This window comes from Burkholderia sp. AW49-1, from assembly GCF_053427845.1.
The window spans coordinates 56156-286841 of sequence record NZ_JBSAXF010000001.1; the positions used below are offsets into that span (position 1 = coordinate 56156).

The following is a 230686-nucleotide window of genomic DNA, read 5'->3' on the forward strand; positions in this document are numbered from 1 at the left end:
GGAATTGCCGGTCAATCTGTCGTTCCGCTCGATGAAGGACTTCGAGCCGGAACAGGTTGCGCGCCAGATCCCGGAACTGCAGGCGATGTTGGCGATGCGCAATCTGATGCGCGATTTGAAGAGCAACCTGCTCGACAACGGCACGTTCCGCCGCGAGTTCGAGAAGATCCTGAAGGACAAGCGCCTGTCTGACAAGCTGCGCGGCGAGCTGTCGCAGATCGCGACGGCCGCGACGCAACCGGAAGGCCATGCCTGAACGCGGCCGGCCCAAGCGAGCCTTTACCGCATTCCGCAACCAGATCGCGTTACATACGCAGACAGGACAAGCAATGAAACAGAACGAATCCCGTCAGGGGGCAGCCGAGACCGTTGTGCTCGAAAACGACAGCGTCTACGCCGCGCTGTGCAACAAGATCAACCTGAAGACGGTCGCCGAGGCGCGTCCGCTCGAAGCGTTCCGCGATAACGACACGCTGTCGGAGGCATCGGCCGACGAACGCGTTGCGCGCGGCATGGACGCGCTGCTCAACCTGATCGCGAAGGAAAGCAAGCCGGTCGACCGTCTCGACAAGTCGTTACTCGATTTCCATATCGGTCAGCTCGACCGGCAGATCAGCCGCCAGCTCGACGCCGTGATGCATACGCCGGAATTCCAGGCGCTCGAGGGCCGTTGGCGCGGTCTCAAGATGCTCGTGTCACGCACGGACTTCCGCAAGAATGCGCGTATCGAAGTGCTGGACGTATCGAAGGATGCGCTGCAACGCGATTTCGAGGACACGCCGGAACTGATTCAAAGCGGCCTGTATCGCCTGACGTACATCGAGGAATACGACACGCCGGGCGGCCAGCCGATCAGCGCGATGATCAGCGACTTCGAGTTCGAGAATTCGCCGATGGACGTGGCGCTCCTGCGCAACATCTCGAAGGTGGCGGCCGCCGCGCACATGCCGTTTATCGGCTCGGTCGGCGCAGCGTTTTTCGGCAAGCAGTCGATGGAGGAAGTGGCGGCCATTCAGGACATCGGCAATTACTTCGATCGCGCCGAGTACATCAAGTGGAAGAGCTTCCGCGACACCGATGACGCACGCTATGTCGGCCTGACGATGCCGCGCGTGCTGGGGCGCCTGCCGTACGGCAAGGACACGACGCCGGTGCGCGCGTTCAACTACGACGAAGCCGTGAAGGGCCCGGACCACGACAAGTACCTGTGGGTCAACGCCTCCTTCGCGTTCGCGGCCAACATGGTGCGCAGCTTCGTGAACAACGGCTGGTGCGTGCAGATCCGCGGCCCGCAGGCTGGCGGCAAGGTCGAGGATCTGCCGGTCCACCTGTACGACCTCGGCACCGGCGTGCAGCCGAAGATCCCGACGGAAGTGCTGATTCCGGAGACGCGTGAGTTCGAGTTCGCGAATCTGGGCTTCATTCCGCTGTCGTTCTACAAGAACCACGACTTCGCGTGCTTCTTCTCGGCCAGCTCGACGCAGAAGCCCGCGCTGTATGAGACCAAGGAAGCGACGGCAAACAGCCGCATCAACGCGCGCCTGCCATACATCTTCCTGCTGTCGCGTATTGCCCACTATCTGAAGCTGATCCAGCGCGAGAACATCGGCACGACCAAGGATCGGCGTCTGCTCGAGCTCGAGCTGAACAACTGGATCAAGGGGCTCGTGACCGAAATGAAGGATCCGGGCGACGAGCTGCAGGCCTCGCACCCGCTGCGCGACGCGAAGGTGACCGTCGAGGACATCGAGGACAACCCGGGTTTCTTCCGCATCAAGCTCTTCATCATCCCGCACTTCCAGGTGGAGGGCATGGACATCGGGCTGTCGCTGGTGTCGCAGATGCCGAAGGCCAAGAGCTGATTTGACGTTTGTCGCATGAGCCGCCGGGGCCGTCATGGCCCCGGCGTTGTTGTCCGTCCCTCTCGCGCGTTCATGAGAATTCCTGCATGTCGATGATCCTGCCTACCCAGGCTTATGAATTGAAGCTGGCGCCACATCCGGCGCCAACGTCCGTCCTCAAGTTCGCGGGGCGGGATGCCGTGAGCGAGCTGTATCGCTACGACATCGAGTTCACGAGCCCGATGGCCGGTATTCCGATGGATCAGATGGTCGGTCGCCCGGCAAAATTCATCATCGCTCCGGTCGATCCGAACATGGACTATCTGCGCAGGATGTTCGGCGAGCGGGCGGCGCAATTCAGCAAGATGCCGCCGGCGTACACGATCCACGGCGTTATCACGGAGTTCGATGAGCTCGGCACCTCGGCGGACGAGACGCACTATCGGGTCCGGCTTGAGCCCACGCTCGCCGATCTGAATCGGGGCGTGACGAGCCGGCTGTTCCAGAAGCAGTCGGTCGAGGAGATCGTCACCGATACGCTGCGCCATTACGGCTACCGGGCCGGCGTCGACTTCCAGTTCCAGCTGCGCGGGAAGTACAAGCGGCACGAATACATCACCCAGTATCACGAGACCACGTTCGCCTTTATCCAGCGCCTGTGCGCGGAAGAGGGAATCTGGTTTCGCTGGGAGCAGAAGAAGGATCACGCGGTGCTGGTGTTCGGCGACGATCTCGATGCGTACGCGCGTAAGCAGCGCACCGTGTCGTATCGGCGCGACTCAGGGCTGGAGAGCGCCGGCCGGGACGCGATCAAGACGCTCGAGAAGCGGACCCGGCGCGTGCCTGAAGCCGTGCGGCTGCGCGATTACAACCACCGGCAGGCCGGTGTGTCGCTGCTCGTCGAGGAGAACGCCGCGCGAGCGGACAAGTCGACGAACGGCATCGACTATCGCTGGGGCGAGCATTACGGGACGCCGGAGGAAGGTCAGCAGATCGCTCGTCGGCGCCACGAGGAGTATCTAGCCGCGCAGATTACCTTCAACGGCACGGGCAATCCGTTCTGGCTCGAAGCGGGCGAGGTGATGCGCGTCGACCCGGTTCAGGCCGATGCGAAGCACGGGATCTTCATCACGTCGGTCGAATCGCGTGGCGGGCGCAGCGACGCGTATTGGGTGAACTTCGAGGGAGTTGCGTCGGACCGGGTCTGGCGTACGCCGATGGCCTCGATCGAGCGACCGGCTATCGACGGCATCCTGCCGGCCCGCATTACGTCACCGGGCGACTACAAGTACGCGTACCTGACGGAGCAGGGCTGGTACGTGATCAAGCTGCCGTTCGATCTCGATGAGTGGAGTCCGGGCGGCACGAGCCGGCCGGTGCGGTTCGCGAAGCCGTATAGCGGCGACAACTATGGGCATCACTTCCCGCTGATCGACGGGGCGGAGGTGGCAATCGTCTTTACGGACGGCCATCCGGATCGGCCCGTGATTATCGGCGCGATGCACGACAGCCTGCATCCGGATCTCGTCAACAACCTGAATCACACCCGGAACCTGATCCGCACCGCCGCGCAGAACGAGTTGCGGATGGAGGACAAGGAAGGTGTCGAGCATATTCATCTGACGACGCCGTTTCAGACCAGTGAACTCAATCTCGGGCATATGGTCGATGGGGAGCGCAAGGAGCGAGGCAAGGGGGCTGAACTCCGGACGGATGAGCACGTCTCGGTTCGGGGCGCAAAGGGGGTGCTTGTCACCGCTGAAGCTCAATCGGGTGCCTCCGGTCAACAACTTGCGATGCAGGGCGCCCAGTGGTTGCTCGATCTGGCATTGCAGCAGATGCGGTCGCTCGGTGAGGCGGCCAGCGCAGCGCAAGCTGTCGCGGCGGATTACGAACGTCAACGCGCGTTGCTCGACGGAACGCTCAAGGAACTGAAAAAATCTGGCGTGCTCGTCAGTGCGCCGGACGGGATGGGACTGGCATCCGGAACCGACCTTCAACTCACTGCGAACGACAATCTGATTGCCACCGCCGGTGGAAACGCTGATATCGGCGTCATGAAGCGGTTCACGGTTGCAGCTGGCGAACTCGTATCGCTATTTGCACAGAAACTCGGGATGAAGCTCTTTGCGGCACGTGGCAGGGTCGAGATCCAGGCGCAGAGCGACGAGATGCACTTGATGTCCGAGAAGGACATGCGGATGACCAGTGCCAACGGGCGGGTCACGATCGAAGCGAAAAGCGAGCTGATACTCAAATGTGGCGGTTCCTACGTCCGTATTTCCTCGACCGGTATCGAGGACGGAACACGCGGTAACCGGACAATCAAGTCAAGCGCATTCAGTCGGCAGGGGCCGTCGTCGTTGGGCGAATCCATGAACACGTGGAAGCACGCCAACTTCGATGAGGAATTTGCCCTCAAGTGGCCCTTTGACGGCAAGCCTGTAGCCCATCGCAAGTTCTCGATTATTCGAGAGGACGGGAGCGTGTTGCGAGGTATCACTGACGCGAACGGGAAAACGGGACTTCAGAAGAGCATCTTCGCGGATGGCGTGCGGCTTCGCCTTGATTCTGAATGATCAAAGCGCCAAGTGCCGAAGCATCGGGGTTATTGTATTTCCGCGAATCCGTGAATTTTCAGAATATCTAGAGAGAGGTCGCATGGCCATCACTGAACGAATCATACCTCCCAAGGTAGCCGAAGATGGCTCCATTCATTACACATCAGTAATGTCGCCGTCTGACGACAGCATCGCAATTTGCCATGTTGTGCCAACGAGGGTGATTCCAGTTATTTTTGTGCCAGGTGTGATGGGTAGTAATCTCGAAGATATGGCAGAAAATATTGTTTGGGATGTTAGCAGCGAAAAATCGCTGGGACCTTGGCTCTTATATGGTCCAATCCCTCGAAAAAAAATTCTGGACCCGAACAAGGTACGTGTGTCTGAACAAGGTGAGTTGCCACCCGGAACTGCACTATCCGATGTGGAAAAGCGTCGCCGCGGATGGACGACGGTCTCGAAGATGTACTACGGCAACTTCCTCGTGTGGCTCGAAAATACCCTAAATGACTGTCGGGTCGACACCAACTACGGCAAGGATGGATTGCGCAAACAGCTTGTCAAGAAGTTGATTGCACCGGGGCTCGGCGAACTGACAAATGATGAGGTAAATTTATCATATCGATATCAGTTGCCGGTGCATGCGGTTGGATACAATTGGCTGCAATCAAATTCACTTTCGGCGCAGCATTTGAATAAAAAGATTGATGAATTCACGAAATTCTATCGTGACAAATACAACTGGAAGTGCGAGAAGGTCGTCGTGATCACTCACTCGATGGGTGGTCTGGTGGCGAGATACTGTTCTGAGGTGATAGGCGGAGGGCGGGACAAGATTCTGGGAATGGTGCATGGTGTTATGCCTGCCACGGGTGCTGCCACGGCATACCAACACGTAAGGGGCGGCAATCATGCACCAGCCACATCGACCATCGTGGATTGGGTTAAGGCAAAAGCGACTAGTCGTGTACTGGGGGCTACTGGTGCTGAAGTGACACCGGTATTCGCGCAGTCGCCGGGACCGCTACAGCTTCTCCCAAGTATGGATTATGGGAAGGGCTGGCTCAAGATTCGCGATGGCAATCAATTGATTAGTCTTCCCGGAACGGAACCTTATACTGAGATATATACGAAGAGAGGAAAATGGTGGGGGCTAGTTAACGAGGATTTGATGGATCCGGATAAAAAGGTGCCGCACAATGCAAATTGGACATCTTTCGTTGAGTGTATCAATAACGAGGTTGCATCATTTCATACTGCGATCAGCAAGAAGTATCATCCTCACACATACGCATTCTGTGGAGACGACGACTCGGGTAATTTTAAGGCATGGGGCGAAGTTGTCTGGAAGCGTACCGGCAAACCCGCGTTTGGTATCTCGTCGAGCACGAAGGTTATGGATAAACCGATGTATAAGGATAATGCCCTTGGCGAGGTATTGGTTGAAGAGGCAAAGTTCGGGCCGGCGGCAACTTACGGCACATTCGAAATTCAGCCCGCGTCCGACAGTGGTGACGGTACTGTGCCGGGCGTGTCAGGGCGTGCTCCGAGGCCCTATGTGAGTGCTTTTGCGGCGTTCAAAAACGTCGATCATGCAGGAGCTTATAAGGTTGCCGACGTGATGACACAACCGCAGCGGTTCTCTCTTTGGGGGATTGTCAAAGTGTTGCAAAACATCAAGGGCACCGCTCTTGCCTATTCGGACTAGAATTAATCATGACGAATTCATTCCGATGGCTGTTTGGTTACCTGCTGGTTGTGCTCTTTCTGACGGGCTGCGAGAGAAGGGATCCAAAATTGAATGATCAGGAGAAGGTTTTGGTCAGTGAATTGACAACGAATTTGAAGACCCGTTGCGCGGGGCGATACTTGGTGGATCTGCCGGCAACAGTTGTCGCTCTCGGCTCCACGATGGTTCAAGGCGTCCGAATTGAAACTTCGCCGATGCCACATGATGCCTATGAAAAGACGTTGAAAGATCTGATCACGGCACGTCGTGGTCGAACGGGAGATGCTCCGAAGAATGTTTATCCCTATGTTTACGAATCGGGTAGTGCCCCTGGCGTGCCTGATGGCTATTTATTTATTACCAATTCTCTCGGCGCAGGCGGCGATGTCGATCCCCGAAGAACAATAGAGGTATATAAATGGGATCACGGATATAGAATTACCATGAATGTCGATGCGTATGATGTTCGGGAAAGGGATTACAGTGATCCAGTCTATGGCCCCACATTAAAGAAACTCGATGAAGGTAGGCCACCGACTGACGTTCCGGAAAAAACTCGCCTACTTCTTGATCTTTTAAAGAGAGTGCAGGGACGGGCTGACGATTCGATTCCGACTGAGCCGGGGTTGTGCTTCGTGGGAGGTTTTTTGCCGGGTAAATCGGGGCCTGGCGAAGAAGTGGAAAATTTCTTTGCGTTGAAAGGTAAGCCGGACGTGATGTTTACCTTACGCATGTATACGGACGGACATGATCCAGTGAGCGAGTCATTACCCAATCGTATGCCGAAGGTCCGAGAGCACGTGGAGTCGGCTGGCGGTCGTGTCATTCGCAGCGGCTCAGTTCGGCTAAGCGACATAAAAGCGAACGAAATGCTGGTTGAGGGCCCGTTTGCCCCTCCCGTTAAGGGACATCATTTCCTGTTGGAAGCCAATACCACCACCGGTGGACCTGCGACGCCATATTTGATGTTCGAGATGAACAACGGAAGCAATAGTTTCCTTTTTCCCGAGGGGGAGAGGGTTCAACGGGCATCGCTGACCGAGAACGAGGCGATCGCGGTGTGGGACGTCATCTCTCGTACTTTGCGGCCGCGTCCGAACGGATTCTGAAGGGATCACGATGGCCGTCGACTTCACCAAACTTCCGCCCGAAGAGCCGGAATCGGAAAAACCGCCTTCGCGCATCGTCTGGACGGTCGTGTTTTCCGTCATCGTGCTGGCTGGCGTTTTCGCCGTTCTGCTAGTCTGGCCGAAAGGCGAGTCAACACGAACAGTATGGTTCTGGGTATGCGTCACGGTGTATCCAACTGGCGTTGCAGCCTTCGTCGTGTTGCGGCGCTATAGCGTCTACGAGGGACGTCGGCTGGACGCCATCGAGTGGAACGCAGCGCGGGGAAAGCACGTGAATAGCGTATTCGAGCAGGCCAGCCGCCCGCTTGCGCTTGTAGCGGCCGCATACCGGTTTGCGAGCGATGCGAAAGAAGATTCGTTCGACAAATTGCTGGATGGTTCGATAAAACTCGAACCGCGGACCGCGTCGAAACCCGATACGCCACCCGTGAACGCACGCTGGTTCGAGCAGCCCGACGCAGACGAAGACGGGAAGCGATTCATGATCGATGAGGAGCGACGTCGTCACGTGCGCGAGTGGGTGTTCGGGGCGCTGATCCAAGATGTCGCTGAGGTGGTGCGTTCATTGCCGTCGGAATTGAAACTGGCGATCCAGTTGGTATTGCCGGACACGGTGAACGCGGATGAAGCGTTGGCATCATGGAACAAGCAATGGGCGAAATCCGATCTTCGGTCACTCAAAGCCAAGATACTGCCAGCGCCTCCCGACTTGATGGCTCTTGACGCGTGGCTGGATCGAATCAACCAGAAGCGAGATCACGAGGCACGTCTGCTTGTCTTCGTTCGGTTGAACTCGATTCTTCAGGCGCTTCCGCCGGAAGGAAGCGCGGAGGCTGGCGTTGCGCTTCTGGTCGCGCCGGAGCAGGTGCAGCGGGAATTCAAAATACGACCGATTGCCTGGTTGCATCGACCCAACGAGACTGACACATGCCCAGTAGATGTTGCCCTCGCACGTGCGTTGCGTTGGGGGCGCGTGGAGCCCGCGGCCGTCGATCGTATCTGGCAAAGCGGTCTCGAGTCAGTCACAGAAAATGAGGCGAGTACGGCCGTAGTCAAGGCTGGTATCGCCGCGAAGCCCGCGAAGATCGATTACATGGTCGGGCATGTAGGCGAAGTCGCGTCCTGGCTGGGTGTGACGTGTGCAGCCAAGGCAGCGGCACAGGATGGTTCGGCCCAGCTGGTTGTGACCGCCGGCAAGAAAGGACCTTGCTTCACTGTTTTGCGGAATGTCGACCCGCAATGAAGGGGGGCACGGGTGTCTTTTCCGCTCTTTGCATCGCGGCAGCGCACAGAACAACACTCGCCCCGGGAATTCAGGAGATCAGATCATGGTCAGGCGGTACGACATTTTGAAAGGCGACAAGACAACATCGGACGGCACGGTATTGGGAGGCGATTCGAACGACCGGGTTGGCGATCGCGAACAGGCCTACGAGCGCGACGATGTCTGGTGCCCCGCATGCCAGTCGATGGGAAAAATTGTGTGCCAAGGCCCGCGCTTGTCGATGCGGGGGCCGGATGGTCGGGAAGGCGCGCTCAGCGATGATCTATGCGTATGCAAGTGCGATCCGCCGCCCCGGCTGCTGCCATCCCGGCAGTCGTCTTATGTGGACATCTGAGTTGAGGCGAAAGACTTCAGCAACAAACCGCATTCGCGTCGTCGCTCACCAACGCGCCTGTATCTATCTGTATAGGCAAACTCGGTTCAATTTCTATTCAATATGCTTCGCAAGTTCCGGATCGACATTCTGAGCGTCGTTATTGTGGTCATGCTGCCTGGGCTGCTGATCTGGTTCAAGGGCGACTGGGTCGGCTTGCGCTCGGCCGAACAGCGTGCGATGGGACTTGTCGCGCTGTGCATCGTCTTCGTCGTGCTGTATCTGTGGTTCAGCTTCGACGCTTCGTCCCGCCCGGCCGTGGCAGCGCGGCGTATTCGGTATTGGGTCGCGAAACAGATCGATTCATCACCTGAGCCGCGCGATGCCAATGCCCCGCTTGGTGACTCGCGCGGTGCTGCGTTGCGTAATTGTCTTCGCGACCGTCACGGCTGGCGCTGGCACTACCGGGATCGCTGGATGCTGGTTGCCGGCGACGAACCGCTCGTCAAGCGCCTGGCACCAGGCCTCGCCGACACCGGTTACGCGATCACCGGCGACACCGTCCTGCTCTACGCGAAACAAACGAGCAACACGCTCGACACGGATTGGCTCGAGCAAATCCGCCGCCTGCGCCGTCGCCGCCCGGTCGACGCGATCGTCGCGGTGACGCGTAACCGCAGCACGGCCCATGCGCCGTTCGACGCCGAGAATCTCTCGCAGCGGCTCGCCCGTCACGCACGCGCACTGCATTGGGCCGCGCCCGCATATCTGCTCAACGTCACGGATTTCGGCGACGAAACGTCGAGTCTCGACGAGGCGATCGGCTTCACGTGGGCGAACGCGCGCATCAAGGCTGACGAGATCGACGCTTCGTTGGGCGACCTCGCCTACAACCTCGCGGACGCAGGCGTCGTGCGCTTGACGAAGGATGCCGGAGACCGCTATCCCGCCGAACTGTCGCGGCATATTTCGGATCTGCGCGTCGCGTTGTCGGGATTGGTGCTGCAAACCGCCCAGTCCCGCGTCTGGCGGCACGCGGTTCATGGCGTCCTGTTCGCACCGTTGTTCAAGGCGCGGGAACTGGCACCTCCGGCATCCGGCGCCCCGGAAGACGACGAGTTGCCGCTCGGCCCGCAACATCGAACGATCTGGCAGATGGTCGCTGAGCACAGTCGCAAGATCCACGGCCGCCGGGTCGGCTTCTCGCTGTCGACGATGGCCGCGTGGCTCACCACGACCCTGATCGGCTTGTGGATCGTCGGCACGATGGTGTCGGGCTTCACGAACCGCGCGACGATTCAGGCAGCCGGGGACACGCTCACGAAGCTGTCGGGAACGCAGGATCGCACCCAGGCGATGTTGACGCTGGACCGTCTCGACAAGCAGATCGACACGCTCGAAGTCCATCGGCGCGACGGTGCCCCTTGGCTGACCCGTTTCGGCCTGAACCGCGACGGCGCGCTGCTCGACGCACTGTGGCCGCGCTACGCCAACGTGGCGAGCCGCATCCTCGTTGCACCGATCCGTCAGAAGCTCGAGGAACGCCTGCATCAGCTCGCGTCCCTGTCAGACGCCGAGATCGCCAGCGGCGGGAATGCGCAGGTACAGGCCGCCTACGACACGCTGAAGGCCTACCTGATGCTCGCGAAGCCCGAACGCGCTGTCGCGTCATTCCTGACACCGCAGCTCGCTGCAACGGCGGCACCCGTGCGACCGGGCAACTCGTCGCTATCGTCGGGCGCCTGGGAAGACCTTCGACAGCACACGATTGCCTTCTTTGCTGACCATTTGGGCCGCGGTGGGTTGCCGGCAATCACCCCGGATCTCGGCCTCGTTGCTTCGACCCGCCAGACGGTCATTGGCGTGCGCGGCATCCAGAACTCGACCGACGCTGTGTACCAGCAGATCCTCGACGACGCGAAGGCCAAATATCCGCCCGTGTCGCTCGCGACACTGCTAGGCGATACGACCAGCCGCGGCCTGTTCAACACGACGGCGACGGTCTCTGGCGTGTTCACGCGCGCCGCATGGGACGAACGGATCGCGAAGGCGATCGACGAAGCGAGCGAGCGGCAAAACGCTGCGGGCGACTGGGTGTTATCCGACGTCAAGACTACCCAGGCCACCCCGTCGACCTTGAAAGCCGACCTGCGCCAGCGTTACTTCGACGACTACGCGCGCGCCTGGGCGCTGTTCCTCACCGGCCTGCGCTGGCAACCCGCCGCAACGCTGTCGGCCACGGCCGACCAGCTGACGCTGCTTGGCGACCCGCAACGCTCGCCGCTTGTCGCGCTGATGAACGCAGTCGTCTACCAGGCCGGCACCGGCGCGAATGCGCAGTCGCTGGCCGACAACCTGATCAACAAGGCGCAGCAACTTGTCGGCGGCAGCGAGAAGGACCCGTCGAAGCAGGCTCAGCCGCAGCTTGCGCCGCTTGCCACGGCTTTCGGCCCGATCCTGCGCCTGACCGGCAGTGATCTGGTGTCAGGCGCGCCAGGCAACGGCAAAGCAGCCGCGCAGCTCGCCGCGACTGGAGACCTGAGTCTCGCGCGCTACCTCGAGCGGGTCACTGCGATGCGGCTCAAGGCGTCCCAGATCGTTGCCGGTGCCGATCCGGACGCGATGGCGCGTCTGGCCGCGCAGTCGGTGCTGCAGGGCAAGACGTCCGACATCGCCGACAGCCGCGACTACGCAAGCCGGTTGGCCGCGAGCCTGGGCGAGCAGTGGTCGGGGTTCGGCGAACTGTTCCGCGCGCCGTTCGATCAGTCGTGGCAGGTCGTCGTGCAGCCGGCCGCCGCGAGCCTGAACGAGATCTGGCGCGCCGCAATCCTGGCCGACTGGAACAGGGCATTCGGCGGCCGCTATCCGTTCGCCGACTCCGACAACGATGCGTCGTTACCCGAAATGGCACGCTTCATGCGCCTGGACAACGGCATGATCACGCAGTTCGTCACGACGCAGCTGGCCGGCGTCATCGAGCGGCAGGGCGACCGGTGGGTGGCCGCGCAGGGCGCCGGCCACGGCGCGCTGACGATCGATCCGGGCTTCCTCGCCAGCCTGAACAAGCTCACGCGAATCTCGACGGTGCTGTTCCCGTCCGGCGACGCGCGCGTGCGCTATGAGTTGCAGGCGGTGCCGACACCGGGCGTCACCGACATGCGGTTCGTGCTGTCCGGACGCGAATTGCACTACTTCAACCAGAAGCAGGAGTGGACGCCGTTCGAGTGGCCGGGCCAGTCGCTGGAAAACCTGTCGCACATCGAATGGCAGACCGAGCAGGGTGGCTTGCGTACCGCGCTGGATTCGCAGGGCCGATTCGGCCTGATCCGGCTGCTGGAGCGTGCGAAGGTGTCGCAGCAGGACGGCGCGCGCTATCTGCTGACCTGGACGCCGGACACGAGCCAGGGCATTCCGCTCAGGGTGCAGCTACGCAGCGAGGCGGGCGCGGGGCCGCTGGACGTGCTGCAGTTGCGCAACTTCACGCTGCCGACGCGAATCTTCGTGACCGGCTCGACAAAATCGGGACCGAAGCTTTCATCCAGCAATCCACCGCCGTTACCGGCATCGATGATCGCGGCGGCGAAGCACGCCGGGGTGCCCCTGCCGCGTGGCACGTTTTCGGAGACCGAATAATGCTGGGTGGACTGTTCAAGAGCCTCTTTCCGGCGCGCGACGACGCCGAGCAACTCGTGCGTGCACGGCTCGACACATGGACTGCATGGTTGCAGCCGCTTGCCGGCGAGAGCGGGGTCGGCCGCGATCCCGGCTACGAGGACGTATTCTTCGCGCTTCGGGACGAAACGCAAAAGCTTTCCGGTATCGATGACGGACTGATCGTCAGATCCTGCGAACAGCTGCTCAAGGAAACCGGCTAGGACCTGCGTCTGGCGGGCTACCACGCGTTTGCGCGGTTGCGGCAGGACGGCCCCGCCGGGTTCGCGGACGGACTCGAGCTGGCGGCCGCGCTCGTCGACCGGTTCGGAGAAGCGGTGCTGCCCGCGCGCGCCGAGGCAAAGAAGGGCGCGCTCGAAATGCTGGCAACCGCGCGCGTGCTCGAGCTGCTGGAAAGCCGCGGCGAGTTCGCGCCCGCCGATCTCGAGCGGGCGCTCGCCGCGCTCGATGTGCTGGTGGCCATCACCGGCGCGTGGCCAGACGCAGCGCGCCCGAACCTGCAGCCGCTCGTCTCCCGTTTCGAGCGCAATGGCGAAGCGCCGCGCAGCACGGAAACCGAGACGGTTGCGTCGACAACCACAACCGCGTCGACGACGTCTGGCGCGATAGCGTCGACACGCGATTTGCTGGATCAGGCGCGCACGATGGCGGTGTGGCTGCGCAGCCAGGAGAACGGCTACCTGCCGTCGGTGCGGCTCGTGCGCAGCATCCGCTGGGACACGCTGCACGAGGTGCCGCCGGCGGACGCAGCATCGCATACGCGGCTCGTACCACCACGCGGCGAACTGAGGCAGCAGATGAAACGGCTCGTGCTGCAGAAGCAGTGGCACGAACTGCTCGAACGCGTCGAAGGCGCGTTCATGGAAGGCGTCAATCACCTGTGGTTCGACCTGCAGTACTTCCAGCATGTCGCACTCGACCACGTCGGTGCGCCGTACCACACATGGCGCGAACTGCTTCGCGCGGACTTCGCGTTGTTCCTCGAACGCTTGCCGGGCATCGAGCGGCTGGCGTTCAACGACGGCACGCCGTTCGCCGACGACACGACGCTCGAATGGATCGCGCGGCACGCGGTTGTGCGAGACCTCGAAGCGGGTGAGGCCGTCGTCCCGCTGCCCGTATCGGCCGACAGCGAAGGCGATGCCGCCGGCGACTGGCCGGAAATCGAGGCGCAGGCGCGCGATGTGGCCGCGCGTGAGGGCGTCGAGGCCGCATTCGCGTGGCTCGAAGCGCTGCCGGGCATGAAGACCGAACGTCACCGCTATCTGCAACGGCTCGTGATGGCGCGCGTTGCCGATCATGCCGGCCGTCCTGATACGGCACTCGCGCTGCTTGCCGAGCTCGATGCGTCTTCCCGGTCGCTGCCGCTGATGCGCTGGGAGCCGGCGCTGGTGTTCGAGGTCAAGCAACAGCTCGTTCGTGCATTGAAAGCGATGAGCAGCCGCAAGGATGCCGACAAGCCGGCACTTGCGCGCCGCATCGGCGAACTGCAGGCGGAACTGACCGTACTGGACCCGGCGCGCGCCCTGACCCTCTCATAAGAACGAAGATCAATGCAAAACGACGACCCGATTCTGCGCTACTACGAAGCGGAAATGCGCTACCTGCGCGAGTCCGGCAAGGAATTCGCGAAGGCGCATCCTGATCGCGCACGCTTGCTCAACCTCGATCGCGTCGGCGATCGCGACCCCTATGTCGAGCGGCTTTTCGAAGGCTTTGCGTTCCTGACTGGCCGGCTTCGGCAGAAGCTCGACGACGAACTGCCGGAACTCACCGAAGGGCTCGTGAGCCTGCTCTGGCCGCATTATCTGCGGATGATCCCGTCGCTGTCGGTGGTCGAACTGATGCCGCTCGCGGAAAAGCTTCAGAAGACCGAGGTGGTGCCGGCCGGCGTGCCCGTGCGTGCCGCGCCGATCACCGTGCCGCCTGCACCCGGCGCCGAGGGCACGACACCGAGAACCGTGCAGTGCCTGTACCGAACCACGCAGGCTGTCGCGCTACAACCGGTCGCCATTACGCACGCCGGACCGTTCGTCCGTTACGACGGACGGTCGGTGATCCGGCTTGGCTTTGCGCTGGACGGCTCGGCCCTTCGCAAGGAAACGGATTTGTCGCGGCTGCGCCTGCACCTGAATGCGGATCTGCCGACCGCGTTCGCGATGCATCTCGCGCTCACGCGGCAGGTCGATGCGATCCAGTGGCGCATTCCGGAAGTCCGCGACGGCGAAGCGGTGCCGCTCGCCGGCGTGACGATCGAGCCGGCCGGTTTCTCTGCCGAGGAGCGGTTGTGGCCCAAGGCCGATGCGGCCTTCTCCGGCTATCAGATGCTGCTCGAATACTTCACGTTCCGCGAGAAATTTCTGTTCGTCGACCTGTGCGGACTGGACATCGCGAAGCTGCCCGAAAGTTCGACCCGCTTCGAGCTGGAGATCGTACTGACGCATGCCTATCCGTCGGACCAGCGCTTCACCGCGGAGAACGTGCGGCTGTTCTGCTCGCCCGTGATCAACCTGTTCGAGCTGGATGCTGAGCCGATCGAGATCGACCATCACGAAACCGAATATCGCGTGGTGCCGGCCGGCCATCAAGGCGAGCACGTCGAAACCTATTCGGTCGACGCGATCGCGACGTTCGATCACGACTCGGCCGAACGATACGAATATGTGCCGTTCGCGACGTTCCGGCACCGCGGCGGCATGCTGCGGCACGAGGCGCCGGAGCGCTATTTCCACACGCGCGTGCGACCAGGGGTGTCGGGGCTGCATGAAACCTGGGTAATTCTCGGCGGACACGCGTGGGAGACGATGGACACGCTGCCGGAAGAAAGCCTGTCGCTGCGCGTGACGGGAACGAATGGCCTGTTGCCGCGCAAGGGGCTGCGTGAAGCCAGTCTCGACGAGCTCGCGGCCAGCACGCCGAACGTCGCGGGCGTGCGCAATCTCGTGTCGCCGACGCTGCCGCTGTATCCGCCGACGGAGGACCGCTTCCAGTGGCGCGTGCTGTCGCATCTGGCGCCGAATTTTCTGTCGATGATGAACGCAGAAGTGCTGCGCGGGGCGCTCGCGCTGTACGACTGGACCGACGACGAGCTGAACCGCCGGCGGCTGGCCGGCATTCTGTGGGTCTCACAGGAATTGCTCGAGGAAGTAACCGGTGGCTCGGTCGAGCGCGGCGTACTGATCGAGGTGACGCTCGATTCGCATGCGTTCGCGGGCGAGGGTGACGTGATGCTGTTCGGCGAGTTGCTGCATCGCTTCTTTGCACAATACGCGGAGATCAACCTGTTCACGAAGCTGTCGATCATCAGCCTGCCGTCGCAGGCCCGGACCGTGTGGCCGCGCAGCAAGGCGCAACGGGCGCCGCTATGAAGCCGCACGCCCCGCAGGAAGTCCCCTCGGGGGACCCGTTGCCGAATCTCGAGCCGCTGGTCGCGTCGCTGCTGGCCCGCGCGCCACGCATGAACTTCATGCAGCTTTGCAGGCTGCTCGAGGTGCGGGTGCCTGACTTGCCGGGCTTGGGCACGCAGGACACGGCCGAGCATGAGCGCGTGCGCTTCCGGCCGCGGCCGCGCGTCGGCTTTCCGGCGGGAGAAATCTCGGCGGTAGAGTTTGACGACGAGCGCCCCGATGCGCCGCCGACCGTACGCACGACGTTCATGGGCCTGTATGGTGTCGACGCGGCGATGCCGCCGCACATGATCGACGAGATCGTGTTGCGCGAGGAGGGGCATGAGGTCGTCGAAGCGTTTCTTGACCAGTTCAATCACCGGTACGTCACGCTGCTGTACCGCGCGTGGAAGAAATACCGCTATCCGGAAGGCTTCCGCCCGGGCGGCAGCGACGCGCATTCGCGCAATCTGCTGTGCCTGGCCGGCTTCGGGTGGGGCGACAAGCCGCGGCGCGCCGGCCTGCCGGATTCGCGATTGCTCGCGCTGCTGGGGTTGCTGATCCAGCACACGCGCACGCCCGAAGGCCTGACCGGCGTCATCGCACTGGCCGTACCCGGTATCGAGGTTCGCGTCGACGAGTTCTTTCCTGTCGCTATGCGCGTCGGACAAGCGCAGCCGCTGACGTCGGCCGGTCAGTTTGCCGGTTCATCGGCGGAGGGCAGGCGCCGGGGCCTCGGCGGCGGCTACGTGCTGGGCAAACGGATGGCCTATCGCAGTCGCGCGGTGCGTGTGACGCTACGGCCAGCGGATACGCAGCAGGCCCGCGATCTCCTGCCTGGCGCGTGGCTGCATCGTGAGTTGATGGCGTTCGTGCAGTTGTATGTCGGCGTCAAGGCCGACGTGCACCTGCGCATGGAATTGTCGTCGCGTCATGCGCCGCAACCGGCGATCGGTCCGGCACATGCCGATCTGGCGCCGCGCCTCGGATGGACGACTGTGCTGCCCGCCGACGAAGAGCGCGTGATCAACATCGCGCTCGGCGTCTATGAAGCGTTTCCTACGCCCGGGACCAATCCACACCTGACACAACATGTTTGACCAGAGAAGACCATGACTATCCGCTTCGCCGTTTCGACCCTTGCATCCGTTCTGCTGCTGTCGGCATGCGGCGCATGGCAAACCGTCTCCGATGCCTCGTCGAGCGCCTACCGCACTGTCTTCTTCAAGCAGGTCAAGGTGCTCAACATCGATTTGTCGGCACGCGAGGCGTTGAATCCGGACGACGCCGGCCGCCCGACGTCGGTTGCCGTGCGCGTGTATCAGTTGAAGGACCGCAAGATGTTCGATGGCGCGTCCTACAACGACTTGCTGAAGAACGATCGGACAATGCTTGTGCAGGATCTGCAGGCCAACATGGCGACGGTCCTGAATCCGGGCGCGGCCGCGAGCCTCTCGCAGCCGATGCAGGTCGATACGAAGTATGTCGCGATCGTTGCGTTCTACCGCAATCCTGGAAGCGGCGATGACTGGAAGGTCGTGATCGAGAAAAAGAAGCTCGACGCAGACAAGCCGTTGAAGCTCGAACTGGTCGATCAGCTTCTGCTTTCTGCCGGCGCATCTGAGAATGCATCCCGGTGATCAATTGCATGTGAACGGCAATCGGGTGGCGACGACGGACGTGAAACTGGCCGCGGCGCAACGTTGTCCGTGACAGGTTCGGGACCGCATGGCGTGCCCGCCATGACGCCGCACTGTCAAAACGACGGCAACCCCGGCGGATTCGTCTCCGCGCGCGCGACCGCCTCGCTCTGCAACCCCCAGCGCGCCAGCGCCTGCCCGTAGCGGCCGTTGCCGATCAGCGCGTTCGTCGCGAGCGTCAGCGCCGGCGCGAGCCCGCTGCCGCGACGCGTCGCGATCGCGACATCCGCATTCGCAGGCCAGCCCGCGTTGACGACGCCGACCCGGCGAATCCTGCCGTCGCGCGCGGCCTCGTAAGCCAGCGACGCATTCGGGTTCAGCTCGGCGTCGGCGCGGCCCGACAGCAACGCGACGCGGGCTGCCGCATCGTCGTCGAAATAGAGCAGTTCGGTCGCCCTCAGCCCTTGCGCGACGTTGCGTCGGCTCCATTCGAGCAGGATGCGCTCCTGGCTCGTGCCCGCACCCGTGATGACGCGCAGGCCCGCGACGTCCTTCGGCTCGGCAATCTTCGCGATCGGGCTCGCGGTGCGCACGTAGAAGCCGTGCAGCCCGAGCCGATAGGTCGTGAAATCGTATTTCTCCTTGCGCTTCTCGGTCACGCCGACGTTCGAGATCACGGCGTCGTACTTGCCCGACGTGAGCCCGAGCGGCCAGTCGGCCCACGCGATCGGCACCAGCACCAGCGTGCGGCCGAGCGCGTCCGCGACGAGCTGCGCATAGTCGGGATCGGCGCCCACGACCGTGCGCGCGTCGGTCGCATAGGTCGACACCGGCGGTGCGTGCGGCGAAATCGCGACCGTGAACGCGCCGTCGCGTACCCAGCGGTAGTTGCCGGCCGCGCGAATCGCCGCATCGTCGCGCGACGCGCGGATCCGGCCGGCCTGGCGCGGATCGAGATCGGCGGTCGCGGCCGCGTCGGCCGCGTGCCACCGGAGGCCGGCGGCGGCCGCGAGCGCGGCGGTCATGAACTGGCGTCGGTCGATCATCGTCGGGTGCCTCGGAGGTCGTGAGCGGCGCGCATCAGAGCACCCGCGACAGGAACGCGCGCGTGCGCGGATGGGCCGGCGCGTCGAGCACGACGGCGGGCGGGCCCGACTCGACGATGCGGCCGCGCTCCATGAACAGCACGTTGTCCGCGACTTCGCGCGCGAAGCCGATCTCGTGCGTGACGATCACGAGCGTGGTGCCCGAGCGCGCCAGCTCCTTGATCACGTCGAGCACTTCGTTGACCAGTTCGGGATCGAGCGCCGACGTCGGCTCGTCGAACAGCAGCACCTTCGGGCGCAACGCGAGCGCCCGCGCGATCGCGACGCGCTGCTGCTGGCCGCCGGACAGCTGGCGCGGATAGGCATCGGCCTTGTCCGCGAGGCCGACGCGCGCGAGCAGCGTGCGCGCGGTGCGCTCGGCGGCCTCGCGCGTGACGCCGCCGACGGCGACCGGCGCCTCGATCAGGTTCTCGAGCACCGTCAGGTGCGGAAACAGGTTGAAATTCTGGAACACCATTCCGACCGCCGTGCGCCGCTTCAGCACGTCGCGCTCCTTCAGCTCGTGCAGCACGTCGCCGTCGCGCCGATAGCCGATCAGCTCGCCGTCGATGTCGATGAAGCCGTCGTCGACGCGTTCGAGATGGTTGATCGTGCGCAGCAGCGTCGACTTGCCCGAGCCGGACGGCCCGACGATCACCGTCACGCTGCCGCGCGGCGCGACGAACGACACGTTGTCGAGCACGCGCTGCATGCCGAACTGCTTCGACACGTTGTGCACGGCGACCTCGCCGCCGGTGCGCGGCACTGGCGCGTCAGCGTTGCCCGGAAACGTCGCATCGGCCGTTGCGCTGTGTGTCGCCGCACGCCGCCGCAGCGCACCGATGCGCGCCAGCACGAACGTCAGCGCCGACGGCGGCGGATTGCGCAGCGCACCGCGCGCATAGTGGCGCTCGACCTGCACCTGGATCGCTGACAGCACGGTCAGGATGATCAGGTACCAGACGGTCGCGACCATCAGCAGCGGAATCACCTCCAGATTGCGGCGATAGATCACCTGCACCGTGTAGAACAGTTCGGGCATCGCGAGCACGTAGACCATCGACGTGCCTTTCGCGAGCGTGATCAGGTCGTTGAACGCGGTCGGCAGGATTGCGCGCATCGCCTGCGGCAACACGATGCGCGTCGTCTGGCGGCCGCGCGGCAGGCCGAGCGCGGCGGCCGCTTCGAGCTGCCCCTGGTCGACCGCGAGAATGCCGCCGCGAATCACTTCCGCGGAAAACGCCGCGTGGTTCAGCGTGAGGCCGAGTACGGCCGCGAGGAACGGGCTGATCAGGTCGGTGGTCGGCGTGTCGAACCACACGATGTCGGTGAACGGCACGCCGAGCCGCACGTGTTCGTACAGGTAGCCGAGGTTGTTCAGGATCAGCAGCAGCACGATCAGCGGAATCGACCGGAACAGCCACACGAACGTCCACGCGCTCGCGGCGAGCAGGCGCGAGCGCGACAGCCGGGCCAGCGCGACGAGCGCACCGAGCGCGAAGCCGAACACCGCGCCGAGCAGCGTCAGCACCAGCGTGCGCGCGAGCCCGGACAGCACCGGCGGCGACAGGAACCATTCGGCGAACACCGGCCAGCCCCATTGTGGGTTGCCGAGAATCGAATGCAGCGCGAGCGCGATCAGCACGAGCGCGAGCACGGTGCCGACCGTGCGCGACCTGTGCCGGGCCGGCACGATGCGCGGGCGCGTGCCGGCGTCGCGGGCGGGGGAGGAAGTGAGCGGCGGCAGTGCGCCGCCGAGATGGGTCGTGTCGCTCATGTCGGTGAGGGTCCTCGATCGAGTTGGCCGGATGCGCCGCGCGAGGCGGCGCGCGGGCGTCAGGCGTGCGCTTCGGCCGCGTCGCCTTGTTTGCGCACCGCGCCGGGCGCCGCATGGCGGCTCGCCTTGCGCGGCAGGCCGAGGTGGTCGCGCAGCGTGCTGCCCGGCAGGTCGCGGCGGTAGCGGCCGCGCGCCTCGAGCACCGGAATCACGAGTTCGACGAAGTCGTCGACGCCCTGGGCCTGCACCGGGAAGCCGAGGATGAAGCCGTCGCCGGCTCCGGCGTCGTGCCAGCGGATCAGCTCGTCGGCGACGTGCTCGGCCGTGCCGATGAAGTTCGGGCGCGGCGTCGCGACGGCAAGTGCCGTCTCGCGCAGCGTGAGGCGCTTGCGCTTCGCGTCGGCCTTGATCCGGTCGGTGGTCGAGCGGAAGCTGTTGCGGCCGATGTCGCCGAGTTCGGGGAACGGTGCGTCGAGCGCGTACTGCGTGAAATCGTGGTGATCGAAATAGCGGCCGAGATACGCGAGCGCCTCGTCGATCGTAAGCAGGTCGCGGATCGCCTGGTACTTGTCTTCGGCCTCGGCGGCCGTGCGGCCGACGATCGGCCCGACGCCGGGGAAGATCTTCACGTCGCCCGGCTGCCGCCCGTGCTCGACCGCGCTTTGCTTCACGCGCCGCGTGAACGCGGCCGTTTCGTCGAGCGACGGCGAATGCGTGAACACGGCGTCCGCGTACTTGCCCGCGAGCCCGATGCCGGTGTCGGACGAGCCGGCCTGGAAGATCACCGGCTGCCCCTGCGGCGAGCGCTGGATGTTCAGCGGGCCGGCGACCTGGAAGAAGCGGCCGTGATGATCGAGCGTATGGAGCTTGTCGCGATCGAAGAAGCGCCCGCTCGCGCGATCGCGCACGAACGCGTCGTCGTCCCAGCTGTCCCACAGCCCCTGCACGACGTCGAGGTATTCGTCGGCGATTTCGTAGCGCAGTTCGTGATCGGGATGGGTCTTGCCGAAATTCTTCGCAGTGCCTTCGAGCGGCGTCGTGACGACGTTCCAGCCCGCGCGCCCGCCGCTGATCGCATCGAGCGACGCGAGCTGGCGCGCGACCGTGAACGGCTCGCTGTACGACGTCGAGATCGTGCCCGCGAGGCCGATCTTCTTCGTCGCGACCGCGAGCGCCGACAGCACGGTGAGCGGCTCGAAGCGGTTCAGGAAGTGCGGGATCGACTTCTCGTTGATGTAGAGGCCGTCCGCGACGAACGCGAACGCGATGCCGGCGGCTTCCGCCTTGCGCGCGATGCCGATCGCGAAGTCGAGGTTGATGCTCGCGTCCGGCGGGTTGCTCGGATGCCGCCACGCGTTCATGTGGCTGCCTGCGCCTTGCAGCATCAGGCCGAAGGGAATCGATCGTCGGGTCGTCATGGGAGCGTCACGCGTTCTGGTCGGGGGAAGGAAAACGTTCGGCGGCGAGGGCCGCCTGCACGGTCGTGATCGACTGCGCGCCGCCGAGCCATTCGGCCGACGCGAGCCGTGCCGCGTAGTCGGTCACCGGCGAGTCGATCACGAATGCATCGACGTCGAGCCGCCGGCTCAGCACGTCGAGCGCGCGGTGCACGCGTTCGGGCGTATCGGCCAGCACGGTCGGGCGCAACTCGTCGATCCGGTAGTCGGACGCGCCGCTCTGCCGCGCGAATTCGGCGGCGGCCTGCGCGCTCGCCAGATTGAAGCTCCGGCCGCCGGCGAATTGCAGCTTGAAGATCTTCAGCGGCCCGATCAGTTGCTCGGCTTCGTCGCGGGTCGGCGCGGAGACGGCGTACAGCGCGACGATCGGGCGTGTGCCGCCCGCGTCGCGGTACGCGGCCAGCGAGCGCTCGAGGTTCGCGTCGTCGCCGTTGAAGTGTCCCGCGTAGCAGAAGCGCCAGCCGTGGCGGGCGGCGAACGCGCCGCTGTCGGGCGAGCCGCCGAGCAGGATGCGTTCGGGCGCGTGCGGCGGCACCGGCATCGCGACCGCGCCGGCGAGCGGATGATCCTCGGCGACGCCCCAGCCGAGGAACGCGTCGAGTTCCGCGAGCTGGCCCGCGAAGTCGGGCTTCTTCGCCTTGTCGTGAAACCACTGCAGCGCGCGCGTGGTCAGCGGCAATCCGCCGGGCGCCTTGCCGATGCCGAGATCGACGCGGCCCGGCCCGAGCGCGGCGAGCAGCCTGAACGACTCGGCGACCTTGAACGGGCTGTAGTGCTGCAGCATCACGCCGCCCGAACCGACGCGAATGCGCGACGTGTGCGCGAGCAGGTGCGCGACGACGATCTCGGGCGCGGAGCTCGCGAAGCCCGGCGCGCCGTGATGCTCGGCGACCCAGAAGCGTTCGTAGCCGAGCTGTTCCGCGCGCCGCGCGAGGGTCGTCGTGAATCGCAGCGCGTCGGCGGCGGTCGCGCCGTCGGCGATCGGGCTTTTGTCCAGCAATGAAAGCGAATAAGACATGGTGTCGGCGTTCCTGCGAGGGCGTGGACGGGCGGCGCTCAGCTCTTCGGCAAGCCCGCCGGATTCGTGCGCGACTGGTCGATCGCTTCGGAGGCGAGGTTCCAGCGGTCGAGGATCTGCTGATAGCGGCCGTTCCGGATCAGCCCGTTCAGCGCGACCGTCAGCGGCTCGGCGAGCCCGCTGCCGCGGCGCGTCGCGATCGCGATGTCGGCCGTGCGCGGCCAGCCGCCGCTGATCGCGCCGACGAGGCGCGTCTTGCCCTGCTGCGCGCTCTGGTAGGCGAGCACCGAGTTCACGCTGAACACGGCATCGGCGCGGCCCGACTGCACGGCGACGATCCGCATCGCCTGGTCGTCGTAGTACTGGACCTGAACGGGCTTCAGGCCGTGCGCGACGTTCTCGCGATCCCACGCGAGCAGGATCTTTTCCTGGTTGGTGCCGGCATCGGTGACGATGCGCAGCCCCGCGACGTCCTTCGGCTCACGGATCGACTGGATCTTGCTGTCGTTGCGCACGTAGAAGCCGACCTGGTCCTTTCGGTAGGTCGAGAAATCGAACTTCTGCTTGCGCTCCTCGGTGACGGTGACGTTCGAGATCACCGCGTCGACTTTCCCCGATTCGAGCGCGAGCGGCCAGTCGGCCCATGCGAGCGGGACGATCTTCAGCTTGCGGCCGAGGCTGTCGGACACGAGCTGGCCGACGTCCGCGTCGAAGCCGATCACCGTGCGCGCGTCGGTCGCATACGAGCTGATCGGCGGCAGGCTCGGCGCGACGCCGATCGTCAGCGTGCCGGCTTCGGCGAACCTGAACGACGCGGGCACCGCGCGCTCGACGGCCGCATCGGCCGCACCGCGCGGGCGGCCACGTTGCTCGGGGCTGAGGTCGAAGGTCGCGGCGGCCGCGGCGATCGCGGTCACGCCGATCAGCGCGGCGGCCAGCGTGCGGAGCGCACGCGGCGTGATGGGTACGGCTCGTTGCATGGATGTGTCCTGTCGTTTCGTGTCTTGGGGAACGGGAGAGCGGAATCGGGTAGCGCGAGGCGTTCAGCGCGGCAGCACGGCTTCGGGAAGCGGCGCCCACAGGTCGGCGAGCGTCGACGTGCGCGACGGATCGGCGAGATCCTTGCCGAAGCGCAGGTGGAAATACGCTTCCGGATCGATCGACGAATCGAACAGCCGCGTATAGCCGGTGCGGTCGTACAGCGCCCACGCTTCGGGCTGACGAAAGCCGGTGGTCAGGTACACGCGTCGATAGCCCTGCTGCGCGGCGCGCAGTTCGAGCGCATCGACGATCAGGCGCGCGAGCCCCTGGCGGCGCAGGTCCGCGCGGGTCCAGATGCGTTTGAGTTCGGCGGTCTGCGCGTCGTAGCGCTTGAACGCGCCGCCGCCGATCGTTTCGCCGTCGCGCAGCAGCAGCACGAACGCGCCTTCGGGCGGCGCGAACAGCTCGGCCGGGTAGCGCGCGAGTTCGTCGCGCGCGGACGCACGGCTGTCGGGGCGATACGCGTCGTAGCGCGTCGCGTATTCGTCGATCAGCGCGTCGATCAGCGGCTGGGCGCGGACGTCGAGCGGCGTCGTGTCGATGAGGCGGTCGTTCGTGGCCATGGGCATCGCGAAGGGCGCGCGATGCGGACGTTCCTGGCGGGGGCCTGCCACACGGCCCGTCCGGTCTGCTCCGTTATCGCGACGCGGTTGTCGTGATGACGGCGGCCGCGGTGCTTGCTGCGCTGCATCCGGCGTGCCGCCGCCGTTTCGAACACGTTAGCGGCGCGGCCGGCAAAGACGAACGAAGCAATTTCGATAAGGATTTCGCGGGGAGCGTCAGAAGGCTTGCAGGGGGAGTGGGGTGGGGAGCGCACGCGTCGGATGTTCGTCGCATGCGCAATGCCGGAGGGGCGTATGGCTAGGCTGCACGTACTTCCGCGAGCAGATCCGGATGACGATCCAGAATCTTGAGCAACTTCACGAGGGCAAGCGGCGGATTCGTCTTGCCGGTTTCGTAGCGCGAGAAAGCATTGACGCCGCCACCGAATATCTCGGCCGCCTCGCGTTGATCCAGCATCAGCTTCTTGCGCACCTTCGCGATGAACTTGGGGTCGACGATGGTCGAATTTACTTGCTTGTTGAACTCGCCGATCGCTTCACCGAGCCGGGTTGCCTCGTCGATATCCAGCACCGATTCGCCGCAGGCCGGACAGAAGTCGCCGGTTATATCGCGAACGACGGTCGAGCGTCCCTTGTATGTGTAAGGGATGTCTCGTGTATCGCGGATCAGTTTCGCGCCACCGCACGCAGGACACTTCATTTTCATCGCTCCTTGAACGACACGATCAGCACGTCGTCGATCACGGTCAGTTTCAGATATATGTCGCCATTCACGGTGCGACGCCGATAGACGTCCTGCCAGATCGTGTGATCGGCGTAGGTCGTCATGCCTTTGTAGAAATCGGCGGTATCCAGGGACATCGCGACACCGATCGCCTCCGTTTCCGTGAAACCCAGTTGCCGGGCCCCGAACACCGCGCTCGTCGTCAACCGGACGTTGCCGGTCCCGATGAGTGTCTTGACCCGCGACAGCTTGCAATGAGGCGCGTTCTTTTCCATCCGCGATCTTAACCAAAAGAGTTAATTTGTCAAGTTGGTTAATGGCGAGCGCATGCGGTCCGCCATCCATGGCAGACTGCACGGAAAAGTACGGGACGGTAACTCGGCCTATCGGCTAACGCGGGGCGGCGTCGACGCCTCCGCCAGCTGAAACAGGCAATCGCCGCGCCGCACCTGCGCGGGCACGCGCTTGCACACCACTTCGCCGTCGCCGTTGAAGCGGTGCAGCACCGGTTCGCGCAGCGGCGTATCGGGGAAGTGCACCCATGCGGCCGGCTGGCCGGCCTTCACCTGGTCGCCGAGTTCGACGAGCGGTTCGTACAGCCCGCGCTCGTATGCGTAGACGAAGTGGCGTTCACCGTCGACACGCAGGAAGCGCGTGACGGTCGGCGGCGCGTCGGGCACGAGCGCGCCGTGCAGCAGGCCGATATGGCCGAGGTAGTGCAGCAGCCCGTGGCGGCCGAGCCGGATCAGCGACGGATCGGCCATCCCCGCGCCGCCGAGTTCGGTCACGATCGAGATCGCGCCCTGCCGGCGCGCGGCCGATGCCGAGTGCACCGGGTTCGGCGCGTGCAGCAGCGCGTTCGGCAGCCCGAATGCAACGAGCAGCCCGTTGAGTTTCGCGGCCTCGTCGTCGTCGAGCGGGTCGATCGCAAGCATGTTGCCGCCCCGGTACAGCAGCGAGCTGCCGCCCGAATGCAGATCGACCAGATACTGCGCGCGCGACAGCAGCGCGTGCTCGATGTAATGCGCGATCATCTGCGTCGGCGTGCCGGCCGGGTCGCCGGGGAAGCTGCGATTCAGGTTGCCCTCGTCGAGCGGCGACACGCGCAAGCCTGCATCGGCCGCGGGGAAATTCGCCATCGGCAGCAGGATCAATTGCCCCGTGATCATCGCCGGATCGATCTCGCGCATCAGTTGCGACACGATGATCTGGCCTTCGTATTCGTCGCCGTGATTGCCGGCCATCAAGAGTGCGACCGGGCCGTCGCCGTTGCGGATCGACGCGATCGGGATCGGCAGCCAGCCGTATGCGGAGCGGTGCACGGAATGCGGCAGGCGCAGATAGCCCGCATGCTTGCCGGGAGCATCGAGATCGATCTCGCAGTGGATGGGATTTCGGTGGGAGGAGACGGTCATGGCGGCATCGTTCGATGAACGGAATCCGCCATCTTATCGGGAAACGACCGCCGCGCGGCGTGCGCGGTGCGGGCAATGGCGGACGCCGTCAACCGGCCCGCGTGCGAACCAGCGACATACGCAACCCGAGCAGCCGCACGCGATGTTGCAGCGCTGAAACGCATGCCGGCGCGCGGCCGTCCGCGCATGCCGCGCGGCGCTTCGGCCCCCTCGCGACGGGGCCGGCGCGGGCGATCGCTTCAGCGACCGGCGGTTTCAGCTTCGATACGGCCTTCTTCCCACAGCGCCCAGAAACGGCTGCCGGCGCGATACGGATTTGCGCGTCGCGCCGCGTGATCGGTGACACCCTGGCGATATGCGCCGTACAGCGTCAGCGGCGGATTGTCGACGCACGCGGCTTCACGCGCGGCGGGCGCGCGGTGCTCGGAAACGAGCCGCCGGATCAGCGAGGCGCCGTCGATCACGTCCAGTTGATCGCTCGCTTCCGCACGGCTGAGGACTTCGACGGTATTCATGTTTGGGCTCCCTGACATCCTGTTTCACAGTCAAGGAGCAATAAGGGTGCCAGCCATGAAATACCGTGCTCAGCGCCGATCGTGCGGGCTTCTGCGGCCAACGTGACGCGTGGCGCTGGCCGATGTTACGGAACACGTCACGTGACACGGGCGAGCGCGGCGGAACACGTCCGCATGTGCGCCGAGCAACGCAAAGCGTTTCGGGAATGAATCGCGGGAAGCGAAGGGACACGCGGTGGCGGCCGGCGTCAACGCGAACGGCGCTCGTTCAGCTCGTGGTCGCGGGCTGAACGCGGCTGCTTCCGGCCGAATAGAAGCGGTAAATCCCCTTGCCGGCCGACTTCGCCTCGTACAGCGCGCTGTCGGCCTGACGGATCAGTTCGTCGGGGGAGCCGTGCCCGTCGTCGAGCGCGATGCCGATGCTGATCCCGAAGCTGACGGTCTCGCCGATCGACAGCGTGTACGGCGCCGAGATCTGCCGGATGATCCGCGCGGCTAGGAGCGAGCAGGCGTGCATCGTGGTGGCGTCGAGCGCGACGACGAACTCGTCGCCGCCGATCCGCGCCGCCAGCTCGCCGGGCGGCAGCGTCTTGCCGAGCCGCTCGGCGACCTGCGTGAGCACTTCATCGCCGGCCTGGTGGCCGAACCGGTCGTTGATTGCCTTGAAGCCGTCGAGGTCGAGATACATGACGGCGAGCGTGGAATTCGGCAGGTGCGGCCGGTGCGCGAGCATCCGCTTGAGTTGCGCATGCAGTTCGTGGCGGTTCGGCAATCCCGTCAGCGCATCGTGTCGTGCGAGGTGACGGATGTGCTGCTCGCTGCGGCGGCGCGTGGTGACGTCCTCGACGATGATCACCGCGTTGCCGTCCGGCACGCGATGGCGCGTCAATTCCAGCTGTCGGCCGTCGGCGAGCGTGATGTCGAGCGGCACGGGTTCGTCGTGGTTCAGCCAGACGTCGCATTGCGCGGCGAGACCTGCGCCGTCGGAATCGGTCACCGCATTCGCGCCGAGCGCCGCGACGACGTCGGGTAGCGGTGTGTCGAGCATGATCTCGCGCGGCGAGCCGAACAATTGCGCAGTACGGCGGTTCGCGACGATCACGCGGCTCTCGCCGTCGATCATGCACAGGCCGTGCGGCATGTAGGTGAGGGCGGCGTCGAAGCGCGCGACGAGCTCGGCGTTGCGCTGGCGCGCGGCGATCAGCGCGACCAGCACGCGGTAATGACGCTGGACGACCGTGCGCATGGCCGCGAGATAGATCGCGAGCGGCGGCAGCAGCAGCCATGCGCCGGGCCGGTCGACCAGCACTGCGCCGAGGCCGATCGGCAGGACGCCGAGCGTGACCTGGGTCATCGCGAGCCGAGGCAGCGCCGAATTGCGCGACGCGATCCCGCCGAACACGCCGCCCGCGACCATCACCGACAGCGTGCCGAGCTCGGCGTCGGGCGCCTCCACGCAGCCCATCACGCCGAGGCCGAGCACGAAGCACGCGGCGAGCGACACGGGCGCATAGCGCAGCGCCCAATATTCGGCGCGATCGTCGCCGGCGGCACGGCGCACTGCATACGCGCGCGCGATCGCGAGCCGCGCGGCGAGCAGGCCGACGTCGACGACGAGCCACACGAAACACCAGATCTGTTGCAGCCGGATCAGCGCGATCGCCGCGACGAACGCGCTGGCAAGGCCGGACAGTGCCATCGGGCGCACGTCCTCGAACAGCGTGACGAGCATCGACGGGCGCAGCGCGGCCGTCACGCGGTGATTGCCGCAGGGAGGAGTGGCGAGAACGGCGTTCAGGAGGCTTGCCTTGACTGCCATGGCTATTTTGACCTCGACACGATGCGGCACATTGCCCGCCGCCCCGCACGGCACGTGGCGGGATGAACGGCGAGCCGGATGCGCACGACATTACCATGAAACATCCGCCGCGCGTGTCGTGCGGGGGCGTCGGCGAGTCGCCGTCAACCATGCCGGCGCGCGCCTTGCGCATGCGCTGACGCGGGGCAGGCGTCGTTGTCCACGGGACGATGTCGGGCAGTCGTGCGCGGAGCAGTTCGGGCGCGCGCCGCGCACGGCTCGCCCATGGCGCGCGATCGGCCCGCGGCGATCGATGCACCCGCCGTGACACCGCCCGATCGCGCACGGGTATCGCCCGCGACCGGACGCCGCAGCCCGTCTGAATCCCGTTATAAGAAATTCAATAAGTAATTCATGTGGGAAATACTATAGGCGATATATCGAAAACGATGCCAGAATGCGCGCCGCTCCGAACGCCGCGACACCCGATCGCCGTCCGAGCCGCATCAGGAGGTTCCCCCACATGAAAAACCACGGCCTGTCACGGCGGGGTTTTCTGAAAGCCAGCGTGCTGGCGGGCGTCGCGGTCTACGTCGCGCCCATCGGCAGCCGCGCGTTCGCGGCGCTCTTCGAAGAAAAACTCCTCACCCCCGTCAAATGGGATAGCGTCACCGGCATCCCCCAATTCCGCATCGACGGCATCGCGAAGGTCACGGGCTCGAAAGTGTTCGCCCGTGACGTGCGCGCAGCCGACATGCCGCACTGGCCGCAGCAGCAGTCGCACGCGCTGATCCTCCGCGCCACGCAGGCCGACCGCACCTACGAAGGCTTCGATCTGTCGCTGCTCGGTGACGAACTGAAGCCGGACCGCGTGGTCACGGCCGACGATCTCGCACGCGACGGCGTCGCGTTCCCGACGTTCTACGGCGACGACATGCTGTTGCCCGCCGGCAAGACCCCCGCGTATCTCGGCCATGCGGTCGCGATCCTCATCTATCACGACTTCGCGCGCTTCCGCTTCGCGAAGAACGCGCTCAAGTTCCGCGACGACGTGATCCGCTACGGCGCGGTCACGGGCCCGCTCGAGCGCGATCCGTGGGGCACGTTCCGCTACGTGCGGGTGGGCGGCAAGACGGCCTACGACGACGATGTCTATTCGAGCCTGAAGGATGCGCCGATCTTCCCGAGCATGATGCGCAAGCACCTGCCGGTCTGGCCCGACGGCAAGGAGCACGGCAGGCTCGACGAGCACGGGATGTTCCTGGCCGGCCAGATCGCCGCCGAGCTCGATCGTCCGTCGGCCGACTGGCTCGTGTTCGATCGCGAGTACAGCACGCAGTCGGTCGATACCGCCGCGCTCGAACCCGACAACGCGAACTGCTGGTACGACGCCGCGACGCAGTCGATGCACCTCGTCGTGCCGACCCAGTCGCCGCTCGAAGTGGCGGAGAACGCGGCCGCGATGGTCGCGAAATGCCGCTTCCCGGTGAAGAAGCTGTTCGTGCATCCGTGCTACACGGTCGGCTACGGCTCGAAGGATCACTGCAACGTGCCGTTCTACGGCCTCGTCTGCGCGCTGTACGCGGACGGCCGCCCGGTGCGGTTCGCGAACGACCGCTACGAGCAGTTCCAGACATCGCTGAAGCGCCACGCGTTCAAGATGCATTACCGGATCGCGGTCGATCGCAACACGGGTCTCATGCAGTCGTTCAAGGGCGACTTCGAGGCGAACGGCGGCGGTCGCTCGAACTTCTCGCCGTCGGTGGCGATGGTCGGCGCGACGGCCGCGCAATCGATCTACTACTTCCCGAAGAGCGACCTCGCGGCGGTCGCGATCGCGTCGCGCGCGATCGACGCCGGCTCCGCGCGCGGCTACGGCACGTTGCAGAGCATGGCCGCGACCGAGATGGCGGTCGACGAGATCGCCGCGCAACTGAACCTCGATCCGATCGAGTTCCGCCTGCGCAACGCGCTGCGTTCGGGGATGAAGAACACGCAGGGCGCGATTCCCGCCGGCGCGCTGCGCGTCGACGAAGTGCTGGAACGCGCGAGGCAGCATCCGTTGTGGACGCGCCGTGCGGCGCGCAAGGCCGAATTCGAGGCGGCGAACCCGGGCAAGCGATACGGCGTCGGCTTTGCGTGCGTGCAGAAGGATTTCGGCACGGGTGCCGAGGCATCGTTCGCGAAGGTCGAATTCGACGAGAACGGCAAGGTGTCGCTGCATCACACGGCTGCCGAGATCGGCACCGGGATGTCGACGTCGCAGGCCGTCGCGGTCGCGAAGTGGCTCGGCCGCCCGGCGACCGAGGTGCGCGTTGCCGTGACCGAGTGGCCCGATCTGCCGGTCGAGACGAGCGGCGATCCGTACCTGATGTCGCAGGCCGACCAGGACCGGCTGAGCGCGAATCCGCGCTGGTCGCCGGGCTATGCGTCGCCGTCGAGCGCGACGAACTCCGCGTACTACTTCACGCACAGCACGCGCGAAGCCGCGCGCGCGGTGTTCCGCTACGGGCTGTGGCCGGCCGCGATGTCGATCTGGACGCGCGGCCTCGGCGGCGGCCAGGCCGCGCCGTACACGATCCGCATCGAGGACGCGCGCTGGGCCGACGGCAAGCTGACCGCCGACGGCCTCGAGCCGCTGACGTTCGAGCAGCTCGCGAAGCAGGCGCATGCGCTCGGCCTGCCGACCGGCGCCGTCGTGCACGTGTTCAACCGCTGGCAATGGACCGACGCGGAGTTCGACGTGGGCGGCGCGGTCGATCGTCTGCCGATCGACGGATTGTCGCTGCGAGTCGGCGCGCCGAAGACCGGCGACGACGGCCCGATGCCGGGCACCGCCGCGCCGGCCGGCGCGACCGCGATGCACGGCACGCTGGCGCCGACCGCGAACGGCTATCGCGTGCTGGACCGCAAGCGCGTGTTCATCCCGCCGACGAGCCGCAACAACGCGGCCGTCACGTACTACACGGCGGTCGGCACGCTCGTCGAGCTAGCCGTGCACGAAGCGACCGGCAAGGTCGAGCTGCTCACGCATCACTCGATCATGGAATGCGGCAACCAGATCTCGCCGCAGCTCGTGTCGGGCCAGTTGCAGGGCGGCCTCGCGATGGGCATCGGCCATGCGCTGCACGAATACCTGCCACTTTACGAAGACGGCCCCGGCAACGGCACGTGGAACTTCAACCGCTATCAGCTGCCGCGGGCGACCGACGTCGCCGTGTGGTCGCAGACGGGCGACATCCTGCCGCCGCTGTCCGAGACCGATCCGCCGAAGGGTGTCGCCGAGGTGGTGATGATCCCCGTCGTCGGCGCGATCGTGAACGGCATCGCGCACGCGATCGGCCATCGTTTCACCGACTTGCCGGTGACCCCGCAAAAGATTCAGGAGGTACTCGCATGACGACCGCCCAAACCGCCGCGTCGGCAGCGAGCGCCAGCGCGGCCGCGACCGGCGCATCCGCGCCGAATGCGGCTTCGGCCGCCCCGGCATCGGCACCCGCTGCCGCACCGGCCGCCGTCGAGCGTCCGCTCGTCCGCTTTCGGCAGAAACCGCTGTCGGTGAACATCAACGGCAAGTCCGTCGGCCCGATGCCGGTGCCCGAAGGGCTGATGATGATCGAGTTCCTGCACGAGTATGCGGGCCTCACCGGTTCGCGGCTCGGCTGCGGGCAGGGCATCTGCCACGCGTGCGTCGTGATCGTCGACAAGCCGGACGGCACGAGCGAGGAAATGCGCACGTGCATCACCGGCGCGCACTTCTTCCACGGCCGTTCGATCCGCACGATCGAAGGCCACGCGAAGCGCAACGAAGCCGGCGAAGTGGTGGAGCTGTCGCCGATCCAGCAGAAGTTCCTCGAGCACTTCAGCTTCCAGTGCGGCTACTGCACGCCGGGCTTCGTCAACGCGGCGACGGTGCTGATCGAACGCCTGAAGCGCGAGCCGGTCGCGAAGGCCGACGTCGAACGCACGATCACCGACGCGCTGAACGCGCACATCTGCCGCTGCACCGGTTACGTCCGCTACTACGAAGCCGTGAAGGACGTGATTCTGACGACGCCGGGACTCGTGAAGGACGCCGCATGACACGCACATTCGCCCATCGTGCCGCGCGGGCCGCGGGCCTGCCCGCACTCGCGGCCGCCTGCGCGCTGCTGCTCGCCGCCTGCGGCGGCCATGACGCGCCGGCTTCGAGCTCGGCTTCCGGCGCGCCCGGTGCCGACCAGGTCGCGCGCGGCCGCTATCTGGTGAAGGCCGCGGACTGCGCGGCGTGCCACACCGCGAAGGACGGCGCACCGTTCGCCGGCGGTGCGCCGCTCGAATCGCCGTTCGGCACGTTCTACGGCTCGAACATCACGCCCGACAAGGATCACGGGATCGGCGGCTGGAGCGCGGACGACTTCTACGCCGCGCTGCACGACGGCAAGGCACCGGGCAAGCGCCTGTATCCGTCGATGCCGTACACGTCGTACCGGCAGCTCACGCGCGCCGATACCGACGCGATGTACGCGTACCTGAAGACGGTGAAGCCGGTCGCGCAGGAAAACCGCGAGCACGAACTCAAGTTCCCGTACAACCTGCGCTTCGGCATGATGTTCTGGGACATGGTGTTCCTGAAGGACAGCCTGCCCGATGCATCGACCGGCCAGTCCGCCGACTGGCAGCGCGGCCGCTATCTGGCGGGCGCGCTCGGCCACTGCGCGGAATGCCACACGCCGCGTGCGTTCACGGGGCAGCTTGACGGCGCGAAGCCGTTCGCGGGCGCCGCGCTCGGCCGCGTGGCCGCGCCGGACATCACGCCGGCCGGCCTCGCCGCGCGCGGCTGGACGGGCACCGACCTGCAGACGTTCTTCGGCGTCGGCATCGCGCCGCAAGGCTCGGCGTTCGGCGAAATGTATCCGGTCGTGCACCTGAGCACGCAACACATGACGAAGGACGATCTGCGCGCGCTGTCCGTGTACCTGCTCGGCGATACACCGCCGGCGCCGCAGGCGGTGAAGCCGGTGGCGGCCGATGCCGCGCAGCTCGCGGCCGGCCGCTCGGTGTATCTCGCGGTGTGCGCGGGCTGTCACGGTTTCGACGGCGAAGGCAAGCCGCACGTGGCGGTGCCGATGAACGGCAATTCGACGCTGCGTCAGGGCGATGCGCGCAACCTGCTGGTCGCGATGCTCGACGGCATCGACGAGCAGAAGTTCGCCGGCTTCGAGAATCTTCAGCCGATGCCGGGTTTCGCGCACACGCTGAGCGACGACGAACTCGCGCAGCTCGCGAACTACCTGCGCGCGACGTGGGGCGGCCAGCCCGCGAGCGTCACGCCGGCCGACGTGAAGGCCATGCGTCAGTAAGTCGTGCGACGAAGCGGGGCGTCGCGCGTGAGGCGGCCGGTTTCCGGCTGCGTTCTTGCGTGACGCCCCGCTCGATCCTTGCCGGCGGCGCTTCAGTAGCCGCCGCCCCCTCCGCCGCCACTGCCACCTCCGCTGCCGCCCGCGCCGCCATACCGGCTCATGCCGGGGCCTTGCGATACGCCGCCACCCGACGACGTACATCCGGTCGACAGCACGAGCATCAACGCCGCGAGCAGCGTCGCCGCCAATCTTGCCGAATTCATTTCACTCTCCTTTCGCCGAGAAGGCCGCGCGGCAGGGCGGTTCGCGTGAACCGGCGACCGCGCGATGACGAAACGTTTCCGGCGGGCGGTTTATTCCATGCTTTTTGCGTTCGGCACATGGCGAAGCGGAGCGGCGCACGCGTTGGCGCGAGCACGCGGCCGGGGCTGGGGCGCCCCGGAGATTCGCTACATCAGGGGATGAGTAGCCGGAATGCCGCTGTCGCGGCGGCATCCGGTCACCGATAGACGAGATCGGCGCGGCGGTTCTGCGCCCACGAATCCTCGTCGTGGCCGAGCGCGACGGGCTTTTCCTTGCCGAGGCTGACCGCTTCGAGTTGCGAGGCCTGCACGCCCAGCGTTTCGAGCGCGCTCATCACGGCTTGCGACCGGCGTTGGCCGAGCGCGAGGTTGTATTCGGACGTCCCGCGTTCGTCGGTGTTGCCCTGGATCAGCACGCGGCGCGACGGGTGGCTGCGCAGGTAGTCGGCGTGCGCCTGCAGCAGCGTCTGGTATTCCGGCTTCACGGAGTACTGGTCGAAATCGAAGTAGACGCTGCGCTTCGCGAGCGGGCTGTTCGGATTGTTGAGATCGTCGGCCGCCACCGTCGCGACCGCTTCGCTCGATGGCGCCGGCGCCATCTCGGCATTCTCGGGCGTTTTCGCCGCGTGGTGACAACCCGCCAGCAGCGCGAAGGCTGCCATGACCGCAAATCGGTTCGTTTTGCTCATCGTGCGTCTCCTGCGGTTTGACTGCGAGGAAAGCGTGGTGCGCGCGAACTGCCGCGTCACGCATCCGGCGAGACGGCGCGAAAGTGCCGGCCTGCGTGCGCGATGCACTTTCGTAAGCCGGCGATGCGCCATATGAAAGATTGTCTCGGCCGGAACGCCGAAGCACGGCGCCGCTGCAACTAGATTAGGAAAAATGTCACAGCGTGACCAGTTTCTCCGCATTTTTCACACGGGAACGACGCAGGACGCATTCTTGCTTGCGCGGAAACCGCGGCGTGCGCGGCGATGCGAGACGTGCCATGCCGGTGCGGGCGTGTAGTGCATCGGGGGGGCGTCAGAACTTGTGCCGCAACCCGAGCGCGACCACCAGCTGGTTGCTGTTGGCCGATGGCGTCATCGTCCAGACGGTCGCATTGAAGGCGGGATTGCCGTTGCCGCCGCTCACGCTTTGATAGACGGCTTCCAGATACGCGTCCGTGCGTTTCGAGAATGCGTAATCGGCCTGCGTGACCACGTGGTTCCATTTCGGGCGCGTCTGGCCCGTGCGCGTGTCGAAACGGCCCATCGTGTACGTATACGCGGCGGCCACGCTGAACGCTGACGTGACGAAGTAGTGACCATCGACCGTGAAGTTGTCGAAGACGAGCGATTCGCCCTTCAGCGGGGTGATGCCGCTGCCCTGAAGCACGCCGCTCACGCCGTCGGTGGCCGAGTGCGACCACGCGGCGCCGACCGAATGCGGGCCGAACGCATAGCGGCCGGCCACGGCCCAGATCTGCTGGTTGCCGCCCGTGATCGTCGCCGAGCCGTCGACCGTGCTCAATGCGCCGTCCGGATTCGGCGCATTGCGGTCGCGGCTGATCTTCAGGTAGCCGGCGCCGAGCTTCAGGGGCCCGTTCGCATACCCGAGCCCCGCGCTCCACACGGCGTTGTTCGAGAACGCGCCGGCCGTGTTCGAGAATCCGAACATCGCGCCGAACGTCAGCCCGCGATACGTCGGGCTCGTGTACTTCACCGCATGGTTGATGCGCAGGTTGCGGTTAGAGTCGTCGTTGTCGTACGGATGCACCGCGAGGTTGCCGCCCCAGCCGGGGCCCGACGCGCCGAGCGGCGTCACGAAATCGAGGATCAGGTCGTACTGGCGGCCGAACGTGAGCGTGCCGGCCGTGCGCGAACTCACGCCGAGCCATGCCTGACGGCCGAACATGTCGACGCCTTTCTGCGACAGCTTGCCCGTCGTGCCCGAGAAACCGTTCTCGAGCGTGAAGACCGCCGCCGTCCCGCCGCCGAGATCCTCGCGGCCGCGCAGCCCCCAGCGCGACGCGTTCAATGCGCCGCTCGTCAGCGCGACGCTGCCGCTTCCGGGCGAACCGGCGCCTTGTGTGCGCTGGTTGGTCGCGTAGGTGATCGATGTGTCGATCAGGCCGTACAGCGTCACGCTGCTCTGCGCGTGCGCGACGCCCGGAATCAGGCCGGCCGCGCAGGCGGCGAGCACGGTCCCCGGTAGCGTGCCGGCGCGACGGCTGCGGCGGAGGGCATGCGGCGTGGCAACGCGCGCGTTGGCGGTCTGGATGGTTTTATAGGAATGCATAGGATTTTTTATCGTTGGTCTCCGGCCCGATCGCCGGTGGGTCGCGTCGGCGCGCCGGCCGACGGATCGAGCGGCCATTATTGGAGATCGCGCGACCGTCGATTAAGGCGCTGCACAGGAAAGGTCCTCTGCGAAAGCGCATGGAATCGCGGCGTCGCACCGTGGCCCGACTGCGGCGAGCGCATGGGACGAATGCACGGACGCGGATGCGGATGAGGGGCGGCGGCCGTCGGGTCCGCAACGCATCGGGCGGATCGTGGGTTGCCGGTGCGACGCAGCGCGTACTTATGACGCGCGCCAGCACGATCAGCAAATTTTTCCGCTCGAGGCAATCGGGGGTGGACCGGCACTTCGTTCGTAGCGCGGGTCTCCCCGCACCGCCGCAACCCGGCCGACGACTACGTAATTCGTGCCTTTTTCACGCGCGGGCGTTCGGCACAATGGATCATTGCGCGTGGCCCGCCTGCCGGTGTGCCGGCACGTCACGCATGCCGCGGGAGAACGGACATGGTGTTGATGGCAGTGGGCGGGGGCGGGCCGGTCAGCGTGCCGCAGCCGCAGAACGATAACGATCCGGCGCCCAAGAACGGTTCCGGCAGCACCCCGCCGGCCCAGACGCCGGAACAGCAGGCGCTCGCGGCCGCGCAGGCCGAGACGCAGCGCCTGCTCCAGATCGCCCAGGCCGAAATGGCGACGCTCAAGCGCCTGCACGACCAGGGGGCGTCGCAGGCCGACCTCGACAACCAGGTGAAGAAGGCAGAGACCGCCTGGGGCGCGGTGCAGGCAGCCGTTCAAAACCAGATGTGCGTCGCGGCCGAGGGCGGCGGCGACGCCGACAAGGCAATCGCGGGCGTGGCGTCGGATCTGCGCACTGCGTCGCCGAACGATCCCGTGCTCGGCGAGGTCCTCGACGACGCGCAAAAGACGGTGTCGGCCGAATCGGCGCCCGAGCGCGCGACCAACGTGAAGGCGTTCCAGTTCGCGATGGCGGCGCAGAAGGACCAGAGCGCGAATGCCGACGTACAGCAGTACAACACATTGCCGGGCGGTATCCGCCGCGCCGATCCCGACACGGGCGCGCAGCTGCGCCAGGCGGCCAGCACGGCCGATACGGACGCCAACAACGCATACACGGCGCTCACCACCGCATTGCGCCACGAATACAGCACGTCGGCCGCGACGCTGCGGCTGAACGACGCGAAGGCCGACTACGCGGCATGGCAGAAGGAGCCGGGCGGTCTGCGCCGCGCCGACGAGGCCGACATCACGCAGGAGTTGTCGCAGGCGCAGAGCCAGTACGACAAGGTCGTGACGGGCGGTGACGACACCGCGCTGACCTACGTGACGGCCGACGAACAGAAGCAGGTCGTCGCGTCGGTGAAGCAGAATCACGACGGCATGTGGTACACCGGCCTCGTCGACGCGCTGGGCGAGGAAAGCCAGCTGAAGCGCACGATCGCGACGATCAATCCCGACGATCCGTCGCTGTCGCCGCAGATGAAGCAGCTCGCGCAGTCCGATCCGGTCACGTTCGCGCTGCTGCAGGACACCGGTGTCACCGTCGACCCGAACGACCCGAAGCTGTCGACGCAGGAGAAGGCGCTCGCGCAGCAGAACCCGCTCGCGGAAGCGTTTGTCAAGATGACGGGCGTGACCGTCAATCCGGCCGACGTGAAGGACCCGGCGGCGGCCAAAACGCTGAAGGACCAGATCGACCAGCAGGGCGTGTTCCAGTATGCGCTGGCACACGTCGACCAGAAATCGCAGGGCTACCAGCAGATGCAATTGCTGCTCGCGGCCGCGCCCGACGTTCGGCTGCAGTACACGAAGCAGCAGGTCGCGCAGCTGATGCAGGACCCGGGCAGCAATCCCGGCGCCGCGCTTCAGGTGCTGAAAACCAACATGGACGCGTCGTTCTCGCTGGACGAACGCCAGACGCTGTGGACGCAGGCCGGCCAGCCGCATTTCAACGAGAACTTCATCCATTCGCGAATCGATCCGCTGATGCAGAAGCCGGATGCGGATGCGACGGACCAGGCGAGCGTGCGTGCGCGTAACGACGGCACGATGAATGCCGACAAGGTCGGCAAGTGGATGCAGGACATCCTGAACAATGCGCCGCCCGAGTTCGCGGGCGTCGTGCTCGACACCGTCGAGAAGGATTTCAGCAACAAGTGGATGCAGACGAACACGGGCACGCCGCAGCCATACGGGCAGGGCACCGAGTTCTACAAGGGGCTCAGCAAGGCGGTCGGGCTGGCCGACCAGCAGCCGACCGCGAGCGGTGTGCCCGTGCAGCGCGAGGACGACGTCGCGAACTGGCTGCTCGACGACAAGGGCAATGCGAAGACGCTGATCTATACGCTGCGCGGCAGCGATACGGGCTACGGCTTCGACAGCGTGCGCCAGGCCCTGTCGTCGGGCGTCGATCCGACGCTGTCGAAGGCGCTGCTGTCGAAGATGCAGAACGACGACCGGTTCCGCGCGGGCTTCGCGAACGACTTTCAGCTGCGTTATCAGCAAGGCACCGAGCACGCGCAGAACAATCAGAACAAACAGGTTGCGTCGGCCAGCTACAAGCTGTTCCAGGCCGATCCGGACAAGCAGCTGAAAGCGTATTTCGACGACTTCCAGAAGAACTTCAACGACAAGTCCTATACGTTCACGACCGGCTCCGACCAGATGACGAACTTCGTCGGTGCCGGGCTCGGAATCCAGCCCGACGATCCGGGCGCGGTGCCGACCGATGCGAACGACGTGCCGTCGATGGCACTGCTCGAGCAGATGATCGTCGGCAACGGGCAGATGCTGAACGGCACGGCTGTAAACAGCCAGTCGCTGTACGCGAAGAATTCTGCCGCGACGCAGATGATCCAGACCGTCGTCGACGAGATCCGCAAGGTCGGCGGCGACCACGCGGTCGTGTCGCTCGTGCCGATCTACTACGTGTCGAAGGGCACGGGTACCGCGCCGAGCGCGTTGTTCAAGGTGCAGATCGAGAACCATCCGGGCCAGTTCAAGCTGATCGACGACCGCGGCTGGAAGTACGACAGCGTCGACGACTACCAGCACAACAACGCGCTGTCCGACGACGGCAAGCTGTACGTGCCGAAGAGTCTGACGGATAGCTCGGCGACCGGCGGTTTCTCGCAATACGAGTCGATCGACGCGCACAAGACGGAGTGGTACCAGCACGTCGAGCACTACCTCGAGATCGGCACGGGCATTCTCGCTGCGGTCGGCGGCGTCGTACTGGTCGCGAGCGGGATCGGTGCGATCGGCGGCGGCCCGCTGCTCGGTTACGCGATGGCGGCCGTCGGTGCCGGCATGGCCGTCGGCGTGCCGGCCGCGATCGGTGACCTGAAGAACCTCAGCGATCACGGGCAGTCGATCGGCTTCGGCAACGCCCAGGCGCGCGGCGACTGGATCGGCCTGATCGGCAGCGGCGCAGGCATCGCGGGAGGCGGACTCGGCGTGGCGGCCAAGTCGCTCGCGGAAGCCTCGTCGCTGCTGCGCGCGACGGGCCAGGTATCGGACCTGGTCACGCTGGCATCGCGCGGCGAGGGCGTGACGGCCGACGTCGCCGGTCTCGGCCGTTTCGCGCAGGAAGCCGACGCGTTCCAGTCGCTCGCGCAGACCACGGGCCGCACGGCCGGCGTGTTCAATATCACGGGCGGCGCGATCGGCGGCTATCAGATGCTGGACCAGAGTGTGTCGCTCGTGAAGAACTGGGACGCGATGTCCGATTCCGATCGCGCGCAGCAGCTGCTGAATCTCGGGATCGGCGTCGCGCAAATGGGCCTCGGCTCGCACACGCTGATGGAGGCGCCGATCCGCGCGATCACGAAGACGCCCGCGCCGACGTCGATGCCGCGGCCGATCGCGGTCGACGTGGCGAACACGATGTTCGGCAACGGGCTGGCGAACCAGCGTCTCGCGGTCGGCGAGATCGGCAATCCGTGGCAGCACGCCGAGGAGCAGGCGGCCAGTTTCGGCGAACCCGCCGCCGACGGCGAACCGGTGTCGCCGGCCGAGGCGGGGCTGCGGTCGCGGTTCGCTGCGTGGTTGCGCGCGCGCCGCACGCTGGGCACGCCGGACGACGCGATCGTGCTGCGGCTTGCGCCCGACGCCGAAGGAATCGACGGCGAGGCGACCCCGGCCGTTGCCGATGCGCTGGCTGGCGAACCCGCGAATTCGACGTCCTCGACACCGTCCAAAGCCGGCGCGCCGGCAACGGCGGGACGCCCGACGTCGTGGAGCATTCCCGCGCATGTGGCGGCCGATCCGGAGGCGCTGGGCGGCGTGGTCGGGTCGATTCTCGACAGCGGCAACCGTCTCGAGGACGTCGAATACTACGTGTACGCGCTGGAGGACGGCGAAGGGAACGTGCGCACCCCCGACGAAGACGGATTGCCTGCGACCGAACGCGGCAACCTGGCGGACGACATCCGCGCAGCGAACGCGGATGCGCGGCGCGCGGCCGCCGGCGACGATCCGGTGAAGCTGGCGGCCGCTGCCTCCAACGAGGACGGCACGATCGGCGTCACGCGTTACGCGTCGTACCACGACGCGATGATGGTCGCTCGCAGCGGCGTGGCGGCGGGCCGCTATCAGGTCGCGCTGGTCGACCACGGTGCGCTCGCCGCGGACGGCACGGTGCCGCCCGAAGCGGTGGTCGCTCGCGTCGGGCTCACCGACGCCCGCGATTCGCTGATGCTGTCGATGAACGATACGTACGATCGCACGCTGCGCGTGATGTACCCGCGCGGGTTCGATCCCGCGAAACCGCTGATCCGCAGCGAGGACGGGCGGCGTGTCGACGTCATCAACACGCCGCTCGGCATGAGCGAGACGCAATGGGGCGCATATCCGCGCCGCGAAGCCGACCTCGCGATCTATTCGAACCATCCGGACCAGCCCGAGAATCGTCTGCCGGCGGGCGAGCGGCCATTGATGCCGGTGCCGCCCGGCTACTTCGCCGTGTACGCGCATGCGTGGTCCGATGCGTTCGCGAGCGCGACCGGCAAGCCGATGAGCGCCGAGGACCTGGCCGAGATGGTGCGGCAGAGCGGCTGGGACGGCAAATCGCCGGTCATTCTCTATGCATGCGGCGCGGGCACGCGGGTGAGCCCGCTCGCGCAACTGCTCGCGAACGTGCTCGGCGTGGACGTGTACGGCGCAAGCGGCTTCGTCGCGTGGCGTTCGCCGCGCTATCGCAGCGACGGCAGCCCCGACTCCGGCTATACGACCGGCATCGTCGTGGAGCCCGGCGCACCGAGTCTCGCGGGGAAGCCGGATCATTCGGTGCAGCATGCGCCGCGCACCTATCGTTTCTCGCCGGCGCTGGCAATCATCGACCAGGGCGCGCATGCAGTCGACTGGAGCACCGTCGCGCCACGCCCGGTGTCGAATCGCTGGGGCGGCGGCGGCGGCGGTGCGCTGGGCGACGCGCGTGTGCCGCTCAGCGTCTACGTATGGCGCGTGCTGACGAATCGCGGCGGCTCCGTCATCAATCCGCGCAGCGGCCGATCGGCGAGCGCGCTCGAAATGACGCACGCGCTGGAGGAACTGGCGTGGAAGGGCTATACGCCGGGCACGCCGATCGCGCTGGAGGGACCGCGCAGCGGCGCCGATCCCGAATTGCTGCAGGAGTTCGCGGACCTGATCCAGGCCCCCGTATTCGGCCGATTGGGCGACGACGACACGGCCGGATGGCAGCGTGCGATCCCCAATCCCAATCGCCGGCTCGCGCGGTTCCAGATCGAACCCGACGTGAACGGCAAGTTCTCGCCGGGCCGCGCGCAGCCGGTCCGCATCAATCCGCTCGAACTGCGGCCCGTGCCGGGTTCGGATGTGGTGAACCTGCTCGGCCACGAGACGGCACGGCAATTCCTGAAGGTGTCAGGCTTCGACATCGCCGAATCGCACGGCACGAAGCCGCGCGACGTGAGCTGGGAGAGCTCGATCGCGCTCACGCAGGGCGGCAACACGATGTCGCCGAAGGAATTCGCGCGCCGGCTGCTCGAGGATCCGGCTTATACGGAAGGCAACGGCGTGCTGCTGACGGGCTGCTATCTCGGTTCCGGCGGCTATCCGTTCGCGCAGGAGCTCGCGTATGAGCTGCAGGTGCCGGTGATCGCGTCGATCGCGTCCAATTCGATACGTGGCACCGGCGCGCTGGAGCTGCATCCGAACAGCGACGACATCGTCGTGCCGGCACATGATCCCGACGTGTCGACGCGGCTCTACCTGCATGTTCCGGAGGCGCCCGACGCGAGCGAACCGCCGCTCGTGTTAGCACGGCGTGGCGAACCCGTGCCGGGCACCGTGGCGCACGACAACGCGCCGGTCGAACCGGTACGCCCGATCGAAGCGCAGATCGATCCCGAGGCCGACAGCGGACGGCGTGGCAACGCCGGTGCGCCGGGCGATGCCGCGCGGCCGGGCGCCACGCTGCGCGGGCCCGCGCAGCCGCATCCGCGCCTCGCGGCCGAACCGGACGCGAGCGAGCCGCCAGTCTACGTGCCGATTCCGCTCGTCGAGGTCGAGCCGGGGCAGATCTTCACGGCGGACGAGTGGGCCGCGCGCACCGAGCAGGCCGCCGAGGCTGAAGCCGACGACGGCCTGTCCGGGAAAACGCAGAAGATCTATCCGAAGACCAGCCGTGTCTATACGGACCGCACGATTGCCAACGACGGCGTGGTCACGACGACGATCCACGGCCACTCGGTGCTGCAGCCGGGGTTCGACGACGTGACCGGTATCGACGCGACGCAGCATCCCGAATTCCTGCGTCCCGCGGATACGCTGCTGATGCCGGACACCGACCCGCTGCACGCGATCGGCGCGCGCGGGCTGATGTCGCCCCCCGGTCATCACGTGGTGTTCGGGCACGGGATGTCGGCCGACGCGATGCTCGGCCCGGCAGGCAGGCCGCTGACCCCTGCCGAAGTGGCCGAGCGTGTCGCGCCGCATCTCGAACCGGGGCAGGACGTGACGCTGTATTCCTGCTTCGGCGGGTCGAACAAGCATGATCCGCTGCGCGTCGCGCCGGGCCAGGTGCGTGCCGCGAGCACGACGTTCGCAGCGGCGCTCGCACAGCATCTGTCCGAGTTCACCGGGCGGCCGACATCGGTCTGGGCTCCGCTGGACATCCTGCTCGTCAAACCCGACGGTTCGACCACCGTGCGCGGGACGCGCCTGACCGGCCAGATCGACAAGGATCGGCTGCCGATGCAGCGCTTCGTCGGCGATCCCGCCCGTGCGGGCCGTCCGGCGTTGCCCGCCGGGCCGAACGCCGAGCCGGCGCCGACCACCGCGCACACGGCGACGCGACCGCCGGCCGATCGGCCGGCGCGCCCCACGGTGCCGCGCGTGCCCGATCCGACGTTTGCCGATCCCGGCTACGACTTCACGACGATCCCGGATGCCACGTTCGAATCGGTCACGCTCGACCATCCGTTCCGCACCGCGCTGGCCGACCGGCCGGGCGTGATCGGCGACGCCGCGCGCGTGACGCAAGCCGGCGGCACCGTGAGCCAGCACTGGCCGAGCCATTTCCTCGACGACCCTGAGCCGACCCGCGTGATCGACGACGTGATGCAGGCATTCGACTCGGCAGGCCTGACGAACCTGCGCGTCGAATTCGTCATGCGGGACGGCAGCATCGTGCTCGGCAGCGGCACCGATCTCGGCAGGCTCGATCCCGAGGCAGGCTGGTTCCGGTTCAGCGGCACGGTGCCCGACGCCGCGGCGCCGGCACCGCACGCGACGCGCCGCACGGCCGCCGGCGCGCCGCTCGCGTTGCCGGAAGGCGTGAGGACGGTCGCACACGACGATCTCGGGCAGGCGCTCGATGCGGCGCAGGTCGGGCCGCGCGATCACGCATACGTGCCGGCCGATGCACTGCCGGACGACACCGCCTTCGCACAGGGCGACCTGACGCCGCAGGAACGCGTGGCGGCGAGCGCCACCGCGAACCTGGCCGCCGTCGACGCTGCGGCACCGGCCGACGTCGTGCTGCTGTCGGCGCTCGGCCACGATCCGGCGAGCGCGCTGCGCATCACCACGCCCGACGGCAGCACGCTGTTCAAGCCAGCCGGCGTCGACATGTACGTCGTGCGAACCCATGACGCGGCGACCGGCGACGTATCGTACCGGCTCACCGGCGTCGATCACTCGGGCCTGCCGGAAGGCTATGCGGCCGTGCATGCCGGCGGCGCGCGCGCGCTCGGCGCGGTCGACGGCAGCCCGACCTGGCCGATGTTCGGGCAGGCCGGGCCGGGCGGCCGTCTGGCGAGTGCCGCGGGCAACCCGGCTGGCGATCCGTCCGCCGCGGCAATGCCGGTCTCCGCTTCCGGTCATGCCCCCGCACCTGCCGCGCCTCAGGGTACCGCGGCGGTGGAGGCGAACAATCAGGCGCGTGCGGCCTCATGGCTCGACACCCTCGGACGGCGCACGCTCACACGGGTCGACGGCCGGCATGCGCCGACACTGGACGGCCTCGCTCGCCAGCTTGGCGCCAACGCGCATGTGCTGGTCGCCGCGCATGCGAAGCCGCCGGCCAGCACCGATGCATACGCGGTGCCGACGTTCGTCGCGGTACTCGAGACCGATGCGAACGGCGCGCTCGGCCCGGTACGGATGCTGGACGGCTCGCGCGTGCCGCATGCGCTGAACAAGGCGCTGGAACGGGCCGACAACAGCGGCCGACGCGCACGCGGCAAGTTCGATTTCTATCTGTCGCCGGTCGAGCATGACGAACTGGTGCGGTTCGGCGGTGCGTCGAAGATCGAGACGCCGGACGGCAAGACGTCGTGGTCCGTGACACCTTCGGGTCAGGCGATCGAGAAGACGCTCGCTGCCGACGTGTCGAAGCTGCAGGATGCACCGGTCTTCAAGCGGCCGCGCCAGGCCGTGCACGCGGTGTCCGGCGAGCATCGCTGGATTCACGTGGTCGACGACGAGACGGGCAAGGTGCTCGGCCATGCCGAGCGCAACACGAACCACGAATGGAAGTATTTCGAGAAGGCGTCGGTCGGCGATACCGAGATTCCCCAGCAGGATCTGCATACGGTATTCAGGCGCCGCCGCCGCGGCGGCATTCCGGTCGGCCGGTCGCCGCGCCGCGGGATTCGCTTCATCGTCAGCGACGTGGCGCCCGCGACCGTCGATCGCATCGGCGGGTTCCGGCCGGCGAAGGAGGCCCCGGCCGTCGAGAAGAAACCGTTCCGCTCGGCCGGCGACCTGTTCCAGTCGATCATGCCGGTGCGCAAGCCGCTGGCGCGCACGGAGCAGGGCGGCGATGCGAACGCCGCGCCATTGCCGCAGATCGATCCGCATCTGCTGCCGTCGGAGCAGTCCAAGCTCAATGCGGTCGACTTCAGCGGCAACAGCGTGCCGCATCTGCTGACCGCAATCCGGAACGGCGCGCTGGACGGCGACCGTCACGTGATCTACGTATTCAGGACCGACGGCGCGGTAGCCGAGGCGCTCGGCGATCCGCTCGGCGTGATTGCCGGGCGCAAGGGCCAGATGCGCTGGTTCGACAAGCTCTCGCAGGCCAACAACGAGAACAAGCAGGGCGTGCCGCTCGATGAAATGCCGATCGGCAACGATCGCTTCGGCACGGACGTGCATTTCCTGCTCACGCAACTGTCGCCGAACGAGTTCCTGAACAGTGCACGGCCAACGCGCGTCGCCGCGCTCCAGGCACGGGCGAAGGCGCTGCGTGACCAATGGAAGGATGCGGAAGTGCGCGGCCTGAACTCGGCGCCGTTCCGCGCGCTTGCGGCCCGCACGCGGCACGGCTACAACGAGGTGCTCGCGGACTTGCGGCGCTTGGGGAGCAAGGGTGCGACACCTGCGCCGTTGTCGATCGAGCCGTATCAGCCGGGGCTCTCGTCGGCCACCTCGGTTGCGTTCAGTCTGCGCAGCGGCGTGGCGAAACCCGCAGAGTATCTACAGACGCACGAGCAGATCGAGGCGTACAACAAGCAGGCGCAGCGGCCCGGCAACGTGAATCTCGTGCTGAAGGGCGAGCCGCAGGCCGTGATGGTCGACGTGGGCATGTGGCGCACGCTGCTCAACAAGCTGTACGTCGCGCGCGACGTGTCGACGTCGGCGTCGCGGTTCCTGCCGGTGCCGGGCAAGCTGCGCGCGCGGACGCGCAACCTGGGTGCGGCGACCGTCGCCGACAAGCGGATCCGGCAGATCTTCACGCGCTCGGACAAGGCGTTGCAGGATCGCATGGTGCCGATGGCGCGCTCGTTCTCGCTGAGCGACGATCCCGCGTTGATGGGGGCGCTCGTCGAGCGGTACGGCGGTGTGATGCCGGTCGCCACGCTCGTGGTCGATCCGCATTCGCTAGCCGCGGTGCTCGGCAAGGCGCACGATCCGGACTTCCTGCGCGCGGTGCGTGCGCTCGGCGATCAGAAGCGCGCCGTGTTCGACGGCGATAACGGGATGATCCATCCGGCGCCGGGTTCGGACGGGACCGCGCTCGCGCTCGACGATCTCGCCCATCTGCATGGCTGGCTAGACGAGGCCGCGCGCACCGGTTTCGCGATCCGGCTCGAAACCGCGCCGTCGCGTGCGCTCGTGTCCGGCGCCGACTACCGGTTCCAGTCGGGCACCAACGACACGTACCACGACTATGTGCGGGTCATGAGCGCGCTCGAAAGCTGGTCGAACGCGCATCCCGACACGACGGCGCCGAACGTGATGGTCACGTTCCACGGCTGGGATGCGGTGCCGGAATCGGTGCCGGGCGGCGGGCACGAAAAACTGCTGCGCGCGGTGCTCGAGCACAAGGGGCTCGAATGGGTACACATGGGGCTGTCGTACGGCACGCATGGCGCGGACTTCATCGGCAACCAGGATCTCACCGGCGCGCTCGCGAAGCTCATCGTCGAGAACCGCAAGCAGCCCGCGATCATCAACCGCCTGCACGGCGCCGATGCGTTGACACGCGTATTCGAGCGCGTCGACCGGCAGACACTCGTGAACCAGCACCAGCTGCTGTTCGCCGAAATCGAGCGGCTCGGGATCGCGGACGGGATGACGCCCGCCGAGTTGGTCGCGCTGCGCCAGAAGCTTTACGAGGGCAACACGACCGTCTGGCTGAACCAGGCGCGCAAGGCGACGATCGAGCATGCGACGAAGCTGTGGAACGCCGACGGTAACAAGCCGCGTACCAAGACGGACGAGGGCGCTCGCGCGTTCGGCGGACGCTGGCTGAACGACTACGGTGCGAGCGTGCCTGCCCGCGTGAAGACCGGCACGCAGCCTTCCGCGGCCGATCCGGCCGAGCACTGGCGCGCGGTCGCGCGCGACCCGGCGCTGATCAACGACGGCACCAAGCCGATCGGCACGAGCCGCCGGGAAGCGGCCCAGCTCGCGCAGGTCGATATTCCCGATGCGAAACGCGCGCAGGCGGAACTGCATGCGCTGCGGGTTCACGACGAACCGATCGGCGAGAATACGCCGCCGCCCTCGGGCAAGCGGATCGCGGGCGATATCACGGCGGCCACCTTGACCGGCGGCGCGGGCGCGGGTGCGCTCGTCGCGCTCGGCCGGGAGTCCGTGCAGACCGCAACGAACTCGCTGTACGCGGGCTTGCGGGTCGGACGTGTGTTCCAGGCGCTGCATCACGGCGCGGTCGCGAGCCTGAAGAACGGCGACCCGCGCGTGTTCGACCGCGTGGTGGACAGGCTCGTGCGCGGGCTGCAGGCACAGCTCAAGGCGAACGGCTTCGACGTGACCGCACGCGGCGCGCAGCTGGAGCAGATCGCACACGAAGGCAAGGCGATGGCCGCACAGCTTCGCGCGCTCAACACCGACGGGATGCTTTCGTTCGACGACACCGTCGCGCATACGAAGGCGATCGCCGCCGACATGCTCGCGCAGATGCAGGGCGTGGTCGGCGGGACATCGCTGAAGCTGCTGCACCATGGCAGCCCGCGGCATCTGGTCGGCCGGGTGGGTCGCCTGCTGGCGCTGGGCGGTTACGGCGGCTCGATCTCGATAAATGCGTTCACCGCGATCGCGCACGGCAACTGGCTGGCTGGCGGACAGGCGATCAGTGGCGTGTTGAGCGCCGCCTATACCGGCATCGTGTACAGGGGCAGCCTGCGCGGCGTGAATGCCGAGAACCGCAGTCAGCTCGCGCGGATCGCAAGCGCGACCGGTGACTACCTGACATCGGCGGTCGGCATCGCAACCGGCATTCATACCGCGCTGACGAAGGATCCGGTGACCGGCACGCTGACCGCGATGTCCGGCGCGTTGCTCGGCGCCGGGCGGCTGCATTCCCACTTCCCGAACGCGACGCCGTGGATGGAGCGCTTGCCGACGGGCATCGCGCTGGCACCGGTGGCGGTCTTCGGGATCTTGCAGGGAATCAGCTTGTACAACGCGGCGACCGCGCCGGACGATCAGCACAAACCGCCGGGTTCGTCGCCGAAACCGTCGGGTCCGAATGCCGGGACACCGGCGCCTGGCGCCTCGCTCGCACCGTCGCCCGGCGCGACGACGGCGCCGGTCCAGCCGAGTGCGTCCGCGACGCCGTCGGCATCGACGAAGGCGGGCACGCAGCCGTCGAGCGCGCCGTCGCAACCGACGCAGGCGCCGACGAGTTCACCGGGTACGACGTCGGCGCCGCCGTTGACGGTGAACGTGGCGGTTGGCGATTCGTTGTGGTCGATCGCCGAGCGCCACGAAGGATCGCTGCTTGCCGCGGCGCACGTGCCGGCCGACGAACAGCAGCGGATGTCGGATGGTCAGCGGATCAACGTCGCGTTCAACGAAATCCTGCAGCTCAACCGGAACCTGGCGAGCCATCCGGGCGAGATCGATCCGGGGCAGCAGGTCATTGTCGGGTGAGTGGCCGCCCGAATTGCAGATGCTGCGGCGCCTGTCGAATGCGCTGCGGCCAGGCTCGACAGGCTGCCTCGTCGAACCGGCCGCGCGATAGCGCAACACGAGGCGCTCAACCTGCCGCACGCTCAAACTCAGCCGGTCGGCCGCCTGGCCGGGCTTGAGCCGGCACTCGGCCACCGCCTCAATTTCCTTCAGACGATCCACTTCACGCATCGTCATCGTGATCGTCCCAGTCGCGTTCATCGCCGGCGCTCCCGGTGGGGTGTCGGCGATCAACCTACAGGCCAAAACGCGGCATTTTTATTTAGCGGAAACGCGACATCTGAACTTGGGACCTACACCAGTTGTCATACCGATAATTCACGTTATGTAAAATAGTATGAATCTGCTAGAAAATCCTCGTCTCTCAGTCCCATCAAGGCTCGTCGTTGCCTAAACTCCCCCCCACCAGTCTCATCCCGGCGGCCATCCCGCTTCACCGCCGAGTTACCCAACCGACGCCGCCACACGAAACGAGACCGTCGCAAACACAAGCCCGATCATCGTCACGGCCAATACGCCCCCGATCATACTGGTCCCGATCCCGCGTCGGTCTTTCGATCTTGTCGCCAGAGCCAGCGGCACCACACCCAACAAGTAAGCCATCGACGTCATCACAATCGGCTGAGAACGCAAGGAAGTTGCCCCGATCAGTAATGCTCCTGCGTCGACAACCGGCGACGGATGAGATCCGGTACGTACTGTGCAATCACGATTGTGTTGTTATCGCCTACTCCGATCACTGAAATGCATGTCGTTTAACATAACCCGAACGTAGCGCAGCTTTACGGAGCGATGTGTTCTCGTGAGGCGAATTTATGCGAGAACCGCCGTTTACTTTTGAGATGAAATTAAATGATAAATGGGAAGGGCCTGCCCACTCCCTTCTCTATGCCACGGTGCTCCATAAGCGGAGTCATGTCGTCACTTCCGGTCTTATTGGCAGTAAAAAATTCAAGATTGGGGAGGTTTTTTAGGAATAGCAGATCCTTGGTCTTGTCGACATGAAGAGATTTGAGCTGTGGCATTTTTGACAGGAAATCCCAGTCTGCATTCTTCACCCCCGATCCGAACCATAGGTGTTCAACATTAGGCATTTCAGTGATTGCCGAAAAATCATTTAGATTTTTTGCTTTATCAATGTAGAGCATATTTAAACTGCGAATTTCATTTAACCCGGATAGTGATTTTATCTTTGAGTTAATTATGGCGATTCTGTTGATTGAATGGATTGACGATATCGGGGTGCAATCGCTTTCGTCGAAATCAAAAATCTTGAGTGCCTTGATATTCTCAAAATCTGTCAAGTTAAATTTTTTTCCCTTGTACTGAAAAATAAGCCTCTCCAGATTTTTTGATAGAGGGGACAGATCGATGCTTTTGAGGTGATTTAGAGAGTAAACCGACAGGGATTTTAGATTTTTAAAATTCGAAAGGTCAGATAAATCCCAATCACTGTCGATAGCCGAGCCGATCTCATCCAAAATGCTCAAATTGCATATTCCGTCCTTCCCGGGTATTTTGTTATATAAAAACCTAAATTTATCAGGATTTGATCCAACCAAATTGATGGTATCGCATTTGTGCTTTTTAATGAGGTCTGCGAATTCGTAAAAAACTGACGTAGAGCACGTAAGACGAATTTGCCCGTAGTAATATTCAGCGTCTCTCGTCACGTTGTAAAATCCAAGATAGGTTTCGTTGCCGTCCTTGCTGTTTACCAAATCTGAAATAATTATCTCGCTCATATTCTCGCCTATCGTCCTGATCCTGGTGCTTTGCTGTTGAAAGTACGCGCTATACCCTGTGCGGCCGCGTCCGCTGCGCTTTTGACTTGAGAGCTGGCAGCATTGTACCTCGACACGCCAGCTGAGTTGACGGCGTTCAGCAAATTTGGATTGTTTGGAAATCCGTTCATTGCCATCAATCTGGCTTCAACCATCTCGGCGAAGTCACGAGGACTAACACGATTGCGAGTGGCGATGGGCTTCAAGTCAGTGTGACTACCCTTTGAAACTGCGTTGTCGTAGTACTCGGCTGGTTTTTTATTGGGGCCGAGTCTTCGTTGCGCGTCACCATGACTTCCGTCTTGCTTTGTGCGGCATCGCGTTGAAGTCATGTAGCGTCCCCTTTTCCCCTTCCCGATGTAAGTATTTCCTCTTGTAGTTATAAAAATGTACACCCCATTTAATCCGAGTGGATCAATCCATCCCTGGAGATTAGGGGCAAAATTGTATGGATTTATCCCGCATGCAAGTCCAATTGGATCTTGTGATATGAAGGCGCCGATGCTTGAGTCAAAATACCGGAAGCGATTGTAGCGAAGAGTGGATTCGCTGTCATAGTACTGACCTTGGAGTCGAAGGGGTTGGTAGAATGTTTCATATTTCCAATGGGCGGAATTTTCAGCTGCCCCTGCATTGTCACTCTTCCAGATGATATTTCCCGATGCATCGGTGATGCATAAAGGCTCCCCATTGGGATGATTGTGAAAGAAAAATATCGCATCACTATCCTGCGCTCTCGTTTCAGTTGATTTGTAGGGTGCTGACTGATCTCGTTGGGTTATTTGATGAACGATGGCAAGCGGCCAAAATGTATCTGGATAGTAGAACCACTCCCGATCCCCGACGTTTTGCGCGACCTTCATTTCATCAATACGGTCGCCGGCACCATCAATTTCAGATATTTCCCTTGCCAGTACATTCTCGTCCCAAAAAAATCGACTCTGGCGTGATAATATGAAATTGGAGGTGTCAGATGCTTGATCCGCGGTATGAATTTCGCGGGAATATTTTCCGATTCGTCGATGAAAAACATCGTACTTATACTGAGTAATAACCTGTGAGGCGCCCTCTGCGGTCCGTCGCTCCGCGATCGTTTCTAGCAATAGTCCGTCACCATCCCATGACAGCCACAGATCCTGTTTGTCATCTCGCTTACTCACCATATTTCCGGCGCTATCGAACGTGTAGTGACAACCGTTGTGTTTGCCTTCTCGCCACCATACGTTATTACTGGATCCCTCTCGTGCTACGCCTGATTCAAGACTTTGGTGAATGCGTGTCCTCAACAAATCTCCTGCTGGATCGTGCAGGAAACGATGTAGTTTACCGGAAGGATCGACGTGACGAGTTATGCGCCCTACGGGATCATATTCAAATTGCTCACTACCGAACTGTGAGTTTCTTATTTCGATCAATTCTCCATTCGCGTCATAGGCATACTCGCTTGTAAAGAGTGTGCCGGTGCCGGCATGCAATACGTGCTTGGCAAGACGGCCATCTGAATCATATGTTAGCTGCCGCCGTTGATTCGAGTTGAGGTTTTCGAAGTCGACCTGTCCAAGTACATCGCGCTCCAAAGTGATCGGTGATGCATTATCAATCTGAATTGAGACAACCGCATCGAGCAAGTCGTAACCGTAACGCACGACATGCGGAGCAGTGCATTCAGGTGTAGAAAATACCGTGCGGCGCTCGACACGATTACCTGATTGGTCATATGCAAATGCAATTGTGAAATTGTCGCCTTGCCTTTCTTCGATAAGTCGCCCTTCAAAGTCGTATCGAAGGGCGACGCGACAATCCGGGTTCTCGGCCACTATGAGATCGCCGCTTTTATCGTAGACAAACGTCTCGGTACGCACCCCTTTGGGTTGCCGAGCATCGGGAACCCGCTTTGTAACGATACGGCCAAGCACATCGCAATCGTATTCAATTGCTCTTTGCAATGGGTCGATGCTACGCCGCAGTTCTCCTGCTGGTCCGTATTCATAGCGCCGCCGCTGCCCCCAATAATCGATCTCTTCGACAATCCGCCCCAGCGCATCACGTTTCAGCGCATAGAGCTCCCCCCGTTCGTTAACTACACCGATCAGTTGATCTTCAGTGTCGTACCGGTATTCGACGATATGACCGTCTGGAGCCGTTCGTTTGGCGATTCCTCCCAGTGACGAGTACTCCATCTGCGTCACGTTTCCCGACGGATCACGGTATTGCACAAGATTGTCTTCTGAATCGTAAACGCAATTGACCTCGCGCCCACCAGGCTCGATCGAGCGTATCAGGTTGCTGTTTCGGTCATATTCATATTGACTAGCGCGGCCGAGTGCATCGACGACTCGAATGAAATTACCTCGTGCGTCACTCGTGTAATGGGTATGATTACCCAGTGCATCTGTCAACGTCGCAAGGTATCCATCTCGGTTGTATTCAAATTTCGTAACCGCACCACGTGGCCCGATATGCGAAACAAGCTGTCCGTATGAATCGTATGCGTAGCATGAAATCGCGTGCGATGGCGTTGTATGCTTGATGAGATTGCCTTTGTCATCCCACTCATAATGCCACTGCCGGTCAACCGAGGCCATTACGCAAATAGCTCGATGATTTGCGTCATACTCAGCACCCAATACACTTCCGTCCGGCAGCGTCTGTGCAAGCAAGTTTCCATGCGGATCGTATTTCCACGTTGTCACGCGGCCTGCAGGATCAATCTCCATACTTGCACGGTCCTGCTCGTCATACCGATATCCGGTCACACCTCCGACTGGATCTATCTCCACCAAAGGTATCCCACGCTCGTTCATTTGTATGAACGATGTATATCCGAGCGAATTGGTGATCCGCGTCTCCATCCGCACGCGGTTATAGCCAAAGCGATAATCGAACAGGCCGTTGTCGCCCCACGCGTGATCGACACGCCACGCGTCGCCGTCACCCCGTTGGTAGCTGTAGTAGAACGACGTACCTCGTGCGCTCGTGTGATTTACCATCCGATGCTCGGTCGCATACTCGAAATGATGGGGATGCGCCATTGCGTTGATTGCCGCCACCAGATTGCGTTCTCGATCGTGGTCGTAGCTCACTAGCGGATGAGCGTTTCCCTCCGCATCAATCAGCGTTAGCATTTTCAGTAGTCCCGCGTCGGGGCCACGTCCTGTATCGCACTTGACCAGGCGCTCGGCTCGACCGTCGCACCTCCACTCGATGAGACGAACGAGACTGCCCGACAAATCGCGCTCGAATACCCACGCATTGCCGTTGAGATCTGCCATGCGATCCAGTGGCAATGTGAGCGGAGAGGCGCCATTGAGTGATGCGGCTGTTTCTCTCCAACGAGCAGGCAGTACGAATTCGTACTCGATGCCCTCGCGTGTACGCAGAAACATTCGTCCATCGGCGCAGTACAACGCGTGGCCATGCTGCCAGTCATATGTACGTCCGGACCATCCGTTGTCTGTTGGTGTCACGTTGAATGCGGTTGCGTGATCTGGGAAGTGCGCAGCGGCACCGATCGCACCTTCGTGTGGCATCAGATCCAGTCGGATGTCAGCCGGTGTCTGCCAACCTGCTCCGACGGTCCCGCCATGGGTGTTGTGACTTGCGTAATGCCGCTCCCACACAAGCGGCAATCGCCCCATTACGGTGAAATCTCTCTGCTGGACAACCACTTCTCCCGTCGTCACATCAACGGGCTCCGCCTTGAGCACATTGCATCGCAGGAACCCTGACTTCAAATGCAGCTTATCGGCCAACGTCTTTGCCCAATCCGATCCCCGAAACGCCTTGAACAACCCCTTCGCCGCCGCAGCCATGTTCATGATCGGCGGCCCGCCTACCAACACCGGCCGCCCTGCCGGAATCGGCAACATCACCGAACTGGGCATTGACGGATAAGTCCGATCGGTATGCGCGCTGTTATGCGGTGGCGGCTCCATCCCGACCGACCAGCAACTCAACGCCTCCAGCGCCATGTACGACATCGGATCGTTGTTGGCGAGCACCGTCTTGCTGCCCATGAACGATTCCCCGTCGTTCGACGGTTCAACTTTGTCAGGCGGAGCAAACGATTCTCCAAGCGGGAAATGCAACCCCGGTACGTGATAAGCATGCGTCCCGGCCGTGGCCCGCATCATCCCGTTCACAAAAATCGGCCTGCCGCTGCTTCCCCCCGACCCGACGTTCGAACCAAGATCATCGCTTATGCGGTTCTTGATCTTGTTGACCTCGTTCGCCAGCCGCATCCCCTCAGCGACGTTGGGGTCGTCCTTGAAGTCCGGCAGCTTGCCGCCACCCATCAAGTCATTGACCTGCTGGTTCGCCTCATCGGCCAGATGCGCCAGCTTCTCCACATCTTCGGGATGATCTTCGATGTATTCGGTCACCTTCTCCTGCACGATCATCATTGCAATGCAGCCGACCACGGCCTTTGCAGCTTGAACGTACTCACGCAGATCGAGCATGAACCCGACATGAGGGTGCGGCAGGAACACCGGCGGTGTCCCAGGGGTAACCAGCACCGAATGAACGTCGACGCCGACGACTGGATCGAGATGCTTGACGGCCGGGAGTGCCACGATTTCAGCCCTCGTTCGCGCTCAGCGCCCACCACGCAACGCCGCGACTTTCTCGCTCAACGCGTTGCGCCGCCGGTCCTGAGCACCCAACTGCAAAACCATCCATTCGACGACCATCGGCAGGTTGCTGTTCGACCGCATCGACTCATCGATCATCAACCCCGCATCGAGCGCATTGAATCCGGCCTCCAGTGCATGTTCGCGCTCCCCTGCCCGCTCCCAGCACACGGCGCTCATCCGCCACGCCTCGACCGTCATCAACCCGTCCTTCGCCGCCGTAGTCGATGCCGTCGCACGTTCGTAGCAATAAGCCGAGTGCGCATAATCCTTGTGCGTTAAATGTACGCTCGCCTCGCCGAACAACCCGTTCGCGACGAGCTTGTGCCCTGCCGGATGTCCCGCCTCCACCGCGCGCATGCCGCTGCTGGCGGCGCTCTGGTAAGCCTCGATCGCCCGCTCCCGATCCCGCCACTTCAGATACGCCGCCCCCGCAATCAGATGCACGACAACGCATTGATCAAACCACTGCTCGCGCTCAGCAACCTTCAGTGCCGCCGCACGCAATTCCTCCAGCCGAGAAGGATTACCGCCTTCGATCATCTCCGTCAGCATCACGAAATGCCGTCGAAACTCCCCGCTCGGCCCCCGCTCGCCCGATTCCGCCAGCAATTCACGTGGCACGCTCGCCATCGAGTACTTGCCGTGCACGACCCGCACCGCAGCACGATGCCGTTGCATCAACGCAGCAAACGGCGCGATATCCGTACGCGGCACGACAAAACGCACGCGCTCGGCGAGCTGCGGCGCGACCGCAATGATCGACAGCAAATCGTCCATCCATCGCACCCATGCCGCGTCATCCCGCACTTTGGCCGGTTCCAGCACGAATACCATCGCCGGAAAAACATCCGGATGGTGCTGCATCAGGCTGTCGGCAACCGCGAACAGATACAGCACGGGATTCTTGCCGTCGTCATACGGCGGCTGCCAGTCCGCACGCACGCCCTGCGCATCGGCCCCCTCTCGCCGGCTGTCGTAGAACGCGATGAGTTCATCCGTCAATGCCGTTGCATAACCCGATTCATTGACGAACGACGCGCGCATCGTCCTGACCGCACACGACGTCTCGTCCTGAACCTGGAAATAGAGCCGCACGAGCTCCGAATCCGTCTCGTCGGTCTGCCAGATCATCAATCGCGCATCCTGCTCTTTTGCGAAACTCATCCAGTCCGTATGCGCATCCATGAACCTGCGTTCTATCGGATTGGTCGGCTGCCAGTTCTGCATTCGTGCGAGCCTCCGTTATGGATTCAGTTTCAGGATCGCGCCTTCGACCGTGTGTTCGGCGGTCGCCGACGACGTCACCGTCTTGCCGTTCACGCAGTGGGTGTTCGTGCCGGTCGAGGCGACGTTGACACCCTGGATCGTGATCGTGCCGTCGCGCTTCATCACGATGCTGGACATCCCGCAGACGAGCGAAAGCTGATCACCGGCGTTGACGAGTACCTGATGCTGCACGTTCGTCGTATGGTTCGCGCCGACGTTGACGGTGTGTTCGCCGCCGACCGTGTGCGTATGGGCTTTGGCGATCGTGGAGGTCCGCGTGCCGATCTCCTCGGTATGCGACGACGCAACCAGCGTCTTCATGTCTTGCGACGTCGTTTGATACATCTGTCCGACATTCAGCGTCTTGCCTTCGCCGATCGTTTCCGTCTTGGCTTTCGCAACCGTCTCGGTATGTATTCCACCAATGGTCGCGTCGCGATTCGCGGCGATCGTCACGGTTTCGTTCTTGCCGACCGTTCGCGTCCGGTTCCCCCCCACCCCATGCGTCTCGTCCACCCCGATCTGCGCGACCCGGTTCTGCCCGATATTCACCGTCTCGTTCTGCCCCACACTCCTTTGCCGGTTGTTCTTCACCTGCATCGTCTCGTCGTTCCCGACCGTATGCGTATGGTTGTTCCCGACGGAAAGCGTGTGATCGGCCTCCGTCTCCGCGTCGAAATTGCGCTCGGCATGCATCCACAGCTGCTCGGCGCCCTTCTTGTCCTCGAACCGGAACGCATTCGCATGGTCGGTCGTCCCGCCCGGTGATGACCGCGACAGCAGCCCGCTCTGCGTCGCGCTGCCCGGCAATCCCCACGGCGGCATCTTCTCGCCGTTGTAGACCCGCCCCGTCACGATCGGCTCATCCGGATCACCATTGAGGAAATCGACGACCACCTCGTCGCCGACACGTGGAATTTGCACGCCACCGAAGCCGCCCCCAGCCCAAGGACTCGACACCCGCACCCAGCACGATGAATCCTGATTGCTCTGCCCATACCGGTCCCACCGGAATTGCAGCTTCACGCGCCCATACTGGTCGGTCCAGATCTCCTCGCCCGCCGGCCCGACGACGGTCGCCGTCTGCGGCCCATTGGTGCGGGGCCGCGGCGTCTCACGCGGCGACCGGTAAGGCAAACTCGACGGCTGCACGAGCATCATCGTCTGATGCACCACGGCCTCCGCACCCTGATCGCTCGCATACGCGTTCTCCTGAAACCGGTACTGGCACCGCACGATCAGGTATTCGCGATTCTGGTCGGCACGCGGGCAATGCGCGAGCGTGAACAGATACCCCGGCGCGGCACCGCGCACGTCGGTATCCGCACTCGCGCGCTCATGCTCGGCCTGCTGCTCCTCGAGTCTCACGCGGCTGTAATGGGCACCAGGCGCATCGTCGCGATACCCGCCCGGCCATTCGAACGACGCAAAACTGTCGTGATCATGCCCACGCGGATCGACCTTCTGCGCCGAAAGATCCGCACGCGGCTTCGTATAGTCGTAGTCGGTCGTCTGATGCCTGCCGACGCTCACCTCCTGCGCGGGCAGCCAGCCGTCGATGTGCTCCTCGTCGGCGATCGCGGTGCGATCCTGCGCGATGTACGGGATCGTTTCGTAGCCGGGCAACGCGACATGCGACGACATCGCATCGCACAGCACGAGCGTATGACTGTCCGCCGCGTGCCGGAAATAGAAATAGATACCTTCGAATTCCATCAGCCGCGACACGAACGCGGTATCGGTCTCGTTGTACTGCACGCAGTACTGGCGCGGCGCATAGGATTCGGTCAGCTTGTTCTCGATCGGAAAGCCATACGGCGCCAGCACCTCCTGCACGATGTCGGGCACGGTGCGATTCTGGAAGATCCGGCAATCGGAGCGGCGCGTCGCGAGCCACAGCCATGGCCGCACGACGAGTTCGTAACCGTAGTGCCGCTCGGCACGCCGGCCGGCCAGCGTCGCGCGCGCGACGATGCCGTTCAGGTAGCGCGTCGACAGGTCCTGCTGCTCGATCCGCACGGTCACGGGCTTGCCGAGCATGTCCTTCAGCGACAGGCTGTGGCTGTCCGCCAGCGCCTCGATCCGGAATTCGAACAGGCGGCCGAGTTCGTCGCTGCCGTCGAGCGTGTGGAACTTCAGGTCGTCGCCATGCGGGCTGTCGAGTGTGAATACGCGATTCACGTCGTTTCCTCCTCGTCGAACCGGTAAGCGAATTCGCCGCCGGCGGCGCTCACCTCGATCGACGTCAGCGTGCGGCCTTCGAGCGTGGCCTCGAGGATCGCGCGGCCGATGCGCGGCATCACGGTCTGCGTGAGGATCGCGTCGACCATGCGGCCGCCGGATTCGATCGTCCTGCAGCGCGCGACGATCAGCGCGGTCGCAGAATCGGTGCAGCGAAGCCGGATCCCGTGATGTTGGTCGATCCGTTTCTCGAAGCGCCGCAACTGCAACTCGACGATGCGTGCGAGCGTCGCGTCGGTCAGCGGGTAGTACGGCACGACGGTCAGCCGGCCGAGCAGCGCGGCGGGGAACACGTCGAGCAGCGGCGCGCGCAGCGCATCGGCAAGCGTCTGCATGTCGGGCAGGCGCTCGGGGTCGCGGCACAGCTGCATCACGCGATCGGCGCCGACGTTCGACGTCAGCAAAATCACGGTATGCCTGAAGTCGATGTCGCGTCCTTCGCCATCTTCCATCCAGCCCTTGTCGAACACCTGGAAGAAAATCTCGTGCACGTCGCGGTGTGCCTTCTCGATCTCGTCGAGCAGCACGACGCTGTACGGCCGACGACGCACGGCCTCGGTGAGTACCCCGCCCTGCCCGTAGCCGACGTAGCCGGGCGGCGCGCCCTTCAGCGTCGATACCGTGTGCGCCTCCTGGAATTCGCTCATGTTGATCGTGATCGCGTTGCGCTCGCCGCCGTACAACGTGTCGGCCAGTGCGAGCGCGGTCTCGGTCTTGCCGACGCCGGACGGCCCGCACAGCAGGAACACGCCGTGCGGTTTGGTCGGGTCGTCGAGCTTCGCACGTGCGGTCTGAATCCGTTCGGCGATCAGTTCGACCGCATGGTGCTGGCCGACGACGCGTTCGCCGAGCGTCTCGGCGAGCTTGAGCACGGCCTGCGTCTCGTCGCGCACCATCCGGCCGAGCGGGATGCCGGTCCAGTCGGCGACGACGGCGGCGACCGCATGCGTGTCGACGGCGGGCAGCACGAGCGGTGCGTCGCCCTGCATCTCGGCGAGCGCCTGCTGCTCGGCAGCGAGGCGCGACAGGACATCGGCGCGTGCATCGCCGGTGAGCTCGCGCGACGGCGCGTCGTCGAGCAGCGCGGCGCGCGATTCGACGATCGAGGCCAATGCGTCGCGCTCGGCTTGCCAGCGCGTATCGAGCCGATCGAGCTCCGTCTGCACGGTGGCAAGCTCGGCATCGATCGCGTCGCGCCGCGCGGTGTCGCCGGTGCCGAGCGCGCACTCGCGCGCGATCCGTTCCCGCTCGACGCGCAGGCCGTCGATGCGTCGGCGCGCATCCTCGATCGGCGCGGGCACCGCGTGCTGGCTGACGGCAACGCGCGCGCAGGCCGTGTCGAGCAGGCTGATCGCCTTGTCCGGCAACTGCCGCGCGGGGATGTACCGATGCGACAACGTCACGGCGGCCTGCAGCGCATCGTCGAGCACCAGCACGCGGTGGTGCGCTTCGAGCTTCGCGGCGAGACCGCGAAGCATCGTCACGGCGGCGGCCTCCTCGGGTTCGAGCACGTGCACGAGCTGGAAGCGCCGCGTCAGCGCGGGATCCTTCTCGATGTACTGCTTGTACTCGGACCAGGTGGTCGCGCCGATGGTGCGCAGCAGGCCGCGCGCGAGCGCGGGTTTCAGCAGGTTCGCGGCGTCGCCGGTGCCGGCCGCCCCACCCGCGCCGACGAGCGTATGGACCTCGTCGACGAAGAGGATCGTCGGCCGCTCGGACGACATCGCTTCGTCGATCACGCCGCGCAGGCGGCTCTCGAATTCGCCCTTCACACTCGCGCCGGCCTGCAGCAGCCCGATGTCGAGCAGGTACAGCGCGACGTCTCGCAGAGACGGCGGCACGTCGCCGGCGGCGATTCGCAGCGCGAAGCCTTCCGCGACGGCGGTCTTGCCGACGCCGGCCTCGCCGACCAGCAGCGGGTTGTTCTGGCGGCGCCGCAGCAGGATGTCGACGATCTGGCGGATCTCCGCGTCGCGCCCGACGACGGGGTCGATCTCGCCTGCCCGCGCACGGGCGGTCAGGTCGACGGCGAAGCGCGCCAGGGCCGCGCCTTCCGTGGCTGGCACACCGCGCATCGCGGCGTCGCCGGAGCCGGTGCCCGAGCCCGGATCGGCACGCACGGCCGGTTGCGCCTCGGGCGAACCGTCGACGATCGATGTGAGTTCGTCGGCGAGCACATCGGGCACGATGCGCTCGAACTCGCGTGCGATCGCGTACAACACGTTGCGCAACTGCGGCGTCTTCAGGATCGCGAGCAGCAGGACCGCGCCGCGAATCCGCGTCGCGTCGTATTTCAAGGTCGCATAGACCCACGCGCGCTCGACCGCGTCGTCGATGTGCACGGACAGGTCCGACACCGATCCCGCGCCACGCGGCAGCCGATCGAGCGACGCGACGAGCCCGCGCTCGATCGCGGCCTCGTCGATCTCGAACCGGCGCAGCACGCGCTGCAGGTCGCCGTCGGGCCGCTGCAGGAGCTGCTTGAACCAGTGCGCGAGCTCCACGTATGGATTGCCGCGCAGCCGGCAGAATCCGGTCGCCTGCTCGAGCGTTTCGTAGAGGAGCGGGTTGAGCTTTCCGAACAGGTTGACGCGGCCGATATCGGACATGACGGTTCCCGTTTAGGCGGTTTCGCGATGAGGGACGGCGCCGGTGCGCGGTGGCCCGCCACGGCGCGCGTCGTAACGGACGACGAGATCGCGCGCGGGCCCCACGTCGAGCCGCTGCCCGAGCCACGCGGTACGGCCGAGGCCCTGCGGCGCGCCGAGCGCGATCGCGGGCACCGCGTCGGCCGCCAGTTCGAGCTGGACGTCCCAGTCGAACTCGATGCCGACGTATTCGCGCACCCAGTGCGTGAGCTGACGTGCGTGCGGGCCGCCCGGCAGGAAGCGCCGGTACGCGTCGAGCGACAGCGGCCCGAGCACGATCCGGAAATGAGACTGCGCGTCGCGCACCGCGATGCCGAGCGCGACGCCACCGACGCGCAGGGTCGGCCGCGTCGCACGGATCACGCAGCGCTGCGAGCGCTCGATCGCGACCCAGCGCGGTACGTGTTCGACGATGCGCGCGTCGACGCCGAAATGGCTCCTCAGGATCTGCACGAGCCCTTCCGGGTTGCGCGTGTGCCGCACGAGATGAGCCGCGTGGAAATAAAGCGCATGCGGCGCGAGCGTGTCGGCGGCCGTGCGTTCCGCCTCGGCCTGCGCGGCCGGCCTGTCGTCATGCGCGGCGCGCCCGATGAGGCTCGCGACATACGCGTCGAACCGCGCGCGCCCGGGACGATCGAGGCTCACCGTCGGTTGCGCGTCGGCCCACGCGCGGTAGAACAGCAGGATCAGCCGGTGATGAAACAGGTCCGCGAATGCGGCGAACGTCGGGTCGTCATGCTGGGCCGCGCGCTCGTGCGCGTATTCGGTCAGGTGGGTCGGCAGCGGACCATTCGGTCCGAACAACCCGAAACCGTGGATCGCGATGCGCGGCCGCGTAGCGCCGCCGTCCCCATCGTACGCGCCGGCCACCATCGACGCCGCGAACGCGAGCGACGGCTGTTGCCCGAGCCGCACCGGTTCGTCGCGCGGCCGCGCGGCATGGCCGAGCGGTGCGCGGCCGGACGACAGCGCGTCGAGCCAGCGCAACGCCTGGAACAGGTCGTAGCCATGCGGTGCGGCGCGCAGTCGCGCCCACCACGCATCGCGGCGGGCGGATTCGATGGCCGATCGAGCGCCGGGTGGCGTGCCGTGCTTCATATCGCGGGCCGCCGGCCGATGCGCGCGGGCCAGTGCGCGAGCGTGCCGCGCTGCACGCTGGTCAGCACGCATTCGGCGAACGCATTGATCGAAACATGCCGCGCGAAGAACTGTTCGAGCACCGCGCCGAGCAGGAACGGGCTGTCGCCGGAAAACGCATGATCGTCGACGATCACGTCGACCTGCACGCCGCGTCCGAACATCAGCGGGCCGAGCGCCGGCAGCCGCCGGAACACCGGCGAGAACGCGACGCGCCGCACGCCGTCGATCTGCCGGCGCATCGCGGCATCGGCCGGGTCGGCGTGCAGGCCGAGCAGCTCGCGCAGCGCATGCGCGCCCTCGTCGTCGTCGAGATCGGTCAGCGTTTGCCGGGCGAGCCCGAGATGACGGACGAGCCGCCAGGCCGTCTGCGCGTCGGCGATCGGCGGGCGCGGGCGCGACGGGCCGCGAATCGCGACGATGCGCTCGACGGGCGCCGAAATGCGCAGCGTGAACGCGTTCGCATCGCCCGGCGGCAGCAGCAGCGCGAGATCGCGGTTCGTGCACAGCGTGTCGACGGACAGGTAGCGCATCGTCTCGTCGTACGGCGCGCACTGGCTGTCGACGAGCGACACGTAGGTTTCGCTGCCGACGTAGCCGGTGCGCGTGCCGTTCGCGCGTGCCTGCGCGGACACCAGCCGAGGCTCGCGCCGCATCGTGTAGTACGCGCCGTAGTTGCCGTCGTCGCGTGCGAACGACGCATGAAACGGGCGGAATTCGCGCGACTGGCCATCGTCGCGCTGCTCGCTCGCGAGCCGCTGCACGGCATAGACCTCGTGATCGAGCGGCCGGCTGCGGTCGACGACGACATGATGCTCGCGCGCGCCCGGCTGCAACAGGATCCGGTCGCCGCGACGTGCGAACAGGTTCACGGCCGGTGTGCAGTTCAGCGCCAGATGCCGCGCATCGACGGCCGCCTCGAGCGCGGCGTCGTGGCGATCGAACAGCACGGTCAGCTCGCATTCGTCGCCGGTGGCGCGCGCGAGCGCGGCGCGCAGCCCGCCGATACTGAAGAACAGGAAGCGCGCCGGAAACGCGAAATACTCGCGCAGCAGCCGGTAGCCGTGGAAACTGCGCCCGTCGTCGGGCAGGATCGCCTGCGCCGGATCGAAGCCCTCATGGACGATCGCATCGGCGTCGAGCGTATGCAGCCAGCGCGGCGGCTGCCCCGGGTCGTGGCAGACGGCGCCGAGCGCATGCGCGGCGATCAGTTCGAGCAGGTGCAGCGCGTCGCGCTCGGGGCCCGCGAGATGGAACGTCAGCCGGTCGAGCGGCAGTTGCGACAACTTCGCACCGCCGCGCGCCTTGAGCCGGATGCGCAGCGCGCCGCGCACGTCCTGGCGCGCAGGCACGGCGCCGCGCGGCAGCCACGACGGCGCACCGGTGACGGCCGCATCGGTCAGCTCGAGCGGCCACAGCGTCAGGTCGTGCGCGGTACGGAATTCGCACGCGGTCTGCTCGGACGCGGCGGGCCGCGCGCGCAGCGCGGTGCCGGCCGGCAGCCGCCAGCCCTGTGCGAGGCTGCCTTCGTTGAGCATCGGCGCGAACCGCACGATCGCCATCGACGGCAATGGCGCGAGATAGCCCGGATATACCGCGTCCAGCAGCGCCTGCGTGAAGCGCGGAAACTCGGCGTCCATCTTCAGCTGCACGCGCGCGGTGAGGAAACTGAAGCCTTCGAGCAGCCGTTCGACGTACGGATCGGGCGGCCCGGATTCGGTGAGCCGCAGCCGCGCGGCGACCTTCGGAAACTGCTGCGCGAATTCGTCGCCGAGCTCGCGCAGGTACGCGAGCTCGCGGTTGTAGTAGTCGAGCAGGCGCGTATCCATCGTGTCAGTTTCCCGCCGCTGAGCGCAGCGACATCGCACCCGTCTCGAGATCGAGGTCGGAGCGCAGCACGAATTCGACCGGATGCGGGATCGACCACAGCGTGCCGCGAATCTCGAACAGCAGCACGTTGTGACGCCGCTCGCCGGCACGCCCGTCCGATGCATCGGCGACGCTGCGGACCTCGACGCTATCCGGCGCGATGCGTGGCTCGAAGCGCACGATCGCGTCGCGGATCGACGCCTCGACCGACATCCGCTCGACGCCCGACATCGGCTTGCCGACGAGCGGCCGCATCCCGTAGTTGAGCACCGAGGCCTGCGCGTGCGCGAACGCGGCCCAGTCGACGAAGCCGTCCTCGGCGTTGCGCGTATTGAGCAGCCACGCGAGATCGCGCAGCACGGCCGCGCGCAGGCGCTCGGCGCCGATCGCTTGTGTGCCGGGCGGATCGGCCGTGCGCTGCGGCGCTTCGTCGGTCAGCCGGTCGAGCAGCGCGGGCTGCAGCCGGTCGCGCACACCGGCGTGCCGGCCGGCGCGGGCTTGCGGGTCGTCCATCGTCATCGCTCCGCCGTCACATCTCGGTGTTTTCCTTGATGTTCCAGCCGACCGACACCTCGGCGCCCTTGCCGCCGTTGTCGTTCTGCTGCCAGTACTGCTTTTTCACCTTCGCGGCCTGGAAGCCGTAGTGCATCATCAGCCGGTCGGCGGCGTCGCCGGGGTCGATGCCCGCGACCTGCGCAGACGTGACGAGCACTTCCTGCAGCGTCACGCGCATGAACTCGATCTGCGAGCCGCCGGTCTTGCACGCGGAGATCTCGACCTTAGGCAAGTGCTTGCCGCTCGCGCAGTTCTTGATGATCGCGGGCGCGCCCTTGTCCATGTACGCGGCCACGACGAGATCGTTGAAACTCGCCTTGCCCGCGTTGCCCCCGCTGCCGCTCGCCATCGCGCCCGGCTGGCTCGCGCCCCACGTGAACGATTCGATGTCGGTCCAGCCCTTGTGCTGCGCGTCCGCCGACTCGCCGGTCACGCCGTCCACCTTCATAAACATTGCCACGCCCATTGCCGTCTCCGTTTCGGTGCAAAATCACGTTGAATGCCGTATCGAATGCCGCGTGCCGCTCACTCGTTCGCCGCCTTCGCCGATGGCAGCCGCGAGATGAGCCGCAGCGACACCGTGAGCCCTTCGAGCTGGTAATGCGGTCGCAGGAAGAATTTCGACGTGTAGTAGCCGGGGTTGTCCTCGACCTCGTCGACGACCACCTGCGCGGCCGCCAGCGGCTTGCGCGCCTTGGTTTCCTGGGACGAGTTCACGGGGTCGCCGTCGACGTAGTTCATGATCCAGTCGTTGAGCCAGCGCTCCATGTCGTCGCGCTCGCGGAACGAGCCGATCTTGTCGCGCACGATGCATTTCAGGTAGTGCGCGAAGCGGCAGCACGCGAACAGGTAAGGCAGGCGGCCGGACAACCGCGCGTTCGCGGTCGCGTCGGGGTCGTGATACTCGGCCGGCTGGTACAGCGACTGCGCGCCGATGAATGCCGCGAAATCCGAGTTCTTCCGGTGCACGAACGGCATGAAGCCGTTCTTCGCGAGTTCGGCCTCGCGACGGTCGCTGATGGCGATCTCGGTCGGGCATTTCTGGTCGACGCCGCCGTCGTCGGTCGGGAACGTGTGGCTCGGCAGCCCTTCGACCGCCCCGCCCGACTCGACACCGCGAATCGACGAGCACCAGCCGTACAGCTTGAACGAGCGGTTGATGTTCGCGGCCATCGCGTAAGCCGAGTTTGCCCACGTGTAGCGGTCGTGATTCGCGGCGTCGGTGTCTTCCTCGAAGTCGAATTCGTCGACGGGATTGGTGCGCGCGCCATACGGCAGCCGCGCGAGAAAGCGCGGCATCGCGAGGCCGACGTAGCGCGAATCCTCCGACTGCCGCAGGCTGCGCCAGCCCGCGTATTCGGTGTTCTGGAAGATCTTGGTGAGGTCGCGCGGGTTCGACAGCTCCTGCCACGAATCCATCTGCATCAGCTCGGGCGATGCGCCGGCGATGAACGGCGCGTGCGCGGCCGCCGCGATCTTCGACAACTCGCCGAGCATCTCGACGTCCGGCGGGCTGTGATTGAAGTAGAAGTCGCCGACGAGGCAGCCGAACGGCTCGCCGCCGAACTGCCCGTATTCCTCCTCGTAGATCTTGCGGAACAGCGGGCTCTGGTCCCACGCGACACCCTTGTAGCGCTTGAGCATCCGCGCGACCTCGTTGCGCGACGCCGGCAGGGCCTTGATCTTCAGCAGCTCGTCGGTCTCGGTGTGCGTGACGAGGTAATGGAGGCCGCGCCATGCACCTTCGAGCGTCTGGAATTCATCGTGATGCAGGATCTGGTTGATCTGCTCGGACAGCTTCCGGTCGATCTCCGCGATGATCTGCTTCACGCTGCCGTACGCGTCGGTCGTCATGCCGACCGTATGTTCGAGCGCCTGCTGCGCGAGCGTGCGCACCGCGCGCTCGACCGACTCGCGCGCCTCGGCGGTCTTCGGCTTGAACTCCTTCTGCAGCAGCGCGGCGAACTCGCCGTGCGCGACGGCCGGCTGCGCGGCGTCGCGGGTGTTGCGAGTTTCTGCGCGGGACTGGACGGGGTCATTCATCGCGGGCCTCCGGTTGGGTCGCGTCGCCGGCCTGCGCGTCGGCGCGCGGTTCGCGCACGAGCGTCTTCAGCAGGTCGGGATCGTTGATCGCGCGCTCGATCAGTTGCTCGGCGCCGTGCTTGCCGTCCATGTACGACAGCAGGTTCGACAGCTCGGTGCGCGCATCCAGCAGCCGGCGCAGCGCGTCGACGTTGCGCGCGATCGCCGCCGGCGAGAAATCGTCGATCTGCTCGAACGTCATGTCGACGTTGAGCATCCCTTCGCCCGTCAGCGTGTTGGGCACCTGGAACGCGACGCGCGGCGCGACCGACTTCATCCGTTCGTCGAAGTTGTCGACGTCGATCTCGAGGAACTTGCGCTCCGGTAAATCGGGCAGCGGCTCGGCACGCTTGCCCGCCAGGTCCGCGATGACGCCCATCACGAACGGCAGCTGCACCTTGCGCTCGGCGCCGTAGGTCTCGACGTCGTACTCGATCTGCACGCGCGGCGCCCGATTGCGCGCGATGAACTTCTGTCCGCTGCCTGCCGCCTTGGTTCTGTCCGTCATCGTCCGCTCCTTCACATCGATCAGATTGCGTGTACGTCGCCGCCGCCGGGCGGCTTGCCTCATTCGCTCCGCTCGCCGCTCAGCAGGTCCAGCTTCGGCAGGCTCTCCGGAGCGAGATCCCGGATGATTTCGTAGAAGTCGAGCGCGAGCAGCCGCTGCGCGCGCCGCAGCAGCAGCGGCGCCGGGTGGCTCGGCTCGTGCAGTTCGAAATAGCGGCACATCTTGTCGATGCCGAGCCGCACGTCGTCGCGGCTCGCGACCTCGGCATCGCGCCAGGCCCGCCCGTTCGGCAACGCGGCCGGCGTGGACGCGGTGTGCGCGGCGCCGGATGCGGCCGGCGCCGCCGGAATCGAACCGTCCGCCGGCCGTGCCGCATGCGCCGGTGCCGGCTCCGGCATTTCGCGCACGATGCGTTGCAACGCCTTTTCCGTGTCGCTCGCATCGGGCGACCATTCGCTGCCGAGCCGGTCCGTGACGTGCGCGCGGATCACGTCCAGCGCACCCAGCACCGCGCGCACCGCATCGATCGGCACGCGGCCGTCGTCGCGTGCGGTCGACAGCGCGGCGACCAGGCCGTCGCGGCTGACTGTGGCCGGGCCGCCCGCTTCGTCGCGCCCGTCGAGCGCGCGTTCGGCGTCGCGCACGCTCGGGCCGCCATCGAACAGCGGCTGGCGCCGCGCCGCGCGCGCGCATTCGTGCGCGCCGGCGACATCGGCGAGCGCGTTCATCCGCAATGTCGGATCCGGTTCGCCATCGGCATCGAGGCGCGGATGCAGGTCGTCCCACCAGCGCCCGATCAGGCCGGCGACGACCGCGAGCCCGTCCGCGTAGCCCGGAATGCCGTGCTGCTCGGTCCAGCTGCGCGCGAGATACGCGGCGACACGCAAGTCCTTCGTCCGCTCGCCCAGCGCGAGCGCAAGGCGCTCGACCGCGCGCCAGTCGGGCGTCTCGGCCGGAATCACGGTGTCGCCGTATTGCTGCTCGGCGCGCGGTGTCGCCCGCTCCTGAAGCTGCAGGAAGTCGGCGTCGTATTCGAGGTTCGGGCCGCACGGGGCTTCGGGCGAGACCTCCGCCAGCAGCCGGCCGATCAACTCGGCGCGCGGCGTCGCTGCCGCCAAGCCGGGCGACGGCGAGGACAATGCGGCGGCGGCCAGCGCCGCCTGGCTGACGTCATTCGAATGCATAGTCGATGTTGACCGGTTTGCTGCCGAAGTCGATCGCCACGGTGCGGTGCAACGGCGGCAACGAGCCGTTGCGGATCTCGATCTGATAGACGCCCGGTGTCAGCGACACCGAGCGCAGCGGCGGGCTCGCGCCACGTCGTGCGCCGTTCACGTACACGTCGCCCCACGGACGCACGTTGAAACGGACCTGGACGGTCTCCTGCTTCGGCGGGCGCTGCTCGGCGGCCGGCGCGTTGATCGCGGCAACGGCTGTCGCCGCTTCCGATGGCGACGCTGGCGCTGGCACCGGTGCGGCCGACGGCGACGCGGCGGCCTCCGACGGCGGCACGTTGACGACGCGCTCCGATGCGTCGAGGCTGCCGGCCGGCGCGATGGTCGCGCTCGAACCGGCTTGCGACGGCGTGGCGCCCGCAATGTCCGTGGCGGTCGTCGCGACCTGCGGCGCGGGAACGGCGGCCACCGCGGCGGGTGTGCTGGCCGGCGCGGTGGCCGGCGATGGCGGCAGCACCTGCGCCGACGATCCGCCCGGCAGGCTCGACGGCGGCACGACGATCGGCGTCGGGCCGCGCTGTGCGAGCATCGCGTCCGACGCGCCGGCCGAGGACGCAACGCCCGCCAGCGGCTGGCTTGCGCCCGCTTCCGGTTCGCCCGCGACTCTCGCGGGACGCGACAGATAGGTCGCGGCGATGCCAACGACGATCAATGCTGCCAGCGCGCCACCCACGTAGGTCTTCGTGCGTCGGTTGCCCGCCGCGACGAACGATGGGCGGCGCGGGGGGCGGGAGGGAGGTGGCACACCCGGCGAGGGCGTGGATGTGGAGGCGCCAGCAGCGCCAGCAGCGCCAGCAGCGCCAGCAGCGCCAGCAGCGCCAGCAGCGCCAGCAGCGCCAGCAGCGCCAGCAGCGCCAGAAATTGGCACTGCGGTTCCGTTCAGGTTCCCTGTATCCGTTGCACGGCCCTGCCCGCTGTCCGCGCCGGCGCTTCCCGATCGCACGCCGGCATCGTCATGCGCTTCGGTCGCCGAGGCCCACCGTTCGTCGTGCGACGCTTCCTTTGTATGTTCCTCATCACCTTCACGTCCGTCGGATCGCCCGGTTTCCGCGGACGCCGACAATGCCTGCGATATGGATGACGAAGCAGTTGCAGACGTGGGCGAAGCCGATGAATCCAGGGCTCGCGCAGCCGCCGCTGACGCCAAAGGCTCGCCATCGTTCGGCTCGTCGCCAGCCCCGGCGGACGCAATAGACGGCGTATCGGAAGTGCTCGTCCGGCCTTCCGCCCGCTCAGGCTGCGATGACCGCACATCCGGCGTTGCATCGCCCGACGCCGTCCCGCGCTCACCGGCCGACGCTTTTTCCGTCGCCGCAGCCGCACCCGAAACACCGGAAGCCACTTTCCCTGTTCCGCCGCCCCCGGCATCGCCGGCCGGCGACACAACGGCCGCGCCATATCCGCCGCCCGGCCGGTCGAGATCGCGCAACCCGAGTTCCGCCGCGAACGCCGCGACCGATTCCGGCCGATCCGGAATCCGCAACTGCAACGCGTGATCGATCGCCGCAAGGAACGCCGGGCTGTATACCTCGCCGGCCGGCAACTCGCGCGACGCGAGCGGACGGTATGTGTCCTTGATGCTGCGCACGACGGCCGCGGGCGGCAGTTCACCGGTGATCAACGCGTGCATCACCGCGCCGAGCGCGTAGAGATCGGTCCACGGCCCCTGGCTGAACGCGGGGTCGTCGGTGTATTGCTCGATCGGCGCGTAGCCGGGCTTGATCATCATCGCGCCGTCGTCGACGAGATCGCCGATCCGCTTGCGCGCCGCGCCGAAGTCGAGCAGGATCGCGCTGCCGTTCGGGCGGATCAGCACGTTGTCGAGCGCGACGTCCCGATGGAAGCACTGCGCGCGATGCAGCGTGTCGAGCGCGCCGAGCAGCGCGCCGACGATGTTGCGCAATTGCGTCTCGCTCATCCGCACACCGCCGTCGAGCAGCTGCTTGAGCGTGCGCCCCTCGTAGAACGGCATCACCATGTACGCGGTGCCGTGGCTCTCCCAGAAATGCAGCACCTTCACGAGCCCCGGATGGTCGAATTGCGCGAGCAGGCGCGCCTCGTTGAGGAACGCGCCGCGTCCCGCGTCGAACGCCTGGGCGAACCGCTCGGAACGCAGCGACACCGTGTAGTCACCGCCGCGCGTCGCGAGCATCGACGGCATGTATTCCTTGATCGCGACCGCGCGCCGCAACGTGCGGTCGAACGCGCGATAGACGATGCCGAAACCGCCGATGCCCAGCACCTCGTCGAGCTGCAGTTCGCCCAGACGATGGCCGAGCGGCAGCGGCCGCACCGTGAATTCGGGCGCGTCGCCGCGGGTCGCCGTGTCGTGCTCGTTGTCTCTCGATGAAGGGTCCTTCATGTCTACCTCGCGATACCGCATCCGTATTGCCTGCGTTGCCTGCCTCCGACCGCCGACCCGCAACGTCAGCTGCCGCCGAACAGCGTCAGGAACAGCGCGTTGTCGGGCGCGCCCGTATGCGCATGCGTGCGCAGCGGCGAGCCGTCGGCGCGATTGGTCCACCAGAAGCTCGTCCCGCCGTGGGGATCGAAATAACCGGACAGCCCGGGCCACGCGGCGAGCGCCGGTCGTTCGGGCAGCGTCGCCGGCATCCCGTCGACGACTTCCGCCGTCGGCCCGCCGCCCGGCGCGAGCCGCACGCGGTCGAGCGTCTCTTCGAGGTCGACCGGCGCGCGCGCATGCCGGATCGCATCGAGCAACGCATGGCCGATCTGCCAGTAGAACGCGTCGGCGGCGTCCGGCAGCCCGCTCCAATAGTCGGTCGCCGGCATCGGCAGCGTGACGATCACGGGGTAGTAGCGCCCGACGCGGTCGCAGCTCGGCGCGAGACAACCTGCCTGCACGCACGACGCGCCGGCGCCCGCCGGCACCAGGAAATTCCAGACCGGCGCGACTGTGTAGTGGCGCGCGATCTCGTCCGGGCCACGCTGGCGCATCGCGGCCATCCCCTGCTGAAGCCAGCGTTCCCACCACTGCGCGAGCGCATGCGGCAGCCGGCTGTTCACGAAGTCGCCGGCGCCGGGAATCTTTCCGTACCAGGCCGGGGCGTCGCCGTCGGCGCGCGTGAGCGGCGGCAGGCGGCTCATTGCTTCGGAGGGCATGTAAAGGACTCCATCTGGGGCAGCCTGAACGGATTGCGGACACTGCCCGCATTCACCTGCAGCACGAGCGGTTTGCCGTCGACGGTGAAGCGCGCGACCATCTGGTCCGACCCGCGCCCGGCCGATACGGCCGCGCGGTCGAACAGCCGGTGCAGCGCCCACGGCCCGTTGGTCGTGAAGCCGTCGGTCGCGCCGGCCTGCCCCGACACCTGCAGGCGCACCTGGTTGCTGCCGCGCGTGCCCGGCCAGTCCACCGCGCTCTGCACGAGCGGGCCGTGCGCATAACGAACGATCTGGCCGTCGACGTCGAGCACCATTTCCGTAAGCGACGGGTCCATTTCGAGCGGCTGGATCTGCACCTTCAGTTGCGCCGTGCGTGCACCGCCACCGAAATACACGTCGCGGATCACCGCGGCCTTCTCGAACGACGAAAGCATCGCGGCCGCCGCCGGATCGGCGTCCGCGTTGCGGTTCGCGAAACGCCACGGGCGCGACGTCGTATCGACGATCGACTGCAGGTTCTTCTGGAAGAAGTCGTCCATCAGGCCGCCCGGCGCGAACATCTGCGCGAAATCCGCCGGTGCGACGTCGCGCGACGATCCGCGCGCGAACGGATAGCGGCCCGCGATCGCCTGGCGGCAGAAATCGCCGACGTTCGCGCCGGCCCGCTGCGCGACGCTGCGCTGCTCGACGGTCGCGACGCTGCCGTTCGCGACGTTCGACAGGTCGTCGAGCACTTCACGGAACGGCGTGGGCAGCCGACCGGCCTGCGCGCGCAGCCGCGCGGGCGCGTCGGACGGCGGCGGCTGCGCGCCGCTGCGCAGCGCATCGTCGGTGGCCGTCAGGTACGTATAGAGCGCGTCGATCGACTTCAGCACCGCGTCGAACGCCTGCGCCTGGTCGCCGCTGCCCGGCGCGAACGCGCGCAGCCCGGCGAAGTGGCTGTCGACCACCTGCTCGGGGCTCGCGGGCGCTGCGGCTGACGGATTCGCGTCGCTCGCACCCTGCCCCGCGAAGATCTGCGACAGCGAGCTGCGCGCCTCGTCGACCTTGTCCTGCGCGCGCGACGCGAGATTGCGCGCGCCGCCCGGCGCATCGCCGAGCGCCGTGTCGCGCGCGAGCGCGATCATCAGCCTGCTGAGCGGCGAATCCGCCGACGACAGCGCGCGCGCGACCTGGATGCTCTGCGCGAGCGTCGCCGTGCGCTGCAGCTTGATGTCGGCAAGATAGTCGTCCCAGATCTTCAGATAATCGTTCAGATACAACTGGCGGATGTCGCGCGCCCATGCGGCGGCGTCGTTCGGCCCGGGGATCTCGGACAGCCCGAGATTCAGCACCCACACCTCCTCGCGCCCGTATGCGTCGACCTCGCCCGCGAGGCGCGGCGCGAACACGTTCCGATAGCCGTTGCGCGTATACAGGCCCGGCACGCCTTCCGACAGCGGTTTGCCGCTCTGGCGGCGGAACACGAGCGACGCGTCGGGCCCCACTGCACGCGCGACGCTGAAATCGAACGCCGACGTCGCCGGCCGCAGCGTGCGCGTGAGCTGGCGATACAGCCGCTGCGAGAACGGCACTTGCCGCAGCCGGTCGCGCACGTCGGCCACGAGCCGCTCGTTCATCGGATACGGCGACACGGCCACCCGGTTGCCGAACAGCGCGGCGAGATGCGCGCGCAGCGCCGAGCGTTCGGCCGGCGAGAAATCGGGCGGCAACGAGCGCTCCATTTCCAGGTCGACGACGGCCTGCACGAACGCGGGATCGTAATGCGCGCTGTCGTACAGCATCAGGTAGGCCTTCAGCGCCGCATACGCGTAGTCGGTTTCGTCCGGCCGCGCATCGCTCAGCGCGGCCTCCATCCGGCGCGCGGCGATCGGCAGCAGCACGTCGTCGAGCGCGCGCCGGTACACGGCGTCGACGGCCTCGTCGATCTTCTCGCCCTGAAACAGCCCCCAGCGGTACGCGAGCGGTGGATGCGAGCGGTCGACGCCGCCGGCATTCGCGAGCCCGCCGAGCGCATCGAGCACCGGCAGCAGCCGCGCGATGTCGGCCGCATCCGAGAACTTCGCGCCGGCGATCTGCGCATCCACGGCGGGCACCTGCTGCGCGATCCGGTCGAGATACGCGCGATTGTTCGCATAGCTGCGCAGCCAGGCCGCCAGCACGACCACGCTCACGAGCGCGAGGAGCGCATAGCCGGCGATCTGCAACACGCGCCGCTTCTGATGCCAGCGCAGGTCGCTGCCGGCGAGTGCGGCTTCGCGGAAGATGTGCTCCTGCAGCAGCGACTTCAAAAAGAAGCTGCGTCCGGTCGAGCCGACCTGGGCAACCGGCGGCACGCCCTCTATCTTCAGGAAGCGCTTGATGCCGCTCATCACGCGGTCGAACGCGGTGCCTTCCTGCGTGCCGCTCGTCAGGTACACGCCGCGCAGCATCGGCATCGGCTCGAAGCTCGACACGGAAAACACTTCGGCGACGAACTGGCCGAGCATGTCCTGCAAGTCGGCGACCTGCTGCGGCAGCAGATACGCCATCTCGCGCTGGCGCGCATCGGTCTGCGTCGCGAGCAGTTCGGGCAGCCCGTCGTTCAGCCGCTGGTGCAGCAGCCGGTATTCGCGGTCGAAGGCGGCGCGCAGGTCGAAGCCCGGCGCCTCGCTTTGCGCGAGCGGGAACGTGAAACCCCACACCTGCGCGCATTCCGCGCGGCCGAAGCCGCCGAAATACTCGGCGAAGCCGGCCAGCAGGTCGGCCTTCGTCACGAGCAGGTACACGGGAAACCGGATGCCGAGCTGGGCCCGCAGCTCGAGCAGCCGCTTGCGCAGCACCATCGCGTGCTGCGTGCGCTCGGCTTCCGACGCGCCGACCAGGTCGGCGACGCTGATCGTCAGCATCGCACCGTTCAGCGGCTGGCGCGTGCGGTACTTCTTCAGCAGCTCGACGAAGCCTTTCCACTCGGCTTCGTCGAGTGCGCGGTTGCCTTCATGGGTCGTGTAGCGGCCGGCCGTGTCGATCAGCACCGCGTCGTTCGTGAACCACCAGTCGCAGTGCCGGGTGCCGCCCACGCCGCGAATCGCGGCACGGCCGAACTGCTCGGCGAGCGGAAAACTGAGCCCGGAATTGACGAGCGCGGTCGTCTTGCCCGAGCCCGGCGCGCCGATGAACACGTACCACGGCAGCTGGTACAGATACTGGCGCGACATCCGGTCGAACCAGCGCGCCAGCCCCTTGCGCGCGGTGTCCGCCTGCCCGAAGCGGACCTTCTTCAGCAGCGCCGCGGCCTCGTCGAAGCGGCTGCGCAGCTCGTCGAGCTGGGCCTTGGCCGGATCGTCGGCGTTCGCCGGCCCGGGCGCGGCCTCGCGCAACTGGTTCAGCAACTGCGCGTTCAAGCGGCTTGCGTGCCAGCTTCGCCACGCCACGCGTGCGCCCCACGCGGCGAACAGCACCGCGATCGTCGCCGCGCGCGCCCAGCCGCTCTCGAGCGGGCGGATGCCGGCGAACGCGAACAGCGGCCCGGCGAGCCACACGAAACACGCGAGCACGACGAGACCGGCGAAGGTCCAGATCTCCCGCGACGGCAACGGCCGGACGAAACGCGCGACAGCCTGATTCATGTCAGTGCGCTCCCTGCGTCGCGCCGACGGCGGCACTGCCGGGCGCCGGCAGCAGCGTGATCTCGACGCGCCGGTTCAACGCGCGGTTCGCGGGCGTATCGTTCGGCGCGACCGGATCGAGCGTGCCGCGCCCCTCGGCCGCGAGTCGCTCCGGATGGTCGAGGCGCGCGGCGATCATGCCGCGCACGGCCTCCGCGCGCTCGCGCGACAGGTCCCAGTTCGACGCGAAGCGTGCCGTGTGCACCGGCGTGTCGTCGGTATAGCCGGTCACGCGCACGTTGCCGGGCACCTGGTTGAGCGCATCCGCGACGCGTGCGAGCACCGGCGCGTAACGGTCGATCACCGACGTCGAGCCGGACTTGAACAGCCCGTCGCCGCGCAGCACGATCACGCTGCGATCGGCGTCGTCGCGCACCGACACGAGGCCGGCCGCGATCTCCGGCGCCAGGAACTTCGCGACGCGCGGCGCCGCCGCCGGGCGCGGCGGTGCCTGGGCAGGCTGCAGCTTCGGCACGTGCAGCGCGTCGATCGACGCGAACAGCCGGTCCGAATGCCCGGCCAGCGCGATGCGCAGCCCGACGAACACGCCGAAGCCGATCAGCAGCGCGAGCGCCACGCAGACCCAGAGCGGCACGACGAAGCGACGCGACACGTCGCGCGTGACGACGTCGCGCCAGTGCGGCGACAGCGCGGGCTCGAATTCGCCGCGCACCGAGCGGATCGTGTGAGCCAGTTGCCAGCGCAGCGCGTCGAGCTCCGCATGACCGTTGTCGAGCACCCGATAGCGGCCCTCGAAGCCGAGCGCGAGACAGAAATACAGCAGCTCCAGCAGGTCGAGGTGCTGGCGCGGCTGCTGGGACAGGCGTTCGAGCAGGTGGAAGAACTTCTCGCCGCCCCACGTTTCGTTATGGAACGACACGAGCAGGCTGTGCGACGACCACACGCTGCCGCCCCACGGCGTCAGCGCGGCTGCTTCGTCGAGCGCCGTGCACAGACAGTAGCGCGCGCCGATGATCGCCTCGGACGGCACGCCGGCTTCCTGCGCGCGCGCCTCGAACTGACGGATCTCGACGACGAGATGCTCGCGCAGCCACGCCGGATTCGGATGATGGACGGTCGAGCGGATCTGGGGCACGAGATTGAGCAGCGGGTTGGCGGCCGCGACGAGCGGATTCGTGCCGCTCGCGGCCCAGCGGCCGGGGCGCGGCTGCGTGGCCGTCGGCCCGGCCGCGCCGGACGCGGCCGATGGATGCATGCCGCCCGGATTCGGCGGCACGAATCCGCCTGCGCCGGCGGAAATCGAATCGGAGGAAGAATTCATCGCGCTGCCCCGCCCTCACCCGCGAATCGCCCAGAACTCCATCGAGAGCCCCGGAAATTCGCCGGCGAAATGAAATGCGAGACCGCCGGAGCGCGCCAGCTGCTTCCACAGCTCGCTGCCCTTGTCGATCTCGAAGTACGTATGACCCGCGTGATACGGGATCTGCCGCGGCGCGACCGGCAACTGGCGCATCGTGATGCCCGGCAGCTGCAACTGCACCAGGTCGCGGATCCGCTCAACCGGGCCGAGCTTCGCCTGCGCCGGAAACCGCGCGCGCAGGCTGTCAGCCGGCACGTCCGCGCGCACGGCCAGCACAAAGCCGGCCGTGTCGCGCAGCGCGGGATCGGCGAGCGTCGCGACCCGGATGCCGTTGCCCGCGTCGCGCAGCTCGATCTGGATCGCGTTTTGCTCCAGCACCGTCGACAGCGACCGGCGCAATTCCGTCATCAATTCGGCGAAGCTCGTGCGCAGGTCGTCGTGCACGTAGACCGCGAGCGATTGCGGGCGCCGGCCAGCCGCCGTGAACGTGCTGAGGTCGCATGCGAGCTTCAGCCAGTCGCGGAACAGCGCCTCCGGATGCGTCGCGACGTCCTGTTGCGCGTGCCAGGTCAGCGCCAGATAGCGGTTCACCAGTTGCAGCAGCAGGAAATCCGCGACTTCCGATACGCCGCCGCGCCCCGGCTCCGACAGGCGCTCGGCCAGCGCGTCGCTGCGCTGCGTCAGCAATCCGTGCAGCTCGCGCGTGTACGCCAGCAACGCCGCATCGTGCTGCGCGACCAGGCGCGGCGGAACGTAGCCGTCGTCGACGAGCAGCCGCGCGTCGGTGCGCCGCTCGACGATCCGCACGACGCCGAGCGCATGCCAGTCGCCGGTCAGCTCGGTGTCGAGCATCAGCCGGACGTTCAGGCGCCCCGTTTGCAGCAGTGCGGGGCCGAGCGCGACCGCGTTCGCATCGGCCACTTCGTATTCGCGAACGACGTAGCGCGCGACGTCCGCGCCGCCGTTGCCGCTTGCGTTCCCGTCGAACGACACCTCCTCGCCGCCACCGCGCCACAACGGCAGCGCGAGCACGACGAGCTGGTCCTTCGCATCTGGCGGCACGTCGAGCGGCTCGGGCAGATCGTCGGGATGCGACAGGTCGAACGGCGTGCCGTCGCGCATCACGCCCGCCGCCGCGCGCAGCGCGACCTTGCCGAGCGCGAGCTGCTCCCGGTCGATCTCGAGCGTGTCGAAGCCCCAGTAGAAGCCCTGCAGCGGCAGGCAGCGCAGCGCGACGTAGCGCTCCCAGTGCCGTTCGAGCTGCTGGAAATGCTGCGGACGAAGGAACATCCCTTCGGTCCACACCACGCGCTGGCGCAGTGCGGCGACCGGTGTCGCGGACATCGTCGGTTCGGTCATGGGCGCCCCCACGTGTCGTTCAGCGCGAGACCGCCGTTCCTGACCGCGATCGACAGCTTCAGCTCGCCGGGCGACGTCTGCCAGAACTTGTATACGTTGAGCTGCTTCGCGCGTGGTAGCGGCACCGTGAGGCGCCAGCGGTTCTTGTCGATCATCCGGTATTCGGCGATCACGCCGACCGCGCCGGCCTCGACGTTGCCGCGGTAATGCAGCGTGCGCGACTCGCCCGGGCGCAGGATGACGCGATCGGTGCCGAGCAGGTCCGCGCCGAGGATGTTCTCGGGCTTGTCCTGCAGCGAGAAGAAGTCGGCGCCGTCGAACGCCGATGCCGCGCGCAACTGGAACACCTTCAGCACGATCGGCGAAGGCTTGCGGTTGGGGTCCGGATTGACGTCGGGCGCCACGTCGACGGTGATCGCATACGGCACCGCGGCGGCACGCTCGGTGGCGCCGCATCCGGGCAACAGCAATGCACATCCCAATACGATGAACCCGCTCGACCGCCAGCGCATATTTCATCCTCGCAGCGCAATAATTCCCCCGTCGATTTCCGTTCGCGAAACCGACGCCTCTAATTAAAAGGGGACAATTAATTGACCGGTAATTATGTGACTTGCATATCCTTCCGCTTGAATTTCATTCGGCAATTTGTTCTTGTAAAAAGACGGGTCAAATCGCCAATTACAGGACGGGATCGAAATTGGGGAAATGGCAATGAAATGAATTGATTTCGGTCATTTTGAAAAGGCGCGTTCATCCGACCGTTTCGCCACGGCGGCCCGGTTCTATTGCATGGTCACTTGCTGTATAGACGCTGAACCCAAGCCTGACGGCCGTCGGCGGTGGGTGGCGACGCCCTGCGGGTCGTGTCACGCTGTTTGCGTTGCCCGAACGGAGGGCCGTTTTTCCGATCATTGACCGGTGCCGGGCAAACAACTGACGAATCCCAAAAAGCACAGCGAACTATAGAATCGATTTTATGGATTAACAAGGCAAAAACCCGGTATCGATTTGAGTGATAACTCGAACACAATTTGCCAATTGAAACAAAACGTAACGGCGACATCGCCCGCCTTGATTGGCACTAGAATCCAACAGCGCTTGTGCGCCACCTTCCAATAACGCAAATATTTCATTTCAGAATGAAAGGCCGTTCATCGATCGTGATTTTCCTCGGCGCCTTGCTGCTGGGAATCGGCGGGTGCAGCACGTCCCCCACGCAATCGGCGGCGCGCGCCGCGGTCGACAGCGCGCGCACGGCGTATGGCGCCGGCGACTACGGACGCACGATCGCGGTCCTGAGCCGAGCGAAGGAGATCGACGGGGCCGATACCGACACGCAGGTCGCCGCGCACAAGCTGCTCGCGTTCAGCTATTGCGTGACGAACCGCATCGCGCAGTGCCGCGCCGAGTTCTCGAAGATTCTCGACCTCAACCCGCGCTTCGACTTGTCCCCCGCCGAGAAGGGGCATCCGATCTGGGGGCCCGCGTTCGAGTTCGCGCGTCGCAGGCATGCGTCGTCGTCCTGACCGAACCGGAATCCCCGCGAGCGTTTCCTTACCGAGCGACGTATGACATGCAACTGATCGTGATCGAACATGCCGGCGAGCCGGTCGAAAGCGACACCTACGACGCCGTCGTGTTCCACCCGCCCGGCGGCACCATCGGCCGGGCAACCGACAACCATCTCGTGCTGCGCGACGACACCCGGCAGATTTCCCGGCTGCAGGCCCTGCTGCAGGTCGGTGACGATGCGTGCCTGCTGAAGAACCTGAGCAGCGTGTCGACGATCGAGGTGAACCGCGAGCCCGTCGGCTATGCACAGGAGCGCCCGCTCAATACCGGCGACATCATCCGCATCGGGCCGTACGTGCTGCGTGCCGAGCGTGACGACGGACATGACGCGCAGGTCGTCGACATGCCCACCGCCTCCAGCGCGAGCGCCGACCCGCGACGCACGTCGGGAACCGCCGCACACGCGCACGTCGACGCGAAGACGACCGGCAACCGGTTGTGGGGCCTGCTGCAGGATCGCCTCGCCCCGCGCGGCAAGGCGGTGGACGCCGGCACGCGATCCGGCACGGCAGCGCGCACGGAGGCGGCGCAGCCCGCGAGCCGCGCCGCGCCGGCCGCGCCGTCGCCACGCGACCTGAATCAGTTGTCGACCGACCCGCTCGACTTGTTTGTACAGTCGTCGCCCGATATCGGCGCATCGGGGTCGGTGTCCCCGTCCGAACGCGGCAATGCGGATCGCGGCGCGTCGTCCGCGACGCAAGCCGACCATGCGCCCGAGTGGACGCAGCACGTGCGAGTGCAACCGGCGACGGCGCATGCCCAGCCACGTCCCGCCGACGAGCCCGCACCGCAGGTGAACCGTGTACCGACGCCCGACGAATTGCTGAACGCGTTCTTCGAAGGCGCCGGACTCGATACCGCCGCCGAGTCGCATCAGTGGTCGGCCGAACAGCTGTACATCGCGGGGCAGTTGCTGGCGCTGTTCGCGAACGGCACGGTCGAGCTGCTGTCGTCGCGCAGCATCTTGAAGCGTGAGGTGAAGGCGCACATGACGATGCTGCTCGATCGCGAGAACAATCCGCTGAAGCTGCTGCCGGACGGCGGCGCCGTGCTGCGTCAGATGTTCGGGCTGCCGCTGCCGGGCTTCATGTCGCCGCAGAGCGCGGTCAGCGATGCATTCCAGGATCTGCACGCGCACCAGATCGGCATGGTCGCCGGCATGCGCGCCGCGCTGATGGACCTGCTGACGCGCTTTTCGCCGCAACGGCTGCGCGAGCGCGACGATGCGATGCGCTGGTACGAGAAGCGCGTGCCCGCGCTGTACAAGGCGAGGATGTGGGACCGCTACGCGGCGACGCATCGCGACACGGTGTTCGCGATCGAAGACGATTTCGCGTCGGTATTCGGCAAGGCGTTTCTCGCCGCGTACGACGCGGAGGTGGAAAGCTATCGCGGCAGCAGCCGGCATTGAGCGGCGGGTGTCGCAGGTTCCGAGCGCGACGGGAACGACCGCGATTCCCGGGCGAAGCCGACTGCCGACGACGGAGAAACAACAAGGCCGGGCAGAACACCCGGCCTTCGGCAACGCCGCGCCGCGTGCGCACCGCGCAAACGGCGGAACACGCGTGGTCGAACAGTCGTCAGACCGCCATCACCGTCACCGACTTCGTGACGAGATACGGCTCCAGCGCTTCCGGCCCGCCTTCCGACCCGTAGCCCGAATCCTTCACGCCGCCGAACGGCATTTCCGGCCACGGCGTCGCCGGCTGGTTGATCCACAGCATCCCGACTTCGAGGCGCTGCGTCAGCAGGTGCACGTTCGCGAACGAGCGCGTGAACGCATAGCCGGCCAGCCCGAACGGCAGACGGTTCGCTTCGGCGATCGCGTCCTCGAGCTTGTCGAAACCGCGGATCGCCGCGACCGGGCCGAACGGCTCGCTGTTGAACACGTCCGCTTCGAGCGGCACGTTCGCGATCACGGTCGGCGCGAAGAAGTTGCCTTCCGAGCCGATCCGTTCGCCGCCGGTCTCGATGCTCGCGCCAACCTTGCGCGCGTTCTCGACGACCGACGCCATCGCGGTCAGCCGGCGCGGATTCGCCAGCGCGCCGAGCGTCGTGCCTTCCTCGAGGCCGTTGCCGATCTTCAGCCCCTGCGCATGCTGGACCAGCGCGCGCGTGAAGTCGTCGCGAATGCTGTTGTGCACGAGGAAACGCGTCGGCGAAATGCACACCTGGCCGGCGTTGCGGAACTTCGCGCCACCGGCGGCCTTCACCGCCAGCGCGACGTCCGCGTCCTCGGCGACGATCACCGGCGCGTGGCCGCCCAGTTCCATCGTCGCGCGCTTCATGTGCTGGCCCGCGAGCGCCGCGAGCTGCTTGCCGACCGGCGTCGAGCCCGTGAACGTCACCTTGCGGATCACCGGGTGCGGAATCAGGTACGACGAGATTTCCGCCGGATCGCCGTACACGAGACCGATCACACCGGCCGGCACGCCCGCGTCGACGAACGCGCGCAGCAGCGCGGCCGGCGACGCCGGGGTTTCTTCCGGCGCCTTCACGAGGAACGAGCAGCCGGTCGTGAGCGCGGCGCTCAGCTTGCGCACGACCTGGTTGACCGGGAAATTCCACGGCGTGAACGCCGCGACCGGACCGACCGGCTCCTTCACGACGGTCTGCTGCGCGCCGAGATTGCGCGGCGGGACGATCCGGCCGTACACGCGGCGGCCTTCGTCCGCGAACCATTCGATGATGTCGGCTGCCGACAGCACTTCGACACGCGCTTCCGTCAGCGGCTTGCCCTGCTCCTGCGTCATCAGCTGCGCGATCGTGTCGGCGCGCTCGCGCACCAGCGCGGCCGCCTTGCGCATCGTCGCCGCGCGCTCGTGCGCGGGCACCTTGCGCCATGCTTCGAAACCGCGCTGCGCGGCGGCCAGCGCGCGGTCGAGATCGGCGATGCCCGCGTGGGCCACCTTGCCGATCGTCTTGCCGGTCGCCGGGTTCACGACGTCGATCGTCTTGCCGCTCGCGGCGTCGACCCACTCGCCGTCGATCAGCAGTTGTGTATCCGTATAAGTCACGTTAGCCATCCAGACACCCCAGTTTTGCGTCGATAAAACGCGCGCTGCCGCGAACGGCCGCGCGCCGGTTGACAGAAAGCACTGCGTTGCCGGGCACCCTGCCCCCGGCAACGTTCGACGACGCGCACGCGGCACGCATGCCCGTCGTCATCCGCCACATTCGGCCGCGCTCAGCGCTCAGCGCTCAGCGCGCAGCCGCCGTCGCCGTCGCCTTGCGGAGTTTCGCGACGTCCGCCGCCTGCACGGCCGGCGCGCCGTTGTTCCAGCCGGCGCGCATGAACGTCAGCACGTCGGCGATCTGCTGGTCGTTCAGCTGGTTCGCGAACGCCGGCATCGGATACGCGGACGGCACGCCGCCGATCACGAGCGACTCGCTGCCGTTCAACGTCACGTTGATCAGCGACGATGCATCGGCCTCGAGCACGTTCGGATTGCCCGCGAGCGGCGCGAGCAGCGGCGCGTATCCGCGACCGTCCGCGCCATGGCAATTCATGCAGAAAGCGTTATACACCTTTGCGCCCGGATCGTTCGCCGGCCGGCCCAACGCGACCTGCGTCGGTTTCGGGTCGTAACGGTAAGGCGGCGCGCCCGTGCCGCCCGCCGCCGGCAGCGATTTCAAATAGCGCGACATCGCCGCGAGATCCTCGTCGGTCAGTTCCTGCGTGCTGTGGTTGATCACGCTGACCATCGAGCCGAACGCGGTCGCATGCTGGTTCGCGCCGGTCTTCAGGAACTGCGCGACATCCGCATCGCTCCAGCGGCCGAGCCCGGTGTTGTGCTCGCCGGTCAGGTTCGATGCGAACCAGTTGTCGATCGGTGCGCCCGACAGGAACGCCGACCCGCTTTCGTCCAGCGCCTTCTCCTGGAAGCCGACGCCGCGCGGCGTATGACACGACCCGCAATGCCCGAGCCCCTGCACGAGGTACGCGCCGCGGTTCCACGTCGCATCCTTCGCCGGCTTGTCGGTGTATGGCGTCGTGTCGAGGAACACCGCGTTCCACAGCGCCAGCGGCCAGCGCATGTTGAGCGGCCACGGAATGTCGGATGCACGGTTCGCCTGCTTCACCGGTTCGACGCCGTGCATGAAGTACGCGTAAAGCGCCTTCACGTCGTCGTCGCGCAGCTTCGCGTACGACGGATACGGCATCGCCGGATACAGGTGATGGCCGTCCTTCGCGACACCCGAGCGCAGCGCGCCCGCAAACTCGGCCTCGGTATAGCCGCCGATGCCCGTGTCCGGGTCGGGCGTGATGTTGGTCGTGTAGATCGCGCCCATCGGCGTGACCATCTTCAGGCCGCCGGCGAACGGCGCGCCGCGCGGCGCGGTGTGGCACGCCACGCAATCGCCGGCCTTCGCGAGATACGCACCGCGTGCGACCAGCGCGCTGTCGGCCGGCGCCGTTTGTGCGGCATGCGCCGCCGTGCCGGCCATCAACGCGGACAGCGCGATCAACGATGCGCCGAGCGTGCGAGCGGCGCGATTCAGACTGTGCAGGGTGAGGTTTCGCATGATGTGCCTCTCCCCTCAAGCCGTCTTCAGCTGGTTGCCGACCGGGAGCTTGCGCAGCCGCGTGCCGGTCGCCGCGAAGATCGCATTCGACAGCGCCGCCGCGGTCGCGGCCGTGCCCGGTTCGCCGATTCCGCCCGGCGCCTCAGCGCTCTTCACGAGATGCACCTCGATCGGCGGCGTCTCGTTGATGCGCATCATCCGGTAGTCGTTGAAGTTGCTCTGCACGACGCGGCCGTCCTCGATCGTGATCTCGCCATACAGCGCGCCCGTGATCCCGAAGATGATGCCGCCCTGCACTTGCGCCTCGATCGTGCCGGGATTCACGGCCATCCCGCAGTCGACCGCGCATACGGCACGCTTGACCTGCACTTCGCCGCCCTCCACCGCGACGTCGATGACGATCGAGAAGAAGCTGCCGAACGCGTGCATCACCGACACGCCGCGTCCCTGCCCCTTCGGTAGCGGCGTGCCCCATCCGGCGGCCTTCGTCGCGACGTCGAGCACGTTGAGCGCGCGCGGCGTCTTGCCGAGCAGCGCGCGGCGGTACTGCACGGGATCGGTCTTGGTCTGCGCGGCCAGTTCGTCGATGAAGCTCTCGACGACGAAGGTGCTGCGCGTCGGGCCGACGCCGCGCCAGAATGCGGTCGGCACGTGACGCGGCTCCTGCCGCACGTAATCGATCAACTGGTTCGGCAGGTCGTATGGCAGGTCGGTCGCGACTTCGACCGCGTCGGGATCGACGCCGTCCTTGAACGCGGGCGGTGCGAAGCGCGCGAGGATCGACGAACCGACGATCCGGTGCTGCCACGCGACCGGCTTGCCATTCGCGTCGAGGCCGGCCGAAATCCGGTCGTAGTAATACGGCCGATACATGTCGTGCCGGATGTCTTCCTCGCGGGTCCACACGACCTTCACCGGTGCGTTGACCTGCTTGGCGATCTTCACGGCCTGGCCGATCATGTCCGTTTCGAGCCGCCGGCCGAAGCCGCCGCCGAGCAGGTGGTTGTGCACGACGATCTTTTCCGGCGGAAATCCCGTGAGCTGCTGTACCGTGTCGCGCGCGCGCGTCGGCACCTGCGTGCCGACCCAGATCTCGCAGCCGTCGGCGCGCACGTGCACCGTGCAGTTCACCGGCTCCATCGTGGCGTGCGCAAGGAGCGGCTGTTCGTAGACGGCGTCGATGCGCGTCTTCGCATTCGCGAACGCGTGGCCGACGTCGCCGTCCTTGCGCGCGACCGCGCCCTTCCCGTTCGCGGCGGCCTGCGCGAGATCGGCGACGATGTCCCTGGTCGACACCTTCGCGCCCGCACCTTCGTTCCACTTCACGACCAGCGCCGACGCGCCGCGTTTCGCGGCCCACGTGTGATCGCCGACCACCGCGACCGCGTTGTCCGCGCGCACGATCTGGCGCACGCCCGGAATCTTCTTCGCGGCCGCCTCGTCGACGCTCGCGACCGTGCCGCCGAACACCGGGCTGTTCACGATCACCGCGTACAGCATGCCGGGCAGACGCACGTCGAGCCCGAACTGCGCGGTGCCGTCGACCTTCTCCGGCGAATCGAGCCGCTTCACCGGCTTGCCGATCAGCTTGAAATCGGCCGGCTGCTTCAGCCCGACGTCCTTCGGCACCGGCAGCTTCGACGCGGCGTCCGCGAGCTGGCCGTACGATGCGCGCCGGCCGCTCGGGGGGTGCCGCACTTCGCCGTTTTCCGCCCGGCAGGTGGCCGGATCGACGTTCCATTGCTTCGCCGCCGCGGAAACCAGCAGCGTACGCGCGGTCGCGCCCGCGCGGCGCAGCGGTTCCCACGCGTAGCGCACCGACGTCGAGCCGCCCGTCAACTGGCCGCCGAGCAGCGGATCGAGGAACAGCTTCTCATTGGGCGGCGCGTGGTCGAGCGTGACGTTCGACAGCGGCACCTCGAGCTCCTCGGCGATCAGCATCGGCAGCGCCGTGTAGACGCCTTGCCCCATCTCGACCTTCGGCATCACCAGCGTGACCTTGCCGCTGCGGTCGATCTGCACGAACGCGTTCGGCGCGAATACGCCGGCGCGCGCACTTTCGTCCGCATCGCCGCCGATCACCGAGCGCCGTGCGTCATCGCCGGCCGCCGGCAGGCTGAAACCGAGCAGCAAGCCACCGCCCGCCGCCGCGCCAAGCGACATGCCCGCCTTCAAAAACGAACGGCGCGACACGCCCACGCCGGTCGCCTTGCCTGCTTCGATCAGTCCTCGCGACATGTCACGCCCCCTTCGCAGCTTGCTTGACGGCCGCGCGAATCCGGTTGTACGTGCCGCAGCGGCAGATGTTGCCGGCCATCGCCGCGTCGATGTCGGCGTCGCTCGGGTTCGGATTCGACGCGATCAGCGCCGTGGCCGCCATCACCTGTCCGGACTGGCAGTAGCCGCATTGGACGACGTCGAGCTCGCGCCACGCTTCCTGAACCTTCTGCCCGGCCGGCGTCGCGCCGACGGCTTCGATCGTCGTGATCCTGCGGCCCGAGACGGCCGCGACCGGCAGCACGCACGAGCGCGCGGCGACGCCGTCGAGATGGACGGTGCACGCGCCGCATTGCGCGATCCCGCAGCCGAATTTCGTGCCAGTCAGGCCCACGACGTCACGCAGGACCCACAGCAGGGGCATGTCGTCGGGGGCGTCGACCGTGCGGTTCTCGCCGTTGATATTGAGGGTGACCATTCAGACTCCGAGGCCGATGTATTGGGGAAGCGGCGCGAACGATGCGCTGCACCGCGTTGTCGTTGTCATTGCCGTCGCGTCATGCGTGACGGCTGTCGCGCGGCCGGGGCGGGAGCGAGCCGCGACGACGGTGCCGCGTCGTTACTCGGCCACGTCGATGCCCGACAGCACCTTGATGACGGGCGGCGCCGCGAACCAGTCGGCCGACTTCACGCGGAATTCGGTGAAATGCGGGCTGGCGAGGTGCGCGTCGAACGCGGCCTGGTCGTCGTAGATCTCGTACAGGTGCAGGTTCGGCGAACCGTCCTGCTCGCGGAACAGGTCGTAGCGCCGGTTGCCCGGTTCGACGCGCGTCTTGGCGACCATGCTGCGCAATTCGGCCTCGGCGGCCTGCGCGTGTTCGGGTTTCAGGAACAGGGAAGCAATCACGTGAAGCGCCATCTTGTCACTCCTTTCGAAACGGAATCGAGCATGCCACAAGCCGGCGTCTCGCGACGCCAGCGTGCAATCGTTGTGTGTCGTCCTGCGCCGGTGTCAGGCCAGTTCGTCCGGACCCACGCGCACGACGACCTTGCCGAAATTCTTGCCGGCGAGCAAGCCGATCAGTGCTTGCGGTGCGTCAGCCAGGTCGGGGACCACATCCTCAAGCGTCTTCACCTTGCCCTGCGCGACCCACTCAGTCATCTCCTTCAGGAACGACGCATAACCGGTCGCATAGTGATCCAGAATGATGAACCCCTGCATCCGGATGCGCTTGCGCAGGATCGTGCCCATCAACGCCGGCACGCGGTCACGGCCGCCCGATACCGCGGTGTCGTCGTACGCCGCGTCGTTGTAATGCGCGATGATTCCGCACACCGGCACGCGCGCATGATCGTTGAGCAGCGGCCACACCGCGTCGAACACGGCACCGCCGACGTTCTCGAAATAAACGTCGATGCCGTTCGGGCAGGCGTCCTTCAGCCGGGCGGCAAATTGCGGATCGCGGTGATCGACGCACTCGTCGAAGCCGAGCGTGCCCTTCACGTACGCGACCTTGTCGGCGCCACCCGCGACGCCGACCACGCGGCAGCCCTTCAGCTTCGCGATCTGGCCGACCACCGCGCCGACGGCCCCGCTCGCGGCGGCCACGACCACGGTTTCGCCGGCCTTCGGCTCGCCGATCGTCAGCAGTCCGGTGTAAGCGGTGAACCCCGGCATGCCGAGCACGCCGAGCGCATGCGACGGGTGCGGGAAGTCGCGGCCGAGCGGAATGAGATCGCTGCCGTCGGACAGCGAATAGTCCTGCCAGCCGCCACCGGCGACGACCAGGTCGCCTTCGCGATACGCGGGCAGGTTCGACGCCACGACACGGCTGATCGTGCCGCCGACCATCACGTCGCCGAGTTCGACCGGCGGGGCGTACGACGGCGCGTCGCTCATCCGGCCGCGCATGTACGGGTCGAGCGACAGCCAGACCGTGCGCAACAGCACCTGGCCGGCGCCGGGCACCGGCACGTCGCCGGTCTCGGTACGGAAGTCGTTCGGGGTGGGCGCGCCGACCGGGCGCGCGTTCAGGATGATTCTGCGGTTTGCTGCCTTGCTTTGCGGCATGAGAACCTCCGTCAACAGGAAGGGACGTGCACCGGGCACGATCGGATCAACTTGGACAACCGTGATGCGTGAGGCCGCGGGCGGTGCCAGCCAATCGGCCGGCGGAGCCGCAGCCTCGCGGGTAAAGCAACGGGATTTCAGCGTAAGTAGACCAGTCGTCTAGCGTTCATTCAAAAAACAAGGCGCGCCTGCGCGCGCCCACGTTACGACTGCGCTCCGTCTGGCTCGAAGGACGGCAGGTTCAGCATCCGCCGTGTTTCGAGCATCGCGCGTTCGAGCGGTTTGCGATTCCGGTGAATCTTCTCCAGCAGCGTCGCACCCAGCCACAGCTCGTAAAGGATCGCGGCCGTATGCGCCGGATCCTCGACACCACTCAGCGAGCCGTCGGCCAGCCCGGCCTCGATCCCGCCCGCGAGCCGCTCGATGATCTGGCCGGTGCCGCGCCGTAGCACCGCGCGCATCGCCTCCGACAGATCGGACACTTCCGCGCCGAGCTTCACCGCGAGGCACTTGCCTTCCGGATCGTCCGCACACTGCGTGTGCAGCCAGTTGCCCCAGTACGTCATCAGGCGCTGCGCGCCCGTGCCGGCCTGATGGCCGAGCAGGTTGTCGAGATGCTCGAGATAGCCTTCGAAATACGATTCGAGCAGCGCCTCGCCGAACGCCTCTTTCGAGCCGAAGTAATGGTAGAACGAGCCCTTCGGGATGCCCGCCGCGGCGAGAATCTCGTTCAGACCGACCGCCGAGAACCCCTTGTGGAGCATGATCGGCTTCGCGATATTCAGGATGTGCTGGCGGACTTCCGCGCCTGAAGATGCATTCATGATGGCGTATCTTAGCAACGATTAGACCGGTCGTCTAGTAACGTCGAGCCGGCAAGTTGAGCGGCACTTTACCCGAATCGCGCCACGTCGCGGATGCGTTGTCGCCGCACCGTGGCGTCCATGTCACGCGGGTTTGGGAATGCGCTTCCTGGCGACCGGTTTCGCCGCGCGCAGGCTGCCGCCCGCCGGCCGGCCAGGCGCCCTGCGCACGGGCGGGCGTGATGCGCGCTCGGCACGTAATGCGTCGAGCTCGCCGACATACGCGACGTTGGCCGCGCGGGCGCCGTCGAGCTGGCCTTCGAGCACCCCGCAGCGGTGCTGTGCGTCAGCCAATTGAGCTTGCAGCGCCGCGAGATCCTTGCGGTGCTGCGTTTCGCGCTGTTCGGCGCGCGTCGCGGCCGCGTCGAGCTCTTTTTGAACACGCGCAGCCGCGAGCCGTTCGCGGTCGATCTCCTGAAGCGCCCGTTTCTCCGATGCACGCAAGCGTTCCTCTGCCCGACCCGCGTCGTCGCGCAACCGGTCGAGCTGCGACGTGAAATCGGCGCGCGCTTGCGCCAGCGCACGATCGGCGTCCGCATTGTCGGACTTCAACCGCTCGACTTCCGCCTGCAGCGCGCGGCGCGATGCTTCGTCGGCCGCCCTCGCCTGCTCGAGTTCCTGGATGCGCACCTGGGCCGCCAGCAACGCGCTCGTGCGGTGCTCCAGCGCGGTTTCGGTACGGGACAGGTCGCCCTGCGATGCGGCGACCTCCGCCTTCGCTGCCGCCCGTTCGGCTTCGACTTCGGCGCGCAGTGCATCGAGCGCTGCGGCGGCATCGGTCGTCGAGCGGCTCCACAACGCAGCGACGAGCTCGCCGGCTACGGCCTGCAGGTCGGCCGGCAAGTCGGGATGCTCGATGCGCACCCGGCTCTTCTCCCGCAACTCGGCCCAGAACTCGCCGAGAACCGCCGTCGGCGTGCTCATGCTGCCCTTGCGCACGAGCTGGTACAGGCGGTTCGCGGTGGGCGTGATGCCGAAGCGGAAGAACATCAATGCGCAGACCTCGCGATACAGGTCGCGGGTTTTCGGGAAATCGGCCTTCAGGCGGTCGATTTCGGCGATCAGGCGGGAGTCGTCGGGGGTGAGGTCGGGCATGGCGGATTGAGTCGGTAATTTCGTAAATAATATAACGTACACCGTCAAACATCCAATCATTCATCCATTTTAATTTGACATTATTTTTATAATGTTGATGTTTGGTGAGCGCGCTTCGCTATTTCGAACGTGGCTTGACCCGAGCCCCAGAACTGTCCCATTTGAAAGTGATAATTCCAGGGTGACGTTGTCATCGAGACCGGACGTATGGACGATCACCGCCGGCCCGATAAAATCTCATGCTCTTAACCTGGCATCGGCCCCATGACGAACGACCACTGCAGTTGGATCGCTACACCAATTAGTGGGCAGCTTTTGCGTGGCGCCCTTGAAGTCGAACAAACAGAACGGGGAGTATTGCCGCACCGCCTGCCCGCCTGGGCTCGCGCCCAATGCACTGACCCTCAGTTGACGATGGCCGAATCGCAACCTTCCGGCGTGCGGCTGGTGTTCCGCACCCGTGCTACTGATATCGAACTTGATGTCCTGCCGACACGGTACGTCTATGCTGGTATCCCGCCCAGGCCCGCCGGCGTGTATGACCTGCTCATCGATGGTCACCTTGTCCGCCAGAACAGCGCTGTCGGTGGAGACATCGTGACGATCGACATGGCCGCCGGCACAACCTGCAAAGAGACGGGCTCGATCGCTACCCTCCGATTTGACGGTCTGCCCAGCCACGACAAGAAAGTCGAAATCTGGCTGCCGCACAATGAAACCACCGAGGTCGTCACGCTGCGTGCCAATGCCTGCATTGAGCTTGAGGCCGACTCCAGTCGAAAGGTCTGGTTGCACCATGGCAGTTCCATCAGTCACGGTTCGAACGCGGACGGTCCCACCTCCATCTGGCCTGCTCTTGCCGCGTCCCTCGGCAAAGTGGAACTAATCAATCTTGGTTTGGGCGGCAGCGCTCTACTCGATCCCTTCACCGCTCGAACCATACGCGGCACGCCTGCTGACCTGATCAGCCTCAAAATCGGTATCAACCTCGTCAACACGGATCTAATGCGCCTGCGCGCCTTTACGCCTGCGGTACATGGTTTCCTCGACACCATCCGCGAAGGTCATCCAACCACGCCACTGCTGATCATTTCGCCACTCTACTGCCCGATTCATGAAGATACCCCTGGCCCTGGGGCATTCGACGTTAGTGCGCTGACCACCGGGAGGGTATCGTTTCGGGCGACGGGCGATCCGGCCGAGCGCAAGGCCGGGAAACTAACGTTGACCGTCATCCGAGACGAGTTGCAACGCATCGTGCAGCGGCGCGTGGCGTACGACCCATATTTGCACTATCTCGACGGCCTTGAACTCTACGGTCAACGGGATTTCGCCGATCTGCCGCTTGCGGATCAACTCCACCCGGATGGGTCGGCGCATCGTCGCATTGGCGAACGGTTTGCCAAGCTTGCGTTCGGCCGCGGCGGTCCTTTTTCGGTCGGATGCGCATCGCTGTGAAATTCGGATTGGCTTCGCGAGCGGACATTCAAGCGCAAAGTGTGAATGTCCCTTCTTGGCAGAAAATGCTAATCGCGTCCGGCTATTCCGCTCATCCGGTGCGACGAAGATCAAGCTGCGGAACTGAGCAGCAACAGGCTGTTGCCGCAATGTTGCACCAGATGGGCTGTTGAAGCGCGGCATAGGCGTGCCCAAGGCTCAATGTGGACAGCCTCCACCACCCTGGAAAACAAGCATTAAAGTCGCGTCCCCGGCTGGGGGTGAGGCGGATATTGTTGCGCACGCACCCAAATTTTTGATCATCTGTTATGTGCGCGCCATGCCCCTGTCACGAGCACCTTTCCTCATTTCGCCGCTCGTGAGCCACAGCTGACCGTATCGGATCCACGAAGTTCGACTCAGCGAGCGGCAATCGGCGATTCGGTCAGCATCGAATCGGCGATATCGAGCATCGCGCGCAAGCGATCCATATGCCGAAGGTCATGGTGGTATCCCACCCATATGTCTCTGGAGGGAGGCGGATCCGGCGTTTCGATGCGCTGCACTGCCGATATCGCGTCGCCCAGCGGCCGTGGCAGCACCGCCATGCCCATGCCTGCCGCGCACATCCGCGCCTGAACGGCTCGGCTCGTGCTGGTAAAGACACGCCGCGACCGCGGGAACCTGTCGAGCAGCCAGGCGACGTCGGGGAAGTGAGACTGCGCCGTATTCATCACGATCAATCCCACTGAAGCAGGATCGCGTCGCAAGACAAGTGCGGTTTCCTCCGTGCAGTAAAGACCGTACGGAATGCTCATCAGGCGGCGCTGAACAACGTCCGGTTCGGTGAAAGGAACGATCCGGAAGGCAAGGTCGGCCTCACGACGCGACAGGCTCAGCAATCGGTAGCTCGCGATCACTTCCGGCACCACGGCCGGATGACGGCGCATCAGTTCCGCCAGAACTGGCGCGAGAACGTAGCCGGCGAACCACTCAGCGCACGATATACGCAAGATGCCTTCGAGACGGTCGTGATTACCGGCCAAACGCCGCTCCATGGCCAGCGCGGCGTTTTCCATGGCTTCGGCCAGGCTCAGCACGGTATCCCCGGCGTCCGTGAGCACCAGCCCATCCGCGGTCCTGCGGAACAGCGCCTGCCCGGATTCATCTTCCAGCGCCTTGATCCGGCGACCGATCGTCGGATGGCTCACGCCCAGGCTTCGGGCTGCCGCACCGAAAGATCCTTCCCGCTTGACCGCCAGAAAGACCCGGACATCACTCCATTCCATGCGATGAACCTTCGTTCAAAAATGTACGCTCAATATACAAGAACGACAATTCACAAACAATTGTGTGGCCCTCACGATGGTGGCTTTCAGCAACTAAACCGCCCCGCTCGGGGCCAACGTCTGCGGAGTGTGAAGACATGGACAAGTTGAAGGGCAAGGTCGCGATCGTGACGGGTGCGTCGAAAGGGATCGGCGCCGGCATCGCGCGCCAGCTTGCGGCCGACGGCGCACAGGTCGTCGTCAACGACGCATCCAGCGCGAGCGGTGCCGAAAAGGTCGTCGGGGACATTCAGGCCACCGGCGGGAAGGCATTGGCGGTGCGCGCCGACGTGACGAACAAGACGGAGGTCGAGGCGCTCGTCAAGGCAGCCGTCGACCATTTCGGGCGGTTGGATATCGTGGTGAACAACTCCGGCGTCTGCCAGTTCGCCAGGATCGAGGAGACCACCGAGTCGCGCTGCCGCGAGCAATTCGACATCAACGTTCTCGGCCCGCTGCGGGTCGTCGGGGCCGCGGCGCCGCATCTCGGCAAGGGCAGCAGCGTCGTCAACGTCAGTTCCAGCGTCACGCGCGTCCTTCCGGCCGAGAGTGCCATCCATAGCGGCACGAAAGGCGCAATCGACGCCATCAGCGGCGTGCTCTCGCGGGAGCTCGGCCCGCGCGGCATCCGGGTCAATGCCGTGAACCCCGGCTTGGTGGAAACGGAGGGCACCCATGCTGCCGGGGTGATCGGCTCGGACTTCGAGACGTGGAACGCGGACCAGACACCGCTTGGCCGCATCGGCCAGGTGCGGGACATCGCGCCGATCGTTTCGTTTCTCGCGTCGGACGACTCGGGGTGGATGACGGGCGAGATCATCCTTGCGTCGGGCGGCATGCGCTGACGCGGCATGCTCGCGGGAACGTGCGCCGTGCGCAACAGACACGAGCGCTTCCATGAGAAGCGCGTCGGTCCTGCATCGGCACGCATGTTGGCATGCCCCGTCGAGCGAATCGAAACACAGCATCGAGTGAAAGGAGAAACGCATGAACAAAACCTGGTTGATCACCGGCTGCTCCGGCGGCTTCGGCCTGCGTCTCGCACGCACGGCGGCCGCGCGCGGCGACTACGTGGTGGCAACGGCGCGTGCGCCGGAAACGCTACGCGATCTGGCACGGCGTTATCCGGACACGCTGCGTGTTGCAGCGTTGGACGTGACGAAGCCGGAGACGATACACGCGGCCATTGCCTTGACGACCGAAACGTTCGGCAGGTTGGACGTGCTGGTCAATAACGCCGGGCATGGATTCATGGGGGCGATCGAGGAAGGCACCCCGGAGGAATACCGGCCGTTATTCGATGTGAACGTCTTCGGGCTCATCGAGACGACGCGTGCGGCCTTGCCGCTGATGCGGCGCACCGGAGGCGGCAGGATCGTGAACCTGTCGTCCGGTGCGGGTATCGCCGGCTCGGGTGGCCGCGGCTATTACAACGCGACGAAGTTTGCGGTCGAAGGCCTGTCCGAGGCACTCGCGCAGGAAGTCGAACCGATGGGCATTCGCGTGATCGTCGTCGAGCCGGGTCCGTTTCGAACCGAATTCCTGGGGCGCTCGATCGCGGTCGCCAAGCAGCAAATCAGCGACTATGCGGCAACCGCCGGCTCCGCGCGCAGCTACCGCGACAGCAATGACGGACATCAGGCAGGCGATCCTGCCAAAGCCGCCGCGGTGATGATTCAGGCAATCGATTCGGACGATCCGCCCTTGCACCTGCCGATCGGACCGAACGCTCATGCAATTGCGGAACGCAAGCTGAAGGCGTTCCGCCAAGACATCGACGCATGGCGTGCGCGCTCCATTGCGACCGACTTCGATTGACGGCCTCGGGCCGACGTAACGGTCGGCCCGAAAAAATGAATCGCGGACACGCGGCCGCTCCTTGAACATCGGTTCGTCGACCGCCGTCCGGTTGCCCGCCGGCGAACGACGAGTCGCCCGCCGAGCGGCCGGCTTACATCGGAGGCGCTACCCCATCCTTCTCGACCACGATCTGGCGTCCGTCGTATGCCCCGCCCTTGCCCGGCGTTGCCACGACGAAGATCTTCTTGCCCGTCAACAAATCGGCGCGCGTCGCCTGGACGAGCGTCACGACCGGTGCGTCGGGCGGCACGTTGATCGTATTGCTGCCGCCCTTATACGAAAGCTTGATATCTCGCCCGCTCGTGCCTTGAACGACGGTATCCACATTCGCGTTCGTCATCGTGCTGTTCGCGGCGAGATCCCATGCATAGTGACCTTCACCCATGCCGCGCGCGGCTTCGGGGAATACGAGCACTTCCTTCGCGATCAACTTGCCGTTCTCGCCCGGCATGGCCGCCGCGCCGACATAGGAACCGGGTTTGATATCGGAAAGCTGAATCGCTTTCACCGCGTTCACGTTGGCCGACGATGCGACATTGATGAGCACGGTATCGCCGCTGCGACGGTGTACCTTCAGGCTGTCTCCGGAAAACGAGACGATGTCGCCGCGAATGCGCTCGGGCTTGCCCGCGGCGGATTGCGCGAGCGCGCTGCCGGCCAGCGTAGCCGCGACGACGGAAATGGCGAGTTTGAGTCGAATGGACATGAATGCTCCTTTGAAGAGGTTGCGATCGAGAATGTCACCGGCACGGTGTCCAGGGCCAAGGGCTCAGGAACCGCCGAACCAGTTGTATCCCTGGTTTTCCCAATAACCGCCCGGGAATGCGTTGGTCACCGTGATGGCGACGATATGTTTCGGATTCTTGTATCCGAGCTTGGTCGGCATGCGCAGCTTCATCGGGAAGCCGTACTTCGCCGGCAAGACGCTGCCGTCATAGGTGAGCGTCAGCAGCGTTTGCGGATGGAGCGCAGTCGGCATGTCGATGCTCGTCCAGTAGTTGTCGGCGCAATGCAGCGCGACGTACTTCGCGGTGGTGTCGGCGCCGGCGCGCAACAGGAAGTCGGAAAATCGCACGCCGCCCCACTTCCCGATCGCGCTCCACCCTTCGATGCAGATATGCCGCGTAACCTGGCTTTCCTGCGGCAGCGCATGGAGCTCGTCGAGCGTCCACGCACGCTTGCCTTTGACCAGCCCGCCGAGCTGTAGCCGATATCTCGCCGCATCCACGTCCGGCACCTGGTCGATGTCGTAGTACGCATTGAACGGAAAGGGCCGCGCGATCATCGACTCGGGATATGTCGGCGCAAGCTTGCGCGGATCGAAGAGCGACGCCTGCACGTCGTCGTTGAACGACGACACGCGGCGCAGCATCGTGTTGACCGATTGCTCGTCGGTCAGGTCGCAGCCGGAAAGCAGCATCAGGCCGCCGAGCGTGAGGATCCGCTTGCCGAACAGGCGGCGTTGCGTCGACTGGAGTGCGTTGCGCGCATCCTTGAGGATCGCATGCGAATCGAGCTGCGAGACGCGGTCGGCCCGCGAGGAACGTTTTGGTCCATTCATGATCAACGCCCTCGAATCATCGTGAGCAATGAGCGCGGAACGAGCGCGACCATCACGACGTGAACGACAAAAAAACCGACGAGCACGCTCATCGCGACGAAATGAACGATGCGTGCGTTGTCGAATCCGCCCATCAATGTCCTCAGGACCGCAAGCTGCACCGGTTTCCAGATGGCGAGTCCCGACAGAACGAGCAGCACGATATCGGCGAGCACGCCGAGATACGCGAACTTCTGCACGGCGTTGTACTGCGCTGGATCAGCGTGGACCAGCTTTCCGCGCAGCGCGGCGGCGAGGTCGGAAAGGACTGCGCGCATGCCGAGGGGCAACAGCTTCCTGCGCAACCGCCCTGTTGCAATGCCGAGCACGAGATACGCGAACAGGTTGCCGACCAGGACCCACATCGCCGCGAAGTGCCAGAGGAGCGCGCCACCCAGCCAGCCACCAAGCGTGATGGAAGGCGGAAACGTAACCGCCCTGAAAATCGGCGACGCGTTGTAGACCTGCCAGCCGCTCAGGCACATGGCGATGACTGCGGCGGCATTGAGCCAGTGGAAAAGTCGAACCCACAGCGGATGAATCGTCGAGCGTCTCAAAGCGAACTTCCTCGTAACATTGCGGATGGTGCAAGCGCAATGCCGTGGTGACATGCGCGTGACGAGAAGGATCGCAATTGCCTGGACACATCGGTATCGGTCGAACGACCGACCCCGGCCGGACGCCCGTCGAGCCGACGTATCGGCGGCCGGCCGGAACAACGGCGGTAGTGTGCCGGACGACGCGTCGACGCAATTTGGGTTGATGCGGTATGCAGACTATATGGCAGACGAACAGACCGCCGAAGGCCGACTGACGCAGATCCTGCGGAACCATCGGCGCCCGCGGAAGCGCTGACCATCATCCATTGGCGGAGCCCCCACCGATCGGCGGCGGTTCGTACGTTCGTGGATTGATGCATCGAGATCTTTGATGAATATCGCGCCCACTGCCCGGGCGGCAATCGTCTCGTCGGTCACGCCGACAGCCATACTTCCGGCGCCGACGAAGACCATGGCGACCGCTGACGGCATGCCCGCGCGCGGCTGCCATCGCGGTGCGTCAAGACTGCGGAACAGATTCCGCATGCACCGCCATCCCGCCCTCGGCTCGGCTCCATTGCACGACCCATTCGGGCAGATCGGGCGATGGCTGGGTCACGCCGATCCACGCCAGGAGTTCGTTGGTCGGCACGGTACCTCCGCCGCGCTTCAGGAACCGCGTTCGCACGACGCCGAGCGCGACCTCGGTCCCGCCACGGCTGAACCCCTGCTCCAGAAACACATGCTTTTCGTCCCAACCGATCACACGCGTCGTGACGTCGTAGCGCTCCCACAGATGCAGCGATCGATGAAATCGTATCGTCTCGAGCGTGACGACGGGATACCAGCTTTGCGCATTGACACGTTGCCAGACGCGCGAGCGCAGCAACAGATCGACCCGCCCCAGATCCAGAATGGCAAAGTAGCGGCCATTGGTCATATGACGCAGCACATCAAGGTCGTTGGGCCACACGCGGAACGGCGTGACACAGGTGTCGAGGATGTGCAGTCGCTGACGACGCCGGCGCAGCAGGAACGTCAGACACAAACGCAGCAGTAGATTCATGAATCGCGGGTTTTGACGGTGCCGTCGCAGAGCGCGCGCGTCACGGCATCCATACCGAACGGGAAGCAATCGAAGCGCTCGAGGTTACGCGACGACCCATGCCACGCGTATCGGTCGAGTGACCGATACGGATCGAATGACTGCCCGGCGCTGGCCCCTGCTCGCGCGGCAGCCCGTCACCGAATCACGATACGTCGAGACCGGGCGAGGCATTATCGCTACAGCAGCCCCATCGCCGACGCTTTGAGCGTGGCCGCCGCACGCGTCGAGCAATCGAGCTTGCGAAACATGCTCTCTACGTGGGTACGCACGGTGCTCGGGCTCATCGCCAGCTCGCGCGCGGCCTCCTTGTTGCTCGCGCCACGCGAGATCACGCGCAGTACGTCCATCTCCCGCGCCGACAGGCGCGCACTCTGCGTGGCGCGTTTCACAGACCGTCTACCCGCGGGCGCCGGCTCCACGATCGCCTCCACCGCCTCGTCGCTCAACCTCCCGCGCTCGACCTCCTCGCGCAAGATTTTCCGGGCGGCATCAGCCGGCAGCGCGTCGCGCCAGGGCCGCGGCGAACGCAGGGCTACCCACGCGACCGAGGCCGCCAGCACGCGTGCCTCAAGCGTCAAAGCGCGTCCGGCCGCGCCGCGGAAGTATCCCGAGCCGTCCTGCCTCTCGTACGCATAGGAAGCGAGCTCGGCGGCCTCGGCGAGGGCGCCGGTTTGCCTGCCGGCGCGCGCCGTCCAGTAAGGCACCAGTCGAATCTTTTCCCAGGCGCTGGCCGCCAGCGTCCCGCGCTGATTCCACACCTCGTTGGGGACGGCGGCACGGCCTATGCCGTGAATCAACGCAGCCTGGTAGACGCGGGTTTGCGCCGTTTGATCGAGTGCAAGCCGCACGCAGCATGCTGCCGCAGTCGTTGCGACCGCACGCGAAAAGCCCGTCATCCACGGCAACTTGAGATCGATCACATCGGCGATCAGCTCGGCCGAGGTCGTCCGTTGCATGTCGGGCGTGGTCAATGCAGCGTCGAAATCGTCGAGCGTCGCGCGCCCGACCTCATCCAGCCAGCCGCTTGCATTCCTGATGGCCGTTCCGACGAGATGGGCCGGATATCGACCGTTCGAGCGTTGCTCGATGAGCGCGAGTGCCCGTTCAGTGCCGTAAGTGCGACCGAATACCTCCAGATCGCCCGCCAGCGCAACGACGAACACCGGCATCGGCACAGACTCTCCAGCCAGTTTCGCGGGAAATCCCACGCCATCCCATGTTTCGAAGATGTGACGGAGCGACGTTACCGTCGTGCTGGACAGGCCCGACATGCTCGCGATCTCGCCTGATACCTCACAGTGGGTTTCCGCGAGCGGCAGCATGACGGACGCCGCGCCGCCCACCGCCTCCAGCGGCGCGGCCCAGTCCGATTGTCCATCGAGCATCGCCAGCCTGATCGCGATATCGTCGCCAAACACTTCGGCGAAGCCCGCCGCGTTTGCGGTGCAGCCCGACCAGCGCAGCAGCGCCACCTCGCGCACCGTATCGCAAGTCTGCGAATCAAGCCCGGCCGAGCGGGCGAGTCGTGCCGCGAGCCATCCGGTGCGCAATGAATGGTCAGTCGGCTGTCCCATGCTGAGGTCGCCGACGAACGCGAGCGCTCTTACCGAATCGAACACCCGCAGCGTGGTCTGGTTTGCATCGACTTCGAACGTGGGCATGGATGCGGAAAATCGTGGAGGTCACCGCGGATCATACGCGACGCTTACGATTTGCAGCTGGCGCGCGTGTACGCACCGTCGATCCCTTGCGTGAGCGGTGCGCCGCTTTTGCGCACGAACGCGACCTGCCCGCCGCGCCCGGCTGCGGTGAGCATCGAGAGCGGCGGTAAGCGCTGAAGCACGAGCTCGTTCCGGACGCGAGCGTCGAGCCGATGACTCCGCTCGGATACCCGTGCCAGGGCGGGCTCGATTGATCGGGTGACGCCGGGCCGTCCGCGAGGACGGCCATCACTGTGCCCGGCGACATACGCGCGTTGACATCGGAACCGATCGGTCCATATAATGAATCCAACTTTTGAGCACCTCATCGTTTGCGAAACCGATCAATGGCAAATCCGGCTGGCGTGGGCCGTCCCCGCGAATTCGAACTTGACGATGCCGCGCGCGACGCGATGGACGTTTTTTGGGACCGCGGATATGAAGGTGCGTCCCTGCCCGATCTGATGGCCGGCACCGGCTTGTCGCGCGGTAGTCTCTACAAGGCATTCGGCGACAAGAAGGCGTTGCTGCTGGCTGCGCTCGACCTGTATATGGCCGACGGGCTCAAGGCGACCGCAGACATCCTGTCGCAACCCGGCCCCGTGAAGGACGCCATTCGCGATTCACTGCTGCGCTATGCGCGCCTGTCCGTCGGCGAGGCGGGCCGGCGCGGATGTCTCGCCGTCGCGATGACCACTGAACTGGCCGCGCGCGACGCCGATGTCGCGGAACGCACGGGGCGTCTGTTCCGGCGCCTGCAGCAGCTCTATGCCGGTGCGATCGTCCGTGGCCAGGCGAGCGGCGAGATCCCCGAGCAGGACGAGCAGGTGCTGGCACGTTTGCTTGTCTGCCAGATCGAGGGCATGCGCGTGCTGGGGAAAACCGGCGTGTCCGAGCGCGACATGCTCACGCTGGTCGACCGCACGATGCGCATCCTCGACTGATATTTTTTTACCCAATTTGGAACCGATTGGTCCCGTATGGAGAACCGTTCATGTCACGGAATGACGTCGTATCGCCCGACCCGCGTCGTTGGGCCATGTTTTCAGTCCTGCTCGTCGGCGCGTTCCTGCCGCCGCTGGACTTCTTCATCGTCAATGTCGCGCTGCCATCGATCCGCGCGGAACTGGGCGCCTCGTCGTCGGCCGAGCAACTCGTCATTTCGTCGTATGCGGGACTGTACGCGGTGACGCTGATTACCGGCGGACGATTGGGCGACCTGTTCGGCCGTGGCCGCGTGTTTTTCCTCGGGTTGATCGGCTTTGCGATCGCCTCAACGCTGTGCGGCCTCGCGAGTTCGCCATGGGCGCTCATCGTCGGTCGCGCGTTGCAGGGCGTGACGGCCGCGATCATGGCGCCGCAGGCGCTCGCTTCGATCCAGGCGATCTTCCCCGAATCGGAAAAGCCGCTCGCGCTCAGCCTGTACGGTGCGGTGTTCGGCCTCGCCGCCGTGGTCGGGCAGGCGCTGGGCGGGATCCTGATCTCGTTGAATCTGTTGAACCTGGGCTGGCGCACGATCTTCCTCGTCAACCTGCCGCTGGCGATTCTGGTCGTCCTGTTCGGGATTCCGCTGCTGAAGGAAACACGTGCGCAGCATGCGCGCAAGCTCGACCTCGGCGGCACCGCGCTGTCGATGCTGACGCTGGGCGCGCTGATCGTGCCGCTGATCGAGGGGCGCGAAGCAGGCTGGCCCGTATGGGCATGGGTGTCGCTGCTCGCGGTGCCGGCCCTCGCCGGGTTCTTCTGGCGCTACGAGCGCCGGCTGGGCCTCCGCGGCGGCGCACCGCTGCTCGATCCGGCCGCGCTGCGCGCACCGGGGCTGGGCCGAGCGTTGCTGATCGCGCTGCTGCTGTACTCGATCGGCGCGTTCTTCCTGCTGTTCTCCGTGTATCTGCAGAATGCGTTGCACGTCGACGCGCTGAGCGCGGGCCTCGTGTTCCTGCCGTTCGGCGTGGGGTTCCTGCTGGGCCCGTTGTCGACGCCTTTCTGCTCGCGTGTCATCGGCGCTTACGTCAATCCGTTCGGCATGAGCCTGGAGATCGTCGGCCTCGTCGGCCTCGCGCGTTTGATCGCTGCCACGCCGGTCGGGATGCCGCTCGCTGCCGCGCCGCTCGCGGTCGTTCTCTTCGTCATCGGTTTCGGACAAGGCCTCGCGCTGCCGACGCTGATGCGCATGGTGACGGGGCGCGTCGCACCGGCGCTTTCCGGCATGATCGCCGGCATCGCCAGCTCGACGCTGCAGGTCAGCACGTCGCTCAGCGTCGCGATCATCGGCGGAATTTTCTATACGGTTCTCGGCCCGAGCCAGGAGCCGGCCGCGATTGCGCACGCGTTCATCGTCGCCCTTCTCTCGATTTCATTGTTCCTCGCCGCCGGCGCCGCGCTGGGCATCTCGCTCGCACGCGCGCCTGCCGCGCCGACCTCGGTGCGGGCGGCCGCCCGGCCGGGCTTCGGCCCCGAACGTAATCGGCCGTAGTCATCCGTCTCGACATTCATCGTTGCATCAGTCCGACCTGGAACGTCCCTATGTATTTAGTCGTTTCCTATCGCCGAGCCGCAGGCACGCGGTTCGATTCCCGTTACTACGTCGACCATCACATTCCGCTGGTGGAAAAATCCTGGAAGCCGTACGGACTCGAATACGTCGACGCGTTCTTCCCGGCACGTGACGATGGCGAACTGATCGTCGTGGCGATGTGCCGCTTCAAGGACAGCGCGGCATTGGACGCCGCGTTCGCGTCCGCGGAGACGGCGGACGTCATGGCCGATATCGATGCGTTCACCGATATCGAACCCGATCGGCACATCGCGGACGTCTTCTCGCGCGTGGCGTAACGGCGATCGCGCGCCGCCATGCATCGGTTCCGGCCGGCGCCATCGATCTCTTGTCCGATAGCACCGCGAACGACCGGGTGTCAGGATGGGCATCGAGCAATACCCTGATGCTGCGCGAAAGCGCCCTTGCGGGGCTCGGCCCCACGCTGCTGGTCGACTCGACGTGGCGTCCGGAGCGCTGCTGCACCTGTTCCCCCAGTACACGGCCCGCACCGCCAGTTCGCCCATCGCCGCCTGCGCGGTCTATCTCGCCCTGAAAAGCGGCTTAGCGGACCGGGCCGATTTCTTCGTATCCTCCAGCGTCTTCGTCATCACGGAAACCTCGACGGAGGGTCTTGAGCCCAACGTCCATTGCTTCGCTGTGTGTTTGACGGTTTCCGTTGGACGAAGAGCTCCGCCACCTCATCGATCGTTCCAGCGTAACGCAGCACGTGGACCAGGTCGACCGCGTCCTTGTTTTCGTTGCGTTGCTCCAGCGCCAGCATTTCCAGCACGGACTACGTGGGTTGAACATTTCTAGCTCGGGTTCCGTGCACGGGCGCGCGCTTGACGCATCGAGCGCGTGGAAGCGGCTCAGAGACCTTCGTTCAGGAAGTTCTGGGCGTACTGGAGCCGGTTGTCCATCTGCGGGTCGGTCGCCTGCTCGTAGTCGGTGTCCCAGACCTGGGCCGCCTGCGACACGTTCGTCGTGTTCTTCAGGTCGGAGATCGTCTTGCTGTACGGGCCGTCGAGTTCCTGGTTCATGTAGCCGATGTTCGCGTCGAGGCTGCCCGGATCGAGATTGTGCTGCTGCGCGTAGGCGATCTCGCCCTGCTTGCGTGTGCCGCCCCACTGCGCGAGCCCCCAGCCGTTCGCGTTGTCGTCCGCGAAGTTGCCCGACGGTGCGCCTTCGGCGCCGCCCTGGTTGACGTTCGGCTTCAGTCCGCTTTCCTGCTGCAGGTTGCCGAGCACGCCCGCAATCTGCGTGTCGTTGAGCCCGTAGCGGCTGCGCAGGTCGTCCGCGATCGCGTTCGCCGCACCGCCGCCGGTGCTCGCGGGCAGCGTCGACGCGTTCTGGCCGCGCGCCTGCCCATCGCTCTGGCCGCCTCGCGGTTGCGGTACGCCGGCATTTGCCGGCGGTGCGTCGGTGGCCGGAGCCGCGTGGTTCGACGACGGCCCGTTCAACGAAAACGAAAGCGGCGTGCCGTTGCCGCCGCTTCCGCTGCCGTCGTCACTCGCGAGCCGTATCTGCGGCATCCCGCCTCCGCTGCCTCCGCCGGCAGGCGGTGCCCCGTCGGCGGCCGACGCTTGCTTGAGCGCGGCGAACACCGCCTGCAGGATCTGCTCTAACTGAACCAGCACCTGCGTGATCTGCGCCTCGTTCGAACCGGCCCCCTGCGAAGGGTCGAAATTCGTCGACCCTGTGGAACTCACACTCACTGACAAGGACATGACGCCTCCCTCCGGGAATCGCTAGACGGGCCACTTCGGCCGACTATAGGCCGCGTGGCGGGCGACATGCGCAGCCGGTGCGAAGCAGGCGACGGGTTTGCGAACCGGAACGCGGCACTGCGCGTGGTTGGCACGCTCGGGAGAGGGCGCGGTCGACCGGCATCGCCGTGCGTCATGCCGGCACTTCGCGCCGTGCGCCGGCGTTTCGTGGCGTGCCGCCCGGGCGCCACGCCGACGCATATAGTCGAATGGCCGGCGGCGCATGCCGCCGCCCGACGGTGCCTGCCCGCGCAAACGGCGATGCGCACCTACCCTGTCCACTCCGCGCGGAGAACGGCGATCATGATCACCATCACCCTCCAGGGCAATGCCCCGGTTTCCGGGGCCGATTCAGTGCCCGACGCAGGATCGGCGGACAACACCGGTTCGCAACAGGTCGCGCAGATCATCCAGGAACTGATGGCGGCGCTCAAAAGCCTGTTGTCCGGACAGCACGGTGACGATTCGTCATCGTCGCCGGCGGCGGGCGGCACGAACCGGTCCGCCTCGCCGCTGGCGAACTACGACGCCTTGCCGCCGACGTCACCGCCGAACGGCCAGCACGCGCCGATCGATCCGAACACGCAGAACACGCAAAACGCCCCGAACGACCAGAGCCCGCCCGCCGTCGCGCCGCTTTCCGGCGGCCCGGCAAAACTGTCGACCAACGCCGGCGGCGTAGCGCAGGCGGGCGCGATAGCAGGCACCGCCCCGACGTCGACGCAAACCGTCAGCACCGGCACGGGCAACGACAAGACCTTCAACGTCACCAACAACACGAACCGGCCCGAGTCGTTCACGTACTCCATGCAAGGCCAGAACAAGGCGACTCTCACGCTCGCGCCAGGGCAGACCGGCACCTTCGTCGGCGGTTCGCACGATATCGGCGTGCGGATCTCGCCCTCCGACGCGAGCGGCAACACGCATCCGAACGAGGTGTTGTACGAAGACGGCGGGGCCGACAACGGTCAGGCGTCCGGCGCCGGCAACCCGGACGTGAGCAAGGTCGACGGCGACAAGGATTTCGCCGGCAACGCCGAAAACATGACCGTGACGCTGTCCGACGGGCGCACCGCCGGCGACGGCAATGCGATCCGCCCGTACCTGTACTCGACCGACGATGCGGCCGCGATGGGTCTCGCGGGCGATCCGAGCAAGACGGTCAATATCGTGATGTCGGACGCCACGAGCCATTGACGCCCCGATCCGGCGCGACGTGCGCTGCACCGGCGCACGTCGTGCCGGGGGGCAGGTCAGAAGTGAATGATCCGCGGCGTCAGCAGGAACACGCGTTCCATGTGCTTGTGCGACCGATCCGTATTCCGGAACAGCGCGCCGATCAGCGGGATCTTCGACACCCACGGCACCCGCGCGACGCCGTTCGAATCCTTGTCGGTGCTGTAGCCGGCGATCAGCAGGCTCTCCCCTTCGCCGACGAACGCCTGCGTGTTGATCTCGCTGCTCGTGATCACCGGCAGCGTGTCGACCTGGTCGCCCGTGAGCTGGCCGTCCTCGATATGCACGTCGAGCTTGATCCGCGTCGCGCCGTTGTCCTGCACGACCATCGGCAGCACGCGCAGCGACGTGCCGGTCGACACGGAATACAGATCGCCGGACGTATAGCCCTGCACGCGCACGAAGAAGCGCGTCTTGTTGTCCATCACGGCCTCGACGTTGTCGAGCGTCGCGACCTTCGGGCTGGAATCGATCCTCGCCTCCGACGTCGATTCCAGCGCGGTGATCCGCGCGAGCAGATAGCGCCCGGCATTGCCGAGCACCGCGGTGATCGCACCGCCGACAGGCGTGGCCGCGACGGACGTGGTGCCGTCGGCCAGCGTCGTCACGCCGAAGTTCGGGTTGATGTTGCCGTTGTAGCCGTTCTGCTGCATCGTGCCCGAGCCGGTCTGCAGGTCGACGTGGCTGTTGTGCGCCCGCCAGTCCACGCCGATCTGCCGCAGGAGGTCGTCGTCGATCTCGATAATGTGCGCCTCGATCTCGATCAGGTTCGGGCGCGCATCGAGCTTCTCGATCAGCGGCGCATAGAGCCCGATGCGTTGGGGCGTGTCGCGGATCAGCACCGAGTTGGTGGTCGGATCGGCTTCCACCACCGGCAGGCTCCGGTCGCCCGCCCCCGGGTCGGCCGCCATCGCGCCTCCCGCCCCGCCCTGCGATGCATCCGTGACCGCGCCGTTCCTCGCGCCACCGGCCTGCCCGCCGCCGAGCAGGCCGCTCACCAGGCTGCGCGACGAATCGCCGCCCGCCATGCCCGGCGGTAGCGGCGGCACCGGCGAACCGCCCGTTGTGCCGCCGCTTGCATCGGTCATCGGCGACAGCCGCTCCAGGCCGCCGATCGCCGGCGCCGCGCCGTTGTCGCCTGCGCCGGACTGCTTCGAATGATAGAGATTCGACACGACCGTCGCGACGCCCGGCACGACCACGTTCTTGCCGTCGAGCTGCACCTTGTGGTCGGCCGCCCACGCGCTGCTCAGCTTGAACGCGCGCACGACCGTGCCGTTCGAGCGCTGCATGTTCTCGTCGAGATGCTTCGCGACACCGGCCACCATCTGCACATACTGCGGCGGCCCGCTGATGATCACGGTGCGCGCGCTGTTGTCGTAGGTCAGCGGATAGCGCTTGTCGTCGAGCCGCATGCCACGCAGCGTGGCGTTGAGATCGGTGATCGATGCATTGTCGAGCCGGACGATCTGTCGCGTCACGTCGTTCGCATTACTGATCGACATCACGCTGCCGTCGTAGAACCACACGAAGCCGAACGTCGCAGCGAGCGTGTCGAGGATCCGTTGCGGCGGCATGTCGAAGCGGCCGGTCACGGTGCCCTGGACGTTGTCGGCGATCGATGCCGTCACGCCCTGGCTCGCGAGCAGGTCACGCAGCACGTCCTTCAGGTCCTTGCCTTCGGCCGTCACGTGGGCGACGCCGCTGCGCCAGCGCACCACGTCCGCGTACACTGCCGTCGTCGCGCCCATGCCGATCACCCACACGGCCCACGCCACGCAAAATATCGCCTTCGATCTCATCGCTGTCGCACACCCGTTACGGAAGGAAAAATCGGTTCGTTATCGTTCGAGCGTGTGCGATGGCGCTTCGTCGAACTGCTTTCGATAGCCGTTGATCAGCGTCGAGCGGTTCTGCACGCCCCAGCGGCTCGCGGTGGCCAGGACGCCACCGTCGGACGCCGAACCGTCCACGAGCTCGGAGCGGATGCGCTCCATCCGCTGGCGGCGGATCAGCTCGGTCGGCGACATGTTCAGGAATTTCTTGAACGCGCTTTGCAGCGCCCGCTCGGTCACCCCGACTTCCGCGGCGATGTCGCGCACGGAAAGGTCGGCGTGCTCGAGGTTCTCGAGCAGAAAGCTGTACGCGCGCCGATAGCGGGCCGGCAGGCGCGCGCCGATGTCGTCGAGCTGCGACGTCTCGCGGATCTTGCGTTCGAGGAACGGCACGCGTGCCGACAACGCTTCGCGCAGGCATTCCATCGAGGTCAGCGCATAGCGGCTGTAGAACTGCTGCGCGTCCTTCAGCCGCCCCTGCGCCTGGCGGGTCTTGGCCACGCAGTACAGGTATTCGATCTGCCGGTGTCCGGCCACGCCGGACTGCGCGGCTCCATACAGCGGCTCGAGGATCATGTCGGCGACCTGCGCGGCATCGCACGCGAGCATCGCGAGCGCGATCTCGAGCCGCACCGTCCGCTGGTAGTCGCGCAGGTTGTGGTCGCGCGCCCAGTTCACATGCTTGAGCAACCCGTCGACGGGACTCCGGTCGACGCCGGTCGCGTCGCGCAACTGGCACAGGTAGTCGACGCGTGCGCGCAGTACGGGAAGGTGCACGCACGCGAGATCGATCCTGCTTTGCGCGCTGTCGAGGTACTCGTGCAGCGACGCCCGCGCGGAGCGGCCGTTCATCGAGCCGGACTGCCAGTAGACGTGATCCTGCAGCGATGCAGACGAACGCAGGGTGCACTGCATCGCAATGTCGAGCTTCAGCGCCGCGAGCAGTTCGTTCCACGCCGGCATGGTCGATTCCGGTGCCTCGCGGGCCAGTTCGCGCAGTTCGTCGAGTTCGCCGAGCGCTTCGCTCACGCGGCCCAGTTCATGGAGCACGCAGACGATGCCGACGCGGACTTCGAGCACGCGATCGATCGGGATGTCGTCCTCGTCCGCTGCGCGGCCGAAGCAGGCCAGCGCGGTGTTGAGCCGGTAGCGGAAGAAGGCCTGCCAGGCGGTGTTGCGGCAGGACTCCGCGCGCATCGCCTGCCGCGACGCATTGCTCAGGCGCTGCGCGGCCCGATAGGCCTCCTCCGCTTCCACGTCGCCGCCGGTCAGCAGCTGCATGTCGGCGTGCAGTTGCAGCGCGTGCGGCGGATTGCGCGGCGCATCGGCCTCGTCCGCCCAGCGGCTGGCCAACTGGCGCGCGACGCCGAAGTCGCCGTTGAACAGCATGGCGCCAAAACGTTCCCGCCCAGCGGCGAAATCCGGCGTTCCCAGATACGCGGCAAGCGGGAAATAAAGTGTCGAGAACATATCTGACTCCAGTGCGTGCCGGCTTGTCAGGCCGCCTTGGAGAACAGCGTAACGGAATTAAATATGAAGAAACTCAATTAATCTAATCTTTGGCATCGTTTTGAGAAATATTGAGTTTGAAATGAATTAGTAAACTAATGTTTATCTGCATTCCCACGATTAGAGAAAATTCCATTCCATTGTGCTTCGAGCGAATTCAGGGCCAGTTGCCCGTGCACCTGGTCCACGAACAATCCGATGAAGATCGCCAGCATCGCGATCGCGACCGCAGCCTTCACCGGCTGGCTCAGGCTGGAAATATCCAGCTTCGACGCCGATTTCGACACGAAGCCGAACGCGACGTCGATCAGCACCAGGATGAACAGCAACGGTGCGGCGAGCTTCGCGATCGACTGCATCAGCGTATCGGTCTGCCTGAGCACGAACGATTCCACGATATCGCCGGCGATCGGCGCGCCTTTCGCGACCGGCCACCACCCGTACGATTCGTACAGCGTGCCGAGCAGGAACGTCATCCCGCCGAGCGCCCAGAACGCCATGATCGCGACCTGCTGCAGCAACGTGCCGACCGGCGTGCTCTGCTCCTGGCTGGCCGGGTTGGTGATCTGGATGTTGTTGTGCCCGGTCAGGTCGTCGATATAGACGCCCACGCTTTCCGCGACCCAGAACACGGTCGATGCCGCATAGCCGAGCACCAGCCCGATCGCCGCCTCGCGCAGCATCACTTCGGCGAGGAACAGGCCGTGCAGCGATTCGACGAACGCGATCGGCTGGCCCATCGCGACGTATGCGCTGAACACGATCGCGATCGCGTTGCGCACCGTGCCCTGGATCACGCCGTCCGCGGTAGGCGGAAACACGAACATCAGCACGAACAGCCGCAGCGAGCAGACGCCGGTGACCGTCAGGTAGCCGATGAAGAGGCCATGCAGGCCGACGAGCGGTTCGAGCGTCTGGATCATCCGGTGTCATCCCTGGGCGGCACGCGCCCGGATGAACCGGGACGCGGCGATTTCCTCGTTTTCTTCATCCTGCGCGTCCTCGCGCGCGAGATCGATCGCCTGCCGGATGGCCGCGATTCGTTCGCTGCACTGGTCGATCCGCTGCGTATTGCGCGCGATGTCGCGCTGGATTCGTACGATCTCGCTGTCGACACCGTCGATCAGGCCGTCGAGTTGCGCCAGTTCCGCGACCATCGCGCGTCTGCGATCGGTCACGACGCCGATGTACCGCACGCACTGGTTGAACGCGTCGATCGAGAAGCCTTCGCTGCCGCTCGTCATGTGCTCGACGCGCGCCTGGTAGCCGTCGATCACCCGGGTCTCGCCGTCGATCTGCTCGACCTTCGCCGCGCGGCGCGCCAGCAATCCCGCGCGTTCATCGTGGCGCGCGGCGAGTTCACCGCGCCATGCGTCGATCTCGCGCGTGCGGCGCGCGTTCGCGTGTGCGAGCGCGGCGATGCGATGACGGTTCGCGTCCGCCATCAGGCGGCCGTCAGCGCATGCAGCCGCGCCTCAGTGTCGGCCAGCGCGACGATTTCGTCGGTGCGCTGCGACAGGAACGCCTTGATCGCATCGTGCCGTGCAATCGCCTCGTCGGCGAGCGCATTCGCACCCGACTTGTATTCGCCGATCTGCAGCAGCATCTCGATCTCGCGGTACTTCGCCATCAAGGCGCGCACCCGCGCGGCCGCGTCGACGTACGGCGCGGGCATCACCTGCGACATCACGCGCGACAGGCTGCCCAGCACGTCGATGGCCGGGTACTGGTTGCGCGCGGCGATGTCGCGCGACAGGATCATGTGCCCGTCGAGAATCCCGCGCACTTCCTCCGCGATCGGATCACTGCCGCTCTCGTCTTCGGCGAGCACCGTGTAGAGCGCCGTGATCGAGCCGGTCGCGCCCATCCCGGCACGCTCCAGCAGGCGCGGCAGTTCCGCGAAGATGGATGGCGGGAAGCCGCGCCGGGCCGGCGGTTCGCCGGCGGCCAGCCCGATTTCACGCCCGGCGCGCGCGAAGCGCGTGAGCGAATCCATCATCAGCAGCACGCGCAGCCCGCGATCTCGGAAGTATTCGGCGATCGCCGTCGCCACGTAGGCCGCTTTCGCGCGCTCCATCGACGAACGGTCGGACGTCGCGCAGACGACGACCGATCGCGCCATGCCGGCCGGCCCGAGAATCAGCTCGACGAATTCGCGCACTTCGCGGCCGCGTTCGCCGATCAGCGCGATCACGTTGATGTCGCAGTCGGTGCCGCGCGCGAACATGCCGAGCAGCGTGCTCTTGCCGACGCCCGCCGGCGCGAAGATGCCCATCCGCTGCCCCTCGGCGAGCGTCATCATCCCGTCGACGACGCGCACGCCGGTTGCCATCGGCGTCTCGATCATGCGCCGGCTCATCGGCTCGGGCGGCGACGCGAACACCGGCTGCAGCGTGTCGGATTCGATCTCGGGGCCGCCGTCGACGGGATTGCCGAGACTGTCAATCACGCGGCCAAGCAGCACGTCGCCGACCTTGACGGCGAGCGACCGGCCAAGCCCGACCACCTGGGTCGAGCGCGAGATGTCCGTCAGCCGCGAGAACGGCGACAGCAGCGCGCAGTCGCGCGTGAAGCCGATCACTTCCGCGTGCTGCAGCAGCTCGCCGGCCGGCGTGCGCAGCTCGCACAGCTCGCCCAGCGACACGTCGAGGCCGCCGACCTTGACGAGCGTTCCGATCACCTCGATCACCTTGCCGGTGCGCAGCACGCCCGGCCCCGCGAGGATCTCCCGCTCGATCTCGTCGGTCAGACGCTCGAAGCCGAGCGTCCGGTCGAACCAGCCGTCCTTCATCCCGACACCTCGGCCGTCGCGGCATCGCCGCTTTCCGCTTCGTCGTCCGCGCCAGCCTGGTCGAGGTAGATCGAGCGCTTCAGCGCACGGGCGACGGCGCTGCGCATGGCCCGCAGCTGCGTGTTCAGGCTCGCGTCGACCGAGCCGAAATCCGTCTCGCAGACGCACGCGCCCGGCTCGAGCTGCCGGTCGGCCACGATCGACACCGGAATCGGCCGGCCGAGATCGCGCCATTTCGCCGCGAGTCGGTCGAACGCGGTGCGCGCCGCTTCGTAATCCTGCGGGTTCACAGCGACGCGCAGGTAGGTGGAATTGTCGATGATCCGGTCGACGGTCGACAGCGCGCGCTCGAACAGCGCTTCGCGATCCATGCTGTGGACGATGCTCTCGACCGCCGACGCGATGATGTCCGCCAGCCGTTCGCGCATGCGGACCTGCAGGCGGCTCTGCGCGTCGGTCGCGTCGGCGAGCCGCTCCATCCATTCCGACAGCGCGCGGTTCGAGCCCTCGCGGTAGCCGCGCTGTTCAGCGGTTTCGTAGGTGTCGCGCGCCGCGTCGAGCAGCAGCTCGGCCTGTTCCTCGCCCGCCGCAACGATCGCGGCGGCCTCGGCCTGCGCGTCCTCGAGCACCCGCGCGCGATCCGCGTCGAGCTGTGCGTAGGCGTCCGCGATCGACAGCAGATGGCCGAACGTCTCGCGTCGGACCACGTCGCCGTGCACGCCGAACCGTACGGCCGGGGCGCCCTCGCCCTCGTCGTCGGTGCCGGCCGTCAGCCGGCGGCTGTTCAGCCAAATAACCATGCCCACTCCCGAAGCAATTCAGGCAGACGACGAAACAACTGTGCCGTTCCCGCTTCGTCGTGCTGCGTCGGCAACGCGTTGAGCCACGCGGGCACGTCGAGCATGCGCGGCAACGCGAGCCGCGACAGCGGAAACGGCAGTCCGGCTGCGCCTTTCAGGTCGCGCAGCACCAGCAGCATTCCTTCGATCGCGAGCGCCTGCGCATCGAGCGACGCGAGCGGCGGCATCGCGACGGCGGCAAGACGGGCCGCGTCATTCGCGCTGTCGGTGTTCGGGCCGCTCATCAACACGTCCACGTCGAGCCCTGTCCAGTCGGCAAGCCGCCGTTGCGCGTGCCTGTCGATCAGCCGCCGCACCTCGCCGCGGCGCAGCAGCAGCGCGCGCATCCGCCAGATCCGCAGCGTCAGCGGCGCGGGCGCGACGTCCAGCAGGCACGCGTTGGGCTGGGGCGCGACGGTCGTGCCGATGCGGGCGAAACCGCCCTGCGACAAGTCGGCGAACCCGGGCGGCGTCACGCCGAGCGCGTGCACCAGCGCGCGCGAGCACCGGAGCGCGGCGCCGGCCGGCGCGCCCGCGAGCAGTGCTCGCCAGTCCACCAGCAGCGCTTCGGGCACGCCGAGCGATGCGGCGATCCAGGACGGATGCACCCAGTCGGCGACGCAATCGACGTTGTCGCGATAGCGGTCGAGCGCCGTTGCAACGCGCACGGCCGGCACGCCGGCGTCGAGCCCGGCGGGGGCTGCGAAGCCCGCCATCGCCTACGGCTCCTTGCGGGCCGGCCGGAAACGCCCGGCGAACGCGTCGAGCCAGCCCTGCAGCGACGGCGCGCCGCGTTTCGCGCCGAACCGGTACGCGGCGAAGCCGGCGCCGGCGAGGAACGCCGCGACCGCGGCGCCGAGCACGACCATCCACCACGGGTTCGACGGGGGCGGCGTGTATTTCGACAGCTCGACCGGATCGGCGGCGACCGTCGTGACGCTCACATGGTCGTAGGTCAGCCCTTCGACGCTGTGCATCACCAGCGTCTTGATCTGCGGGATCAGCGTGTTGATGTCCGCGTCCGGCCGGTACTTGATGAACACGGCGGCGGACGAGGGCTTGATCTCCTGCGCGAGCGGGTCGTTGTTCGGCAGCACGATCTGCACGCGCGCGACCAGCACGCCGTCGATCTTCGACAGCGTCGACGACAGTTCCTGCGAGATGCCGTACACGAAGCGCACGCGCTCCTCGGTCGGCGTCGACACGAGGCCGTCCTTCTTGAACAGCTCGCCGAGGTCGTTGAACTTGCTGTGCGGCAGCCCGCGCGAACGCAGCACCTCCATCGCGCGCACGACCTGTGCGTCGTCGACGTTGAGCATCCAGTTCTTGCCGCCGTCCGGGCTGTCCTTGCTCGCGGACACGCCCTGCTCCAGCAGCGCGACCAGCATCTCGTTCGCGTCCTGCTCGGTGAGATTGCCGTACAGCTCCTTCTTGCATCCGCCGAGCAGCGCGATGCACAGCGCGACGACCGCAATGCGCGCCACGCGACGATTCGACTTCATGGGATTGCCACCCGCCCTTCGGGCACTGCCGTTCGCGACGTTCCGCTCCGCACGCCGGCGGACCACGGGACTCATTGGTTCTTCATCAGCGTCTGGACCGACGACTTCGACGATTCCGCGAGGCTCATCTTGACCTGCATGTTCATCTGCATGCTGGTCATCTCGTACATCATCTGGATGGTGCGCTGGGTCATCTCCGTCATCGACATCCCCGGCAGGTCGGCGGTCAGCTTGCCGACGTCCTCGATCGTGTGCCGGAACTGGACGTCCTGCGCCTCGATGGCTTTCGACACCGACGACGACAGATGGCTGCCCGCGTGCTCGGGCGGCGCCATCGGCGCGCGCGCCATCAGCGCCGTGAACTTGTCGCCCAGTTCGGTGGTCGCGGGGGACGCGGCCGCGGACGTCGCCTCCGTTGCGTCGAGTGCGGCCGGTGCAAGCTGGCTGACGGGATCGATGGACATGTCGGAGCCTCCGGGTTACGCGCGCAGGAATGCGCCGCCGTGGAACATCCCGGCCACGGGCGCGGGATCGTGCTGCGCGGTGTGCGCCGGTTCGTCGGCGCTTGCGCCGGCTTCCTCGAGCGATGCCGGGGCGACGAACGGCTGGCCCGGACGATGCTCCCGGATCGCGCGATCGACCTCGTCCTTCACTTCGAGGGCCCGCACCAGTGCGCGCGTGTCCTTGTTGTCCGGATCGTCCGCGAGCGCTTCGGTCGCGATCTGCCGCCACGACGGATCGCCCATCGACGACAGCGAGAACGCGAGCAGCGCCTTCGCATAGCCGAACTGCGGGCGCATCTCGATCACCCGCAGCAGGACCTGGTTCGCTTCCTGCCACTGCCCCTTCGCCATGCGAAGGAGGCCGTCGAGCGCGTCGATCTCGACCACGCGCGGGCGCAGCAGACGCAGCGCGTCGATCACCTGTTCGATGTCGAACAGGTCGACATGCGTGTTCGGAAAATTGTCCAGCAGCGCCACGGAGACGGTCTCGATCAGCCCGCCAATGAATTCCGGGCTGCAGTTCAGGTACTCGGGCGTGTCTACGGTCATGGCAACGCACTCCTGCGATGTGAGGGAAACGGGCCGGCCGGTCGTGCGGCGGGCGGCGCGCAGTCGGATGCATGCCGACGCCTGCCAACATAGCAATTCCGTCCGGGCCCGCCACCGCGCATGCGAAGCCAGCGCGCACGAGGCGAAGCGCGCGCCGCGGGCCGCATCGGCCGGCGGCTCGCTTCGGCACGCGCCGCGCCGCTTCGCATCGCGCCAGCCCGCCGCGTGCGGCGGGCGCTAAGGTCATCGCAGCGGCGCGAATGCGCGCCCCTTCTTGATCCGATCCGGCCGAGATGTGCCGCGGGCCTATCCATGAGCGACGAAAAGACCGAACAGCCCACCGACAAGAAACTCGAGGACGCGCGCAAGGACGGCGAGGTATCGCGCAGCACCGACTTCTCCGACGCGCTGTCGATGGCCGGCGCACTGATCGCGCTGGTCGCGACGGTGCCGCTCTTTCGCGACGGGCTGCACGAACTCGTGTCGATCCCGCTGGCGTTCGTCACGCAGGCGCGCACGCTGGAGCGCATGCACGCCGACCTGTTCCGGCTCGGCGGCACCGCACTGAAACTGATCGTGCCGTGCGTGTTCGCCGCGGCGCTGGCATCGACGGCCGGCTCCGTCGCGCAGGCCGGCTTCCGCATCGCGACCAAGCCGGTCACGCCGAACATGCAGACGGTGAACCCGACGAGCGGCATCAAGCGAATCTTTTCCGCCAAGAGCCTGATCGACTGCGCGAAGATGGTCGTCAAGGCGATCATCCTCGGCTGGGTGATGTGGCAGTCGATCAAGTGGCTGTTTCCGCTCGTGGTCGGTTCGATCTACCAGCCGCTCGGCGGGCTGTCGCTGATGTTCTGGGACATGCTGGCGAAACTTGGCGCGATCTCCGTCGGCATTTTCCTGCTGGTCGGCGCCGTCGACATCAAGCTGCAGCGCTTCCTGTTCATCAAGAAGATGAAGATGAGCAAGGACGAGGTGAAGCGCGAGCACAAGGAGCAGGAAGGCAGTCCCGAACTCAAGGGCGAGCGCCGCCGCCTCGCGCGCGAGCTGGCGAGCACGCCGCCGAAGCCGCGCGTCGGCCTGGCCAACGTGCTGGTGGTCAATCCGACCCACTTCGCGGTGGCGGTGCGTTATGCGCCCGACGAACACGCGCTGCCCGTCGTGATCGCGAAAGGCATGGACGCGGACGCGGCGTCGCTGCGACGCGCGGCGCGCGACGCCGGCGTACCGATCATCGGCAACCCGCCCGTCGCACGGGCGCTTTACAAGGTCACACTGAACCAGCCGATCCCGGAAGAGCTGTTCGAGACGGTCGCCGCGATCCTGCGCTGGGTCGACGCGATCGGCTCGCCCTCCACCCCATCCCCTCACTGAGCGCGACGATGTTCAAGGCCCTCAAGATCCCCGCCGGCGGCGAAATCGGCATCGCGCTGCTGGTGACCGCGATCATCTCGCTGATGATCCTGCCGCTGCCGCCCGAGCTGATCGACATCCTGCTCGCGATCAACATCACGATCAGCGTCACGCTGCTCATGGTCACGATGTACGTGCCGGACATCGTGTCGCTGTCCGCCTTTCCGTCGCTGCTGCTGTTCACGACGCTCTACCGGCTCTCGCTGAACATCGCGTCGACCAAGTCGATCCTGCTGCATGCCGAGGCCGGCAACATCATCGACAGCTTCGGCAAGCTGGTGGTGGGCGGCAACCTGGTCGTCGGGCTGGTCGTGTTCATCATCATCACGACCGTGCAGTTCATCGTGATCGCGAAAGGCTCGGAGCGCGTGGCCGAGGTCGGTGCGCGCTTCACGCTCGATGCGATGCCGGGCAAGCAGATGAGCATCGACGCCGACCTGCGCGCGAACCTGCTGAGCCCGGAAGAAGCGCGCCACCGCCGCGCGACGCTGGCCATCGAGAGCCAGCTGCACGGCGGGATGGATGGTGCGATGAAGTTCGTGAAAGGCGATGCGATCGCCGGCCTCCTGATCACGACCATCAACATCGTCGCGGGCATCGCGGTCGGTGTCGCCTATCACGGGATGAGCGCGGGCGAGGCCGCGAACCGCTTCTCGGTGCTGTCGGTCGGCGATGCGATGGTGTCGCAGATTCCGTCGCTGCTGCTGTCGGTCGCGGCCGGCGTGATGATCACGCGGGTCGCGGACGAGCGCAGCCACAAGCCGCGCTCGCTCGGCGAGGAAATCGGCCGCCAGCTCGGCTCGAGTTCGCGCGCGCTGTATTTCGCCGCGCTGCTGCTGCTCGGCTTCGCACTGGTGCCGGGCTTTCCCGTCGTGCTGTTCCTGCTGCTGTCCGCGATCCTCGCGTTCATCGCGTACAAGTTGAACGACCGGCAGTCGCAGCACGCGCCGGCGCAGGACGGACTGCAGGCGATGCAGCGTTCGGGCGCGAAGGCCGACACACCCGCGATCATGACGCGCGCGCCGCAGTTCGCGTGCCCGATCGGCGTGCGCGTCGCCCCCGACCTGATGCAGCGGCTGGTGCTGCCCGTGCTCGACAAGTCGTTCGGCGCAGAACGCGCGCGGCTGCAGGAAGAACTGGGGCTGCCGTTTCCCGGCATCACGATGTGGACCCATGCCGGCCTGCCCGCGATGCATGCGGAAATCCTGATCCACGACGTGCCGCATCTGCTGGTCGAGCTGCCGGTCGGGATGGTCATGCTGCCCGAGCCCGAGCGTGTCGCGACGGGCGCGCCGCTGTCGGCCGAGGACGTGCAGCAGCGCGACGCGCTGGTCGCGAAGGGCGAGCCGCGCCCGCCGATCGATCCCAGCGGCCGGCCGACTCACTGGGTCGACGCGCGCGAGGCCCCGGCGCGCATTCCGGCGTGGGGCCCCGAGCAGGTCATCGCGCACGCGTCGGTCGCGCTGATGCGCCACCATGCGATGCAGTTCCTCGGCATCCAGGAGGTGCAGTGGATCCTCGAGCAGCTCGGCGAGGATCACCCGGGGCTCGTCGCGGAAGTCCAGAAGGTGCTGCCGCCGCAACGGATCGCCGACGTGCTGCGGCGCCTGCTCGAGGAACAGATTTCGATCCGCAACGTGCGGACCATCATGGAAAGCCTGATCGCGTGGGGGCCGAAGGAAAAGGACATGCTGATGCTCACCGAGTACGTGCGGGGCGACCTGTCACGCTTCCTCGCGCATCGCGCGACGCGTGGCCAGCGCACGCTGCCCGCCGTGCTGCTCGACCTGCCGATCGAACAGCATATCCGGCAGGCGATCAAGCAGACGCCGACGGGCAATTTCCTGGCGCTCGCGCCGGACGAGATCAGCCTGCTGATCGACAAGATCCACGTGGTCGTCGGGCCGCGGCCGACCGACGGCGTCGCGCTCGTCACGTCGATGGACATTCGCCGCTACGTGCGCCGGATGATCGAGGCGAAGCTGGGCTGGCTGCCCGTGTACTCGTACCAGGAACTGGGCGAGCACGTCGATCTGCGCCCGATCGGCCGCATCACCGTCTGACGCCGCGCCGTGTCCCGCATCGAAAGCCGCGACGCGCGAGCGCTGCCGCCCCCGGACGACGCGAGCCCGAGGGCCGCGCGCAGTGCGCGCCGGTTCGACTACGCGGCGCTGCTTGCCGCGCGCCGCACCGTGGTGCGTCCGGTATCCGATGCACCGCCCGCGTCGCGCCAGGGGGACGATTCGCCCGGGGAACCCGATCCGTCGTCCGGGCGTGCAGAGACTGTCCCGCTGATCTCGACCGAGCGCGACACCCCTGCATCCGACACGGCGCCGACGCCCGCCGAGCTGGCCGAATGCCGGACCATCGCCGCTCGGATCGCCAGCGCCGCCGCGCCGATCGCGACGGTCACGCTGCAGGAGCAGCGCGATCACCTGGGCCTGCTCGGCGTGCTGTCGCGCGAGATCGCGGCGTTCTGCGGCGATCCGGCCGTCGCGGCCGGCGGACAGTGGGAGGCCCATGTCGTGCTGAGCGACCGGATCCTGGCGTCCACCGAGCTGCACGTGTCGCTTTCGCATTTCGACCTGCAGCTTCGGTTCGATACGCGGGATCACGAAGCACGGCGGTTACTCTTGGCCCACAGCGTCGCGCTCGAGCAGGAGCTCGACACGATGCTGCGGGCATGGGGGCAGCCACGGACCGTCCGTCTCACGGTGTGGTAGCCGGCCCCGCGTGAATTGCCTCGAGCGCGGCGCCCGGCGGGCGGCGTGCGCGGGCCAACGGCGGCATTTTCCGGCAACGGATGAAACTGATTCGGCATTCGATCACTCCCGGTGGCGCAGCGTGCGCGCGGCTCGTGCCGCCCCCGCTCGACGCGGCCAGCGCGCACGCGTCGCGCCGTCTGTTCGACGCGCGCCTGCCGGTATTCCTGCGCGACACGCTCGGCGTGCGCGATTTCCACTGCGGTTTCGCGACCGGCGCGCCGGATTATGCCGACCCGGCCATCGCGGAGTTGCGGATCGACACGCCGGCCGGTCCGGTTGGCGCGCACCTGCTGCTCGATCTCGAACGCTACCCCGCTCTGTCGATCTGCGCGTGGTCCGAGGCCCAGGCCGCCGAACGGCGTACGAGCCCCGAACTGACGCTGCGCAACGCCGTCGCGAACGTGTTGTGCGGGCCGCTGCTGGGCTGTCTTGGCACGCTCGGCCTGCCCGGCGCGCAGGTCGTCGCGGTCAGGCGCGGCGCGTGGCCGGCGCTGCCTCCGAACAGCGTGAGCGTCGCGTTGTCGCTCTCGCTGCGCGACCAGCGACACGACGCGTTCGTGCAGCTGCCGGCCCGTTGCATCGAGTGGCTGGATACGTGCGTGGCGCGCACCGCGCGCGCCGGACGGTTCGACGCGTCGCTGCGCGTGCCGGGAAATCTCGTGCTCGGCGAGAAGGCGCTGTCGGTCGACACGCTGCAGAACCTGCGCGGCGGCGACATCCTGCTGCGCGTGGTCGACCCGTCGCTCGACGCCGCGTGGTTGCATGGCGCCGACGCGCGTGCGGACAACGCGCCGCATCCCGTTGCCTGCGCGACCTGGGGCAGCGCGGGCCTCGCGCACGGCCGGGCCGCGGTGGCCGTGCAAACCCGAACGATCACTTTGTTGAAGGAACCCGTGATGACGGAAACCACCGTCCTGGACACGCCGGAAGCCGGGCTGGATGCGCCGGATACCGAACGCGCCGTCGAAGTGGGCGAACTCGAGTTGCCGGTGCAGTTCGTCGCCGATACCGTGGCGCTGACGATCGACGAGGTGTCGTCGCTCGCACCCGGTTACGTGATCGAGCTGCCGACCGCGATCGCCGATCTGACGCTCAAGCTCGTCGCGCATGGCCAGGTGATCGGCTACGGCGAGCTGGTCGGGATCGGCGAACACGTCGGCATCCGCATACTCCGTATGGCGCACGAGCATGGTTCAGTACAGTGACCTGTCGGGCCTGCTGCTGATCGTCGTCGCGATCGGCTTGTTGCCGTTCGTCGCGATGGTCGTGACATCGTACGCGAAGGTGGTCGTCGTGCTCGGCCTGCTGCGCAACGCGCTCGGTGTGCAGCAGGTGCCGCCCAACATGGTGCTCAACGGCATCGCCATCCTCGTGTCGGTGTACGTGATGGCGCCCATCGGCATGATGGCCGCGAAGACGCTGAGCGGCCAGACGATCTCGCCGCAATCGTCGCAGGCCGTGATCCAGGCGGCCGACGCGGCGCGCGAGCCGTTCCGGCAGTTTCTCATCAAGCACACGCAGGAGCGCGAAAAGCGCTTCTTCATCCGCTCGGCGTCGATCGTGTGGCCGCAGGAGGAGGCGCAGGCGCTGAAGGAGACCGACCTGATCGTGCTCGCGCCGGCCTTCACGCTGACCGAGCTCACCGATGCGTTCAAGATCGGCTTCCTGCTGTATGTGACCTTCATCGTGATCGACCTGATCATCGCGAACGTGCTGCTGTCGATGGGGCTCAACCAGGTGTCGCCGACCAACGTCGCGATCCCGTTCAAGCTGCTGCTGTTCGTCGTGATGGACGGGTGGTCGGCGCTGATTCACGGCCTCGTGCTGACCTACAAGTGACCGGAGCTGCCATGGACGTCGATTCGCTGGTTCACGCCGCCACCCAGGGCATGCTGCTGTGCCTGACGGTTTCGTTGCCGTTCGTGATCGCGGCTGCCGCGGTCGGGCTCGCCGTGTCGTTCGTCCAGGCGATCACGTCGCTGCAAGACCAGGCGCTGCCGTTCGCGGTCAAGCTGATCGCCGTGACGATCGTGCTGGTGATCGCGGCGCCGCTGTCCTGCGCGGCAATCCTGCATTTCGCGAACGAGATGATGCGAACGGCGTTTCCCAACTGACGCGTGGCCATGATGACACGTATCGGACCCCACTCCACCGCGCTCGCCGAGCAAGCAGCGGCCGCGCACCGCAATTCGGCGAAACCGTCTCGCGCGAAACCGGGCGGGCAATTCGCGACGCTGTACCGCGGCACCCGCTTCGCGCACGGCGGCATGCAGGCGCAGCAGAACGCGGTGCAGGCGCAGCGCGCGAAGAAAATGGCCGCGCGGCTCGCACGCCGGCGCCGCGCTGCGCGCGGCAAGCGCGGCGCCGGATCGAGCGACGGTGCGGACGGCGCCGACAGCGTCGGCGAACCGCCGGAATTCGGGGTGTCCGGCGACGAGCGCGAACGCCGGGGCGGACACGGTGGCGGGCGCGGCAACCAGGGCGACGAGCAGGACGACGCGAACGAAACGGAACGCATCGCCACGGGCACGTTCAGGACAGGCCGCCGGCCCGCGGCCGGCGCGAGCGCGTCGCCGCATCCGGCGGAAGCGCCGCCCGCCCTGGCGCCCGGCCTCGATCCGCATGCGCTGCGCGACGCGTGCGCCCGCGACCTGCTCGCGCTGCAACGGCAGTTCGCCGCGCAGCCGGGCGCCGGCGTCGCCGCACATGTGCACGCATGGTCCGTGCGCTGGCTGCGCGTGCAGCAGTCCGGCGTCGCGCTGCCAGCGGCCGACCTCGAGATGTTGCGCGCGCAGCCGCCGCAGCGGGACGCGGCGGCCGGCGCCGCGCCGCTGCCGCAAGCGGCCCGCGATTTCAACATGCTGGCCGGCCTGCTGCTGCGCCAGTTCGACCGCCCGCGCACACCGCGCCAGTGCGCGGACGCGCTCGATACGTTGCGCGTGCTGCGGCGCATGCCGTAGCGCGGGGCGACACCCGGCGCTTCGTTCGATACGCGAAGTCTTCGCATCCGCGGCCGGCCACGCGCCTTTAGCCTCTACATTCACAGCGAGACGGACGATTCGCGCCCGTCGTGCACGGCGCCGCCAATTCGGCATACGGACCTGATATCGATTGAACGCTTCGCTCATGAAACAGCTACGGATACTGACGGGATTCCATGCGGGCGCGATGCTGCAGCTCGCGCCGGGTCAGCATCGGGTTCATGGTGGTGCCGATGCGGATATCCGTCTGACGGACTGGACCGGCGCGGACGTGACGCTCGACGTCGATCCGTCCGGCGTCGTTCGCGCGCTCACGCGTATCGACGCTCCGGACGGCGAGCCCGCGGACGCCGCGGTCGAACCGGAAACTGTGATCCTGGTCGACTTCGTGCCGATGCGGTTTGGCGAGACGATCCTGTGCTTGGGCCCCGACGACGTGCCATGGCCGTCGGATCTCGACCTGCTGTCGACGCTGCTGACCCGGCCCGCGGACGCGCGGGTCGACGCCGAACGGCGCAAGCGGCGCCGCTACTACGGCGCGCTCGTCGCCTGCATCGCGATCGGCATCGTCGCCGGTACGGCCGTGCTGCTGACCACCGCGCCCGACAGCGAAGCCGCGTTGCGGCATGGCGCCGACTACCGGACTACCCGCATCCAGGACGCGCTCGCGGCCGCGCACATGACCGAGCTGCAGGTGCGCACGGTCGGGAACACGAGCGTCGTGACGGGCATGGTCGCCAATCTTGCCGACGACCAGCTCGTCCGCTCGACGCTCGCGAAGATCGCGTCGAAGGACGTCGTGCGCAGCTACGACGTCGCGCAGAACGCGGTGCACAGCATCGAGGATTCGCTCGGCATCGCGGGCGTGCGCGTCAGGTACCTGGGCAACGGCGCATTCGCGATCACCGGCACGGTCGACAGCAAGGACGCCCTCGACAAGGCCGTCACGCGCGTGCGTGCCGACCTCGATTCGAACATCCGGCGGCTCGTCGTGCAGGCGGTCGAGAATCCCGGCCATGCCGCGCCCGTGACCGGACAGTATTCGGAGATCGTGTCGTCGGACACGGTGCAGTACACGCAGACGCCCGACGGCGTCAAGCATATCTACATGACGGATGCGCCGGCCGATCCGGTGCCGGCGTCCGGCGTGCCGGTCGCCGCCGGCCCGGCGGAACCGTCCGTCGACAGCAGCACGATCACGCGCAGCGCAGCGCAGGTGCGCGCCGCGCCCCACCCCGCTGCGCCGGACTCCTGACTTTCCACCGACCTCGACAGGACACGCGACATGTACGAACCCATTACGCCCTACGCCAAGCAGTTCGACAACCTTTCCGCGATCGCCAGGGACCCGAACGCCGCGCCGACGATCGACGGGATCCAGCGCGCGCTCGCCGAGATCGCGGAGAACGTGAACAACGCGACGCCCGGCGCCGACATCGACAACCGGAATCGCGCGACGCTTTACCGTGGCCTGCTGGCTGCATCGCGCGTGATCCAGCAGATCCGGCACGCGTAGCGCGCTCGACTTCCGTTCTGTTCCGCTGCGGCCGCTGCCGCTCGAGAACGGTTTATCCGCAGTAACCGTCGTCACTTCACAAGGAGAATCAACATGGCAGGTGCATTAGCAGGTGCAGGCGAAGCAGTCAGCAGCATCGCCGAATCAACGGCGGCACAGACCGCAATCACGAAAGCGAGTTCGGCGGCTGCCATTGCCCAAGCCTCGAACAACGCTCAGCTGAATGCCGCGACGGCCACCGCCAACGCCACCAATTCGGCAACGGGTTCGCTGAAGGACATCGCGAAGAACCAGTAACGCGATTCGCACGCCGCACCGCGGCGCCATCGCCGGCGCAACAGGCCAGCCCGACCCGGTCATCCGGCGGGCTGCGCCGCGCCGGCCTCCTCCCTCTCCCGCTTTCGCCGTGTCTGCCCGATCATGAACGATCCCCGCTATCTCGAACTCGTGGCCCAGTTCTGCGCGGTCGTCGGCCTTCACGACGTCGACTACGTGCAGGAAACCGGCTCGGTCGAGGTCGAAGGGTTCGAGGTGCGCCTCGAGCACGTCGAGCGCGACCAGGAGGCGATCTACGCGAACTTCCACTTCGGCACCGTCACGGCGGGCCGCACGCTTCACATTTTCCGGCTGATGCTGGAAGCCAACCTGCTGATCTATGCGCAGGACCAGGCGCAACTCGGCATCGACGCCGACACCGGCTCGATCGTCCTGATCCTGCGGCTGCCCTTCGATCCCGACTTCAGCGGCGCCGATCTCGCGGACCTGCTCGTTCACTATGCCGACCACGGCCGCTACTGGCGGCAGAACATCATCGAGTCGAGCGACGAGATGTTCGAGGGCATCGCGTCCGGCGAATTCTTCTGGCTGCGGGCGTGACCCCGTGACCGGCCGAATCGCGCCGCCCGTACCCGCCGCGCACCGCGGATCACGGCCCGATGTCCGCGCGGCGGGTCAGGCTCAGCGTGCTCCATTCGAGCAGCGCGACGAAGCCGTCCGGTACCGCGATCACGGTCCAGCGGCGGCTTACGTGCGCGATCGCGCCCGGCTCGCACGCATGCCGTTCGTGCCAGCCGACCGCGCGCCGCACGTAGAGCACGCTGCCGCCGACGTGCGCGACGCATTCATGCAGCCCATTGGCCCGGACCTGCGTCATCACGTGATCCACCGGCCGCGTGAAATCGAGAGTGCGGTCGGCTTCCGACGGCATTGGCCAATGACTGCCGCCCGCCTGCGGCGCGCGCGCGGCCCACAGCGCGTCGAAGCGGTATGCGACCTGCCGCGCGAGCCGGCAGCCGGCCATCTGCACCTTGAGCTGCAGGCTTTCGTGGCATTCGTCGGCGGCGAGCGCGAAGCGCTCCTGCGCAAGAATTTCGCCGGTGTCGAATTCCGGCGCGATCCGGTGACAGGTCACGCCCCATTCGCGGTGACCGTCCAGGATCGCGCGCATCAGCGGATACGGGCCGCGTGCCTCCGGCAGCGGCGAAGGATGAAAGTTGATCGCATGCCGGACGTACGGCGTCCAGTCCGGAATCCGCCAGCCGTATCCGGCGGCAACCAGTACGTCGCAGTCGAGATCGCGCAGCGTGCGCAGCGCCGCCTCGTCGATTCGCGACAGTTGCAGCGGCAGGCCGTGTCGCGTCGCATGCGACACGATCTCCGCATTCGAATTCACGCGGTCGTCGGTCACGAAGCTGAACAGCGAAACGGGTGTCCATCCGGCGCTCACGAACGTCTCGAGTACACCGTGAAACAGATCGAATCCTGCGAGTGCGAAGCGCATGCGATATCTCCATCGGAGGAACGGCGGCGGTCGCCGCCAGCGACGCGGCCGGTCATGCGGCGCCGCGCATCCGCCAGCATGGCATGGCGCGCAGCGTCAGCCGCGCCACGCGGCGAACCCGGCGCCACCTGCGCGAAGACGTTCCGCGACGCGCGTGCAGGTTCGCGCGTTCGCGCCGCGGCGCATGCCATTGCGCAACACTGATACGACCGATCGATGACGAGCGATCATCATGCGACTCCCTCCGTTGACCCACCTCGAAACCGAATGGCTGATACTCCGCCCGCTTGTGCCCGGCGATGCACCTGCGCTCTTCGAGCAGATGCTGAGCGACCCCGAAACGATGAAATACCTGCCGATCGGGCGTCACGGCGATCTCGCGCAAACCCACGCGTATATCGCCGAAGCCCGCCGCGGCTGGCGTGACCGGACGCTGATCCGCTATGCCTGCGAGTGCCGCGCCACCGGGCAGCTCGCGGGCGTGATCGAGCTCACGCCCGACCTGCCGTGCGTGCGCTTGTCGGTGATGACCGCGAAACGCGGCGGCACGCGGCGCCGACGCGCATGCCTGATGGCGCTGCAGGAGCTGCTCGGCTGGCTGCTCGGCCAGCGCGGCGTGCAACGGATCTACGCGCACTGCGTGGCCGGTGGCCCGGCCGGCCATTGCATCGAGCGCCTGGGCTTCCGGTGCGAAGCCGTGCTGAAGCGTCACGAGCCGCAGCCGAATCGCGATATCGACGCGGCGGACTGCCTGCTTTACGTGTTGACTCGGCACGCGTGTCCGGTCGTACCGGCACCCGATGCCGGCACCTGGCTGCGCGAACTGCTGCGCGATTCGTCCGGCGGCCGCGCGCGGCTGTAATGCACGCGGGGCCACCCGCCATGCAGCCTGCGCGGCCTGCGCCGCGTTACGACGCGTCCGCCGGGACCGACGCCGCGGTCGCTCCAGGCGTGACGTATTGCGCGCACGCAGGGTCTTTCCAGTAAGTTGCCTGAACCCGCCGGAGTGTATCGAATTGCACCTGGTACTGACACGTCGCGTATTCGCCGGGGCGGCCGGTTCGCAGTTTGAAGAGGTAGTTCCATGCGCGGACGCCGTAGGTGCCTTCGCTGAAATGCGGCTCATGAATCAGCAGGTACACCTGGTTCTCGGTGATACCGGGCACGACTTGCCGCAGGTCGCGCACGCTGACTTGCTTGCCGCCGGCCACCCACGCCGTGCCCGGATCGGGAAACACCGGTGCGCCGGTTGCCTCGGCTGGCGGGGTCGCGCTGCACCCCGCGATCAGCATGCCGCCCAGCAACGCGATCGCCGCGCCCTGCATCGTGTCGATTCTCATGTCGAAGCCGGAAATCCCGAAAGTTGAAAAGGAATAAAGCGCCGCACGCTCAGGCGCCGCGCCGCGTGCATCCCGCACGGCAGTACCAGCGGCAGCGCAGGCTGCGACGATGCGGGCAGCTGCCGGCCGGCGCGCGCGGGCGCCGTTCGTCCAGCCATTCTCGCGCCTGTACCACGTACCGCACGACGTTCACCACGCCTGCGGCTTCGTTGCCCGACGCGACGGCGACGGACGACGGATCGCCGGCATCCGCGCCGGCGCCGGTACCGATGCCGGCCTCGTCGGACGACGCGGATGGCCGTGCATGACGGGTCACCCATCTGCGTTCGACGAGATTCGCCTCCAGCGCGCGCACACCGGGCAGCGCCGCGCCGTGGGCGGCCAGCGACCGCCCTGTGGCGGCCGCGAGCGTGCCTGCGCGGCGCACCGTCGCACTCGCGTAGCGGCCGGCCGCACCGGCTGCGTCGGCTATCACGTCGCGTGCGGAACGGGGCGGCGGTGCAGCTTCGCCGCGCCGCGCCGCCGGCATCTGCGACGTGGTGGTTGCGGGTGGCATCGGAGACACCCGGCTTTCGGCGTCTGGCGGCGCTTGATCGGCAGTCGCGGCGGGTGCCTCGGGCCCGGCACGCGGCGGGGCGGCGAGCGGCGCTGCCGGTCCGGCGAAAGCCATCGCTCCGGCTGGCCCACGCGCCGTTTTGCCAGCTTCGCCATCGACATGCGGCCCGACGTCGTACTGGCTTGCCGTGCGCGACATCGGCTGCACACCGGCGGCCGACGGCCATGCGTTTTCGGCACCCGGCTGACGAAGCAACGCGGCCCCAGGTGCCAGCTGCAGCGGCAACATTCCTTCTAGGGCGGCCGGATCCGGCGCCCGCCGCTGCCCCGCGTCGCCACCTTCATCCTGCACGATGCCCGACGCCGCATCGTCACCGGTCTGCATGCATCCGGTGAGCGTCGGCAGGATGCCCGTCTGCGTGGCCTGCCCCGTGCCCGGCGCCGCCGGCCCGGCCGCGCCACCGCGCATGCCTGCACCGGATGCGCCGGGCGCCGTGCGCGGCCATGGCGTGCCGTCACGCGTCGGCCCGGGCGTCGTGCCTGCGGGCTTGCCCTGCGTCTGCCCGCCACCGGCTGCGCCCTTCAGCTCAGCGCCTCCGCCGCCAATCAGCGCAAGCAGGCTCAGCACGACGTCGCCGTCGAGCTGCTCGGCATCGCGCACGGCATCCGCCCGCGTACCGTCGGGCCCGCGGGCGTCGTCGGTCCGGGTGGCTTCAGTTGCCGCGCGGTGCGATGGAATGTGCGAAGACATGGGGGCGAACCGGGGTGAACTGGATTGCGCGCACGGCCATCCGGCGACGCCGCGGCGAGCAGCGTGTCACCGCTCGATCGACCCTCGCGCGTGCCCGTGTCATGCGTCAGCGCCCGCTGGTCGCGTGCCGCGCGACCGGCGCATCGAAGTCGTCGACATACACCGGCATCGTCGTGCGTTGCCGTACCGGCGCGACGCGGTGCTCGCGCGTCTGGATGAAGATGCGGTAGCCGACGGCATACACCGTGCGCAGGTAGACACCATGCTCGCCGTTCAGGCTGAGCTTCTTGCGCAGCTTGTAGATGTGCTGTTCGAGCGAACGGCTGACGACGTCCTCCGGGCTGCCCCACACCGCCCGCGCGATCTCGCCGCGGGCGACGTACTTGTCGAATTGCGAGAACAGCATCCACGCGATCGCGAACTCGCGCGACGTGAGCCGGATCACGTCGCCTGCCACGCTGACCGTCGATGCGTGGCGATCCAGCCGGTACGGGCCGCACGTCAGTCGCTCGCGGTCCACGCTGCTGCGCGTGCACTGTAGCCGGCGGCTGGTCAGGCGCAGACGCAGCAGCAACTCCGGCAGGCCGATCGGCGCGAGCACGATCTCGTCCGTTTCGTAGTCCAGCAGGTCCACGGCTTCCATGCTGTCGTTCGACGAGCAGATCAGGATCAGCGGCGCGCGCTGGACGCCGTGGCACGCGCGATGGACGAGCACGGGATGCTGCGGATCGATGCCCGCCTCCATGCTGATCAGGATCGCGTCGAACTCGCGACGCGTGAGCGCGCGGGCGAAGCTCGTTTCGTCGTCGAAGCGCTCGACGGCGATGCCGTTCGCGGCGAGATGGCTACAGATTGCATCGCGCCGAGTCATGTTTTTGGAGAAGACCGCGAGATTCATTATCAGCTCGTTCCCTGGATGAGCAGGCAGGACATGCGTCGTCCATGCCGGCCGGCGAGCGGCGTCATGCGAGGAGCGATGCCAAGGTTCCGACTGCGGCAACTGGACGCCCCGGCTGTCGCGACAGGCTGCGCCGGCGACGGCGGATGCGATGGATGCAACGTACAGCTCCGGCTCGGTTATCCGGATCGTGAGTGGAGAATGTCTGGCCAATCGGCGAAATATGCCGCGAATAGGGATATTTTGCGTCGCCTGAAATTCGTCATGCATGCAACGATCATTGGTACCTGATACTAATGAATGAATTCCTCCGGGAAAGATTCGATTTGTTTATCTTTAATACGTAAACAAATGAATATCGATTCGATAAAGAGTTTAAGTAGATTCTGCAAGTCACGGTGAAAACGATTATATGGATTTATGCTGACTCTTTCATGAAGCGTATCCGTACCGCTCGCGGGAGAGACGTATTCGGCTTGCCGCAAGATCGCTCGTCCCGCGCGCATCACGCCTCCGCGCACTCCGGTTGCGCCAGGTCGCGGTTCATCGCCGCGAGGTAGCGGCCGTCGAGGAAGCGGCACTCGTGTTTCAGCATGCCGTAGAGGATGAAGTCGGTCCGGTCGGACGCCCCCTCGCGGATCACGCCTTCGCGCCGGAAGCCGAGATTTTCGTCGAGCTGCTGCGCGGCAAGGTTGTCGGCGCGGACGTAGCCGCTGATCCGGTTGCAGCGCAACAGAATGAACGGAAAGCGGAACGCCGCGCAGACGAACCCGGGCGTGATCAGGTGCGGCGAGCCGGCCACCGCGAAATGCATCGCCACGTTGGGGCCGTTGTACGCCTGGTACACCACGCCCGCCACCAGCCTGCCGTCCTTCTCGAGGCCGATCGCATCGTCGTAGTTGGGGTAACGCGCCTCCCCAGTCAGGGACGCGACGAACTGCATCACGTCCTCGCTTCGATCCAGAATGAGCCGTCTCATGCCAATTGCGATTGCCATGCGGCGACGCGCATCGCGCCTGCCGCGTCGTCAGTGATGTCCGGGCCGCGGGCTGCCGCGGCCGGTCCGGTCGCGCCCGCCACGTCAGACGGTGACCGTCTGACCCTGCGGATCCACCGGCCCGAGCCCCAGCTGGCTGAGCTTTTCGACTTCCTTGCCGGTCGTCGCATCCTGCGCTTCGCCCTGGCTGCCGCGCAGGTCGCCTGCCGACACGCTGACGTCGGACGCATCGATCGTTTCGCGGCCCTGCGGCTGATGCTTGCCGTTGGTCGAGCCGGTATTCAGGATCTCGGCTGCCGTGCTCTTGCCGCTGTCGAACGTGATCGAGCCGTCCGGGTTCTGCTTTCCGATGCTCTTGCCGCTCTTGTCGTAGAGGTTGCCTTGATCGTCCATCTGAACCTGCACGGTACCCTTATCCGTGCTGAGCTTCACGTTGTGCAGCCCCTCGCCGGCCTGTCCGGAGCCGCCCAGGCCGACCGGGAGCCCGCCGCTCGCGAACGGCGAGCTGCCCGATTGCGGCACGGTGCCGTTCGGCGACGCGCCGTCGCCGAGCGTGATCGTGATGGTCTGGCCGCCAGTCGGCGAATTGCCCAAGCCGATATTGACGTCCTGGCCGCCGGGCATGCCGTTGGCGCCATTCGCGCCGTTGTTCGGCGGGTAGCTCACCGGAATCGTCGAACCGGCGTCCGTGCCGCCTGATCCGTTGCCGTTCGGGCCGCGCAGGTCGCCCGCCGACACGCTGACATCGGACGCGTCCATCGTTTCGCGGCCTTGCGGTTGGTGCTTGCCGTTCGCCGAACCGGTATTCAGGATTTCGGCCTCGGGGCTCTTGCCGCTGTCGAACGTGAACGAACCGTCCGGATTCTGCTTGCCGATGCTCTTGCCGCTCTTGTCGTAGAGGTTGCCCTGGCTGTCCATCTGCACCTGCACCGTACCCTTGTCCGTGCTCAGCTTGACGTTGTGCAGCCCCTGGCCCGCGCCACCCAGACCGTTCGCGCCGCCGTTGCCGCCAGCCGGCGGCTTCAGGAGCGCGGCCAGCGAACCGGCGTCCAGCGTGAAGTTCACCGGTTGGTTGGCCGGCGATGCGCCATCGGCTCCGGAATTGCCGAAGTCCGTCGGCGTGGTCGTCGACGGACTGACGGTAATCGTGATGTTCGCGGCCATATCGGACACTCCTGTCTTTGATTGGAAGTATTTACCCGGCTTGCATTTCGTGCGGTCAATATAGGTGAGTGGGTGACACGACATGGGAGCCGGTGCGTATCGACGCGCATAAATACGAAGCGAAATATCGATTACGACGCGTCACAATTACCTGACCCATACTAATAATCATGAAAAAATGACTGCCCTTCCTGCAATCGTCCGTTTCTTCGCCGATCGCCGGTCATTGCCGCGACCCTAGCGCCGCCCCATTGCCGAACCGAGCGCCGATTCGAGACGGTCGGCCGGCGACTGCGCCATATGCCTGACGATCGGATCGGGATCGTCCTTCATCTGCTTGGCCTGATCCTCGTCGAGCGGCTTCTGCGCGACACCGCCGGCCGCGGTTCGCAGATGCGCGATCGCTTCCATCTTCGACATCCCGAGATCGCGCATCAGTTGCAACGCCGCAGCGATGTCGCTGCCACCGTCGGACCGCCGGTCCTCGTCGACCGCCTTGCGATAAAACGCCTTCAACTCCTTGTGACGCACACCGCCGCTCGCCTCCAGGTAAGCGGGTGCCAGCGAGTGCCGGCCATGGCTCTCTTCGAGCATGCCGACCACGCGCGCGGCCGCATGCTTCTTCACGAGGTCGACCTCCTGCTTCTTGTTGTCGGTCGACTTGTTCTCGTTGAACTTGTCGAACTTGATCGGCAGGAGGCGCCCGATGCGCTGCTGGTTGACGGAGTCGCGAATGCCATCCCAGTCGCCTTTTTCCGTCGCATCCGGCTCGCCGTCGAACTGCTTCTTCAGCCGGTTGCGCATCGCGCCATCGGCGATGGCCGCCATCTTCTTGTCGCGATAGTGCTGCTTGAGCGAATGAGCCGCCTTGCGGTTGTCGAGCAGGTCGCGCCCCGACAGGATCGCGCCGCCCGCGATCGCCGCGGGTGCGACGCCATGCGTGCCGACTGCCAGGCCGACGCCGGCCCCGATCCCCACCGCCGACATGGTCGTCTTGATCGCGGACCGGACCACGCGGTTCTTGCCCTGGACCTCGGCGATGTAGCGTCCGGTCAGCACGTCGAGCATCTTTTCCCGCTGGGGGCCTTCGGGCTGGCTCAGGATCGCCACCTTGAGATCGTAGCGGGACTGGAAATCGGTCTTTCTTGCAATTTCCGACAGCGACACCTCGTGGCCGCCCGTCTTGATCTTCGGGTCGTCGTTGGAGGGCGGCCAGTTGCCCAGTTGCTTCTGGTAGCGGCTCTTGCGCATCGCGGACGAGCCCAGTTCCTGCGCCGCGTAGACCGTATTCACGCCTTCGTGCGCCAGGGCCAGCGCGGACGCCGGCGACGAGGTCAGATGCGCTTTCGTCAGGCCCTGCACGATCCCGCCTTCCGGTTTCGTCTTGTTCAGCAACTGGGGCAGCGCGTTTTCATTGTCGACCCGGATCCACCGACCGAATCGGCGCAGCGCCTTCGCGCCGACGGATGCGTTCGGCACGAGCTGGCCCAGCGCTTCGCCGTGCGGGCGCGGCGCCGCTTCCTGCTTCCCGGTGGTCGTCGTTCCGTCCGTTTTCTTGTCCGGCGGCGCTTCGCTGCTTTTGCGCGTGGTCAGGTCGCCCGGCGGCTTGGTCGTGACGGGCGTGGTCAACGGCGGAGTCGGTCCCGACGACGGCTTCGGCGTCGTCGCATCGATCCCGTTGCCGGCGGTCGTGTCCGATGTGCTGGTGATCGCCTCGTAATGCCCGTGTTGGTCCCACACGACGACACGATGCGTCGGCGCCTGCCCCTCTTGACGCTGGCTGCCGTGGAACTGGCCGATCGTCGTGACCGGATGCGCGTCGTCGACGCCAGCCTGCACGACGCCGACCTGCATGTCGACGCCGAACTTCGCGTTCACGAGCGAGACGAGTGCCGCGCCGTGCCCGCCTGCGTTGTCGTCCAGCAGCAGCATCCTGCCCTTCTCGTCCGGGTGCTGCGCGTCGAAGGCCGTGCGAATCTCGCTCACCGCCTCGTGCAGCGCCGAACCGTCGAGGTCGGGTCTCGCGCACTGCACAAGCGAGTAAATCGAGCAGTTGTTGCCGTGGCCGCTGTTGCGAATCGGCTGCATGTCCTGGCCGGCCAGCGCATGCTCGAAGCGCGCGTTGGACGAGCGAGTTGCTTCGCGTTGCGCGTCGCGCGCCGCCTGCGGCACATCGGCGACCGTCGACGCGTGCTTGTCCTGGCCGGAAGACGGTTTGACGGAGGGCGGTGTGCCGGCCGGCGTGTCGGGGTCGGCGGTTTCGCCGAAAAACGTGTCGAATACGCGACCGAGGCGCGCCACGTGGTCGCCCGTTGCGGGCGGGTTGGTCGTTTCGGCCACCTTGGCGGTCTTCGCGACCGGGGTCGTCTCGGCCTCCGTCTCCTGCAGCGTGGCCGCGACGACGGCCGGCACGTGCCGGGGCTCGGACGTATCGACCTCGCTCGTCTTGTCCGTGAGCGACGCGGGCCGGCTCTTCGACTTCAACGAAGCGAGCGATGCGTTCGAGCGCGGCGGCGACGATTTCCTGAGGGTCATGCCTGCCGTGCGTTCGCTGCCCGGCTGCGCGGTGTGCTGCACGACGCCATCCAGTGCCTTCAGCGTTTCCGCGCCCCAGTCGGACGACGTTTCCCGCGTCTTCTCCGTCGACTTCCGGGGCGAGCGCGTATCCAGCCCGGCAAGCAGCGGTGGCGGCGTCGCGCCCGGCGGCGCCTTCTGCTTGCCGGTTTCCGGCGTCTTGCGTTCGCCGGACGTCGTCGAGGGTTCGGGCTGCCGCCGCTCGAGCACGGCGTTGCTGATCTTTCGGAACATGGGGATCTCGCGGCAGGATCGTATTGCGCGCTACGTTGGCATAGTGCGGGCGCGGATCCGGCCACGACACGAAGCGAACACCATTTTCACGAAGGCCGTTCATGCTGACCCGTCAACGGATGCTTGCATCGGCGCCACGTGTCGCGCGGCGAATGCGAAAAGACGTTCAGGGAAGCGAATCCGTTGCGGTTTCGGGCGCGACGCATCCACTACACTCGGTCCGACGTGTTCGGCGACCGTCGCACCTTCCCCCGAAAATCTGTTGCCTGACCGGGGCCGCCGACACCTTCCCGATTCTTCCTGGAGCACTCCCGCCATGAAAATTTCGTCTGCCCGCAGCGGTGCCGTTTCCGAACACACGCAGGATAGCCCGGCCAAGCATTCCGCAGGAAAGCCGCAGGCGCCTGCCACGTCATTAGGACAGCTTTCCGATTTGTCCGCGATGGCACGCCCGAAGCGCGGTGCAGGCGCAACGGGTGCCGCGATGGGCGCGGACACCACCACCACGCCGTTTCATGCCGGCACGCAGAACGATTGCGGCCTGCATACCATCGCGTCCATCACCGGCTGGTCCGAGCCCACCGTGGTGCAGAAGCTCGGTCTGTCGGAGCAGGACGTGAAAAATATCAGCGCGCAAGGCATGCAGCCCGATACGATGACCGCCGCGTTCAAGCACATCAACAACGGCAACGTCGAGCATCGCCAAGGCACGGCCGACGATCTCGTCAAGGGGCTGGCGCAACTCCCCGAAGGTCATCAGTTCGCGCTCGGCATGCAGCGCGATGCGGGCATCGGCCATCTGGTGTCCGCGAAACGCGTCGGCGACCGTCTCGATATCACCGACCGTCAAGTCAACCAGACGACGTCGGTCCACAATGAGCAGGAGCTTCAGCAATACCTGCAGCAACAGGGCGCGTCGATAATCCACACCTGGTACAACAAGTAGGCCGTGCACCGGCAACCGGTTCTCTGCCCGATCCGGCCCGGCAGCGCCGTGGAGCGCATCGACGCACCGCACGCGCGGACCGCAGTCGACGTATCGACAAACGACGCCGCACGATACCGATGCGACGGTGTACGACGTGCCGCCCCGATCAACCGAGCGGCACCACGCTCCCGAGCAGGATCCGCACGAGCGTCGCCTGGCGCGTCACGCCCGTCTTCGAGAAAATCGCGCGCAGGTGCGTGCGCGCCGTGTTTTTGCTGATCCCCGACTCCTCCGCCGCCTCCTCGAGCGTCAGCCCGTTCGTCAATAGCAGCGCGAGCGACGTCTCGGCCGGCGTCAGGTCGAACAGCTTGCGGATGATTTCCTGCGCGCCCTGCGGCTTGCGGTCGGGGTCGCGCAGGAACAGCGTGACCGCCGGCCGGCGCTTGTTGTCCTCCGACCAGTCGGACAGCAGCACGGTGCGCACCAGCAGCCCGAGACGCGGCTTGTCGAAACTGCGCGTGATCGGCATCGCCTCGACGGTCGCCGCCGCCGTGCCGTGATGCCCCATCACCGCGTGGCGGATCAGCCGCTTGAGCGTGCGGTTCTCCTGCGCATCGGTCGCCTCGATCGTGCCGCGCGCAATCGTCAGACCGTTGTTCTGCTTCAGGATCTCGTCGGCGACGCTGTTCATGTCGATGATCGTGCCGTTCTCGTCGAGCGTGATCGTGCCGATCTGCATCCGGTTGATCGCGTTCGCGTAGATCGATCGCTCGACCTCGGCCGTGTCGAGCCGCGAATGGAGCTCGACCGCGCGCTTCAGATGCGGCAGCAGCAGCGCGCAGATCGCCTTGTCGCGCGCGGAGAACTGCTTCGACGCATGGTTGCGGCACACGCGGAACCGGCACTCGACGCCCGACGGCGTGCGCAGGTCCGCGCCGAGGATGTAGCGCACGTCCTGCGGCTTCAGGAACTGCTTGTACAGCTCGCTCGACAGCCAGCCCGTGTCGCCGAACACGTCGTCGACCGTGACCACGCGATCGGCCGGCAGGCCAACGAACGGGTCGAGCGAATAGTAGTAGTTGTTGTACGACGCCTCGCCGTCACCCGGCACGACCGGGCCGTATTCCGAAGCGTGCACGGACAGCGGCGCGCGGCGGTCGCTCGCGGCCGCGCGCAGGATCAGCGTCACGTAGTTGGCCTGCAGCAACCGGCGAACCAGCTCGAGCGCCCCCGCCCACGGCGGCGTTTCCAACGGTCCCTGGTAGATACGCGCCATCAGCTCGCTGAAATCCGCGACGCCGATGTCGGCCTCCTCGCTTGTTGACTGGCTCTCTTGCGGAGCCCATCTCGTCTCCATCAGCACGCTCCATCCTCCATGCAACTTGTGGTCGGTGCGATTCATCCGCGCCGCCATGATTAAGACGCGTCTTAATTCCGGCGTCATCGGGACATTCACTGAATGGTGAGCTTTGGCCAATCGGACGCGCGAACCATCGTCCGATCGGATGATGTGGCGCCCTGCCCGCTGCGCTGGAATGCCCGTCAGGCCGTGCCGACAAGCGTCCGGCGCGGGCTCAGGGAAAACCGCGATGCGGGTTTACCTGATTCAGACCGCATCCGATTCAGACAGGAGTTCCAATGCCGCTCGACCCTCAGGCGCAGGCGCTGCTCGCCGCGCTCGCCCAAGCGCCCGCGATCGATTTCGATCAACTGACCGTGCCCGCGTACCGCGCGAGCCTCGCCACCGGCAGCGGGTTCGCGCCCGGCGACGCGATTGCCGCCGAAGAGGACTGGCAGATCCCGGCGCCGGGTCGTCAGTTGTCCGCTCGACTGTATCGGCCCGATGTCGACGGGCCGTTGCCGCTGACCGTGTTTTTCCACGGCGGCGGCTTCGTCGCGTGCGGTATCGACTCGCACGCGAACCTGTGCCGCAGTCTTGCCGGACGGGCGCGCACGCTCGTGCTGTCGGTCGATTACCGGCTCGCGCCCGAAGCGCGCTTCCCGGCGGCCGTGCAGGACGCATGCGATGCCGTGCGCTGGGCCGCCGCCAGTGCGCGCGATCTCGGTGCGCGCGCCGGTGCGATCGCCGTGGCCGGCGATAGCGCCGGCGGCAACCTGGCCGCGGTCGCCGCATTGCAGCTGCGCGGCTCGGGCATCGCGATCGCGCACCAGTTGCTGCTGTATCCGGTCGTCGATTGCGCGACCGAGCATCCGTCATATGAATCGCTCGGTGAAGGCTATTTCCTGACGGCCGACGCGATGCGCTGGTTCAAGCGCCAGTATTTCGACGACGGCGCCGACCGCGCATCGCCGCTCGCGAGCCCGCTCGCCGTGGCGGACCTGTCGGGTGCGGCGCCGGCCACGATCGTGAGCGCGGAATTCGATCCGTTGCGCGACGAGGGCGAAGCGTATGCACTGCGTCTCGCGCAGGCCGGCACGCCGGTCTCGCTCGTGCGCTGGCCGGGCCAGCTGCACGGCTTCGCGAGCATGCTCGGCGCGGTCGACGCGGCCGATCGCGCGCTGACCTTCGGCGCCGATGCGCTGCGCCGCGCATTCGACGCAACGGAGGTGCAATGACGCTCGCCAGCACGTTGGAAATCGTCGACGAGCTGCGCGCGGGACGGATGGTCCTGCTCGTCGACGAAGAGGATCGCGAAAACGAGGGCGACCTCGTGATCGCGGCCGATCACGTGACGCCCGACGCGATCAACTTCATGGCGCGCTTCGGGCGCGGGCTGATCTGCCTGACGCTGACCGCCGAGCGCTGCGAGCAACTGCGCCTGCCGCCGATGGCCGATCGCAACGGCACGCCGTTCGGCACCGCGTTCACCGTCAGCATCGAGGCGGCCGAAGGCGTGACGACCGGGATTTCCGCGGCCGATCGCGCGCGGACGATCCGCGCGGCGGTCCGCGCAGGCGCGCGCCCCGACGATCTCGTGCAGCCCGGCCACGTGTTTCCGATCGCCGCGCGCCCGGGCGGCGTGCTGGTGCGCGCGGGGCACACCGAGGCCGGCTGCGATCTCGCGGCGCTTGCCGGGCTCACGCCCGCGTCGGTGGTCTGCGAGGTGATGAACGACGACGGCACGATGGCGCGGCTGCCCGAGCTGAAGACGTTCGCCGCGCATCACGGGCTGAAGATCGGCACGATCGCGGACCTGATCCATTACCGCCGCGAACACGAGTCGCTCGTCGAACGCGTCGGCGAACGGCCGCTGCATACGCCGTGGGGCCGATTCCGCGCGATCGAATATCGCGACACCGTGCATGGCGGGCCGCATCTCGCGCTGGTGCGAGGCGAGCCCGGTCCGTCGACGCCCGTGCTGACGCGCGTGCATGAATGTCACTCGTTGCTCGACCTGCTCGATGCGGAACCGTCCGCGCATTCATGGCCACTGCACGCGGCGCTGCAGCGGATCGATGCGGCCGGCTGCGGCGTCGCGGTGCTGCTCGACTGCGACATGCGCGGCGACGCGATGCGAACGCCCGCCGGCCACGCACGCCGCGACGGCCGCGTGACGGGGATCGGATCGCAGATCCTGCGCGACCTCGGCGTACGGCGGCTGAACGTGCTGTCGAGCCCGTTCCGGCTTCCTGCGCTGTCAGGGCACGACCTGGAAATCATGGCGTTCATCCCGCTCGGCGACGACGATCCGGAAAGCGCACGCGTTGCCCACGCCGGCCCGCTGCGGGCGGTGTGATGCCGGGCTGACGAGCGCGCGCCGCCCGCCCTTTCACCGATCCACGGGTTTCCGCCTGACAGGCTATCGTTTGTTTTTATGAATTACAGTCTAAAGTTTGTATTTTGACGATACATACCATAGACTGTATTTTTCGATTACAAGCGATCGCCTGTCATTTCGCGGAGAGCCCATGGCATTCCCAGTCCAGACCTTGAGCCAGTTGCGCCCGATCCTCGTCGGCTTCCGGAAGTCGGCGGGGCTCACGCAGGCGCAACTCGCCGCCCGCCTCGGCGTGACGCAACAGTCGTACGCGCAGCTCGAAGCCAATCCGACCGCGGTCAGCATCGAACGGCTTTTCAAGGTGCTGAACGTGCTCGGCGTTCGCCTGACACTCGTGCCGGGCACCCCGGACGATACAGCGGCGCCCGACGACACCACGCCAGCGCTCAAGCGCGCACCGGCCGCGCGCGGCCGGTCGTCCGGCTCGCCCGGTTCGTCGGATGTGCCGGCCCGCCCGCCGGCCGCCGCGAAGGCTCCATCCGCCGCCGCGCGCAAGCGGTCTGCCGCGGCGGCACCCGGCAAGTCTCGGAACCCCACGCGGGAGGACTGGTGACGATGGCCCGCCGCCCCCGCCACGATCGCCTCGACCTGTGGATGAACGGCATCCCGGTCGGATACTGGGAAGTCCGGCGCGGCGTCGAGCGCCTCGTCTATCTGCCGGCGTGGGTCGACGATCCGCAAGGCCGTCCGCTGTCGCTGTCGTTGCCGTTCACGCCGGGCAACCAGCCGCATCAGGGCGCGATCGTCGCCGATTACTTCGACAACCTGCTGCCGGACAGCCAGCCGATCCGCCGCCGCATCGCGCAGCGCTACCGGCTCGGGTCGACGGCGCCGTTCGAACTGCTTGCGTCGATCGGCCGCGATTGCGTCGGGGCGCTGCAGTTGCTGCCACCCGACGAAACCCCGGTCGACCTCGAATCGATCGACGGCACCGCGCTCGACGACGCGGCCGTGGCTGACGTGCTGCGCCACGCGACCGCCGCGCCGCTGCCCGGCCATGCGGAGCCGGACGGCGAGCTGCGCCTGTCGATCGCCGGCGCGCAGGAAAAGACCGCGCTCTTGCGCGACGGCAAGCGCTGGCTGCTGCCGACGGGCAGCACGCCGACCACGCATATCTTCAAGCTGCCGCTGGGACGTGTCGGAAACATGCAGGCCGACATGCGCACGTCGGTCGAGAACGAATGGCTGTGCTCGAAGATCGTCGCCGCGTACGGCCTGCCCGTCGCCGCGTGCGACATCGGCCGGTTCGACGACCAGAAGGCGCTGATCGTCGAGCGCTTCGACCGCCGTCCGTCCCGCGACGGCACGTGGATCCTGCGGCTGCCGCAGGAGGACATGTGCCAGGCGACCGGCACGCCGTCGGGCGCCAAATACGAATCCGACGGCGGCCCGGGCATCGCGACGATCATGGGCATCCTTGCGAATTCCGCCGATGCCGCGCAGGATCGGAGGAATTTCTTCGTCACGCAGCTCGTGTTCTGGGTGCTCGCGGCCATCGACGGCCACGCGAAGAATTTCAGCATCGCGCACCTGCCGGGCAATACGTATCGCAGCACGCCGCTGTACGACGTGCTGTCCGCGCATCCGATCATCGGCACGCGACGCAACCAGCTGCCACCGCGACGCGCACGGCTCGCGATGGCCGTGTGCGGGAAGAATCGTCATTACGTGATCGGCGACATCCAGCCGCGTCACTGGATCGCGCAAGGCGCGCGCGTCGGTCTGACCGAACACGACGTGCGCACGGCCATGGCCGATGTGGCCGCGCGCACCGAACCGGCGATCGCCACCGTCGCGTCGCGGATTCCGGCGGATTTCCCGGCGGACGTGGCCGATGCGATCTTCGACGGGATGCGTCGTCAGGCGCGCAAGCTGGGTACGGCCGAGTAGGCGGTGCGGGCACGGCCCCGGCGGCGGGTCGTCCACGTGGACGATGCAGCCCCGCACCGACTCGGCACAATGGTCGCCGTGCCCATTCCCGACGCCCGCCCGACATGGAACCCGCCACGCTCGATACCGCATTCAGCCGGCTGCAGATCGGCCCGCTGACGCTGCGCAACCGCCTGATCAAATCCGCGACCAACGAAGGGATGACGCCGAACGGCGTGCCGTCGCGCGCGCTCGTCGGGTTTCACGAGCGCATCGCCGCAGGGGGCGCCGCGCTGACGACCGTCGCGTACTGTGCGGTCAGCGACGACGGCCGCACGTTCGTCGACCAGGCGCGGCTCGATGCGCCGACGGTCCGGCAATTCCGCGCGCTGACCGACGCGGTGCATCGTCACGGCGCGGCGGCGTCCGCGCAGATCACGCATGGCGGCTGCTTCACGTTCCTGCCGTCGCTGTCGACGAAACGGCCGTTGAGCGCATCGGGCGGCTTCAACAAGGTCGGCGTGATGAGCGGCCGTTTCCTGAAGCAGGCGATGACGCGCGACCAGATGACCGCGATCGCCGACGAATTCGCACGGGCGGCGCGACATGCGCGCGACGCGGGCTTCGACGCGGTCGAGATCCACATGGGGCACGGTTATCTGCTGAGCCAGTTTCTGTCGCCGCTGTACAACCGTCGTCGCGACGCGTACGGCGGCGATGCGCCGCGCCGCGCGGCGTTTCCCGTCGAGGTGCTGGGCCGCGTGCTCGACGCGGTCGGCCGCGATCTCGCCGTGGTCTGCAAGATCGGCGTGACCGAAGGCGTGCGCGGCGGCGGAACCGCCGACGACGCGTGCGAGATCGCGCGGCGGCTCGAGGCCGAGGGCGCGCATCTGCTCGTGCTGAGCGGCGGGATGAACGTCGAGTCGGTGTGGCAACTGTTCGGCAGCCCGCTGCCCGGCGATGCGCGCGCGAACGCCGACAACGCGATCGTGCGCGCCGCGATGGCGCTGCAGAAGCTCACCGAGCCGAAGATGGGCGCGTTTCGGGAGATGTATTTCCTCGAGCATTCGAGGCAGGTGCGTGCGGCCGTCCGGATGCCGCTCGCGTATCTCGGCGGCGTGCGTTCCCGCGAGAACGTCGCGCTGGCGATGCGCGAAGGATTCGACGCGGTGGCGCTTGCCCGCGCGCTCGTGTTCGAGGCGGACTTCGTGAACGGGGTGCGCGACGGCCGGCTCGCGCAGTCGGGCTGCACGTCATGCAACCGTTGCGTCGTGTCGATGTACACGCCGGGCGGCACCGCGTGCGTGCTCAAGGCGCCGAACGATCCGGCGTCGAACCGCGTGCCGGCCGTGAGCGCTTGAGGTTACGCGGCGGCTGATTCCGCGGTCACGATCGTGCGCGTGCCGCTCAGCCGGCGTCGCGGGCACGGGCCAGCGCCGCGAGGTTCCCTTCTCCGAATCCGTGGTGCCCCTGCCGCTGCACGATCTCGAAGAAGATCTCGCCGGGCCGGCGCTTCACGAAGGTCTGGAAGAACAGGCGCGGCACGCCGTCGCCGCCGATTTCGCCGTCGACCAGCACCGCGCGACGGCGCAGCGCATCGAGATCGACGCCGTGCCCCGGCAGCCGCGCATCGACTTCGTCGTAATAGCGCGCCGGCGGCTCGATGAATTCGACACCGTTCGCACGCAGCGCATCGACGCTCGCCAGGATGTCGTCGGTCGCGAGCGCCACGTGCTGGACGCCTTCGCCCGGGTGGTCGGGCAGATACGCGTGCATCAGCTCGGTGCGCCGCGTGCCCTCCTCGTAGACCGGAATCCGCACCGCGCCGCACGGCGACACCATCACGCGCGATTCTTCCGACACATGCCAGTGCGCGTCGATTTCATGGATTTCGCGGAAGTGCAGCAGGTCGTGATAGAAGTCCAGCCACTCGCGCATGCGCCCCGCGCCGACCGTCTGCGTGAAGTGGTCGACCTGCTGCAGGCCCGTGCCGACGCACTCGACATCGGTATGAGCAGTCGCGATGTCGATCGGCCGGAAATCGATGTCGAAGATCGAGATGTCGCCGACGCCGCCGCGCTGGCCGTCCCGCCCGCGCCAGCGGTCGACGAAATAGAGGTGCGAATCGCCGATCCCCTGGATCGCGGGAATCTTCAGCTCGCCGACCCCGATCCGCTCGCCCTCGAACGCCCACGCGCCGAGCTCGATCGCACGCTCGAACGCGCGGCGCGCGCTCGCCACGCGCAACCCGATCGCGCAGACGCCCATCCCGTATTCCTCCGCGTAGCGCGCGGCGAACGAATCGGGCTCTGCATTGATCAGGAACTGCATCTGTCCCTGCCGGTACAGCGTGACGTTCTTGCTCACATGGCGCGCGATCGCCTTGAACCCGAGCTGCTCGAAACGTTGCGCGAGCGCGTCCGGCACCGGCGCCGCGAACTCGACGAATTCGAGTCCGGCCATCCCGAGCGGATTGGCGGCCGGATCGGCAACGGGCGGCGTATCGCTGGACAGGGGGTGGGAATTGCCGGGCATTCCAGTCTCCGGAGGCATGCGGTCGATGGGGATGACGCCCGGCTCGCGCGGCACGCCCGGCCGATGTGACGGCCGGACATCCGCCCGATTCGGGCGAGGTTTCGATGGTCCCGATTTTAACCAGATCGTTCACGGCGGCACACCCTGGCTGAACGGGATATGGGTGTCGCGCCTAGTGCAAACCCGGAAAGCGTTCGATAATCGCACATAACTGAACGATAATCGCGCGTTCTGACCGATCGGCTAATTGCCGCCGTGCGGCGCGCGCCCTATTCTCCGTTCACCCATCGACTTCAATGCAGCATCGGACGCGGCGCCGCCACGATTCCACGATGCGCCGTGCCAGGAGACATCGCCATGACCCCAACCTTCGACACCCTCGACGCCGCCGCCGGCGCCCGCGCGCGCAGCCAGGCGCGCAAGGCCGCGATCGGCAGCTTTGTCGGCGCCGTCGTCGACTGGTACGACTTCCTGTTGTACGGGATCGTCGCCGCACTCGTCTTCAACTCCGAATTCTTCCCGAAGGTCAGCCCGACCATGGGCACGCTCGCGGCGTTCGCGACCTTCGGCGTCGGTTTCCTGTTCCGCCCGCTCGGCGGCGTCGTGTTCGGCCATTACGGCGACCGGCTCGGCCGCAAGCGGATGCTCGTGCTGACCGTCATGCTGATGGGGCTGTCGACCGTCGCGATCGGCCTGCTGCCGAGCTTCGCGACGATCGGCTGGTGGGCGCCCGTGTTGCTGGTGCTGATGCGTGCGATCCAGGGCTTTGCCGTCGGCGGCGAATGGGGCGGCGCGGCGCTGATGGCCGTCGAGAGCGCGCCGAAGCAGAAGAAGGCGTTCTACAGCAGCGGCGTGCAGGTCGGCTACGGCGTCGGCCTCGTGCTGGCGACGGGGATCGTGTCGATCCTGAGCCATACGCTCGGCGAGGCCGCGTTCAAGTCGTGGGGCTGGCGCCTGCCGTTCGTGTTCAGCATCGTGCTGGTGCTGATCGGGCTGTGGGTCCGCAAGAGCATGGACGAGTCGCAGGAGTTCGTCGAGAAGGTCGAGCACGGCAACCGCAAGCTCCGCCTGCCGGTGCTGGAAGCGCTGACGCGCCATCCGAAGGCGTTCCTGCTGATCGTCGCGCTGCGGCTCGCCGAGCTGTTCACGATGTATATCGTCACCGCGTTCGCGCTCAGCTATTCGACGTCGAACCTCGGGATGTCACGCGACCTGTTCCTGAACATCGGCCTGCTGGTCGGCGCGGTGAGCTGCGTGACGATCCCGTGCTTCGCGTGGCTCGCCGACCGCTTCGGCCTGCGCCGCATCTATCTGATCGGCGCGCTGATCGGTCTCGCGTCGGCGGTACCGTTCTTCGTCGCGCTGGAGTCGCGCTCGATTGCGTGGATCGTGGTCTTCTCGATCCTGCTGGCGAATGCCGCGCACGACATGGTCGTAAGCGTCCAGCAGCCGCTCTTCACCGAGCTGTTCGGTGCGGAATACCGCTACAGCGGCGCGGGCGTCGGCTACCAGTTCGCGAGCGTCGTCGGCGGCGGATTCACGCCGTTCATCGCGGTGGCGCTGGTCAGCATGGCCGGTGGTTCTTGGCACCTCGTCGCCGGCTATCTCGCGGTGGGCTGCCTGATCTCGCTGGTGGTCGCCGCGCGGATGCGGGCTGCGCAATGAGGCCATGACCGGATGGCCGGCCGCGATGCGCGCCGGCCGTTTCCGCACCGGCTGCCAGCCGCGGCCGAGCAAGGGCATCGCGCCCCGCCCAACGTCAAACACGGTCAATCCCGCGGGCAGAAGGCCTTTTTTCCCCTCTGAACATTCCACGCCAGCCGCCGACCAATGGCATCATATGGGCCTACGTCAGTCACAGATACGCCCCCATATCATGTCGAATCTCATCGTCCACGGCGGCACTCCGCTGCGCGGGGACATCAAGCCGTCCGCGAACAAGAACGCCGTCCTGCCGATTCTGTGCGCCACCCTGTTGACCGATCAGCCGCTGCGCCTCGTCGGCGTGCCTGACATCACCGACGTGCGCAAGATCCTCGACATCTTCCGCACGCTCGGCAGCGACGTGTCGGTCGACTTCACGACAGGCATTCTCGATCTCCACCATCGCAACACGACGTTCGACCCGGCCGTGCACCGCCTGCCCGAGGCGATGCGCTCGTCGATCATGCTGATTCCGCCGCTGCTCGCGCGCTTCGGTGTCGCGCGCCTCGAGAACGACGTCAAGGGCTGCACGCTCGGCGTGCGCGAAATCGATCCGCACGTCGAAGTGTTCGAGCGCTTCGGCGCGCACATCCAGCGCACGCCCGATTCGCTGATCGTCCGTGCCGACGGCCCGCTGACGGCCAACGATCACTGGCTCGACTACGCATCGGTGACCACCACCGAAAACTTCGCGCTGTGCGCGACGGCGGCAGGTGGCACGTCGACGCTGATGAATGCGGCGTCCGAGCCGCACGTGCAGGAGTTTTGCCAGTTCCTCGCGATGATCGGCGTCGCGATCGAAGGCATCGGCACGTCGCGCCTGTGCGTGACGGGCGGCGGCAAGCTGGGCGGCGGCGAATTCCGCTTCGCCGAGGATTTCCACGAAATCGCGACGTTCCTCGCGCTGGGCGCGATCACGGGCGGCGACATCACCGTGCGCAACTCGTCGCCGGAGCATTTCCCGCTGATCGACCGCACGTTCGCGAAGTTCGGCGTGACCGTCACGCACCGCGACGGCTGGTCGCGCGCGGAACGCGACGGCCCGCTGCGCGTGCGGCGGCCGTTCACGCAGAACATCCTGACCAAGGTCGAAGCCGCGCCGTGGCCGTACCTGCCGGTCGACCTGCTGCCGATCTTCATCGCGCTCGGCGTGCGCGCGGAAGGCAGCGCGATGTTCTGGAACAAGGTCTACGACGGCGCGCTCGGCTGGTCCGGCGAACTGTCGAAGTTCGGCGCGCACGTGCTGCTGTCCGACCCGCACCGGCTGATCACGTTCGGCGGGCTGCAGCTGACGCCGGCGCGCGTCGAGAGCCCGTACATCATCCGCGTCGCGATCGCGCTGCTGATGGTAGCCGCGAGCATCGAAGGACGCTCCGAAATCATGAACGCGCTGCCGATCCGCCGCGCGCACCCGCATTTCGTCGAAAACCTGCGTTCGGTCGGTGCGAACGTCGAGTGGACGAGCGGCGAGTAACGTCGATCCGGATGCGGCGTGGACGATGTCCGCGCCGCGTATCCTGCCTCCCCCGCATTCGCCGGACGCCAGACGGGCCGTCGGTCACCCGTGACGCGCGAAGACAGCGGCCACCGGCTCTAACCGGTCATCCCGTTGCCGCCCGGCACATTCCCCTTCTTCGTCACCCATCGCTTTCGCACGATGATGGATCTGCGCGATAATCGCGCATTCCCGCGCGAACACCGCGCGCCCACCCCGTGCGCCCCCCGACGATGAAAAAGCCCGACCTCGACCGACGCGACTGGATTGCCGGCCTCGAAAAGGGCCTGATGATTCTCGAGGCATTCGACAGTCAGCACGCGCGGATGACGCCGACCCAGGCGGCCGCCCGCACCGGTCTCACGCGCACGGCCGCGCGACGCTACCTGCTGACGCTCGAATCGCTCGGCTACGTGTACACCGACGGCAAGCTGTACGGCCTCACCCCGCGCGTGCTGCGGGTCGGCTGGTCGTACTTCGACTCGGCGCGCCTTCCGCGCACGGTCCAGCCGTATCTGCAGCAACTGAGCGCGTCGCTGAACGAATCGGCGTACGTAAGCGTGCTCGATGGCTGGGAACTCGTGTTCATCGCCCGCAACGGCGTGTCGCGCGTGATGACGACCGGCTTCGTGCTCGGCGCGCGCGTGCCCGCCCCGCTGACGTCGCCCGGTGTCGTGCTGCTCGCGCATCATCCGGATCGCGAGGCCGTCCGCGCGTGGCTCGACGACACCGAACTCGCGCCGTTCACGCCGCACACGATCACCAACAAGGCACGCCTGCTCGAACAGGTCGACCACGCGCGCGACGCGGGCTTCGCGGTGATCGAGCAGCAACTGCAGGTCGGCGTGCGCGGCATCGCGGTGCCGCTGAAGAACCGTCACGGCGAAGTCGTCGCCGCGCTGAGCACGAACATGCCGATTGGCGCGGAGCCGACCGACGCGGCCGTGCGGCGCGTGCTGCCGCATCTGCAGGAAGCCGCGCTCGCGATGCTGAACGTGCTTTAGGGATTCGTGCAAGCGGGCGCACGACGCCCGTCCGGCAGGTCACCCGATCCGCCACCACCGCGGCAACAGATCGCGCACCTCGCGCCGCCGGTAACGATCGTCGATCAGATGCACGACGCCCTCGTCGTGTTCGGTGCGGATGACGCGCCCGGCCGCCTGCACGACCTTCTGCAAACCCGGGTACAGATACATGTAGTCGTATCCGTTGCCGAAACGTGCCTCCATCGCGCGCCGCATCTGTTCGTTGACGTCGTTGACCTGCGGCAGCCCGAGCGTCGCGATGAACGCGCCGATCAGCCGCTCGCCGACGAGATCCACGCCCTCCGAGAACGCCCCGCCCAGCACCGCGAAGCCGACCCCGCGCCCGCCCGCGTCGAAGCGCGCGAGAAACGCGTCGCGCTCGCTTTCAGCCATGCCGGGCGCCTGGGCCCATACGGGCACGTCCGGGTGGCGCGTCTGCATCAGCGCGACGACGCGCCCGAGATAGTCGAAGCTGCTGAGAAACCCGAGGTAGTTGCCGGGCCGCGTCGCATACTGCGCGGCGATCAGGTCCACGATCGGTTCGAGCGAACGGTCGCGGTCGCGCCAGCGCGTCGACACGTGGCTCGCGACGCGCACGGTCAGTTGCTCGGCACGGAACGGTCCGTCGACGTCGAGCCAGCCCGTGTCGGCCGGCAGTCCGAGCGTGTCGCGATAGAAATGAAACGGGCTCAGCGTGCCGGAAAACAGCACGGTCGCGCGCGCGGCTTCGTAGCGCGACGCGAGAAACCCGGCCGGAATCACGTTGCGCACGCACAGCGTCGACTGGATACGGCGCCGGCGCGCGGCCGGCGCGACGCCGTCGAGCCCGGACTGGCGCGGCAGCGGCTCGCCGTGCAGCGTCGCGTCGAAGATCGACGCGCTGTCGAACGCGTCGGCGAGCACACCGAACTGGATCGCCTCGAAATGAAAGCGCAACAGCGCATCGCCGTTCGCACGCGGCGCATCGGTCAGGTGTTCGCCGATCGCCGCGACGAGGTTCTGCACGGCCGTCACGATCGGCCCCGGAATCTCCGGATACGCCGCGTAGCGCTCGGCCTGTGCGCGATTGAGCGTGCCCCACGCGCGCGCGAGCCGGTCGAACGCCTTGCGCAAAGCCGCGGGCGCGGCCTCGCGCGCGGCCGCGAACGCGAACGGGTCGAGCGATGCACTGTACATCTTGCGGGCGCGATCGAGCAGGTTGTGCGCCTCGTCGACGAGCACGCCGACGCGCCACTGGTTCTGCTGCGCGAGCGTATGCAGCATCGCGCTGCCGTCGTAGTAGTAGTTGTAGTCGCCGATCATCATGTCCGACCAGCGCGCAAGCTCCTGCGCGAGGTAGTACGGACAGACGTCATGCGCGAGGGCCGCCTCGCGCACGGTGTCGCGATCGAGCAGCCCGGCGCCGATCGCCGCGTCGCGCGCCGCCGGCAATCGGTCGTAGAAGCCTTGTGCGAGCGGGCACGATTCGCCGTGACACGCGCGATCCGGATGCTCGCACGCCTTGTCGCGCGCGACGAGTTCCAGCACGCGCAGCGGCAGCGCCGGCGTGCCGGCGCCGAGCGTGGTCGCCGCTTCGAGCGCGAGCGCCCGGCCGGGCGTCTTCGCGGTCAGGAAGAACACGTGATCGAGCTCGCCCTCGCCGCATGCTTTCAGCAGCGGGAACACCGTGCCGAGCGTCTTGCCGATGCCGGTCGGCGCCTGCGCCATCAGGCAGCGTTCGTCGCGCGCCGCCCGATAGACGGACACGGCCAGCTCGCGCTGACCGCTGCGGAATTGCCCGTGCGGAAACCTCAACGCGCGCAGCGCCGTATCGCGCGCCGCGCGATGCGCGGTCTCGCGCTCGGCCCAGCCGACGAAGCACGCGCACTGCTCGGCGAAGAACGCGGCGAGCGCGCTTGCGCCGAGCGTCTCCGTCAGCACGGTCTCGCGCTCCGACACGATGTCGAAATACACGAGCGCGACGTCGATTTCCGCGAGGCTGCGTGCGTCGCACATCAGGTGCGCATAGACCTTCGCCTGCGCCCAGTGCAGCGCGCGATGATTGGCCGGCATCGCGTCGAGGCTGCCGCGATAGGTCTTGATCTCCTCGAGCCGGTTCGCGACGGGATCGTAGCCGTCCGCGCGCCCGCGCACGGTGAGCGTGCCCCACGTGCCGGTCAGCGGAATCTCGGTTTCGTAGCGTGCGCCGCGCTTCGACGTGACGGCGCCGTGGCCCGCGATGCCTTCGAGCGCGGTCGGCGCGGGCGTGAAGCGCAAGTCGAGATCGCCGCGCCGCGCGGTGAACTCGCACATCGCCCGCACCGCGACGACATAGCTCATGCGGACAACCCCGCCGCTTCGTCCTGCCCGACGCCCACGCCCGCCCATTCGACATCGACGACGCGCACCGGCATGCCGTGCGCGATGCAGTATGCGAGCCAGCGCGTCTGGTTGTCCTGCAGCCGGTCGCCCGGCCCCTTCACCTCGATCAGTTCATAGCGCCGCTCGCCGGGCCAGAAACGGACGAGATCGGGCAGCCCGGAGCGATTGCCGCGGATATCCGCGAGCAGGCGCGTGAACCACAGCCGCAGGTGCTCGGGAGGCAGGCATGCCAGCGCCTCGTCGAGCAGTTCGTCGGTCAGCACGCCCCAGAACACGAACGGCGATTGCAGGCCCATCTTCGTGGCGTAGTGCCGGCGGATCGTGTCGCAGTACGCACCCGAATCGAGTTGCGCAAAGCAGGCGGCGAATGCGGCGGTGCGGCGTACCGCGAAATCGGGCGCGTGCAGGTCGGCCGGGCCGCGCTGGAACGGGTGAAAGAACGCGCCGGGCACGGCCGCGAACACGGGCTCCCAACAGAGCAATCCGAACAGCGAGTTGATCAGCGTGTTCTCGACGTAGTGGACCGGCGCGTCGGGCCGTGCAAGGTGGTCGCGCACCGCGTATTCGACGCTGACGAATGCGTCGGGGCGCGCAAGCACGAGCGTCTCGCGCGGCACGTCCGGCGCGCCACCCGCGCGTTCGACCCGCTGCCCGAGACGACGCTGCAGGCGCGGCAGCATTCGCTCGACGCGCTGACGTTCCTCGTCGCTTTCGAAGGCGCTGCGCGCCTCGAGCGCCAGCGCGAGCGCATCATCGTCGCGTCCGCAGCGCTCGAGCACGCGAATGCGCCGGTGCCGGCTGCCCGGCCACGCGCTGCGCGCATATGCGTCGAGCGCGGCGGCCCAGTCCGCGCGCCGCTCGCAGGTCTGCCCGAGCGTGAACAGCAGCTTCGCGCGGCGTGTCGCGAGCCACGGCTGCATGCAGCCGACCGCGTCGATCGCCCGCAGCAGCGCGTCGAACGGCAGGTCGTCGGGCCACGCATCGAGAGCTTCGCGGCAGGTCTGCAGCGCGAGATACGTCTCGATGTCGTCGCGTTGCTGGAACGCGCGAGACGACGGCGCGAACGGCACGCTTTCGTACTGGAACACGCCGAGATCGGCGAGCACGAATTCGCTCCAGTCCTGATGAAGATTGCCGAAGAACATCAGCCGCAGCCGGTCGCACAGCGCGCCGACCGCCACACGCAGCACGCGATCGTCAGCTTGCGCGCACCACGCGTCGAGCGGCTGCGCCACGTCGTGCGCGGGCCGCAGCCGCTCGAGCCAGTCGGGCTTGCGCTCGCCCGCGTGCGCGGCGAGCGACGGAAACACCTTCAGGAGATCGGCCTTGGTCGACAGCGCGAACAGCTCATCGAGCGAGAGCGCGGGCGCCGGATCGACCCAGCCGAGTTCGACGAGCGGCGCGGCCGCGTCGAGCGTGCTGCCGATCTCGTCGTACACGAGCTTGCTCGCGCGGAAGTCGGCCCCGCTGCGCATCAGCATCCGCACGAGCAACGCGCGCGACGCTTTCGGCAACAGCGCGAAATCCCGAAGAAACGCGTGTTCGCGCGCATCGAGCAGGTCGTCGTAACGCTCGCCGAGCCAGGCCAGCGCGCGTTCGAAATTGGTCAGGTAGTAAAACGCCGGGGGCGTCGGCGATGCAGGCGTCACGGGGATCGATCACTGTACGTTTGTACAGGTCGGAATCATATCAAATGTGAAGAAAAATACCGCATCCCGCGCACCGCACGGCCGCCTCCGCCGGTCCGGATCAGAACTGGTAATTCACCGACATGTCGAACACGCCGTTCGTCGATTGCTGCGTGATCGGGCTGCGCCTTGCGCGCCCGACGAGCTGTTCGATCGCGCCGTCCATCGTCACGAACCAGTGCTTGTTGACGAACCAGACCATCGTCACGCCCGCGCCGAACGACTTCATCCCCGCGCCCGATGAATAGGTCGGCAGCCCCGAGCGCGCGGACGCACCCGGGCTCACGCCGAACCAGCTGTTCATGTAGCGCGAATCGGCGAACGACACCGTCGGCCCCGCGAACCAGAAGAAGTGTTCGTTGCTGCCCGGCATCGGCATGTACGCGGAGAAATCGCCGACCCAGCCGTTCGAGCCGCCGATGCTGCGCCGGACATCCGCGCGCAGCACGAGCGGAAAATCCTTCGAGATCACGTAATCGGCCGCGAGCTTCATCACCGGCGCCGCGTTGATGTTGTCGAGCCCGTTCAGGTGGTCGAGATCGTCGGCCGAGCGGCGCCCGAGGTCATAGCCGACCGACAGGCTCACGCGCCAGTTGGGCCCGCGCAGCACGTTCGCGCCGAGCCCCTCGCCGGTCGACAGGAAGAACAGGTCGCGATAGCGCACGTCGACATTCGGGCCGCCCATCACGCGGTAGCGATCGGAACCCGCGTAGCGCGGCTGGAGCGTCATCGCCGCGCCGACGCTGACCTGCCACGTCGGGACCGTCGGATTGAACAGTTTCTGCAGCGGAACGCCCGCCGAGTATTGCCATTCGCCGAGCGGCGAAGGCGTCTGCGCCGACGCGTCGCGCGCACCCGCCGCTGCGAGCGCGGCGAAGGCCGACAGGCCGGACACGAACCGGCGAGTGCCGGGCGACAACAACGGGCGGGCAACGGTCATCAAGGCGGTCTCCGTCGGTTGCATGAAACGAACCTGAGGGAAAGCGCGTCGCATCCCGACCGGCTGCAACGGCAGGCAGCCGACGGCGCGAACGTAGCGTGCGCTGAATTGTGAACATCCTACGCGACGCGCGCGAAGCCGCAAAGCGCCCGTTGAGCACGGGCACTTTGCCGATTTCCGGTACGAACGGGCGCAGGATTGCGGAATCAGAAACGCTCGACGTGATAATCGCCGGCGAGCGCGGCCGGACTGCGCTTCGCCATCATCCGCGAGAAGCCGTCGGCGAGCCGCCCGAGCGCGAGCTGCTTCTGGCTCGCGTCCCAGTGCGTGTAGGTGTCGTAGGCGGTGTCGTCGAACGACACGGTAACGGCAACCGGGCGCCCGCTCGCGCGAAAACCGATATGCAGCACGCCGCCCGGCAACTCCTCGATGTGATAGCGCAGCGAACGCGACTCGAAATAGCGGCCCAGCACCTGGGCGATCGCGCGCTTGTCGGGCGATTGCACGTGAATGTCCATGATGGTCCTCCTTTCAGTGATCGCGCGGCCGGCCGTGACTGCCTGCGCCCGCCCGGCATTCGCAGCGGCGGCGGCTGCGACGGCGGATCGCCTTGCGGCAGGCCTGGGGGCACGGGCGGATCGAACGGATCGTCGTGCTCGGGCAGCGCCGGGTCGGGATCGACGTCGGGCGTCGGCTCGGGACGGTGCAGCATGGATTGCGTACTCATGTCACTCCTGCGCGGCGGCTCGCGCGTGTCGATTGGCGCGGCGAGCGCGCGCAACCGCTGTGCCTGCCAAGGGGGTGACCGGGGTGACCGCGCACGCGGTCATGCGTCGTATGCCGCCATCACCAGCCACAGGGTGCGCCCTTCGGCAGCGAGCCGCACCGCGAGCGCGAACGGATCGGACGGCGTGCATCGCGCGACCAGCGCCCGCTGCGCGCTTTCCGGCCCCGCATAGACGGTATGGTTCAGCTCGCGGACTTCGTCCTTCCCGTCGAACAGGCGCCGTTCGGGCCGATGTCCCCGTGATTCACGCTGCCATGTGTCGAACCGTTCGCGCACATCACGGAAATCGCCGCCGCACACGTTCGCGTCGTAACGTATCCTTTCCTTGGGTTCAATCATCACGATGCCCTCTCGTCCATACCTGCGGCGGGCGGCCCGCATGTCCGCCCGTCCATCCGCCTCGACGGCTGCAAGCGTCATGCCGCCGGCGCCGCGCGGGCATGGCGCTTGCGGCCGTCGTACCCGTAAGGAGGTTCGATCATGACCGCATCCGCCCCCGGCAGCCGCAGCGCCGTGTCACCGGCTGCCGGCTCGCTCTCTCTGGCCGCATCGCGCAAGCCGTCCGAAGACAAGACGGAGAAACGCATCGACGAAGGCCTCGAGGAGACGTTCCCGGCCAGCGATCCGCCCGCCGTTGGCGGCGCGACCCGTATCGACCCCGCCAGGCCGTCCGGCGAACGCGACCGTCGCTCGCCCGACGCCCCGCCACCGCCCCGCGATCACGGCTGACGGCGGCACTCCGGCCCGCAATTGCGCGGCAGCGTGACAACGGGCCGGCACAACCGGAGTGGACTGATGAAACGCATTGAACGTGCTTGGCACGAAGTCAGCGGCGCCGCGGGCGTCGCGGCGCTGGCCGCGATCGAGAGCGCGGTGGTGCTCGCCATCGTCGTGATGACGGGCGTTGGTCACTGAGCGTCGCGCGCGGCCCGGCCACGGCTGCCGCCGTGGAAGATGTACAACCCGGCTGGCAAATTTCTCCGTGGCACCGCCGCGCAGCTCCGGCGCCTGTCGATTGAACGCGGCACGCGTTCTGCTCCCGCATCGTCTCGCTCACGAAGGAGGCGTTCATGTATCGCGTCAACGAAATCATGTCCCGCGACGTAGTGTGCGTCGCGCCGACCGACACGATTCGCCATGCGGCCGAATTGATGCAGCGCTTCGACATCGGCGTGCTGCCGGTGTGCGACGGCAGCGGGCTCGTCGCGATCGTGACGGACCGCGACCTCGCGATACGCGCGCTGTCGCACGGGCATCCGCCCGATACCCCCGTGAAAGTGGTCGCATCGGCGCCGGTGCAGTGGTGCGTCGAGGATGACGGCGTCGGCGACGTGCAGCAGCGGATGGCCGACATACAGCTGCACCGGATGCCGGTGCTCGATGCCAATCGTCAGATCGTCGGCATGGTATCGCTCGGCGACATCGCGACGCGCGCGGGCGGCCCCGCACGCGACGAGTTGGCGAATACGCTCGAGGACGTGTCCCTACCGCGCCGCCGCTGAGTGGCCGCCCCCACCGTGCTGCCGCGCGCCGCATGCGCCGCGCCGCTTCGACCAGGAGAAAAGCGATGACAACGGACAGACCGTCGCGCACGCAGGCGCGCATTGTCGGTGACCGCGGCCGTTCGGTCGGCGGGCCGGGGCCGGACGTGATGGCCGCCGGCACGCTGGAAAACGATCGCGTGCTGACGATGGACGGCGACGACATCGGCAAGGTCACGAACATCATGCTCGACGTCCGCTCCGGCCGGATCGCGTACGCGGTCGTGTCGTCGGGCGGATTTGCGGGAATCGGCGACAAGCTGCTCGCGGTGCCGTGGAGCGTGCTGACGCTCGACGTCGAGCGCCGCTGCTTCGTGCTGCCCGTTCCGACCGAACGGGTGCGCGACGCACCCGGCTTCGAGAAGGACCGCTGGCCGAAGATGGCCGATTCCGCGTGGGCCGAGGCGCTGCACGCGCACTACGGCGCGTCGCCATACTGGCTGATCGAGGAAGGCGAGACGGCGCTCGACTCGCCGCCCTACGAGGCGTCGCCGGGCGGCCCCGAGAACGACACGCGGCGGCACTGATCACTGATCGCGGCTCAGTGCGCGGCCGCGATCGAACGCGCGAGCGCGCGTGCGACGCTCAGATGCGCCCTCAGCGTCGATAGTGTGTCGGCCGCGAACGCGCGAAGCTGCGGGTCGTGGCCGTTGCGCGCTTCGGCTTCGTAGAGCCCGATCGCCGCCTCGTGCGCGTTCGGTCCCGCCAGCGCGATGTAACCCTTGTCGAATGCGTCGCCGCTCATGGTCCGCAGGGCCGTGAGCGCCGGATCGACCAGCATGCGCGTCTGCACGGGCAAACCTTTTTGCGCGCCGAGCCGGCGCAATGCCGCGGCCATGCGAACGTGATCGTCGACCATCCGGCGCGCGAAGGCCTTCACATCCGGATTCGACGACCGATCGAGCGCGAGCTGGCTCGCCTGCAGTTCCGTCTTTCCGACGATGCCCGCCTTGTCGACGAATTCCGCGTCGATGCCGTTCGGCCGCCGCGTCATGTCCGCCTCATCGGCGGTCTCGCCGGGGCGGACGACGCCCGGCGCCACATGAACGGACGATGCAGGCGGCGCCTGTGCATGCGCCGGCATGAATGCCGGCGCGTAGAACGCCGCCAGCACGCCCGATGCCAGCAAGCAGGCATTGCCGACAACCGGGATCCGCGCGATCAGCGACATGCGATCGACGCGCGCCGGTTTGCCGCCGCTGAGGTCGCGCTGCGTGTTGTTCAATCTCTTCATCGTGCCTCCCGGTGGCGTTGCGGAGGCCGCCGTGCGTCAGTGGTGCCGGCCGGCGCCCGCCACGTCGACGATCACGCTGGCCAGCGTCGGCATGTCGACCGGCTTGCACAGATACGCGTCGAAGCCGGCAGCCATCACGCGGTTCCGGTCCGCCGTGCCCGCGTGTGCGGTCACCGCGATGACGGGCAGACGCCCGCTGCCGTTCTGCAAATGCCGGATGTGGTCGAGCAGCCAGAAGCCGTCGCCGTCCGGCATCGCGAGATCGGACAGCACGACGCTCGGGTGCTGCCGCGCAACCACGTCGAGCGCGTCGCGCCCCGATTGTGCGGTCGAGACCTGGGCGCCCAGCGTTTCGAGCGCCGCCGCGAGACTCGCCCGCGACGTCGCATCGTCGTCGACCACCAGCACGCGCTGGCCGTCGAGCGCCACCGCCGTCGACGCCCCGCTCGGCCGTAACGGCTGGCCGTTCAGATTGTCCGCGCCCCAGTCCACCGGCAGCATGACGGTCACGGTCGTGCCACGCCCGGCGCCTTCGCTCGCGGCCGCAACCTCGCCACCATGCAGCCGCGCGATGTTGCGCACGATCGACAGGCCGAGCCCGAGGCCGCGCTTCGGCGACGCGGACGCGCCCTCCGGCCGGTTGAACGTATCGAACAGATGCGGCAGCCGTTCCGCCGAAATGCCCTGCCCCGTATCGGTGACCGACAGCCGTACGCGCGCGCCGGCCCGGGTCAGCGACAACTTGATGCTGCCGCCCGGCGGCGTGAACTTGATCGCGTTCGACAGCAGGTTCGACAGCACCTGGCGAATGCGCTCGCCGTCCGCATAGATCACGCAGTTGGACATCGCGCACGCGGTCGACAGTTCGAGTCCGTTCGCTTCGGCGGTTGCGCCGAGCTCACGCACTGCCGCGTTCACGACGCGCACCAGGTTGATGGGCGTGCGTTCGAGCCGCATCCGGCCCGTCGCGAGCGACGAAGCGTCGAGCAGGTCGCCGACCATCCGCGACAGCGACCGCGCGCTGCGATCGATCGCGTCGATCGCCTGATGCGCGAAGCCCTGGCCGTCGGCGCTGCGCAGCACCTCGACCCAGCCGTAGATCACGTTGAGCGGTGTGCGCAATTCATGCGACACGGTCGCCAGCAATTCATCCTTCAACCGGTTCGATTCGTCGGCCTGCACGCGCGCGTCGCGCGCGCCGCGTAGCGAGCGCAGGTCGCGCCGCTCGTCGCGGCGGCGCTCATGCGCCTCGCGCAGTGTCATCGACAGGCCGCTGCAGTTGCCTTGCGCGTCGACGATCGGCGCTGCCACGAACGTCGCGCGAAAGCGGCCGCCGTCGGGACGCACGCACAGGATGTCGAGCGGGCCGGCGGGCGCGCGCGCGTTCGCGAACGACGCGGGAACGGGATGCAGCCGCAGCCAGCGCGGCGCGATCAGCGTGGTGACGTCGTGTCCGATTACCGACGCGACGTCGATGCCGAACAGGCGCCGCGCCGCAGGGTTCCAGCTCGTGATGCGTCGTGCGGCATCGACGCCGACGATCGCGTCTGGCGACGCGTCGACCACGCGGCGCAGCAGGATGTCGTCGAGTGCACGCGGCGCGGGCGCCGGTTCGCGGCTCGGCGTGCGTGCGTCATCTTCGTCGGCGTCGTCGGCCCCGTGCAGCCGGTCGGTCGCGAGCAGCGGCTTGACGGCCAGCACCAGCAGGCATTCGACGAAACCGATCGCGACGAAGACGCCGGCCCGCATGAGCAGCGCGGGCAGTGGCACGTCGCGCCACCACAACGCGCCGATCACGGCCACGCTCGCGACGGTCGCGGCCAGACCGCCGCCGAACGAAGTCAGCCAGGCCGCAGCCGCGACACCGACGTAGAAAGGCAGCGGTGCAAACGGCTCACGCATGCCGACGACGTGAATCGCCCACACCTGCAGCGCAGACGCCAGCCCGACGGCCAGCACGACCCATGCGCCCTGCCGAAACAGCTCACGGGTAAAGGTTCTCATCGTTTCCCTGCATCGCCCTGCAACCGTCGCTCGACGGGCATGCACTCGAGCGGACCGGGCGAGCCTACGAGCTTCCGCAATGCGCGTACCCGCCATACGGCGCCCGGCGACTTCGCGGCAAAGTTGAGGTGTTGCACGTGCCGCCGCGCCGCGTCGCTCGGCCGCCTGCCGCGTTTGCGGGGAACGCGATGGCAGGTTTCTTTCAATTTCTCATTCGTCGGCTGTAAAAAAGCATCGGCGGACGGCATCGTGCCCCAGCGATCGCATATTTCTTCCGTCATCGCAACGCGCATTGAAAATTTCTAAATCGCGGCACCTTCCGTGCGGTTTCGCTGTCGATGATAGATATTGCAAAGAAGGGGATGCGCGGTGCCGATTTTCAAAACGGCCCGCTGACGCCTATGGCCGAATCCGCAAATCGTCCGAAGCAACGCGCCGACGCGCGCCGGCTGTCCGGCCGCTCCGCGGCGATGCGCACGCTGCTCGGCCGTATCGAGAAAATCGCTCCGACCCGCTCCAGCGTGATGATTGCCGGCGAAAGCGGGGTCGGCAAGGATATCGTCGCGCGTCGGCTGCATGACCTGAGCGCGCGACGCGACGGGCCGTTCGTCCCCGTCAACTGTGGTGCGATTCCGGCGGACATCGCGGAAGCGCAGTTGTTCGGTCACGAGAAAGGCAGCTTCACCGGCGCGATCGCGCAACGCGAAGGGTTCTTCGAAGCCGCGGCCGGCGGCACGCTGTTGCTCGACGAGATCGCGGAGATGCCCGCGTCGCTGCAGGTGAAGCTGCTGCGGGCGCTCGAATCGAACACGGTCGTGCGGGTCGGCGGCACCGAGTCGATTCCACTCGACGTGCGCATCCTGTCCGCGACTCGCCACAATCCCGCCGAAGCCGTGCGCGACGGCCGGCTGCGCGAGGATCTGTTCTACCGCCTCGCCGCGTTCGCGCTGTACGTGCCGCCGCTGCGCCAGCGCGACGGCGACGTCGAGGCGATCGCGCACGAGTTCGTCGATGTGCTCAACGTGCGGCACCGCTCGCACAAGCGTCTGACCGACGCTGCGATCGCTGCGCTGCGCGCGTATTCGTGGCCCGGCAACGTGCGCGAATTGCACAACACGATCGAGCGCGCGTACATCCTCGCGGACGACGGCATCGACGTCGCGCTGCCGAAGCCGACGATGTTGCCCGACCATACGTCGGACGATGCGATGGCGCTGCCGCTCGGCGCGACGCTGCACCACGCGCAGCAGCGTTTCATCGCGGCGACGCTGCAGCACTTTGATGGCAACAAGCCGCAAGCGGCGAAAGCGCTCGGCATCAGCCTGAAAACGCTGTACAACCGGCTGGCGCTGATGCGCGACGGCGGCCACGGCTGAACGTCGCCGCGGGCGTCGTGCATGGCGGCTCGACTCGTATCAGCCGCGGCAGGTCATGCGACCTTGAACTGCCCGACGGTCGTCGCGAGCGCGTTCGCCTGCGCCTGCAGCGCGGTCGCGGCCGCGGTCGACTGTTCGACGAGCGCCGCGTTCTGCTGCACCATTTCGTCGAGCTGCGTGACCGCGCGGTTCACTTCCTGGATGCCGCGCGTCTGCTCGTTCGCCGCGTGCGTGATCTCGGAGATGATCGTCGTCACGTTGGCGACGTTCGACACGATTTCGCGCATCGTGTCGCCGGCCTGACGCACCTGTCCCGACCCGGCCGACACACTCGCCACCGTCGACTCGACCAGCACCTTCACCTCGCGCGCGGCCTGCGCGCTGCGTTGCGCGAGACTGCGCACTTCCTGCGCGACGACCGCGAAACCGCGCCCTTGCTCGCCGGCTCGCGCGGCTTCCACGGCCGCGTTCAGCGCGAGGATGTTGGTCTGGAACGCGATCCCGTCGATCACGCCGATGATGTCGCCGATCCGGCCCGACGCTTCCTCGATCTTCCCCATCGTCGACACGACGTCCGATACGACCACGCCGCCGTGCGACGCGATCCGCGACGCGGCGGCCGCGCGTTCGTCGGCCTGGCCCGCGGCGGCCGCCGACTGGCCGACCGTCGCGGTGATCTCCTCCATCGATGCGGCCGTTTCCTCGAGGCTCGCCGCCGCCGATTCGGTGCGCGACGACAGGTCCTGGTTGCCCGCGGCGATTTCGTTCGCGGCCGTGCGCACCGATTCGCTCGCGTCACGAATCTGCCGCATCACGTCGTTCAGCTTGTCGACGAAGCTGTTGAACGAGCGCGCGATGTCGGCCACCTCGTCGCGGCCTTCGGCCGGCAGGCGCTGCGTCAGGTCGCCGGTGCCGGAACCGATCGACGCCATCGCCTCGCGCACCTGCGACAGCCGGCGGAACGCGGTTGCCGTGATCGCGCCGACGATCAGCGACGCTACACCGACGATCACCACCAGCGTGACCAGCGACGCGGTCAGCAGCGAGCGCATCCCGGCCGTCGCTTCCGATTTGTCGAGCAGGACCAGCGCGTACCAGTCGGTGCCCGGCACGGCCTGCGCGCGCACCAGCTTCGCGTCGCCGCCCACCCGCACCTCGACCGGCGCGACTGCCGCAGCCAGCGACGCGGCGCTCACGGCGCCGAGGTCGGGCGACACGTCGGCGACCGGCTTCAGCGTGAGCTTCGCGTCCGGATGCGCGACGACGTGGCCGCTGCTGTCGATCAACATCCCGAAGCTCGCGGGCGTCGGGTGGATCGACTTCACGTTCGCGATCACGCTGTCCATCGCGAGGTCGGCCGCGACGACGCCCTTCAGCGCGCCGTCGCGCAGGATCGGCACCGCGAACGTAACGACCAGGTTGCCGGTGCCGGCATCGACATACGGCGGCGTGACGACCGGCTTGCCGGCCTGTGCGGCCTGCTTGTACCACGGGCGGCCGGTCGGGTCGTAGTCGGGCGGGATGCCGGTCGGGTCGGAGAAATGGAACACCTTGTCCGCGTAGCCCGCGTAGACGTTCGTGAAGCCGCCGGCCGCGGCCATCTGCTTGAACACCGGCAGCGGATCGGGCGATAGCGCGGCGTCCTGGAGCGACGCGATCATCCGGCTCCGGGTCGCGACCCAGTCGCCGATGCCCACCACGTGGCCGCTGGCGACGGATTTCAGGTTACGGTCGATCGCATCGTCGTTGTACGCGTGCGCAATGAAGTAATTGATCAGCGTCGTGGCGACGAGCGCGAATACGACGATGGCGACGCACGCTGCAAGAATGCGGGTGCGGAGGGACGAGAGCATGGCAACGACTCGGTAAGGGAGGGCGAACGCCCGGTGGACGAATTCACCGGGTAAACGGCATTCGCGCCGCTAACTTGAGGCCGTTGTGTCGATTCGACGAAACGTGTGAGGAAATGCGCCGGCGGCCGCGGGGCGTCGATGGCGCTGGCCGCGGCGGGCGTCGTTCACAGACGGCGGCTGGCGCCCGTATCGGGCTCCCGGTTCGGCGTACTGGGCGGCGTGTCGCGCTCGATGTCATCCTGTCTGCGCATGCGTTCGCGCAGGTGGCGAATCGCGAACACGTGGATGTAGTCGTGCACGCGGGCATCGGACGACAATGCACGCACTTCGTCGTCGAGCATCGCTCGCAACTGGTCGGCGCCGATCGCGCGCTCTTCGGCGGCGGCCTTCAAAGCATCAAGCAGATTGTCCGGTGACATCGACGGGCTCCTGACGGTCGAGGAACGAAAGGAAAAGATGACGCTACTGGAAGATTAGAGACTGGACAGCCGCCCGGCGTACGATGCGCCGAAGCGTGTTTGCGCGCGATCAACGGCACGTTGCGTGCCGCCCCGCCGACCCGTCGCTGGATCGGCCTGCGAGCAGGATTCGCGGCGCGCGTGGCCCGCGAACGACTGGAAGGATGGCCCACGCCCCCCGAGGCGCGGCACCGCCGATCGCGCGGACGACGAACCGTCGCGCGACGCCGATGCACGATGCACGATGCACGATGCACGATGCACGATGCACGATGCACGATGCACGATGCATTGAGAAACTTAGACCGGCCGAAATCCCGCGTCAAGCGACGCTCGCCGGCCGTGATTCGTCTGTTCGAATGCACCGGATCGGGGCCCCGCACATCGCGCGCCTGCCCTTCTTGTCAGCGGATTCCGATACCTCGCGCGCAATATCTGACAGCGACTTCGGCGCGCGCCGATTGGCAGCGCGGTCTGCCCGGCGGATACTGACGTCATGAACGAAGCGTTCATACCCGGTCATCGCTCAGCCGGCCATCGAGCCGGCACGCGGGGTCGGGCGCAGGAGACCACCATGGCCCATCGCAACTTCCCGGCACGGGACGGACAGCGTCGCATGCGCACGCTGTCCGCGCCTGCCGTGCCGGTCGCAATCCGCCCGCCCGACGATCTCGACGCGCTGCTCGCGCTTGCGCGCGAATCGGGCTTGCTCGTCACGCTCGACGGGCAGATCGGCCGCGAGAAATACCAAAGCGTCGCGGGGTCCGTGCTCGCGCTGCAGCGCTTCGCCGCTGCCCTGTGCGCGCGGGTCCGTGCCGACGCGCCGGTCGTCGTGAGGCCGCGCCGCAAGACGCGCCCCGGCTGGCCGCGGCTGCGCAATCGCATGCCGGGCGGACGAGGACGGCTGCATGGCGCGCGTCGGCGCGCACGCGTATGCCACGGCGCCCGCAGCCGGCACGACCTGCGAACGCCCAGCATTGGATAAAAGCCGAACGCAGCCGACGCGGCACGGGGCCGCGCGATGGTTGCGCAGGCTGTCACGCCAATCGGCAGCGACCGCTGCGCATCGAGCAGGCGGCGGCACATCGCGTGCCGTTACCCACATCGATCTGCCATCGAGCGACCGCAAGCCGCCACCCGCCGTTCCGCACGGCGACGTCGACCAAAACAATACCTGCGAGGAAAGTAGTCTGAACGGGGCCAGGAAGCGGACGGGGTGAAAGTCACCCCGTCCGTCGTTCCAAGGCAGCCGTCGGCTGCCTACCCTCGCGCCAGAGAGTTCATGATCGGCTGATGCGCCACGCGCTGCGTGGCACGGCTCCGGAATCGCTTGAAGCGCGAGCAACAGCGTCGGATATGCGCCCGTTCGCGCGGTTCCGGGCCCGACGCGTCGCGCACGGATGTGCTGTCACTATCTCATGCGCGGCGCGCGGCGTTTCTGATGCAGGTCAACGAAAGTCCGCTTCGCCGCCATCGCGTCGCGACATTCACTCCGCGCCGCGCACGAGCAGCACCGGCACTTGAGCGAGATGCGCGATCCGGCGCGCCACGCTGCCGATCAGCCAGGCCGCGATGCCGCGCCGACCGTGCGTGCCCACCACCAGCAGCTCCGCATGCCAGTGCACCGCGTCGCGCATCAACGCATGGGCGACGTCGTCGCTGGTCGGACGGGTTTCGACGATGCCGCGCTTGGTCGGATTCCCCGTTGCATGGAACAGCGGGCCGACCCGCGCCAACGCATCCTCGCCCTCCGCGCGATACGCATCCTCGAGCGCGCGCACCGGCACGAGATCCGTCAGACGAACCGCCCGATCGACGACATAGGCCGCGTACAGCAGCGTCGTCGGCACCGCGAAGCCGAGCCCGACGCGCACCGCATGCAGCGACGGCTCGCTGCCGTCCACGGCGAACATCAGGCGTTGCAGCGGTCCCTCCGACGGCCGCGTGTAGTCGGCGGGCACGATCAGCAGCGCGCAGCGTGCGCGCGAGGCCAGCGTGTCGGACACCGCGCCCTCGACGAGCCGCAGCAGCCCATGGTGCGGATTGGCGCCGACCACGAGCACGTCGGCGTGCGATGCCGACGTGTCGTTCGCGAGTGCATCGGCCACCGTGCCGCCCGTGACCGACGTATCGATGATCACCTGTTCGATCTCCGCGCCGCTCCCGGCGAAGAGTGCCGCGATGCGCTCGAGCGTCGCCTGCGCTTCGCGCGTCATCTCCTCGCGCGCCGAGGTCAGCAGCGCGTCGACGCGCGAAATGTCGGGTAGCACGAGACGCGGATTGTCGATCGCACAGACGATGCGCACCTGCATGCCGGGGCGCAGCAGCGTGCGCATGTAGCGCGCGGCGGCCAGCGACTCCGGCGTCAGGTCGACGGCCAGCGAAATTCGGGCGAGCGGCGGGATGGTCGGGCTGGATGGCATGGCGAAGGTCTCCTGGCGGATGCGTCGTCGCGGACGACGACCGGAGCTTCGCGCGGGCAGCGGCGCGCGGCGGACGGACGGCCGACGCGGTCGCAGGAATCGGCGGGCGGCCACGCGAAGCGCGGACAAGCGATTCAAACAGCATATGTCGTTCCGCCCGCACGTGCATGATCGCGATCAATGCCCGTGCGGGCCGCGATGCGCCGCGCGCACACGTGCGGCGCGCGGCGCGGCCGCTTTTGCCCGGTCTGCTTACGACTTCGTCGACGCGGGCGCGCCCGCGCGATTCGCGTAGAACACCGCGTATGCGATGCCGAGCAGCACGATCCACGCGGGGCCGATCACAAGCGCGACACGCGTGTCCGGGGTGAATGCCATCAGCACGACGACCAGCGCGAGAAACCCGAGCGCGACGAACGAGCCGAGCGGATAGAACGGCACGCGGATCGGCAGGCGCGCGACCTTGTCAGCCGACAGCGTGCGGCGAAAGCGCATCTGCGCGATCAGGATCACGCACCACGTCCAGATCGCACCGAACGTCGACACCGACGTCAGCCACGTGAACACGTGCTGCGGCGCGAGATAGTTGAGCAACACACCGATCAGCAGCAGCGCGACCGACACCGCCACGCCGTACACCGGCACGCCGTTGCGGTTCACGCGACCGAGGCTGGCCGGCGCCTGGCCCTGCTGCGCGAGGTTGTAGAGCATCCGCGCGGTGCTGAACAGGCCGCTGTTGCACGACGACAGCGCCGCGGTCAGCACGACGAAGTTGATGATGCCGGCGGCGGCCGGGATCCCGAGCCGCGAGAACGTCATCACGAACGGGCTGCCCTGCGTGCCGATCTGGTCCCACGGATAGAGCGACATGATCACGAACAGCGCGCCGATGTAGAAGATCAGCACGCGCCAGAATACCGAGTTCACCGCCTTCGTCAGCGACTTCTCCGGATTGCGCGCTTCGCCGGCCGTAAGGCCGAGCATCTCGACGCCGAGATACGCGAACATCACGATGGGCAGCGCACCGATGACCCCGTCGATGCCGTTCGGCATGAAGCCGCCATGGGCCCACAGGTTCGAGATGCCCGTCGCGATGCCGCCGTTACCGATGCCGAATGCGATCATGAGGCCGCCGCCGATGATCATCAGCACGATCGTGACGATCTTGATCAGCGCGAACCAGAACTCGAATTCGCCGTAAAGCTTGACCGCGATGAAGTTCACCGCGCCCATCGCCGTGAGCGCCGCGAGCGCCCAGATCCAGTTCGGCACGCCTGGGAACCACATGTGCATGTAGACGCCGACCGCGGTGATCTCCGCCATGCAGGTGACGATCCACACGAACCAGTAGGTCCAGCCGGTCAGATAGCCCGCGAGCGGGCCGAGGTAGTCGCGCGCATAGCGGCTGAACGCGCCGGCGACCGGATTGGAGATCGCCATTTCGCCGAGCGCGCGCATGATCAGGAAAATCGCGATGCCGCCCAGCAGGTAGGTCAGCAGGATGGCCGGACCGGCCGTGCGGATCGCGGTGGCCGAGCCGAGGAACAGGCCGACGCCGATCGTCGCGCCGAGCGCCATCAGGTTGATGTGCCGCTCTTCCAGCCCGCGGTGCAGCTGGTCTTCTGGTTGTTTCAAGTCCGTCTCCTGGCAGCCGCGAACGGGCCGCCGTCATTGTCGATGTCAATGCGTGGCCGTTCATGCCGATACCGGCAAACCGAAAACGAAAAATCCCGCCAGCGTTTTCCGGATGAAAAACGTTGCGGATACTGCGTCACTCCGATTGGAATCGCCGTTGATTATCGGCATTTTCCGGAACAATCCGGAAAACGGATCGGGTCTTTCACGGAATACGCCCGTCTAGCCCGTGCGACGCGGCTGTGCGTGTGACGGGCGGCAACGGGATCAATCGCTTTCGGTGCGAACGAACTCACGTCGAATGTGCGCAATCAGGCGCACGCAATATGCAGGCGGGATTATAAGAATAATCGGTGGCTTCACGCCAGCCGATTTTAGCGGGAATGCGATGCGTGAAAGCAGAGGCGAAATCGGAATGTGCGCGGCATTCCGCGCACGATTTATTTCGACAATGTCGCCCGCACCGTATATTCGCCTGCGAGCGCCGCATGTTCCGGCCGCACGAAATACCTCGATGAATCGAGATCGGCCGGCAGCGGCTCGACCGGGTAGCCGTGCTTTTCCCACGCATCGAGGCCGCCCTTCAGCGCGCGGATATTGTGGATCATCTTCTTGCGCTGCATCTTCGCGATCAGACGCTTCGCCGTCGCCTCGTTCGGGCACACGCAATACACGACGATCGGCCGCTTCAGCAGCTCCGGATCCAGCAGGTCCGGCGAATCGAGATCGACCGGCACCGCGCCGGCGATCCGATACGGCTCGCGTTCGCGAATCGCGCGCGGCCGCGCATCGAAGATCAGCGGCGGCTCGTTCGACGTCATCATTTCGACGAGTTGCGGCGGAGTGATGCGCACCTGCGCGAGGTAGCGGCGGAACTGCACGCGGCGCACCCAGCGGTACAGCAGGAACGTGATGAAGATCGCGAGGAACGCGTCGAGGATCGTGCCGCCGCTCGCACGCACCCACAGCACGAACTGCACGATCTGGTCGTGCACGGCCGCACCGCCGACGAGCCAGAACGCAGCCCACAGCGACGCGCCGGCCAGATCCCAGAACAGGAACACGCCGATGCCGATCGCGGTCGTGCCGAGCAACGGCGCCGACACGAGGCCGAGGCCCGGCAGGAACTTGGAGAGGACGAGCAGCGGTGCGCCGTATCTTTCGAATACGTTACGCGCGAAGCGCAGCGTCGTGTCGAGCGACAGCGAGAATCGCACGAGCCCGTTCAGCAAGCGCCGGCCGCGCGTGCGGCCCATGAAGAACCACAGCGAATCGGCAAGCATCGTCGCACCGATCGCCGCCGCGAACATGCTCGTCCAGGACGCCTGCCCCATTGCCGCCATCGTACCGCCGAGAATCAGCATCGGCACGGCCGGCACCGGCACGCCGAGCTGCGTGATCAGTACGCTCGCGAACACGGCCCACGGGCCGAGCGACGAGGGAATCGCAATGGGAAAGTGCCACACGGCGGCGCTCCTGGAAGACGTGCTGACCGTGCGACGGAGGCGGCCGTCGATACGGCTGGCAGCGACCGCCGCGGCACGTCCGCGGCCGATCCTGCACCGTCGTGCATTCTAAACGGGTTTGGCCGGGCTCGCGCGGAACGGTTGCGGTCCGAGGCGGCCGCCGCGCTCACGCGTCGGGGCGTTGCGCGAGCCCCGCGACGTATTCCGCGTAGTCGGGGAACGCGGCGGCCAGCGCCGTCGCGTCCGCGAGTTCGAATTCCGCGAACTCGAACCCCGGCGCGACCGTGCAGCCGACGAGCGCGACGTGCTCCGGCGACGCGCAGCGCGCGCCGAACCAGCGCCCGGCCCGCACGACCGCCTGGAATACGGTGCCGGGATGCGTGAGCGGGTTGCCGAGCCGGTGGATCGTCAGGCCGTCGTGCTCGTCGAGCACCCACACTTCGAGCGGGTCGCCCGCGTAGAAATGCCACACCTCGTCGGAACGGATCCGGTGCCACGACGAATACGCGCCGTCGCACAACAGGTAGTAGATCGCGGTCGACGCCGCACGCGGCGCGCCGTCGGCCGGACGCACGACGGTGTCGGCCGCGCGGTAGGTTTCCCGGAAATAGCCGCCCTCGGGGTGCGGTTGCAGATCGAACTGGTGAATCAGGTCGGCGGCGGAGATCGGCATGGTGGATGACGTCGGTGAAGGAATGAACCGGGCACGCGACACACGGCCCGGCCGTTCGGGAATCCCGTCGGCCGACGTCGCGTGCCGCTGCGTCGGTCGCCGCGACCATGCACACGGCGACTGAATCGCGCGCGAAACGCGGCGCGCGACGATGAAGCGAACACCGGCCGATGCTGCCAGAAGTGGGGGCCGCGATGCAACCCACGCCACGCGGTCACACCGTAGCGATGTCGCGACGCCAGATTTCGGCCGCGCGTCGATCGATGCAGCGGACGCACCGCCGCGCCCGCCATCGCACCGCCATCGCACCGCCATCGCACCGCCATCCGCGCGGCGGCCGCCTGCCCGCCGCTCACGGCGCGACGCCGCACCGCCCCGTCACGCGGATGCCGCCGCGGCCGGCTCGTCGTGGCGCACCAGCAGCACGGGCCGGTCGGCCGCGCGCAGCAGCGATTCCGCGACACTGCCGAGCAGCAGCCGGCGCAGGCCGTGCCGCCCGCTCGTGCCCATCACGATCAGATCGGCGCCGGCCTCGGCCGCCGTGCGCATCAGCACCGCGGCGATGTCCTCGCCGTACGCGTCGAGCGCGCGCACGGTGCCCTGCACGTGCCGCTGCGCGAGCGCCGCCTTCGCATCGTCGAGCACGGGCGTCGCCGCATCGGTTGCCGCCGCGTCGCCGTCGTGTTCGGCCGCGAAGCCCGCATCGACGTCGACGAGCTGCGGCCGGTGCTCGACGACATACGCGCACGTGACCTCGCCGCCGGACGCCGCCGCGATCCTGATCGCTTCGTTCAGCGCGAGACGCGCACTCGGGCTGCCATCGAGCCCGACGAAAATCCGCTTGTACATGGTCCGTCCTCCGACCGGGCGCTCGTCGCGCATCGCGCGAACGACGCCCCCGTCACCGCAAGCCGGCCCGATGCCGGCTCGCCTGCCGAACAGTCTGCCCCACGTGCCGATACGCCGGTTGACGCGTGTCAATCGAGGCCGGGACGCCCGCTGCACCGCCCGGCTATCTCATTTTTAGCTGACCCTATTACAAAAAACGTGTAAAACGCGCACAATTTCATCTTGAAAATAGACGCCGCACGTGGCCGGTGCGATTTTTCCCGGTTATGCCGCACCGCCCGAGTGCCACGGGTGGCCCCGACACCAGAATGGCCATCGAATGACCGCCAGTGGAACCCCGCCGCGTGACGCCCGAGGGCCCACGCGCTTCCAGATCATGTTACGCCAGCCGCTCGCGGCTGGCGTCGTTACGCTGTTCGCCGGCGCGGCGCTGTCGCTCGGCGTCGCGCTGCTCGTCCGCGAGCAGTGGCAAGGCGCCGTCCATACGCGCTTCGAGCGACGCTCGACGCACGTGACGGCAATGCTGCGCCACGAGCTGCAAGCCGGCGTCGCCGTGCTCGAAAGCACGCGCGGCGCGTTCGCGCTCGCGCCGCAGATGACGCCCGAGCAATGGCGCCGCTATGCCGACACGCTCGAGATCGACAGCGGGCGTTCGCCGATCCGGCAGTTCGGCTACGCGCCGCTGTCGCCCGCGGCGCGCAGCGCACTCACCGGCCACGCGCCGATGCCGGCCGGCCCGCTCGCGGTGGCGACGCTCGGCGCGCCGGCGTCGAGCTCGGCCGGCGTGCGCTTCGGCGCGCCCGATCAAGCCCCGCTCGCGCGCGCACTGCGAACCGGCGATGTCGCACTCGGCATCCATTCGGCCGACGACGACACATCCCGCGATGCGCGCACCCTCACGCTGTTCCTGCCCGCGACGCCTTCACAGCGCACGGCCGCCACGCAGGCCGGCGCCGACGGCGTGCTGTTCGCGCAAGTGAGCCCGAATCGCCTGATCGAGCGCGCGCTCGACGCGGAACGCGGGCTCGACCTGCGGATCAGCGCCGGCGACGATCCTCGGCCGATCGCGAGCGCCGAGACGACGACCGACGAGGCGTCCGCGTCGCCCGACCTGATGCGGCGCACCGACCAGCTGAATTTCGGCGGGACCGTGCTGACGCTCGCCTATTCCGCGGATGGCCGCCCGAGCGCGACCGGCGCGCAGCGCGCGGCGGGCACGGTGCTTGCCGCAGGGTTGATCGCGTCGTTCGCGTTCGCGGCACTCGTCCATGCGTTGCTGCGCGGCCGCGCCGGCACCGCCGATACGGGCGCCAGCAGCCGCGGCATCCTGAACGAGGCGCGGATGATGGGCATCATCCGTTCGTCGATGGAAGCGATCATCACGATCGACGAAAAGCAGACGGTCGTGATCTTCAACCCGATGGCCGAACAGGTATTCGGCGTGTCGGCGATGGAGGCGATCGGCGCGCCGCTGTCGCGCTTCATCCCCGAGCGGTTTCGTGCCGCGCATGCGAAGCACGTCGACCAGTTCGGCGTGACGGGCGTGTCCGAGCGGCAGATGGGCCGTCAGCGCGTGCTGTTCGGGCTGCGCGGCAACGGCGAGGAATTCCCGATCGAGGCGTCGATCTCTCAGATTCGCGACGCGTCGGGCAAGCTCTATACGGTGATGCTGCGCGACATCACCGAGCGGCAGCGCGCCGAGAATGCGCTGAAGCAGTCGCGCGAGGAACTGCGTGAACTATCGGCGAACCTGCAGAACGTGCGCGAGGAGGAGAAGACCCGCATCGCGCGCGAACTGCACGACGACCTCGGCCAGCAGCTCACCGCACTGAAGATGGATCTGTCGGTCATCGAGCAGCAACTGCGCGCGCCGAGCCGCGCGCACCCCGACGACGACGTGCTGTCGCAACTGCAGGGCATGCGCAGGCTGATCGACGCGACCGTCGCGTCGGTGCGGCGCATCGCAGCCGACCTGCGCCCCGTGATGCTCGACGATCTCGGCCTCGTGCCCGCGATCGAGTGGCTGGCGAACGACTTCACGAACCGCTACGGCATCGACGTCGAACGCCACATCGAAACGGGCGGACTCACGTTCACCAGCACCGGGGCGACCACGCTGTTCCGGATCGTCCAGGAAGCGCTGACGAACGTCGCGCGCCATGCGGACGCGACGCGCGTCGCGCTGCGGCTCGACATCGAGGAAGGCTTCTGCGTGCTGCGCGTCGCCGACAACGGTCGCGGCGCCGCACCGGGCGGCACCGCCCACGAGGACAAGTCGTTCGGCCTGATCGGTATTCGCGAACGCGCACACATGCTGGGCGGCAGCGTGACGATCGATACCGCGCTCGCACGCGGTTTCTCGATCACGGTCGCGTTCCCGCTCGGCACCGTTCAACAGGAAACCAGCCTCACATGATCAAGGTACTCATCGCCGACGACCACACGCTCGTGCGCGACGGTCTGCGGCACATTCTCCAGAACGCTACCGCATTCGAAGTGGCCGGCGAAGCGTGCGACGGGCCGTCGACGATCGCGCTGATTCGTTCGACCCCCGCGCAGGTGCTGGTGCTCGACCTGTCGATGCCGGGCCGCAACGGCGTCGAACTGATCAAGCAGATCAAGGACGAGAAGCCCGCGCTGCGCGTGCTCGTGCTGACCATGCATGCGGAGCAGCAATACGCGGTGCGCGCGTTCCGCGCCGGCGCGTCGGGCTACCTGACCAAGGAAAGCGCGAGCGCCGAACTGGTCGGCGCGGTGACCAAGGTTGCATCGGGCGGCGTCTACGTGAGTCTCGCAATGGCCGAGCAGTTCGCGCAGAGCCTGAACGAACCGGCAGAGACGCTGCCGCACCAGCGGCTGTCCGATCGCGAGTTCGACGTGTTCCGCCGGATCGCCGCAGGACAGACGCTGACCGAGATCGCGCAGGCGCTGTGCGTGAGCGCGAAGACGGTCAGCACCTACAAGACCCGGATTCTCGAAAAGATGCAGATGCCGCACGAAGCGGCGCTGGTCCGCTACGCGATGCGGCACAAGCTGCTCGACGAAACGGACGACGTCTAGGCGCACCGTGCCGGCCGCGCGACGTGCGGGCCGGCGGGACGCTGCACGGCCTTACTTCCCCGGCACCGGGCAAGCCAGGTCGCCTTCCTCGCATGACAGATAACCCTTCAGCGTCTCGTTGCGCGTCTTGGTCAGATCGTCGAGGCAGGTCGACACGACCATCGGATACACGCTGCCGCCTTCGGCGTTCGCGCTGGAGAAGCTGCATTCGGCGTCGCGGTAGGCGATCCACGCGCGCTGCGCGTTCACGAGTTTCTCCGCGAGCGGCTTCGCATCGCGCAGCCGTGCGGTGACGGCCTGGTAAGTGCGATTCAGGTCCGCGTCGGATTTCTTGTACGCGCGATCGGCGCACGCCGTCATCGCCGCCTGATCCGTCGCGTCCGCACAATTCGCCTGCGCACGGGCAACGTTCGCCGTCAGCGCCAGCGCGCACAGCAGACCGGTCAAGACACGCATGGATGCTCCTGTTTGTTTTCGTTGAAGTCGTGGAACGTGAGGCCGGGCTTGCCGCCGCGCCTCGGTGCGCGACCTCGCCGGCCGACGGGCGCGACTTCCGTCGCGGCCGCCGCAGCGTGGCAATGCCGACCGCGATGCTAGCGCACGCGCGATGGATTGTCAGCCCGCGCCACGCGTGCCGCGCATGCGAAAAAGCCCGCACTCGTCACGAGTGCAGGCTTTTCGGTACGGCTTTGCAGGCGGCCCGGCGGCCGCGCGGCGAACGGCTTGCTCAGTGACCGAAGTACACCGACGAACGATCGGCTGCTGCCGGCACGCTCACGCGCTGCCCCGACTGCGACGTCGCGACCGGGTTCGAGCCGTAGCCCGTTACATCAGCCTGCGCACCGGTGTTCTGTGCCGCGGCGATCTTTGCCTGTGCGGCCTGGATGTTTTCCGGATAGTTCATCCAGTCGTTCGGGTTGTAGCCGGCCTTCTCGAGCTGGACCAGCTCCGCACGCACTTGCGCGCGCGTCAGCGGCTGCTGGTTCGATTGGGCGAACGAGACGACCGGTGCGGCCACCAGCGCGGCCAGTGCAACTGCCTTGATCAGCGATTTCATGATGCGTTACCTCCAGATTGTCTTGTCAGGCGCTTCCGACTCGGTAGTCGTTGCGCATGAATGAAAGTCTAGGAGGCCCGGCTATCAGGGTAAATACTTAAATCGCAAATTCACTGTTGACCGAATCCATACAATTGCGGCGCATTCAGCCGAATCGCCAGAGGATTATGGCCGCATCGGAACCCAATATGCGGCAGCATGCTTTCGCCCGGGCGATCGACTCGCCGGGCCCTGGGCAACCGCGCCGCGGCTGCCACGTTTGCCCCGTTCAACGCGTCAGCGAACCTGATCCGCGTCCGTGGCGCCCATGGACAGGTCGAACAGCAACGCCTTGAGGCGAATCCGGTCGTCGGCAGCCGTTTCGTCGAACGCCGCGTGGTGAAGCGCCCAGCCCGGCACCGCCGGATCGGCATGCACCGCTCGCACCGTGCCGTCGAGCGTGAGCAACGCGATACGGTCCCCATCCGCATACGGCAACTGCACATGCAACGGCTCGCCGGCCGCCGCAAGCGCCCGGTCGACCGCGATCGACAGCCCGTTCAGGCTGAGATCGCGAACGATCCCGATACCCTCCGCGTGCATCGGCCCGCCCGTGCAGCGGGCCGCGATCCGTACCTGGACGCGCGGCTCGGCACGCGTGCGCAGCCGGTCGACGAAGCCCGGCGGCGAAAGCACCATGAACGGCGCGGCCCCCGCTGCCTGCACCGCCTCGACCGTCGCACCGAAACGCGACACCGCCGACCGGCCGATCGCGACCGCCTCGACGTCGTCGCCGCGAGCAAAGTCGAGCACGACCGCCGGCTGCGGCTCGACGAACAGCGCACCCGATGCGCCGATTCCGATCAACCGGCAGCGCTGCAGCACGCGGGTCGCGCCGACCCGCCGCCGGATGCCGATCGCGGCGCCGGCCGACAGCCCCATGCGCGTGGCCGCCGGCACGGTGTCGGATGCCGGCGCGGCGGGCTCGGCGTCATCGCGCAGGCGGACGGGCTGGAAGTGATCGAACAGGAAAGCATGCTGCGCGGGATCGTGCAGCGTCGTGCCGGCGGGCAGCAGCGCGGCGCCGCCCGCATCGTAGAGATCGAAGCCGAGCGGGACGCCGGCGGAGACGTCATTGCGCGCGAGCGCGACGTGATCAGTGATGAGCCGCATCGGAAAGGCGCGGAGCGACCGCGAGCTGTCGTGACAACGGTATTACGGCAGCATCGCGCGGAATCTGAACGTCTCGTTACTCCGAACCGCTGGTCGCGCCGGGCGAAGCCGGCGCCGGGGCCGGCGCCGGGGCCGGCGCCACCGACGGAGCCGGCACGGCCGAAGGTGCGGCCGGGGCGGAGCCGAGGCCCCCGCCGCCCGTGTTGCCCGCAGGCGTCGCGCCGCCTCCCGTCGCCGGCGGCTGGGCGGCCTGCGGTTGCGACGCGCCCGCCGACAGCGCGGCGGCCGATGCCGCCACCTCGGACGCCGGAACCCACTCCTCGACGACGCCGCCGGATGCCGCCTCGGGCGCCGATGCAGCCGATGCGGCCGAGGCGTCCGACGCCGCGACGGCGGCCGCGTCCGGCTGCCGCTCGATACGCTGCGTCCTGACGGGCGCAGGCGCCTGCTTCGGCTCGGGCCCGAACCAGCCGTCGAACAGATCCGTCACGCGTTCGCGCACCGACGCGAACCAGCCGGGCGACGGCTCGGTATCGAATTTCAGCTTCGTGTCGACGATCCGGGCACGTTGCGCGCGCTGGAAGAAATCGCCCACGATTGGCAGCGCGCTGTGCGCCCCTTGCCCCCAATAGTCGCTGCGCAGCGTCACGCGGCCGTCGTCGAAGCCGACCCACGCGCCGGCCACCAGCCCGGGCTGCATCAGGATGAACCAGCCGTCCGCGTTGTCCTGCGTGGTCCCGGTCTTGCCGGCCACGTCGCCGCGAATGCCGAAGCGCGTGCGGATGCTGCTGCCGGTGCCGCGCGTCACCACGTCGCGCATCACGCCGAGCAGCGTCTTGTCGGTCTCGGCGTCGAGCGCGCGCTCGGGCGGCGCCGGCGCGTACTCGGCGAGCACGTCGCCCTGGCGGTTCTCGATGCGCGTCACCATCTGCGGCTCCACGTACAGGCCGCCGTTCGCGATCGTCGCGTACGACGCGACCATCTCCTTCAGCGTCACCGGGCTCGTGCCGAGCGCGAGCGACGGCACGCGCTCGAGCGGGCTTTCGCGCACGCCCATGTCGCGCGCGAGCCGCGCCACCGCCGCCGGTCCGACTTTCTCCATCACCTGGGCGGTGATCCGGTTGCGCGACAGCGCGACCGCGTCGCGCAGCGTCATCGGCTTGCCCGACGGCGGCGCGTCGTCGTTCGGCCGCCAGATCTCGCCGCCCTTCAGCGGAATCTCGACCGCCTGGTCGATGAAGGTGTCGTCCGGCTTCATCCCGTTCGCGAACGCGACGCCATAGACGAACGGCTTGAAGGTCGAGCCCGGCTGACGCCGCGCCTGCGCGACGTGATCGAACGGCTCGTTCGTGAAGTCGCGGCTGCCGACCCACGCGCGAATCTGCCCGTCACGCGGATCGATCGCGACGAAGCCGGCCTGCACGTCGGTCTTCGCCTTGCACAGCGCGCGCATGAAGCCGCGGTCGGCGGCGAGCTGCTTCATCGCGACGGCATCGTTCTTGCCCGCGTCCAGCGCGGCCTTGTACTCGGGCGACTCGCGCATGAAGGTGCGGAACACTTCGTTGTCGGTGCCGCAGCCGTCGCGGCCGCTCCACGCGTTGTTCGCGATGCCCTGCAGCTGGTTCGCCTGCAGCGTCAGCGCCTGGGTCGCCATCTGCTGCAGCCGCGAATCGATCGTGGTGCGCACGATCAGCCCGTCCGAGTAGATGTTGTAGTCGTTGCGGTCGGCCCAGCCGATCAGCCATTTGCGCAGTTGCTGCGCGAAGTGCGGCGCGGGCCCCGGCGGTTCCTTCTGGCGCTCGAAATCGATGCGCAGCGGCCGGCGCTGCAACTGCGCGAACTGCGCGGGCGACAGCTTGCCGTACTTCACCATCTGGCCGAGCACCGTATTGCGCCGCTGCAGCGCGCGCTCGGGGTTCAGCACTGGGTTGTAGTAGCTGTTGCCCTTCAGCATCCCGACGAGGGTCGCGCTGTCGAGCACGTCGAGATCGTCGGCCGACTTGTCGAAATAGGTGCGCGCGGCCATCTCGACGCCGTATGCGTTGTACAGGAACGGCACCGTGTTCAGGTAGGTCTCGAGGATCTGGTCCTTGCTGTACACGGCCTCGATCTTCAGCGCGGTGATCGCCTCCTTCACCTTGCGCGTCAGCGTCGGCGCGCGGCCGATCTCGTCCGGATACAGGTTGCGCGCGAGCTGCTGCGTGATCGTCGAGCCGCCCTGGCGGCTGCCCGAAAACGTATGGAGCGCGGCCGACGCCGTGCGCTTCCAGTCGAGGCCGTGGTGCTCGTAGAAGCGATGATCCTCGGTCGCGATCAGCGCGTCGACCATGTGCGGCGAAATCTGCTTGAGCGACACCCATTCGCGGTTCGACGGCTTGAATTCCGCCAGCACCTTGCCGTCGGCGGACAGCACCTGCGCGGGCTGGTCGACGCGCGCCTTGCGGATGTCGCCGATGCCGGGCGTGAACGGAATCAGCACCAGCACGTACAGCACGAACAGCGCCGGCACGGCGGCGGCCGCGCGCAGCGCGCCACGGCGCGTCGGATGACGGAGGTGGTGCCAGGCAATGGCCAGGACACGCTTGACGGGCACGGCGGCAGCGGCCGCGACGGGTTGGGCGCGCGCGACCCATTTGGCACAAAGGTCACGCACTGACGACACGTTTCGGCGATTCACGCGGGTGGGGGATCTGCTGGAAAGGCTGCATCGTACCAAAACTCGCGCGGCCCACCGGCTGGTGGCCGTCCCAGGCCCGTGCGAACGGTCCCGGATCGCGCATTTTTACAACAAAAAAGGCGCGCGCCCGCAACGGGACGCGCGCCAAGCCTGGTACAACCGGGTGCCCGTGCGCCGAACGCTCAGCGCACGAGAAAACCGTAGGTCAGCGGATCGCGCTCGTCGACGATCCAGTTCGCGAACCCGCAGATGTGCGCGCTGCCCTCCACTTCAGGGATCACGGCCGGGATGTCGCCGACCGTCGTCTCGCGCAGCACGCGTCCCTTGAACACCGTGCCGACGATCGATTCATTGACGAGCGTGTCGCCGGCCGCGAGCAGGCCGCGCTGGTGCAGCTGCGCGACGCGCCCGCCGGTGCCGGAGCCGGTCGGCGAGCGGTCGACCTCGCGATCCGCGAACACGCAGCAGTTCGCCTGCGTCGAGTCCGGATGGCGCGGTGCGTTCGCGATGATCGTGCCGTAGATATGGTTGATTTCGGGGATCTCCGGATGCGCGACCGGATATTTCGCGTTCGCGGCGGCCTTCACCTCGGCGCCGAAGCGGATCAGCTTTTCCACCGCCGCTTCACGCACCGGCAGGTCGAACGGCGCGCCGTCGACGTAGAAATAGAACGCGCCGCCGTACGCGATGTCGCCGGTCACGGTGCCGAACGACGGCGTGTCGACCGACACGTCGCGCTGCCAGATGAACGACGGCACGTTGACGAAGCGCACCGGCCCCGCATGCTCGCCGTCCCATTTCACGAATGCCTCGATGAAGCCGCACGGCGCGTCGATGCCGACGCGTGTCTCCGGCACCGTGCGCTGCACCCAGCCGAGCTCGACCGCGGCGGTCGACAGCGCGATGACGCCGTGTCCGCAATGGTCGCTGTAGCCTTCGTTGTGCACGAATATCACGCCGAAATCCGCGTTCGCCGACACCGGCTCGGTGAGGTAGCCGCCGTACATGTCGGCGTGGCCGCGCGGCTCGAACATCAGCGCCGTGCGGATCTCGTCGGCGTTCTCCTCGAGCCATGCGCGGCGCTGGACGATCGTGTCGCCGGGCAGGCGCGGCAGGCCGCTCGTGACGATGCGGAACGCTTCGCCGCCGGTGTGGACCTCGACGGTGGAAAGGGATCGGGAAATTTTCATGGAGGATCGAAGGCGTGAAGACGAAGGACGGCGCCGCGGCGCCGTCCGGTGACGGTTACTTCGCGTACGGCTCGGGCAGGCCGTTGCGGATCACGTAGACGGTGGTCGGCGCGCCCTTCAGGTCGCCGCGTTCGTCGAACGAATAGGTGCCCGCAACGCCCGCGTAGTTCGACTTCGCCAGCTGCGCGATCAGCTTCGCCTTGTCGGTGGTCGTGCCGGCCTTGACCATCGCGTCGGCGAGCAGCTTCATGCCGTCGTAGTAGTTGACGCCGTAGACCTGCGTGTCCGTGTGATAGGTGTCGTGGTATTTCTTCAGGAATTCGCGGCCGGCCGGCGTCTTCTCGAGCGCGACGCCGCCCTGCGCGCAGTAGACGATCGACGCGGCCTCGCCCGCGACCTTGCCCATGTCGGCCGAGCAGATGCCGTCGCCGCCGAGCAGCTTCGCGCGCAACCCGCGCTGCTTCATTTGCTTCGCCATCGGCGCGCCCTGCGCCGCATAACCGCCGAGGAAGATCACGTCGGGATTGCTGGCCTTGATCTTGGTGAGAATGCCGAGGAAATCGGTCGCCGACGAGTTCGTGTACTCCTGGTCGACGATCTTGATCCCGTTCGCCTTCGCGACGTTCATGAACTGCTCCGCAACGCCCTGCCCGTACGCGGTGCGATCGTCGATGACCGCGGCGGTTTTCGCGTTCAGCGTCTTCGCGGCGAAAGTCGCCATCGTGCCGCCGAGCTGTTCGTCGCTCGCGCCGATCCGGAAGATGTTCTTGAAGCCCTGCCGCGTGAGCGCCGGGTTCGACGCGACCGGCAGGATCGGCACGCCCGCGTTGCTGTACACGCGCGACGCCGGAATTGCGACGCCCGAGTTGTACGGCCCGAGCACCGCGACGACGCCCTTGTCGACCAGGTTCTGCGCAACCTGCACGCCCGCCTTCGGGTCGGCCTGGTCGTCCTCGGACACCAGCTTGAACGTGACCGTCTTGCCGGCCACCTTCACGCCGGCCTTGTTCAGTTCTTCGACGGCGAGGCGCGCGCCGTTTTCATTGTCCTTGCCGTTCGCGGCCTGCGGGCCGGTCAGCGGTGCCGAATGGCCGATCATCACGACTTCCTGCGCGTGCGCGGAAGTCAGCGCGCCGGCGGCAACGGCCACCGATAGCGCGGTAACGAAGTGTCGCATGGTTGTCTCCTGATTGGTTTTGTGTGGAACCAATGTAGGACACAAGTGGTCCTCATTCAAGCAATTTCAAAATGATTTTTGCGCTTCTGGTCACTTTCAAGACCAGACTAGCGCGATGCCCGTCATTTCGGCGTGATGTCGCGTCGCACACGAAGAATGTGCTGTTCGACGTAGAAGGCGGCCGCGTCGGCGTCGCCCGACACGATCGCCTCGTAGATCAGCCGGTGCTCGGACACGTAGAGCCGGATCCGGCCCGCGTCGTAGATGCCGTCGTCCTTCAGCCGCTTCCACAGCGGCTGGTCCATCGTCTTTGCGACTTCCTCCGCGATCTTCACGATCAGCGCGTCGCCGGTCATCAACGCGAGTTGCCGATGGAACAACCGGTCGCTCTCGTTCCACAGCGCACGCTGCTGCGGATCGTCGATGTCGGCGATGGTTTCCATCTGCGCGAGATAGCCTTCGGCGACGGGATCGGCGCGCCCGTGCGCGGCGGCGAGACGCGCGATCGCCGGCTCGAGGATGAGCCGCACGTCGAGCGTCGACGTCGGGCTGAAGTCGGCGTCGGGCACGCCGTGCGTGTCGCCGCGCTGCGCGAGCACGTCGAGCGGCGCCGACACGACGTAGGTGCCCGAATTGCGCTTCGTGAACACCAGCCCCTCGTTCTGCAGCGCGCCGAGCGCCTCGCGCACGGCCGGCCGGCCGACCTGGAACAGCGCCGCGAGTTCGCGCTCCGACGGCAGCCTCGAATCTGCCGCATAGCGCCCCGCGCGGATCTCGTCGCGGATCTTCTCGGCGACCTGTTCGTAGATCTGCAACGGCCGGAAACCGGCTTCGAGCGATTCGGGACGTGCGGACATCATCTTGGGCTCCTGCCCGGTCGGGTGGTGGACGGGGAAACGGGTTCGCACTATACCGGAGCGATACCGGCGCCGGTGTATGCGACGCCCATCTGGACGGATATTAGAACCAAAATCGACCGTCTGCTGGCTTTTCCGGCTTGCCTGTCGGCGGGCAACTGGTATAGATTCGATCCAGAATGATTGCCATCTCGATATTCGGCAGCCTCCGGGGCGAGCGCGCCATGCGCACGTCGTCCCCGCCCACCGACACAACACCGACCGACACGATGACCGCTCTCTCCCGGATTCCCGCGTTCGACGCCGCCGAAACGGCCGCGCTGCTCGACTACCCCGCGCTGCTCGCCACGCTCGCACGCACCGTCGCAGAATACGCGGCGGGCGAAATCGTCAGCCCCGAACGCCTGGTCGTGCCGCTGCAGGCGGGCGGCGTGATGCTGTCGATGCCGTCGAGCGCACGCGACCTCGCGAGCCACAAGCTCGTGAACGTGTGCCCCGGCAACGGCGCGCGCGGACTGCCGACGATCCTCGGCCAGGTGAGCGCATACGACGCGACGACGGGCGCGCTGCGCTTCGTGCTCGACGGCCCGACGGTCACCGGGCGCCGCACGGCAGCCATTACCGCGCTCGGCATCCAGGCGCTGCACGGCGCCGCGCCGCGCGACATCCTGCTGATCGGCACCGGCAAGCAGGCGGCCAATCACGCGGAAGCGCTCGCGGCGATCTTTCCGGACGCGCGCCTGCACGTGCGTGGCTCGCGCGCCGACAGTGCGGCGGCGTTCTGCGCAGCGCATCGCGCGCAGGCGCCACGGCTCGTGCCGCTCGACGGCGACGCAATTCCCGATGCGATCGACGTCGTCGTCACGCTGACGACGAGCCGCACGCCCGTCTATCGCGAAGCGGCGCGCGAAGGCCGTCTCGTGGTCGGCGTCGGCGCGTTCACCGCGGATGCCGCCGAGATCGACGCCGACACCGTGCGCCACAGCCGGCTCGTCGTCGACGACCCGGCCGGCGCGCGCCACGAGGCCGGCGACCTGATCGTCGCGCAAGTCGACTGGCGGCAGGTCGCGTCGCTCGCCGACGTGCTGCGCGGCACGTTCGAACGCAGCGGGCCGCTGCTGTTCAAAACGGTCGGCTGCGCCGCATGGGATCTGGCCGCGTGCCGCACGGCCCGCGACGCGCTGGACGCGCGCGCGGCCGGCTGATTCCGCGGCGGTGGCCCCCGGATCCGCCCCCCTGCGCGGGCCGCACCCGATGTCGCCTGCACACGACCTCGCCTCTTTCCCGTACGCGTTGTAGGAAACGCCCTACAACGCGTCGCAGCGGCCTACACAAACTTCCAGTTCGGCCGATTTCATTTTCGGCGGCGCAACACGATACTGCCGGCATGAATGCCAGCCTGTCGCCCGCCGTCGCACTCCGGGTGTTTCTCGTCGATCACGCCATTGCCGTCCGGCAACGGATCGCGCTGCTCGTCGGCGCGATCCGCGGTGTCGTGGTTGTCGGCGAAGCGGAAGACGGCGAGGACGCATTGACGCACATCCGCGGCAGCCACGCGGACGTCGTGATCGTCGACCTCCGGCTCGCCGACGGCGGTGGTCTCGACCTGATCGGCATGCTGTCGAAGGCCGTGCCACGGATCGTCACGATCGTGCTGACGAACCATTCGGCGCCGGCATTCAGGGAGGCATGCGCGACGGCGGGAGCCGACTACTTCTTCGACAAGACCGCCGAATTCGACGCCGCATGCCACGTCATCGAATCACTGGTGCGCGCTCGTGCGCACCACCCCTGACCGAGCCGGAGTGACTCATGTCCACAGCCACCGCCTGCGCCGCCACCCCATTCGTCGCGCCTCGGCCAACGATTCCGCTTCCCGCGGTCTCACGTAACGACGGCGTGAAGCACCCTGCCGCACGCTGCTCGGCCTGCCTGATGCGCTCGCTGTGCCTGCCGCCGCACCTGACCGCCGCCGAATACGGCCGACTGGACGCGATCATCTGTTCGACGCGCCAGGTTCGCCAGGGCGACGCGCTGTTCCGAACCGACGATCCGTTTCACAGCATCTACGCCGTGCGCGCGGGCTCGTTCAAGACGGTGATGATGCATCGCGACGGCCGCGAGCACGTGACCGGCTTCCAGATCGCCGGTGAAACCCTCGGCATGGACGGCATCGGCGGCGGCCAGCACTGCTGCGATGCGATCGCGCTCGAGGACAGCGTCGTGTGCGTCATCCCGTTCGGCGCACTCGAGGCGGCGTGCCGCGAAATGAAGCCGATGCAGCATTTCCTCTACCAGATGCTGAGCAGCGAAATCGTCCGCGAGTCGAGCCAGATGCTGCTGCTCGGCACCATGTCGGCCGAGCAGCGCGTCGCGCATTTCCTGCTGAACCTGTCGTCGCGCTTCGAGGCGCGCGGTTATTCGGCATCGGAATTCAACCTGCGGATGACGCGCGAGGAGATCGGCTGCTACCTCGGCATGAAGCTCGAGACCGTCAGCCGGATGTTCTCGCGATTCCATCGGGATTCACTCGTCGAAACGCGCGGCAAGCGCGTGCGGATCATCGACGCACAGGCGCTCGCGCAGGTGTGACGTCCGGCGCGGCGCGCGTCATTGCGCGGTGGCGCCTGGCGTAGCCCCGTGCAGTGCGACCGCTTCGGATTCGCCCGCTTGCCCTGCGGACAGTGTCTGCTCGGCCAGCGTGAACACGCGATCAAGCACTTCGATCAGGTCGTCGCCGGTGCCGCACGGCAGCGATACCGGCGAGCGGCCGCGCACGGCCATCTCGAGCCGCACGTCGTAGGTCCGGCCGCCATCCACGCGCGGGCGCGATTCGATCACCAGACGGCAATCCTCCAGCCGTGCGCGGAATCGTTCCAGCCGCACCAGCTGCACCCCTGCTTCTGCTTCCAGTGCGGCGGAACCCGCGAATCCGACGCAGACGATCTGCATGCCCACGCCCATGGCGCTCCTCCCGACGGGGTCACCGCTCGTCGACGGCGTTGCCCGTTCCTGTGTTTCTGTGCTTTCGTGCCTTGGCGTCCCGCGTGTGGCTCGATCCTGCTTCACGCAGCGCGATGACGGCCGCGACGATTATTGCCCTGGCAGCGTCGCACCGCGCATCCATCGGCACGATGCGGTTCATACGTTGAATGTCTGCGACGCCTTCATTTCGATCCATGTCATGCCGGCCCGCAACCCTTCGATCGCCGCCTCGTGCTCGGTCGGGTACGCATGGCTGTGCTCGAACGTGTGGTGAAAACGCGCCGGCCCGGTGCCATGCTCGACCGTCACGCGGCACCGGAATTCGCCGGATTCGCACTGCCGCGTCTCGATCTCGACCGACCAGTCGCGTTCATGAATCGTGCCTTGCAGTGTCATGCATCCTCCTGCGGTATCAGTCATCCATCCGGAAGTGACCGCTGTGCAGCAACACCGGCCGGCCGCCGATTTCGTCGAGCATCCGTCGCGCCATCGCCTCGATCGCCGACCGGTGCGCTTCGAACGCGTGCAGCAAATCCCGTTCGAGCAGCGACGGCGCGCCGAAATGGTCTTCCAGCGCTTCGGCCGTGATCGCGCACTGCACGCAGCGTCCGTCGACCAGTGCCGAAAACGCGACGACCAGATCGCGTGCGCAATATTCGGGCGGTTCCGGTGGAAAGGCTATCTGCATCTGTCCGCCTGTCATCGTCGGGACGATTCATGACGTGAGCATAACGGCCCACGCCGCCGCACGCTTGACCCACGTCAACCGGCTCGCTGCGCCGCACGAGGCGGCTCACCGTCGCGCCGCCCGACGGGGTTCAGCCCGCATCCGTGTCGAGCGCCGCGCCGCGCTCCGCGAGCAATTCGCGCAGCACGCTGCGATGGCAGCGGCGCTCGTCCTCGCAGTAGCAGCCGATCGAAAACGCGCTCGTCGCCGACAGCGCGGCGAGCAGGTCCAGCACCTTCGGCGCGTCGCCATGCGCCATCTCCGCGCGGAAGTGGCGCGTGAACGCGCGCCATTCGGCGTCGGTTTCGGCGGCCTGCGCCTGCGCGACCAGCTCGGGGCTCGGCGACAGCGTCGGCAGCCATACATCATAGTAGTCGCGCGATGCGAATTCCGCCTTCGGTACGCCACGCGGCGGTCGCCGCACCGTGCCGATCCTCAGGCCCTCGCCGGCCGCGCGCGGCGTGCCGAGCCGTACGATTCGAATAGCCATGCCGCTCCTTCGTCATGCGTTCGATCCACCATCGTACCGCCGCGCCGCAGCCGCGCAAGAAAAAACCGGCTGCCTCCACGAGAGAGACAGCCGGTTTCGGCAATGCGATCGTGCGCCCGCGGGCGCGCCCTCAGACGCCGCTCTTCAGCACCTTGCCGATCGCGTCCGCGACGATGCCGACGTTCGAATCGTTCAGCCCCGCGACGCACATGCGCCCCGATCGCAGGATGTACACGCCGTGCACTTCGCGCAGCGCTTCGACCTGTGATTCGGTCAGGCCCGTGTACGTGAACATCCCGCGCTGTTTCACGTAACGCGTCAGTGCTTCGCCGCTGACGTGGTCGCGCAGGCCGTCGTGGATCGACTGGCGCATCCGCGCGATGCGGCGGCACATCGCGGCGAGCTCTTCTTCCCACTGCTTGCGCAACGCGGGCGTGTTGAGCACGGTCGCCACGACCTTCGCGCCGTAGGTTTGCGGATTGCTGTAGTTCGAGCGCACCGCGCCGGCCAGCTGGCCCAGCACGCGCTCGGCCGCGGCCGCATCCTCGCAGACGACGCTCAGGCCGCCGACGCGCTCGCCGTACAGCGAGAAGTTCTTCGAGAACGAGTTCGCGACGAGCGTCGGCACGCCGCGGCGCGCCAGTTCGCGCACCGCGAACGCGTCCGCGTCGAGGCCCGCGCCGAAGCCCTGGTACGCCATGTCGACGAACGGCAGCAGCCCGCGCGCCTCGATCACGTCGATCAGCTTCTCCCACTGGCCTTCGTCGAGATCGACACCGGTCGGGTTATGGCAGCACGCGTGCAGCAGCACGATGCTGCGCGCCGGCAGCGCGTCGATCGCCGCGAGCATCGCGTCGAACTTCAGGCCGCCCGTCGCTTCGTCGTAGTACGGGTACGTGTTCACCGTGAAGCCCGCGCGCTCGAAGATGAAGCGGTGGTTCTCCCAGCTCGGGTCGCTGAGCCACACCTGCGCATCCGGGAAGTAGCGCTTCAGGAAATCGGCGCCCACCTTCAGCGCGCCCGAGCCGCCGAGCGTCTGCACGGTCGCGATGCGGCCGGCCGCACGCGCCGGGTGATCGGCGCCGAACACGAGCGCCTGCACGGCGTCGCGATACGCGGCAAGGCCGACCATCGGCAGGTAGGGCTTCGGGCCGAGGTCGCGCTGCAGCGCGGTTTCGGCTTCGCGCACGGCACCCATCACGGGAATCCGGCCTTCGGCATCGAAATAGATGCCGATGCTCAGGTTGACCTTCTGATCGCGCGGATCTTTCTGGAAGTTCTCGTTGAGCGTCAGGATCGGATCGCCCGGGTACGCGTCGATGTGTTCGAACATGGCTATGTCGGTCTCGTTTGGAAGAATGGTCGTGATGCCCGTGTCAGCCGGCGGACGCGCCGTCGCGGATCGCGTAGCCCGCATTCTTCTGCCGGAAGCGATACCCGATCGCGAGCACCGCGAGCCATACGGGAATCAGGTACACGGACAGGCGGAGATCCGGCGTCAGGTACATCACGACGAGAATGCCGGCCATGAACGCCAGGCACAGGTAATTCGTGAAAGGATAGCCCAGACTGCGGAAGGAAGTCTGCTCTCCGGCGATGCGCTTGGCCTGGCGGAACTTCAGGTGGATCAGCGTGATCATCGCCCAGTTGATGATCAGCGCCGACACGACGAGGCCCATCAGCACCTCGAACGCCTTGCCCGGCATGAAGTAGTTGACCAGCACGCACGCGCCGGTCGCGAGCGCCGACGCGCCGAGCGCGGCGAGCGGAATGCCGCGCTTGTTCACCGAGCACAGCACCTTGGGCGCGTTGCCCTGCTTCGCGAGGCCGAACAGCATCCGGCTGTTGCTGTACACGCCGCTGTTGTAGACCGACAGCGCGGCCGTCAGCACGACCACGTTCAGCACGTTGGCGACCACGTTGCTGCTCAGCGCGTGGAAGATCAGCACGAACGGGCTGCCGCCGGTGACGACCTTTTCCCACGGATACAGCGACAGCAGCACCGCCAGCGCGCCGATGTAGAAAATCAGGATCCGGTAGATCACCTGGTTGGTCGCGCGCGGAATGCTGTGCTTCGGATCGTCGGCCTCGGCCGCGGTGATGCCGATCAGCTCCAGCCCGCCGAACGAGAACATGATCGCCGCCATCGACATCACGAGCCCCGACACGCCGTTCGGGAAGAAGCCGCCGTGCTGCCACAGGTTCGCGATGCTCGCTTCGGGACCCGCATGGCCGCTCGCGAGCAGCCAGCCGCCGAAGCCGATCATCCCGACGATCGCGGCAACCTTGATGATCGAGAACCAGAATTCCGTCTCGCCGTACGATTTCACGCTCGCCAGGTTCAGGAGGTTGATCGCGACGAAGAACACCAGCGCCGACACCCAGGTCGGCACGCCGGGCCACCAGTACTGCACGTAGATCCCGACGGCCGACAGCTCGGCCATGCTGACGAGGATGTACAGCACCCAGTAGTTCCAGCCGGACAGGAAGCCGGTGAAGTGGCCGACGTACTTGTCGGCGAAGTAGCTGAACGAGCCGGCGACCGGCTCGTCCACGACCATCTCGCCGAGCTGGCGCATGATGAAGAACGCGACGACGCCGGCCACCGCGTAGCCGAGCAGCACGGACGGGCCCGCCATCTTGATCGTCTGCGCGATGCCGAGGAACAGCCCCGTGCCGAGCGCGCCGCCCAGCGCGATCAGCTGGATGTGCCGGTTCTTCAGCCCCCGCTTCAGGCCGTCCTTCTCGTTTCCAGAAACCATGTCTTCTCCATTCTGCCCGCCTCCGCCGGAAGCGGTGCGGCGCGCCTCGGTGTGCCGGGCGCTGTTTTGCTGTGCCGGCGGCCGTTCGTGGAGCCGCCGGGTTGGGGACTGCAATCTTCGCGCGGCAACACCCGCTTCCTGTCGGCAGGCCCGCCAGACCGGCCGCCGACCATCGCCCTCGCCCGCATTGCTGCGGGCGCACACGAAAATCCGGCGTCAGTTTAGCGTCGCGGCAGCGAAATCGGGTTGCGTAACCCGCTCATGCAAACCCTACATTATGAGATAAGATTGCATCCGGGAGACAGATGAGGAAACAAAAATGCCTGAACCGGTTCTCGATCGCATCGATCGCCACTTGCTGTCGGTGCTGCAGGAGAACGGCCGTGCGTCGAACCTCGACCTGGCGAAGGCCGTCGGCCTGTCGCCCGCGCAGACGCTGCGACGCCACCGGCGGCTGGAGGAAATCGGCGCGATCCGCCGTTACGAAACGCGTCTGTGCCCCGACACGCTCGGGTTCGGCGTCACCGCGTTCGTGCACGTGACGATGGAGCGCGGGCATATCCGCGACCTGTCGAAGTTCCAGAAACTCGTGTCGGATCTCGCGCAGATCCAGGAATGTTTCTCGGTGACGGGCGATATCGACTACGTGCTGAAGGTCGTCGCGCACGACCTGAAGGGGCTGTCCACGTTCCTGCTCGAAACGCTGATGCGGATTCCCGGCGTGAGCGGCGTGCATTCCAGCGTGTGCCTCGACGAGATCAAGTGCACGAGCGCGATGCCGGTGGAAAGCTGACACGGCACCGCGCGACCGCCGGGGCGACGCAATGCTCGGCTGCCGCCGCGCTCAGCGCACCGCCTCGAACGTGCTGATCAGCAGCGCGCCGCCCGCGATCACCATGCATCCCGCCGCGCGGCGCGGCGTGAGCCGCTCGCCGAGATACACGCGGGCGATCAACGCCGCGAACACCACGCTCGTTTCGCGCAGCGCCGACACCGGCCCCATCGGCGCGCGATCCATCGCCCAGATCACGATCGCGTACGCAAGCGCCGCGAAGACGCCGCCGCATGCGGCCTTCGCCGTTTCGCCGACATCCTGCGCGAGCCGTAGCGGCCCCGCGCGCAGCCGGTAGTACGCGGCCATCAGCAACCCCGTCAGCACGAACATCCACGCCGTATAGCCGACCGTGCTGCCGCTTTCCCGCACGCCGATCCCGTCGACCACGCTGTACGCGGCGATCGATACGCCGGTGGCGAACGCGGTCGGCAACACCTGCGTCATCCGGTGCCGGGCGCCGAGGCCTCGCTCCAGCCCGATCGCCAAGATGCCCGCGCAGATCAGCACGAGCCCGCATTGCGCACCCGCATTCAGGCGCTCGCCCGCGAACGCCGCCGCGCCCAGCGTGACGAGCAGCGGCGCGGTGCCGCGCGCGACCGGATACGCGACGGTCAGGTCGCCGTGCTCGTAAGCGCGCACCAGCAGCAGCGTATAGACGACGTGGATCACCGCCGACGCGACGACGTACACCCAGCTCGCGGGCGTGATCGGCGCGGCGGCCGGCAGGAACAGCAGCGCGAACAGCCCGATCGCGATCTGCAGCACCGTGGCCGAGCGCAGCCGGTCGCCGCTGCTGCGCACCAGCGCATTCCACGACGCATGCAGAAAGGCGGCGCACAGGACGGCAAACAGAACGGGGATCGGCACGCTGAACGCTCGCTGACGGCCGGCAACGCGAAATCGTCGCCGCGAGCCAACCATCGTATGAATGCGTCACCCGATTGTCAAAAAAGAGCGCGGCCCGGCATCCCGGCCGAACCGGCCCGCCGTGCGCCGTCGCCCGCCCCGCGCGACATTCGCCGGCCGTGACCGTGCCGATCGCCGATTGTGTCGCCCGGGTTGCATCCGCTCCGTCCCTTTCCGCTTTCTTTCGCGCCGCCTCGCGCCGTAATGAAATCGATACCGAGGCGCAACCATCGCGAAACCGCTCCGCCCCCATATCTTCATACCGGACTGTTTCAATGCTGGTGCTCTATCGCGAGCTCCGCACCGAACCGACACGGCAACGGAGCCGCTCTCCACCATCGAAAACCTACCTGGAGTTTCCAGATGTTCCGTCAAGCCTTGCTCGTCACCGCGTGCGCCGGCGCGGCGCTTGCGCTGTTCGCCTGCGGCGGCAGCGACGATCCCTCGTCGACGCCCGCCGTGTCGTCGCAGGACGCGCTGCAGACCGCCACACCGATCAAGCACGTCGTCGTGATCTACGGCGAGAACGTGTCGTTCGACCACTACTTCGGCACCTACCCGAACGCGTCGAACCCGTCCGGCGAACCGGCGTTCACCGCGAAGCCCGGCACGCCGACGATCAACGGGCTGACGGGCACGCTGCTCACCGCGAACCCGAACTTCACGAACACGGCCAACGGCACCGACGCCGCGAACCCGTTCCGCCTCGACCGCACGCAAGCCGCGACCGCCGACCAGAACCACGCGTACACCGCCGAGCAGCAGGCCGAGGACAACGGCCTCGCCGACCTGTTCCCGAAATACACGGGCAAGGGCTCGTCCGGCGGCGCCGGCGCGTTCGGCACGAAGGGCCAGGTGATGGGCTACTTCGACGGCAACACCGTGACCGCGCTGTGGAACTACGCGCAGCGATTCGCGATGAGCGACAACGCATATACGACGGTCTACGGCCCGTCGACGCCGGGCGCGCTGAACGTCGTGTCGGGCCAGACCAACGGGATGCAGATCGTCAAGACGTCGAAGCAGCCGTCGACGCTCGCGGCCACGTCGTACTACATCAACGACGGCCAGGGCGGCTTCACGATGATCAACGACGTCGACCCGGGCTACGACGTGTGCTCGAGCACGACCGACCAGGCGATGATGAGCGGCAAGAACATCGGCGACCTGCTGAACGCCGCGAAGATCACGTGGGGCGGCTTCATGGGCGGCTTCAACCTGTCGACGACCAACAGCAACGGCACGACCGGTTGTAGCCGCAGCACCGTCGCCACCGCCGTGAACGCCGCGACGGCCGACTACATCCCGCACCACAACTGGTTCCAGTACTACGCGTCGACCGCCAACCCGCAGCACACGCGGCCGAGCGCGGTCGCGGCGATCGGTTCGAGCTTCGAAGCCGACGGCAAGACGGCCGAACCGGCGAACCACCAGTACGACAGCGACGACTTCTTCGCGGCCGTGAAGGCCGGCAACTTCCCGTCGGTCAGCTTCCTGAAGGCGCCGGCCGCGCAGGACGCGCACGCGGGCTATTCGGATCCGCTCGACGAACAGGCGTTCGTCACGAAGGTCGTCAACTTCCTGCAGCAGCAGCCGGACTGGCAGAACACGGCCGTGATCGTCACCTACGACGACTCGGACGGCTGGTACGACCACGCATACACGGCTCCGACGCATTCGTCGTCCGACGCGGTCGACCAGTTGAACGGCAACGGCGTGTGCGGCTCGGGCGGCACCACCGGCGTGAACGGCGGCACGGTGAACGGCCGCTGCGGTCCGGGTGTGCGCATCCCGCTGGTCGTGATCTCGCCGTACGCGAAGCAGAACTACGTCGACCACACGCTGATCGATCAGGCCTCCGTCGTGCGCTTCATCGAGGACAACTGGCTCGGCGGCCAGCGCATCGGCGGCGGTTCGTTCGATGCGACGGCAGGCGACCTGCGCGGGCTGTTCGACTTCTCGTCGAAGCCGAATACGGCGCCGCTGTATCTCGATCCGACGCAAGGCACCGTGCTGAGCGCGGCGCCGTCGATCTGACCGGCATCGCGTAACCGGTAGCAGCAGGCCGGCGCGTCGTGCGCCGGCCGTTTCCATTTGACGCGCCGCTTTCACGCGGCGCCCGACTTTCGACCCACAGCATGACAGCTCGTCCCGCGTTCCCGTCTCCCGACGCATCCGGCGCCGCCGCGCTGCGTTCCCCTGCCCGCGCAGTGCGCCGCGCGGCGTTCGCGATCGGCGCGGCTGTGCTCGGCTACGGCGCCTTCGCGATCGCGTTTCCGGCACGCACGCCGGCGGCGATCGGCGACGTCGTCGCCGACTGGACGGGCGCGAATCCGCATCCGGTCGTGTTGCAGCGCCCGGCCGCTCAGCCGCTCTCTGCCGTCGCGCAGCTCGGGCGCGCGCTGTTCGCCGATCCGTCGCTGTCGGCATCCGGCAAGCAGTCGTGCGCGTCGTGCCACAGCCCCGACCATGCGTACGGGCCGCCCAACGGGCTCGACGTGCAGCCGGGCGGTCTCGCGATGACGCAGCAGGGCTACCGCCCGCCGCCGTCGCTGATGTATCTGTATCGTCAGCCGAATTTCAGCATCGGCCCCGATGCGGGCGAAAACGACGCCGCGCCGAGCGTCGCGCAGCAGGCGGCATCGGCGGCCGGGGTCGTCAAGGCGCAAAAGGTGGCCGGCGCGTCGGCCGCGCCGCAGCTCGTGCCGCAGGGCGGGATGTTCTGGGACGGCCGCGCCGATACGCTGCAGCAGCAGGCGTTCGGGCCGCTGCTGAATCCGGTCGAGATGGCGAATGCGGGCATCGACGACGTCGCGCGCAAGCTCGCGCAGTCGTCGCATCGCGCGCAGTTCGAGCAGTTGTTCGGCGCGCGCGTATTCTCCAGCCCGCAGCTTCTGGTGTCGGAGGCGATGTTCGCGATCGCGCGCTATCAGGTCGAGGATCCGTCGTTCCATCCGTACGACAGCAAGTACGACCGCTGGCTCGAAGGCCGTGCGCGCTTGACTCAGGCCGAATTGCGCGGGCTGCGGCTCTTCAACGATCCGGACAAGGCGAATTGCGCGGGATGCCATCTGTCGAAGCCCGGCAAGGACGGCTTGCCGCCGATGTTTACCGACTACCAGTACGAAGCGCTCGGCGCGCCGCGCAACACGGCGCTCGCGCAGAACCGTAACCCGGCGTTCCACGATCTCGGCGTGTGCGGGCCGTTCCGCGAGGATCTCAAGGACCAGACGCAGTACTGCGCGATGTTCCTCACGCCGACGCTGCGCAACGCGGCGACGCGCCACGTGTTCTTCCACAACGGCGTGTTCCATACGCTCGACCAGGTGATGGCGTTCTACAACGAGCGCAGCATCTCGCCGCAAAAGTTCTATTCGCGCGGCGCGGACGGCAAGGTCGACGAATATGACGACATTCCGCCGAAGTACCGCGCGAACGTCGACGTGACCGATGCGCCGTTCGACCGCAAACCCGGCGACAAACCCGCGATGACCGTGCAGGACATCAAGGATATCGAAGCGTTTCTCGGCACGCTGACCGACGCGCCGGCACGCTGAGCATCGGCGGTCCGCCGCGCGTCGTCAGCGGCGCGCGCGGATGCAGAGGAAGGCCGGAGCCAGCGACAGCTCCGCATGGAGCCGCTCGGACACGGCCTTCATCGCCGGCAGCGGCGTCGGTTCGACGAATCGCTCGAGCCGCCAGCCGGCGTCGGCGAGCGCGTTCAGGATGTCGGCAAGCGGCCGGCGCCACGCTTCGACATAGGGCTTCGGTTCGCCGAAACCCGACCAGTGGAAGCCGAAACGGCTCGTCTCGAAGTACGTGGCGTCCCCGCGTGTGCGCTCGTCCATCCAGTCGCGCATCGGGTGCGCCATCGAGAACACCAGCGGCGCGCCTGGCCGCGCGACACGCCTGAATTCACGCAACGTCGGCGCGAGATCGCGCACGTAGTCGAGTGCGAGCGAACACAGGATCGCGTCGAACGTGTGGTCGGGCAGCCAGTCGAGCGGCGCCGCGAGATCACCCTCGGCGACGTCGACCGCGAGCCCCGCGCAGCGCGCGCTCGCGAGCGCGACCATCTCGGGCGTGATGTCGAACGCATGAACGGTCGCACCGTGGCGCGCGAGGTGCTCGCTGCAGATGCCGGGCCCGCAGCCGGCGTCGAGCACCGTCAGGCCGTCGACGTCGCCGAGCAACGCCATCGTCGCCGGGCGCTCGTAGAGCGCGTTGTGCGCCTTGGTCGGCGCGATGTCCGCGTAGCGTTGCGCGAAGCTCGCATACACGCGGCGTGCGGATGGTTCGTTCGGATCGGTCATGCGGCATCCGGCGGCGGGAATCGGTGGCTCGATTCTGCACGATCGGCGTGCTGCTGGCGACGTTCGAGGTGCCGATCACTCATGAAAGGCTGCGAGCTGACCGCACCTTGCCACACCGGTGGCGAGCGGGACATGCTGCAGCTCGTGCAGCGGCAGCGGCCGAGACCGGCGCCTGGCGCTTGCGCGGAAGCCGGGAAACGGGAAACGGCAAGGATTGCGACGGCGCGAGCTGGCTACCGCGCGGTCGTCGCCGACGTGCCGATGGTTGCGGTGGCATCCATCCGCCGCTCCGCCAGTTGCTGCGCGAATCGATACGCAACGAGCGAGCCGGCCACGGCCAGCAGCATCGGCACCAGGCTGTCGTGATTCACACGCGTGAACTCGAGCAGCAGCACGACGGCCGTGATCGGCATCTGCATCGACGCGGCAAGGGACGCGGTCGCGCCGATCAGCGCGCATCCGCCGATCGACGCGCCTGGCCACACGAGACTCCACACCCCGCCTAGCACGACGCCCAGCAGCGCGCCGTTCGCGAGCCCCGGCGTCAGGAGCCCGCCCTCCGCCCCCGCGCGCAGGCTGCCCGCCTCGATCAGCACCTTCAGCACAAGCAGCGTCGCCGCGAGGCCGATCGTCAGCGTGCCGTCGAACCCCAGTGAAGCCGGCCCCTTGCCGTTGCCGAGCAGCTGCGGAAACCACATCGCGAGCACGCCGATGACCGCGAAGTTGACCAGCGCGAGCGCAGGGAGCAGGCGACCCTTCGGCGCATCCGCCCGCGCGCGAGTCGTGAGCCGCACGAAGCCGTAGGCGGCAAAACCGAACAGCGGCCCGCAGACGATCGACCACGCGACCAGCGGCGCGCTCAGCGCGAACGCAGGCACCGTGTACTGATGTTCGTTGCCGAGCCCGATCCATGCGACGGCCGCCGCGATCGCCGAGGTGACGACGGCCACCACCAGCGCGCGCAGTTCGAACGTGCCGAGCAGCACCTCGAGCACAAACACGGCACCCCCGAGCGGCACGTTGTAGACGGCCGCGAGGCCGGCGCCCGCGCCGCACGCGACCATCAGCCGGCAATCGGCGGGCGTGAGCCCCGCGCGATGCGCGAGCCGCCCGGCCAGCAGCGCACCGATCTCGCGCGGCGCGACTTCGCGGCCGAGCGGTGAACCGAGCGCGACGGTGACGATCTGGAGCAACGCATGCACCGTCGTGCTGACGAACGGCATCTGCGGATCGGCGGCGCGAACGGCCCGGCGGATGCTGACGAGCGGTTGGCCGGACCGGTAAAGCGCCCACCAGCCGCCGCCCGCGACGAGCCCGCAGACGACCAGCACCGCGAGCCGGCGCAGCGGCTCCGCGCCGGTCACGCCCGCGAGGAAGCTCTCGGTCCCGACGACGCGCGCCAGGCTGTAGCCGTAGGCCACATGCTGGATCGCGTGCAGCAGCAGCGCGAGCAGCATCCCGCCGACGCCCGCGCCGATGCCGGTCAGGACCGTGACCGCAGCCATCCGCGCGAGCGGGCTGGCCGACGGCGAAGAAGAAGCGGGAGCGGACGCGAGATCGAGGCGCATGAGGGGGGCGAACGAGAATCGACAAGACGGCGCGCACCATGCACGCCGCCGTCAGGACGGAATCGTAGGCTTCGGCCTCTCATGAGACAAACGTATTTTTCTGATCAACTCATGTATTTTCAGAATGCTCGACCGGCGGCGACCCATGGCGGTGCGCGCCGCCGCCACCCCGATCGCATTACTCCGGATACGTGATGCGCTCCGGCTCCCGCCGCATGATCACCTTCCCGTGGCGCACCGACAGCGTGGCTTTCGCCTGCCGGCGCACAGCTTCGTAGTCGCTGTCCGCGTCGAGCACGACCAGATTCGCCGGCCGTCCGACCGCGATCCCGTAGCCGTCGCCGAGATGCATCGTCGTCGCGCCGTGATCGGTCACGAAGTCGAGGCAGCGCTGCAGGTCCTGGTAGCCCATCATGTGGCAGATGTGCAGCCCGGCGTCGAGCACGCGCAGAATGTTGCCGTTGCCGAGCGGATACCACGGATCCTTGATCGAATCCTGTCCGAAGCACACGTTCAGGCCCGCGCGGTCGAGTTCCGCGACGCGCGTGACGCCGCGCCGCTTCGGAAACGTGTCGAAGCGCCCCTGCAAATGGATGCTCTCGGTCGGGCACGACACGAAGTTCAGGCCCGCGCGCTTGAGCAGCCGGAACAGCTTCGAGCAGTACGCGTTGTCGTACGACCCCATCGCGGTCGTGTGGCTCGCCGTCACGCGCGCGCCCATCCCGCGCACGCGCGCTTCTTCTGCCAGCACTTCCAGAAAGCGCGACTGCGGATCGTCGGTCTCGTCGCAGTGCACGTCGACGAGGCAGCCGGTGCGTTCTGCCAGTTCCATCAGGAAGCGGATCGAGCTGACGCCCTGCTCGCGCGTGTTCTCGAAATGCGGAATGCCGCCGACGACGTCCGCGCCGAGCGCGATCGCCTGCTCCATCAGCGCGCGGCCGCCATCGAACGACTCGATGCCTTCCTGCGGAAACGCGACGATCTGCAGATCGATCAGCCCGCGCGCCTCGTCCTTCACTTCGAGCATCGCCTTCAGCGCGGCCAGCGTCGGATCGGTGACGTCGACATGGGTGCGCACGTGCTGGATGCCGTGATCGCGCAGCATGCCGATCGCCGCATGCGCGCGCGTCTTCGTATCCGCGTGCGTGATGGTCGCCTTGCGCTCGGACCAGCGCTCGATTCCCTCGAACAGCGTGCCGCTCATGTTCCAGGCCGGCTCGCCGGCCGTGAGCACCGCGTCGAGATGGATGTGCGGTTCGACGAGCGGAGCAATCGCGAGCCGGCCGCCCGCATCGCCATCGCCGGCGCCGACAGAGGCCACCGGCGCGGCTTGCGCGTCGATCCGGGCGATCCTGTCGCCGTCGATGCCGATCGTGAACAGCCCGTCGCGACCGCGCAGGCGTGCATTGAAGAGGTTCATGTGGGTCCAGGCGTCATGCGGCGCCCGCGCGCCGCGTGGTGGGGAAAACCGGCTCCGGCGATGCGTGCCGCGCTTAGTTGAAATCCTCGATCGTCAGGCCGGTGGCCGCGCTCATCTCGTCGTTCGTCACGTCGCGCACGTGCTTGCCGAACGTCCACACATGCCGGCCGGGATCGCGCGCGCGATACATGCGATCGCCGTAGAACTGGTCGGCCGGCGCCTGCAGGATCTCCGCGCCGGCCGCACGTGCGCGCTCGCAGTGCGCGTCGATGTCCGCGTCGTCGGGAAGGTGCACGTGGACGTGCTGCGTGTTGCGATCGCCGATGTCTTCCGGCGACGCGATGAAGTCGGCCCATGCGCCGCCGATCATGACGAGGCCGTCGCCGAACTTCATTTCGGCATGCGCGATGTCGCCTTCCGGTGTGGTGACGACGATCGAGCGCTCGAAACCGAATGCGCGTTCGAGCCATGCCAGCGCGGCTTTCGGGTTGCGGTAGCACAGCGCGGAACTGAACGACGGACGGCGAGGCGTGGTCATCGGATGTCTCCGGATCTCGGCATGGGTCCGCTCATTCTCCACGCGCGCGGCGCGGCAATCAACTCCCGCACCGGTGACGCCCGTGTTGCCAATGCGCGACACGACGAACGCCGTTGGCCCGCATCTCGCGTCTCGCCGTCGACGCAAACTCACGCCATCCGGCCTCCGCATCGATTTGTGAACGCCATGTGACGCACTCTTGCGCAACTCGCAACGGTGCGCTCGCGCGCCGGCGGCCGCAATCGCGCGACCCCGCCCCTACACTGGCGCCGATCTTTAGTCACTCGTCCCACACGCAGGAGCAGTTACATGAACAAAACCCTGATTGCCGCAGCATCCGCCACCGCGCTGTTCGCCCCGCTCGCGCATGCACAGAGCTCGGTCACGCTGTATGGCCTGATCGATGCCGGCATCGCGTACACGAACAACGCGGGCGGCGCATCTCTGTGGCGCATGACCAGCGGCACCGTCAACGGCAGCCGCTTCGGCCTGCGCGGCACGGAAGATCTCGGCGGTGGCCTGAAGGCGCTGTTCGTCCTCGAGAACGGCTTCAACGCGAACAACGGCGCGCTCGGCCAGGACGGCAAGCTGTTCGGCCGCCACGCGTACGTCGGCCTGACCAGCAGCGGTTACGGCACGCTGACCCTCGGCCGCCAGTACGACACGATGGTCGACTTCGTCGCGCCGCTGTCCGCGACGGCCGGCGACTTCGGCGATACCGGCTTCGCGCACCCGTTCGACAACGACAACCTGAACCACTCGGTGCGCATCAACAACGCGGTGAAGTACACGAGCGACACGATCGCGGGCTTCAAGGTCGGCGCGCTGTACGGCTTCTCGAACTCGACGAACTTCGCCGGCAACCGTGCGTACAGCGTCGCGGCGAGCTACACGAACGGCCCGCTGAAGCTGGCCGGCGCTTACCTGCAGATGAACGGCACGAAGGGCTCGACGAGCGCGAGCCCGGGCGCGACGGACGTGGCCGAAGCGAAGAGCGTGAGCCAGGGCGGCTGGTCGGTGGGCGCGGACCGCATGCGCAGCTACGGCGGCGGCGTCAGCTACGTGTTCGGTCCGGCGACGGTCGGCTTCGTCTATACGCGCTCGCAGTACGACAACTCGGGCTCGTTCGGTTCCACGGGCCAGGTCGCGTTCAACAACTACGACGTGAACGTGCGCTATGCGGTGACGCCGGCCGTCAGCCTCGGCGCCGCATACGTGTACACGGACGCCAGCGTGTCGAACCCGGACAGCAAGCACGGCACCGATCCGAAGTGGCATCAGGTCGACCTGCAGGCGGTGTACAAGCTGTCGCGCCGCACCGACCTGTATGCGGAAGCGATGTATCAACACGCGTCGGGCCGCGGCTACCAGGCGTTCATCAACACGTCGGGCGGCGCATCGACCACCGCGAACCAGATCGTCGGCACGATCGGCATGCGCACGCGCTTCTGAGTTCAGCGCCGCAGGACGGCACGTCGCCCGCCAGCAGCGAACCTGTCTCGACGGACGGGTTCGCGCACGCGGGCGACGTGCGTCAATGTTGTTCCATCTGGAAATCTGCTTGCCTGGAATCGGGGTTTTTGCGCCCGTGTGCGCTGCATAGACTGGCATCAATGGTTCGGATCACACATCGATCACCGGACCGGCCTCACACCCCGCCTACAGGAGAACATCGTGAAATCGCTCGTCGCTACCGCCGCCGCTGCCGTCCTGCTTGCCGCACCGGCCTTGTCGTTCGCTCAGTCCACCAAGTCGCCCGTCACGCGCGCGCAGGTGCTGCAGGAGCTCTACGACCTCGAATCGGTCGGCTACAACCCGTCGCTCGGCGATGCCGGCAACTATCCGGACGACATCATGGCCGCGCAGGAACGCCTGGCGGCGAAACGGCTCGCCGAGCGCAAGGCCGCGCATGCCGCATATGGCCCGGCCGGTGCGGGCGCAACCGAATCGGGCGTGGCCGTCAAGCCCGCGCTCTGAATGCATGACGCCACGGCGCGCCCGCATGACATGTGTCCTGCGGGCGCGGCGGCGATCGCGCGAAGCGGTCCGTGACGACGGATGCAGCCGGACCGCGTGCCGTCGGGCACGCGGTCATCTTTTTACGTAGTCGCGTATTCGCACTCAGGCGGCCTGCGGCTCCCGCTCGATCGCGTTCAGCATCTCGACGTCGTGCGCAATCATCCCCGGCACCTGCGCACGCAGCATCTCGACCCAGGTGCGCACCTTCGCGTCGACGAAGCGGCGCGACGGATACAGCGCATACACGTTCATCTTCTGCAGGATGTGACCGGGCAGGACCCGTACGAGCGTGCCGTCCTGCAACGCATCGATCGCCGCGTACAGCGGCAGCATGCCGATCCCGATGCCGTCGCGAATCGCGAGCGCGAGCGACTCGGCCGTGTTGGTCTGCACCGGCCCCGCGACATGGATCTGCTCGACGCCCTCGGCGCCTTCGAGCACCCATTCGTGGGTCGGAAACGCCGGCGTGCAAAGCGTCAGGCACGCATGCGCGCCGAGATCCTGCGGCCGCGCCGGCGCGCCGTGGCGCTTCACATACTCCGGCGACGCGCACAGGATGCTGAAGGTCGAGCCGAGCAGATGCGACACGAGCTCCGAATCGGGCAGCGACGACGCGGTCACGACCGCCATGTCGCTCGTGCCGTCGAACAGGTCGGGCATGCGCTGCGACAGCGACAGCTCGATCGATACGTCCGGATATTGCGTGTGATAACGCGTGAGCGCGGGCATCACGTAGTGATGGCCGACACTCGCGAAGCTGTGCATGCGCAGCACGCCAGCCGGGCGCTCGTGCGCGCAGCTCGCCTCTTCCTCGGCACGATCGACGTCTGCGAGGATCTGGCGGCAGCGCCGCAGATAATTTTCGCCGGCCGACGTCAGCGCGAGGCGGCGCGTCGAGCGATTCATCAGACGGGTGCGCAGACGCGCCTCGAGTTCCGACACCGCGCGCGACATCGCGCCCGTCGTCGAATTCAGCGATTGCGCGGCCGCGGTGAAACTGCCCGTCTCGACGACGCGCGTAAACACCCGCATGTTTTGTAGGGTATCCATTCGTGTGAGCCACCTGTAGCGGAGCCGCTATTTTCCTCCAGCGCGTGCGACAGATTGTTACGCGCCCTGCAACTATCGTTTCCCTGCAGCTGCGTTAATGCCCGCGCGCCGCACTCCTACAATCGGCGCCTCATCAGTCGAACGGACCCGCCCGGACGCGCCGCGACACCGCACGCGCCCCTCTCTTTCTTCATGAAGCCACAACCTGCGATCGAGCCATCTTCCATCGAACCGGCACGATGGAGAGCCTGGCTCGATCCGCTCGGCGGCGCCGCGCGCGACTGGGCCTCGAGCGACGGCCTGATCTGGCTGCATCTCGCCAAAACGGTGCTCGCCGCGCTGCTCGCGATGGGGATCGCGATGCGGCTCGAGATGTCGCAGCCGCGCACGGCGATGACGACCGTGTTCGTGCTGATGCAACCGCTGTCGGGGATGGTGTTCGCGAAGAGCTTCTACCGCGTGCTCGGCACTGCGGCCGGCCTCGTCGGCGCGCTCGCACTCGGCGGGCTGTTCGCGCAGCAGCCGGAGCTGTACATGGCCGGCATCACGCTGTGGATCGGCGGCTGCATCGCGCTCGCGGTCCGCAACCGCCATTTCCGCTGGTACGGATTCGTGCTCGCCGGCTACACGGCCGCGCTGATCGGCCTGCCCGCGGTGATGACGCCACAGACGCTGTTCCAGTCCGCGCTCACACGCGCCGCGGAAGTCGCGCTCGGCATCGCGTGCTCCGGCGCGGTCAGCGCGTTGATTCTTCCACTCAGCTCCGCGAAGGCGCTGATGCGCTCGCTGACCGCCCGTCATGTGAAGTTCGCGGCATTCGCGGCCGGCGCGCTGTCGGGCGACCTCGCACGCGGCGATTTCGAGCGGCGCTTCGCCGATTTCGTCGACGAGATCGTCGGCTTCGAGGCCAACCGCGCGTTCGCGTCGTTCGAGGATCCGCACATACGCGCGCGCAGCCGCCGGCTCGCGCGCCTGAACAGCGAGTTCATGAATGCATGCACGCGCCTGCATGCGCTGCACCAGCTCGTCAAACGCTTGCGCGCGAACCGGTCCGGCGCGGTGCTCGACGCGCTCGCGCCGCACATCGATGCGCTCGCGCAGCGGGTGACCGCGTTGCGCGACGAGCGGCAGCGCGGGATCGCGTCGACCACCGGCGCGCTGCTCGAACTGCGCCGCTTTCACGGCGCGCTGCCGAAGGCCGCGCGCGCGTCGCGCCGCGAGATCGAGGATCACGCGGCCGGCGGCCTGCTCGACTTCGACACCGCGATCGAGCTGATGTATCGCTTCATCGGCGAGTATCTCGGCTATGCCGACACCAACGCGTCGCTCGACCGAGACGATCATGCGTTCGAACGCTCGGTCACGTACTACGCGGTGAAGACCAATTCGTTCTTCGTCGGTTTCACGTTCCTGCGCACGCTGGTCGCCGTCGGTGCGATGAGCGCGTTCTGGATCGCTTCCGAATGGCCGAGCGGCTCGCTCGCCGTCATCGCCACCGCGATCGCGTGCGCGCTGAGCTCGACGTCGCCGCGTGCGCCGAAGTTCGTCGCACAGATGGGCGTCGGCGCGGCGTTCGCGACGGCCGTCGGCTATGTGTTCCTGTGTTACGTCTATCCGAACATCGACGGCTTTCCGCTGCTGTGCGCAGCGCTCGCGCCGGTGCTCGGCCTCGGCGCGTTTCTCGCGATGCGTCCGGGCCTGTCCGGCTACGGGATCGGCTTCGCGGTGTTCTTCTGCCTGCTCGCCGGCCCCGACAACGCGATCGCGTATACGCCCGAGGTGCTGATCAACAACGGTTTCGCCATCGTCGTCGCGATGCTTGCGTGCTCGATCGTGTTCGCCGTGGTGTTTCCGACCCACATGCCGTGGCTCACGTCGCGCATCGCGCACGACCTGCGCCGCCAGGTCACGCTCGCTTGCGAAGGCACGCGCGACGGCCTCGCCGCACGCTTCCAGTCGAGCACGCACGACCTGATGGCGCAGTTGCGCACGCTGCTGGTCAAGCGCACGCGGCAGCATCGCGACGCGCTGCGCTGGATGCTGTCGACGCTCGAGGTCGGCCATGCGGTGATCGACCTGCGCGACGAGCTGCACGGATTCTGCGAATCGAAACCGCCGCAGACCCTGCACTGGACCGCATCGATCGATGCGGTGCTGCACGAGCTGCCGCGCTTCTTCGACGATCCGACGACGGGCCACCATGCGCGCACGCTGAAATCGGTGAATCTGGCGATCCGCGCCGCCCAGCACACGCTGCACGCGTGGTACGCGGTGCCCGACGAACGCCGCCGCATGCAGCGCATCGTCGGCTGCCTGCACTTCATCCGCAGCGCGCTGCTGGACAAGGACGCACCGTTCAATCGCCATCGTCACTGAACGTCGACGAGGGGGCGGCGGCGATCGATGCGCGCGCAACGTCATCCTTGTTCCGATTGGAAATAAGCTCTGCACCCGCGGTGATTAATCTCTAAGCAGTGCGAGCCTATAGTTTCCTCACTGCCAGCGAGACTGGCACTGACCAGGAGAAACCCAAATGAAGCCGCTGCACCTCGCCCTCGTTGCCCTGTCGCTCACCGCCGCTGTCGCGCATGCCCAGCCCGCGCCGGCCGACGCCGCGCAGCAACCGGCGAACCGCGCCGAAGCCGTCCAGGCCGCGGGCCGCGTCGATCGTGCGCAATCGAAGCAGGAAGACCCGAACGCATGCGTCGGCCCCGTCAGCTTCTGCAACGTCTACTTCGGCAGCTGAGCATGACGCCGCGTCGCCACGGCCAGGCCCGCCGCGCACGCATCGCACGCATCGCATGCGCGCGCGCACGACGCGCCGGCCGATCGCCGCAACGACACTGTCCGCCACGCCGCTTCGATTGAAGCGGCGCATGCCGTTTCAGGCGCCGCGCCCCGGCCGCCACCCCACTTCGCGCAACGCATCCAGCAAACGCGCCTGCCCCAGCCCTTCGACCCGCGCGCCGCGCGATTCGACGTCGCTTCCCGCGACCAGCGCATTCACGATCGCTTCCTCCACCGCTTCCGCCGCCGCGACGAACAGCGCGGAGATATGGTCGTTGTTCACCATCTTCACGGCCGTCGTCGGCGCACCCTTGCTGCCGTAGTTCGCGGCCGGCAGCCCGTCGTTGCCCGTCGCGAACGCCAGGAAGATGTCGCCGCTCGAATCCTCGGTGCCGCCGCCGACGCGGGCCAACCCGACGCTCGCCCGCTGCGCGAGGCGCGTGCACTGATGCGGCAGCAGCGGCGCGTCGGTCGCGATCGTGACGACGATCGAACCCATCCCGGCCTCGCCTCGTGCATCGGGCGCGCGAAACGGCGAATGCACGTGCCGCAACACCTCGCCGACCGGATAACCGGCCACGCGCAGCATCTCGCGCACGCCGTAGTTCGCCTGCACGAGCGCGCCGACGGTCCAGCCGCCCGAGTCGGCCACGACCACGCGCGACGCGGTGCCGATGCCGCCCTTGAACTCGTGGCAGATCATCCCGGTGCCGCCGCCCACGCCGCCTTCGGCGACCGGCCCCGACCGCGCGGCGGCCAGCGCGTGCTGCACGTGCGCGGCGCTCACATGCTGCCCCCAGATGTCGTTGAGCAGGCCGTCGTAGGTTTCCATCACGACCGGCATGCACCAGTACACGCGGCCGGCCGCCGCTTCGCGTTCGTTCGCGACCAGCGCATCGCGCACCGCGCCGACGCTGTGCGTGTTCGTATAGGCGATCGGGGTCGTCAGCAGGCCGGCTTCGCGGATCCATTCGAGCCCGGTCGCGTCGCCGTTGCCGTTCAGCACATGGACGCCTGCGAAGCACGGCGAATCGTGCGCGGCGCCCGCGCGCGGCTCGATGACCGTGACGCCGGTGCGGATCGACGCATCGCCGTTCTCGACGTTCAGCGTGCAATGTCCGACCCGCACGCCCGGTACGTCCGTGATCGCGTTGAAGCGGCCCGGCGTGCCGAGTCCGATGCGGATGCCGAGATCCCTCGTGCGCATGATGCAATTCCTCCGTCTTTCGATGATTCGGTGTTCGATATGGTCAGAGCGAGCGGAACGCATCGCTGTGGCGCGCCCAGACCGCATACATGACGAGCGCGGCCACCAGCAGCCCGCCGATGATGATCAGGTCGGTCGGCTTGGTCGCCGTCGCCAGTGTCGTGTAGAGCGTGTACGCGGCGCCCGCGACCGCGACGAGCGGCGTCACGGGCCACAGCGGCATCCGGTAGTGATGCTCGACGTCGCGCCGCACGAGCCGGCTCGCCAGCGCGGCCAGCCCGACGACGAGGTAGATCAGCAGCAGCAAGTCGACCGTAAACGCGGTCAGCTCGTCGAGGCTCGACACGAACACCAGCCCCGACGACGGCACCGCCAGCGCGAACGTCGCGAGCCACGGCGACTCGAAGCGCGGATGGATCGTCGAGAACGCGCGGTTGCAGGTGCGCGACCAGAGCGCATGTCGGCCGCTGCTGTACAGCAGGCGCCCCATCGTGATCACGATCGCGATGATCGCGTTGAACACCGACAGGAAGATCCCGCCGCTGACCACGCGCGACACCGCCGGGTTGCTCAGCGAACGCACGACATAGCCGATCGGGTCGGCGCTCTTCGTCAGCTCCGTCAGCGACGGCGCGCCGAGCACGATCGCGGTGAGCGGAATCAGCTCGACGACGAGGATCACCAGCAGCGAATAGATCACCGCCTTCGCGACGTTGCGGTTGCCGCCGCGCAGGTCTTCCGCGAGGTACGCGGCGGAGCCGAAGCCGTTGTAGCAGAAGATCGCCGTGCCGATCGCGGGCACGATCGCCGCGAGCGTGGCCGGCACCAGCGCATTGCCGCTCGCGACGACCGGCGCGGTCAGCGCGTCGGCGCCGCGATGCGGGGAGCCGAAGCCGAGCCCCGCGATCAGCATCAGCACGCCGATCTCGATGACGAGGAACGCGCCCGTGATCCACGCATTCGTCTTGATGTTCAGCATCCCGAGCACGTAACTGAGCAGGACGATCGTGAGCGCGACCGACTGGTTGCCGAAGTGCGTGCCGAGCGCGTTGTTCAGGTACGGCGCGGCGCCGCTCGCGAGCACGGCCGGGATGAACACGCTGACGGACAGCACCGTGATGAACGTCAGGTACCCGGGCAGCGTGCCGAACACGCGCTTGGCCATCACGTATTCGCCGCCCGCGCTGCGATGCGCGGCACTGAGCTCCGCGTAGCAGAGCGCGAACGCGAGCGCGAGCACGCCGCCGAGCAGGAACGACAGCACCGCGCCGCTGCCGGCCTGCTGGATCGCGAACGGCGCGATCACGAAGATCGAGCTTGCGGGCGTCACGCCCGACACGGTGATCATCACCGCGTCGCGCACGCTGAGCGTCTGCGACAGCGCGCGCGGCGCGTCTTCCGTGGCAGGCGTCGCTTGCAGCGTGCCCGTCGATTCCGACATCATCGCCATTTCGTTCTCCTGTTGCTCCTACCCTGCACTTTTTTGAACACCCATACTCGGGCCCGATTGATTGCGTGGCAGTCTAGGAAGCCAAATTCAGGACCGCTATTCCCCCTTCGTGTTACACCCTTCGGTGGTGGTATGGATCGACTCTTCTCCGAAATCGCGATGCACCAGGCGCTTGGCCGCGCGATCGATCATCTGGGCCAGCCGCGCTTCTGGCGCTTCCTGGTGCTGCTGCTCAACGAAATGGTGCCGTTCGACAACGCGCTCGCGACCGCGATCGGCCGCGACGGCGTGCCGCTCGTGCTCGACGAATACGACACGGGCGGCTCCGACAGCGCGTCGCCGGTGCCGCTTTACCTCAATGGGTTATATCTGCTCGACCCGTTCCTGCAAGCGGCGCACGACGGGCTCGCCGACGGCTGCTACCGGCTCGAGGAAGTCGCGCCCGACCTGTTCCGGCAGAGCGAGTATTTCCTGAGCTACTTCCGCGATGCGGTCGGCGACGACGAAATCCAGATCCTGCTGCGGCCGAACCCCGACTTGCTGCTGTCGTTGTCGCTCGGCGGGTCGGCGCGCTTCGACGTCGAGCCGCTCGGCAAGCTGACGACCGCGATGCCGTGGGTGCTCGCGACGATCCGGCAGCACTGGCGGCTGGTGGGCGATGCCGCGCGCGCGACGCCCGACGACGATCTAGGCGCGCGCGTCGAGCAGGCGCTCGCGCGCTTCGGCGCGGGCGTGCTGACCGATCGCGAGATGTCGATCGCAAGAATGGTGCTGCGCGGCAATTCGTCGAAGGCGATCGCGGAGCGGCTGGCGATTTCACCCGAGACGGTGAAGGTGCATCGGCGCCATCTTTACGCGAAGCTCGGGATTTCGTCGCAGCCGGAGCTGTTTTCGCGGTTCATTCAGGCGTTGGGGGAGGATGCGGCGGGCTGAGCGCGACGCCGCCGCGTCACGACGGTCCGACCGCCGCCCGCCGTGTCGGTGCGATCGCCAGGTGCAGCGCGCGCTCGGGCCGCAGCGTCACGTTCAGCGTCGCGCGCGGCGCCGTCATGCCGCGCGGCACGGACAATTCATGACGCTGCAGGATCATGGCCGCCACCACCGTCATTTCCGTCATCGCCAGATGCTGCCCGAGGCATACGCGCGGCCCCGTGCCGAACGGCAGGTACGCGCCGCGCGGAATCGCCGGTGCGTCGTCGGCGAAGCGCTCGGGCCGGAATGCGTGCGGTTCCGGAAACCACCGCGCGTCGTGATGCATCAGCTGAATCGGCAGCATGAACAGCGTTCGCGCCGGAAACTGCCATGCGCCCAGCGCGACCGGCCGCGATGCGCGACGGCTGATCAGGATCGGTGCCGCCGGATACAGGCGCATCGTTTCCTCGAGCGTCTGCGTCAGATAGCGCAATGCGGCGCGCGTGTCGGCGGTCGGCGCACGGCCGCCCAGCACGCGCACGACTTCGTCGCGCGCGGCGGCCTGCGCGGCCGGATTCGCGGCCATGTTCCACGCCCACCAGGTCAGCGTGGCCGCGGCCGTCTCGTGACCGGCCAGGAAGGCCGTCATGCACTCGTCGTGCACGGCTTGCAGCGGCCAGGCGCACACGTCGGCGCGGTGCAGCCGCAACAGGCGCGACAGCAGATCGTCCGGCCAGCCGTGCTCCGGCATGTCCAGACGCGCATGCAGTTGGCGGTCGATCAATCCGTTCAGCACCGCCAGCGCCCTCGCCTTGCCGCGCTTCCACGGCATCCAGTCCGGCGCGCTGGCCGGCTGGTAGAACTCGGCGTTCGCGGCCGCGCTGACCGTGCGCACGGCTACCTCGGCCACGCGCGCGTCCGCGCCGATCGCATCCGAGAACATCGTGCGCATGATCACGTCCATCGCGAGCGACGTCAGCGCACTTTCGATCGGCCAGTGCGCGTCGTGCGCGGGCCATTGCGCGAGCGCATGACCGGTCGTCGCGGCGATCGACGGTATGAATGCCTGCACCGGTTTCGGCATGAAGCTCGGCTGCAGCGCGTGCCGTTTGTCGCGCCATGCGTCGCCCTCGGCAATCAGCACGCTGTGCCCGTGAACCTGCGAGAACACGCGGATGCCGCGCTCCCAGCGCACGAACGCATCGTGATGCGTGACCAGCAACGCGCGCACGAGCGCCGGATCGGTCACGACCACCGCATGTTCGGGCCACATGCGCAGGTGCACGACGTCGCCATGCGCGCGCTGCCAGCCCGCGAGCGCGCCGGTCAGGTCGCGCGACATCGCACGCAGCAGCCGCCACCCCGTCAGGCCGGCACGCGGCCCCGGCGGCCATACGCCGGGCGGGTGAAGCGCGGGCGCCGCATCGGCGGCGTCCGCATGAAACGGGCATCGGGAAGAGGATCGTGTGTTCATGCGCCGGATTGTCCGGATCGACGCGTTGCCGGTCTTGAACGCAAACGACATCGACACGTTCGGCGCCGGTCCCTATACTCCGGCGTCATGCCCTTCGGTCCGTCTCCGACATTGCCGCCGTGTCCCGATCCGCTCGCGCGTGCGCCGCGCGTGCTGTGCGACGGCCGGTCGCCGCCCACCCGGCTGTATCAGCCGCCGGCTGCGCTGCAAGGCGCGGTCGTCGCGATCATCACGCGCGACACGCGCGGCTTCACGTTGAGCGACGCGCAGCGGCTCACGCATTTCCCTGCGTCGCCGCTCGTCTGCCTGTCGTGGTATCGCGGCCTCGACGTCGGGCTCGTCCGGCGCACCGGCGACGGCTCAGTATGGCGGCCGTTCGGCGCATCGGCTACGTTGTCGGGCACCCAGTCGACGCCGGTCGCGAGCTGGGCGCCGACGAGCGGACAAGGCGGCATCGTCTGCCTGCATGCCGATGCGGCACGCGCGCTGTTCGGCGTCGCGTTGCCGGTGATCCACGACACGTTCGTCGACGCGCATGCATGTCTCGACGACAGCTGGCGGCCGCTGCTCGACGCGCTCGCCGATGCCGAACATGACGACGACGCGCTGGCCGCGCTCGACCGCCACCTCGCGCCGCGCTGGCATGCGCTGCGCGGCAGCGTGTCGCCGTTGTCGTCGCTGCGCGATGCCGGGCGCAGCTGGGTCGGGCGTCTCGCGTCGAAAGCACGCGAATGGCGGCACACCCACAGCCCGCGTCAGGTCGAACGGCGCATCAAGTCGTACAGCGGCCGCTCGTTGCGCGACTGGCAAACGCTGGTGCGCACCGAAGGCGTGTTCTTCGCCGCGCGCGACCGGCAGGACGCCGGGCAGCCGGTCGACTGGGCCACGCTCGCGCTGGACGAGGGATTCGCCGACCAGGCACACCTGAGCCGCGCGACGCGGCGCATCACGGGCTTCTCGCCGACCGAGTTCGTACGACGCTTCGCCGAGGACGAATCGTTCTGGCTGTACCGGCTCTGGGTGTGACGGCCCGCTGCCCGTCACGCGTCAGCCGCCCGATTCGATGAACCCGCCCTCCGGCGCCTGATGCGGCACATACCAGCCGAAGTACACCTCGGCCTCGACGATCCTGCCATCGCGGACACGCAGCCGCTCCGCATTCCGGAACCGCCTGCCGGCAGTCGTGTCGGCCTCGTACACCACGAACACGTATTCGCCGTGCACGGCGACGTCGACGAACTCGAAACCGGCGAGCATCGCGCTGTTCGGCCAGCAGCGCGCCAGATACGCGTCGCGGTCGAGCCGGTTGTCGAGCGGGCTCGTGAAATGGAAGTCCGGTGCGATCAGCGCTTCGATCGCGTCGCGGTCCTTGTCGACATACGCGCGATAGCTGGCACGCGCAACGTCACCGGGGTCGTCCGTCATCGTCGTTACCTCCGCGAAGGTCGGGCCGACGCGACAGCCCGCGTCGCCCCGAGGCATCGATCAAACGCTTGCGGGCGACACGTACGATCACGACCGCCCCCCGCAGGCAGCGTTGCGCGCACGCCCGGCTCGATGCCATTCACGAAAACCCGCACCGGGCGATCGCCGCAACCGCCCGCGCGCGCCGCGCCACGCTTTCCGCCGCGAGCGCCGATGCGGCGGTTGCCCGTTTCCGCACGCACGGGCATGATGTCCGCCAGCGTGCCGGCCGGGCCATCGACTTCGGCGGTCGTCGGCGCCGCGATCGGCCTGGCGCTCATGCGCCGCGCCCGGCATCACCGAGCAATCCGCGTGCCGGCCCCGGCCGCCCACCTCACGAGTCCATGTCACTACGCGCATTCCGAACGCTGGTCGCGATCGCCCGATACCGGACCTTCGCGCGCGCCGGCGAAGCGATCGGGCTCACGCAATCGGCCGTGAGCCTGCAGATCAAGACGCTCGAAAGCGAATACAACGTCCGGCTGTTCGACCGTTCGCGCCGCCAGCCGGTACTCACCGAAGCCGGCAACATCCTCGTCGCGCAGGCCGAGCAGGTGCTCGCGATGGTCGACCGGATTCCCGATGCGCTCAGCGACGAGAAGAAGCTCGTCGGCCGCCTGCGGATCGGCGCGATCCAGACCGCGCTGTCCGGCCCGCTGCCCGACGCGCTGCTCGCGCTGCGCGCCACACACCCGTCGTTGCGCGTGCACGTCTCGGCCGGCATGTCGGCCGAACTGGCGAACCGCGTCGCGGCCGGCGAACTCGACGCCGCGATTACGACGCGCCCGGTGCGCCCGCATCCGGCGGAGCTGACGTGGACCACGCTGTACGAAGACCGCTTCTGGCTGCTCGCGCCGCCGCAGCATGCCGAGCGTGACGCGGGCACGCTGCTCGAGGCGTTGCCGTTCATCCGCTTCGACGCGCAGGCGTGGGCCGGCCGGATGATCGCCGCCGAGTTGCGCCGCATCGGCGTGCGCGTACGCGAGGAGATGGTGCTCGACAGCGCGGAGACGATCGCGCGGATGGTCGCGCGCGGGCTTGGAGCCGCAATCGTCGCGCTCCCCGACTCGACGCTCGCGCGGCTGCCGCCCGTCACGCGCTTGCCGTTCGGCCAGCCGCAGATGGGCCGCGAGGTCGTGCTGCTCGAACATCAGTCACGGCCGGCCGAGCGTTTCGCGCGTGCGCTGGCCGCCGAAGTCACCACGTCATCGATGAGAATTTCTCATTGAACGCCCGATAATTAACCATTATTCCTGCTGCATCCGCGTGTTAACTTGGGGGCATCGTCACTCTTTCGATTGCGTGCCGCCATGTTGCCCGCCGGATGGATTCCCGCTTCGTTCCGCCGCTCCTCGCGCCTGCCGTCCGGCCCGTGTCGCCTGAAGGCGCGTCGATGATCGGCCCGATCCTGCTCGCGCTCGCGCCGGTCGCGCTGCTGGTCGCGCTCGGCCACGGCCTCCGGCGCACGGGCTTCATCGGCGATGCGTTCTGGCCGCACGCCGAGCGGCTCTGCTACTACGTGCTGCTGCCCGCGCTGTTCGCGAACGGCCTCGCGAATGCGCGGCTGCAGGCACTGCCCGTCTTGCCGCTCGCGGCGGCGCTGGTCGGTTCGACCGTGCTCGTCGCGGCGCTTCTGCTGCTGGTCCGCCGCTTCGTTTCGGTCGACGGCGCCGGGTTCACGTCGGTGTTCCAGGGCGCGGTACGCTTCAACAACTATGTCGGCACCGCACTCGCCGCCGGACTCTTCGGCGCGCACGGAATCGCGCTCGCGGCCGTGTGCGTCGCGGCGATCGTGCCGACCGTGAACCTGATGTGCGTGCTGGTGTTCGCGCGCTACGGCGACACGCGGCTCGGCGCGTGGGCGCTCGTGCGGCAGATCCTGTCGAATCCGCTGGTCGTCGGGTGCGCGCTGGGGATCGCGATGCAGGCCGCCGGCATCGCGTTTCCCGCCGCCGTCGAACCGGCCGTGCGCGCGCTCGGCGCCGCCTCGATGCCGCTCGGCCTGCTGTGCGTGGGCGCGGCGCTGAAGTTCGACGCGGCGCGCGAATGGATGCAGCCGATGTGCATCGCGTCGGCGTTCAAGTTCATGGCGATGCCGCTCGCCACGCTCGCGGCGGGACGCCTGTTGGGGCTCGGCGATGCCGCGCTGACCATCGCGCTGCTGTTCCAGGCGCTGCCGACATCGTCCTCGTCGTACATCATGGCCCGCCAGCTCGGCGGCGACGCGCCGCTGATGGCCGGCATCACCGCGTTCCAGACGATCGCCGCCGCGCTCGCGATGCCGGCCGTGCTGACTGCGCTCGCGTCGGCGCCGGTGTTTCGCTGACAGCCCGGCACCGCGGCGCGTCGCTATCCGTCGTGAAAGCGCGCAGCCGGGGCGCGTTCGACCCGCGAAGGTTCGGGGACGGATGCCGAATCCCGCCGCACGCGCGCAACCGCCGCGTCGTTGCGCGAGACACACGCATCGCCGATGCGCCCCCCGTTCTTCTCGCAGCCCCGCCAAAAACCGCCTATGGTGAATGAAGCGGGTCCGTGCCTCCGCCATTCGACTTCACGTCGCTCGCACCGGCGGCCACGGCGCCGCGTTCCGGCACCATTCCCCGCAGTCGCGCGCACGCCCGGCCATGCGTGCGGCTGCGCCGCCCACCGGACCACAAGGAGGTAATCATGAAAGCCGTGCTGCTCGTCAGCTCCGCCGTGCTCGCCATGGCGTCCGTTTCGGCCTCGGCTCAAGGCTCGATCACCAAGGTCGAAAACGGCGCGCTCGTCGCGGCGAACGGCATGACCGTCTACGCATTCGACAAGGACAAGCCCAACGCCGGCACCAGCGCCTGCACGGGCCAATGCGAATCGGTCTGGCCGCCTTACAAGGCCAGCGCGACCGACGTCCCGGTCGGCCCCTACACGATCGTCAAGCGCGACGACGGCAGCCCGCAATGGGCCTACAAGGGCAAGCCGCTGTATTTCTTCGCGAAGGACATGAAACAGGGCGACCGCAACGGCGACAACTTCAAGAACATGTGGCACGTGGTCGCGCCGTAAGCTTGCCTTCCCCGACTTGAGTGTCGGCACGGCCGCCGCAAGTGTGAAAAGGCCCGCCCCGGTCGTCGACCGGGGCGGGCCTGTGCGTCTTTACGCCGGCCGCATGGCGTCACGTCGCGGCCGGATCGCGCGTCAACGGTTCGACGGGAAGCTGAACACCGTCCCTTCGCGCACGCCGGCCGACGGCCAGCGCTGCGTGATCGTCTTGCGCTTGGTGTAGAAGCGCACCGCATCCGGGCCGTACGCGTGCAGGTCGCCGAACAGCGAGCGCTTCCAGCCGCCGAACGAGTGATACGCGACGGGCACCGGCAGCGGCACGTTGATGCCGACCATGCCGATCTGGATGTTGTCGCTGAAGTAGCGCGCCGCTTCGCCGTCGCGCGTGAACAGGCACGTGCCGTTGCCGTATTCGTGCGCGTCGATCAGCGCCATCGCCTCGTCGAGCGACTTCAGGCGGATCACGCCGAGCACCGGCCCGAAGATCTCGTGCTGATAGACCGGCATGCCGGGCTTCACGTTGTCGAACAGGCACGGGCCGAGGTAGTAGCCGCCGTCGTGGCCGTCGACCTTCACGCCGCGGCCGTCGACGACGAGCGTCGCGCCCGCTTCCACGCCCGCGTCGACGAAGCCCGTCACCTTCTCGAAATGCTGCTTCGTGACGAGCGGCCCCATGTCGACGCCCGCACCGTTGCCCGGTCCGACCTTCATCTTCGCGATCTCGGCCTTCAGGCCGTCGATCACCTTGTCGCCCGTTTCATCGCCGATCGCGACGACCAGCGGAATCGCCATGCAGCGCTCGCCGCACGAGCCGTACGCGGCGCCCATCAGCGCGTTCACCGCGTTGCCGATGTCGGCGTCGGGCATCACGACCGCGAAGTTCTTCGCGCCGCCGAGCGCCTGCACGCGCTTGCCGTGCGCGCAGCCGGTCGCGTAGATGTATTCGGCGATCGGCGTCGAGCCGACGAAGCTCACCGCCTTCACGCGCGGGTCGGTCAGGATCGTATCGACCGCTTCCTTGTCGCCGTTCACGACGTTCAGCACGCCCGGCGGCAGGCCGGCCTCGAGCGCCAGCTCGGCCATGCGCAGCGTCGACGACGGCGTGCGCTCCGACGGCTTCAGCACGAACGTGTTGCCGCACGCGACGGCCATCGGCCACATCCACAGCGGCACCATCACCGGGAAGTTGAACGGCGTGATGCCGGCCGCGACGCCGAGCGCCTGGAATTCGCTCCACGAATCGATCGCGGGGCCGACGTTCTTGCTGTGCTCGCCCTTCAGCAGCTCGGGCACGTAGGTCGCGTATTCGACGTTCTCGATCCCGCGCTGCAATTCGCCCATCGCGTCGGCGAGCACCTTGCCGTGCTCGGCGGTGATCAGCGCGCACAGCTCGTCCGCATGCTCCTCGAGCAGCGTCTTGAAGCGGCTCATCACCCGCGCGCGCTTCAGCGGCGGCGTGTTGCGCCATGCCGGGAACGCGGCCTGCGCGGACGCGATCGCGGCTTCGACGGTCAGCTTGTCGGCGAGCGCGACGCTCTTGTGCGATTCGCCGGTGGCCGGGTCGAACACCGGCTGGACGCGGCTGCCGCCGTCGACGCGCTTGCCGTCGATCAGATGGCCGACGGTGGAGGTCACATTGCTGTCGTGTTTCATGTTTCTGGCTCTGTCGTGAATTCGGATGTCGCGCGGCACGGGCCGCGCTCAGTTCACTTCGTTCAGCGCGTCGGACAGCGCGTTCACGAGGTTGTCGATCTCGCGCTTCTCCGAGATGAACGGCGGCGCGAGCTGGATCGTGTCGCCGCCGTAGCGCACGTAGAAACCCTTCGCCCAGCAGCGCATCGCGATCTCGTACGGGCGCCGTGCCGGCTCGCCCGGCAGCGCCGCGATCGTCAGGCCCGCCGCCAGCCCATAGTTGCGGATGTCCGTGATATGGCGCTGGCCCTTCAGCCCGTGCACGGCCGCCTCGAAATGCGGCGCGAGATCGCGCACGCGGGCCACCGCGTCTTCCTTCACCAGCAGGTCGAGCGCCGCGACGCCGGCCGCGCATGCGACCGGATGCGCCGAATACGTGTAGCCGTGCGGGAACTCGAGCATGTACTCGGGGCCGCCGGCGGCCATGAACGTGTCGTAGATTTCCTTCGTCGCGATCACGCCGCCGAGCGGCTGCACGCCGTTGGTCACCTGTTTCGCGAAGTTCATGATGTCCGGCACCACGCCGAACGCGTCGGCGCCCGTCATCGCGCCGGCACGGCCGAAGCCCGTGATGACTTCGTCGAAGATCAGCAGGATGTCGTGCGCGGTGCAGATGTCGCGCAGGCGCTTCAGATAGCCCTTCGGCGGCACGACCACGCCCGCCGAACCCGAGAACGGCTCGACGATCACGGCCGCGATGTTCGATGCGTCGTGCAGCGCGATCAGGTCGAGCAGGCGGTCGGCCAGGTCGGCGCCGTGCTCGGGCATGCCGCGCGAAAACTTGTTCTCGGCCAGTTGCGTGTGTGGCAGGAAGTCGGCGTCGATGCCCTGGCCGAACAGCTTGCGGTTCGGCCCAATCCCGCCGACCGAGATGCCGCCGAAGTTCACGCCGTGATAGCCCTTCTCGCGGCCGATCAGGCGCGTCTTCGTGCCCTTGCCCTTGGCGCGCCAGTACGCGCGGGCCATCTTCAGCGACGTGTCGGCCGCTTCCGAGCCCGAGCCCGTGAAGAATACGTAGTCGAGGCCGGCCGGCGTCAGGTCCTTGATCTTGTTTGCCAGCTCGAACGACTTCGGATGACCGAACTGGAACGCCGGCGCGTAGTCGAGCTGCGCGACCTGGCGGCTCACGGCTTCCGTGATTTCCGTGCGGCCGTGACCGAGGCCCGTGCACCACAGGCCCGACAGGCCGTCGAAGATCTTGCGGCCTTCGCCATCCGTGAAATACGCGTCCTTGGCGGACACGATCATGCGCGGATCGGACTTGAACTGGCGGTTCGCCGTGAACGGCATCCAGTGGGCGTCGAGCCAGGCGGCGTCGGTGCGGAAGTTCGTCTCGCCCTGCTGGATGGCGGTGATCGTGTCGGTCATGTCGGTCGGCGCGGCGCGCCCCTCCTTCTTGTGATGATGTTGCGCATTGTCGGGAGGCCAATTAGTCTCTTCAATATCGCAATATCAATGTTCACTTGCGCAACTATGCAAGCAAAGAAACCGAAGAGCCGCGCGCTGCTCGGGCAGCTCAGCGACATGGATCTGCGGCTGCTGCGGGTCTTCAAGGGCGTCGTGCAGTGCGGCGGGATGGCGGCGGCCGAACTCGAGCTGAATATCGGCATCTCGACGATCAGTCGGCACGTGAAGGATCTGGAAACGCGCCTCGGCCTCGTGCTGTGCCGGCGCGGCCGCGCGGGCTTCACGTTGACCGCCGAGGGGCAGACCGTGTACGAGGAAACCTTGCGGCTGCTCGCGTCGATGGAGGCATTTCGCAGCAGGATCGACGGCATTCACGACAAGATGGGCGGAGAACTGCACGTCGCCGTATTCGACAAGACCGCCACCAACCCGAACGCGCGACTCGGCGACGCGATCCGCCAGTTCACGGACGAAGCGCCCGACGTCGCGCTGAACCTGCATGTCGCGTCGATCAACGAGGTCGAGCGCGGGATCATCGACGGCAGCTATCAGGTCGGGATCATCCCCGCGCACCGCAGCTCGGGCAGCCTCGTATATTCCGAATTGTTCGACGAGCGGATGCTGCTGTACTGCGGCCGCCAGCACCCACTCTTTGACGCGCCGCACGGCAAGCTCACGTGGACGACGATCCGCAACCACGCGTTCGCCGGCCTCGGCTTCCATTCGCCGAACATGGAGCTGAGCCATCGCGCGAAGCTCACGCGCAGCGCGACGGCATCGGACCAGGAATCGATCGCGACGCTGATCCTGTCCGGCCGCTATCTCGGCTTCCTGCCCGACCATTACGCGGAGAGCTTCGAAAACAAGGGGCTGATGCAGCCGATCGCGCCGCACCGCTTCAACTATCGGTGCCGGTTCGTGAGCCTGCTGCGGCGCTCGCCGCGACCGACGCGCGCGGCGCTGCTGTTCCAGTCGTGCCTCGATGCGGCACATGCGGTGGCATGGCCGGGCGACGACGGCAGCGCCGCGTAGCCGCGTTCCGGTTTCGCGGGCGGCACCGTCCGACCAGAGGCTGCGGCCCGATCCGGCTCTGCGATAATGCGCACTTCCCGTTTCCGCTCGCCTCCCGCCATGACGCAGCCGTCCGCCCCGCTCCCGACCGACCTGCCGCCGATTTCGTGCCTGCCCGGCGACGCGCTGCCATGGCTGCCGATGAGCGCCGACCTGCCGGGGCTCGCGATCAAGTATCTGCATATCAATGCGGCGGAAGACACGCTGACCGCGCTGCTGAAGATGCCGGCCGGCGGCACGCTGCCGCGCCATCGCCACGATGGCGAGGTCTTCGTCCATACGCTGCAGGGTGCATGGCGCTACCGCGAATACGAGTGGATCGCGCAGGCCGGCTCGACGGTGCTCGAACCGGCCGGATCGGTGCATACGCCGGAAACGCTCGGCGCGCCCGGCGACGACGTGATTACGCTCAACGTGATGCGCGGCGACCTGGTGCTGCTCGACGACGACGGCCGCGAGACCGCGCGCGAGAATTGCCGCGTCGCGCTGCTGCGCCAGCGCAAGCATGCGCGCACCGCGCCGCACGATGCGGCGCCGTTTGTCACACGGTAATCACGCGGTAATCACGCGGGCAAGACAGGCGACATCGTCGCGTCACGATCCGCCCGGCACCGGCACTCGCCAACACGCGCATGAATGACCGCCGGCGCACTTCACCACCCAAGCCGCCCCCGACGGCATTATCGAAAACGCCGGAAGAATCGCCGAATATCGTCGGCCAGCAGTTCCGGCTCTTCCATCGCGGCGAAATGGCCGCCGCTCGGCATGTCGGTCCACTGCACGACGTCGAACACCCGTTCGACCCAACTGCGCGGCGGACGACTGATTTCCTTCGGAAAGCGCGCGAACGCGACGGGCACCGCCACGCGTTGCCCGGCCGCGAAACGCATCGGCTGCAGCCGGTTCTCCCAATACATCTGCATTGACGAGCCGATGCAGCCGGTAAACCAGTACAGCGAGATTCCGGTCAGCAGCGTGTCGTGCGAAAACCGCCTCGCGACGTCGCCATCGCAATCGCTCCACGTGCGGAATTTCTCGGCGATCCACGCGGCCAGCCCCGCCGGCGAATCGTTGAGCGCGACGGCCAGCGTCTGCGGCTTCGTCATGTGCACGTGCGCGTAGCCGCCCTCCAGCGCAACCCACTCTCCACGCTGCGTCACGAAGGCGCGTTCGTCTTCGGTCAGCGGGGAAGCCGCGTCGGTCGGCGGCTCGTAGTTGCCGGGCAGGTAGTTCAGATGGATGCCGTTCACCACGTCGGCATGTCGCGCGCCGAGCGCAATCGACACGCCCGCGCCGAGATCGCCGCCTTGCGCGCCGAAGCGACGATATCCGAGCCCGGACATCAGCGTCGCCCAGCGGTCGGCGACCTGAAATGCCGACATGCCGGGCGCCGCGGGCGCGGGCGAGAACGCGAAGCCGGGAAGCGACGGCACGACCACGTCGAACGCGTCGTGCGGATCGCCGCCGAACGCGGCCGGATCGCACAGGCGATCGATCAGCGCGTCGAATTCGAGTACGGAGCCCGGCCAGCCGTGCGTGATGACGAGCGGATACGGCTTCGGCCCCGCCCCGCGCCGATGGATGAAATGCACGCGCTGCCCGCCTGCGTCCGCGACGAACTGCGGCTGCCGATTCAGCGCACGCTCCGCCGCACGCCAGTCGAAGCGCTCGCGCCAGTACGCAACCAGTTCGTGCAGCCACGCGCCATCCACACCCTGCTGCCACGGCGCGGCAGGTGTCAGCACCGGTGCGCGCGTGTCGCGCAGGCGCCGACGCAGGTCATCGAGCGCGTGATCGGGAATCGCAATGCTGAACGGGGCGGCGTGCATGGAGTCTCCTCGGGAGGAATGCCGGAGATTCTGCGCGATTTTTCCGACCCGCGCTGGCGGCGCGCCCGCGAGCGTCAGCCCGTGTCGCGCTCGTCCGCCCGCGCGTCGCGCCGCACGGCCTGCGGCGGCACGCCGAAGCCGCGCACGAACGCATCGCGCAGGTGGCGCCGGTCGCGGAAACCGTTCTCCTTCGCGATCACATCGAGCGAATGCCGGCTCTGCTCGATCATCAGCCGCGCGGCTTCGAGCCGCAGCCGCTCGATCGCCTTCGCCGGCGATTGCCCGGTTTCGAGCGTAAACACGCGGCTGAACTGGCGCGGACTCAGGTGGACGGCGTCGGCCAGTTCCTCGACGGTCAGCGCGCGGCCGAGATTCTGCCGCGCATAGTTGAGCGCGTTCTGGATCCGGTCCGATTTCGGCGCGAGGTCCAGCATTTCCGAATGCTGCGACTGCCCGCCCGCACGGCGCTGGTGCATCACGAGCTTGTGCGCCACCGAGCGCGCGGTGTCCGGGCCGAGATCCTTCTCCACCATCGCGAGCGCCAGGTCGAGGCCGGCCGTCATCCCGGCGGACGTCCAGATCGGGCCGTCGACGATGTAGATCCGGTCCTCCTCGACACGAATGTCCGGAAAATGCTGCTGCATGCCGCGTCCGTACGCCCAGTGCGTCGTCGCGCGACGCTGCGCGAGCAGCCCGGCCTCGGCGAGCACGAACGCGCCCGTGCAGATGCCGGCGATCCGCCGCGCGCGCGCGTTCGCGCGCCGCAGGAACGCGACGACGCCGGCCGGCGCCGGCGACGCGAGCGGATCGTTGACGCCCGCGACGATCCACGTATCGACGGCGATGCGCCCGCGCAACGCGCGCGTCGCGACCGGCAATCCGAGCGACGAACGCACGTCGCCGCCGTCGACGGAATAGTTGTCCATCACGTAGAACGGCTCGCCCGCGACCATGTTGGCGTACTCGAACACCGACTGCGCGGCGAGCGCCATGATCTGGAAGCCGTCGCTGATCAGAAAGCCGATGCGGTGCATGCGTATCTCCAGTAGCGGGGCACGATCGTCACGACCGACCCGATGTCCGAAATCATACCCATCTACGTCATTTGTGTCGTCGCGATTCGAGGCCAGAATGCCTTCACGCACTCACCCTTTCCTCGACATGGAGCGACATCATGACTGAAGCACATCGCGGTACCGCCGTCATTACCGGCGCATCGTCCGGCATCGGCGCGATCTATGCGGACCGCCTCGCGCGCCGCGGCCACGACCTGATCCTGGTCGCGCGCAACCGCGACCGGCTGGCCACGCTCGCCGAGCGCATCACGAACGACACGCAGCGCAGCGTCGAGATCGTCGGCGCGGACCTCAACGACCGCGCGGCGCTCGCCGCCGTCGAGGCGAAGCTGAAGCAGGACGCGAGCATCACGCTGCTCGTCAACAACGCGGGCGTCGGCACGCACGCGCCGCTGCTCGACAGCGACGTCGACGCGATGACGCGGATGATCGACCTGAACGTGACCGCGCTCACGCGCCTGACCTATGCCGCCGTGCCCGGCTTCGTCGCACGCGGCCGCGGCGCCGTGATCAACATCTCGTCGATCGTCGCGCTGTCGCCGGAAACGCTCAACGGCGTCTACGGCGGCAGCAAGGCATTCGTGCTCGCGTTCAGCCAGTCGCTGCACCACGAACTCGCGGAACAAGGCGTGCAGGTGCAGGCCGTGCTGCCCGGCGCGACGGCCACCGACTTCTGGCAGACCGGCGGCCTGCCGCTCGAACACCTGCCGAAGGAGATCGTGATGTCGGCGTCCGACCTGGTCGACGCGGCGCTGGTCGGCTTCGATCGCGGCGAACTCGTGACGATTCCGTCGCTGCACGCGGCCGGCGAATGGGATGCGTACGAGGCCGCGCGCCGCACGATGGCGCCGCACCTGTCGACGGATTCGCCGGCGCCGCGCTATGGGGTTGCGCGCTAGTCGCGCAGTACCCGCGCCGCGCCCGTGCCGTCCGGGCGCGACGCTTCCGAATCGAAGCGCGTCGACGGCGCTTGCGCCACCGCAGCCGTCGACGCCGCGACGCATTCCGGACCCTGCGTTGCGTTCCCGCCAAAGCCGGTTTCACCCCGCTTGCCACGCATTTTCCGCGACGATAAGCTTCGCGATTGCAACTCCCGAAGCAGCGCCACGCGACATTCGTCCGATGATCGGCGCAATCGACCGTCGCGGAATTCGACCATGCGGTTCCGAATGTTCACCTCCGGGGCCGGCGACACACCCGGCTCCTCTCGCGTCCCCGCCGACGATCGCCCGGCGCTCGTGCCGTTGCCCGAACTCGAGACCGTGTGCCGGCTCGCCCGCGCGCATGTCGGCACGGCCGGCGCGTTCGTCACTTTCGCCGAAGCCGGCACGCAGCGCGTGGCGGCGTCCGACGGAACGCTGCCCGCCACGCTGCCTGCCGTGCACTTTCCGCCGCGTGTCGAGCGCGCCTCGGCGCCCGACCGCCGATTCATCACACCCGATGCGAGTGGGTTCCCGCTCGACGCGCCGCATGTCGTCGCGGCGTGCGAACTGATTGCGGCCGACGGCACCACGCCTGGCGCACTGTGTATCGTCGGCGACGCGGGCCTGATGCTCGACGCCGCGCAACGCGCTTTCCTGCATGACCTGGCCACGCTCGCGGAACGCGCGCTCGCCCGCGCACACGCACTGGCTGCGCTGCACGAACGGCTCGGCATCGTCGAGGAACGCAGCGCGCTCACCACGCTCGCGCTGACCGAAAGCGGCACCGGCGTGTGGGATCGCAACGTGGAAACCGGCGAGATCCATTATTCGGCGGCCTGGAAGGCGCTGCTCGGCTACGCGCCCCACGAACTGACGAGCCGGATCGAGGATGCGTACGAACGGCTGCACCCGGACGATGTCGCCGACGTGAAGGCCGCGATGCTCGCGCATTTCGAAAGCCGCACCGACAGCTATGCGGTCGAGCACCGCATCCGCTGCAAGGACGGCACGTACAAATGGATCTGCAGCCGCGGCAAGGTCATCGCCCGCGACGACAATGGGCGTGCGTTGCGCATGGTCGGCACGACCACGGACATCACCGCGCTGCGCGAACTCGCCGGCCGGTTGAGCGACTCCGTCACGCTCGTGACGAACCTGACCGACCAGGTTCCCGGTCTCGTGTTCCAGCTGCGGCAGACCGCCGACGGTCGTCGGTTCTTTTCGTACGCGAGCGCGGGCGTGCGCGACATTTACGAACTGACGCCCGAGCAGATCGCCCGCGACGCGGACGCGGTCGAGACCCGGATTCATCCGGCCGACCTGATCGGCTACCGCCAGTCGCTGCTGGCGTCGGCGCAGCGACTGGCGCCGTGGCGGCTCGAATACCGCGTGCTGCTGCCGGACCAGGGGATGCGCTGGCGCGAAGGCGACGCGCGCCCGCAACGCATGCCGGACGGCGGCACGGTCTGGCATGGCTTCATCACGGATGCGACCGAGCGCAAGCACATCGAGACCGAGTTGCATCGGATGGCGACGACCGATCACCTGACACAGCTGTCGAACCGCCACGCGTTCATGCGGCAAGGCGAAGCCGCGTTGCGCCGCGTGCGCGCGACCGGCCAGGACGCCGCGGTGCTGATGCTCGACCTCGACCACTTCAAGGCGCTGAACGACCGCTGGGGACATCCGTTCGGCGATCGCGCGCTCCGGCATTTCGCGCGACTGCTGCTCGCGGAAATCGGGCCGGACGGCATCGTCGGGCGCATCGGCGGCGAGGAATTCGCGATCGTGCTGCCGCACGCCGGGATCGATGCGGCGTGCGCGCTCGCGCTGCGCGTGCAGCAGCGCGCGGCCGACTCGCGGCTCGTGCACGAGGATCACGTGCTGGCGCTGACCGTCAGCATCGGCATCGACGCGATGCGGACGTCCGACTTCGGCGCATACCAGGCGCTGTCGCGCGCGGACAAGGCGCTGTATGTCGCGAAGGAACGCGGCCGCAACCGGGTCGAGGTGTATCGCCCCTAGCCGCGCACCGCGCCGGCGCATCCCCCGATCAACGCGACGCGAGCGCCACCGCGCCGCCGAATGCGCACGCGGTGAAGTTCCAACGACGCTCGCGCTTGCGGTCCGAGCGCCGCACGATCACGATCAGCGCCCGACCGTGGTTCAGACCCGCCGCGCGGGTTCGCCCTTCACGCCGAGCATCAGCGCGGCGCCGCTCAGCACGAGCAGCGCGGCCAGCAGATACACGGCGAGATCCATGCTGCCGGTGCGCGTGCGGATCAGCCCGATCACCCACGGGCTGACGATGCCGCTCGTGATCCCGATGCTGCTGATCAGCGCGATCCCGGCCGCGGCCGCGTTGCCCGACAGATAGCGGGTCGGCACGGCCCAGAAGATCGGCAGCGCGGCGAAGATCAGCGTCGCCGCGATCGACAGGCACGCGAGCATCGCAGCGAAGCTGTGCAGGTGCAGCGTCAGCGCCGCGAGTGCGAGCCCGCCGCCGATCGTGCAGCACGCGAAATGCTTGCGGCGCTCGCCGGTGCGGTCCGAGCGGCGCGCGATCAGGATCAGCCCCACCGCGCCGACCGCGTTCGGCACGACCGTGTAGAGGCTCACGGCCACGACGTCGGTCACGCCGAAATCGCGGATCATCAGCGGCATCCAGAAATTGAGCGTCAGCGACGCGCAGGTCAGCGAGAAATAGATGAACGCGAACAGGTAGACGCGCGGGTTCGCGAGGGCGGCCATCAGGCTGCGTGTGTCGTGCGCGCCATGCGCACGGCCGTCCCCGCACAGCGCGGCGACGCGCGCCTTTTCGTCGGACGTGAGCCACGCGGCGTCCTGCGGCCGGTCGACCAGATACGTGAACGCGAAGCACGCGAGCACGATCGCCGGCGCACCTTCGATCGCGAACATCCATTGCCAGCCGTGCAATCCGAGCACGCCGCTCATGTCGCGCATGATCCAGCCCGACATCAGGCCGCCGAGCACGCCGGCCACCGCGACGCCCGCGAAGAACACCGAAATCGCCGCCGCACGGCGGTTCGCCGGAAACCAGTAGGTCAGGTACAGCACGATGCCGGGAAAGAAGCCGGCCTCGAACACGCCGAGCAGGAAGCGCAGCACGTAGAAATGCGACGGCTGCGACACGAACGTCATCCCGGTCGACGCGATGCCCCACAGCAGCATGATTCGCGTGAACGTGCGGCGCGCGCCGAAGCGCGCGAGCAGCAGGTTGCTCGGCACCTCGCAGAACACGTAGCCGACGTAGAACACCGCGGCGCCGAGGCCGTACATCGCATCGCTGAAGCCGAGGTCGTGCTTCATCTGCAGCTGCGCGAAGCCGATGTTGATGCGGTCGAGAAACGACACGACGTAGCAGAGGAACAGGAACGGCACGATCCGCCATGCGATCTTGCGGAACAGCAGCGCGTCTCCGGCGTCCGACGCCGGTGTGGATTCATATGCGGAAGGCGACGCCGCAACACTCGCGTGCGCGATCGTCGCTTCGGCGGGAAGCGATCGGGGCATGTCTCTCTCCAAACGGGCCGCGCGATTCGAGCGCGCAGCAGTCTCCGAGGGCGTACGTGCGCCCTGCTTTCTTGTGAGACCGGAAGCCGGCGCCCCGAACCGCGGCCCCATGCCGCCGTCGTTCAGGCGCCGTCAGAAGAACGGCGGGGCGCCCGCCTGGACGCCGCGCCGCGGTGAGCCGCTCAGTCCTGCAGCGCGTCCCACATTTCCTTGTCGCGCTGCGCGGTCCAGATGCGCGGATGCGTGATGCCGCTCGCCTCGTCGAACGCGCGCGACACGTCGAACGGCAGACAGTGCTCGTAGATGAACACGTGGCCGAACTTCGGATCCATCGCTTCGCGCGTGAGCGCCATCGACGCCTTCAGGTCGAGCTTGCGCTCGACGGCCTTGCGGCCCTGCGCGAGCAGCGTCGTTACGAAATCCTTCGTGTAGTCGAGGCCCTTGTCGACCTCGGCCGGATTCAGCAACGCGGGGCCGCGGCCCGGCACGAGCTTTTCCGCGCCGAGCGCGCGCAGCGCCTCGAGCGTGGCCGGCCATTGTTCGAGCTGCGCGTCGCCGCAATAGCAGGCCGCGTCGTATTCGACCAGGTCGCCGGAGAACAGCACCTTCTGCGACGGCAGCCAGACGATCGTGTCGCCCTTCGTGTGCCCCGAGCCGACGTGCATGATCTTCACTTCGAGCTTGCCGAGGAACAGCGTGATCTCGCGCTCGAACACGAGTGTCGGCCAGGTCAGGCCCGGCACCGTCTCGACGCCCGCGAACAGGCGCGGGAAGCGCTCGATCTCCGACTTCATGTCGGCTTCGCCGCGCTCGACGATCATCTCGTACGTGCCGCGGCTCGCGATCACGTGCTGCGCGCCTTCGGCGAAATACGCGGACGCGCCGAGCACGCGCACCGCGTGGTAATGCGACAGCACGACGTGCTTGATCGGCTTGTCGGTCACGCTGCGGATCTTCGCGATCAGGTCCTGCGCCATCGCTGGCGTCGCGGTCGTGTCGACGATCAGCACGCTGTCGTCGCCGATGATCACGCCCGAGTTCGGGTCGCCTTCGGCGGTGTACGCGTACGCGTTCTCGGACAGCTGCGTCCAGGTGACTTTCTTCTCTTCCAGATCGGCTTGGGAGGCGAATGCTTTGGCCATGTTGCGTTCCGTGGCTGCGAGCCATGTGTTGAGGGGAGTGAGCGGATCATCTGCCCGCGTCGATTATTTGTCAATGACAAATGTGCTTGCTATTGTCCAATACAGGTAAACCTGCGGGCTGGCGCGTCAAATGGCGTCGGATACCATGCGGGGTTTCGTCAACGGAAGAATCATCGCGTGCAGAACCACGAAGTCAGCGCGGACGACGCGCCGCCCAAGGCGCAGCGCGGAATCCAGAGCGTCGAGGTCGGCGGCCGGCTGCTCGACGCGCTCGCGCGCAGGCGCAAGCCGCTCGGGCTGTCGGAACTGGCGGCCGCGGCCGATCTGTCGACCGCGCAGGCGCACACCTATCTCGTCAGCCTGACGCGGCTCGCGCTCGTGAAACGCGACGCGCTCACGGGCAACTACGAGCCGGGGCCGCTGTCGCTGCGGCTCGGGCTCATGTCGATCGAATGCCAGCCGGCCTATCGTGCGGCGCTGCCGCACGCGGCGCGGCTCGCGGAAGCGGTCGGCCTGAGCGTGGCGCTGTCGGTGCCGGGCGTGCTCGGGCCCACGATCGTGCGCATCGAGCACGGCGGCTATCCGCTGCACGTGAACCTGCACGTCGGATCGGTGATGTCGCTCGACACGACGGCGACCGGCCGCGTGTTCCGCGCGTTCGGCGACCCCGCGCAGCTCGACGCGATGGCGGCCAGCCAGGCCGGCGCCGGCGCCGGCGACACGCTCGCCGGCGCGGAAGGCGTGCAGCCCACGTCCGACGCGGGCGCGTGGCAGGCCGAACTCGACACGATCCGCGCGCGCGGGATCGAGCGCGGCGTGGACCGGCCGAGCCCCGGCGTCAGCGCGATGTGCGTGCCGGTGCTGGACGCGGACGGACGCCTGCAACTCGCGTTGACGGTGATCGGCTCGACCGGATCGATCGATGTCGGCTGGGACGGCCCGATCGCGACGGCGCTGCGCGATGCGGCACGGCAAGCCACCGCGTCGCTCGGCGCGGGACGCGATGCCCCGCCGGTCGCGCCGGGCCTGCCCCCGGCCACGCAGCGCATGCCGCCCGCGCTTGCCGACGATACGAAAGCGCAGCGCGGCATCAACGCACTCGACAGCACGGGCGAACTGTTGCTGGCGCTCGTGTCGGCAGGCCGTGCGCTGCCGCTGCGCGACCTCGCGACGGCGGCCGGCATGCCGGCCGCGAAGGCGTTTCCGCATCTGGTGAGCCTGCAGAAGATCGGCCTGCTGAGCCGCGACGACGCCGGCTGCTTCGGCGGCGGGCCGCTCGCCCAGGCGCTCGGCCTGATCGCGATGCAGCGCGTGTCGCCGACGCGCGATGCGGAAGCCGAAATCGTCGCACTGGCGGCCGCGACCGACATGAGCGTGGCCGCCGCGACGCTCGGGCCGCTCGGGCCGACCGTGATCCGCCTCGAGGAATCCGCGCGGCCGCAGCACGTGAGCCTGCAGGTCGGCACCGTGATGTCGCTCGTGAATACCGCGATCGGGCGGATCTTCGCGGCGGGCATGTCCGACGACGTGCTGGCCGGCCTGCTGGCCGACGAGCCGGTGCGCCTCGCGGGCCGCGCGACGCAGATCGACGACGCGTTCCGCGCGCGGCTCGCGACGATCCGCGCGGACGTGCTCGATTTCGCGTTCGATGCGCCGGTGCCGGGCATCGGGACGATCGCCGCGCCCGTGTTCGATCACACCGGCAGCATCCGGCTCGTGATCGCGATCATCGGCTCGTCGCGCGGCTTCCCGCGCGGGCCGGACAGCGAACTCGCGCATGCGCTCCTCGCCGCGACGCGCCGCCTGTCGTGGCGCTTCGGATGGATCGGCGGGTAAGAGCCGCCCCGCTGCCGCGCCCTTTCTCCGCGCCTGACTTCCCCTTCCGCCCGCCAATGCAAGGCCGTGCTCCCCATGGCCTCGTTACGCCCGTCCGCCACGCAGAAGCAGGGGCAATTCATGTTGCGCAGCAGCAACACAAATTGTCAGTAATTCTCATATAACGAAATCGCATTTCACAACACGGTGACGTTCCTCTATGATCAGGGTTATCCCTAACTCGCCACCTACATGGGGCTTCGTCATGCAAACGTCTAATGTCTCCGATCGTTCCACCCAATCCGCTGGCTGGCTCGCACGTGTTGGCGAGCTGCTTGCAGAAGCATGGGCACTGCACCTCGAGAACTGCGAAGTCATCGCTGAAGCGCACGCACGCCTGCCGCGCTGAGCGCAGCGTCACATCATCCGTCTGACCCGCCTGCCGGGACGCGCGCCGTAAGGCCGCCGCGCCCGGCATCGGCGTGGCGGATGAAGGCCGCAAAAGCCGACGGAAGATTCATCCGTTTTCCGCCCTGCAGGCATTTCTCGCCCGTTTCCGGCTCCGGGCCGCGCCCATTCGACGCGACAGCCCGATTGCCGCTCCTCTTCGGCACACCCGTGAACCTCGTCGTCACGACGATCCGCGTGCCGTCTCCACCTGTCGTCACACCTGAATCGACGGCACGTCTTTCATGCACCGCAGCGCGAACATCGAGCGGCTGTGGCGGATGCTCGAAATCCTGTACAGCTTCTCGCGCAAGAAGCGCTCGTAGCCGGCCGTGCCGTCCACCGCGACCTTGATCCAGTAGTCGTATTCGCCCGACACGAGGTAGGCCTCGAGCACTTCGGGCAGCGCCGCGAGTTCGGCGCCGAAACGCGCGAGCGCGTCGTCTTCGTGGCGATCGAGCGTGACTTCGAGGATCACGATGTCCGCGTAGCCGAGCATGCGCTGGTTGACCAGCGCGACGTAGCCGTCGATGTAACCGTCGAGTTCGAGCTGCCGCGTGCGGTTCCAGCATGCGGTAGTCGACATGCCGATCTGCTCGGCCAGTTCGGCGTTCGACAGACGCGCATTTTTTTGCAGTGCACCGAGGATCTTGCGGTCCTGGTTGTCGAGGATTTTCGGCGTGCGTTCGCGGGTAGCCATGATGGAAAGAATCTTCTACTGGAAATGGGCATTCTATCTGAACAAGATTCTGGTTTATGGTGCGTTTTGCTGGAAAACAGGAAGCCTTTTAACCGGCTCGCTTGATACATTTTCTCCATGCCTGTTGTCCGGCACGCTCCCCGCGACAACCCCTTCGCACGGGACGCCCGGCCGCAATCACGAGTTGCGGCGCCGGACACGCAGGCATGCAGTGTCCCGCCTCCCGGGCGCCTATCCGGCTGCACGGGCCGGCGCCTGTCCTCCGTTTTCCGCATCCCCGTCATGTCGTTCAGGCTTTATTTGTCATTCCTCGCTGCGTCCGCCGTCCTCATCTACGCCCCCGGCCCCGTCAACCTCCTCACGATGCACCAGGCATTGCGCACCGGCTGGCGCCGCGCGCTGCCGTGCGTATGGGGCGGCACGCTCGCCGTGCTGCTGCAGCTTGCGCTGACCGCGCTATGCCTGAATTCGCTGGTCCATCTCGACGAGCACGCGCTGACCGTGCTGCGCTGGGCCGGCGCCGCCTACCTCGTGTGGCTCGGCTGCAAGCAATGGTTCGGTCGCGCGCCGATCGCCGCGCCCGCCGCGTCGACCCAGCCCGGCGGACCGACTTCCGACGACAGCGAACGCGCGCTGTTCTGGCGCGGCGTCGCCACCTCCGGCCTGAATCCGAAGACGCTGCTGTTCTTTCCGTCGTTCTTTCCGCAGTTCATCGTTCCGAGCGCAGACTGGAGCCTGAACGCGCAGTTCCTGCTGCTCGCGACGTCCTTCGCGCTGCTGTTCGCCGGCGGCGTCGCGTCGATGGCGCTCTTCTCGCACCGGCTGAGCCGTGCGCTGCAGCGTCCGGCGCGGATGCGCGCGATGAATCGCGTGACGGGCGGGCTGCTGGTCGGCATGGGCGCGATCATGGCCGGCTGGAACTGAGACCGGGCGGGCCGCACGCGCGGGTGCCGGCGCGACGCCCGTCGCGCATGCAGTGCACGACGGGCTGCGCAAGCGCGGCTACACCGTGACCGTCATCGTGCCGGCCGGCGTCGAGCACAACTATGCGGGCGCGACCGACCTGATCGTCGGCGACGCCACCGACCACGCGGTGCTGGAAAGCGCCGGCGCGGCCACGGCCCGCGCGGCGCTCGCGCTGCGCTCCGACGATGCCGAGAACGCGTTCATCATCCTCGCGATCCGCGAGATCGCGTCGACGGTGCGTGCCGTGGCTCTCGTGAACCAGCAACGCAACCTCGAGCGCCTGCGCCTGCTGAAGCCGGACATGGTGTTCTCGCCGCAGCAGCTCGCGGGCGAACTGCTCGCCAGCACGCTCAACGACGAACCGGTCGACAAGTCGGTAATCTCGCACCTGCTGTTCGGCACCGACGCCGCCGCGTGACCGGTGCCGGCCGGCGTGCGGCCGGTACAATCGCGCGATGTCCGAATTGCTCACTTACGGCGGCCTGTTCGCCGTGTCGATGGTCGCCGCGACCCTGCTGCCGCTCCAGTCCGAAGCCGTGCTCGCCGGCCTGCTGGTCGCCGGGCGCGAGCCCGTGTGGGCGCTGGTGCTGGTCGCGAGCGTCGGCAACGTCGCGGGCTCGGCGGTCAACTGGGCGCTCGGCCGCGGCATCGAACACTTCCGCGACCGCCGCTGGTTCCCGGTCAAGCCGGCCGCGCTCGCGCGCGCCGAGCGCTGGTATGCGCGCTACGGCCGCTGGTCGCTGCTGCTGAGCTGGGCGCCGGTGGTCGGTGATCCGCTGACGATGATCGCCGGCGTGCTGCGCGAGCCGCTGCCGACCTTCCTCGCGATCGTGACGATCGCGAAGGTCGGGCGGTATCTGGCCGTCGCATGGCTCGTGATGCACTGACGCCGCCCGCCTGCGTCGGGCGAACCTGCTCGCCCCTTGCGGCTTCGGACCGCTAAAGAATCCGCCGAACCTGCCGTATTCCTTACGGTATGCGGTGGCGCGTGCGTTCCGCCTCTCTCCCTCTCCACTCAGGATTCGTATGAGATTGACCCAACTGGGCCGGGCGAGCGTCGGCGCGCGCCTGGCCGCGCTGGCATGCGTGCTGGTCGCGCTGCTGTTTACCGCCTTCGCATGGGCGCTCGCCCATTTCGCCGGCCAGCAACTCGCCGACGAGGCCCATGCGCGCATCGCGGACAAGGAGCAGTCGATCCGCGCGATGGTCGAGATGTTCGA

General features: G+C 67.1%; 191 protein-coding genes and 1 pseudogene (2 of these 192 cut by a window edge). 78 read left to right on the plus strand and 114 right to left on the minus strand.

All coding sequences use genetic code 11. From position 1 onward, the window contains the following. From tssB (ACV22W_RS00265) to tssJ (ACV22W_RS00325), 13 genes are all read left to right on the plus strand, one after another. Positions 1-256: the 3' portion of a type VI secretion system contractile sheath small subunit gene (tssB, locus tag ACV22W_RS00265; protein WP_059700463.1), read on the plus strand. 257 nt of this gene lie to the left of the window's left edge; only the last 256 of its 513 coding nucleotides appear in the window; its start codon lies beyond the left edge, outside the window; its stop codon occupies positions 254-256. A 73-nt stretch (positions 257-329) separates the two neighbouring features. After that, positions 330-1862 carry a type VI secretion system contractile sheath large subunit gene (gene tssC / locus ACV22W_RS00270; protein WP_059819122.1) on the plus strand — a complete coding sequence of 511 codons (1533 nt, stop codon included), beginning with the start codon at positions 330-332 and terminating at the stop codon, positions 1860-1862. Positions 1863-1948: 86 nt separating this feature from the next. Next, positions 1949-4420 carry a type VI secretion system Vgr family protein gene (locus ACV22W_RS00275; protein WP_448017207.1) on the plus strand — a complete coding sequence of 824 codons (2472 nt, stop codon included), beginning with the start codon at positions 1949-1951 and terminating at the stop codon, positions 4418-4420. Positions 4421-4502: 82 nt separating this feature from the next. Next, entirely contained in the window at positions 4503-6110 is a 1608-nt protein-coding gene (locus tag ACV22W_RS00280) for an esterase/lipase family protein (RefSeq protein WP_448017208.1), read from the plus strand. An 8-nt stretch (positions 6111-6118) separates the two neighbouring features. Continuing rightward, complete coding sequence (locus ACV22W_RS00285; protein WP_448017209.1) at positions 6119-7240, plus strand: T6SS immunity protein Tli4 family protein; 1122 nt, start codon at positions 6119-6121, stop codon at positions 7238-7240. Between the two features lie 10 nt (positions 7241-7250). Further along, the gene (locus ACV22W_RS00290) at positions 7251-8504 is read left to right on the plus strand and encodes a hypothetical protein (RefSeq protein WP_448017210.1); all 1254 of its coding nucleotides are present in this window, start codon (positions 7251-7253) and stop codon (positions 8502-8504) included. Between the two features lie 85 nt (positions 8505-8589). Beyond that, on the plus strand, positions 8590-8880 hold the full coding sequence (locus tag ACV22W_RS00295) for a PAAR domain-containing protein (protein WP_448017211.1): 291 nt from the start codon (positions 8590-8592) through the stop codon (positions 8878-8880). Positions 8881-9030: 150 nt separating this feature from the next. Beyond that, on the plus strand, positions 9031-12492 hold the full coding sequence (locus ACV22W_RS00300) for an ImcF-related family protein (RefSeq protein ID WP_448017212.1): 3462 nt from the start codon (positions 9031-9033) through the stop codon (positions 12490-12492). Continuing rightward, entirely contained in the window at positions 12492-12734 is a 243-nt protein-coding gene (locus ACV22W_RS00305; RefSeq protein ID WP_448017213.1) for a hypothetical protein, read from the plus strand. Before ACV22W_RS00300 ends, ACV22W_RS00305 begins: the two co-directional genes overlap by 1 nt. Before the next feature lie 36 nt (positions 12735-12770). Then, positions 12771-14072 (plus strand): type VI secretion system protein TssA, encoded by a 1302-nt coding sequence (gene tssA / locus ACV22W_RS00310; protein WP_448017214.1) that lies wholly within the window; start codon positions 12771-12773, stop codon positions 14070-14072. A 12-nt stretch (positions 14073-14084) separates the two neighbouring features. Beyond that, positions 14085-15899, plus strand: coding sequence for a type VI secretion system baseplate subunit TssF (tssF, locus tag ACV22W_RS00315; protein WP_448017215.1), 1815 nt, complete (start codon positions 14085-14087; stop codon positions 15897-15899). After that, the gene (tssG, locus tag ACV22W_RS00320) at positions 15896-17017 is read left to right on the plus strand and encodes a type VI secretion system baseplate subunit TssG (protein ID WP_448017216.1); all 1122 of its coding nucleotides are present in this window, start codon (positions 15896-15898) and stop codon (positions 17015-17017) included. Before tssF (ACV22W_RS00315) ends, tssG (ACV22W_RS00320) begins: the two co-directional genes overlap by 4 nt. Positions 17018-17029: 12 nt before the next feature. Next, positions 17030-17557 (plus strand): type VI secretion system lipoprotein TssJ, encoded by a 528-nt coding sequence (gene tssJ, locus ACV22W_RS00325; protein ID WP_059700446.1) that lies wholly within the window; start codon positions 17030-17032, stop codon positions 17555-17557. A gap of 116 nt (positions 17558-17673) precedes the next feature. On the opposite strand, the gene ACV22W_RS00330 is transcribed toward tssJ (ACV22W_RS00325), so the two are convergent. The 11 genes from ACV22W_RS00330 to ACV22W_RS00380 form a co-directional block, all read right to left on the minus strand. Then, a complete protein-coding gene (locus ACV22W_RS00330; protein WP_448017217.1) occupies positions 17674-18603 on the minus strand; it encodes an ABC transporter substrate-binding protein in 930 nt (309 codons plus the stop codon). A 34-nt stretch (positions 18604-18637) separates the two neighbouring features. Further along, the gene (locus ACV22W_RS00335; RefSeq protein WP_448017218.1) at positions 18638-20419 is read right to left on the minus strand and encodes an amino acid ABC transporter permease/ATP-binding protein; all 1782 of its coding nucleotides are present in this window, start codon (positions 20417-20419) and stop codon (positions 18638-18640) included. Between the two features lie 59 nt (positions 20420-20478). Then, positions 20479-21837 (minus strand): LLM class flavin-dependent oxidoreductase, encoded by a 1359-nt coding sequence (locus ACV22W_RS00340; RefSeq protein WP_448017219.1) that lies wholly within the window; start codon positions 21835-21837, stop codon positions 20479-20481. Positions 21838-21844: 7 nt separating this feature from the next. Beyond that, the gene (locus tag ACV22W_RS00345; protein ID WP_448017220.1) at positions 21845-22894 is read right to left on the minus strand and encodes an LLM class flavin-dependent oxidoreductase; all 1050 of its coding nucleotides are present in this window, start codon (positions 22892-22894) and stop codon (positions 21845-21847) included. A 38-nt stretch (positions 22895-22932) separates the two neighbouring features. Then, positions 22933-23874 carry an ABC transporter substrate-binding protein gene (locus ACV22W_RS00350; protein WP_448017221.1) on the minus strand — a complete coding sequence of 314 codons (942 nt, stop codon included), beginning with the start codon at positions 23872-23874 and terminating at the stop codon, positions 22933-22935. A gap of 63 nt (positions 23875-23937) precedes the next feature. Then, on the minus strand, positions 23938-24498 hold the full coding sequence (locus ACV22W_RS00355) for a GNAT family N-acetyltransferase (RefSeq protein WP_448017222.1): 561 nt from the start codon (positions 24496-24498) through the stop codon (positions 23938-23940). 298 nt (positions 24499-24796) lie between these two features. Further along, complete coding sequence (locus ACV22W_RS00360; protein WP_448017223.1) at positions 24797-25198, minus strand: type II toxin-antitoxin system MqsA family antitoxin; 402 nt, start codon at positions 25196-25198, stop codon at positions 24797-24799. A gap of 2 nt (positions 25199-25200) precedes the next feature. Beyond that, complete coding sequence (locus tag ACV22W_RS00365; RefSeq protein ID WP_448017224.1) at positions 25201-25497, minus strand: type II toxin-antitoxin system MqsR family toxin; 297 nt, start codon at positions 25495-25497, stop codon at positions 25201-25203. 108 nt (positions 25498-25605) lie between these two features. Then, entirely contained in the window at positions 25606-26637 is a 1032-nt protein-coding gene (locus ACV22W_RS00370) for a succinylglutamate desuccinylase/aspartoacylase family protein (protein WP_448017225.1), read from the minus strand. A gap of 239 nt (positions 26638-26876) precedes the next feature. Further along, the gene (locus tag ACV22W_RS00375) at positions 26877-27152 is read right to left on the minus strand and encodes a hypothetical protein (RefSeq protein WP_448017226.1); all 276 of its coding nucleotides are present in this window, start codon (positions 27150-27152) and stop codon (positions 26877-26879) included. 268 nt (positions 27153-27420) lie between these two features. Further along, positions 27421-28971, minus strand: a complete 1551-nt coding sequence (locus tag ACV22W_RS00380; RefSeq protein WP_448017227.1) for a diguanylate cyclase domain-containing protein — start codon at positions 28969-28971, stop codon at positions 27421-27423. A 502-nt stretch (positions 28972-29473) separates the two neighbouring features. On the opposite strand from ACV22W_RS00380, the gene ACV22W_RS00385 reads away from it, so the two are divergent. Genes ACV22W_RS00385 through ACV22W_RS00395 form a run of 3 tightly spaced genes read left to right on the plus strand, consistent with a single transcriptional unit; the run spans position 29474 to position 34292 of the window. Then, entirely contained in the window at positions 29474-32350 is a 2877-nt protein-coding gene (locus tag ACV22W_RS00385; protein WP_448017228.1) for a xanthine dehydrogenase family protein molybdopterin-binding subunit, read from the plus strand. Then, positions 32347-33033, plus strand: coding sequence for a (2Fe-2S)-binding protein (locus tag ACV22W_RS00390; protein ID WP_448017229.1), 687 nt, complete (start codon positions 32347-32349; stop codon positions 33031-33033). Before ACV22W_RS00385 ends, ACV22W_RS00390 begins: the two co-directional genes overlap by 4 nt. Continuing rightward, positions 33030-34292 carry a c-type cytochrome gene (locus tag ACV22W_RS00395; RefSeq protein ID WP_448017230.1) on the plus strand — a complete coding sequence of 421 codons (1263 nt, stop codon included), beginning with the start codon at positions 33030-33032 and terminating at the stop codon, positions 34290-34292. The genes ACV22W_RS00390 and ACV22W_RS00395 overlap by 4 nt, the downstream gene beginning before the upstream one ends. A gap of 92 nt (positions 34293-34384) precedes the next feature. Here ACV22W_RS00395 and ACV22W_RS00400 read toward each other — a convergent pair whose 3' ends face one another. The 3 genes from ACV22W_RS00400 to ACV22W_RS00410 all read right to left on the minus strand — a co-directional run bounded on the left by ACV22W_RS00400 (position 34385) and on the right by ACV22W_RS00410 (position 36874). Continuing rightward, positions 34385-34555, minus strand: a complete 171-nt coding sequence (locus tag ACV22W_RS00400; RefSeq protein WP_448017231.1) for a hypothetical protein — start codon at positions 34553-34555, stop codon at positions 34385-34387. Between the two features lie 236 nt (positions 34556-34791). Then, positions 34792-35283, minus strand: coding sequence for a peptidoglycan-associated lipoprotein Pal (gene pal / locus ACV22W_RS00405; RefSeq protein ID WP_059468012.1), 492 nt, complete (start codon positions 35281-35283; stop codon positions 34792-34794). 334 nt (positions 35284-35617) lie between these two features. Then, on the minus strand, positions 35618-36874 hold the full coding sequence (locus tag ACV22W_RS00410; protein ID WP_448017232.1) for a porin: 1257 nt from the start codon (positions 36872-36874) through the stop codon (positions 35618-35620). Positions 36875-37381: 507 nt separating this feature from the next. Between ACV22W_RS00410 and ACV22W_RS00415 the strand changes: the two genes are divergently transcribed. Continuing rightward, the gene (locus ACV22W_RS00415) at positions 37382-49756 is read left to right on the plus strand and encodes an LWXIA domain-containing protein (RefSeq protein ID WP_448017233.1); all 12375 of its coding nucleotides are present in this window, start codon (positions 37382-37384) and stop codon (positions 49754-49756) included. Positions 49757-50239: 483 nt separating this feature from the next. On the opposite strand, the gene ACV22W_RS00420 is transcribed toward ACV22W_RS00415, so the two are convergent. From ACV22W_RS00420 to tssJ (ACV22W_RS00510), 19 genes are all read right to left on the minus strand, one after another. Then, positions 50240-50428 carry an efflux RND transporter permease subunit gene (locus tag ACV22W_RS00420; protein WP_448017234.1) on the minus strand — a complete coding sequence of 63 codons (189 nt, stop codon included), beginning with the start codon at positions 50426-50428 and terminating at the stop codon, positions 50240-50242. Between the two features lie 215 nt (positions 50429-50643). Then, the gene (locus ACV22W_RS00425) at positions 50644-51540 is read right to left on the minus strand and encodes a hypothetical protein (RefSeq protein ID WP_448017235.1); all 897 of its coding nucleotides are present in this window, start codon (positions 51538-51540) and stop codon (positions 50644-50646) included. Positions 51541-51548: 8 nt separating this feature from the next. Next, positions 51549-56153 carry a DUF6531 domain-containing protein gene (locus ACV22W_RS00430; RefSeq protein ID WP_448017236.1) on the minus strand — a complete coding sequence of 1535 codons (4605 nt, stop codon included), beginning with the start codon at positions 56151-56153 and terminating at the stop codon, positions 51549-51551. 21 nt (positions 56154-56174) lie between these two features. Beyond that, a complete protein-coding gene (locus tag ACV22W_RS00435; protein WP_448017237.1) occupies positions 56175-57440 on the minus strand; it encodes a hypothetical protein in 1266 nt (421 codons plus the stop codon). A 15-nt stretch (positions 57441-57455) separates the two neighbouring features. Further along, positions 57456-59660 (minus strand): type VI secretion system tip protein TssI/VgrG, encoded by a 2205-nt coding sequence (gene tssI / locus ACV22W_RS00440; RefSeq protein WP_448017238.1) that lies wholly within the window; start codon positions 59658-59660, stop codon positions 57456-57458. After that, entirely contained in the window at positions 59657-62329 is a 2673-nt protein-coding gene (gene tssH / locus ACV22W_RS00445) for a type VI secretion system ATPase TssH (RefSeq protein ID WP_448017239.1), read from the minus strand. The genes tssI and tssH overlap by 4 nt, the downstream gene beginning before the upstream one ends. A gap of 12 nt (positions 62330-62341) precedes the next feature. Then, positions 62342-63466: a type VI secretion system baseplate subunit TssG gene (gene tssG, locus ACV22W_RS00450; protein WP_448017240.1), complete on the minus strand. Its 1125-nt coding sequence runs from the start codon at positions 63464-63466 to the stop codon at positions 62342-62344. Further along, positions 63463-65334, minus strand: a complete 1872-nt coding sequence (gene tssF / locus ACV22W_RS00455; RefSeq protein WP_448017241.1) for a type VI secretion system baseplate subunit TssF — start codon at positions 65332-65334, stop codon at positions 63463-63465. The genes tssG (ACV22W_RS00450) and tssF (ACV22W_RS00455) overlap by 4 nt, the downstream gene beginning before the upstream one ends. A 4-nt stretch (positions 65335-65338) precedes the next feature. Further along, entirely contained in the window at positions 65339-65887 is a 549-nt protein-coding gene (gene tssE, locus ACV22W_RS00460) for a type VI secretion system baseplate subunit TssE (RefSeq protein ID WP_448017242.1), read from the minus strand. 16 nt (positions 65888-65903) lie between these two features. Then, positions 65904-66395 (minus strand): Hcp family type VI secretion system effector, encoded by a 492-nt coding sequence (locus ACV22W_RS00465; protein WP_057927224.1) that lies wholly within the window; start codon positions 66393-66395, stop codon positions 65904-65906. A 59-nt stretch (positions 66396-66454) separates the two neighbouring features. After that, a complete protein-coding gene (gene tssC, locus ACV22W_RS00470) occupies positions 66455-67972 on the minus strand; it encodes a type VI secretion system contractile sheath large subunit (protein ID WP_059690091.1) in 1518 nt (505 codons plus the stop codon). Continuing rightward, positions 67965-68519 carry a type VI secretion system contractile sheath small subunit gene (tssB, locus tag ACV22W_RS00475; protein ID WP_059525499.1) on the minus strand — a complete coding sequence of 185 codons (555 nt, stop codon included), beginning with the start codon at positions 68517-68519 and terminating at the stop codon, positions 67965-67967. The genes tssC (ACV22W_RS00470) and tssB (ACV22W_RS00475) overlap by 8 nt, the downstream gene beginning before the upstream one ends. A 59-nt stretch (positions 68520-68578) precedes the next feature. Next, positions 68579-69703, minus strand: coding sequence for a type VI secretion system protein TssA (gene tssA, locus ACV22W_RS00480; protein WP_448017243.1), 1125 nt, complete (start codon positions 69701-69703; stop codon positions 68579-68581). Then, positions 69690-72116, minus strand: coding sequence for a serine/threonine protein kinase (locus tag ACV22W_RS00485; RefSeq protein ID WP_448017244.1), 2427 nt, complete (start codon positions 72114-72116; stop codon positions 69690-69692). Before ACV22W_RS00485 ends, tssA (ACV22W_RS00480) begins: the two co-directional genes overlap by 14 nt. A 65-nt stretch (positions 72117-72181) precedes the next feature. Beyond that, complete coding sequence (tagF, locus tag ACV22W_RS00490; protein ID WP_448017245.1) at positions 72182-72877, minus strand: type VI secretion system-associated protein TagF; 696 nt, start codon at positions 72875-72877, stop codon at positions 72182-72184. Beyond that, positions 72859-76488: a type VI secretion system membrane subunit TssM gene (gene tssM, locus ACV22W_RS00495; protein WP_448017246.1), complete on the minus strand. Its 3630-nt coding sequence runs from the start codon at positions 76486-76488 to the stop codon at positions 72859-72861. The genes tagF and tssM overlap by 19 nt, the downstream gene beginning before the upstream one ends. Position 76489: 1 nt before the next feature. Beyond that, the gene (locus tag ACV22W_RS00500; protein ID WP_059525491.1) at positions 76490-77809 is read right to left on the minus strand and encodes a DotU family type VI secretion system protein; all 1320 of its coding nucleotides are present in this window, start codon (positions 77807-77809) and stop codon (positions 76490-76492) included. Between the two features lie 15 nt (positions 77810-77824). Beyond that, entirely contained in the window at positions 77825-79207 is a 1383-nt protein-coding gene (gene tssK, locus ACV22W_RS00505; protein WP_448017247.1) for a type VI secretion system baseplate subunit TssK, read from the minus strand. Then, on the minus strand, positions 79204-79719 hold the full coding sequence (gene tssJ / locus ACV22W_RS00510; RefSeq protein WP_448017248.1) for a type VI secretion system lipoprotein TssJ: 516 nt from the start codon (positions 79717-79719) through the stop codon (positions 79204-79206). The genes tssK and tssJ (ACV22W_RS00510) overlap by 4 nt, the downstream gene beginning before the upstream one ends. Positions 79720-80349: 630 nt before the next feature. Between tssJ (ACV22W_RS00510) and ACV22W_RS00515 the strand changes: the two genes are divergently transcribed. Both ACV22W_RS00515 and tagH read left to right on the plus strand, forming a co-directional pair. Then, a complete protein-coding gene (locus tag ACV22W_RS00515; protein ID WP_448017249.1) occupies positions 80350-80736 on the plus strand; it encodes a TssQ family T6SS-associated lipoprotein in 387 nt (128 codons plus the stop codon). A gap of 47 nt (positions 80737-80783) precedes the next feature. Then, positions 80784-82193 carry a type VI secretion system-associated FHA domain protein TagH gene (tagH, locus tag ACV22W_RS00520; protein ID WP_448017250.1) on the plus strand — a complete coding sequence of 470 codons (1410 nt, stop codon included), beginning with the start codon at positions 80784-80786 and terminating at the stop codon, positions 82191-82193. A 169-nt stretch (positions 82194-82362) separates the two neighbouring features. Here tagH and ACV22W_RS00525 read toward each other — a convergent pair whose 3' ends face one another. From ACV22W_RS00525 to ACV22W_RS00560, 8 genes are all read right to left on the minus strand, one after another. Beyond that, positions 82363-83808, minus strand: coding sequence for an NAD-dependent succinate-semialdehyde dehydrogenase (locus tag ACV22W_RS00525; RefSeq protein ID WP_448017251.1), 1446 nt, complete (start codon positions 83806-83808; stop codon positions 82363-82365). A gap of 175 nt (positions 83809-83983) precedes the next feature. Beyond that, positions 83984-85309 carry a c-type cytochrome gene (locus ACV22W_RS00530; RefSeq protein ID WP_448017252.1) on the minus strand — a complete coding sequence of 442 codons (1326 nt, stop codon included), beginning with the start codon at positions 85307-85309 and terminating at the stop codon, positions 83984-83986. A gap of 15 nt (positions 85310-85324) precedes the next feature. Then, a complete protein-coding gene (locus ACV22W_RS00535) occupies positions 85325-87547 on the minus strand; it encodes a molybdopterin cofactor-binding domain-containing protein (protein WP_448017253.1) in 2223 nt (740 codons plus the stop codon). A 1-nt stretch (position 87548) separates the two neighbouring features. Beyond that, entirely contained in the window at positions 87549-88004 is a 456-nt protein-coding gene (locus tag ACV22W_RS00540) for a (2Fe-2S)-binding protein (RefSeq protein WP_448017254.1), read from the minus strand. 141 nt (positions 88005-88145) lie between these two features. Continuing rightward, positions 88146-88445 carry a putative quinol monooxygenase gene (locus ACV22W_RS00545; protein WP_044843118.1) on the minus strand — a complete coding sequence of 100 codons (300 nt, stop codon included), beginning with the start codon at positions 88443-88445 and terminating at the stop codon, positions 88146-88148. Between the two features lie 93 nt (positions 88446-88538). After that, positions 88539-89597 (minus strand): NADP-dependent oxidoreductase, encoded by a 1059-nt coding sequence (locus ACV22W_RS00550; protein WP_448017255.1) that lies wholly within the window; start codon positions 89595-89597, stop codon positions 88539-88541. 203 nt (positions 89598-89800) lie between these two features. After that, positions 89801-90421, minus strand: coding sequence for a TetR/AcrR family transcriptional regulator (locus ACV22W_RS00555; protein ID WP_448017256.1), 621 nt, complete (start codon positions 90419-90421; stop codon positions 89801-89803). Positions 90422-90544: 123 nt separating this feature from the next. Further along, positions 90545-91555, minus strand: a complete 1011-nt coding sequence (locus ACV22W_RS00560) for a DNA-binding protein (protein ID WP_448017257.1) — start codon at positions 91553-91555, stop codon at positions 90545-90547. 264 nt (positions 91556-91819) lie between these two features. Here ACV22W_RS00560 and ACV22W_RS00565 point away from each other — a divergent pair, with 264 nt between their 5' ends. Next, positions 91820-93013, plus strand: a complete 1194-nt coding sequence (locus ACV22W_RS00565) for an SGNH/GDSL hydrolase family protein (protein ID WP_448017258.1) — start codon at positions 91820-91822, stop codon at positions 93011-93013. A 398-nt stretch (positions 93014-93411) separates the two neighbouring features. On the opposite strand, the gene ACV22W_RS00570 is transcribed toward ACV22W_RS00565, so the two are convergent. Further along, positions 93412-94281 carry a LysR family transcriptional regulator gene (locus ACV22W_RS00570; RefSeq protein WP_448017259.1) on the minus strand — a complete coding sequence of 290 codons (870 nt, stop codon included), beginning with the start codon at positions 94279-94281 and terminating at the stop codon, positions 93412-93414. A gap of 137 nt (positions 94282-94418) precedes the next feature. On the opposite strand from ACV22W_RS00570, the gene ACV22W_RS00575 reads away from it, so the two are divergent. After that, positions 94419-95165, plus strand: coding sequence for an SDR family oxidoreductase (locus ACV22W_RS00575; protein ID WP_448017260.1), 747 nt, complete (start codon positions 94419-94421; stop codon positions 95163-95165). A gap of 142 nt (positions 95166-95307) precedes the next feature. Further along, entirely contained in the window at positions 95308-96138 is an 831-nt protein-coding gene (locus ACV22W_RS00580) for an oxidoreductase (RefSeq protein ID WP_448017261.1), read from the plus strand. 133 nt (positions 96139-96271) lie between these two features. On the opposite strand, the gene ACV22W_RS00585 is transcribed toward ACV22W_RS00580, so the two are convergent. The 6 genes from ACV22W_RS00585 to ACV22W_RS00610 all read right to left on the minus strand — a co-directional run bounded on the left by ACV22W_RS00585 (position 96272) and on the right by ACV22W_RS00610 (position 101456). Further along, complete coding sequence (locus tag ACV22W_RS00585) at positions 96272-96886, minus strand: hypothetical protein (protein WP_448017262.1); 615 nt, start codon at positions 96884-96886, stop codon at positions 96272-96274. A 63-nt stretch (positions 96887-96949) separates the two neighbouring features. Further along, positions 96950-97741 carry a molybdopterin-dependent oxidoreductase gene (locus ACV22W_RS00590; protein WP_448017263.1) on the minus strand — a complete coding sequence of 264 codons (792 nt, stop codon included), beginning with the start codon at positions 97739-97741 and terminating at the stop codon, positions 96950-96952. A 2-nt stretch (positions 97742-97743) separates the two neighbouring features. After that, on the minus strand, positions 97744-98337 hold the full coding sequence (locus ACV22W_RS00595) for a cytochrome b/b6 domain-containing protein (RefSeq protein ID WP_448017264.1): 594 nt from the start codon (positions 98335-98337) through the stop codon (positions 97744-97746). Positions 98338-98839: 502 nt separating this feature from the next. Continuing rightward, positions 98840-99385 carry a thioesterase family protein gene (locus ACV22W_RS00600; protein ID WP_448017265.1) on the minus strand — a complete coding sequence of 182 codons (546 nt, stop codon included), beginning with the start codon at positions 99383-99385 and terminating at the stop codon, positions 98840-98842. A 218-nt stretch (positions 99386-99603) separates the two neighbouring features. Next, complete coding sequence (locus ACV22W_RS00605) at positions 99604-101088, minus strand: HD domain-containing phosphohydrolase (RefSeq protein WP_448017266.1); 1485 nt, start codon at positions 101086-101088, stop codon at positions 99604-99606. 44 nt (positions 101089-101132) lie between these two features. Further along, entirely contained in the window at positions 101133-101456 is a 324-nt protein-coding gene (locus tag ACV22W_RS00610) for an ImcF-related family protein (RefSeq protein WP_448017267.1), read from the minus strand. Positions 101457-101474: 18 nt separating this feature from the next. Between ACV22W_RS00610 and ACV22W_RS00615 the strand changes: the two genes are divergently transcribed. Genes ACV22W_RS00615 through ACV22W_RS00625 form a run of 3 tightly spaced genes read left to right on the plus strand, consistent with a single transcriptional unit; the run spans position 101475 to position 103962 of the window. Then, positions 101475-102071 (plus strand): TetR/AcrR family transcriptional regulator, encoded by a 597-nt coding sequence (locus ACV22W_RS00615; protein ID WP_448017268.1) that lies wholly within the window; start codon positions 101475-101477, stop codon positions 102069-102071. 50 nt (positions 102072-102121) lie between these two features. Next, on the plus strand, positions 102122-103603 hold the full coding sequence (locus ACV22W_RS00620; RefSeq protein ID WP_448017269.1) for an MFS transporter: 1482 nt from the start codon (positions 102122-102124) through the stop codon (positions 103601-103603). 50 nt (positions 103604-103653) lie between these two features. Continuing rightward, positions 103654-103962, plus strand: coding sequence for an EthD family reductase (locus ACV22W_RS00625; protein ID WP_448017270.1), 309 nt, complete (start codon positions 103654-103656; stop codon positions 103960-103962). A gap of 573 nt (positions 103963-104535) precedes the next feature. Here the strand turns inward: ACV22W_RS00625 and ACV22W_RS00630 are convergent. Next, on the minus strand, positions 104536-105393 hold the full coding sequence (locus ACV22W_RS00630) for a phage tail tip lysozyme (protein ID WP_448017271.1): 858 nt from the start codon (positions 105391-105393) through the stop codon (positions 104536-104538). Between the two features lie 342 nt (positions 105394-105735). Between ACV22W_RS00630 and ACV22W_RS00635 the strand changes: the two genes are divergently transcribed. Beyond that, positions 105736-106629, plus strand: a complete 894-nt coding sequence (locus ACV22W_RS00635; RefSeq protein ID WP_448017272.1) for a hypothetical protein — start codon at positions 105736-105738, stop codon at positions 106627-106629. Between the two features lie 56 nt (positions 106630-106685). On the opposite strand, the gene sctC is transcribed toward ACV22W_RS00635, so the two are convergent. The 10 genes from sctC to ACV22W_RS00685 form a co-directional block, all read right to left on the minus strand. Continuing rightward, positions 106686-108470 carry a type III secretion system outer membrane ring subunit SctC gene (gene sctC, locus ACV22W_RS00640; RefSeq protein ID WP_448017273.1) on the minus strand — a complete coding sequence of 595 codons (1785 nt, stop codon included), beginning with the start codon at positions 108468-108470 and terminating at the stop codon, positions 106686-106688. Between the two features lie 39 nt (positions 108471-108509). Beyond that, positions 108510-109973 (minus strand): helix-turn-helix transcriptional regulator, encoded by a 1464-nt coding sequence (locus tag ACV22W_RS00645; RefSeq protein ID WP_448017274.1) that lies wholly within the window; start codon positions 109971-109973, stop codon positions 108510-108512. Between the two features lie 134 nt (positions 109974-110107). Further along, positions 110108-110935 (minus strand): type III secretion system export apparatus subunit SctT, encoded by an 828-nt coding sequence (sctT, locus tag ACV22W_RS00650; RefSeq protein WP_448017275.1) that lies wholly within the window; start codon positions 110933-110935, stop codon positions 110108-110110. 6 nt (positions 110936-110941) lie between these two features. Continuing rightward, positions 110942-111457 carry a hypothetical protein gene (locus tag ACV22W_RS00655; RefSeq protein WP_448017276.1) on the minus strand — a complete coding sequence of 172 codons (516 nt, stop codon included), beginning with the start codon at positions 111455-111457 and terminating at the stop codon, positions 110942-110944. Further along, the gene (gene sctN, locus ACV22W_RS00660) at positions 111457-112803 is read right to left on the minus strand and encodes a type III secretion system ATPase SctN (RefSeq protein WP_448017277.1); all 1347 of its coding nucleotides are present in this window, start codon (positions 112801-112803) and stop codon (positions 111457-111459) included. The genes ACV22W_RS00655 and sctN overlap by 1 nt, the downstream gene beginning before the upstream one ends. Then, positions 112800-113603 carry a type III secretion system stator protein SctL gene (gene sctL, locus ACV22W_RS00665; RefSeq protein WP_448017278.1) on the minus strand — a complete coding sequence of 268 codons (804 nt, stop codon included), beginning with the start codon at positions 113601-113603 and terminating at the stop codon, positions 112800-112802. Before sctL ends, sctN begins: the two co-directional genes overlap by 4 nt. Next, positions 113588-114358: a type III secretion protein HrpB4 gene (locus tag ACV22W_RS00670; protein WP_448017279.1), complete on the minus strand. Its 771-nt coding sequence runs from the start codon at positions 114356-114358 to the stop codon at positions 113588-113590. The genes sctL and ACV22W_RS00670 overlap by 16 nt, the downstream gene beginning before the upstream one ends. Positions 114359-114361: 3 nt before the next feature. Next, the gene (gene sctJ / locus ACV22W_RS00675; protein ID WP_448017280.1) at positions 114362-115144 is read right to left on the minus strand and encodes a type III secretion system inner membrane ring lipoprotein SctJ; all 783 of its coding nucleotides are present in this window, start codon (positions 115142-115144) and stop codon (positions 114362-114364) included. A gap of 71 nt (positions 115145-115215) precedes the next feature. Beyond that, on the minus strand, positions 115216-115608 hold the full coding sequence (locus ACV22W_RS00680) for a type III secretion protein HrpB2 (protein ID WP_448017281.1): 393 nt from the start codon (positions 115606-115608) through the stop codon (positions 115216-115218). A 15-nt stretch (positions 115609-115623) separates the two neighbouring features. Continuing rightward, positions 115624-116196 (minus strand): HrpB1 family type III secretion system apparatus protein, encoded by a 573-nt coding sequence (locus ACV22W_RS00685; protein ID WP_448017282.1) that lies wholly within the window; start codon positions 116194-116196, stop codon positions 115624-115626. Between the two features lie 312 nt (positions 116197-116508). On the opposite strand from ACV22W_RS00685, the gene sctU reads away from it, so the two are divergent. The 11 genes from sctU to ACV22W_RS00740 all read left to right on the plus strand — a co-directional run bounded on the left by sctU (position 116509) and on the right by ACV22W_RS00740 (position 125747). Continuing rightward, on the plus strand, positions 116509-117570 hold the full coding sequence (gene sctU, locus ACV22W_RS00690; protein ID WP_448017283.1) for a type III secretion system export apparatus subunit SctU: 1062 nt from the start codon (positions 116509-116511) through the stop codon (positions 117568-117570). Positions 117571-117578: 8 nt separating this feature from the next. After that, a complete protein-coding gene (gene sctV, locus ACV22W_RS00695; RefSeq protein WP_448017284.1) occupies positions 117579-119672 on the plus strand; it encodes a type III secretion system export apparatus subunit SctV in 2094 nt (697 codons plus the stop codon). Positions 119673-119681: 9 nt separating this feature from the next. Continuing rightward, positions 119682-120332, plus strand: a complete 651-nt coding sequence (gene sctP / locus ACV22W_RS00700) for a type III secretion system protein SctP (RefSeq protein ID WP_448017285.1) — start codon at positions 119682-119684, stop codon at positions 120330-120332. Positions 120333-120412: 80 nt separating this feature from the next. Beyond that, positions 120413-121579, plus strand: coding sequence for a type III secretion system cytoplasmic ring protein SctQ (sctQ, locus tag ACV22W_RS00705; protein ID WP_448017286.1), 1167 nt, complete (start codon positions 120413-120415; stop codon positions 121577-121579). Then, positions 121563-122213 (plus strand): type III secretion system export apparatus subunit SctR, encoded by a 651-nt coding sequence (sctR, locus tag ACV22W_RS00710; RefSeq protein ID WP_124447569.1) that lies wholly within the window; start codon positions 121563-121565, stop codon positions 122211-122213. The genes sctQ and sctR overlap by 17 nt, the downstream gene beginning before the upstream one ends. An 11-nt stretch (positions 122214-122224) precedes the next feature. Further along, a complete protein-coding gene (gene sctS, locus ACV22W_RS00715; RefSeq protein ID WP_046547810.1) occupies positions 122225-122488 on the plus strand; it encodes a type III secretion system export apparatus subunit SctS in 264 nt (87 codons plus the stop codon). Positions 122489-122497: 9 nt separating this feature from the next. After that, positions 122498-123334: a hypothetical protein gene (locus ACV22W_RS00720; protein WP_448017287.1), complete on the plus strand. Its 837-nt coding sequence runs from the start codon at positions 122498-122500 to the stop codon at positions 123332-123334. 166 nt (positions 123335-123500) lie between these two features. After that, on the plus strand, positions 123501-124610 hold the full coding sequence (locus tag ACV22W_RS00725) for a secretion protein (protein WP_448017288.1): 1110 nt from the start codon (positions 123501-123503) through the stop codon (positions 124608-124610). Between the two features lie 30 nt (positions 124611-124640). After that, entirely contained in the window at positions 124641-124871 is a 231-nt protein-coding gene (locus ACV22W_RS00730; RefSeq protein WP_176045394.1) for a type III secretion protein, read from the plus strand. Between the two features lie 93 nt (positions 124872-124964). Continuing rightward, on the plus strand, positions 124965-125168 hold the full coding sequence (locus tag ACV22W_RS00735) for a hypothetical protein (RefSeq protein ID WP_448017289.1): 204 nt from the start codon (positions 124965-124967) through the stop codon (positions 125166-125168). Positions 125169-125291: 123 nt separating this feature from the next. Then, on the plus strand, positions 125292-125747 hold the full coding sequence (locus tag ACV22W_RS00740) for a CesT family type III secretion system chaperone (RefSeq protein WP_046547806.1): 456 nt from the start codon (positions 125292-125294) through the stop codon (positions 125745-125747). Positions 125748-125796: 49 nt separating this feature from the next. Here the strand turns inward: ACV22W_RS00740 and ACV22W_RS00745 are convergent, their stop codons facing one another. Continuing rightward, a complete protein-coding gene (locus ACV22W_RS00745; protein ID WP_448017290.1) occupies positions 125797-126651 on the minus strand; it encodes a methionyl-tRNA formyltransferase in 855 nt (284 codons plus the stop codon). A gap of 232 nt (positions 126652-126883) precedes the next feature. On the opposite strand from ACV22W_RS00745, the gene ACV22W_RS00750 reads away from it, so the two are divergent. After that, a complete protein-coding gene (locus tag ACV22W_RS00750; RefSeq protein WP_448017291.1) occupies positions 126884-127513 on the plus strand; it encodes a GNAT family N-acetyltransferase in 630 nt (209 codons plus the stop codon). A gap of 46 nt (positions 127514-127559) precedes the next feature. On the opposite strand, the gene ACV22W_RS00755 is transcribed toward ACV22W_RS00750, so the two are convergent. The 6 genes from ACV22W_RS00755 to ACV22W_RS00780 form a co-directional block, all read right to left on the minus strand. Next, on the minus strand, positions 127560-127991 hold the full coding sequence (locus ACV22W_RS00755) for an outer membrane protein assembly factor BamE (RefSeq protein ID WP_448017292.1): 432 nt from the start codon (positions 127989-127991) through the stop codon (positions 127560-127562). A gap of 49 nt (positions 127992-128040) precedes the next feature. Further along, complete coding sequence (locus ACV22W_RS00760) at positions 128041-129297, minus strand: hypothetical protein (protein WP_448017293.1); 1257 nt, start codon at positions 129295-129297, stop codon at positions 128041-128043. A 106-nt stretch (positions 129298-129403) separates the two neighbouring features. Continuing rightward, positions 129404-130195 carry a winged helix-turn-helix domain-containing protein gene (locus ACV22W_RS00765; protein ID WP_448017294.1) on the minus strand — a complete coding sequence of 264 codons (792 nt, stop codon included), beginning with the start codon at positions 130193-130195 and terminating at the stop codon, positions 129404-129406. Between the two features lie 505 nt (positions 130196-130700). Further along, positions 130701-131174: a GNAT family N-acetyltransferase gene (locus tag ACV22W_RS00770; protein ID WP_448017295.1), complete on the minus strand. Its 474-nt coding sequence runs from the start codon at positions 131172-131174 to the stop codon at positions 130701-130703. A gap of 102 nt (positions 131175-131276) precedes the next feature. Beyond that, entirely contained in the window at positions 131277-132356 is a 1080-nt protein-coding gene (locus ACV22W_RS00775; RefSeq protein WP_448017296.1) for a hypothetical protein, read from the minus strand. 237 nt (positions 132357-132593) lie between these two features. Next, positions 132594-135164, minus strand: a complete 2571-nt coding sequence (locus ACV22W_RS00780; RefSeq protein WP_448017297.1) for a hypothetical protein — start codon at positions 135162-135164, stop codon at positions 132594-132596. Positions 135165-135480: 316 nt separating this feature from the next. Between ACV22W_RS00780 and ACV22W_RS00785 the strand changes: the two genes are divergently transcribed. Continuing rightward, positions 135481-136110, plus strand: a complete 630-nt coding sequence (locus ACV22W_RS00785; RefSeq protein WP_448017298.1) for a hypothetical protein — start codon at positions 135481-135483, stop codon at positions 136108-136110. Positions 136111-136258: 148 nt separating this feature from the next. On the opposite strand, the gene ACV22W_RS00790 is transcribed toward ACV22W_RS00785, so the two are convergent. Then, on the minus strand, positions 136259-137449 hold the full coding sequence (locus ACV22W_RS00790; RefSeq protein ID WP_059525725.1) for a helix-turn-helix transcriptional regulator: 1191 nt from the start codon (positions 137447-137449) through the stop codon (positions 136259-136261). A 281-nt stretch (positions 137450-137730) separates the two neighbouring features. On the opposite strand from ACV22W_RS00790, the gene ACV22W_RS00795 reads away from it, so the two are divergent. From ACV22W_RS00795 to ACV22W_RS00815, 5 genes are all read left to right on the plus strand, one after another. Continuing rightward, the gene (locus tag ACV22W_RS00795; protein WP_448017299.1) at positions 137731-138669 is read left to right on the plus strand and encodes an alpha/beta hydrolase; all 939 of its coding nucleotides are present in this window, start codon (positions 137731-137733) and stop codon (positions 138667-138669) included. After that, the gene (ribBA, locus tag ACV22W_RS00800) at positions 138666-139790 is read left to right on the plus strand and encodes a bifunctional 3,4-dihydroxy-2-butanone-4-phosphate synthase/GTP cyclohydrolase II (RefSeq protein ID WP_448017300.1); all 1125 of its coding nucleotides are present in this window, start codon (positions 138666-138668) and stop codon (positions 139788-139790) included. The genes ACV22W_RS00795 and ribBA overlap by 4 nt, the downstream gene beginning before the upstream one ends. Before the next feature lie 172 nt (positions 139791-139962). Next, on the plus strand, positions 139963-140385 hold the full coding sequence (locus tag ACV22W_RS00805; protein WP_448017301.1) for a helix-turn-helix domain-containing protein: 423 nt from the start codon (positions 139963-139965) through the stop codon (positions 140383-140385). 2 nt (positions 140386-140387) lie between these two features. Then, positions 140388-141722, plus strand: a complete 1335-nt coding sequence (locus ACV22W_RS00810) for a type II toxin-antitoxin system HipA family toxin (RefSeq protein WP_448017302.1) — start codon at positions 140388-140390, stop codon at positions 141720-141722. A gap of 104 nt (positions 141723-141826) precedes the next feature. Further along, positions 141827-143062, plus strand: a complete 1236-nt coding sequence (locus ACV22W_RS00815) for an NADH:flavin oxidoreductase (RefSeq protein WP_448017303.1) — start codon at positions 141827-141829, stop codon at positions 143060-143062. 46 nt (positions 143063-143108) lie between these two features. Here ACV22W_RS00815 and ACV22W_RS00820 read toward each other — a convergent pair whose 3' ends face one another. Then, a complete protein-coding gene (locus tag ACV22W_RS00820; RefSeq protein WP_448017304.1) occupies positions 143109-144236 on the minus strand; it encodes a 4-hydroxyphenylpyruvate dioxygenase family protein in 1128 nt (375 codons plus the stop codon). Positions 144237-144593: 357 nt separating this feature from the next. On the opposite strand from ACV22W_RS00820, the gene shiA reads away from it, so the two are divergent. From shiA to ACV22W_RS00835, 3 genes are all read left to right on the plus strand, one after another. Next, complete coding sequence (gene shiA / locus ACV22W_RS00825; RefSeq protein WP_059525432.1) at positions 144594-145901, plus strand: shikimate transporter; 1308 nt, start codon at positions 144594-144596, stop codon at positions 145899-145901. A gap of 211 nt (positions 145902-146112) precedes the next feature. Next, on the plus strand, positions 146113-147414 hold the full coding sequence (locus ACV22W_RS00830) for a UDP-N-acetylglucosamine 1-carboxyvinyltransferase (protein WP_448017305.1): 1302 nt from the start codon (positions 146113-146115) through the stop codon (positions 147412-147414). 254 nt (positions 147415-147668) lie between these two features. Next, a complete protein-coding gene (locus tag ACV22W_RS00835; RefSeq protein WP_448017306.1) occupies positions 147669-148439 on the plus strand; it encodes an IclR family transcriptional regulator domain-containing protein in 771 nt (256 codons plus the stop codon). 39 nt (positions 148440-148478) lie between these two features. On the opposite strand, the gene ACV22W_RS00840 is transcribed toward ACV22W_RS00835, so the two are convergent. The 5 genes from ACV22W_RS00840 to ACV22W_RS00860 all read right to left on the minus strand — a co-directional run bounded on the left by ACV22W_RS00840 (position 148479) and on the right by ACV22W_RS00860 (position 154575). Further along, positions 148479-150779 carry an ATP-dependent DNA helicase gene (locus tag ACV22W_RS00840; RefSeq protein WP_448017307.1) on the minus strand — a complete coding sequence of 767 codons (2301 nt, stop codon included), beginning with the start codon at positions 150777-150779 and terminating at the stop codon, positions 148479-148481. After that, positions 150776-152470: a VRR-NUC domain-containing protein gene (locus tag ACV22W_RS00845; RefSeq protein WP_448017308.1), complete on the minus strand. Its 1695-nt coding sequence runs from the start codon at positions 152468-152470 to the stop codon at positions 150776-150778. The genes ACV22W_RS00840 and ACV22W_RS00845 overlap by 4 nt, the downstream gene beginning before the upstream one ends. 100 nt (positions 152471-152570) lie before the next feature. Beyond that, the gene (locus tag ACV22W_RS00850) at positions 152571-153449 is read right to left on the minus strand and encodes a MipA/OmpV family protein (protein WP_448017309.1); all 879 of its coding nucleotides are present in this window, start codon (positions 153447-153449) and stop codon (positions 152571-152573) included. A 206-nt stretch (positions 153450-153655) separates the two neighbouring features. After that, positions 153656-153967: a hypothetical protein gene (locus tag ACV22W_RS00855; RefSeq protein WP_044843100.1), complete on the minus strand. Its 312-nt coding sequence runs from the start codon at positions 153965-153967 to the stop codon at positions 153656-153658. Positions 153968-154275: 308 nt separating this feature from the next. After that, positions 154276-154575 carry a hypothetical protein gene (locus tag ACV22W_RS00860; protein ID WP_448018098.1) on the minus strand — a complete coding sequence of 100 codons (300 nt, stop codon included), beginning with the start codon at positions 154573-154575 and terminating at the stop codon, positions 154276-154278. A 141-nt stretch (positions 154576-154716) separates the two neighbouring features. Here ACV22W_RS00860 and ACV22W_RS00865 point away from each other — a divergent pair, with 141 nt between their 5' ends. From ACV22W_RS00865 to ACV22W_RS00875, 3 genes are all read left to right on the plus strand, one after another. Next, on the plus strand, positions 154717-154965 hold the full coding sequence (locus ACV22W_RS00865; protein ID WP_448017310.1) for a hypothetical protein: 249 nt from the start codon (positions 154717-154719) through the stop codon (positions 154963-154965). A 341-nt stretch (positions 154966-155306) separates the two neighbouring features. After that, positions 155307-155738 carry a CBS domain-containing protein gene (locus tag ACV22W_RS00870; protein ID WP_448017311.1) on the plus strand — a complete coding sequence of 144 codons (432 nt, stop codon included), beginning with the start codon at positions 155307-155309 and terminating at the stop codon, positions 155736-155738. Positions 155739-155803: 65 nt separating this feature from the next. Beyond that, positions 155804-156304 (plus strand): PRC-barrel domain-containing protein, encoded by a 501-nt coding sequence (locus ACV22W_RS00875; protein ID WP_448017312.1) that lies wholly within the window; start codon positions 155804-155806, stop codon positions 156302-156304. 14 nt (positions 156305-156318) lie between these two features. Here ACV22W_RS00875 and ACV22W_RS00880 read toward each other — a convergent pair whose 3' ends face one another. After that, the gene (locus ACV22W_RS00880; protein ID WP_448018099.1) at positions 156319-156948 is read right to left on the minus strand and encodes a DUF4142 domain-containing protein; all 630 of its coding nucleotides are present in this window, start codon (positions 156946-156948) and stop codon (positions 156319-156321) included. Between the two features lie 99 nt (positions 156949-157047). Next, positions 157048-159015, minus strand: a complete 1968-nt coding sequence (locus ACV22W_RS00885) for an ATP-binding protein (RefSeq protein WP_448017313.1) — start codon at positions 159013-159015, stop codon at positions 157048-157050. A gap of 338 nt (positions 159016-159353) precedes the next feature. On the opposite strand from ACV22W_RS00885, the gene ACV22W_RS00890 reads away from it, so the two are divergent. Next, entirely contained in the window at positions 159354-160391 is a 1038-nt protein-coding gene (locus ACV22W_RS00890; RefSeq protein ID WP_448017314.1) for a sigma-54 interaction domain-containing protein, read from the plus strand. Between the two features lie 53 nt (positions 160392-160444). On the opposite strand, the gene ACV22W_RS00895 is transcribed toward ACV22W_RS00890, so the two are convergent. Continuing rightward, positions 160445-162244: a methyl-accepting chemotaxis protein gene (locus ACV22W_RS00895; RefSeq protein ID WP_448017315.1), complete on the minus strand. Its 1800-nt coding sequence runs from the start codon at positions 162242-162244 to the stop codon at positions 160445-160447. Positions 162245-162408: 164 nt separating this feature from the next. Next, positions 162409-162663, minus strand: a complete 255-nt coding sequence (locus ACV22W_RS00900; protein WP_448017316.1) for a DUF3562 domain-containing protein — start codon at positions 162661-162663, stop codon at positions 162409-162411. A 613-nt stretch (positions 162664-163276) separates the two neighbouring features. On the opposite strand from ACV22W_RS00900, the gene ACV22W_RS00905 reads away from it, so the two are divergent. Continuing rightward, positions 163277-163687: a hypothetical protein gene (locus tag ACV22W_RS00905; RefSeq protein ID WP_448017317.1), complete on the plus strand. Its 411-nt coding sequence runs from the start codon at positions 163277-163279 to the stop codon at positions 163685-163687. Positions 163688-164189: 502 nt separating this feature from the next. On the opposite strand, the gene ACV22W_RS00910 is transcribed toward ACV22W_RS00905, so the two are convergent. The 5 genes from ACV22W_RS00910 to ACV22W_RS00930 form a co-directional block, all read right to left on the minus strand. Beyond that, positions 164190-165125 carry a universal stress protein gene (locus ACV22W_RS00910; protein WP_448017318.1) on the minus strand — a complete coding sequence of 312 codons (936 nt, stop codon included), beginning with the start codon at positions 165123-165125 and terminating at the stop codon, positions 164190-164192. A gap of 252 nt (positions 165126-165377) precedes the next feature. After that, positions 165378-166760, minus strand: coding sequence for an amino acid permease (locus tag ACV22W_RS00915; protein ID WP_448017319.1), 1383 nt, complete (start codon positions 166758-166760; stop codon positions 165378-165380). Positions 166761-167200: 440 nt separating this feature from the next. Beyond that, entirely contained in the window at positions 167201-168226 is a 1026-nt protein-coding gene (locus ACV22W_RS00920) for a DedA family protein/thiosulfate sulfurtransferase GlpE (protein ID WP_448017320.1), read from the minus strand. Between the two features lie 166 nt (positions 168227-168392). Beyond that, entirely contained in the window at positions 168393-168899 is a 507-nt protein-coding gene (locus ACV22W_RS00925) for a cupin domain-containing protein (RefSeq protein ID WP_448017321.1), read from the minus strand. A gap of 378 nt (positions 168900-169277) precedes the next feature. Continuing rightward, on the minus strand, positions 169278-169748 hold the full coding sequence (locus ACV22W_RS00930) for a universal stress protein (RefSeq protein ID WP_448017322.1): 471 nt from the start codon (positions 169746-169748) through the stop codon (positions 169278-169280). Positions 169749-170067: 319 nt separating this feature from the next. On the opposite strand from ACV22W_RS00930, the gene ACV22W_RS00935 reads away from it, so the two are divergent. Together ACV22W_RS00935 and ACV22W_RS00940 are read left to right on the plus strand one after the other, a co-directional pair. Next, a complete protein-coding gene (locus ACV22W_RS00935; protein WP_448017323.1) occupies positions 170068-172164 on the plus strand; it encodes a PAS domain S-box protein in 2097 nt (698 codons plus the stop codon). After that, a complete protein-coding gene (locus tag ACV22W_RS00940; RefSeq protein WP_059467935.1) occupies positions 172161-172808 on the plus strand; it encodes a response regulator in 648 nt (215 codons plus the stop codon). The genes ACV22W_RS00935 and ACV22W_RS00940 overlap by 4 nt, the downstream gene beginning before the upstream one ends. A 51-nt stretch (positions 172809-172859) precedes the next feature. On the opposite strand, the gene ACV22W_RS00945 is transcribed toward ACV22W_RS00940, so the two are convergent. The 7 genes from ACV22W_RS00945 to ACV22W_RS00975 all read right to left on the minus strand — a co-directional run bounded on the left by ACV22W_RS00945 (position 172860) and on the right by ACV22W_RS00975 (position 180921). Next, complete coding sequence (locus tag ACV22W_RS00945) at positions 172860-173264, minus strand: lysozyme inhibitor LprI family protein (protein WP_448017324.1); 405 nt, start codon at positions 173262-173264, stop codon at positions 172860-172862. A gap of 271 nt (positions 173265-173535) precedes the next feature. Then, complete coding sequence (locus ACV22W_RS00950; protein WP_448017325.1) at positions 173536-173865, minus strand: DUF4148 domain-containing protein; 330 nt, start codon at positions 173863-173865, stop codon at positions 173536-173538. A gap of 276 nt (positions 173866-174141) precedes the next feature. Next, on the minus strand, positions 174142-175017 hold the full coding sequence (locus tag ACV22W_RS00955; RefSeq protein WP_448017326.1) for a PilZ domain-containing protein: 876 nt from the start codon (positions 175015-175017) through the stop codon (positions 174142-174144). Positions 175018-175093: 76 nt separating this feature from the next. Continuing rightward, positions 175094-177679 carry a penicillin-binding protein 1A gene (locus tag ACV22W_RS00960; RefSeq protein WP_448017327.1) on the minus strand — a complete coding sequence of 862 codons (2586 nt, stop codon included), beginning with the start codon at positions 177677-177679 and terminating at the stop codon, positions 175094-175096. 197 nt (positions 177680-177876) lie between these two features. Next, complete coding sequence (lhpH, locus tag ACV22W_RS00965; RefSeq protein WP_448017328.1) at positions 177877-178884, minus strand: trans-3-hydroxy-L-proline dehydratase; 1008 nt, start codon at positions 178882-178884, stop codon at positions 177877-177879. A gap of 55 nt (positions 178885-178939) precedes the next feature. Next, complete coding sequence (locus ACV22W_RS00970) at positions 178940-180061, minus strand: branched-chain amino acid ABC transporter substrate-binding protein (protein WP_059450263.1); 1122 nt, start codon at positions 180059-180061, stop codon at positions 178940-178942. Positions 180062-180183: 122 nt separating this feature from the next. Continuing rightward, a complete protein-coding gene (locus tag ACV22W_RS00975) occupies positions 180184-180921 on the minus strand; it encodes a FadR/GntR family transcriptional regulator (protein ID WP_448017329.1) in 738 nt (245 codons plus the stop codon). A gap of 266 nt (positions 180922-181187) precedes the next feature. Between ACV22W_RS00975 and lhpI the strand changes: the two genes are divergently transcribed. The 3 genes from lhpI to ACV22W_RS00990 all read left to right on the plus strand — a co-directional run bounded on the left by lhpI (position 181188) and on the right by ACV22W_RS00990 (position 183510). Further along, a complete protein-coding gene (gene lhpI / locus ACV22W_RS00980; RefSeq protein WP_448017330.1) occupies positions 181188-182123 on the plus strand; it encodes a bifunctional Delta(1)-pyrroline-2-carboxylate/Delta(1)-piperideine-2-carboxylate reductase in 936 nt (311 codons plus the stop codon). A gap of 182 nt (positions 182124-182305) precedes the next feature. Further along, positions 182306-182713: a response regulator transcription factor gene (locus ACV22W_RS00985; RefSeq protein WP_448017331.1), complete on the plus strand. Its 408-nt coding sequence runs from the start codon at positions 182306-182308 to the stop codon at positions 182711-182713. A 17-nt stretch (positions 182714-182730) separates the two neighbouring features. Continuing rightward, positions 182731-183510: a helix-turn-helix domain-containing protein gene (locus tag ACV22W_RS00990; protein ID WP_448017332.1), complete on the plus strand. Its 780-nt coding sequence runs from the start codon at positions 182731-182733 to the stop codon at positions 183508-183510. Between the two features lie 18 nt (positions 183511-183528). Here the strand turns inward: ACV22W_RS00990 and ACV22W_RS00995 are convergent, their stop codons facing one another. The 7 genes from ACV22W_RS00995 to ACV22W_RS01025 form a co-directional block, all read right to left on the minus strand. After that, a complete protein-coding gene (locus tag ACV22W_RS00995; protein ID WP_448017333.1) occupies positions 183529-183882 on the minus strand; it encodes a metal ABC transporter ATPase in 354 nt (117 codons plus the stop codon). Between the two features lie 19 nt (positions 183883-183901). After that, positions 183902-184063, minus strand: coding sequence for a hypothetical protein (locus tag ACV22W_RS01000; protein ID WP_448017334.1), 162 nt, complete (start codon positions 184061-184063; stop codon positions 183902-183904). Beyond that, a complete protein-coding gene (locus ACV22W_RS01005; protein WP_448017335.1) occupies positions 184060-184299 on the minus strand; it encodes a UDP-glucose 4-epimerase in 240 nt (79 codons plus the stop codon). Before ACV22W_RS01005 ends, ACV22W_RS01000 begins: the two co-directional genes overlap by 4 nt. A gap of 16 nt (positions 184300-184315) precedes the next feature. Continuing rightward, positions 184316-184606, minus strand: a complete 291-nt coding sequence (locus ACV22W_RS01010) for a DUF1488 family protein (RefSeq protein WP_059525369.1) — start codon at positions 184604-184606, stop codon at positions 184316-184318. A gap of 115 nt (positions 184607-184721) precedes the next feature. Further along, positions 184722-185120: a DUF488 domain-containing protein gene (locus ACV22W_RS01015; RefSeq protein WP_175907006.1), complete on the minus strand. Its 399-nt coding sequence runs from the start codon at positions 185118-185120 to the stop codon at positions 184722-184724. 130 nt (positions 185121-185250) lie between these two features. Further along, positions 185251-186453: an amino acid aminotransferase gene (locus ACV22W_RS01020; RefSeq protein ID WP_059819044.1), complete on the minus strand. Its 1203-nt coding sequence runs from the start codon at positions 186451-186453 to the stop codon at positions 185251-185253. Positions 186454-186496: 43 nt separating this feature from the next. Continuing rightward, positions 186497-187882, minus strand: a complete 1386-nt coding sequence (locus ACV22W_RS01025) for an amino acid permease (protein ID WP_059525363.1) — start codon at positions 187880-187882, stop codon at positions 186497-186499. Positions 187883-188201: 319 nt separating this feature from the next. Here ACV22W_RS01025 and ACV22W_RS01030 point away from each other — a divergent pair, with 319 nt between their 5' ends. Next, the gene (locus ACV22W_RS01030; protein ID WP_006479071.1) at positions 188202-188675 is read left to right on the plus strand and encodes an Lrp/AsnC family transcriptional regulator; all 474 of its coding nucleotides are present in this window, start codon (positions 188202-188204) and stop codon (positions 188673-188675) included. A 51-nt stretch (positions 188676-188726) separates the two neighbouring features. Here ACV22W_RS01030 and ACV22W_RS01035 read toward each other — a convergent pair whose 3' ends face one another. Further along, positions 188727-189638 carry an EamA family transporter gene (locus ACV22W_RS01035; RefSeq protein ID WP_448017336.1) on the minus strand — a complete coding sequence of 304 codons (912 nt, stop codon included), beginning with the start codon at positions 189636-189638 and terminating at the stop codon, positions 188727-188729. Positions 189639-189986: 348 nt separating this feature from the next. Here ACV22W_RS01035 and ACV22W_RS01040 point away from each other — a divergent pair, with 348 nt between their 5' ends. Next, positions 189987-191660, plus strand: a complete 1674-nt coding sequence (locus ACV22W_RS01040; RefSeq protein ID WP_448017337.1) for a phospholipase C — start codon at positions 189987-189989, stop codon at positions 191658-191660. A gap of 101 nt (positions 191661-191761) precedes the next feature. After that, entirely contained in the window at positions 191762-193180 is a 1419-nt protein-coding gene (locus ACV22W_RS01045) for a cytochrome-c peroxidase (protein WP_448017338.1), read from the plus strand. Between the two features lie 24 nt (positions 193181-193204). Here the strand turns inward: ACV22W_RS01045 and ACV22W_RS01050 are convergent, their stop codons facing one another. From ACV22W_RS01050 to ACV22W_RS01065, 4 genes are all read right to left on the minus strand, one after another. Then, positions 193205-193936, minus strand: a complete 732-nt coding sequence (locus ACV22W_RS01050; RefSeq protein WP_448017339.1) for a class I SAM-dependent methyltransferase — start codon at positions 193934-193936, stop codon at positions 193205-193207. A gap of 233 nt (positions 193937-194169) precedes the next feature. Further along, complete coding sequence (locus ACV22W_RS01055; protein WP_448017340.1) at positions 194170-195504, minus strand: chloride channel protein; 1335 nt, start codon at positions 195502-195504, stop codon at positions 194170-194172. A gap of 178 nt (positions 195505-195682) precedes the next feature. Next, positions 195683-196924: a cytosine deaminase gene (codA, locus tag ACV22W_RS01060; RefSeq protein ID WP_448017341.1), complete on the minus strand. Its 1242-nt coding sequence runs from the start codon at positions 196922-196924 to the stop codon at positions 195683-195685. 73 nt (positions 196925-196997) lie between these two features. Beyond that, positions 196998-197462 (minus strand): VOC family protein, encoded by a 465-nt coding sequence (locus tag ACV22W_RS01065; RefSeq protein ID WP_223959037.1) that lies wholly within the window; start codon positions 197460-197462, stop codon positions 196998-197000. 309 nt (positions 197463-197771) lie between these two features. Between ACV22W_RS01065 and ACV22W_RS01070 the strand changes: the two genes are divergently transcribed. Then, on the plus strand, positions 197772-198914 hold the full coding sequence (locus ACV22W_RS01070) for a porin (protein WP_448017342.1): 1143 nt from the start codon (positions 197772-197774) through the stop codon (positions 198912-198914). 222 nt (positions 198915-199136) lie between these two features. Beyond that, the gene (locus ACV22W_RS01075; protein ID WP_448017343.1) at positions 199137-199439 is read left to right on the plus strand and encodes a DUF4148 domain-containing protein; all 303 of its coding nucleotides are present in this window, start codon (positions 199137-199139) and stop codon (positions 199437-199439) included. 144 nt (positions 199440-199583) lie between these two features. Here ACV22W_RS01075 and ACV22W_RS01080 read toward each other — a convergent pair whose 3' ends face one another. Further along, on the minus strand, positions 199584-200531 hold the full coding sequence (locus tag ACV22W_RS01080; RefSeq protein WP_448017344.1) for a LysR family transcriptional regulator: 948 nt from the start codon (positions 200529-200531) through the stop codon (positions 199584-199586). A gap of 192 nt (positions 200532-200723) precedes the next feature. Between ACV22W_RS01080 and ACV22W_RS01085 the strand changes: the two genes are divergently transcribed. Then, positions 200724-202907, plus strand: coding sequence for an FUSC family protein (locus ACV22W_RS01085; RefSeq protein WP_448017345.1), 2184 nt, complete (start codon positions 200724-200726; stop codon positions 202905-202907). Between the two features lie 157 nt (positions 202908-203064). Further along, positions 203065-203277 (plus strand): hypothetical protein, encoded by a 213-nt coding sequence (locus ACV22W_RS01090; protein WP_448017346.1) that lies wholly within the window; start codon positions 203065-203067, stop codon positions 203275-203277. Between the two features lie 138 nt (positions 203278-203415). Here ACV22W_RS01090 and ACV22W_RS01095 read toward each other — a convergent pair whose 3' ends face one another. Together ACV22W_RS01095 and ACV22W_RS01100 are read right to left on the minus strand one after the other, a co-directional pair. Continuing rightward, positions 203416-204525 carry a DmpA family aminopeptidase gene (locus ACV22W_RS01095; protein ID WP_448017347.1) on the minus strand — a complete coding sequence of 370 codons (1110 nt, stop codon included), beginning with the start codon at positions 204523-204525 and terminating at the stop codon, positions 203416-203418. A gap of 43 nt (positions 204526-204568) precedes the next feature. After that, positions 204569-205975: an APC family permease gene (locus tag ACV22W_RS01100; protein WP_448017348.1), complete on the minus strand. Its 1407-nt coding sequence runs from the start codon at positions 205973-205975 to the stop codon at positions 204569-204571. A gap of 132 nt (positions 205976-206107) precedes the next feature. On the opposite strand from ACV22W_RS01100, the gene ACV22W_RS01105 reads away from it, so the two are divergent. Next, positions 206108-206908, plus strand: coding sequence for a helix-turn-helix transcriptional regulator (locus ACV22W_RS01105; protein WP_448017349.1), 801 nt, complete (start codon positions 206108-206110; stop codon positions 206906-206908). 16 nt (positions 206909-206924) lie between these two features. On the opposite strand, the gene ACV22W_RS01110 is transcribed toward ACV22W_RS01105, so the two are convergent. Then, a complete protein-coding gene (locus tag ACV22W_RS01110; protein ID WP_448017350.1) occupies positions 206925-208361 on the minus strand; it encodes a cytochrome P450 in 1437 nt (478 codons plus the stop codon). Positions 208362-208448: 87 nt separating this feature from the next. On the opposite strand from ACV22W_RS01110, the gene ACV22W_RS01115 reads away from it, so the two are divergent. Beyond that, a complete protein-coding gene (locus tag ACV22W_RS01115; RefSeq protein WP_448017351.1) occupies positions 208449-209387 on the plus strand; it encodes a helix-turn-helix domain-containing protein in 939 nt (312 codons plus the stop codon). 21 nt (positions 209388-209408) lie between these two features. Here the strand turns inward: ACV22W_RS01115 and ACV22W_RS01120 are convergent, their stop codons facing one another. Then, entirely contained in the window at positions 209409-209786 is a 378-nt protein-coding gene (locus ACV22W_RS01120; protein ID WP_059525329.1) for a nuclear transport factor 2 family protein, read from the minus strand. A gap of 383 nt (positions 209787-210169) precedes the next feature. Between ACV22W_RS01120 and ACV22W_RS01125 the strand changes: the two genes are divergently transcribed. The 3 genes from ACV22W_RS01125 (at position 210170) to ACV22W_RS01135 (ending at position 212867) form a co-directional block, all read left to right on the plus strand. Then, positions 210170-211054, plus strand: a complete 885-nt coding sequence (locus tag ACV22W_RS01125; protein WP_448017352.1) for a LysR family transcriptional regulator — start codon at positions 210170-210172, stop codon at positions 211052-211054. A gap of 164 nt (positions 211055-211218) precedes the next feature. Further along, on the plus strand, positions 211219-212151 hold the full coding sequence (locus ACV22W_RS01130; protein WP_448017353.1) for an AEC family transporter: 933 nt from the start codon (positions 211219-211221) through the stop codon (positions 212149-212151). Between the two features lie 341 nt (positions 212152-212492). Beyond that, positions 212493-212867 (plus strand): COG4315 family predicted lipoprotein, encoded by a 375-nt coding sequence (locus ACV22W_RS01135; protein ID WP_448017354.1) that lies wholly within the window; start codon positions 212493-212495, stop codon positions 212865-212867. Between the two features lie 132 nt (positions 212868-212999). Here the strand turns inward: ACV22W_RS01135 and ACV22W_RS01140 are convergent, their stop codons facing one another. Both ACV22W_RS01140 and ACV22W_RS01145 read right to left on the minus strand, forming a co-directional pair. Beyond that, on the minus strand, positions 213000-214517 hold the full coding sequence (locus tag ACV22W_RS01140; RefSeq protein ID WP_223959050.1) for a CoA-acylating methylmalonate-semialdehyde dehydrogenase: 1518 nt from the start codon (positions 214515-214517) through the stop codon (positions 213000-213002). Between the two features lie 48 nt (positions 214518-214565). Beyond that, entirely contained in the window at positions 214566-215924 is a 1359-nt protein-coding gene (locus ACV22W_RS01145; protein WP_448017355.1) for an aminotransferase class III-fold pyridoxal phosphate-dependent enzyme, read from the minus strand. Between the two features lie 105 nt (positions 215925-216029). On the opposite strand from ACV22W_RS01145, the gene ACV22W_RS01150 reads away from it, so the two are divergent. Further along, complete coding sequence (locus tag ACV22W_RS01150; protein WP_448017356.1) at positions 216030-216995, plus strand: LysR family transcriptional regulator; 966 nt, start codon at positions 216030-216032, stop codon at positions 216993-216995. A 99-nt stretch (positions 216996-217094) separates the two neighbouring features. Beyond that, the gene (locus ACV22W_RS01155) at positions 217095-217586 is read left to right on the plus strand and encodes a 2,4'-dihydroxyacetophenone dioxygenase family protein (RefSeq protein ID WP_059450233.1); all 492 of its coding nucleotides are present in this window, start codon (positions 217095-217097) and stop codon (positions 217584-217586) included. 128 nt (positions 217587-217714) lie between these two features. On the opposite strand, the gene ACV22W_RS01160 is transcribed toward ACV22W_RS01155, so the two are convergent. Together ACV22W_RS01160 and ACV22W_RS01165 are read right to left on the minus strand one after the other, a co-directional pair. Beyond that, the gene (locus tag ACV22W_RS01160; protein ID WP_448017357.1) at positions 217715-218863 is read right to left on the minus strand and encodes an epoxide hydrolase family protein; all 1149 of its coding nucleotides are present in this window, start codon (positions 218861-218863) and stop codon (positions 217715-217717) included. Positions 218864-218937: 74 nt separating this feature from the next. Further along, a complete protein-coding gene (locus tag ACV22W_RS01165) occupies positions 218938-219897 on the minus strand; it encodes a GlxA family transcriptional regulator (RefSeq protein WP_448017358.1) in 960 nt (319 codons plus the stop codon). Between the two features lie 140 nt (positions 219898-220037). On the opposite strand from ACV22W_RS01165, the gene ACV22W_RS01170 reads away from it, so the two are divergent. Beyond that, positions 220038-220838: an SDR family NAD(P)-dependent oxidoreductase gene (locus ACV22W_RS01170; RefSeq protein WP_448017359.1), complete on the plus strand. Its 801-nt coding sequence runs from the start codon at positions 220038-220040 to the stop codon at positions 220836-220838. Here ACV22W_RS01170 and ACV22W_RS01175 read toward each other — a convergent pair. Then, on the minus strand, positions 220835-221098 hold the full coding sequence (locus ACV22W_RS01175) for a hypothetical protein (protein WP_448017360.1): 264 nt from the start codon (positions 221096-221098) through the stop codon (positions 220835-220837). The genes ACV22W_RS01170 and ACV22W_RS01175 overlap by 4 nt on opposite strands. A 10-nt stretch (positions 221099-221108) precedes the next feature. Here ACV22W_RS01175 and ACV22W_RS01180 point away from each other — a divergent pair, with 10 nt between their 5' ends. After that, positions 221109-222887 carry a sensor domain-containing diguanylate cyclase gene (locus tag ACV22W_RS01180; protein ID WP_448017361.1) on the plus strand — a complete coding sequence of 593 codons (1779 nt, stop codon included), beginning with the start codon at positions 221109-221111 and terminating at the stop codon, positions 222885-222887. A gap of 141 nt (positions 222888-223028) precedes the next feature. On the opposite strand, the gene ACV22W_RS01185 is transcribed toward ACV22W_RS01180, so the two are convergent. Both ACV22W_RS01185 and ACV22W_RS01190 read right to left on the minus strand, forming a co-directional pair. After that, positions 223029-224396, minus strand: coding sequence for an MFS transporter (locus tag ACV22W_RS01185; RefSeq protein WP_448017362.1), 1368 nt, complete (start codon positions 224394-224396; stop codon positions 223029-223031). 182 nt (positions 224397-224578) lie between these two features. After that, on the minus strand, positions 224579-225538 hold the full coding sequence (locus ACV22W_RS01190; protein ID WP_059525310.1) for an MBL fold metallo-hydrolase: 960 nt from the start codon (positions 225536-225538) through the stop codon (positions 224579-224581). Between the two features lie 177 nt (positions 225539-225715). Here ACV22W_RS01190 and ACV22W_RS01195 point away from each other — a divergent pair, with 177 nt between their 5' ends. Beyond that, positions 225716-227374, plus strand: a complete 1659-nt coding sequence (locus tag ACV22W_RS01195; RefSeq protein WP_448017363.1) for an IclR family transcriptional regulator — start codon at positions 225716-225718, stop codon at positions 227372-227374. A gap of 643 nt (positions 227375-228017) precedes the next feature. Here ACV22W_RS01195 and ACV22W_RS01200 read toward each other — a convergent pair. Next, the gene (locus tag ACV22W_RS01200) at positions 228018-228500 is read right to left on the minus strand and encodes an Lrp/AsnC family transcriptional regulator (RefSeq protein WP_059525306.1); all 483 of its coding nucleotides are present in this window, start codon (positions 228498-228500) and stop codon (positions 228018-228020) included. Positions 228501-228782: 282 nt separating this feature from the next. On the opposite strand from ACV22W_RS01200, the gene ACV22W_RS01205 reads away from it, so the two are divergent. The 4 genes and pseudogenes from ACV22W_RS01205 to ACV22W_RS01220 all read left to right on the plus strand — a co-directional run. Then, on the plus strand, positions 228783-229424 hold the full coding sequence (locus tag ACV22W_RS01205) for a LysE family translocator (RefSeq protein ID WP_448017364.1): 642 nt from the start codon (positions 228783-228785) through the stop codon (positions 229422-229424). 28 nt (positions 229425-229452) lie between these two features. Then, positions 229453-229884 (plus strand): annotated as a pseudogene (locus tag ACV22W_RS01210) (NAD-binding protein); the annotation flags it as partial. 37 nt (positions 229885-229921) lie between these two features. Next, the gene (locus tag ACV22W_RS01215) at positions 229922-230353 is read left to right on the plus strand and encodes a YqaA family protein (protein ID WP_448017365.1); all 432 of its coding nucleotides are present in this window, start codon (positions 229922-229924) and stop codon (positions 230351-230353) included. Between the two features lie 139 nt (positions 230354-230492). Beyond that, on the plus strand, positions 230493-230686 hold the 5' portion of the coding sequence (locus ACV22W_RS01220) for a methyl-accepting chemotaxis protein (protein WP_448017366.1). It continues 1789 nt past the right edge of the window; the window shows 194 of its 1983 coding nt (coding positions 1-194); it begins with the start codon at positions 230493-230495; the stop codon falls past the right edge of the window.

What these genes read in the sequence shown, in the direction of transcription:
- ACV22W_RS00465 (WP_057927224.1), bottom strand. Translation starts at nt 66,395, where the DNA reads ATGGGCGTGGCAATGTTTATGAAGGTGGACGGCGTGACCGGCGAGTCG.
- ACV22W_RS00995 (WP_448017333.1), bottom strand. Translation starts at nt 183,882, where the DNA reads ATGGGCGTGGGCATGCAGATCGTCTGCGTCGGATTCGCGGGTTCCGCC.
- tssJ (WP_059700446.1), top strand. Translation starts at nt 17,030, where the DNA reads ATGACTATCCGCTTCGCCGTTTCGACCCTTGCATCCGTTCTGCTGCTG.
- ACV22W_RS00805 (WP_448017301.1), top strand. Translation starts at nt 139,963, where the DNA reads ATGGCATTCCCAGTCCAGACCTTGAGCCAGTTGCGCCCGATCCTCGTC.
- lhpI (WP_448017330.1), top strand. Translation starts at nt 181,188, where the DNA reads ATGACCGCTCTCTCCCGGATTCCCGCGTTCGACGCCGCCGAAACGGCC.
- ACV22W_RS00820 (WP_448017304.1), bottom strand. Translation starts at nt 144,236, where the DNA reads ATGCCCGGCAATTCCCACCCCCTGTCCAGCGATACGCCGCCCGTTGCC.
- lhpH (WP_448017328.1), bottom strand. Translation starts at nt 178,884, where the DNA reads ATGAAAATTTCCCGATCCCTTTCCACCGTCGAGGTCCACACCGGCGGC.
- ACV22W_RS01120 (WP_059525329.1), bottom strand. Translation starts at nt 209,786, where the DNA reads ATGACGGACGACCCCGGTGACGTTGCGCGTGCCAGCTATCGCGCGTAT.
- ACV22W_RS00755 (WP_448017292.1), bottom strand. Translation starts at nt 127,991, where the DNA reads ATGAGAATCGACACGATGCAGGGCGCGGCGATCGCGTTGCTGGGCGGC.
- ACV22W_RS01025 (WP_059525363.1), bottom strand. Translation starts at nt 187,882, where the DNA reads ATGGTTTCTGGAAACGAGAAGGACGGCCTGAAGCGGGGGCTGAAGAAC.
- tssC (WP_059690091.1), bottom strand. Translation starts at nt 67,972, where the DNA reads ATGAATGACCCCGTCCAGTCCCGCGCAGAAACTCGCAACACCCGCGAC.
- ACV22W_RS00985 (WP_448017331.1), top strand. Translation starts at nt 182,306, where the DNA reads ATGAATGCCAGCCTGTCGCCCGCCGTCGCACTCCGGGTGTTTCTCGTC.
- ACV22W_RS01130 (WP_448017353.1), top strand. Translation starts at nt 211,219, where the DNA reads ATGATCGGCCCGATCCTGCTCGCGCTCGCGCCGGTCGCGCTGCTGGTC.
- ACV22W_RS00395 (WP_448017230.1), top strand. Translation starts at nt 33,030, where the DNA reads ATGACACGCACATTCGCCCATCGTGCCGCGCGGGCCGCGGGCCTGCCC.
- ACV22W_RS01105 (WP_448017349.1), top strand. Translation starts at nt 206,108, where the DNA reads ATGGATCGACTCTTCTCCGAAATCGCGATGCACCAGGCGCTTGGCCGC.
- ACV22W_RS01015 (WP_175907006.1), bottom strand. Translation starts at nt 185,120, where the DNA reads ATGGCTATTCGAATCGTACGGCTCGGCACGCCGCGCGCGGCCGGCGAG.
- ACV22W_RS00815 (WP_448017303.1), top strand. Translation starts at nt 141,827, where the DNA reads ATGGAACCCGCCACGCTCGATACCGCATTCAGCCGGCTGCAGATCGGC.
- ACV22W_RS00870 (WP_448017311.1), top strand. Translation starts at nt 155,307, where the DNA reads ATGTATCGCGTCAACGAAATCATGTCCCGCGACGTAGTGTGCGTCGCG.
- ACV22W_RS00775 (WP_448017296.1), bottom strand. Translation starts at nt 132,356, where the DNA reads ATGGCCGCGAACATCACGATTACCGTCAGTCCGTCGACGACCACGCCG.
- ACV22W_RS00380 (WP_448017227.1), bottom strand. Translation starts at nt 28,971, where the DNA reads ATGGCAGTCAAGGCAAGCCTCCTGAACGCCGTTCTCGCCACTCCTCCC.
- tssA (WP_448017243.1), bottom strand. Translation starts at nt 69,703, where the DNA reads ATGCATTCGAATGACGTCAGCCAGGCGGCGCTGGCCGCCGCCGCATTG.
- ACV22W_RS00760 (WP_448017293.1), bottom strand. Translation starts at nt 129,297, where the DNA reads ATGTCTTCGCACATTCCATCGCACCGCGCGGCAACTGAAGCCACCCGG.
- sctS (WP_046547810.1), top strand. Translation starts at nt 122,225, where the DNA reads ATGGACGTCGATTCGCTGGTTCACGCCGCCACCCAGGGCATGCTGCTG.
- ACV22W_RS01055 (WP_448017340.1), bottom strand. Translation starts at nt 195,504, where the DNA reads ATGCGCCTCGATCTCGCGTCCGCTCCCGCTTCTTCTTCGCCGTCGGCC.
- shiA (WP_059525432.1), top strand. Translation starts at nt 144,594, where the DNA reads ATGACCCCAACCTTCGACACCCTCGACGCCGCCGCCGGCGCCCGCGCG.
- tagF (WP_448017245.1), bottom strand. Translation starts at nt 72,877, where the DNA reads ATGCCCTCCGAAGCAATGAGCCGCCTGCCGCCGCTCACGCGCGCCGAC.
- ACV22W_RS00530 (WP_448017252.1), bottom strand. Translation starts at nt 85,309, where the DNA reads ATGCGAAACCTCACCCTGCACAGTCTGAATCGCGCCGCTCGCACGCTC.
- ACV22W_RS01180 (WP_448017361.1), top strand. Translation starts at nt 221,109, where the DNA reads ATGTTCACCTCCGGGGCCGGCGACACACCCGGCTCCTCTCGCGTCCCC.
- ACV22W_RS00685 (WP_448017282.1), bottom strand. Translation starts at nt 116,196, where the DNA reads ATGACCGTAGACACGCCCGAGTACCTGAACTGCAGCCCGGAATTCATT.
- ACV22W_RS00415 (WP_448017233.1), top strand. Translation starts at nt 37,382, where the DNA reads ATGGTGTTGATGGCAGTGGGCGGGGGCGGGCCGGTCAGCGTGCCGCAG.
- ACV22W_RS00785 (WP_448017298.1), top strand. Translation starts at nt 135,481, where the DNA reads ATGAAAATTTCGTCTGCCCGCAGCGGTGCCGTTTCCGAACACACGCAG.
- ACV22W_RS00285 (WP_448017209.1), top strand. Translation starts at nt 6,119, where the DNA reads ATGACGAATTCATTCCGATGGCTGTTTGGTTACCTGCTGGTTGTGCTC.
- ACV22W_RS01040 (WP_448017337.1), top strand. Translation starts at nt 189,987, where the DNA reads ATGTTCCGTCAAGCCTTGCTCGTCACCGCGTGCGCCGGCGCGGCGCTT.
- ACV22W_RS00735 (WP_448017289.1), top strand. Translation starts at nt 124,965, where the DNA reads ATGGCAGGTGCATTAGCAGGTGCAGGCGAAGCAGTCAGCAGCATCGCC.
- ACV22W_RS01145 (WP_448017355.1), bottom strand. Translation starts at nt 215,924, where the DNA reads ATGACCGACACGATCACCGCCATCCAGCAGGGCGAGACGAACTTCCGC.
- ACV22W_RS01085 (WP_448017345.1), top strand. Translation starts at nt 200,724, where the DNA reads ATGAAGCCACAACCTGCGATCGAGCCATCTTCCATCGAACCGGCACGA.
- ACV22W_RS01050 (WP_448017339.1), bottom strand. Translation starts at nt 193,936, where the DNA reads ATGACCGATCCGAACGAACCATCCGCACGCCGCGTGTATGCGAGCTTC.
- ACV22W_RS01035 (WP_448017336.1), bottom strand. Translation starts at nt 189,638, where the DNA reads ATGGTTGGCTCGCGGCGACGATTTCGCGTTGCCGGCCGTCAGCGAGCG.
- ACV22W_RS00945 (WP_448017324.1), bottom strand. Translation starts at nt 173,264, where the DNA reads ATGCGTGTCTTGACCGGTCTGCTGTGCGCGCTGGCGCTGACGGCGAAC.
- ACV22W_RS00790 (WP_059525725.1), bottom strand. Translation starts at nt 137,449, where the DNA reads ATGGAGACGAGATGGGCTCCGCAAGAGAGCCAGTCAACAAGCGAGGAG.
- ACV22W_RS00835 (WP_448017306.1), top strand. Translation starts at nt 147,669, where the DNA reads ATGAAAAAGCCCGACCTCGACCGACGCGACTGGATTGCCGGCCTCGAA.
- sctJ (WP_448017280.1), bottom strand. Translation starts at nt 115,144, where the DNA reads ATGAAGTCGAATCGTCGCGTGGCGCGCATTGCGGTCGTCGCGCTGTGC.
- ACV22W_RS01090 (WP_448017346.1), top strand. Translation starts at nt 203,065, where the DNA reads ATGAAGCCGCTGCACCTCGCCCTCGTTGCCCTGTCGCTCACCGCCGCT.
- ACV22W_RS00940 (WP_059467935.1), top strand. Translation starts at nt 172,161, where the DNA reads ATGATCAAGGTACTCATCGCCGACGACCACACGCTCGTGCGCGACGGT.
- ACV22W_RS00330 (WP_448017217.1), bottom strand. Translation starts at nt 18,603, where the DNA reads ATGATCGACCGACGCCAGTTCATGACCGCCGCGCTCGCGGCCGCCGCC.
- ACV22W_RS00840 (WP_448017307.1), bottom strand. Translation starts at nt 150,779, where the DNA reads ATGAGCTATGTCGTCGCGGTGCGGGCGATGTGCGAGTTCACCGCGCGG.
- ACV22W_RS01185 (WP_448017362.1), bottom strand. Translation starts at nt 224,396, where the DNA reads ATGCCCCGATCGCTTCCCGCCGAAGCGACGATCGCGCACGCGAGTGTT.
- ACV22W_RS00610 (WP_448017267.1), bottom strand. Translation starts at nt 101,456, where the DNA reads ATGAGGTGCTCAAAAGTTGGATTCATTATATGGACCGATCGGTTCCGA.
- pal (WP_059468012.1), bottom strand. Translation starts at nt 35,283, where the DNA reads ATGAGCAAAACGAACCGATTTGCGGTCATGGCAGCCTTCGCGCTGCTG.
- ACV22W_RS00875 (WP_448017312.1), top strand. Translation starts at nt 155,804, where the DNA reads ATGACAACGGACAGACCGTCGCGCACGCAGGCGCGCATTGTCGGTGAC.
- ACV22W_RS00615 (WP_448017268.1), top strand. Translation starts at nt 101,475, where the DNA reads ATGGCAAATCCGGCTGGCGTGGGCCGTCCCCGCGAATTCGAACTTGAC.
- ACV22W_RS00680 (WP_448017281.1), bottom strand. Translation starts at nt 115,608, where the DNA reads ATGTCCATCGATCCCGTCAGCCAGCTTGCACCGGCCGCACTCGACGCA.
- tssJ (WP_448017248.1), bottom strand. Translation starts at nt 79,719, where the DNA reads ATGCGCTGGCGGTCGAGCGGGTTCATCGTATTGGGATGTGCATTGCTG.
- ACV22W_RS00955 (WP_448017326.1), bottom strand. Translation starts at nt 175,017, where the DNA reads ATGCGGCTCATCACTGATCACGTCGCGCTCGCGCGCAATGACGTCTCC.
- ACV22W_RS00910 (WP_448017318.1), bottom strand. Translation starts at nt 165,125, where the DNA reads ATGCCATCCAGCCCGACCATCCCGCCGCTCGCCCGAATTTCGCTGGCC.
- ACV22W_RS00765 (WP_448017294.1), bottom strand. Translation starts at nt 130,195, where the DNA reads ATGAATCTCGCGGTCTTCTCCAAAAACATGACTCGGCGCGATGCAATC.
- ACV22W_RS00605 (WP_448017266.1), bottom strand. Translation starts at nt 101,088, where the DNA reads ATGCCCACGTTCGAAGTCGATGCAAACCAGACCACGCTGCGGGTGTTC.
- ACV22W_RS01100 (WP_448017348.1), bottom strand. Translation starts at nt 205,975, where the DNA reads ATGGCGATGATGTCGGAATCGACGGGCACGCTGCAAGCGACGCCTGCC.
- ACV22W_RS00350 (WP_448017221.1), bottom strand. Translation starts at nt 23,874, where the DNA reads ATGCAACGAGCCGTACCCATCACGCCGCGTGCGCTCCGCACGCTGGCC.
- tssE (WP_448017242.1), bottom strand. Translation starts at nt 65,887, where the DNA reads ATGGACGACCCGCAAGCCCGCGCCGGCCGGCACGCCGGTGTGCGCGAC.
- ACV22W_RS01070 (WP_448017342.1), top strand. Translation starts at nt 197,772, where the DNA reads ATGAACAAAACCCTGATTGCCGCAGCATCCGCCACCGCGCTGTTCGCC.
- ACV22W_RS00855 (WP_044843100.1), bottom strand. Translation starts at nt 153,967, where the DNA reads ATGGACATTCACGTGCAATCGCCCGACAAGCGCGCGATCGCCCAGGTG.
- ACV22W_RS00410 (WP_448017232.1), bottom strand. Translation starts at nt 36,874, where the DNA reads ATGCATTCCTATAAAACCATCCAGACCGCCAACGCGCGCGTTGCCACG.
- ACV22W_RS00740 (WP_046547806.1), top strand. Translation starts at nt 125,292, where the DNA reads ATGAACGATCCCCGCTATCTCGAACTCGTGGCCCAGTTCTGCGCGGTC.
- tssC (WP_059819122.1), top strand. Translation starts at nt 330, where the DNA reads ATGAAACAGAACGAATCCCGTCAGGGGGCAGCCGAGACCGTTGTGCTC.
- ACV22W_RS00950 (WP_448017325.1), bottom strand. Translation starts at nt 173,865, where the DNA reads ATGAAATCGCTGATCAAGGCAGTTGCACTGGCCGCGCTGGTGGCCGCA.
- sctL (WP_448017278.1), bottom strand. Translation starts at nt 113,603, where the DNA reads ATGGTTATTTGGCTGAACAGCCGCCGGCTGACGGCCGGCACCGACGAC.
- ACV22W_RS00730 (WP_176045394.1), top strand. Translation starts at nt 124,641, where the DNA reads ATGTACGAACCCATTACGCCCTACGCCAAGCAGTTCGACAACCTTTCC.
- ACV22W_RS00340 (WP_448017219.1), bottom strand. Translation starts at nt 21,837, where the DNA reads ATGACGACCCGACGATCGATTCCCTTCGGCCTGATGCTGCAAGGCGCA.
- ACV22W_RS00850 (WP_448017309.1), bottom strand. Translation starts at nt 153,449, where the DNA reads ATGACCGTTGCCCGCCCGTTGTTGTCGCCCGGCACTCGCCGGTTCGTG.
- ACV22W_RS00335 (WP_448017218.1), bottom strand. Translation starts at nt 20,419, where the DNA reads ATGAGCGACACGACCCATCTCGGCGGCGCACTGCCGCCGCTCACTTCC.
- sctC (WP_448017273.1), bottom strand. Translation starts at nt 108,470, where the DNA reads ATGAGATCGAAGGCGATATTTTGCGTGGCGTGGGCCGTGTGGGTGATC.
- ACV22W_RS01000 (WP_448017334.1), bottom strand. Translation starts at nt 184,063, where the DNA reads ATGAACCGCATCGTGCCGATGGATGCGCGGTGCGACGCTGCCAGGGCA.
- ACV22W_RS01205 (WP_448017364.1), top strand. Translation starts at nt 228,783, where the DNA reads ATGTCGTTCAGGCTTTATTTGTCATTCCTCGCTGCGTCCGCCGTCCTC.
- ACV22W_RS01170 (WP_448017359.1), top strand. Translation starts at nt 220,038, where the DNA reads ATGACTGAAGCACATCGCGGTACCGCCGTCATTACCGGCGCATCGTCC.
- ACV22W_RS01030 (WP_006479071.1), top strand. Translation starts at nt 188,202, where the DNA reads ATGCCTGAACCGGTTCTCGATCGCATCGATCGCCACTTGCTGTCGGTG.
- ACV22W_RS00540 (WP_448017254.1), bottom strand. Translation starts at nt 88,004, where the DNA reads ATGGTCACCCTCAATATCAACGGCGAGAACCGCACGGTCGACGCCCCC.
- sctU (WP_448017283.1), top strand. Translation starts at nt 116,509, where the DNA reads ATGAGCGACGAAAAGACCGAACAGCCCACCGACAAGAAACTCGAGGAC.
- ACV22W_RS01190 (WP_059525310.1), bottom strand. Translation starts at nt 225,538, where the DNA reads ATGGCCAAAGCATTCGCCTCCCAAGCCGATCTGGAAGAGAAGAAAGTC.
- ACV22W_RS00635 (WP_448017272.1), top strand. Translation starts at nt 105,736, where the DNA reads ATGATCACCATCACCCTCCAGGGCAATGCCCCGGTTTCCGGGGCCGAT.
- ACV22W_RS00720 (WP_448017287.1), top strand. Translation starts at nt 122,498, where the DNA reads ATGATGACACGTATCGGACCCCACTCCACCGCGCTCGCCGAGCAAGCA.
- ACV22W_RS00580 (WP_448017261.1), top strand. Translation starts at nt 95,308, where the DNA reads ATGAACAAAACCTGGTTGATCACCGGCTGCTCCGGCGGCTTCGGCCTG.
- ACV22W_RS00300 (WP_448017212.1), top strand. Translation starts at nt 9,031, where the DNA reads ATGCTGCCTGGGCTGCTGATCTGGTTCAAGGGCGACTGGGTCGGCTTG.
- ACV22W_RS00500 (WP_059525491.1), bottom strand. Translation starts at nt 77,809, where the DNA reads ATGAATTCTTCCTCCGATTCGATTTCCGCCGGCGCAGGCGGATTCGTG.
- ACV22W_RS01165 (WP_448017358.1), bottom strand. Translation starts at nt 219,897, where the DNA reads ATGCACCGCATCGGCTTTCTGATCAGCGACGGCTTCCAGATCATGGCG.
- ACV22W_RS00600 (WP_448017265.1), bottom strand. Translation starts at nt 99,385, where the DNA reads ATGAATCTACTGCTGCGTTTGTGTCTGACGTTCCTGCTGCGCCGGCGT.
- ACV22W_RS00895 (WP_448017315.1), bottom strand. Translation starts at nt 162,244, where the DNA reads ATGCTCTCGTCCCTCCGCACCCGCATTCTTGCAGCGTGCGTCGCCATC.
- ACV22W_RS01115 (WP_448017351.1), top strand. Translation starts at nt 208,449, where the DNA reads ATGCCCTTCGGTCCGTCTCCGACATTGCCGCCGTGTCCCGATCCGCTC.
- ACV22W_RS00970 (WP_059450263.1), bottom strand. Translation starts at nt 180,061, where the DNA reads ATGCGACACTTCGTTACCGCGCTATCGGTGGCCGTTGCCGCCGGCGCG.
- ACV22W_RS00370 (WP_448017225.1), bottom strand. Translation starts at nt 26,637, where the DNA reads ATGACCGTCTCCTCCCACCGAAATCCCATCCACTGCGAGATCGATCTC.
- ACV22W_RS00355 (WP_448017222.1), bottom strand. Translation starts at nt 24,498, where the DNA reads ATGGCCACGAACGACCGCCTCATCGACACGACGCCGCTCGACGTCCGC.
- ACV22W_RS01160 (WP_448017357.1), bottom strand. Translation starts at nt 218,863, where the DNA reads ATGCACGCCGCCCCGTTCAGCATTGCGATTCCCGATCACGCGCTCGAT.
- ACV22W_RS00630 (WP_448017271.1), bottom strand. Translation starts at nt 105,393, where the DNA reads ATGTCCTTGTCAGTGAGTGTGAGTTCCACAGGGTCGACGAATTTCGAC.
- ACV22W_RS00550 (WP_448017255.1), bottom strand. Translation starts at nt 89,597, where the DNA reads ATGCCGCAAAGCAAGGCAGCAAACCGCAGAATCATCCTGAACGCGCGC.
- ACV22W_RS00385 (WP_448017228.1), top strand. Translation starts at nt 29,474, where the DNA reads ATGAAAAACCACGGCCTGTCACGGCGGGGTTTTCTGAAAGCCAGCGTG.
- ACV22W_RS00555 (WP_448017256.1), bottom strand. Translation starts at nt 90,421, where the DNA reads ATGAATGCATCTTCAGGCGCGGAAGTCCGCCAGCACATCCTGAATATC.
- ACV22W_RS01200 (WP_059525306.1), bottom strand. Translation starts at nt 228,500, where the DNA reads ATGGCTACCCGCGAACGCACGCCGAAAATCCTCGACAACCAGGACCGC.
- ACV22W_RS00290 (WP_448017210.1), top strand. Translation starts at nt 7,251, where the DNA reads ATGGCCGTCGACTTCACCAAACTTCCGCCCGAAGAGCCGGAATCGGAA.
- ACV22W_RS01215 (WP_448017365.1), top strand. Translation starts at nt 229,922, where the DNA reads ATGTCCGAATTGCTCACTTACGGCGGCCTGTTCGCCGTGTCGATGGTC.
- ACV22W_RS00865 (WP_448017310.1), top strand. Translation starts at nt 154,717, where the DNA reads ATGACCGCATCCGCCCCCGGCAGCCGCAGCGCCGTGTCACCGGCTGCC.
- ACV22W_RS00585 (WP_448017262.1), bottom strand. Translation starts at nt 96,886, where the DNA reads ATGTCCATTCGACTCAAACTCGCCATTTCCGTCGTCGCGGCTACGCTG.
- ACV22W_RS01140 (WP_223959050.1), bottom strand. Translation starts at nt 214,517, where the DNA reads ATGAAACACGACAGCAATGTGACCTCCACCGTCGGCCATCTGATCGAC.
- tssG (WP_448017240.1), bottom strand. Translation starts at nt 63,466, where the DNA reads ATGAAGCACGGCACGCCACCCGGCGCTCGATCGGCCATCGAATCCGCC.
- tssM (WP_448017246.1), bottom strand. Translation starts at nt 76,488, where the DNA reads ATGAATCAGGCTGTCGCGCGTTTCGTCCGGCCGTTGCCGTCGCGGGAG.
- ACV22W_RS00900 (WP_448017316.1), bottom strand. Translation starts at nt 162,663, where the DNA reads ATGTCACCGGACAATCTGCTTGATGCTTTGAAGGCCGCCGCCGAAGAG.
- ACV22W_RS00860 (WP_448018098.1), bottom strand. Translation starts at nt 154,575, where the DNA reads ATGATTGAACCCAAGGAAAGGATACGTTACGACGCGAACGTGTGCGGC.
- ACV22W_RS00670 (WP_448017279.1), bottom strand. Translation starts at nt 114,358, where the DNA reads ATGGCGGGCTTCGCAGCCCCCGCCGGGCTCGACGCCGGCGTGCCGGCC.
- ACV22W_RS00535 (WP_448017253.1), bottom strand. Translation starts at nt 87,547, where the DNA reads ATGTCGCGAGGACTGATCGAAGCAGGCAAGGCGACCGGCGTGGGCGTG.
- ACV22W_RS01150 (WP_448017356.1), top strand. Translation starts at nt 216,030, where the DNA reads ATGCAAGCAAAGAAACCGAAGAGCCGCGCGCTGCTCGGGCAGCTCAGC.
- ACV22W_RS00515 (WP_448017249.1), top strand. Translation starts at nt 80,350, where the DNA reads ATGAAAGGCCGTTCATCGATCGTGATTTTCCTCGGCGCCTTGCTGCTG.
- ACV22W_RS00810 (WP_448017302.1), top strand. Translation starts at nt 140,388, where the DNA reads ATGGCCCGCCGCCCCCGCCACGATCGCCTCGACCTGTGGATGAACGGC.
- ACV22W_RS00645 (WP_448017274.1), bottom strand. Translation starts at nt 109,973, where the DNA reads ATGTTCTCGACACTTTATTTCCCGCTTGCCGCGTATCTGGGAACGCCG.
- ACV22W_RS00390 (WP_448017229.1), top strand. Translation starts at nt 32,347, where the DNA reads ATGACGACCGCCCAAACCGCCGCGTCGGCAGCGAGCGCCAGCGCGGCC.
- ACV22W_RS00280 (WP_448017208.1), top strand. Translation starts at nt 4,503, where the DNA reads ATGGCCATCACTGAACGAATCATACCTCCCAAGGTAGCCGAAGATGGC.
- ACV22W_RS00830 (WP_448017305.1), top strand. Translation starts at nt 146,113, where the DNA reads ATGTCGAATCTCATCGTCCACGGCGGCACTCCGCTGCGCGGGGACATC.
- ACV22W_RS01110 (WP_448017350.1), bottom strand. Translation starts at nt 208,361, where the DNA reads ATGAACACACGATCCTCTTCCCGATGCCCGTTTCATGCGGACGCCGCC.
- ACV22W_RS01135 (WP_448017354.1), top strand. Translation starts at nt 212,493, where the DNA reads ATGAAAGCCGTGCTGCTCGTCAGCTCCGCCGTGCTCGCCATGGCGTCC.
- sctR (WP_124447569.1), top strand. Translation starts at nt 121,563, where the DNA reads ATGGTTCAGTACAGTGACCTGTCGGGCCTGCTGCTGATCGTCGTCGCG.
- ACV22W_RS00345 (WP_448017220.1), bottom strand. Translation starts at nt 22,894, where the DNA reads ATGTCTTATTCGCTTTCATTGCTGGACAAAAGCCCGATCGCCGACGGC.
- ACV22W_RS01125 (WP_448017352.1), top strand. Translation starts at nt 210,170, where the DNA reads ATGTCACTACGCGCATTCCGAACGCTGGTCGCGATCGCCCGATACCGG.
- ACV22W_RS01080 (WP_448017344.1), bottom strand. Translation starts at nt 200,531, where the DNA reads ATGGATACCCTACAAAACATGCGGGTGTTTACGCGCGTCGTCGAGACG.
- ACV22W_RS00375 (WP_448017226.1), bottom strand. Translation starts at nt 27,152, where the DNA reads ATGAATACCGTCGAAGTCCTCAGCCGTGCGGAAGCGAGCGATCAACTG.
- ACV22W_RS00925 (WP_448017321.1), bottom strand. Translation starts at nt 168,899, where the DNA reads ATGCCGATCTCCGCCGCCGACCTGATTCACCAGTTCGATCTGCAACCG.
- ACV22W_RS00935 (WP_448017323.1), top strand. Translation starts at nt 170,068, where the DNA reads ATGACCGCCAGTGGAACCCCGCCGCGTGACGCCCGAGGGCCCACGCGC.
- ACV22W_RS00400 (WP_448017231.1), bottom strand. Translation starts at nt 34,555, where the DNA reads ATGAATTCGGCAAGATTGGCGGCGACGCTGCTCGCGGCGTTGATGCTC.
- ACV22W_RS00545 (WP_044843118.1), bottom strand. Translation starts at nt 88,445, where the DNA reads ATGGCGCTTCACGTGATTGCTTCCCTGTTCCTGAAACCCGAACACGCG.
- ACV22W_RS00795 (WP_448017299.1), top strand. Translation starts at nt 137,731, where the DNA reads ATGCCGCTCGACCCTCAGGCGCAGGCGCTGCTCGCCGCGCTCGCCCAA.
- ACV22W_RS00360 (WP_448017223.1), bottom strand. Translation starts at nt 25,198, where the DNA reads ATGAAGTGTCCTGCGTGCGGTGGCGCGAAACTGATCCGCGATACACGA.
- ACV22W_RS00745 (WP_448017290.1), bottom strand. Translation starts at nt 126,651, where the DNA reads ATGCGCTTCGCACTCGCAGGATTCGATCTGTTTCACGGTGTACTCGAG.
- ACV22W_RS00890 (WP_448017314.1), top strand. Translation starts at nt 159,354, where the DNA reads ATGATAGATATTGCAAAGAAGGGGATGCGCGGTGCCGATTTTCAAAAC.
- ACV22W_RS00780 (WP_448017297.1), bottom strand. Translation starts at nt 135,164, where the DNA reads ATGTTCCGAAAGATCAGCAACGCCGTGCTCGAGCGGCGGCAGCCCGAA.
- ACV22W_RS00435 (WP_448017237.1), bottom strand. Translation starts at nt 57,440, where the DNA reads ATGCAGAACTGGCAGCCGACCAATCCGATAGAACGCAGGTTCATGGAT.
- ACV22W_RS01175 (WP_448017360.1), bottom strand. Translation starts at nt 221,098, where the DNA reads ATGGTCGAATTCCGCGACGGTCGATTGCGCCGATCATCGGACGAATGT.
- sctV (WP_448017284.1), top strand. Translation starts at nt 117,579, where the DNA reads ATGTTCAAGGCCCTCAAGATCCCCGCCGGCGGCGAAATCGGCATCGCG.
- ACV22W_RS01155 (WP_059450233.1), top strand. Translation starts at nt 217,095, where the DNA reads ATGACGCAGCCGTCCGCCCCGCTCCCGACCGACCTGCCGCCGATTTCG.
- ACV22W_RS00930 (WP_448017322.1), bottom strand. Translation starts at nt 169,748, where the DNA reads ATGTACAAGCGGATTTTCGTCGGGCTCGATGGCAGCCCGAGTGCGCGT.
- ACV22W_RS00975 (WP_448017329.1), bottom strand. Translation starts at nt 180,921, where the DNA reads ATGATGTCCGCACGTCCCGAATCGCTCGAAGCCGGTTTCCGGCCGTTG.
- sctQ (WP_448017286.1), top strand. Translation starts at nt 120,413, where the DNA reads ATGAAACTGATTCGGCATTCGATCACTCCCGGTGGCGCAGCGTGCGCG.
- ACV22W_RS00905 (WP_448017317.1), top strand. Translation starts at nt 163,277, where the DNA reads ATGGCCCATCGCAACTTCCCGGCACGGGACGGACAGCGTCGCATGCGC.
- tssH (WP_448017239.1), bottom strand. Translation starts at nt 62,329, where the DNA reads ATGTCCGATATCGGCCGCGTCAACCTGTTCGGAAAGCTCAACCCGCTC.
- ribBA (WP_448017300.1), top strand. Translation starts at nt 138,666, where the DNA reads ATGACGCTCGCCAGCACGTTGGAAATCGTCGACGAGCTGCGCGCGGGA.
- ACV22W_RS00620 (WP_448017269.1), top strand. Translation starts at nt 102,122, where the DNA reads ATGTCACGGAATGACGTCGTATCGCCCGACCCGCGTCGTTGGGCCATG.
- ACV22W_RS01005 (WP_448017335.1), bottom strand. Translation starts at nt 184,299, where the DNA reads ATGACACTGCAAGGCACGATTCATGAACGCGACTGGTCGGTCGAGATC.
- tssB (WP_059525499.1), bottom strand. Translation starts at nt 68,519, where the DNA reads ATGACGGACAGAACCAAGGCGGCAGGCAGCGGACAGAAGTTCATCGCG.
- codA (WP_448017341.1), bottom strand. Translation starts at nt 196,924, where the DNA reads ATGAACCTCTTCAATGCACGCCTGCGCGGTCGCGACGGGCTGTTCACG.
- ACV22W_RS00560 (WP_448017257.1), bottom strand. Translation starts at nt 91,555, where the DNA reads ATGCCCGACCTCACCCCCGACGACTCCCGCCTGATCGCCGAAATCGAC.
- ACV22W_RS00485 (WP_448017244.1), bottom strand. Translation starts at nt 72,116, where the DNA reads ATGAAGGACCCTTCATCGAGAGACAACGAGCACGACACGGCGACCCGC.
- ACV22W_RS00770 (WP_448017295.1), bottom strand. Translation starts at nt 131,174, where the DNA reads ATGAGACGGCTCATTCTGGATCGAAGCGAGGACGTGATGCAGTTCGTC.
- ACV22W_RS00425 (WP_448017235.1), bottom strand. Translation starts at nt 51,540, where the DNA reads ATGAGCGAGATAATTATTTCAGATTTGGTAAACAGCAAGGACGGCAAC.
- ACV22W_RS00590 (WP_448017263.1), bottom strand. Translation starts at nt 97,741, where the DNA reads ATGAATGGACCAAAACGTTCCTCGCGGGCCGACCGCGTCTCGCAGCTC.
- ACV22W_RS01020 (WP_059819044.1), bottom strand. Translation starts at nt 186,453, where the DNA reads ATGTTCGAACACATCGACGCGTACCCGGGCGATCCGATCCTGACGCTC.
- ACV22W_RS00880 (WP_448018099.1), bottom strand. Translation starts at nt 156,948, where the DNA reads ATGTCGCTGATCGCGCGGATCCCGGTTGTCGGCAATGCCTGCTTGCTG.
- ACV22W_RS00625 (WP_448017270.1), top strand. Translation starts at nt 103,654, where the DNA reads ATGTATTTAGTCGTTTCCTATCGCCGAGCCGCAGGCACGCGGTTCGAT.
- ACV22W_RS00575 (WP_448017260.1), top strand. Translation starts at nt 94,419, where the DNA reads ATGGACAAGTTGAAGGGCAAGGTCGCGATCGTGACGGGTGCGTCGAAA.
- ACV22W_RS00365 (WP_448017224.1), bottom strand. Translation starts at nt 25,497, where the DNA reads ATGGAAAAGAACGCGCCTCATTGCAAGCTGTCGCGGGTCAAGACACTC.
- sctN (WP_448017277.1), bottom strand. Translation starts at nt 112,803, where the DNA reads ATGAAGGACGGCTGGTTCGACCGGACGCTCGGCTTCGAGCGTCTGACC.
- ACV22W_RS00885 (WP_448017313.1), bottom strand. Translation starts at nt 159,015, where the DNA reads ATGAGAACCTTTACCCGTGAGCTGTTTCGGCAGGGCGCATGGGTCGTG.
- tagH (WP_448017250.1), top strand. Translation starts at nt 80,784, where the DNA reads ATGCAACTGATCGTGATCGAACATGCCGGCGAGCCGGTCGAAAGCGAC.
- ACV22W_RS00525 (WP_448017251.1), bottom strand. Translation starts at nt 83,808, where the DNA reads ATGGCTAACGTGACTTATACGGATACACAACTGCTGATCGACGGCGAG.
- ACV22W_RS00725 (WP_448017288.1), top strand. Translation starts at nt 123,501, where the DNA reads ATGAAACAGCTACGGATACTGACGGGATTCCATGCGGGCGCGATGCTG.
- ACV22W_RS00305 (WP_448017213.1), top strand. Translation starts at nt 12,492, where the DNA reads ATGCTGGGTGGACTGTTCAAGAGCCTCTTTCCGGCGCGCGACGACGCC.
- tssF (WP_448017241.1), bottom strand. Translation starts at nt 65,334, where the DNA reads ATGGATACGCGCCTGCTCGACTACTACAACCGCGAGCTCGCGTACCTG.
- tssK (WP_448017247.1), bottom strand. Translation starts at nt 79,207, where the DNA reads ATGACCGAACCGACGATGTCCGCGACACCGGTCGCCGCACTGCGCCAG.
- ACV22W_RS00655 (WP_448017276.1), bottom strand. Translation starts at nt 111,457, where the DNA reads ATGGCGGACGCGAACCGTCATCGCATCGCCGCGCTCGCACACGCGAAC.
- ACV22W_RS01010 (WP_059525369.1), bottom strand. Translation starts at nt 184,606, where the DNA reads ATGACAGGCGGACAGATGCAGATAGCCTTTCCACCGGAACCGCCCGAA.
- sctT (WP_448017275.1), bottom strand. Translation starts at nt 110,935, where the DNA reads ATGATCCAGACGCTCGAACCGCTCGTCGGCCTGCATGGCCTCTTCATC.
- ACV22W_RS00295 (WP_448017211.1), top strand. Translation starts at nt 8,590, where the DNA reads ATGGTCAGGCGGTACGACATTTTGAAAGGCGACAAGACAACATCGGAC.
- ACV22W_RS01065 (WP_223959037.1), bottom strand. Translation starts at nt 197,462, where the DNA reads ATGACCACGCCTCGCCGTCCGTCGTTCAGTTCCGCGCTGTGCTACCGC.
- tssF (WP_448017215.1), top strand. Translation starts at nt 14,085, where the DNA reads ATGCAAAACGACGACCCGATTCTGCGCTACTACGAAGCGGAAATGCGC.
- ACV22W_RS00990 (WP_448017332.1), top strand. Translation starts at nt 182,731, where the DNA reads ATGTCCACAGCCACCGCCTGCGCCGCCACCCCATTCGTCGCGCCTCGG.
- ACV22W_RS00750 (WP_448017291.1), top strand. Translation starts at nt 126,884, where the DNA reads ATGCGACTCCCTCCGTTGACCCACCTCGAAACCGAATGGCTGATACTC.
- ACV22W_RS00570 (WP_448017259.1), bottom strand. Translation starts at nt 94,281, where the DNA reads ATGGAATGGAGTGATGTCCGGGTCTTTCTGGCGGTCAAGCGGGAAGGA.
- tssG (WP_448017216.1), top strand. Translation starts at nt 15,896, where the DNA reads ATGAAGCCGCACGCCCCGCAGGAAGTCCCCTCGGGGGACCCGTTGCCG.
- ACV22W_RS00275 (WP_448017207.1), top strand. Translation starts at nt 1,949, where the DNA reads ATGTCGATGATCCTGCCTACCCAGGCTTATGAATTGAAGCTGGCGCCA.
- ACV22W_RS00565 (WP_448017258.1), top strand. Translation starts at nt 91,820, where the DNA reads ATGACGAACGACCACTGCAGTTGGATCGCTACACCAATTAGTGGGCAG.
- ACV22W_RS01045 (WP_448017338.1), top strand. Translation starts at nt 191,762, where the DNA reads ATGACAGCTCGTCCCGCGTTCCCGTCTCCCGACGCATCCGGCGCCGCC.
- ACV22W_RS01095 (WP_448017347.1), bottom strand. Translation starts at nt 204,525, where the DNA reads ATGCGCACGAGGGATCTCGGCATCCGCATCGGACTCGGCACGCCGGGC.